This window comes from Georgenia sp. Z1491 (assembly GCF_049856175.1).
Taxonomy (GTDB): Bacteria; Actinomycetota; Actinomycetes; order Actinomycetales; family Actinomycetaceae; genus JB111.
This window is the reverse complement of record NZ_JBNDNA010000006.1, coordinates 1-210194: the sequence shown is the minus strand read 5'-3', so window position 1 is coordinate 210194 and position 210194 is coordinate 1. Positions and strand designations below refer to the sequence as shown.

The window sequence follows — 210194 nt, the reverse complement described above, 5'->3', positions numbered from 1 at the left end:
TCGGGTCTGCTGAGGGTTCGGTTGACTTCCTGACTGCTCTGCGGAGCGGAGAGGATGGTCCTCGTGCCGAAGATCTACTCAGAAGAGCTCAAGGCCAGCGCGTTGGAGCTGCTGGATCAGGGAATGACTCAGAAGCAGGTCTGTCACGACCTCGGGATGTCGAAGTCGGCGCTGCAGGCCTGGGTCAACGAGTCTCGCCTGCGAGAACGCGGCTTCGAGCCAGCTCGCGGGCAGAGCGCCGGGGACGGTGGTGAGCAGACGCGGATGCTGAAACGGATCCGGGAGCTGGAGCAGGAGAACGAGGTCCTGCGCAAGGCGACCGCGTATCTCTCGCGGGCCAATCTCGGTCCTGGGCAGTCGCGCCCAAAATGATCTACCCGCTGGTCCTTGACCTTGCTGCTGCCGGAATCCCGGTCGCGGTGACCTGCCGGGTGCTCGGCTTCTCCAAGCAGGGGTTCTACCAGTGGCGCGCGAACCCTGTCAGTGCTCGGGACGTCGACGAGGCGTATCTGCTCAATGCGGCCTACGACATCCACGCCGACGATCCGGAGTTCGGGCACCGGTTCATCGCCGACGAGCTCCAGGCCGCCGGTCACGTGGTCTCGGAGCGGCGCGTATGGCGGCTGTGCTCCCAGCAGCGGCTCTTCTCTGCCACAGTGCGACGGAAGAAGCGCTACGGCAGGCCCGGCCCGCCGGTATGCGATGACCTGCTCGAGCGGGACTTCACCGCCGAGAGCGTCAATGCGAAGTGGTTGACCGATATCACCGAGCATCGCACCGGTGAGGGCAAGGTCTACCTCTGTGCCGTCAAGGACGCCTGCTCGGGGAGAATCGTCGGCTACGCCCTCGATGCCCGCATGACATCCGACCTGGCCGTAGCAGCCGTACGAGACGCGGTCGCGCGCCGCCAGGGAGCGGCCGCGGTGGCTGGCTGCATCGTCCACAGTGACAGAGGCTCGCAGTTTCGTTCCCGGAAATTTCAGCTCGCTCTCAAGCATCGCGGCCTCATCGGTTCCATGGGCCGGGTCGGGGCTGCCGGGGACAACGCGGCGATGGAAAGCTTCTTCGCCACGCTGCAGAACAACGTGCTCGACCGGAAGCGATGGGCCACCCGCGACGAGCTCCGGCTCGCGATCGTGCACTGGATCGAACGGACCTACCACCGTCGCCGACGGCAACGTCGACTCGGCAAGCTCACTCCGGTTGAATACGAACTCGTCCACCACCAGGCCGTCGCGCTGGCGGCCTAACCCCGAAGTCAACGAAACCTTCAGCAGACCCCTCGACACTGATCCGCCCCGCGGACAGCGCCCCATGCGCCAGGGCCAGATCGTCGCGCAGCGCGCGCGCCTGCCGGGCCTGCCGACCCGCCACCGCCACGCTGGTCCCGGTCCGGTCCCGCAACCAGGTCCGGAACGACCGCTGCCCCTCCAACGCCCACACACCATCGGCCTCGACCTTCGCGGTGGCGGCGGCCCGGAGCGCGGTCAGTCGTCGTTCGGCGGCCTCGATGCTCTCCAACACCTCGATCGCTTCCTGCCCGGACAGGTCCCCCACGCGAGCCTGGCTGAGCTCGTCGAGCTGAGCCACGATCTCCCGCACCCCACCGACCACACCCACCGACGACACAGGCTCACGAACGTGCCCGACGACGCCCCGCTCGACGGCGTCAGCGTGGATGAGCGTGGGCGCCGCGGGCAGGTCGTGCTCCTCCTCGTCGAGGTCTGCCCCGTCCTCGTCGAGGTCTGCCCCGTCGTCGTCACTGTCAGTGACCGCGCAGCCACGGGTCTCGTCGTTGACGTCCTCGACTGCGGCATCGGTACCGGCGACGTCCTCGGCGTCCGCATCGGCATCGTCGGCGTCGGCGCCCGCATCGGCATCGCACCCGACGGCGTCGCTGACCTCCCCGGCCCCGGCGACATCGGAATCAGGGTCGGTCTCAGAGGCGGCGTCGTTCTGGGTTGCCTTCGTGGCGAGCCAGGCCTCGATCTGCGCGGAGAGCAGCTCCTCCAGAGCCGACCACTCCTGGTCCACACTCACGTCCTCAGCCACTGCCCCCGCACCTCCTCGTGCCACTCGAACCGACTACCCCAATTCTACTCGAACACATATTCGAGGACAAGCGAAATGCCCGAATCTGTGGACAACTACGCCACATCCACCACCCACCCTGACCTGGGGAAAAACCGTGCCCACGACAACCACCACCCGCGAGCGGGCCCACGGTGAATGAGTGGCCGGACGTCGGCGAACTCCCGACCGCACGCAAGTCACCGCACGTTGCAGGGTGGGCGCTACGACGACCGCGCAATCGGTGCGCCGACCGGTGTCACCCGCCGAACGGCAGCAGTCGGACCGGTTGCGGCGCGTCCCCGATCAGCGACATCGGGTCGACGTAGTCGTGGCTCCCGTGCCGAGCACCCCAGTGCAGGCAACCGGGTGGCGGGCAGTGGCCGGCCGTAAGGGTGCCGATCGGGTCACCACCTGCGACCGCGTCCCCCGTGGACAGGGAGCTGCTGACGGGCTCATAGGTCGTCCGGATCCCGTCGGCATGATCGATGGAGATCACCGGCCGGTCGGCGACGGAGCCCCTGAATGCGACGATCCCGTCGGCTGCCGCGAGGATGACCGTCCCCGGCCGGACATCCAGGTCCACGCCACGATGTCCGGGGCCGTACGGCGTCGCCGACCCCTCGAAGGGGGCGACCACGCGGACGGGACCACCGGTCGGCCAGTCGTAGTTCACCAATGAGCTCGAGGCCTCGCTGGACGGCGCGCTACCAGCACCGGCACTGCCGACGGCGGCGCCACCACCGAAGGCCCCCGCACTCCCGACGGCACCGGCACGTCCTGGGGCTCCGGTGTCGTCGGAGGCCGCATAGCGCGCGGCGACCTCGAGTGCGAGCGAAGGCCCCAGCGGGAGGGAGCGGCCGGCAGCCGGCCCGACGTCGGGGAAAGGTTCCGTGCCGAGCGTTCCCGACGCCGTGGGCGCGCGTGCCCCGAGCAGGCTCAGGCACAGCGCGAGGGCGAGAACGAGAACGGCGCGACGTGCGTCGTCGCGGCCGGGGCGGGGTGGTCGGTGCGCGGTCATGCCAGAAAGATGAGCACGCGAGGGCCGAGTGCGTCCGCAGCCGTACGACGGGCGGTGGACAGGCCTGCGGCGACAGGGGGTGTGGGTCTGTCGGCGCCCTGCGGAGACTCCCGGGTGAGTCGCACGACGCACCAGGTGGCGAGCGGCGCGGTGCCGCGCTCCGCTACGATGAGTGGGCGACCGGTCTCTGGCCGGTCGACTTCGCGTGCCTGCACACCGTCGCACCAGCCCCCGCCTCGCGCGGACGGCCTCGGTCGACGGGGCGATCGGCAGCGGTCCCGCCTGGCGGGCGCCGACGTCGCGGGCACCAGGGGTCGTGACCACCCGGTCTCGACCGACAACCACGGAGAGGGCCCCGCCGCCGAGCGTCGGGGCCGAACGCGCGCGGGCGATCCCGCGCCGAAAGGAAGAGCCATGGCCGTCGTGTCCATGCGTCAGCTGCTCGAGTCCGGTGTCCACTTCGGTCACCAGACGCGCCGCTGGAACCCCAAGATGAAGCGCTTCATCCTCACGGAGCGCAACGGCATCTACATCATCGACCTTCAGCAGTCGCTCGCCGAGATCGACCGGACCTACGAGTTCGTCAAGGAGACCGTCTCGCACGGCGGGACCATCCTGTTCATCGGCACCAAGAAGCAGGCGCAGCAGGCGATCGAGGAGCAGGCCCGCCGCGTGGGCATGCCCTTCGTCAACCACCGCTGGCTCGGCGGCATGCTGACCAACTTCTCCACGGTGCACCAGCGCCTGCAGCGGCTCAAGGAGCTCGAGCAGCTCGACTTCGACGATGTGGCGGGTTCCCACCACACGAAGAAGGAGCTGCTCATGATGCGCCGCGAGAAGGACAAGCTCGAGCGCACCCTCGGCGGTATCCGCGACATGGGCAAGATCCCGTCGGCGGTGTGGATCGTCGACACCAAGAAGGAGCACCTCGCGGTCTCCGAGGCGCGCAAGCTCAACATCCCGGTCGTCGCGATCCTCGACACCAACTGCGACCCGGACGAGGTCGACTACCGCATCCCGGGCAACGACGACGCGATCCGTTCCGTCGCGCTGCTCACCCGCGTGATCGCGGACGCTGCGGCCGACGGCCTCGTCGTTCGTCACGGTGGCGCCAAGGGTGCCGAGGCCGACGGCGCGGAGCCGCTCGCCGAGTGGGAGCGCGAGCTCCTCGCCGCTCACGAGTCCGACGCCGCAGCTCCGGCCACGGCGGCCCCCGCCACCGAGGCGCCGGCCACCGCGGCCCCCGCCACCGAGGCGCCGGCGGCCGACGCCACCGCCGCCCAGGCCCCGACCGCGGCCGTCGCCACCGACGCGCCCGCCACCCCGGCGGCGCCGGTCGAGCAGGGCTCGGCACCGACCGAGGCCGTAGCCACCGAGGAGCCGACCGCCCAGCCGGCCCCGGCCGAGGCCGCAGCCCCGGCCGAGGAGGTCGCGCCCGCCGCCGGTGCGGCGCCGACCCCCGGGGCGACGGGAGCCACCGAGGAGCCCGCCTCCGAGGGCTCCACCGACACCACCGCCAACTGACGTCCACCTGCACAGAGAGGAACCCATGGCCAACTACACCGCGGCCGACATCAAGGCCCTGCGCGAGTCGACGGGCGCCGGCATGCTCGACGTCAAGAACGCTCTCGTCGAGGCGGACGGTGACAAGGAGAAGGCCACCGAGATCATCCGCGTCAAGGGGCTGAAGGGCATCGCCAAGCGCGAGAGCCGTGCGGCCTCCGACGGGCTCGTCGCCATCGACGTCAGCGCCGGCGGCGCGGGCGAGATCGGCACGATGGTCGAGGTCAACTGCGAGACGGACTTCGTGTCGAAGAACGAGAAGTTCGTCGCGCTGGCGGACGCCGTGCTCGCCGCCGCGGTGGCCTCCGGCGCCACGGACGTCGAGACGCTGCTGGCCGCCCCCTCGGGCGACGGCACCGTCAAGGACGCCGTGGAGAACCTCGCCGCCACCATCGGCGAGAAGATCGAGGTCCGCCGGGTCGAGCGGCTGGAGGGCGCCAAGGTCGCGTCCTACCTGCACCGCACGGCCAAGGACCTCCCGCCGCAGGTCGGCGTCATGGTCGCCACGGACGCCGCGGGCGCCGAGGCCGCGCACGACGTCGCCCTGCACGTCGCCGCATACTCGCCGACCTACCTCAGCCGCGAGGACGTCCCCGCCGAGACCGTCGAGAACGAGCGACGCCTCGCGGAGGAGACCTCCCGCGCCGAGGGCAAGCCGGAGCAGGCTCTGCCGAAGATCGTCGAGGGCCGGATGAACGGCTTCTACAAGGAGAACGTGCTGCTGGACCAGGCGTTCGCCAAGGACCCGAAGCAGACGGTCGCCCAGGTCGTCGGCGCCTCGGGCGGCACGGTGACGGGCTACGCCCGCTTCCGCGTCGGAGCCTGACCAGGTGTGAGAGGTGGCCCCGGACCGCATGGTCCGGGGCCACCCGCCTATCCGAGCCCCGTCCACCGACCCGCGCGTACGAAGGAGCCCAGCCACGATGACCGTGACCCCCGACCCCCACGCGAGCCCCGTACCGCCTGCCGGCGGACCCGGCGGTGAGCCGCGGCCGCGGCGCGTGATGCTCAAGCTGTCCGGCGAGGTCTTCGGCGGCGGGGAGGTCGGGCTCGACCCCGACGTCGTGCTGCGCGTGGCCCGCGAGATCGCCGACGCCCACCGCCGCGGCGTCGAGATCGCCATCGTCGTCGGCGGCGGCAACTTCTTCCGCGGCGCCGAGCTGAGCGCCCGCGGGCTCGACCGCTCGCGCGCCGACTACATGGGCATGCTCGGCACCGTGATGAACGCCCTCGCGCTCCAGGACTTCCTCGAGCAGTCGGGGGTGCGCACCCGCGTCCAGACCGCCATCACGATGGGGCAGGTCGCGGAGCCCTACATCCCGCTCCGCGCGATCCGGCACATGGAGAAGGGCCGCGTCGTCGTGTTCGGCGCGGGTGCCGGCATGCCCTACTTCTCGACGGACACCGTCACCGCGCAGCGCGCCCTGGAGACGCACTGCGACGAGGTGCTCGTCGGCAAGAACGGTGTCGACGGCGTCTACACGGCCGACCCGCGCACGGACCCCGGCGCCGTCAGGCTCGACCACCTCACCTACGCCGACGCGCTCGCGCGCGGCCTCAAGGTCGTCGACGCGGCGGCGTTCGCCCTGTGCATGGACAACGGGCTGGCCATGCGCGTGTTCGGCATGACCGAGGCCGGTAACGTCACCCGCGCCCTGCTGGGTGAGAAGATCGGCACGCTGGTGACCGCCGGCGAGACAAGCAAGGAGTGACCACGTGATCGACGAGACCCTGCTCGAGGCCGAGGACAAGATGGACAAGGCCGTCGAGGTGGCCCGCGACCGGATGGGCAACATCCGCACCGGCCGCGCGAACGCCGCGATGTTCAACGCGATCCTCGTGGACTACTACGGCGCCCCGACGCCGCTGCAGCAGCTCGCGTCGCTGCAGATCCCCGAGGCGCGCACCGTCCTCATCTCCCCGTACGACCGCGGCGCCTCCGCGGCGATCGACAAGGCGCTGCGGGCCTCCGACCTCGGCGTCAACCCGACCGACGACGGCAACGTGCTGCGCGTCCTTCTGCCGTCGCTGACCGAGGACCGCCGTCGCGACTACGTCCGGCTCGCCCGCAACGAGGCCGAGGACGCCCGCATCTCGGTGCGCGCCGTCCGCCGCAAGGCCAAGGAGGAGCTCGACCGCCTCGTCAAGGACGGCGAGGTCGGCGAGGACGAGGGCGTACGCGCCGAGAAGGAGCTCGACGCCCTGACGAAGCGCCACGTCGAGACGATCGACCAGATCGTCGAGGCCAAGGAGAAGGACCTCCTCGAGGTCTGACTGCGAGGGTCTCACCAGCATGGACGTTCCGACGACGGCGCCGCCGCCCGCCGCCGGGCCGCCGGTCAAGCCCGGGCCGCGGGCCGGGCGCGAGCTCAGCCGGGCCATCCCCGTCGGCGTCGGGCTCATCCTCCTGCTCGTCGCCTCCCTCGCGTTCCGCCCCGAGCCGTTCGTCGCGCTCGTCGCGGTCGTCGGCGTCCTGGGCACGTTCGAGCTGACCGAGGCCGCGGCGCAGCGGCACATCGACATCGCGCGGGGCCCGGTCTCGGTCGGCGGTGCCGCCATGGTGGTCGCCACCTGGTTCGCGGGGGAGGAGGGGCTCCTGGCGGCGTACGCCGGCTCGGTGGCCCTCGTCGTCACCGTCGCCGTCCTCGCGCGCCGCGGCACCAACGGTGTCCGGGACGCCGCGGCCGACGTCTTCGTCCTCACCTACGTCCCGTTCCTCGTCTCGTTCGCGGTGCTGCTCGTGCGCATGGAGGACGGCGTCCTGCTCGTGCTCACCGTCGCGCTGCTGGCCGCCGCGAACGACACCGGCGGGTACATCGCGGGAATCCTGTTCGGCAGGCACCCGGTGGCGCCCACCATCTCGCCCAAGAAGTCGTGGGAGGGGGTCGCCGGGTCCGTCGTCGCCTGCGTCCTCATGTCCTACCTACTCGTCTCCGTGGTCCTCGGCCACCCCGTGTGGCTCGCCGTCGGGCTGGGGCTCGTGGCGGTGGGTACCGCCACGACCGGGGACCTCGCCGAGTCCCTGCTCAAGCGCGACCTCGGGGTCAAGGACATGTCGAACCTGCTGCCCGGTCACGGCGGGCTCCTCGACCGCATCGACTCGATCATCGTCACGCTCCCGCTCGTCTACCTCACACTCGGCCCGCTCGCCCGGGCCGCGGGCTGACCCGCGCGGTCGTGGGTGAGACACTGAGCGCGCCATGACGACCGAGAACCCGCCCAGCACCCCCGCCGACGTCGGGGCGGACGCACCCGCGCGCACGGCCGTGGCTGCGCCCGCGAAGCCCGAGCGCGCCGCCGGCGCCGGCGACGGCGCTCGCACCCGCGCCGCGAACGCCGCCGGCGTCGACCCCCGCCCCGCCGACCGCGCTCGCACCGGTACCCGCACCGCCGACCGCGCCCGCACCGCTTCAGCAACCGACTCCGGCCGCCAGGTCCGCCCCGCCCTCGAGGGCGCCGCCCCCGGCGAGCGGCTCCAGCTCACCTTCACCGCGAAGCGTCGCGGCAAGCCGCCCCGGCACCTGGCGGACCTCGCCGTCGACGAGCGTGCCGGCGTCGCCAAGGAGCTCGGCCTGCCGGCCTTCCGCGCCGACCAGCTCTCCCGGCACTACTTCACGCACCTGACGAACGACCCGGCGCGCATGACCGACCTGCCGGCCGCCGCCCGCGACCAGCTCGCCGGCACCCTGCTCCCGCCCCTGGTCACCCGCGTCCGGGACCTCGAGGCCGACGGCGGCGCCACGGTGAAGTCCGTGTGGCGCCTGTTCGACGGCGCGATCGTGGAGTCCGTGCTCATGCGCTACACGTCGCGCTCCACGCTGTGCGTGTCCTCGCAGGCGGGCTGCGGCATGGCCTGCCCCTTCTGCGCGACCGGCCAGCAGGGCCTGACCCGCAACCTCTCGACGGCGGAGATCGTCGAGCAGGTGCGCCTCGCCGCCGCGGCCTGCCGCGACGGTGAGCTCGCGGGCGGGCCCACCCGCCTGAGCAACGTCGTCTTCATGGGCATGGGCGAGCCGATGGCCAACTACAAGGCCGTCATCGGCGCCGTGCGCCGCATGGTCGACCCCGCGCCCGCGGGCCTGGGCATGTCCGCCCGCAACATCACCGTCTCCACCGTCGGCCTCGTGCCCGCGATCGACAAGCTCGCCGCCACCGGCATCCCCGTCACGCTCGCGGTCTCCCTGCACGCCCCCGACGACGAGCTCCGCGACGAGCTCATCCCGATCAACTCGCGGTGGAAGGTCGGTGAGCTCCTCGACGCCGCCCGCCGCTACTTCGAGGCCACCGGCCGCCGGGTCTCGATCGAGTACGCCCTCATCAAGGACATGAACGACCACGCCTGGCGCGGCCGCCTCCTGGCCGAGGAGCTGAACAGGCGCGGCAAGGGCTGGGTGCACGTCAACCCGATCCCGCTCAACCCCACGCCGGGCTCGATCTGGACGGCCTCCGAGCGGGACGTCGAGGCCGCCTTCGTCGCCGAGCTGCGGGACGCCGGCATCCCGACCACCGTGCGAGACACGCGCGGGTCCGACATCGACGGCGCCTGCGGCCAGCTCGCGGCCGAGGTCATCGATCAGCCCACGAAGGGACAGGACGCATGAGGGGTTTCGCACGGGTCTCGCGCCGGGAGGACGGCTACGACCCCGAGCAGGTCGACGACTTCTTCACCCGTGCCCGGGACGTCGACGGCGGTATCGACGAGACCGCCGTCCGGCAGGCCGCGTTCGACCTCGTGCCCGCCGGGTACGACCCCGAGCAGGTCGACCTCGCGCTCGACCGGCTCGAGGAGAGCCACACGCGTCGCCGCCGGCAGCAGACCGTCGCCGAGGGGGGCGACGAGAGCTGGCGCAACCACCTCGACGGCCTCACCGAGTCGCTGCTCCCGCGCCTGGGCCGCCCCGAGCGGGAGCGGTTCGTGCGTGCCCGGACCACCGGCTACGCCGCCCCCGCCGTCGACGCGTTCCTCGGCCGGGTCGAGGACTACCTCGAGACGGGCGAGGGGTTGCGGGCCGAGGACGTGCGCTCCGTGACGTTCCCGCCCGCGCAGGGGAAGAAGGCCTACGACGAGGCCGTCGTCGACGTCTATCTCGACCGCGTGGTCGAGGTCGTCCTCGCGCGCGCATGACCACCGAGGTCGTCCTCCTCGGCTCCACCGGTTCGATCGGCACGCAGGCGCTCGACGTCCTTCGCCGCGCCGACGCCGACGAGCCGGGCCGGTTCGTCGTCCGCGCGCTGGCCGCGTCCGGGTCGCGGCCCGAGCTTCTCGCCGAGCAGGTCGCCGCGCACCGGCCGGACGTCGTCGGCGTCGCGGACGACTCCGCCCTGCCCGCCGTCCGCGAGGCGCTCACCCGCGCGCTCGGCCCGGGTGCCGCGCTGCCCGAGATCCTCGCCGGCCCCGACGCCGCCACGCAGATGGCGGGCATGCTCGACGCCGACGACCGCACGCTCGGCGACAGCACGTTCGGCGACAGCAGGTCGCCGGAGGCCGGCGGGCCGGACGCGCGCTGGAAGCCGCCGTCCGCCGTCGTGCTCAACGGGATCACCGGATCGGTCGGCCTGCGCCCCACCCTGGCCGCGCTCGCCTCGGGCGCCACCCTCGCGCTCGCCAACAAGGAGTCCCTCGTCGCCGGCGGTGCGCTCGTCGCCGACGCGCTCACGCGGCCCGGCCAGATCATCCCCGTCGACTCCGAGCACTCGGCGATGGCCCAGGCGCTCGGGGGAGTGCGGCACGAGAAGGGGCTCACCTCGCCCGTGGTCACCGGCGTCAGCGACGTGCGTCGGCTGATCCTCACCGCGTCGGGCGGCCCGTTCCGCGGCCGCACGCGCGACCAGCTCGCCGACGTCACTGTCGACCAGGCGCTCGCGCACCCCACCTGGGCGATGGGCCCGGTCGTCACCATCAACTCCTCCACGCTGATGAACAAGGCTCTCGAGCTCGTCGAGGCCTCGCTCCTGTTCGACGTCGAGCCCGGGGACATCACCGTCGTCGTCCACCCGCAGTCGATCGTCCACTCGATGATCGAGACGGTCGACGGCTCCACGCTGGCCCAGGCCTCGCCGCCGGACATGCGCCTGCCGATCGCGCTCGGCCTGTCCTGGCCCCGCCGCCTGCCCGGGGTGGCGACCCCGTGCGCGTGGGACGCCGCGACCTCCTGGACGTTCGAGCCGCTCGACGACGCCACGTTCTCCGCGGTCTCGCTCGTCCGCTCGGCCCTGACCGCGTCGGCCACCCACCCCGCGGTCGTCAACGCTGCCAACGAGGAGGCCGTGGCCGGCTTCATCGCCGGCCGGCTGCCCTACCTGGGGATCCTCGACGTCGTCGAGCGCGTCCTCGCCGAGCACGACGGCGCGCAGCGCCCGAGCCTCGACGACGTCGAGGCCGCCGAGGCCTGGGCCCGCACCCGTGCCCGCGAGCTCGCCGGCGCCGCGTGAGCTTCCTCCTCGGGGTCCTCGTCCTCGCGGTCGGTCTCGTCGTCTCGATCGGCCTGCACGAGCTCGGCCACCTCGTCCCCGCCAAGCGGTTCGGCGTCCTCGTCCCGCGCTACTTCGTCGGCTTCGGGCCCACCCTGTGGTCGACGCGCCGCGGCGAGACCGAGTACGGGCTCAAGGCGATCCCGCTCGGCGGGTTCGTCACGCTCGCCGGCATGTTCGCACCCGCCCGCCCCGGCCGGCGCACCCACCGCGCGGACGGCCGGCCGACGCTGCCGCAGGAGGCGCGCGAGATCTCCGCGGAGGAGGTGCCGCCCGGTCAGGAGCACCGCGCGTTCCACCGCCTGCCGGTGGGCAAGAAGATCGTCGTCATGATGGGCGGCCCGCTCGTCAACCTCGTGCTGTCCGTGGTCCTGCTGGCGATCGTCGTGTGCGGGATCGGCATCTCCTCGCCCACGACTACTCTGGACTCGGTTCAGGAGTGCGTCGCCGCGGCGCCGGCCGGCACCGACGGGGACGGCACGGACGAGAGCCCGACGGCGCAGCCCACGCCCGGCGCCCCCGACTGCCTGCCCGGACCGGGCGCGGACGCGGGCCTGCTGCCCGGCGACGAGATCGTCTCCTGGGGCGGCACCGAGGTCGAGGAGTGGGCGGACGTCCAGGAGACCATCGCGGCCGGCGGGACGGGTGCGACCGACGTCGTCGTGCGCCGGGGAGGCGAGGAGGTCACGCTGAGCGTGGCCCCCGAGGTCGTCCAGCGGCCGGCCGAGGGCGGCGGGACGCAGGCGATGCCCTACGTCGGCATCGGGCCCGCGTTCGCGCAGGAGCGGCTCTCGCCGACCGAGGTGCCCGGCATCGCGTGGGAGCAGCTCTCCGGCACGGCCGAGATCATCGCCCGGCTGCCCGTCGCGCTGGTGGACATCGGCCGGGCCACGCTCGGCCTCCAGGAGCGCGACCCCGGCGTCGTCGGGCTCGTGGGCGTGGGCCGGTTCGCCGGCGAGATCGCCTCCGTCGAGGCACCCGAGTACACGGGCGTCCAGCGCTTCGCCGACCTGCTCTCCCTGCTCGGCGCCCTCAACATGACGCTCTTCGTGTTCAACCTCGTCCCGCTGCTGCCGCTGGACGGCGGGCACGTGGCCGGCGCCCTGTGGGAGGGGCTCAGGCGCGCGGTCGCACGGCTGCGCGGCCGGCCGGACCCCGGCCCGGCGGACACGGCCAGGCTGCTTCCGCTGACGTACGTCGTCGTCGCGTTCATGATCGTGATGACCGTGCTGCTCATCGTCGCGGACATCGTCGTACCGGTGTCGCTGATCGGTTGACGCTCGCCCGCAGGGCCGGGCCGCGGTGTACGTGGCGCGCGTCGCCCCGCCCGCGTGGCTCCGGTCTCGCCCCTGGGCCGAGGCTGGACCGCGGTGCGATACTGGGGTCGTGAGCGTCCCCATCGATCTCGGCATCCCCACCGTCAAGCAGCCGCCGCCCGTGCTGGCGCCGCGGCGCAAGACCCGCCGCATCATGGTGGGCGACGTCCCCGTCGGCGACGGCGCGCCGGTCTCGGTCCAGTCCATGACGACGACGAAGACCCACGACATCGGCGCCACCCTCCAGCAGATCGCGGAGCTCGTGGCCACCGGCTGCGACATCGTCCGTGTCGCCTGCCCCACGGACAAGGACGCCGAGGCGCTGAAGGTCATCGCCGCGAAGTCGACGATCCCCGTCATCGCGGACATCCACTTCCAGCCGAAGTACGTCTACGCCGCGATCGAGGCCGGCTGCGGCGCCGTGCGCGTCAACCCGGGCAACATCCGCAAGTTCGACGACCAGGTCAAGGAGATCGCCCAGGCGGCGAAGGACCACGGCACGTCGATCCGGATCGGCGTCAACGCCGGCTCGCTGGACCCGCGCCTGCTGAAGAAGTACGGCTCCGCGACCCCGGAGGCCCTCGTCGAGTCGGCCGTCTGGGAGGCGTCGCTGTTCGAGGAGCACGACTTCCACGACTTCAAGATCTCGGTCAAGCACAACGACCCGGTCGTCATGGTGCGCGCGTACGAGCTGCTGGCCGAGGCGGGCGACTGGCCGCTGCACCTCGGCGTGACCGAGGCGGGCCCGGCGTTCCAGGGCACGATCAAGTCCTCCGTCGCGTTCGGCTCCCTGCTGTCGAAGGGCATCGGCGACACGATCCGGGTCTCGCTGTCCGCCCCGCCGGTCGAGGAGATCAAGGTCGGCAACCAGATCCTGGAGTCTCTCAACCTGCGACCGCGGACGCTGGAGATCGTCTCGTGCCCCTCGTGCGGGCGCGCGCAGGTCGACGTCTACACGCTCGCCGAGGAGGTCACCGAGGGCCTGAAGGACCTCACCGTGCCGCTGCGGGTGGCCGTCATGGGGTGCGTCGTCAACGGTCCGGGCGAGGCCCGCGAGGCCGACCTCGGGGTCGCCTCCGGCAACGGCAAGGGGCAGATCTTCGTCAAGGGCGAGGTCATCCGGACCGTGCCCGAGGAGCAGATCGTCGAGACGCTCATCGCGGAGGCGAACCGCATCGCGTCCGAGCAGGGGCTCGAGGACGTGGCCGGTGCGGCACCGGCCGTCACCGTCCACTGAGCCCTCATGCGGCTGTTCCGGGCGTCCGCGCGACGTGACGTGGCCGCCCCGGTGGCCGTGCTCGGGCACGAACGCACCGCCGAGGCCCTCGCGCTGTGCGCGCAGCACCCGCTGACCTCCACGCTCGCGGCCGTCCAGATCGCCGGCTCACGGTTCGACACGACGACGCCCGGCTCCCGCATGCTCGGCATCGACGCGCCCGGCGGGCGGGACGTCGACGTCCCGGGGATCGATCGTCCGGACCTCGAGGGCGCCGGCGCCGGTGCAGGAGCCGGTGCAGGAGCCCGCGCGCCCGGCGCGAACGGCGCGAACGGCGCGAACGGCACCGGAGCCGACGCTCCCGGTACGAACGGCCTCGGCAGGCTGCGCGCGCTGACGTGGGTCGGCGCCAACATCGTGCCCGTCGCGACGACCCCCGAGCAGCGGCCCGCCATCGCCGACGCCATCGCCGACCACGGCCGCGCGTCGAGCTCCGTCCTCGGCGACGCCGAGCAGGTGCTCTCGATGTGGGACTCGCTCGGCCGGCGCTGGGGCCGGGCGCGCGAGGTGCGGGCCAACCAGCCGCTGCTGGTGCTGGACGCGCCCTCGGCGATCGAGCCGGACCCGCTCGTGCGCCGCGGCGCTGTCGGCGAGGCGTCGATCGTCGCCCCGGCGTCGGTGGCGATGTTCATCGAGGAGGTCGGGTACGACCCGACCCGGTACGGCAACGGTTACGTGCGGCGCGTGCGCTCCCTGCTCTCGCTGGGCCGCACGTGGATCCGGACGGAGCCGGACCCGGCGACCGGTGCCGAGCGCGTCGTGTTCAAGGCCGACGTCGGGGCGCTCGCCCTGGGGGTCGCCCAGATCCAGGGCGTGTGGGTCGCGCCCGACCGCCGCGGGCAGGGCCTCGGCGTGCGCGGGATGGCGACCGTCGTGCGGGACGTGCTCGCCGACGTCGCCCCGACGGTCTCCTTGTACGTCAACGACTACAACGCGGCCGGGCTGGCCACCTATCAGCGCCTCGGCATGCGTCAGGAGGGCACCTACGCCACGGTCGTCCTGTGACGGATGCGCGGACCTCTGCCCGCCCAGGCCGGCGAGTGAGCGGACTTCTGCCCGCCCGGTGAGCGCGGCCCTGCGCGTCAGGCGAGCCGGCGACGGATCCCGTAGAGCGCGCCGCCGGCCAGCAGAAGGACGGCCGCGACGCCGACGAGGTCGCCCGTCGTCGCCCCAGTGTCGGCGAGTCCGCCGCGAGGGCCGCCCGCTCCGCCGCGGGAACCCGCCGAGCCCCGGCGATCCTCGTCGTACCCGGATCCGTCGCCGTACCCGGCTCCGCCACCGGGTGCGTCGCCGGATCCGCCACCGGTGCCGGAGGTCGGCGCGGCGGTCGGACTCTCGGACGGCCCGGCGGTGGGAGTCTCGGTCGGCTCCTCGGAGGGCCCGGACGTCGGCGTCTCGGTCGGCTCGTCGGTGGGCTCCGGCGTCGGCTCCTCGGTCGGCTCGGGCTCCGGGGCCGCCTCGACCGTCACCGTGCGCTCGACGCTCGAGCTGTTCCCGGACCGGTCGGTCGCCGTGTACGTGAGGGTGTAGTCGCCCGGCGTGGTCGTGTCGATGACCCCTTCGACCTCCGGCACGATCGCGTCCGTGTCGCAGTTGTCGGTCACCTGGACGCCGGTCAGCGCGTCCCACGGGTCGCCCGCGGTCACCGTCAGCGCGGGCGCGCTGATCGCCGGCGCGGTCTCGTCGCCGCTGAGCTCGACCTCGTCCACCACGCTGTTGTCCGCGTAGGCCTCGCCCGTCGTCACGTTCGTCGAGGTCGCCGCGCGGTGCGTGGTCACCGTGATCGAGCACTCGTCGATGCTGAGGTGGCTGTAGTTGGCGACGTTCTCCTGGTTCTCGACCTCGCCCCACTCGGCCGGCTCGGGCAGCTCGTCGTTGCGGCCGTAGAACTTCGAGCCCGACGCCGTCGTACCGGTGATGTAGAGGACGTCGCCCTCGCCGGGGGCGAGGAAGTCGGGCCCGGCCTGGGGGTCGGCGTCCGGCCCGCCGACCGCCACGCCCGCGTGCATCAGCGGGGTGCGCGTGTAGTAGTGGTCGTGCCCGGACAGCACGAGGTCGACGCCGAGCTCGGTCATCCCGCGGGACAGCGCGGTGCGGCGCCCCTCGATGATGCCGAGGTCCTCGGCGTCGATGTCCGTGGCGTGCGTGGCGACGGAGTAGATCGAGTGGTGGAACGTGACGACCACCCACTGCGACGGGTTCTGCTCGATCGCGGCCCGCGCGTAGTCGATGAGCGACCCGTGGAGGAGGTTGTTGCTGTTGAGGTGGATGAACAGCGTCCCGTTGTACGTGTAGTGGTAGTTGAAGTCCCCTCGTCCACCGCCGTGGGGCAGGTTGAAGTGGTTGCCGTAGGTGAGGAAGTGGGCCACGTCGTGGTTGCCCAGCGTCGTGGCCAGCGGGTACTGCGTGAGCTGGACGGGCTCGTGGAAGGCGTCGTACTCGTCGTCGTCGGCGATGATGCGGTCGACCTGGTCGCCGCCGGAGACCAGGAGCTCGGCGCCCGGGTAGGTCGCCCACGCCTGGTCGAGGGTGTCGATCCACTGCAGGCGCTCGGCCTCGAGGTCGGTGGTACCGATCTGGGGGTCGGCGACGTACACGAGGTCCACGGCGTCCCCGGACGCGGGCCCGGTGGTGAACGTGTAGATCTCGGACCAGCCGTCCTCGGTGCCGACCTGATAGGTGTAGCCGGTCGAGGGGGCGAGGTTGTCGACGGTGGCGTGGTGGTAGGTGTAGCCGGGCTTGTTGACCGCGAGGCCACCCTCGGACTGCTCGATCGTGCGTGCGCTCGCGGGGAAGTCGTTCCCGTTCATGTCGGACGTGGGCGCGATGACGATCGACTCGGGGGCGAGCGAGAGGCCGCGCGAGTGCCACGAGAAGTTGCGCTGCGTCTCGTTCTCGCCCACGAGCATCGTCACGTTCTCGACGGCGTCCGGCGTCGGCTCGGCGCCCGAGGCCGCGAGAGCCGGGCCGAGGGCGAGGACGGCGAGCAGGCCGGTGGCCAGGGCGGTACGGGGGAGGCGGCGCGTGCGCATGGGTGTCCTGTTCGAGAGGGGGTCGACCGGTGCACCGTGCCAGGGGAGGGGCAACGGCCGGCGACGCTCGGGTGGCCGGTGCGTGAACTCGCGACGCTCACACCCGTACCGCTCACACCCGTACCGCTGACACCCGTACCGCTCACACCCGTACTGCTCATGCCCGCGCCTGGATCACCATGTTGATCATCGAGTCCGCCACGTGCCGGACGTCGGAGAATCCGGCCTCGTCGAGCACCCCGCGGACCCTGGCCGAGCCGGCCTGACCACCGAGCGCCGTACCCACCGGCTGGCTCAGCGAGCTCGGTGTGCAGAGGAAGGTCGACGCCGCGTAGCCGAACGCCGCGACCGGGTTCCCGGCAAGGTTCGTTGGCAGGTCGTCGGCGGCCCTGGGTTCGATGAGCACGAGCGAGCCACCGGGTACGAGCGCGTGCCTCGCGTACGCGGCCGCCCCGACCGGGTCCCCGAGGTCGTGGAAGGCGTCGAAGAAGGTGACGAGGTCGTAGCCGTCCTGCGGGTAGCCCTGGCAGTCGTGCACCTCGAAGCGCACCCGGTCGGCGACCCCCGCCTCCTCGGCCCGCCGGCGCGCGACCTCGATCGAGGCCGGGTGGGTGTCGTACCCGACGAACTCGGAGCGGGGGAACGCCTGCGCCAGCAGGACGACGGGCACGCCGCGTCCCGTGCCGACGTCGGCCACCCGCGCTCCTGCGTCGAGGGCCTCGGTGACGCCGTCGAGCGCCGGCACCCACCGCGTGAGGAGCTCCGCCCGGTAGGCGGCGCCGAAGCTGCGTTCGGCCCCCTCAAAGGTCGGCGCGGAGTGCTCGCCCCATCCGATGCCCGCACCGGTGCGGAAGGCGTCGACGAGCAGGTCGATGTCCCGGAACAGGCCTTCGGTCTGCACGCACATGCCGGTCATCGCCGCCGGCGAGTCGTCGTCGGCGAGCACCGCCGCCGAGGCGGGCGGCAGCGTGAACGTGCCGTCGGTCGCGTCGTGGACGACGAGGCCGGCGGCGGCCTGCTGGGCCAACCACTCGCGCACGTACCGCTCGGACGTGCCGGTGGCGTCGGCCAGCTGCTGCGGGGTGACGGCGCCGCCCCCGGCGAGTGCGCCGTACAGTCCCAACCGGTCGCCGACGACGATCATCGCCGACGTCGCGGCACCGATCGCGAGACCTGCCACGTGCTGGACGACGGCGCCCACGTCCTGCTGCTCGATCTGTGTTGTAGTCATCATGCTCACTCCTTCGTGATCGTGCCCCTGTCGGGGTAGGTCGATGCTGGGCCGACCCCCTGTCGCGTCCCTGTCGCCCCGCTGTCACCGCCGCGTCGTTGCGGTGCCGCGCCGCCAGGCGGGACAATCCGACGGTGGCACCGACGCCGCTCGACCTCGGGGTCCTGGGCGCGCTGGAGGTCCGGCGCACCGGGGAGGTGCTCGACCTGCCCGGGGCCCGACGACGGGCGGCGCTCGCAGTGCTCGCCGTGCACGCGCCGCACCCCGTCAGCGCCGACGCCGTGGCTGCCGCGGTCTGGGGCGACCGGGTGCCCGGCGGCTCGCACGGTGCCCTGCACACCGTGCTCTCGCGTCTGCGCGGCGTGCTCGGGGAGCGGGCGGTCGAGCGTGGCCCGGCCGGCTACGCGCTCGCCGTCGGGCCCGACGCCCTCGACGCCGACCGGTTCACCGCGATGTGCGCGCGGGCGGAGAGCAGCGCACCGGCGCTCGCCGTGCCGATCCTCGACGAGGCGCTCGGGCTGTGGCGCGGGCCGGCCTACGTCGAGTTCGCCGACCGCGACTTCGCGCGCGCCGAGGCCGCGCGGCTGGACGAGCTGCGCCTGGCCGCACGCGAGGACCGCGCCCGGGCAGCGCTGGCGCTCGGAGACGTGGAGGACGCGATCACCGTGCTCGAGCCGCTGGTGGCGGAGCACCCGCTGCGCGAGCAGGCGCGAGCCTGCCTCATGACGGCGCTGTACCGGGCGGGGCGCCAGAGCGAGGCGCTCGACCGGTTCACCGAGCTGCGGGAGATCCTCCGCGAGGATCTCGGGCTCGATCCGTCGCCGGCACTCGCGGAGCTCCACCGGCGCATCCTCGGGCACCGCGTGCCCACCGGTGCGCCTCTCCCGGCGCCCGCGTCGGCCCCCGCGCCCATGCCCGTCTCCGCCCCCGCGCCGGCGCCCTCGCCTGTGCCCGCCCCCGTGCCCATGCCCGTCCCCGCCTCCGCGCCGGCGCCCTCGCCGTCGTCGAGGTCGGACGGGCGCGGTTCCCCGGAGCCCTCGTTCATCGGCAGGGAGGACGAGTCCGCGCTCCTGCTGCACATGGTCCTCTCGCACCGCCTGGTGACCGTCACCGGGCCCGGAGGGGTGGGGAAGACGCGCCTGATCGGCGAGGCGCTCGCGGCGATCCGTGCCCGGACGGGAGGTCCGAGCGTGGTCGCCGGGATCGAGGAGGTCCCGAGGGGCGGGGTGGTCGCCCGTCTCACCGCGACGCTCGGACTCGGGCCCGGACCGGAACCACCCCTGGTGGCCGTCGTGGAACACCTGGCCCGCTCCGCCGTGGTGCTCGTGCTCGACGGCTGCGAGCACGTGCTGGGCGAGATCCGGGAGCTGGTGGCCGCCGTCCTGCGGTCCTGCCCGCACGTGCACCTTGTGGTCACGAGCAGGAGCCGGCTGGGTCTGGTCGAGGAGTACGTACTGCCGCTCGACCCTCTGACGTGCCCCGCGGACGACGGTGCGTCCCTGCCGCCCGATCCGACCACCGCCGCCGAACGGCTGCTCCTGGACCGGCTACGACGGTTGCGGCCCGGGTTCGCGCCCGGGGCCGAGCAGCGGGCTCCGTTGGCCGAGCTCTGTCGTCGGCTCGACGGGCTGCCGCTGGCGCTCGAGATGGCGGCGCCCCAGGTCGCGACGCTCGGGCTGACCACCGTGCTGGAGCGGATCGGGTCGGCGCGGATCGGGTCGGCGCTCGATGCGTCGCCGCTCGACGCGTCGGCTCCGTCGGTACCCGGTGACTCGGTGTCGGGGGAGCTCGGAGTGAGCGCGTCGTTGCGCCAGGTCGTCGGACGCTCGCTCGACCTCGTGCCGGCCGAGGACCGCCGGCTCCTCCTTCGGCTCACGGTCTTCGCACGCGAGTTCGACCTGGCGGCGGCCGAGAGCCTCGGTGCCGTCGGTGCGGACCGTGACGGCTCCGCCGGCACCGAGGACACGGTGGCGGGACTCGCGCGCCTGGTCGAGGCGTCGCTCGTCGTCGCCGTGCACGGGGCGACCACCCGGTACCGGCTGCTGGAGGTCGTCCGTGCCGCGGTGCTGTCGCGCGCAGCGGTCGCGCAGCGGGACGACGCCGCCCGCGCCCATGCCGAGTGGGCCGCCTCGAGCGCCGAGACGTGTGCCAGGCGCTCGGTCGGCCCACGGTGCGCCGAGGCATACGCGCGTCTCGGAGAGCTCCGTGTCGACCTCACCGACGCCCTTCGCTGGTCGCTCGGGAACCGACGTCCCGACGTCGCCGCACGGATCGTCGGCTCGCTCGGCCTGTGCTCCCACTGGTTCCCGGGGCGCGAGCTCCAGGCGCTCGCCGAGCGGCTGACCGACACCGACACCTCCACGACCGACGCCCCCACGACCGACGCCCCCACGACCGACAGCCGTCCGGCCCCGGACCCGGCCCCGGCCCCGGGGCCACCGCCGGCACAGTCGTCGTTGCTGCTCGGCGCCGTGGCCTTCGCCGCCGTCGAGCGGGGCGACACCGTCGCGGCGGAGGAGCTCGGTGGACGCGCGCTACGGGTCGCCGGCACCCGTGAGGACCGGTACCTCGCCCTCCTGTGCCTCGCGCTCGCCGCGCTCTACAGCGGTCGACGGCACCGCGCGCGCGAGAGGTTCGAGCAGATGCTCGACGTCGACGGCCTGCCGGACGCCTATCTCGCCGACGCGCACACCTCGCTCGCACTGATCGCCGTCACCCTCGACGACCGTCCCGGCGCGGAACGTCACGCGTCGGCGGCGCGTGCGGCCGGTGAGCGCAGCGGCGCCCGGGCGCACCACGCCTTCGCCCTCTACGGCGCCGGAGAGGTGCTCCTGCTGACCAGGCCGCATGCGGCGCCCGACGTCCTGCGCGAGGCCGTGGCCCGTGCGGACGAGTCGCAGGCCGACCATGTGAGCACGGTGGCGCGCATCGCCCTGCTGTCCGCCCTCGTGCGTCGGTCGAACCCGTCCGGCACGAGCACCGACGGCACCGGTGAGTCGGCGGCGCGGCTCGCCCTCGACCTGCTGGACCCGTTGCGCCGAGGGACCTGCTGGCCGTACCTGTGGACGTGCCTGCGGGTCGTCGCCGAGCTGCTGGTGCTCACGGAGCACCCCGAGGACGCCGAGCTCGTGCTGGCGGCGGCGGACGTCCACCCGAGCGCGCCCCCGCCGGCTGGTCGCGACGTCGGGCGGTACCGGAGGTTGCGGGAGCGGATCACGCGCACGATCGGGCCGGTCGCGGTGCAACGGATCGACGCGCTGGCCGAGCTCCTGCCGCGCAGCGAGGTCGCCGAGCGCGCGCACGATCAGGTGCGTGCTCTCACCGAGGAACGACCCGGTGGCCGGGCGGTCGGGAGAGCTCTGGGGTGGGCCGACGGGAGTGCCCGCCCCGAGTGACCGATTGCGTGCAGCAATCGGTCATGCCACGCTCGTACCGCTTGCTTTCCACGATCGGTAAGGAGTGGGAGATGTTCGACAGCGTCCACGCCACGATGACCGTGACCGATCTCGACCGTGCGGAGCGGTGGTACGAGACGCTGTTCGAGCGCGGGCCCGACACGCGACCGATGGCGGGGCTCGTCGAGTGGCGCGTCGGGGAGGCGGACGGCGTGCAGGTGTTCGCCGACCCCACGAGGGCCGGCCGGTCGGGCTGCGTGCTCGGCGAGACCGACCTCGATGGCGCCGCAGCGCGTCTCCGGCAGGCAGGGGTCGCGCACGACGGCGTCGCGCCGGGCGGGGGCAGGCGGATCCTCGTCCTCTCCGACCCCGACGGCAACCAGCTCGTGCTGATCGGGGACTGACGTCCGTGGCGCCGCGCCCACGCACCCGCGCGTGTGCCCGTGCCTGTGGACGCGCGCCCGTGGACCTGCGCCGTGGTCCCGTTCCCTCGGAACCGGGCTCCGCGGCCCTCAGCCGCCGGCGATCGTGCGGAGGATCTGCTCCGCCTCGGCCACGATCCGCGGCACGAGGTCGCCGCACGTCGGCACGTCGTGGATGAGGCCCATCGACTGCCCCACGGTCCACACGCCGGCCTCGGTGTCCCCGGTGTCGAGGACGACCCGTCCCCGGCTGCCGGCCACGAGGTGGGCGACGTCGTCGAACGATCCGCCCCCGGCCAGCACCTCGGCCGCCTCACGGGCCACGGAGTTGTCCGCGATCCGCGTGGTGTTGCGCAGCTCGCGCAGGGCGAGGCGGGTGCCGGTCTCCGTCCCGTCGACGATGGCCTGCTTGATGCGCGCGTGCACCCGCGACTCCGCCGTCGCGACGAAGCGGGTGCCCATCGACACGCCGGCCGCCCCGAGGGCGCGGGCCGCCGCGAGCCCGCGACCGTCGGCGATCCCGCCGCACGCGATGACGGGCACGTCGAGCGCGGCGACGGCGGCGGGCACGAGCACGAGGCCGCCGACGTCGTCCTCGCCCGGGTGGCCGGCACACTCGAAGCCGTCGATCGTGATCACGTCGGCGCCGAACCGCTGCGCCGAGCGGGCGTGCCGCACGGAGGTGCACTTGTGGATGAGGGTGACGCCCGCCTCCTTCAGCGCGGCCGCCGCCTCGCCCGGGTTGGCCCCCGCGGTCTCGACGATGCGCACGCCCGACTCGATGATGGCGCGCACGTACTCGGCGTACGGCGGGGGAGTCATCGCCGGCAGGAACGTGAGGTTGACGCCGAACGGCTTGTCGGTGAGCTCGCGCGTGCGGGCGATCTCGGCGCGCAGGTCGTCCGGCGTCTGCTGGGTCAGCGCCCCGAGGATACCGAGCCCGCCGGCGTTCGAGACGGCGGCGGTGAGCTCCGCGACGGAGACCCACTGCATGCCGCCCTGGACGACCGGGTGCTCGATGCCGAGGAGGTCGGTGATCGCTGTGCGCATGGGGGACATCGTGCCCGACCCGCACCGCATAACCTGTCCCCATGCTCTCCACGATGTCCTCCCTCTTCCTGCGCACGCTGCGCGAGGACCCCGCCGACGCCGAGATCGCGTCCCACCGGCTGCTCGTCCGCGCCGGCTACATCCGCCGCGCCGCCCCGGGCATCTACACGTGGCTGCCGGTCGGGCTGCGCGTGCTGGCCAAGGTCGAGCGTGTCGTGCGCGAGGAGATGCTGGCGATCGGCGCCCAGGAGGTGCACTTCCCGGCGCTGCTGCCCAAGGAGCCCTACGAGGCGAGCGGCCGCTGGGCCGAGTACGGGGACAACCTCTTCCGCCTCAAGGACCGCCGGGAGAACGACTACCTGCTCGCGCCCACGCACGAGGAGATGTTCACGCTCCTGGTCAAGGACCTCGTGAGCTCCTACAAGGACCTGCCGCTGCAGCTGTTCCAGGTGCAGACGAAGTACCGCGACGAGGCCCGCCCGCGCGCCGGCATCGTCCGCGGCCGCGAGTTCGTCATGAAGGACGCCTACTCCTTCGACATCGACGACGACGCGCAGGTCGCCAGCTACGACCTCTACCGCGCGGCCTACCTGCGGATCTTCGCCCGGCTCGGCCTCGACGTCGTCGTGGTCGCGGCGGACGCGGGCGCCATGGGCGGCTCGCGCTCGGAGGAGTTCCTCCACCCGACGCCGGTCGGCGAGGACACGTTCGTCCGCTCGCCGGGCGGCTATGCGGCCAACGTCGAGGCCGTGACGACGCCGGTCCCCGAGCTGCCGCAGCACGTCGAGGAGCCGCCGGCGCCGGTCACGGTCGACACCCCGGGCGCGGACACGATCGAGACGCTCGTCGTGGCTCTCGACGCCGAGGCGCCCCGCCCGGAGGGGCGCGGCTGGGCGGCGTCGGACACCCTGAAGAATCTCGTGCTCGCGCTCGTGCACCCGGACGGGGAGCGGGAGATCGTCGTCGTCGGACTGCCCGGGGACCGGGCCATGGACCTGGCGCGGGCCGAGGTGGCGTTCGCGCCCGCCGAGGTCGAGACGGCGACCGAGGCCGACCTCGAGGCGCACCCCGAGCTCGTGCGCGGGTACATCGGCCCGCGCTCCGAGCACGCCCGCGGTGACGAGAAGGCCGTGCGCTACCTGCTCGACCCGCGCGTCGTCGACGGCAGCGTGTGGGCGACGGGCGCGGACGTCGACGGGCGGCACGTCGTCGGCCTCGTCGCGGGCCGCGACTTCGTCTCCGACGGCACCGTCGAGATCGCCGAGGTGCGCGCCGGCGACCCGGCACCGGACGGCTCCGGTCCGCTCGAGCTGGCCCGCGGCATGGAGATGGGGCACATCTTCGCGCTCGGCCGGAAGTACGCCGACGCGCTCGGGCTCACCGTCCTCGACCAGAACGGCAAGGCCGTGACGCCGACGATGGGCAGCTACGGCATCGGCGTCACGCGCGCGCTGGCCGCGATCGCCGAGTCGACGAGCGACGAGAAGGGCCTGGCCTGGCCGGTCCACGTCGCGCCGTTCCACGTGCACGTGCTCGCCACGGGCAAGGGGGCGGAGATCTTCGAGATGGCCGCGGATCTCGCCGTCCGGCTCGATGCGGCCGGCGCAGAGGTGCTCTACGACGACCGGCCCAAGGTCTCGGCCGGCGTGAAGTTCGCCGACGCCGAGCTCATCGGCGTGCCGTACTCGCTCGTGGTCGGCCGGGGTCTGGCCGACGGGGTGGTCGAGGTGCGGGACCGGACCACCGACGAGCGCGTCGAGCTGGCACCGGACGCCGCGGTCGACGAGCTGCTCGCCCGGCTGCGGGCGGCGGGGGTCGTGCCGGCCTGAGCCTCACACCTCACGACGAGCGGCCCGCGACCGACTCGTGACGAGTGAGGGGATTCTTCGTCTCGACGCCGCGACGAAGAATCCCCTCACTCGTGCGGAAAGAGTCCCGTCATTCGTCGATCAGGACGTGGCGGACTCGCTCGCCGACTCAGCGCCGGCCGAGCCCGGCAGGCCGGGCAGCGGGCCGGGGTCGACGCCGGCCGCCCGCAGGCGCAGCGCGGCGTCGGCGGCGGCGTCGACGAGGGCCCCGCGCTGCTCGCCCGGGGCCGTGCCGGCGAGGAAGACCCACTGGTCGAGCAGGTCCTGCTCGCTGACGGTGCGGAAGGCGTCCGCGTCGCCGTCGGGCCACGGGTAGGCGGGCTCGCGGGTGTCCGGCGCGCCGGCCTCGAGCGCGGTGTCGACGAGGACCTGGAGCTGGTCGGCCCGCTCGCCCGCGGAGTCGGCCATGCCGCGTGCCGCGAGGGTCTCCTCGAGGTAGCGGGCCTGGTCGAGGACGAGCACGGTCGGGCCGTCCGCGACGGTGGCCACCACCTCGGGCGTCATCGGCGTCACCTCGACGGGCGTGCCGCCCTCGGCGTGCGGCTCGAGCTCGAGCGCCATGAGGAGCCGGCCGGCGGCGATGCTCGCGAGCACGGCCGCGAGGTCGCGCTCCGCGGCCGGGACGTCGGCCAGGACCGTGGCCGTGGAGTCGGCGGACGCGCTCAGCAGGCCGCGCAGCTCGGTGACGTCGGTGACCACCGGCGTGTCCGGCAGCGGCGCGTTGGTCTGCCCCTCGGGCGCGCCGCCCGGCCAGGCGACCCACACGCCACCGAGCGCCTCGGTCTGGGCGTCGAGGTCCTCCGCGACGGCCTCGACCGCCTCGGCGACGGCCGGGTCGGTCGCCGGGTCGTCCGCGAGCGTGCGGGCGGCGTCCGCGAGTCCGGCGGACTCCACCGCCGCGTCCTGGCGCCACTGCTGGGCCACCGTCGCGGCGGGCGGGGGGTCGGCGTCGGAGTCGATCCGCACGGCGCAGCCGGCCAGCGCGAGCACCGCGACCCCGAGCGTGGCGAGGAGGCGCGTGGGGCGGGAGCGTCGGGCGCGGGCGGTCGGGGGGCTCATCACGTCAGATCATGGCAGGTGCCCGGCCGGCGCGTGGCAGGGGCGCGGCGCGTGCGTGGCAGGTGCGTGGCGTGGGCGGCCGGCCGGATGGCAGGTGCGTCCCGGGCGCGACCGCTGCCCGGACCACCGTGCCCGCGATGTAGGCTCGGTCATCGCCCCGGGGAGCCAACCGGGAAGACCCGGGGAGGCAACCGGGCCGACGAGGAGGAGCGCGCGTGACCACCCCATCGAGCACACCGTCCGACCGGGTCCGCGCGGCGGTCACCGATCCCGTGACGCAGGCCGGGCTCGTCGTGGAGGACGTCGAGGTCGCCGGCAGCGGGACCCGGAAGGTCGTCCGCCTGACCGTCGACCTGCCGGACGGACCCGGGGGAGTCACCTCGGACCAGATCGGCGACGTGTCCCGCGCGGTCTCCACCGCACTGGACGAGCACGACGCCGTCGACGGCACCTACACCCTCGAGGTCTCCACGCCCGGGACGGACCGTCCGCTCACGGAGCCGCGGCACTTCCGCCGCGCCGTCGGGCGACTCCTGGACCTGACGACCGCGGACGGGCGGCGCACCTGCCGGCTGGCCGGTGTCGAGGACGACCGGCTGCAGCTCACCGACGACCAGGGGTCCCGCGAGGTCCCGATCGCCGACGTCACGCGCGCCCGCGTCGAGGTCGAGCTCACCCGTCCCTGACGCGGACCACGCCCACCAAGGAGAAGACATGGACATCGACATGCAGGCCCTGCGCATGGTCGAGGCCGACCGGGGCATCCCGCTCGACACCCTCGTCTCGGCGATCGAGGACGCCCTCCTCGGTGCGTACGAGCGCACGCCGGGGGCCGTGTCGCCGGCCAGGGTCGAGCTCGACCGGCGCTCGGGGACCGTGACCGTGCTGGCCACGGAGACCGACGAGGACGGCACGGTGCTCGGCGAGTTCGACGACACGCCGTCGGGCTTCGGCCGGATCGCCACGGCCACCGCGCGCTCCGTCATCGTGCAGCGGCTGCGCGACGCCGAGGACGACCAGGTGATGGGCTCCTACCGGGACAAGGCGGGCGGCCTGCTCTCGGGCATCGTCCAGCAGGGTCGGGACCCCCGGAAGGTCCTCGTGCAGCTGCCGGACATGGTCGAGGCCGAGCTCCCGCAGCACGAGCAGGTGCCCACCGAGTCCTACCGGCACAACGACCGGCTCCGCGCCTACGTCATCGACGTCTCGCGCGGCGCGCGCGGCCCGCAGATCACGCTCTCGCGCACGCACCCCGAGCTCGTGCGCCAGCTCTTCGCCCTCGAGGTGCCCGAGGTGGCGGACGGCTCGGTCGTCATCGAGGCGATCGCCCGCGAGGCCGGGCACCGCACGAAGCTCGCGGTGCGCTCGACCGTGCCGGGACTCGGCGCGAAGGGGGCCTGCATCGGCCCGATGGGGGCGCGGGTGCGTGCGGTGATGAGCGAGCTCCACGGCGAGAAGATCGACATCGTCGACTACTCCGAGGACCCGGCCACGTTCGTCGGGTACGCGCTGTCCCCGGCCAAGGTCTCCAGCGTGACCGTGGTCGACGCGGAGGCCCGGGCGGCCCGCGTCGTCGTGCCCGACTACCAGCTCTCGCTCGCCATCGGCAAGGAGGGGCAGAACGCCCGCCTGGCGGCGCGGCTCACCGGCTGGCGCATCGACATCCGGTCCGACGCCGCGCCGGCCGAGCCGACGACGTCCGAGGGCGAGCCGGGCGCGACGGACCCGGCCGCCTCCGCGAGCGCCCCGTCCGCATCGACGACGACGAACCCCGACCCGACGACGAACCCCGCGCAGGCCGACGCGGCCGGGACGAACCCCGCCCAGGCCGACGCGCCGACGTCGCCGGTGCCCGCCGAGCCGGCAGGTCCGGATGCGCCCGGCGACCAGCGGGCCGGGTGAGGGGCGCCACGGGTATCCCCTCGGCGGTCAGCGGCGGAACGGGTACGATGGTCGACGGCGTCGGCACCTCAGCCCCCGACGGGGCGAGGCCGAACGGCCCGATGCGTACCTGCATCGGCTGCCGGGCCGTCGCCGGCCGGTCGCACCTCGTGCGGATCGTGCTCGTCCCACCAGCACGCGCTGTGGTGGACGAGACGGCGTCCGCACCCGGCAGGGGGGCGTGGCTCCATCCGGAGCGCGCCTGCCTGGATCAGGCGGTACGGCGTCGAGCGTTCGGACGTGCCCTGCGTGCTGCGGGGCCGGTGGACACCGACGGCGTGACGCACTGGTTCGCGTCCGCGACGATCGACGACAGACCGTCGTCGAGGTCAGATCGAGATGAAAGCGGGTTGGAAGCCGATGGGCACCCGATGAGTACCCAGCGATGAGCTGCCAGCAATAACCACGGTCCGCCCTGTCTTGGGACGGTCCGAGACAGGAGAGATGTGGCCAAGGTCCGCGTTCACGAGCTCGCGAAGGAGCTCGGCGTCGACAGCAAGACGGTCATGGCGACGCTGCGAGAGCAGGGAGAGTTCGTCAAGTCCGCCTCCTCCACGGTGGAGGCCCCGGTGATCAGGCGTCTGAAGGAGCACTTCGACGCCAACCCGCCGGCCCCGAAGAAGAAGCCGGCGTCCGCCAAGGCGCCCGCCGGCGGCAAGGCGCCGGCACGATCGGGTGGTTCGACGCCCAGCACCACACCCACGCCCGGGCCCAAGCCCGGCGCGTCCCCCACACCGACGCCGACGCCCGAAGCCCCGGCGTCGTCCGAGGCACCCGCCGCGGAGGCGAAGCCCGCCGCCGAGGCGACCCCGGCCGCACCCGCAGCCGCCCAGGCGCCGACACCCGAGGCGCCGACCCCGGCGGCGACGGCACCGTCGGACCAGGCCCCGGCCCGGTCCGACGACGCCCCGGCGGCCGCCCAGGCGACGCCGGCCACCGCTGCGCCGACCCCGGGCCCCGCCACGCCCACGCCGGCGACCCCGAGGAGCGCTGCCCCGACCCCGAGGAGCGCCGCGCCCACGCCGGCGAGCGCTCGACCCGGTCAGGGCGCGCGTCCGGGCGGCCGCGACGCCGGCCGATCCGGCGGCCGGGACGCGAGCCCGCGCCCGGGTAACAACCCGTTCGCGTCGTCGCAGGGCATGCCCCGCGGCGGCTCGTCCGGCTCCGGCGGCCCGCGCCCCGGTGCGCCGCGTCCGGGCAACAACCCGTTCGCGTCGTCGCAGGGCATGCCCCGTCCGGGCGGCTCCGGCGGTCCTCGCCCGGGTGCGACGCCCGGCCCGCGGCCCGGCGGCGGTCCGCGCCCGAACCCGAACATGATGCCCGGGCAGTCGGCCGTGGGCCGGCCGGGCACCAACCAGCGCCCCGGTGGTCGCGGTCGTCCCGGCGGCGGTGGTCGTCCGGGCGGCGGCCCGGGTGGCGGTGGTCCCGGCGGCGGTGCGTTCCGCGGCCGTGGCGGTCGCGGTGCGACGCAGGGTGCGTTCGGTCGCTCCGGCGGCCGTCCCGTGCGCGGACGGAAGTCGAAGCGCGCGAAGCGTCAGGAGTTCGAGCAGCAGAGTGCGCCCTCGCCGGGTGGCGTCCAGGTCCCGCGCGGTGACGGCACCACCGTCATCCGTATCCGGGCCGGTGCCTCGCTGTCGGACTTCGCCGACCGCATCGACGTCAACCCCGCCTCGCTCGTCACCGTCCTGTTCCACCTGGGCGAGATGGCCACGGCGACGCAGTCGCTCGACGAGGACACGTTCAAGGTCCTGGGCGACGAGCTCGGGTACGTCATCGAGATCGTGTCCCCCGAGGAGGAGGACCGCGAGCTGCTCGAGCAGTTCGACATCGACCTCGATGCCGAGCTCGAGGCGGAGACCGAGGAGGAGCTCGCGCCCCGTCCGCCGGTCGTCACCGTCATGGGCCACGTCGACCACGGAAAGACCAAGACGCTGGACGCGATCCGGTCGACGGACGTCGTCGCCGGGGAGCACGGTGGTATCACCCAGCACATCGGCGCCTACCAGGTGTCGGTGCCGCACGAGGGTGTGGACCGCGCGCTGACGTTCATCGACACCCCCGGTCACGAGGCCTTCACGGCCATGCGTGCCCGTGGTGCCGAGGTCACGGACATCGCGATCCTCGTGGTGGCCGCGGACGACGGCGTCATGCCGCAGACGATCGAGGCGCTCAACCACGCCCAGGCGGCGAACGTCCCGATCGTCGTCGCGGTCAACAAGGTCGACGTCGACGGCGCGAACCCCGACAAGATCCGCCAGCAGCTCACCGAGTACAACCTGGTGGCCGAGGAGTACGGCGGCGAGACCATGTTCGTCGACGTCTCGGCGAAGAACCGCACCGGCATCGACGAGCTTCTCGAGGCGGTCCTGCTCACCGCGGACGCCGCGCTCGAGCTCACGGCGAACCCGGACAAGGACGCGCGCGGTGTGGCCATCGAGGCCAACCTCGACAAGGGGCGCGGCTCGGTCGCGACCGTGCTGGTCCAGTCGGGCACGCTGAAGGTCGGCGACTCGATCGTCGCGGGCACGGCCCACGGCCGCGTCCGGGCGATGCAGGACGAGCACGGCGAGAACATCAAGGAGGCGGGGCCCTCGCGTCCGGTCCAGGTCCTCGGCCTGGCCTCCGTGCCGCGCGCCGGCGACACGTTCCTCGTCGCGCCCGACGACCGCACCGCCCGGCAGATCGCCGACAAGCGGGAGGCCGCCGAGCGTGCCGCGACACTGGCGAAGCGCCGCAAGCGCGTCTCGCTGGAGGACTTCACCAAGGCGCTCGAGGAGGGGAAGGTCGACCACCTCAACCTCATCCTCAAGGGCGACGTGTCCGGTGCCGTCGAGGCGCTGGAGGACTCGCTGCTCAAGATCGACGTCGGAGACGAGGTCGCGCTGCGCATCATCCACCGCGGCGTCGGTGCGATCACGCAGAACGACGTCAACCTGGCGACCGTCGACAACGCGGTCATCGTCGGCTTCAACGTGCGTCCCGCCGAGCGGGTCACGGAGCTGGCCGACCGCGAGGGCGTCGAGATGAAGTTCTACTCGGTCATCTACGACGCGATCGAGGACGTGGAGAACGCGCTCAAGGGCATGCTCAAGCCCGAGTACGAGGAGGTGGAGCTCGGTACCGCCGAGATCCGCCAGGTCTTCCGCTCGTCGAAGTTCGGCAACATCGCCGGTTCGATCGTCCGGTCGGGACTCATCCGGCGCAACGCCTCCGCGCGGCTCGTCCGCGACGGGGTCGTGGTGGCGGGCGACCTCAAGATCGACTCGCTGCGCCGGGAGAAGGACGACGTCACCGAGGTCCGCGAGGGCTTCGAGTGCGGTATCAACCTCGGCTACCGCGACATCGCGGAGGGCGACGTGATCGAGACGTTTGAGATGCGGGAGAAGCCCCGCGCCTGATCGAGCCACCCGCGGGGTGCGGTCCACCGACCATGTCGGCGGGCCGCACCCCGCGGCGGCTCACGGCTCGCCGGGGGACTACGGCTCAGCACCGGACTCCGGCTCGCCCACCCGTCCCACCGCTGCGTAGGCTCCGATCGCACCGCAGCACCATCCACCCGTGGAGGTCCCCATGGCCGACTCCGGCCGCGCGCGCCGGCTCGCCGAGCGCATCCAGCAGATCGTCGCCCGCATGCTCGACACGCGGATCAAGGACCCGCGCCTCGGGTTCGTCACGGTCACCGACGTCCGGGTGACGGGCGACCTCCAGCACGCCACCGTCTTCTACACGGTCTACGGCTCCGACGAGGACCGGGCGGGGACCGCCGCCGCGCTGAGGTCGGCGACGGGCATCCTCCGCTCCGAGGTCGGCAAGCAGACGGGCGTGCGGCTCACGCCGACGCTGGAGTTCGTCCTCGACGCCCTGCCGAGCACCGCCCAGGACCTGGCCGACCGCCTCGCCGAGGCCAGGCTGCGCGACGAGCAGATCGCCGCGGCCGCCGCGGGAGCCACCTACGCCGGCGACGCCGACCCGTACAAGGCGCCCCGCGAGGTTCTCGACGGCGAGACCGACGCCGTACCCGACGACGAAGAGCCCCGCGACGTGGACGCCGACGCTCCGACGGCTGCCGGCGACGACGACCTGGAGGTCGTCGGGGAGATCGACGGCGACGAGGACCTCTACCGTGCGCCGGACACCGGTGACGCGGCGACGGATCCGTTCGACGCGGCCGCCGAGGCCGACGACGCGCCCCGCGACGCATCCGGCCGCGCGTGAGGATCCCGCGCGGCCGTGCCCCGGCCGCGGACGGCGTGCTGCTCGTCGACAAGCCGCAGGGACTGACGAGCCACGACGTCGTCGCGCGGGTGCGACGCATGGCCGCGACCCGCAAGGTCGGGCATGCCGGCACGCTGGACCCGATGGCGACCGGGCTGCTCGTCCTCGGCGTCGGGCGCGCGACCCGCCTGCTCACCTACGTGGTCGGCGCGGACAAGACCTACGTGGCGACGGTCCGGCTCGGCGTCGCGACGACCACCGACGACGCCGAGGGGCAGGCCGCCGACGCTCCCGGGGCGAGCTTCGACGTCGTACAGGAACGTCTGACCGAGGCGCTCGGTCGGCTGACCGGGGTGATCTCCCAGGTCCCGTCCGCGGTCTCTGCCATCAAGGTCGACGGGAAGCGGGCCTACGCCCGCGTGCGGGACGGCGAGGAGGTCGAGCTCGCCGCGCGCGAGGTGACCGTCCACGAGCTCGACGTCGTGGGCGAGCCGCGCGCCGCCGTCGTGCCGCCCGGGGAACCGGGGGAGGGGACGTCGGTGGTCGACGTCGACGTGCGCGTCCGCTGCTCGTCCGGCACGTACGTGCGGGCGATCGCGCGGGACCTCGGTGCCGAGCTCGGCACGGGCGGGCACCTCACCGCACTGCGGCGCACGGCGGTGGGTCCGTTCGACGTCGACGAGGGCGCGACCCTTCAGGCGATGGCGGACGCGATCGCCGAGGAGATCGAGGAGGCGCCGGGTGAGGAGTCGGGCGACGGTGCGGGCGACGGCGCAGGTGACCGGTCCGGGCCCGGGGAGCGGCTCGCGGCGCGACCGACGCCGGAGGAGCCCGGTGCAGGTGTGCTCACGACGCTGCCGGCCGGCACGCTCGCGCGCCGCCTCTTCCGCGTGCGCGAGCTCACCGAGGCCGAGACGACCGCCGTGCGCTACGGGCAGCGCATCGGACCGAGCGGCGGCAAGACCGACGATTCGGCCGAGTCGGCGGTCGCATCGACGGGAGGCGTCGCCACGGACGCCGACGCGGAGGCGCCGGGCGCATCCGTCGTCGCGGCCTTCGCCCCGGCCGGCCACCTCGTGGCACTTCTGGCCGACGAGCGAGGCAGGGCGCGGCCGGTCCTCGTGCTCGACCCGGCCTGATCCGACGAGGACTGGCGAACCGATCGATTGACGATCGATAGGTTGACGCCTACGCTGCAGGTATCGGTAGTCGATAGGTTGTCGTGGGCTCGGGGGTGCGGTGATGGGCGCCGGGATCGTGGGCGGACTGAAGGCGGTACTGGTCGTAGTCGGACTTGGAAGCGTCGCTGCGCAGGTCTGGATCCTGCCGGCCATGGCAACCGAGTTCGTCCGTCTGGCCCCGGACGTCGCCTTCCTGCGCGTCCCGATGCTCGTCGTGTGGATCGCGGTGGTCGCCTGCGTGCAGGTGGCGCTCGTGGCCGTCTGGCGGCTGCTCGACCTCGTCCGGTCGGACGAGATCTTCGCGGGCTCGGCCTCTCGCTGGGTCGACGCCGTCATCGGGTCCGTCGTGACGGCCACCGTCCTTGTCACCGGGGTCTTCGTCTACCTGACCGTCGTCCTCGGTCAGGGCAGCCCTGCGATCGCCCTGGCGCTGCTGTGTCTCGTCGTTCTCGGCGTCGGAGTGGCGCTGCTGATCGTCGTCATGCGCGCTCTGCTGCGTCGGGCGACGGCGCTCGAGTCGGATCTTGCGACCGTGATCTGACGTCTGTCCGCGCCGGGAGCCGCGAGTCGGTGGTGGTCGACCTTCGGCACCACGACTGCCCGTCGTGCCTCGATGGCATGCCTCTGCACGACGTCGTTCGGTGCCACGACGTTTCCACATGTCCGCCCAGGTCATGGCCGTCCACAGGTGCGTCCGGTGGGCCTGTCGATGTCAGTGGTCCCTCGTAGCCTGGGTGCAGATCGAACGTCGTTCGGTCGCTGCACCGGCCCGCCGCACGAGGCGCGGGACGGCCTGAGGACCTCGGGGGAGGTGTCGACGATGACGCTGAACGATCTGGGCACGCACGGGGCCGGTCACCCCGCCGCTGGCGGAGAGTCGGTGCCGGACGTCCCGCCTCGCGGCGGGGAGGACCATCGAGCGTCCTCCCGTGAACTTGATGAGCTGCTGGCCGCGCCGGTCCCGGAGAGCCCCGAGGCCCTGGTGGCCGGATCGGACGAGGCGAACGAGTCGGACATGGGCCCGGGCCAGAGCGCCGATGCCCCGACTGGCCGCACAGATGTATCGGGCCTGCCGGACCTGCCTGACGTCCCAGACCTGTCCGACCTGCCCGACCTGCCGGACCTGCCGGACCTGCTCTCTGCGCTCGTGCGGCCCTCGTTCGCGACCGAGCGCGAGGCGGTGGACCACATTCAGCTCCTCGAGCAGGTCAAGGCGGCGAGCGCGGCCGGGCAGGCTCTCGCGGCGGCGGAGCTCGCCCGGGTGCGCGGGGAGGCGGAGGTGAAGCGTGGCGTCCCGTTCGAGGAGCGGGGCAAGGGGCTGGCCGCCGAGGTGGCCCTCGCCCGCAGGGAGACGGTGGGCCGCGGATCACGCCACCTCGGACTTGCGCAGGCTCTCGTCCACGAGCTGCCGTGCACGCTCGCGCTCATGAGCCAGGGGCTCGTCTCCGAGTGGCGCGCGACCATCCTCGCCCGTGAGACGGCCGGCCTGTCCGTCGAGGACCGGCGACGTGTCGACGCGGCGCTGGCGGACGACCTGCCGACCTGGGGCGACAAGCAGGTGCAGAACCACGCCCGCAAGAAGGCGCACGAGCTGGACGACCAGGCCGCGCAGCTCCGGCACCGACGGGAGCGGAACAGCCGCCGCGTGAGCGTGCGGCCGGCCGACGGCTCGATGGCCTACCTCACCGCGTACCTGCCGATGATCGAGGCCGTCCGGGTCCACGCCTCGCTGCACACCCAGGCGGCCACGATCGTCAACGCCGGCGGGGCGGAGGAGCGGAGCGCTGCGCAGGTGGCGGCGGACCTTCTCGTCGAGCACGTCACGGGCGCCTCCGCGAGCGAGCCGCGGGACGTCGACCTCACGATCGTCATGACCGATCGGACGCTCGCAGGTGGGGACGAGCCCGCGTGGCTGCCCGGCCAGGGGCCGCTGTCCGCGCAGGTCGCCCGGGACGAGGTCCGCGAGTCCGCCAGGGTCTGGTTCCGACGTCTCTGGACCGACCCGGCCACCGGTGGTGTGGTGAGCATGGAGTCGCAGCGACGCACGTTCGGCGGCCAGCTCCGCCGGCTCGTCCTCATGCGCGACGACGGGTGCACCGAGCCCTACTGCGACGCACCGGCCGAGCACGTCGACCACGCGGTGCCCCACGCCGAGGGTGGAGCCACGAGCTTCCGCAACGGTTCCGGGCTGTGCGCGGCGCACAACTACGCGAAGCAGAATCCCGGCTGGCGGCACCGGCTCCGCGCCGACGGGGACCGGCTCGACGTCTGGACCCCCACCGGCCACCGGTACAGCGTGCCGAGATCGCCGTTCCCCTATCGGATCCGACCGATGCCACCGTCGATGACCAAGGAGCAGCACGAACAGCTGGGGGAACGCGTCGCGGCGCGGGTCCGACGACTCGGCGAGCCGCCGCCGGGTGGGGACGAGCCCGCCCCCGAGCCATAGGCAGGGCGCGCTGCTGACCGTGAAGCACCAGGCAGCATGCGCCGCCTCCCGTCCACCGATCAGGGGGGCCCGTGCGTCCCCGTGGTGCGAGCCGCCGCGACCCGCTCAGCCCCGATCTGGTCGAGGATCGCCGCGAGCCCCGGCATCGATCGGCCCGGGCCGACCGCCAGGTATCCGGGCCGGTGGATCTCCGGGGCGTCGGCGTCGCCGTCGAGCTCGAGATGATCGACGACGCCGCCCGCCGCCCGCACGAGGTGAGCGCCCGCGGACACGTCCCACGGGGTCGTCCGCAGGCCGAAGGTCGCGTCCAGGCGTCCCGCGGCGACGAGCGCGAGTTCGGCGGCCCCCGCGCCGAGCGACCGCAGCGCCGTCACCGTGGTGAGCAGCTGGGCGTGGTGCGCGGCCGTCGCCGGGTGCGCCAGGTCGCTCACCCCCGGATACCCCGACGACACGACGCACTCGATGTCCGACCTCTCGACCGGCCCGGGCGCGCGCTCGGGTCGCGACGTCGTCGGGCTCCCGTCGAGCGGATGAGCCTGGACGTGGCAGTCCTCGTCGCTGGCGAAGACCTCGAGCCCGAGCTCGGGGATCCGCACCACGGCGGCGACCGTCTCGTCCCCCACCTGCGCCGCGATCGACGTGCAGTAGACCGGGACGCCCGCCGCGAAGTTCGACGTGCCGTCGATCGGGTCGACGACGAACGTCACCACGCCCGGCGGCGTCGGGTACCGGGGCGGGACCGGACCGCCCCCGACGACGTCGAGACCTCCCTCCTCGCCGAGGATCCGCGCGTCGGGCACATGCCGGCGCAGCACCTCGATCGCGATCTCCTCGCTGCGGCGGTCGTGGACGGTGACGATGTCGTGCGCGTCGCGCTTGAGCTCGCGCTCCGCCGCCGCGCCCGAGACCCCGAGGAGGTAGTCGCAGATCTGTGCCGCCGCGTCGCGCACGGCGTCGAGCAGCTCGGCCGGGGTAGGGACCGCGTGCCACGACGCCGGGTCGACGGTGCCCATGCCCGCCCCCGTCCCCGGCCCGCTCACAGCTCGCTCGACTCGCCGGGACCCAGGTCCACGTACTCCAGGTCCGGCAGGTCGGTGAGCTGCCGGACGTGCGCCCCGTACAGCCCGCGCCCCGCGTCGCTGAGCAGCGCGTCGTGGATCGGCACCACCGCCCGCGGCCGGATGCGCCCGACGAACTCGACACCGTCCCGGGACGCCGCCCACGGCGCGGACAGCGGGTGCGCGAGGACGTCCACCGCGCCCGGCTCCGCATCGAGCGCGTCTCCGGGATGGAAGAGCGTGGGCTCGCCGTCGGCGGACATGACGAGCCCCGCGTTCGGCACCCGCTCCACCGAGTCGAAGGCGTGGGCGTGCAGCTCGCCCACCACGCGCACCCGCAGGTCACCGATCGCCAGCTCGCCACCCGGCTCGAGCGGGCTCGCGGCGCTCAGACCGGTCCGCCGCAACGCCTCGGTGGACGCCGGGTCCGCGTGCAGGACCGCGCGCGGATTGGCGGCGAGCAGGGCGGGGACGCGATCGACGTCGAGGTGGTCGCGGTGGACGTGGGTGACCAGCACGGCATCGAGGTCCGTGACGTCGTCGAAGGCGGGGGACAGGGTGCCGGGATCGACGAGCACCCGGCGTCCCGCGGACTCGACGAGCAGACAGGCGTGGCCGAGATGGGTGACGCGCATGTGTCCACGCTATCGGCGCGCGCCACCGGGCGCGCCTGGCGCGGTCGGACGACACGGCCGAACGAGCCGAGCCGGCCCTCCCAGGTAACGCCCAGACAACTCCCCACCGGTGGCCAGCGAACGTCCAGGAACTCGGCAGACCGCCGCGAGCGTGCTCCCAGCGTGGTCCTGGAACGTGTGCCTCACACCGGGGCCGACCGCGGTCCCCGCCTCGAGAAGGAGATCGACCATGGCCACCGGCGCTCCCGAACCCATCCCCACGCCCGACGGGCCCGCCTACGAGGGCAGGCTCCTCGTCCGCCCCGACGACGAGGTCGTCGACCAGGGGGTGGGCTTCGACGTCGGCACCCTGCTCAGCCGCCGGCACGTCCTCACGCTGGTGGGCGCCGGAGCGGGTGCCACGCTCCTTGCGGCGTGCTCACCGTCCGGCTCGTCGACGTCGGGCACGGGCGAGACCGGCTCGGCCGGCGCGGCGGGAAGCGCGACCGACGGCGCGAGCTCCACGGGCACGACGACCGGCCTGCCGTCCGCCGAGATCCCCGACGAGACCGCCGGCCCGTACCCGGGCGACGGCTCCAACGGCCCCGACGTCCTCGAGGAGGCCGGCATCGTCCGCTCGGACATCCGCTCCAACATCGGCGAGACCGACCCGGTCGACGGCGTCCCGCTCGCCTTCACCATCCGCGTCACCGACATGGTGAACGACGACGTGCCCTTCGAGGGCGCCGCCGTCTACGCCTGGCACTGCAACGGCCTCGGCGAGTACTCGATGTACTCCTCCGGCGTCGAGGACGACACCTGGCTGCGCGGCGTCCAGGTCGCGAACGCCGACGGCGAGGTCACCTTCACGTCGATCGTCCCCGGCTGCTACGCCGGGCGCTGGCCGCACATCCACTTCGAGGTCTACCCCGACGTCGACTCGATCACCGACGCGGCCCACGCGATCGCCACCTCGCAGATCGCCGTCCCCGAGGCGATCCTCGGCGACATCTACGCCCTCGACGCCTACGCGGGCTCGGCGCAGAACCTCGCGGGGATCACCCTCGCGACCGACGGCATCTTCGGGGACGACGCCGAGGAGCTGCAGATGCCCACGATCTCCGGGGACCTCGAGACCGGCTACATCGCCGCCCTCGTCGCGCGGGTGGACACCACGACGGAGCCGACCGGCGGCGGCGAGGGCGGTCCCGGCGGAGACATGCCCGACGGCGGGACCATGCCCGACGGCGCGACCATGCCCGACGGGACGGGCGACGGCGGGCCTGGCGGTACTCCTCCAGGCGGTACGCCGGGTGAACCACCGGCCGGTGAGGCGTCGACCGACCGGTCCTGACGCGTCCTCGTCGCTGCACGCGCCTGTCCGACCAGCCCCGTCCCCCCGGTCCGACACGTTCCGGCTCGACCGGTCCGACGAGCCCCGCCCCCACCGGTCCGACGCGTTCCGGCCCGACCTCACCGCCCCACCGACCCGACCACGTGAAAGCGAGACCCCGACATGCTCCGCAACCTCACGGGCTGGCACGCCCTCATCATCCTCGCCACGATCCTCCTGCTCTTCGGCGCCTCGAAGCTGCCGGCGCTCGCCCGTAGCGTCGGCCAGTCCGTGCGCATCCTCAAGAAGGAGGTGGGGAACGAGGAGACGTCCGGCGACGGGGCAGCCGATGGCGCCGTCCAGCCGTGAGCGCCGTCGACGCGGCGACGAACGGTCGGATGCCGCTCGCGGGCCACGCGCGCGAGGCACGTGCCCGGATGTTCCGCTCGGTGGCGGCCCTCACGGTCGGCACGAGCGCCGGTTTCCTCCTCGCCGACCCGGTCCTCGACCTCGTGCGGGCCCCGCTCGTCGAGCTCACCGAGACCCGCGTGACCGCGCTCAACTACTCCAGCCTGACCGGGGCGTTCGACCTCAAGGTCCGGCTCGCGATCGTCGTCGGTCTCGTGCTCTCCGCGCCGGTCTGGATCTTCGAGACGCTCGCCTTCCTTCTGCCCGGCCTCACGCGGCGAGAGCGCAGGTACGTCCTCGCCTCGCTCGGCGCCGCCCTTCCGCTGTTCCTCGCGGGGTGCGCCGGCGGCCTGCTGCTGTTCCCCCACATGGTGCAGGTGCTCGTCGAGCTCTCGTCGACCGAGGACCTCACGCTGCTGGACGCCTCGGGCTACGTGAGCTTCGTGCTCAAGGTGGTGCTCACGACCGGGGTCGCGTTCACCGTGCCGGTGGGCGTCGTCGTGCTCAACCTCCTCGGCATCCTGCCCGCGCGGCTCCTCGCGCGCACGTGGCGGCTGCTCGTGGTCGTCATCGTCGTGTTCAGCGCCCTCGTCACGCCGGCCGCCGACCTGTTGTCGATGGCCCTGGTCGCCGTCCCCATGGCCGCCCTGTTCGGGGCCGCCTACCTCGTCGCCCTCCTCCACGACCGGCACGTCGCCAGGCAGGCGCTCGCCACGGACCGGCAGCGGTCCACGATCACCGGAGGTGACGCATGACCGGCGGCCTCAGCCTCGAGAAGCTCGTCGTGGTGCTCGTCGTCGCGAGCCTGGTCATCGGCCCGTCACGGCTCCCCGGCTACGCGGCCAGGCTCGGCGAGGTCGTGCGCGGCCTGCGCGACGCCGTCGAGGCCACGCGCACCCGGACAGAGAACGAGCTCGGCGTCCCGCTCAGCGTCGACGAGTGGCGCGACGCCGTGCGGCGCTACGACCCCCGACGGGTCGTGCGCGAGGCGCTCGCGGAGGAGCCGGTCGGGGGCGTCGGGACCGAAGAGGTCGACGGACGGGCCGGCACGGCAGGCACCGGCGTGCCGGTCGACCCGGCAGGCACCGACGCGCCGGTCGACCCGGCAGGCGCCGGCGTGCCGGTCGAGGCGGCCGACCTCTTGGAGGTCGCCGAGTCCTCCGAGCCCGCACACCGGGACGCCCCCTCCGAGCCCGCCTGGCGCTGGCAGGTCGCGGGCGGCAGCTCGGGTCATCCACGCCGCGTCCGCGTGCCGGTCGCGGCGTCGGCGGACAGCCCTCCGGCCGACGCCTCTTCGGCCGTTGCCCCTCCGGGCGATGCCTCTTCGGCCGTTGCCCGTCGGCCCGATGCGTCTCCGGCCGGCGGCGACACCACGGCCGAGCCCTCGCCGCCTCCCGACCGAGAGGTCCGCGCTGCACCCGAACTACAGTGACCCTGCGGCGCGACGCGTCGTCCCCGGCGACGGGGCGCGCACACGAAGGGCGAACGGTGCAGGTCTGGCACGACTCCGAGGAGATCCCCCGCGACCTCGGCCCGATCGTCCTCACGGTCGGCGTCTTCGACGGCGTCCACCGCGGCCACCGTGCCCTGCTGGCGGCGACCGTCGAGGAGGCCGCGAAGCGTTCCCTCCCGGCCGTCGCGCTGACCTTCGACCCGCACCCGGCCCAGGTGCACCGACCCGAGGACGATCTCGTCCTCGTCGCCAACGCCGCCGACCGCATCGAGCGGCTCTCCGCCCTCGGCCTCGACGGGGTCCTCGTGCAGCACTACGACCTGGAGTTCGCGTCCGCGACCCCGGAGGAGTTCGTCTCGGACTACCTGCGGCGCGACCTGGAGGTCGCCTGCCTCGTGGTGGGGGAGGACGTCCGCTTCGGCCGCGACAACGCCGGCGACGCCGACGTCCTGCACGACCTGTGCGACCGCCTGGGCATCGAGCTCGTCCTCGTCGCCGAGGTCGCCTGCGACCTCACGGGCCGACGGTGGTCGTCCACGTGGATCCGGCAGTCCCTGGCCGCCGGCGACGTCCACCAGGCCGCCCGCATCCTCGGGAGGCCGCACCGGCTGCGCGGCGTCGTCGTGCGCGGGTTCCGCCGCGGCCGCGCGCTCGGGTACCCGACCGCCAACCTCGCCCCCGACGACCTCGGCGTGGTCCCCGCCGACGGCGTCTACGCCGGCTGGCTGCTGCCGGGACCGTTCGACACACCGGGTGCCGCGGACACCGGCGCCACCCGGCTGCCGGCCGCGATCTCCGTCGGTACCAACCCCACGTTCCAGGGCACCGAGCGCACCGTCGAGGCCCACGTGCTCGGTCGCACCGACCTCGACCTGTACGACGAGGAGGTCGTCGTCGAGTTCGTCGCGCACCTGCGACCCATGGTCACGTTCGACGGCATGGAACCCCTCATGGCGCAGATGCGGGCCGACGTCGAGGACGCGGCCGGCATCCTCGGTGTCCCGGTCCCGCCCGAGCTCGCGCCCGACGCCGTCACGGCCACCTGAGGGACGCGGCCCGTCGGCCGCCTCAGGCCACCGCGCGGGCCGGCTCGACCAGGCGGCCGTCGGCGATGTGCACGGTGGCGTCGACGCTGCCGAGCGTGGACTCGTCGTGGCTCACCAGCAGGGTGGCGGCGCCGGTGGTCCGGGTCAGCTCCGTGAGGAGGTCGACGATCTGCGTGCCCCGCTCGTGGTCGAGCGCCGAGGTCGGCTCGTCGACGAGCAGCACCGCCGGGTCGCCGACGAGCGCCCGCGCGATGTTCACCCGCTGACGCTGTCCGCCCGAGAGCTGGTGCGGCCTGCGGCCCAGCTCCCGCTCCAGGCCGACGCGCGCGAGCATCTCGGCCGCACGCTCCCTCGCGTCGGGCAGCGACCCACCCAGCATGTGCGCGGTCACCACGAGCTGCTCGTGCGCGGTCAGGCTCGGCAGCAGCTTCGGCTGCTGGAAGACGATGCCGATGCTTCTGCGGCGCAGCTCGGCGCGCTCGGGCTCGCCGAGCGTCGCGCCGGCGCCCGTCACCACGGCCGGACCCACCTGTACGAGCCCGGAGTCGGGGAGCGTGAGCGTGGCGGCGATCGCCAGCAGGCTCGACTTCCCCGACCCGGACGGCCCCAGCAGCGCCGTCGTCGTCCCCGGCGCGACGACCAGCGAGACGTCGTCGACGGCGGTGAGCCGGCCGTCGCCGTCGGGGTAGGAGAGCGTGACGTGGTCGAGGAGAAGTCCGGTGGTGGTCATGGCGTGCACCTTTCGGTCGCGGGCGTATCGGCGAGGGGGCCGGTGTGGTCCGGGCGGCGGGTCAGGACGCGTTGAGCGCCGCGTGCGGGTCGACGGCCGCGATGCGGCGCAGCGACAGCCCGGCGCCGAGCAGGCCGAGGACCACCAGGATGAGGACGGGCACCACGGTCGTCGTCCACCCCAGGGCCACCGGCATGACGTCGGAGATGGCCCACGCGGTGAGCGTCGCGAGCCCGGAGCCGAGCACGGTCCCGGCGAGCAGGAGCACGGCGGCCTGGCCGAGCGCGTCGCGCAGGAGGTAGCCGGTCGACGCGCCGAGGGCCTTGAGCACGGCGACGTCGTCGGAGCGGCTGATCGTCCAGACGGTGAAGAACGAGCCCACCACGAGCGCCGAGATCGCGTACAGGAAGCCCTGCATGAGCATCAGCGAGCCGTTTTCCGAGGCGTAGGAGCCGATCGCCTGCAGCGAGTCGCCGCGGGAGACGGTGGTGGTCCCCAGCTCGGCGTCGATACCGGCGAGGTCGGCGCCGGACGCGGTCTCCAGGGCGACGACGGTGGCCACGAGGTCCCCGCCGCCCGCGCCTGCGCCGCCCGTCGACGCCGGGGAGCCGACCGCCTGCCAGTCGGCCAGCGTCGTCCACACCACGGGCGTGTGGGAGAAGCTGGCGGCGGTGTCCGCGACGCCCGCGACGTCGAGGTCCTGACCGGCGACGGCCAGCGTGTCACCCGCCCCGGCGTCCAGCTCCTCGGCGGCACCGGGGGAGAGCCAGACCGACCCGTCCGCGAGGTCGACGCCGTCCGGCACGGCGAACGAGCCCGGCTCGGCGCCCAGGACGGTGACGCTCGCGGTGCTGCCGTCGACCGACGACCGCGTCGTGGCGACTCCGAGCGGCGCCGTCTGCGCCACGCCGTCGGCCTCGGCGAGGGTCTCCCACTGCGCGGCGTCGACCTGGGAGGACGTGAAGCTCGGCTCCTCCTCGGAGCCGAACGCCAGGTGGTCGGCGGGCAGGTCCGCGATCGCCGACGTCGACTCGCGGGCGAGCCCCGACGTCAGCGCCGACAGGAACGTGACGAGGAAGGTGATGAGGACGACGACGCCCGTCATGAGGGCGAAGCGGCCGGAGGCGAAGCGCAGGTCGCGCCAGGCGACGAACATGGTGGAAGCTCCTCGGGTCGGACGAGGCTCCAGGCTCGCGCCGCAGCGCTGCGCACACATCGGCCGGAGGGGACGGGTGTCGGCGCCGCGAGGTGCAGGCCTCGCTCAACCTTTTGGCCGATCCGTCCCGGCGGCCGCGTCCGTACTGTGGTGCGGTGACCCTCCTGCCCGCAGCGCCGCCTGCCGCGCCGCCCGGCCGACGTGCCGCCCGCGCCATGCAGCTCGGGCTCGACGCCCTCGCCCTGGTGCTGGCCGCGCTCGTCGTGTGGCGCGGCGAGCAGGCCGCCCCCTACGGCCTGGCCTTCGGCGTCGTGCACGTGGTCGGACGGCTCGCGCTCGGTCCGGTCGTGCACGAGCGGGCCGGCGCCCGACCGGTGCGTCCGCGCGCCGCCGTCGCCTGGGTCGCCGTCCTCACCGGCCTCGCCCTCACCGCCGGGTTCGCGGGCACCGAAGGGATCTGGCTCGCCTTCCCCGTCTTCCTGCTCCAGCTGCACGTCCTGCCCACTCTCGCCGGGGTCGTCGCGGTCGCGGTCACCACGGCCGTCACGGTGGTGGCCGGCGCCGGCCGCGACGGTCTGGGCGTCGGGGCGGTGCTCGGCCCGGTGCTCGGCGCCGCGGTGTGCGTCGGCGTCGTCCTCGGCGTGCGCACCGTCCTCGCCGAGGCCGACCAGCGCCGAGAGCTCCTCGAGGACCTCGTCGCCGCCCGGCAGGTCCTGGCCGAGCGGGAGCGCGCCTCCGTCGTCGCCGCCGAGCGGCAGCGCCTGGCCCGCGAGATCCACGACAGCCTCGCCCAGGGCCTGGCCTCCGTCGAGCTCGTCCTGCGCGCCGCCGACGGCGCGCTCGCCGCAGGGGAGACCGCGAAGGCGCGGGACCTGGTCGACACCGCGCGCACGGCCGCGCGGGACAACCTCGCCGAGGCCCGAGCCTTCGTCCGCGACCTGCCCTCGCCTCTGGTCGGCACGGGCCTGCACGACGCCGTCGCCCGGCTCGCCGAGCAGACCACCCGTGCCGGCGGCGTCCGGGTCGACGTCACGGTCACCGGCGACGAGCGGGCCCTGCCCGGCGCCGTCGAGCAGGCCCTGTGGCGGGTGGCGCAGCAGGCGCTCGCGAACGCCGTCGAGCACGCCGGCGCCTCCTCGGCCCACGTCACGCTCAGCTACCTCGGCGAGGCCGTCGCGCTCGACGTCGTCGACGACGGCACCGGGTTCGACCCGGCACGAGTGCGTGGTGGGGTGCGCGACGGTCTGCGCGACGGTCGGCACGGTGGAGCGCTCGGGGAGGCCACGTCGGACGTGGACCCCGAAGCCGACCCCGACCCCGCCGCAGTCCCCGACGCCGGACCCGCCGCCGCTCCGCGCGGCCGGGGGACCGGGCTCGACGGCATGCACGAGCGGCTGCGCGCCGTCGGCGGGACGTTGACGGTCGAGTCGGCCCCGTCGTCCGGCACGGCCGTGGGCGCGGTGGTGCCGCTGTGAACGCGGCGACCCTGCGCGTCGTCCTCGTCGACGACCACCCCGTGGTGCGCGCCGGCCTGCGCGCGGTGCTCGACGCCGAGCCGGACCTCGACGTCGTCGCCGACGTCGGCGACGGCGAGGCCCTGCTCGCGCTGCTCGCGACGGGGGAGCACGTCGACGTCGTCCTCATGGATCTCCAGCTCGGCGCGGGGCGGCCCGACGGCGCCGCGGTCACGCGCCGGGTCCACGAGTCGGGCGGCCCACCCGTGCTCGTGGTCACCACCTACGACACGGAGTCGGACATCCTCGCCGCGCTCGACGCCGGCGCCCTCGGCTACCTCCTCAAGGACGCCCCCACCGAGGAGCTCGTGGCCGGCGTGCGCGCCGCCGCCCAGGGCCGCACGGTCCTGGACCCTTCGGTGCAGTCCCGGCTCGTCGGGCGCATGCGCTCGCCCGGCACGGCGCTCACGCCCCGCGAGCTCGAGGTGCTCGACCGGCTCGCCCGCGGCGAGTCCAACGACCAGATCGCCGGCGCCCTGTTCCTGTCCCGCGCCACGGTCAAGTCCCACCTCGCGCACGTCTACGACAAGCTCGGGGTCGACAGCCGGACCGCCGCCGTCGCCCGAGCCCGGGAGCGCGGGCTGCTGCGCGGGTGACGGCGCGCGGCGGTGTGCGGCGTCACGCCCTGCGACCCGGCTCCGGCGCCCCGCCTTGGTAGGCTGGTCGTTGCCGTCAAGCCGGCCACGGACGCGTCATGCCCGGGAGAACATGCCCCGGAGCTCCGTGCAACGAACCGAACTGGAGACACATGGCCCTCTCGAAGGACGTCAAGCAGCAGATCATCGCCGAGTACGCGACCCATGAGGGCGACACCGGTTCCCCCGAGGTCCAGGTCGCGATGCTCTCGCGCCGGATCAAGGACCTCACCGAGCACTTCAAGGGCCACAAGCACGACCACCACTCGCGTCGTGGGCTCATGCTCCTCATCGGCCAGCGCAAGCGACTGCTCGCGTACCTCGCCGCCGAGGACATCGAGCGGTACCGCTCCCTCATCGCACGTCTCGGCCTGCGCCGCTGACGTCATCGGCCCCGGACCCGTCAGGGGTCCGGGGCCGCTCTGCGACGCACGGCGTCGACACAGAGCGCGACACAACTGAATCCACCGCAGCACACCGCCGCACCAGGCCGTTCGTCCGGTCCTCGGTAGTGGCCTCCGGAAGCGCGAGATGCAGCGTCCGTGGGCCTCGATCGATGACCGTCGGGGGCGGGCGCGGCACGACCGACAAGGAGGCCCTCATGGAGGGACCCGAGATCACCGCGGCCGAGGCCGTCATCGACAACGGCCGCTTCGGCACCCGTACCGTCCGCTTCGAGACCGGACGCCTGGCCCGCCAGGCCGCCGGCTCCGCCGTCGCCTACCTCGACGAGGAGACGATGGTGCTGTCCGCCACGACGGCCGGCAAGCACCCCAAGGACCACTTCGACTTCTTCCCGCTCACCGTCGACATCGAGGAGCGCCAGTACGCCGCCGGCAAGATCCCCGGCGCGTTCTTCCGCCGCGAGGGGCGCCCCTCGACCGACGCGATCCTCGCCTGCCGCCTCATCGACCGGCCGCTGCGCCCCTCGTTCGTCAAGGGCCTGCGCAACGAGATCCAGGTCGTCGGCACCATCTTCTCCGTCCACCCGGACGACGCCTACGACGTCGTGGCCATGAACGCCGCGTCGATGTCCACCCAGATCGCGGGCCTGCCCTTCTCGGGTCCGATCGGCTCGGTGCGCGTCGCCCTCGTCGAGGACCAGTGGGTCGCGTTCCCGCGCTACTCGGAGCTCGAGCGCTCCGTCTTCTCGATGGTGGTCGCCGGCCGCCGGGTCGAGACCAAGGGCGGCGCCGACATCGCCGTCATGATGGTCGAGGCCGAGGCCTCCGACAACGTCTTCGAGCTCATCGCCGCGGGCGCCACCAAGCCGACCGAGGAGGTCGTCTCCCAGGGCCTGGAGGCCGCGAAGACCTTCATCGGCGCCCTGTGCGACGCCCAGTCCGAGCTCGCGGCCACGACCGCGAAGCCGACCGGCGACTTCCCGCTGTTCCCGGACTACGCCGACGACGCGCTCACCGCCGTCGAGGGCCACGTCCTCGCCGACGTCCAGCAGGCCATCACGATCCCCGGCAAGCAGGACCGCGAGACGCGCCAGGACGAGATCAAGACCGCGATGCTCGAGGCGCTCGGCGAGCAGTTCGAGGGCCGCGAGAAGGAGCTCTCCGCCGCGTACCGCACCGTGACGAAGGAGGTCGTGCGCAAGCGCGTCCTCACCGAGGGCATCCGCATGGACGGCCGCGGGCTCAAGGACATCCGCACGATCTCGGCCGAGGTCGAGGTCCTGCCGCGCGTCCACGGCTCGGCGCTGTTCGAGCGTGGCGAGACCCAGATCCTCGGGGTCACCACGCTCAACATGCTGAAGATGGAGCAGCAGATCGACTCGCTGTCGCCCGTCACCAAGAAGCGCTACATGCACCACTACAACTTCCCGCCCTACTCCACGGGCGAGACGGGGCGCGTCGGCTCGCCGAAGCGCCGCGAGATCGGCCACGGGGCGCTCGCCGAGCGTGCGCTCGTGCCGGTCCTGCCGAGCCGCACCGAGTTCCCCTACGCGATCCGTCAGGTCTCCGAGGCGCTCGGCTCCAACGGCTCGACGTCGATGGGCTCCGTCTGCGCGTCGACCCTCGCGATGCTCAACGCGGGCGTGCCGCTGCGCGCCCCCGTGGCCGGCATCGCCATGGGCCTGATGTCCGACGAGGTCGACGGCGAGACCCGCTACGCGGCGCTCACCGACATCCTCGGCGCCGAGGACGCGCAGGGCGACATGGACTTCAAGGTCGCCGGCACGCGCGAGATCGTCACCGCCATCCAGCTCGACACCAAGCTCGACGGCCTCCCGGCCTCCGTGCTCACCGGTGCGCTGACCCAGGCCCGCGACGCCCGGCTGTTCATTCTCGACGTGATGAACGAGGCGATCGACGCCCCCGACGAGATGGCCCCGACGGCGCCGCGCATCATCACCGTCCAGGTCCCGGTCGACAAGATCGGCGAGGTCATCGGCCCCAAGGGCAAGATGATCAACCAGATCCAGGAGGACACCGGCGCGGACATCTCGATCGAGGACGACGGCACCGTGTTCATCGGTGCGGTCGACGGCCCGTCCGCCGAGGCGGCGCGCCAGGCCATCAACTCGATCGCCAACCCGCAGATGCCGGAGGTCGGCGAGCGGTTCGTCGGCACGGTCGTCAAGACCACGTCGTTCGGCGCGTTCGTCTCGCTCACGCCGGGCAAGGACGGCCTGCTGCACATCTCGCAGGTCAAGCGTCTCGTCGGCGGCCGCCGGATCGACTCCGTCGAGGAGGTCCTCCAGGTGGGCGCCAAGGTGCAGGTCGAGCTCGCCGAGATCGACCCGCGCGGCAAGCTCTCGCTGCACGCCGTGGTCGAGGGCGACGAGTCCGGCCCGGCCGCCGGCGCCGAGGGCTCCACGCCCGAGGCCGACGCCGACGCCGACGAGAAGCCGGCCCGCCGGGAGCGTGCGCCGCGCGAGCGTCGCCCGCGCACGCGGACCCGCAGCTCGGCCGCCGACTCCGACGAGTGAGCGGGATTCTGTCTCACGAGTGAGCGGGATTCTGCTTCGCGAGTGAGCGGGATTCTGCCTGGCGAGTGAGCGCGGTTCTGCTTCACGAGTGAGCGCGTCGGCCACCGGCACCGCGTGACACGACCACCGACGGGGGTCGGGCCCCTCAGGGCCCGGCCCCCGTCGTCGTGCGTGGACCGGGCGGGAGGGCCCGGCTCCGTCGACGGGGGACCGGGCGCCGGCGCCGCGGCCTACGATTGATCGATGCCCCACGACCCCCGCATCACCACCGACGGCACGCCCGGCGCCCGCCCCGACCACCGCTCGTCCGGCCCCGCGCCCACGACCGACCGCGGATCCGGCGTCGACGGCGGACGCGACGGCGGGACCCGGCCGCTCGTCGTCGCCCCGGCCGGCTCACCGGGCACCGAACTGAGCTGGGAGGCCGGCGGCACGCTCGCCCGGCGCTCCGTCCTGCCCGGCGGCGTGCGCGTCCTCACCGAGCAGGTCCCCGGCCAGCGCTCGGTGGCGCTCGGTGCGTGGATCGCCGTCGGGGCGAGGGACGAGACCGGCGGGCACCTCGGCTCCACGCACGTGCTGGAGCACCTGCTGTTCAAGGGGACCGCGCGGCGCAGCGCGCTGGACATCGCCGAGGCGTTCGACGCCGTCGGCGGGGAGTCCAACGCGGCGACCGGCCAGGAGTCCACCTGCTACCACGCGCGCGTCCTCGACGACGACGCACCCCTCGCGCTCGACGTCATCACCGACATGATCACCTCGGCCACGCTCGACGCCGACGAGCTCGAGAACGAGCGCGGCGTCATCCTCGACGAGCTCGCGGCCGCCGAGGACGACGCGCAGGACGTCGCCCACGAGCGGTTCGCCACCGCGGTCCTCGGCGGGCACCCGCTGGGCCGCCCCGTCGGCGGCACACCGGAGTCGGTGCGAGCGCTGCCCCGGGACGTCGTCGCCGAGCACTACCGCTCCTACTACCGCAGCGACGAGCTCGTGCTCACGGCCGCCGGGTCGCTCGACCACGACGAGCTGTGCGAGCGGCTCACCGAGCTGCTCGGGCGTGGCGGCTGGGAGCTCGACGCGTCGGCCGCGCCCGCGCCGCGACGCAGCGCGCACGACCCGACGCGCGGCCGGCCCGTGACGTCCGATGCCGGGTCGGAACGGGCCGGGTCGGAGCCGACCGGGCAGCCGCGTGCCGTCACGGTCGTGCGAGCCACCGAGCAGGCGCACGTCGTCATCGGTGCACCCGCCCTGCGCGCGGGCGACCCGCGCCGGTGGGCCCTGGCGCTCGCGACGACGATCCTCGGCGGCGGCATGAGCTCGCGCCTGTTCCAGGAGGTGCGCGAGCGCCGCGGCCTGGCCTACAGCACGTACGCGTGGTCGACCTCGTACGCCGAGGCCGGCTACGCGGGCCTGTACGCGGGCTGCGCGCCCGACGCCGTCCCCGAGGTGGCCAGGCTGCTGGCCGGGACGCTCGCCGACCTCGCGGGTGACGGCCCCGCCGAGGCCGAGCTCGCGCGTGCCAAGGGCCAGCTGCGCGGAGGGATCGTGCTCGGGCTCGAGGACAGCGGGGCGCGCATGTCCCGCCTGGGCAACGCCGAGATCGTGCGCGGCGAACTCACCTCCATCGACGCGACCATCGAGCTCATCGACGCCGTGACCGCGAGGGACGTGGCGGACATGGCCGCCTTCATCGCCGCCGGCGACCGTGCGGCCACGGTCGTGGGACCGGTCGCCCCCGATGCCGCGGACGGGCTCCTCGGCTAGCGCCCCGGCGCCGGCCCCGGCCAGACCTCACGCCCGCGCTCGCTCCACCGGCCCACCCTCGTCCAGATCGTGGGACGTTCCGGAGCAGCCGGGCGGGGTCCCGCCCGGCCTCGCGATCGTGGTGGTCATCCAGGCCGACCGGCCCGGGAGAGATGCTTCGAGGAGACAGCATGACCACGACGATCGACGCCCAGGCCCCCACGATCCCCACGATCCCCGCGAGCCACGAGTCCGTGCCCGCGGCCCGCGGCATCTGGCGCGGCAACGTGCACACCGACCTCACGTCGCGGCACTTCGAGTACGCCACGGGCGAGCCCGAGGCGATCGGTGGCACGGACCTCGCGCCGTCGCCGATGGACCTGTTCGTCGGCGGCACGGCCGGCTGCCTCGCCGTCGTCGTCGAGGTCGTGGCCGGCGAGTTGGGGATCGCCTTCGAGTCCCTCGAGATCGACGTCGACGGTCACCTCGGCACCCGCGGGTTCCTCGGCACCGCCGACGTGCCCCCGAACATCCAGGTTCTCGACGTCACCGTGCGGCTCACGACCTCCGCGACCGAGGCACAGGTCGAGGAGCTCAAGGACGCCTCGAGCCGGCGCTGCCCGGCGCTCGGGCTCTTCCGCGCCGCGAACCTCACGATCAACGAGGACTGGTTCGTCACCGCGGCATGAGCAACCTGCCCTCGATGACCGCGCGACTCGTATCGTGGCGCGCATGAGTGAATCGATCCGGGTGGCGGTCGTCGGGGCGGCGGGCCGCATGGGACAGCAGGTGGTCGGCGCCGTGCGCGCCGCGGAGGACCTCGAGCTCGTGGCCGAGCTGGACGCCGGCGACGACGTCGCGGCCGGCGTGCGCGAGGCGGGCGCCTCGGTCGCCGTGGAGTTCGCCGTGCCGAGCGCGAGCCGGGACAACGTCCGGGCGATCCTCGACGCAGGAGCGAGCGCCGTCGTCGGGACCACCGGGTGGACCGACGAGGCGTTGGCCGAGCTCGAGACCTACGTGAGCGAGGTCAACGAGCGGCGTGCGGACGCGGGGGAGGAGCCGCTGGGCGTCCTCGTCGCCCCGAACTTCGCACTGTCCGCCGTGCTGGCGATGTCCTTCGCCCGGCAGGCCGCTGCGTACTTCGAGTCCGTCGAGGTCGTCGAGCTGCACCACCCCGACAAGGTCGACGCGCCGTCGGGGACGGCACTGAGCACCGCGCGCGGGATCGCGGCGGCGCGCAGGGAGGCGGGGCTCGCGGACTCCCCGGATGCCACCGAGACCGACCCCGACGGGGCGCGCGGCGCGAACGTCGACGGCGTGCACGTGCACGCCGTGCGGCTGCGGGGCCTCATCGCGCACGAGGAGGTCCTCCTGGGGAACCCCGGTGAGCAGCTGACGATCCGTACCGACTCGTTCGACCGGGCGAGCTTCATGCCCGGCGTGCTGCTGGCCGCGCGGCAGATCGGCGGCCGGCCGGGGCTGACCCGGGGGCTGGACGCGCTGCTCGACGTGTGAGCGGGTGGCGCGCCGGGTGCGCGGCCCACGACCGCTGCTGACTCAGCTGCCGAGGGTCGCCCACCACTCGTCCTGGACCGCCTCGGCGGAACCGACCGGGATCTCCCTGCGACGGCCCGTCGGCGCGAAGCCCGCGGCGTCGAGGAACCGCTGCCGAGGATCGTCGCCGCGCACCACCCAGATCGACAACGCGGTCGCGCCCGAGTCCCGCGCGAGGTCCGCGCACGCCGCCAGGAGCCTGGACCCGTGCCCCACCCGCTCGGCGCCTGGGCTGATCTCCAGGGCGAGGATCTCGAGCAGGGTCCCGCGCCGCGCCGCCAGAAGTGCCTCGGACGGCGCCTCGTCGGCCTGTGTCGCCTGTGCCGCCTGCGCCGCGTCTCCCGCCTGCGCAGCGTCGCCAGCCTGCGCCGCCTGCTCGGCCTCGTCCTGCGTCGCCGGGGCGGCCGGGGCGATCGCCGCCAGCCCGACGACGTCCTTGCCATCGAGAGCCGTGAGCACGTGGTGACCGCGCTCGGTCACGGCGGCGGCGTTCGCCCAGGCCAGTGCCAGGTCGCCGGGGTCGATGACGGACAGCGCCTCGTCGTCGGCCGCGATCCCGGCCCCCGCCGCCAGGGCCGCCCGCATGGTGGTGGTGTGGATGGCGCCGAGGTCGTCGGCGTCGGCGGGGATCGTCGGCCGTACCGACACGTCGGGCCCGCCGCGGGAGGTCGTCGGCAGCCCCTCGGGCGTGCGGCCCGCCGCGAGGGAGGACAGGACGTCGTCGTGGTGGTCGCTCACCGAACCACCCTATGAGGTCACGCGTCACCCCTCCTGCGCCGGCACGGCCGTGGCAGGTCCGGGCATCCGCCAGGCGACCAGCGCGCCGACCAGGAGGCCGAGCCCGGCCAGCGCTGTGGCGACCACGAACGGGTCGCCGCCGTGCAGCGCGGGCGCGAATCCGATGCCCACGAAGACCGCCACGCCGGCGGAGCCGCCGAGCTGGTCGGCCGCACGCTGCACTCCAGAGGCTGTCCCTGCGTCGTCGTCGGTCACGCCGCTGACCGCGACGTACTGCAGGCCCACGAGGCCGAGGCCCATGCCCGCGGCGATCGGCAGCATCGCCAGGACCGTCGGCGCCGCACCGGCATCAACCGCCGCCACCGTGGCGATCACGACCATCGCGGCCGCGGTCAGGCCGAGGCCGGCCAGCACGCAGGCGCGCGCTCCCCACCTGCCCAGCAGCCGGGGCACGAGCGTGGCGAAGACGATGAGCGCGACCGCCAGCGGGAGCATCGTCAGGCCGGCGCCCAGGGGCCCGATGCCGAGTCGGTCCTGCAGATAGAACGTGAACAGCAGGAACGAGGTCGACAACGCACCGCTGAGCAGCATCGTGGTCAGGTTCGCTGCCACACGGCCGCGGTGGGCGAAGAACGACAGCGGCAGCAGAGGGTCGGGCGAACGCATCTCGACCCGCACGAACGCGAGACCGGCCAGCACCGCCCCGACCAGGGCTGCCGGAGCGACCCACGCGGGTGCACCGGGCTCGCCCGCCTCGATCACCCCCAGGGTGAACAGCAAGGGGCCGGCGGTCAGGAGCACGGCCCCGGGGACGTCCATCGACCCGGCGCCGCGGGACACGGGACGGTCGCGCTCGACCAGGCCGAGCGCGGCCACCAGCACCACGAGGATGAAGGGCACCGAGACGAGGAAGACCCACCGCCAGCCCAGCTGGGCGGTGATGATCCCGGACAGGACGAGGCCGAGCACGAGGCCGCAGCTGGCGACGGCTGCCCACACGCTCAGCGCACGCGACCTGCGCGGCCCCTCGGGGAACATCAGCACGATGGTGGCCATCGCCGCCGGAAGGGCGATCGCCTCGCCGGCGCCCTGGAGCAGGCGCGCGCCGACCAGCCACCCGAAGGACGGGGCCAGCCCCGCCAGCAGCGAGGCGGCACCGAAGAGGGTCGTGCCCGCCAGCAGCGTGCGGCGTCGGCCCAGCAGGTCGCCGAGCCGGCCACCCAGCATCAGCAGGCCGCCGCCGGTGACCGTGTATCCGACCACGACCCAGGTCAGGGCACGAGCGTCGACACCGAACTCGTCGCCGATCGACGGCAGTGCGATGTTGACCACGGTCACGTCGACCGCGATGAAGAACTGCAGCATCGACATCGCGCACAGGACGAGCCAGGCGCGTGCCGGGGACGGGCCGTGCCCGCGTGAAGGTGGAAGTGGTGACGTCACCAGGTACTCCGTTGCTCAGGGGGTGCGAGCAGCACGAAGGTGCCGCTCCGGTCTGATCACGAAGCGGCTGGACGTCTCGAGGTAAGGAGGTGGGACGTCCCGCCGCTAGCGGGACGTCCTGGTCACAGCGGCGCAGGAGGCCGCGGAAGCTGCTGTCACGTCGGCCAAGTTATCAGCACGAACGTGCCGGCGCGGCTGCCGGACGGTGGTCGCCGGTGAGATCGGGCCCCGGCGCTCAGCCCGGCGCTCCCGCCGTCCGGGTACCGCCGCGGGTACCGTTCCAGCATGACGATGCCCTACCACCCCTCGCGCAGCTTCGGCTCGGTGTCCGTCGCCATGGCGACCCCGTTCACGCCCGACGGCGAGCTCGACGTCGACGCGGCCGTCTCGCTCGCGGTCGCCCTCGTCGAGGACGGGTGCGACGCCCTCGTGCTCAACGGCACCACGGGCGAGTCGCCCACGACGCACCAGCCCGAGAAGGACGCGCTCGTCCGGGCGGTCACGGAGGCCGTCGGGGACAGGGTGATGATCATCGGCGGCGCCGGCTCGAACGACACCGCGCACGCGGTACGCATCGCCGAGGGCGCCGCGCGCTCCGGCGCCAAGGGCCTGCTCGTCGTCGCGCCGTACTACAACCGCCCCTCGCAGGAGGGCGTCTACCAGCACATCGTGGCCGTGACCGAGGCGACCGACCTGCCGGTGATGGTCTACGACATCCCCGGCCGCACCGGCGTGCGCCTCGAGCCGGAGACCCTCGACCGGCTCGCCGCGCACGAGCAGATCCTCGCGGTGAAGGACGCCACCGGCGACGTGCCGGCCGGCTTCGAGACGATGTCCCGCACCGGGCTGGAGTACTACTCCGGCGACGACGCGCTCAACTTCGCGTGGCTCGCCCACGGGGCGTCCGGGGTCGTCTCCGTGGTCGGCCACGTGGCCGCCGCGAAGTACGTCGAGATGGTCCGCGAGGTCGACGCCGGCGACCTGCCGGGCGCGCGCGCCGTCGCCCACCGGGTCAAGCCGCTCGTCGCGGCGATCATGGGCACCGGCCAGGGCGCCGTCATGTCGAAGCACGCCAGCCACCTGCGGGGGCGCATCCCGCACCCCACCGTGCGCCTCCCGCTCGTCGGCGCGACCGAGGCGGAGGTCGCCGAGCTGCGCGCCACCCTCGAGGCGGAGGGGTACCTCCCGGCCTGAGCTGCCGGCGTACCGAGCAGACGCGCCGCGCAGACGCACCGAGCAGACGCACCGCTGGACGGGCACCGTCCGTGCCCGGGCCGGGGTCGCCGCGCAGGTCAGTGCTTGATCGTGTATCCGGCGTCGACGGGCAGCGTGACTCCGGTGACGTACCGCCCGGTAGTGCCCCCCACGACGGCGAGGCCCCCAGGCCGTTCGGCGTGCGGTGCGCGCGGCGCTCACAGCGGGTCGGTGAGGTACCTCTGGAACGTGGGCGCGAGCCACCGGACGACGTCGTCGTGGCTCGCCGAGGCGAGGGGCTCCACGCGTGCCACCAGACGCACCATCGCGAGCCCGATCACCTGGGTGGCGACGAGGGTCGCGCGGAGCCGGGCCTCGTCGGCGGGCACGCCGAGCCGCTGGATCATCGGGACGACCTGGCCGGACATCACCTCGACGAGCCGGTCGCGCGCCGGCTCGTGCTCGACCGCGGTGCGCAGGAGGACGAGGAGGACGTCGTCCTGCTCCCAGCGCCGAAGCACGTGGCGGGCGATGAGCTCGCCGATCTCATCGGGCGTCGTGGGGGCGTCGCCGGTGAGGTCGATGCCGAGCTCGACGTCGACGGTGGCGGCGAACAGGTCCGCCTTCGACCCGAACGAGCGGATGACGACCGCGGGATCGACGCCGGCCCGGGCGGCGATCGCCCGGACCGTCGCCCGGTCGTAGCCCTGCTCGGCGAAGAGCTCCCGGGCGGCGGCGCGGATCGTCGTGCGGTTCTCCTGCGCGGTGCGGCGGGCCATCGTCCCACTGTAGATCAACGAGCGTTGACCTGCGTGGCGGCGAGGCGTACCGTCACGTCAACAAGCGTTGATCATTGGAGGTGCGCGATGACGAGGACGGGGCGTGGGGCGGCCAGGTCGGGGCGCGGAGCGGCGCGCGGGACGGGACCCGGGCAGGGCAGGTCGGGGCGTCGGACGGCCAGGTCGGGCCGTGGCGGGAACGGGGACGGGAGGCCGGGCCCGGGCGACGTCGTCGTCGAGGCCGAGGGCCTGTCGGTCGTCCGGGGCGGCAAGGAGGTCCTGCGCGGTGTCGACCTCGAGCTGCGCGCGGGGGAGATCCTCGGGCTCCTGGGCCCGTCCGGCGGCGGGAAGACGACGCTCATGCGCGCCGTCGTCGGGGTCCAGCGGCGCGTGACCGGACGCCTCGACGTGCTCGGCCGCCCCGCCGGGGGCGCCGACCTGAGGGGGCGGATCGGCTACGTCACCCAGGCCCCGGCCGTCTACGACGACATCACGGCGGCCGAGAACCTCGCCTTCTTCGCGGCCGTCCTCGGCGCCGGGCGCGACGACGTCGACCGGGCGCTCGCGGCCGTCGGCCTCACCGGGGCCGCCGACCAGGTGGTCGGCTCGATGTCCGGCGGTCAGCGCGGCCGCGTCTCGCTGGCCACCGCCCTACTGTCCCGGCCGCCGGTCCTCGTCCTCGACGAGCCGACGGTCGGCCTGGACCCGGTGCTGCGCCGCTCGCTGTGGGAGACGTTCCGCGAGCTCGCCGCGGGCGGCGCCGGCCTGCTCGTCTCGAGCCACGTGATGGACGAGGCCGAGCGGTGCGACCGCATCGCTCTCGTGCGCGACGGCGTGCTCCTGGCCACCGGTACCCCGGCCGGGCTCAGGGAGCGCACCGGCACGGCCACCGTCGAGGACGCGTTCCTCGCGCTCGTCGAGGAGGCGGCGGCGTGACCCCCGGGACCACGATCGCCGTCTCGCGCCGCGTGCTCACCCAGCTGCGTCGCGACCCGCGGACGGTGGCGCTCATGCTGCTCGTGCCGTGCCTGCTCCTGGCCCTGCTGCGGTGGGTGTTCGGGGAGGCCGGAGACGGTGCCACGTTCCAGCGCCTGGGCCCGAGCCTCATCGCGATCATGCCGTTCATCGTCATGTTCGTCGTCACCTCGGTGACGATGCTCCGCGAGCGGACCGCCGGCACCCTCGAGCGGCTCCTCGCCATGCCGACCGGCCGGGGAGACATCCTGGTGGGCTACGCACTCGCGTTCCTCGCCGTCTGCGTGGTCCAGGCGGGGCTCGTCATCGCGCTCGCCGTCGGCCTGCTCGGCCTGGAGGTGAGCGGACCGCTGTGGGCGCTCGTCGCCGTCGCCCTGACCGACGCCTTCCTCGGCACCGCGCTCGGCCTCGCCGTCTCCGCGTTCGCCCGGACCGAGTTCCAGGCCGTCCAGTTCATGCCGGCCCTCATCCTCCCGCAGCTGCTCCTGTGCGGACTGTTCGTGCCGCGCGAGGCGATGCCGCGCGCGGCGGAGATCCTCTCCGACCTGCTGCCGATGTCCTACGCCGTCGACGCGATGACGGGCGTGCAGGCGGGCACGGGCGGGGCCGTGGCCGACGGCACGTGGGCCGATCTCGGCGTCGTCGCCGCCCTCGCCGTGGTGGTCCTCATGCTCGGCACCCTCACGCTGCGCAGGCGAACCGACTGACGGCGTGCGCGGGTAGTGGGAGGATGAGCCGGTGAGCAATCCCCATCCTGAGCTGACCCGTCCGCCCGCCCTCGCGAAGGGCGCCATGCGCATCGTGCCCCTCGGAGGGCTCGGCGAGGTCGGCCGCAACATGACGGTCTTCGAGTACGACGGCAAGCTCCTTATCGTCGACTGCGGGGTGCTCTTCCCCGAGGAGCACCAGCCCGGCGTCGACGTCATCCTCCCGGACTTCAGCTACATCGAGGACCGGATCGACGACGTCGTCGCCGTGGTCCTCACGCACGGCCACGAGGACCACATCGGTGCCGTGCCCTATCTCCTGCGCCTCCGGGGCGACATCCCGCTGCTCGGTTCGCGGCTCACCCTCGCGTTCATCGAGGCCAAGCTGCGCGAGCACCGGCTGACCCCCCAGCTCCAGGTCGTCGCCGAGGACGAGCGGGTGACGAAGGGCCCGTTCGACCTCGAGTTCGTCGCAGTCAACCACTCCATCCCGGACGCGCTCGCAGTGATGATCCGCACCGGCGCGGGCTCCGTCCTGCACACGGGCGACTTCAAGATGGACCAGCTGCCGCTGGACGGGCGCATCACCGACCTGCGTGCCTTCGCGCGTCTGGGCGAGGAGGGCGTGGACCTGTTCATGACCGACTCGACGAACGCCGAGGTGCCGGGCTTCACCGCACCCGAGCGGGACATCGGTTCGGTCCTCGACCAGGTGTTCGGCCAGGCCGAGGGGCAGATCGTCGTCGCCTCCTTCGCCAGCCACGTCCACCGCGTCCAGCAGGTCCTCGACGCCGCCGCACTGCACGGCCGCAGGGTCGCGCTCGTCGGACGGTCGATGATCCGCAACATGGGCATCGCCGCCGACCTCGGCTACCTCACGGTCCCGCCCGGCGTCCTCATCGACCAGAAGAACATCGACTCGATCCCGGCCCAGGACCGGGTCCTCATGGCCACCGGCTCCCAGGGCGAGCCGATGGCCGCCCTGTCGAGGATCGCCAACCGCAACCACAAGGTCGACGTCGGACCGGGCGACACGGTGATCTTCGCGTCCTCTCTCATCCCGGGCAACGAGAACTCGGTGTTCCGGGTGATCAACGGCCTCATGCGCCTCGGCGCGAAGGTCGTCCACCAGTCCAACGCCAAGGTCCACGTCTCCGGGCACGCCTCGGCCGGCGAGCTCCTGTACTGCTACAACATCGTGCAGCCGAAGAACGTCATGCCCGTGCACGGCGAGATCCGTCACCTCGTGGCCAACGGGGCGCTCGCCGTCCGCACCGGTCTGCCCGCCGAGCGGGTCGTGCTCGCCGAGGACGGCGTCGTCGTCGACCTCGCCGGCGGACGCGCGAAGATCGCCGGACAGGTTGAGTGCGGATACGTCTACGTCGACGGCAGCTCGGTCGGCGAGGTGACGGAGACCGAGCTCAAGGACCGGCGGATCCTCGGCGAGGAGGGCTTCATCTCGATCTTCGCCGTGGTCGACCGGCAGCACGGCACGGTCGTGGTCGGCCCGCACATCGAGGCCCGCGGCATGGCGGAGGCGCCCGCCGTCTTCGACGGCATCCTGCCCGACGTCACGGCCGCCCTGGAGGAGGTCGCCGCGCGCGGCAACGCCGACACGCACCAGATGCAGCAGGCGATGCGGCGCGTGGTGGGCCGGTGGGTCTCTCGGCGCCTGCGGCGCTCGCCGATGATCATGCCGACCGTCGTCGAGGTCTGACGGCTCGGGTCCGAGGTCTGACCTAGGCCGGGTCGCAGGCGGCGGCGATCCGCACGACGATCTCGGTGAGGATCGCCTCCGTGGTCGCGAGGGAGACCCGGACGTGCCCGGCGCCCGCGCCGCCGAACGCCGGGCCGTCCGCGGCGAGCACCCCGTGCCGGCGCAGCACCTGACCGGGGGTGTCGCCCAGGCCGTACTCACGCAGGTCGAGCCAGCCGAGGTAGGTCGCCTCCGCGGGGGAGACGCGTGCCTTCGGCAGGAGCTCGGACGCGAGCCGGACGAGCAGGTCGTGACGGCGGTCCATCTCCTTCACGAATCCGGCGAGCCACTCCTCCCCGTGGTCGTAGGCGGCCGTCACCGCGACGACCCCGGGGGTGGAGACCTCCTTGGCGAGGTGCGCCGCGTGCGTGTCCCACTCCCGTGCGGCCTCGGGGGTCGACGCGACGAGCTGGGCGCAGCGCAGACCGGGCAGGTTGAAGGACTTCGACGCCGAGGTCGCAGTCACAGAGTGCGCCGCCGCAGTGTCGCCGATGCTCGCGTAGGGCACGTGGACGTGGCCCGGGCGGACGATCGAGGCGTGGATCTCGTCTGCGAAGACGGTGGCGCCGCACCGGTCGACGACCTCGGCGATCGCCTCGAGCTCGGCGCGCGTGTGCACGCGGCCCGTCGGGTTCTGCGGGTTGCACAGGATGAAGAGGTCGCCGGGGCGCAGGGCCTCGGCGAGCGCGTCGAGGTCGTAGGAGTACGCGTCGCCCTCGCGGGCGAGGGGGACCTGGACGAGCTCGGTGCCCCACCGCGGCGGCACACCGAAGAAGCTCGGGTAGGCCGGCGTCGGCAGCACGATGCGTGCGCCGACCGGCAGGCGCCTGACCAGCTGGTGCATCGCGGAGAGCACGTCGGGCAGGAGGCGCACCCGGTCCGGGTCGACCTCGACCCCGTGCTGGCGGGTGAGGAAGCCGGCGCTCGCCTCGGTGCAGGCCCGCGTGAGCGCCGGTGAGATGTAGCCGAACAGCTGCTTGTCCACGGCATCGTGCAACGCCTCGAGCACGACGGGCGCGGTGCCGAGGTCGGACTCGGCGATGAACGTGCCGTAGAGGTCGGCGTCGGCGGGCCACGCGATACGGCCGCCGATCGCGCGCAGCGCCGCGACCTCCTCAGCGTGGGTCGTGACGCCGGCGGTGCCCGCGGCGTCCGTCGTCCCGGTCATCGGTGGTCCACCTGGCATGCGATCACGTGTGCTCCCTGTCGTGCGTCGAGGTCAGTGCGAGTCGTCCGAGCGCGCGCTCGAACCTGGCCTCATTGTCCTCCTCGCTGCCGGTGAGCACGTGGTCGATCTCCAGCAGGACCAGTCCGTGGACGAGGGCGAGCACGGTGGCGGCGTGCTCGTGGAGCTCCTCGGGGGACGTGTCCGGGGACAGGAGGCGTTCGACGGCGAGCATGATCTGGTGGGGGCCGTGCTCCCCGGTGAGCCGGGTCTGGCCGTGCCGCTCGGCGAGCACGCCGAAGGCCCGGTACACGTTCGGCATCTCCCGGGCGGCCCGGCGGTAGGCGTGGCACAGCGAGACGAAGTCCTCGAGCGGGTCCTCGTGCACCCGGCGGCGCGCGATGAGCGCCCGGAAGTCCTTCAGGCCCCGCCCGGTCACCTCGGCGACGAGCCGGTCGCGCGACCCGAACAGCGCGTAGACGCCGGCGGTGGTGGTCCCCGCCTCGGCGGCGACCGCGCGGATCGAGACGGAGTTCTCGCCGCCCGCAGCCAGCGCGCGTCCTGCGGCCCGGAGGAGGTCGGCGCGCAGGTCGTCGTCGTAGGGGCGCGGACGGGACATGCCAGCAGAATATGGCGTCATCGCCCGGCCCGTGCGTGCTCGGGTGGGGTAGTGCACCCCACGCCGGGCGTCGTGAGCCCACCGACGGCGACGTGCCGTGCACGCGATCCGGGTCGAGATCTCGGGCCCCGCGCCGTGCGGCGGCTATCGTGGCCCCGATGGCTACCCGTGCGTCTTCCCCCTCACGGCCGGCCCCGGCGGCACGCGGTGCGTCCTCCTCGCCGGCGCGTCCCACGCGCCCGCGCGGCGGCGGATCCGGCGGCAAGGGCACGGCAGGTCCGTCGCGCAGCGGCGGGACCGACCGACGATCGACCGGCAAGGAGGGCGGCTCAGTGCGACGCACCGGACCGGGCGACGGCTCGTCCGGCCCGAAGAGGCCCAGGTCCGGGATCCCCTCGGGCTTCCGCAACGACGCCATCGCGCTCGGCCTGCTCGCGCTCGCGATCGTCGTCGCCCTGCGCGAGTGGTTCGGCCTCTCGGGCCTCGCGGGCGTGCTCATCCACCACGCCGTCGCGGGCCTGGTCGGCGTGCTCGGCCTGCTCGTCCCCGTCGTCCTCGTCGTGCTCGCGGTCCAGCTGTGGCGCGAGGACCCCGAGGACCCCGACGACGACCTGCGCCCGCACGTCGTGATCGGCGTCGCGATCCTCGGCCTCGCCGTGGCCGCCGTCATCCACATCTTCGCCGGCTCGCCGTCCCCGATGGACTCGTTCACCGGCGTCGAGGACGCGGGCGGCCTGGTCGGCTGGGTGCTCGGCACGCCGCTCAACGCCCTGCTCTCGCCCTGGGGGGCCGTCCCGGTCCTCGTCCTGTTCGGCCTGTTCGGCGCCCTCGTGCTCACGGGCACGCCGATCCGTGCGCTGCCGGAGCGGACCCGCCGGGCCGCGGCCTGGATCTCCGGCCACGCCCCCGCCGGCCGCCACGGCGAGGACGACGCCGACGACCCCGCCGACGACGACGCGCCCCGGCGCGGACGACACCGCGGCGGACGCGGCCGCGACGGCGAGCGCACCGAGATGCTCGACCGGTACGCCGGCGACGAGGCGTTTGACCAGGCCGCCGAGGTCGGGCCCGGCCCCGCGCTCGAGGACGGGACGTCCGACGACGGCGCGCCCCGGCGCGCGAACGCCCGCCGCGTGCGCAGGCCCGGTCCGCACGACGTGGCCGTGTCCGCCACCGGGCCCTCCGGCTCCGCCGACCCCGCGGCAGGCTCCGACGCCGTGCTCACCGCCGCGGGCCTGGCGGCGGGCGGCGCCGCGGGCGGCGGTGGCGGCTCCTCCGCGGCGGAGCAGGGGGTGGGCCCCGAGGCTCCGCCGACCCGCACCCTCCCGGCGGCCGGCGAGCAGCTCACCCTGCCCGACGGCGACTACGATCTCCCGGCCGAGGCGCTCCTCGAGCAGGGTCCGCCCCACAAGGTGCGCTCCGCCGCGAACGACCGCGTCGTCGACTCGCTCACCCAGGTGCTCGAGGAGTTCGGCGTCGACGCCTCCGTCACCGGCTTCTCGAGGGGCCCGACGGTCACCCGGTACGAGCTCGAGCTCGGCCCAGGCGTCAAGGTCGAGCGCATCACCGCGCTGTCGCGCAACATCGCCTACGCCGTGGCCAGCGCCGACGTGCGCATCCTCTCGCCGATCCCCGGCAAGTCCGCGATCGGCGTCGAGATCCCCAACACCGACCGCGAGTCCGTCGCCCTCGGCGACGTCCTGCGCTCGGCCGTCGCGCGGGCGTCCGACCACCCGCTCGTCGTGGGTGTCGGCAAGGACGTCGAGGGCGGCTACGTCGTCGCGAACCTGTCGAAGATGCCGCACATGCTCGTGGCCGGCGCCACCGGCTCCGGAAAGTCGAGCTTCATCAACTCGATGATCACCTCGGTGATGATGCGGGCGACCCCCGAGCAGGTACGCATGGTCCTCGTCGACCCCAAGCGGGTCGAGCTCACCATCTACGAAGGCATCCCGCACCTGGTCACGCCGATCATCACCAACCCGAAGAAGGCCGCCGAGGCCCTGGAGTGGGTCGTGCGCGAGATGGACATGCGCTACGACGACCTGTCCACCTACGGCTACAAGCACATCGACGACTTCAACGTCGCGGTCCGCGCCGGGAAGGTCACGCCGCCCCCCGGGAGCGAGCGCGTCCTCGCGCCGTACCCGTACCTGCTGGTCGTCGTCGACGAGCTCGCCGACCTCATGATGGTGGCCCCGCGCGACGTCGAGGCCTCGATCCAGCGCATCACGCAGCTCGCCCGCGCCGCCGGCATCCACCTCGTGCTCGCCACGCAGCGGCCGAGCGTCGACGTCGTCACCGGCCTCATCAAGGCCAACGTCCCGAGCCGGCTCGCCTTCGCCACGTCCTCGCTCGCCGACTCCCGCGTGGTCCTCGACCAGCCGGGCGCCGAGAAGCTCATCGGGCAGGGCGACGCGCTGTTCCTCCCGATGGGGGCGAGCAAGACGATGCGCGTGCAGGGCGCCTGGGTCGGCGAGAGCGAGATCCACGGCGTCGTCGAGCACGTGAAGAGCCAGGCCGACCCCGTGTTCCGCGAGGACGTCACCGCGCCGGCCGGGGCCAAGAAGCAGGTCGACGAGGACATCGGCGACGACCTCGACGTGCTGCTCCAGGCCGCCGAGCTCGTCGTCACCAGCCAGTTCGGCTCGACCTCGATGCTCCAGCGCAAGCTGCGCGTCGGCTTCGCCAAGGCCGGCCGCCTCATGGACCTGCTCGAGTCGCGCGAGATCGTCGGCCCCTCGGAGGGCTCGAAGGCCCGCGACGTGCTCGTCCAGCCCGACGACCTGCCCGGCACCCTGGCGATGCTCCGCGGGGAGGACGCGCCGCAGCCCGCCGCCGACGGCGGGGGGCAGGCCGGGTACGCAGCGGCGCCGGCCGCCCCGGCCGGGTCCGCGGACGTCCCGTTCGACGCGGCCGCCGCGTCGGGGGAGGGGCAGACCGAGGTCGTGGCGCCGCCGCAGTGGGACGACGACGGGTACGACGGCTACGACGAGGGGTCCGGCGAGGACGCCTGGGAGCTCACCGACCGCCGCTGACACCGGCGGGGGTCAGGACTCCCGGTCGACGGCGGCGAGCCGCACGTCGCGCAGCTCGCCGCCGTCCACGACGGCCGTCATCAGCGTGCACTCCGGCTGCCGGCGGCGGTCGGTCGGCGAGCCGGGGTTGAGCAGGCGGATGCCGCCCGGCGTCACGCTGTCCCACGGGATGTGGCTGTGGCCGAACACCAGCACGTCCGGCGGACCGTCCGCGAACGTCGCGTCGATGCGCCGCTCACGCCCCTGTGCCGCGCCGGTCTCGTGGATCACGGCGAGCCGCACGCCCTCGATGTCGGCCCGCGCCACCTCGGGCAGGCGGGCGCGCAGGTCCGCGCCGTCGTTGTTGCCGTGCACGCCGACGAGCCGGGCCGACCGGTCCTGCAGCGCGTCGAGGGTGGCGGTGTCGACCCAGTCGCCCGCGTGGACCACGACGTCGGCCCCGTCGACGGCGCGCCAGACGTCGCCGGGGATGCGGCGCGACCGCGCGGGCACGTGTGTGTCGGAGATGAGCAGCAGACGGATCGCCATACGGACATGGTGCCGGGCCGCCACGAGCGATGCGGACACTCACTGGTCCGCGCAGCCCGGCACGGGCGGGGTCGCGGACGACCACCGTGGCGCAGCATCCGCGCACGTCGTTAATCGCGTGCCACCGGGTGTCGCCGGGTGGATGCTTGCCCCGTGCCGGCACGACGTGCCCGTCGACCCGCGAAGGACAGACAGGGCCGACTACCTCTTCGCCACCTGGGACGGTGGCGGCAACCAGGTGCCCGCGACCGCGATCGCGCACGAGCTGCGCGCCCGTGGCCATCGGGTACGGTTCCTCGGCCTGGCCACCCAGGCCGACGCCTTCCACGCGAAGGACCTGGAGTTCTCGCCCTACCCGACGGCGGGTGGGTTCACCGTGGGCGCGTCCCCGGCGGCCCTGCTGCGGCTCATCGCGAACCGGGCGATGGGGCGCGACGTGGTGGCCGACCTGAGGAGCCGGCCTGCCGACGTCGTCGTGGTCGACGCCGTGCTCTTCGGCGTGATGGACGAGCTGCGCAGGGCGGGGCGGGGGTACGCCGTGCTCGGCCACACGTTCGACGGCTTCCTGCGCAGATCTCTGCGCACGGGTGGGCCCCTGCTGCGGCTGCAGGGCCTGCGGCCGCTGGACCTCCTCGACTCGTCGCTGACGACCATGGTCGCCTCGGTCCCCGAGCTCGACGCCGGGCACGGCGACGTCGTGCACATCGGCCCTGTGGTGCGGGGCGAGCCCGCACGACCGCCGGAGCCGCTCGTCCTGGTCAGCCTCAGCACGTTCGGCTTCCGCGGCCTGGTGCCGACGTGGCAGCGGGTGCTCGACGCCGTCGACGGCCTGGACGTCCGGGTCGTGGCCACCACCGGACCGGCACTCGACCCCTCGGCGCTGCGCGTGCCCGGCAACGTCGAGGTGCACCGCTGGTTGCCGCACGCCGACATCCTGCCGCGGGCCTCGGTCGTCATCGGTCACGGCGGCCACGGGACGACCATGGCCGCGCTCGCCCACGGCGTGCCGCTGCTGGTCCTCCCGCTCGACCCGATGTCGGACCAGCCCGTCGTCGGCCACGCGATCGCGCGCGCCGGTGTAGGCGCGACGCTTCCCCGGACGACGTCTCCGGAGGACATCCGGGCCGCCGTGTCGCGGCTGCTCGCAGCCGGACCGCACCGCGCGGCTGCCGCCGACCTGGGGGAGCGGGTGCGACGACTGGACGGTCGGACCGGCGGGGCGGACCTGCTGGAGTCGATCGCCGGCCGGCCTCCGGTGGCCGGAGCCGCCCGCTCACGGGCCGGGCGCCCACGGGGCGGGCGCGACCTGCCGAGGGTGACCGCCGCCGTCGGGGTCGACCAGGTGCCGACCTCCACGATGTCCCGCACCGGCATCGACGCCCCCGACTACGCGGACGAGTTCACCCTCGACATGCCGGGCGCGGACACCGCGACGGCCGAGACCTGGGCGCGGGCGATGCTCGGCGACGTCCCGAGCCTCGCGGAGCGGTTCATCTTCCAGGTCCTCCTGCGCCTCCGGCTGGCCCGGACCGCCACCGACGAGACCGTCGCCGGGTTCGCGATCGCCGAGCGGACGGGCGAGCGCGTCCTGCTCGAGGCCGACTCGCCGCTCCTGCGCTGCCGTCTCCTGGTCCAGGTCCGCGAGCACAGCGTCAGCCTCACCACCGTCATGGGCTACCACCGGCGCCGGGGCCGGATCACGTGGACTCTGGTCTCCGCCGTCCACCGGCGTCTGGGCCCCGGACTCCTGCGCGAGGCGGCGGCGAAGGTCGGGCTCCCGGCACCGAAGGGCTGACCAGGAGGATCCGTCACCTCCGCGAACGTCTCTCCCTAGCTGCGGGGCTCGACCCGCGGCGGTTCCCCGGTGGGCTCCAGCGGCGTGTCGAACGAGGGCGGGTCATCACCCATGACCGAGTCGAGCCACGAGCTGTACGACTCGATCTGGGCGGGGTCCCACGCGGTGGTCGACGGGTCCGCCAGCGCCTCGTGCAGCGGCACGAGCCCGTAGTCCCCGTAGGAGTCCATCACGGTGCCCATCCACTCCACCGAGTCCACGCGGGCCGGGCCGTCGGCGGGCACCGTGATCGTCGCCTGCGTCATGAGCCCGACGGCGGTCTCCATGATCGTCGAGCTGCCCGGCTGCTGGCTGGCCAGGGAGTTGCCCATCGACCATACCACCCACATGCCCTGGCCGTCGACGCCACCCTCGAGCTGCTCGATCGGCTGCGGCGTGTGCGGGTGCGAGCCGAGCACCAGGTCGATCTCGCCGGAGTCCGCGAGGAGCTGCGCGGCGTCCTGCTGGTAGGCATTGGGCTCGAACGTGTACTCGTCGCCCCAGTGCATCGAGGCGACGACGACGTCGGCGCCCGCCTCGCGCGCGGCCACAGCCTGGTCCACGAGCGGCTCGTCGTCGATCATGTCGACCAGGTGCGGCTCGGCGACGGGTATGCCGTTCGTCGAGTACGTCGCCGCGACGTGGGCGACCGTGATGTCGCGTCCGCCCCGCTCGAGGACGTACATCTGCGGGACCGCCTGCTCCTCGGGCGTTCGGGCCGTGCCCGCATAGCCCAGGCCGGCCTCCTCCATCACCTCGATGGTGCGGATGACGCCTTCGGTCTGCTGGTCCACGGAGTGGTTGGTCGCCGTCGAGCACCCGTCGTAGCCGGCCTCGGCGAGCAGCGGGACGATGTCCGGCGGTGCCGCGAAGACGGGGTACCCCACCGGCTCCGCGCCCTCCTGCGTGATCGGGACCTCGAGGTTGCACAGCGCGAGGTCGGCGCCGGCGATGTAGGGGGCGACCGGCTCGATCATCGGCCAGTAGTCGTAGGAACCGTCCGGCTGGACGGCCTCGGCGTTCATCAGCGGGTAGGTGATGACGTCGCCGGCCGCGGCGAGGGTGAACGTGACGTCGTCGCCGGCCGCGGCGTCGTCGGAGGGGGTCTCCGCGCCATCCGAGCCGGACTCGCCACCGGCGTCCTCGCCGTCCCCGGCAGGGGCCCCGGGCGCGTCGTCGCCGGTGCCGGGTTCCTCGGGCTCGGAGCCGGACGCGAGGCGCATCGCGAGGACGAGAAGCCCCACGGCGAGCGCGACGACGAGCACGACGACGATCAGCAGCTCGGTGGTCCGCGACAGACGTGGCATGACCGAAGGGTGCCACGCCGAGCCGCCCGGGCGTGGGAGTCGGTCCGCGTGGTCCTACCCTTGGCGCATGACGTCGTCCGTCCCCGGTGCCGCGCAGGCGCCCCTGTGGAACATCGCGAACATCCTCACGATGCTCCGGATCGTGCTCGTGCCGGTGTTCGTCGTGCTCTTCCTGCTGGACGGCGACGCCATGCGGTGGGCCGCCGCCGCGGTGTTCGTCGTCGCCGCGATCACGGACAAGCTCGACGGTTACCTCGCGCGGTCCCGCAACCTCGTCACCGACTTCGGGAAGCTCGCCGACCCGATCGCCGACAAGACGCTCGTCGGGGCGGCGCTCGTTCTCCTGTCCTGGGCGGGCGAGCTGCCGTGGGTCATCACGATCGTCATCCTCGTGCGTGAGCTCGCGGTCACCGTGCTGCGGGACGTCATGCGGCGCCGCGAGGTCGTGATGCCGGCCTCGCAGGGCGGCAAGCTGAAGACCGTCCTCCAGCTCGTCTTCATCTCGGTGATGCTCGTGCCGTGGGCGACGTTCCTGTCGGAGCGGGTCTCCGACGTGCTCCTCTGGATCGCCCTGGTGATCGCGTGGGCAGCCATGACTGTCGCGCTCCTGTCGGGCATCCAGTACTTCGTGGCCGCCGCTCGGGCGATCCGCGAGGCGCGCGGCTCCGGGGCGGGCCCGGGCACGAGCGAGGTGGGACCGGGTGCGACCGGGGCAGGACCGGGTGCGACCGGCGCGTGACCCGCTGGCGCCGATCGTCACGGCCCTCGCGCGTGCCGGGCTCTCGCTGGCGGTCGCCGAGTCGCTGACCGCCGGGGCGCTCGCCGCCAGGCTCGCGGCCGTCCCGGGCGTCTCGGCGGTCCTCCGCGGCGGCGTGGTCGCCTATGCGAGCGACGTCAAGACCTCCGTCCTCGACGTCGACGCCGGTCTCCTCGACCACGGCGGACCGGTCCAGGCCGAGGTCGCGGTGCAGATGGCACGCGGCGCGGGTCTGCTCCTCGGGGCGGACGTGGCGCTCGCGACGACGGGCGTGGCCGGCCCCGGACCCGCCGACGGCCACGCGGCCGGCACCTTCCACGTCGCGTGCGCGCGGCCGGGCGGCGTGCGGACGCGGACGTGGCTGGCGGCGGGGACCCGGGCCGTGGTGCGGGAGGCGGCGGTCGGCGCGGCACTCGGGCTGCTGGTCGACGTCGTCGGGGACGTCGGTGCCGACCACTCGACCGGAGCAGCCGGGTAGACGGTGGACCCGGGCCGGGCCGGGACGTGCCGGTCCCGCGGCAGGACGAGCCCGGCCCCGACCACGGGAACAAGATAGGCGACGACCGTGTTGTGCCCGGTGATGATGCCCTCGACGAACCTCACCCGACCAGTCGGTCGTCCCGACCGGCACGATGTCACACGCCCCGGATCCCCTGCGCACGCCCGGGCCAGGTACCGTATCTCCATGCCCGCGGCCCCGACGGCCGACGAGCCCGAGCCCGACGAGAGGGGGACCCCCGTGCTGCTGCGCAACGTGATCGGCGACGTGCTCCGCGAGGTCCGTCAGCGCCAGGGCCGCACCCTGCGCGAGGTGTCCTCGGACGCGAAGGTCTCGCTCGGCTACCTCTCCGAGGTGGAGCGCGGCCAGAAGGAGGCCTCCTCCGAGCTGCTCGCCTCGATCTCCGAGGCACTGAACACCCCGCTGAGCCACCTCATGCGCGTGGTCTCCGGCCGGCTCGCGGCCCACGAGCCCGTGCGCGTGCCGGACACTGTGCCGGACGAGTTCCTCGACGAGCTGGCGCCCGCCGCGCCGTGAGTCGCTGAGCCGGACTCCCTGGGCCGCAGAGCCGAGGGGAGGCGCCCCGGCTCCACACGTACGACGCCGATGCCCCCGCCCGACCGGGCGGGGGCATCGGCGTGTCTGGAGGGCGTACCGGGGGACGTCCCGCGGTCGCGCCCGCCCCTCGCGACGGTGGGTGGAGGCCTCCGGGTCCGCGCACCGCTCACGACGGCGGGTGGAGGCCTCCGGGGCCCCGCACCCAGCCGGCCGCGACCAGCGCGCGCTCGGCCGGACCGGCCCCGTGCGTCCCGGCGGGCGGCGCGCCGTCGACCTGCCGGAGCGTGGCACGGGGCAGCCGACCGTCGCGCGCCTGGGCCGCGAGCGCCGTCGCCGCGGCCGGGAGTGCACCCGGATCAGTCGTGAGCGTGAGGAGCGACCGACCGCCGCGCTCGACGAACAGCGCCGGCACGGCGTCGACGAGCACGACGAACGCCCCCGGGCGCCGGGAGGGACGCAGCCCCTCGGTGGTCGGCCACGGCAGCGCGGCGCCGTACGGGTTCGCCGGGTCGGAGGCGGCGAGGACGTGAAGGACGGGCGCGTCGGTCGTGGCGCCCGGTCCCGACCCGTCCCGGCCCACCTCGCGGAGCGTGGCGAGCATCGCCTCGAGCGCGAACTGGGCGCCGCCGAGCCCGTCGACCACGTACCCGCGCCGCACCTGCCCGGCGTCCTCGAGCCGTCGCAGCACCTCGTAGGTGGCCGAGAACCCTCCCGGCAGCTCATCGACCCCCGACGAGTCGCGCGTGAGCACGCCGTGCGTCTCCACCAGCTGCGCCACCCGCGCGGCGAGGGCGACCGTCGGGTCCGGCTCGACGACCGAGCGGCGCACGAGCGACCACCTGCCGGCGAGGTCGCTCGGAGCGGCGGCGAGCGTGGAGCGTGGCCGGACGGCGGCGGTCGCGCGTCGCCGGAGCCCCCCGCGCATCGGCCGCGGCGGACGGGACGCGGTCCGGGCGCGGAGGGGCCCGCCCACCTGGGCGGCCCGGCTCCGGACGGCGGCGAACGTGTCCGACGTGACGATCCCCGAGGTCGCGAGCCACCACAGCGCCTCGCCGACCACGGCGGCGTCCGGCGGAGGGGCGTCCGGCGGAGCGGTCTCCGGAGCGACGGCGCCGGGAGGAGCGGTGCCCGCAGACGTGTCCGGGGGGACGATCTCCCGCGCGGGCTCGCCGAGGTCCCAGGGGTCGCCGGCGTCCGGCGCCGCCACCGCCGCGACCAGGTCGGACAGCGTGCGGGAGCCGCCGTCGGACAGCGCCCGCACCACCGACCGCAGCAGCCGCTCCGTCGGGAGGTGCTGACCGGGGCCCGGCTCGCCGGTCGGCGCCGACCAGGAGTCGCCGGCCGGTGCGAGGTCCGCGACGGCGTCGGCGGGCAGCAGCACCACCTGGTCCGGCGTCGCGGGGTGCGTGTGGGGCCCCCGGGCGACCCAGACGACCTCCCCGCCCGCGACCAGCTCGTCGAGCGTGCCGGGCCGATAGCCCGGCACGCGGCGGGGCAGCACGTGCGTCTCGAGCCCGACGAGCGGGAGCGGCCGGCCCGCGAGCCGGTCGATCGTGTCCAGGAGCGCGGCCTCGACCTCGGCACCGTTCGCGTCCCGTGGATTCGGCCCGGCACCCTCCGCCGCCACCCCGTGCCAGCGCAGCGTCGCGCGGGCGAGCACCGTCGGGTCGACGGCGTCGACCTCGCCGCGCAGCAGAGCCAGCGAGCGGCGCCTGATCCGCCGAAGCACGTCGGCGTCGACGAGCTCGAGCATCTCCGCGTGCCCGGTCACGCGACCGGTGACGAGCACCTCCTCGGCCACGAGCCGGTCCAGCGGCGCCCGCAGCGTCCCGACCGGCAGCCCGTACCGGGCCGCGACGTCGGCGGGGGTGAACGGACCGTGCGTGCGGGCGTAGCGGCGCAGCAGGTCGCCGAGCGGGTCCGCTACGTCGGCGAGGAGCTCGTCCGGGACGCCGTCGGGCAGGTCGACGCCCAGTGCGCCGCGCATGCGGCCCGCGTCCTCGGCCACCACCAGGTGCGGCTCGCCGCCGACCGCCACCTCGAGCACGCGCTCGGCCCCCACGAGCGCCTCCGCGACCGCCTCGACGTCGGCGGGCTCCTCGAGCCTCTCCGCCAGCTCGCTGCGCGGCAGCGGGCCCAGGCGGCGGACCAGGTCGACCGCCCCCTCGGCGTCGCGGGCCCGGGCCGCCTCCGTCAGCAGGCCGACCTCCGCGGCGACCTCCGCGACGGCGCGGGGGTCGAGGACGTCGACGAGATCTGCGGTGTCGCCCCCGAGGAGCTCGGCGAGCAGCGAGGTGTCGAGCGCGAGGGCCGCCGCGCGGCGCTCCCCGGGCGGCACGTCCTCGCCGTAGAGGAACCGCGCCGTGTAGCCCATGAGCAGCGAGCGCGCCCAGGGCGACGGGCGCGGGGTCGTCACCTCGACGACCCGCACGCGGCGCGCGGCGATCGCGGCCATGAGCTCGGTCAGCGCGGGGACGTCGTAGTCGTCCTGGAGCGCCTCGCGCACCGCCTCGAGCGTCATGGGGAACTCGGGGTACCGCGACGCGACCGTGAACAGGGCCGCGGCCCGGTGCCGCTGCTGCCACAGGGGCTGCCGCCTGCCCGGGAAACGGCGGGGCAGCAGGAGCGCGCGGGACGCCGCCTCGCGGAAGCGGGCGGCGAGCAGCGGCGAACCGGTGAGTGCGTCGACGACCCGGGACCGGACGTCGCCGGGATCCACGAGGAGGTCGCCCGGTCCGAGCTCCTCGGTAGCGCCGGGCGGGAGCCGCAGCACGATGCCGTCGTCGGCCGCCTGCGCCTGGGCGTCCGCACCCGTGCGCTCGCGGAGCGCGGCGGCGATCAGCAGCGCCCACGGCGCGTTGACCCGGCGGCCGGCGAGGCAGTGGACGACGATCCGCCAGTCGCCGAGCTCGTCGCGGAAGCGCTCGACGACGATCGTCTCGTCGTCGGGCACGGCGCTGGTGGCCTCGCGCTGGTCGGCGATCCAGGCGCCGATGCCGGCCGCCGTCTCCGGTGCCAGGGTGAGGCCCTCGGCGTCGGCGGTGCTCGTCGCCGGCCCCGGCCGGTCGGCGCCGGACGTGCCCGCGTTCCCCGTCCCGTCGGCCGGTGCCGGCCACTCGCGCACTGTCCTGCCGATCTCGGCACCGAACGTGGCGGGGCGGCCGAGGGTGTCGCCGAGCCAGAACGGCAGGCGGCCCGGCCGGCCCGGGGCGGGGGTGACGAGGACGCGGTCGGCGGTGATCGTCTCGATCCGCCAGGTGGAGTTGCCCAGGGTGAACGTGTCCCCGACCCGGGACTCGAAGACCATCTCCTCGTCGAGCTCGCCGACCCGCCGCGCGCCGGTCCCCTCGCCGCCCGAGAGGTAGACGCCGAACAGGCCGCGGTCGGGGATCGTGCCGCCGGAGGTGACGGCGAGCCGGGCCGCCCCGGGCCGCGCGCGCAGGAGGCCGGCCGCGCGGTCGTGCACGAGCCGGGGTCGCAGCTCCGCGAACTCCTCGGCCGGGTAGCGCCCCGACAGCATGTCGACCACTGCGTCGAAGGTGGCCTCGCCGAGGTCGGCGTAGCTGGCCGCCCGACGTACCCGCGTCAGCGCCTCGGCGGGGGAGAGGTCCTCGACGGCGACCATCGCCAGGAGCTGCTGGGCGAGGACGTCGAGCGGTGTGCGCGGGAGGGACGTCTGCTCCACCTCGCCCGCGAGCGCGCTGCGCGCCGCGACGAGGGTCGGCAGCAGCTCCGCGCGGTGGACCGGCAGGAGCACGCCGCGGGAGGTGCCGCCGACCTGGTGTCCCGCGCGGCCGACCCGCTGGACGGTGGACGCCACCGTCGGTGGGGCGCCGATCTGCACGACGAGGTCGACCTCGCCCATGTCGATGCCGAGCTCGAGGGTCGAGGTGGCGACGACGCACCTCAGCTCCCCGGACTTGAGGGCCTCCTCGGCGATCCGGCGCTCGGACGGACTCATCGACCCGTGGTGGGCGCGGGCCAGGACCGGCGTCAGGCCCAGCGAGGTGCCGGACTGGCCGGGCACCGTCGCGGGCCACACCTCGCCCTCGCCCTCGACGCCCGCACCGCCCCGTCGGCGGTCGTGCTCCTCGTTGACCTGCGCCGCCAGCCGCTCGGCGAGCCGCCTGGAGCCGACGAACACGATGGTCGATCGGTGCGACTCGACGAGGTCGACGACGCGCGCCGCCACGTGCGGCCAGATCGACGGCGGCTCGGGGCGACGCCCGGGACCTGCGGCGTCGTCGGGTGCCGCGGTGTCGTCGGGTGCCGCGGCATCCTCGGGCGCCGTGGCGTCCGGGGCGCTCCCGGGCGGCGGTCCCGGCGCCGCGAGGTCGGGCACCGGGAGCTGCACGTCGAGCTCGAGCCGCCGCGGCGAGGGCGGGGCCACCACGCGGACCGGCCGTCCGCCGTCGTCGAGGGAGCGCTCGCCCGCCAGCGCGCGGGCCACCTCCTCGGCGGGGCGCACCGTGGCCGAGAGGCCGACGCGCTGGACCGGGACCGGCGTGAGCGCGTCGAGCCGCTCGAGGCTGAGGAACAGGTGCGCGCCGCGCTTGGTGCCCGCGATCGCGTGGACCTCGTCGACGACGACGGTCCGCACGTGCGTGAGCGCCTCTCGCGCCGCCGAGGTGAGCATGAGGAACAGCGACTCGGGCGTGGTGATGAGGATGTCCGGCGGGCGCGTGACGAGGCGACGGCGCTCGGCCGGCGGGGTGTCCCCGGTGCGCACGCCCACGCGCAGGTCGGGCAGCTCGGCGCCGGTGCGGGCGGCCTCCGCGCGGATGCCGGCCAGCGGCCGGGAGAGGTTCCGCTCGACGTCGAACGCCAGCGCCTTGAGCGGGGAGACGTAGAGGATGCGGGTGCGCTGCGCCGTGTCCGGGACCGGCTCGGCGAGCATCTCGTCGATCGCCCACAGGAACGCCGCCAGGGTCTTGCCCGACCCGGTGGGCGCGACCACCAGCGCGTGCTCGCCGGAGGCGATCGCGTCCCACGCGCCCGACTGCGCGGGGGTCGGGGCCGCGAAGGCGCGCTCGAACCACGCGGTGGTCGCCGGTCCGAACGTCACCGGGACATCGTGGCAGGCAGGTCCGACGACGAGGTGCCGGGGCGCCGCTGCCGGGGCGCCGCTGCCGGGGCGACGCCGGAGCCGGGGCCGCTCCCGGGTCCGCGGTCGGCCCTTCGTCGTGCGGGCCGGCCCCGCGTGCGTCGTCGGTCTCACCGGCGCGTCCGCCGCTGCCGGGCCGGGGCCGCGGTGACACCCTGGTGCGGTGAAACGATCCGAGTTCGCGGCCGTCGCGCGCGAGGTCCTGGGGGAGGCGACGGCGTCGTCCTACCTCGCGGACCTCACGCTGGCCGGCGTCGGCTACCGGACGGCCGAGGAGGCCCTCGAGCAGGGTTACCGGCCGCGGGACGTGTGGGACGCGGTCGTCGACGAGCTCGGCCTGGACGCCTCGACGCGCTGGCACCACCGCCGCGAGCTCGACGAGTAGCCGCTCGCAGACCCGTGGCGACGCGCACGGCGTGTCGGAGGCGCTCGAACATCTGTTCGTCGTAGTGTGCTCCACAGGTGACGACGACTCCCGCTCGTCCACAGGCCAGTGGTGGGCGGGAACGGATGTCGGTGGTCGGACATAGCGTCATCCCAGGCAGCGGCCCGGAGAGGGACCCGCCCTGACAAGGCCAGCCCGTGACCGTCCAGACGGGGCGCCCAGCGTCCCCCAGCCAAGAGGTGAGAGTTCATGCCCGCTCCCGCAGCAGACCGCAGCAAGGCACTCGAGGCCGCGCTCAGCCAGATCGACCGCCAGTTCGGCAAGGGGTCCGTCATGCGCCTCGGCGACGAGACGCGACCCAAGGTCCAGACCATCCCCACCGGCTCCGTCGCGCTGGACGTCGCGCTCGGCATCGGCGGCCTCCCGCGCGGCCGGATCGTCGAGGTCTACGGCCCGGAGTCCTCGGGCAAGACGACCGTCGCCCTGCACGCCGTGGCCAACGCCCAGCGCGCCGGCGGCATCGCGGGGTTCATCGACGCGGAGCACGCGCTCGACCCCGAGTACGCGAAGAAGCTCGGCGTCGACACCGACGCCCTGCTCGTGTCGCAGCCGGACACCGGTGAGCAGGCGCTCGAGATCACCGACATGCTCATCCGCTCCGGCGCGCTCGACATCGTCGTGGTGGACTCGGTCGCCGCGCTCGTGCCCAAGGCCGAGATCGAGGGCGAGATGGGCGACAGCCACGTCGGCCTGCAGGCCCGCCTCATGTCGCAGGCGCTGCGCAAGATCACCGGTGCGCTGTCCGCGTCGGGCACCACGGCGATCTTCATCAACCAGCTCCGCGAGAAGATCGGCGTGTTCTTCGGCTCGCCCGAGACCACCACGGGCGGCAAGGCGCTGAAGTTCTACTCCTCGGTGCGGCTCGACGTCCGCCGGATCGAGACCCTCAAGGACGGCACCGATGCGGTCGGCAACCGGACCCGGGTCAAGGTCGTCAAGAACAAGATGGCGCCGCCGTTCAAGCAGGCCGAGTTCGACATCCTCTACGGCCAGGGCATCTCCCGCGAGGGCGGGCTCATCGACCTCGGCGTGGAGCAGGGAATCGTGCGCAAGTCCGGCTCCTGGTTCACCTACGAGGGCGACCAGCTGGGCCAGGGCAAGGAGAACTCCCGGCAGTTCCTCAAGGACAACCCGGAGCTCGCCGAGGAGATCGAGAAGAAGATCCTCGTCAAGCTCGGCATCGGCGAGGCGGCGCCGGAGCCCGAGGTCGCCGAGCCGATCGGGACCGACGAGCCGATGGCACCAGTCAAGGCCCCCGCCGCTCGGAAGGGTGCGGCCGCCGACCGGGCCGAGGTCCCGGTCTCGTTCTGAGCCGGGGACGACGGTCCGTGAGCCGTTCGCGGCGCGACCCGGCCCCCGAGCCGCACGGTTCGGGGGCCGGGTCGTCGGCGGCTGAGCCGGTCGGCGCCGGGGCGTCGGCGGCCGAGCCGTCCGCGGAGGACCCGCTCGAGGCCGCGCGGGCCATCGCGCTGCGATCACTGGCCGGGGCGCCGCGCACGCGGGCGCAGCTCGCCGAGAAGCTCGCGGCCAAGGGCGTCGAGGTCGGCGTCGCCGAGACACTCCTCGACCGACTCTGCGCCGTCGGGCTCGTCGATGACGCCGACCTGGCCGACCGCCTCGTGCGCACGCGTCACTCCGAGCGTCACCAGGGACGCCGGGCGATCGCCGCCGAGCTGCGCCGCAAGGGCATCGACGAGTCCGTGGCCGCTCGTGCCCTGGACCAGCTGGACGAGGAGGACGAGGTGGCCGCCGCCACCGCCGTCGCCCGGGCCCGCCTGCGCGCCACCCGCGGCCTGGCCGCCGAGGTTCGCCACCGCCGCACGATCGCCGCGCTCGGACGCAAGGGCTTCTCCGGCGACGTCGCGCGACGCGCCATGCGCAGCGCGCTCGCGGAGGAGGATCCTGCCCAGGACGACCTCGGCGAGGACGACCTCGGCGAGGACGACCTCGGCGGGCCGGACGGGGACGTCGAGGTCCACTGACAGAGATGTCGATCCTCTCCGACGGGCGGTGCGCGGCGGCGAAATTGTCCCGCCGGGGTCCGATTGGGTACGGTCTGGCGCCGACGGCCTCCGTCCCCTGCCCGCACCCCCAGCGAAAGGCCCCCATGCGCGGCCGCGCCCGCCTGCTCCCGACGACGACGGGCGCCGTGGTCCTCGCCATGGCCCTCTCCGCCTGCGGGGGAGGGGACGACGATCCGACCGGTGCTGCACCACCGCCGCCGGCACCCCCGGCGGCACCCGAGGGGCGGTCGGAGCCTGCCTCCGAGCGCGACGCCGCGACGACCACCGCGCCCGGCCCGGGCGACAGCGATGCCGGCGCGACCGCCCGGATGCCGTCGGGTGTGACCGCGGTGCTCGTGCAGACGCCCGACCTCGGCCTCACCGGGATCGAGTAGGACGCGGGCACCGTCGTCACCGCGTTCGACCAGGAGGTCTCCGTGCCGCGGACCGCGACGGTCGACACCCTTCCGGTGGACGTCGCCGAGGAGGTGCTCGCCGAGAACCCCGGCAGCGAGACGGAGCTCGGCGACGTCGACGAGGTCCTGGCCGCCGACGGCGAGACCTTCGCCGTCGCGGTCGTCCGCGTCGACGACCCGCGCTGGGAACCGGTCGACGACGAGCTCGAGTCGTACGAGGTCACGGAGAACGTCGTCCGGGTCGAGGGGAGCGAGGTCGACCTCGACCTCGAGCTCACGCCCGGGGACCAGATCACCCTCGTGGCGTCGGTGCCTGTGGGCGCGGCGCCCGAGGACGTCGTGCTCGAGAGTCTCGCCGACGGCGTGCGCCAGGAGCTCAGCTTGATCGACGGGACGCGGACCGCGTCCGTCGTCGAGGACATCTACGCGCGGCCGACCGAGGTGGAGGTCGGCGACGGTGCCTCCTGGAGCCACGACTACGACACCCGGTACGGCGCGATGACCCAGACGGGCCAGCTGACGGGCGGCGTGCTCACCCCGTTCGTCCCCGAGGTCGGCTGGGCGAACCCGGGCCACGTCTACCTCGGCGTCGACGTGACGACCCAGGAGCCCCCCTCCCCGCACTACGACGAGTCGACGATCCGACTCCGGCTCGCGGATGGCTCGACGGTCGAGCCCGAGACGAACACCGGCGGATCCGACGGCCCGTTCACGCGGCGGGTCTGGTTCCAGCTCCCGGTCGACGCGACGGAGGCCGTCGTCGAGGTCAGCATCGTCATCGGGCTCGGCGGCGACATGTACGACGTCGCCGTCTCCGAGGTCCCGCTGACGCTGGCGGGCTCGGTGGCGGGCGAGGAAGAGTCGGGCGGCGGGTCCGCGAGCTAGTCGGCGTCGATCGTCAGCGCCGGTTCGTGCCGTTTGGCCTGCGCGACGGTGCGCGGGTCGAGGAACGTCGCCAGCCGGCCGGTGACGGCCGTCAGGGCGTCTGTCGCGGCCGGTCGGGGATGTCCGGGTTCGGCTCGAGGGTCACGCGTGCGACGGCGGCCTCGACGGCGGCATCCGGCTGACCCGGGGGTGCACCTCGGCCGGAGGTGAGGGAACCCACCCGGCGGGCCGCCAGCTCGGCGATCTTCGTGAGGATGAAGTTGATGATGATGAACAGCACCGCCGCCACGAACAGGGACTGGAGGATCGGGAACGGGCTGCCCGAGCCGAGCAGCCGGGAGTTCCGCAGCAGCTCGCTGTAGGTGATGATCGAGCCGAGCGCCGAGTCCTTGAGGATGACGACGAACTGGCTCACGAGCGCCGGGAGCATGGCGATGAGGGCCTGCGGCAGCTCGATGTGCTGGATCGACTTGCGCCGGGTCATCCCGATGGCCAGGCCGGCCTCGCGCTGGCCGCGGGGCAGACCGTGGACGCCCGAGCGGACGAGCTCGGCGATCACGGCCCCGTTGTAGAGGGTCAGCGCCGCGACGACCGCGACGAGCGGGGCCATCGACGGTGAGACCCAGCCGGTGGAGCCGAGGAGGAACCAGCCGGCGACCATCATGATGAGCACCGGCACGGCGCGGAAGAACTCGACGACCACACCGCAGAACCAGCGCAGGACGGGGTTGGACGCGAGACGGCCGACGCCGAAGAGCGTGCCGAAGATCATCGCCAGCACGACGGAGTAGGCGGCCGCGACCAGGGTGTTCTGCAGGCCCGGGAGGAAGTAGTACTGCCAGGAGCGGGCCTCGACCATCGGGGCCCACAGCTCGGCGCGGAACTGGTCGTTCTCGTACATCGTCCACAGTGCCCAGGCGCCGATGCCGAGCACGACGAGGGTGCCGATGACGTTGCCGACGAGGATGATCCGCCGGCCGCGCGGGCCCGGGGCGTCGAAGAGGACCTGGTGCGAGCTCATCGGGCGACCGCCAGACGCTGGGAGAGGTACGTGGTGAGCAGGCCGATCGGGATGACGATGACGACGAAGCCGATCGCGACCGTGAAGAAGATCGCCAGCACGTAGTTGGCCTGGTTCTCGATCATGGCCCGCATGAGCTGGGAGACCTCGGACACCGACGCCGCCGCGGCGACCGTCGTGTTCTTGATGAGGGCGATGAGCGTGTTGCCGAGCGGCGCGATCGCACCCCGGAACGCCTGCGGGAGGATGACCAGGCGGGCCGCCGGGAGGAACGACAGGCCGATCGCGCGGGCGGCCTCGGCCTGCCCCACCGGCACCGTGTTGACCCCCGAGCGCAACGCCTCGCAGACGAACGACGCGTGGTAGACGCCGAGCGCGACGACGGCCAGCCAGAAGAAGTTGACCTCGAAGGTCCGGGAGAACTCCAGGCCGAGCACCGGCCACAGCACGAGCGCGGCGAAGACGATGATGATCGTCAGCGGTGTGTTGCGGACGAGCGTGACGTAGAGGGACCCGGCCCACCGCATCGTGGGGACGGGTGAGATCCGCATGAGCACGAGGATCACGCCGATGAGCAGGGCGATGAGCGCCGAGAAGAAGGCCAGCCGGAGGTTGACGAGGTACGCGTCGAGCAGGTCGTAGCTCGAGAGGATCTCGAGGTAGTCGCCCACCGGTCACCGCCTTTCGGTCGTGGGGAAGGGGGAGCGGGTGGGGGCGCCGGGGGCGCCCCCACCCGTCGTTCGTGCCGGGAGACCGGCTCAGCTGCAGGAGTCCAGCTCCGGGGGGTTGAGCGACTCGTCCGGCGTGAAGCCGGTGCCCTCCGTGTTGGCGGTGACGGCCTCCTCCCAGGCGCCGTCGTCGATCATCGCCTGGATCGCCTCGTTGATCTGCTCGCACGTCTCGGTGTCCCCGTCCGGGATGCCGACGCCGTAGCGCTCCTCGGAGAAGGGGCTCCCGGCCACGGCGAGCGCGCCGCTGCCCTCGTCGGCGGCGAGGCCGGCGAGGATGATGTCGTCCGTGGTCACCGCGTCGACCTGACCGCCGATGAGGTACTGGATGCACTCGGAGTAGCCCGGCTGCTCGATGAGCTGGACGCCCTCCGAGTACTCGTCCTGCACGCGCTGGGCCGAGGTCGAGCCGGAGACCGAGCAGAGGTTGAGTCCGTCGAGGGACTCCGGGCCGGTGATCGTCCCCTCGTCGTCGGAGCGGATGAGGAGGTCCTGCCCGGCCACGAAGTACGGGCCGGCGAAGTCCACGACCTCGTCGCGCTCGTCGGTGATCGAGTAGGTCGCGAAGATCATGTCGACCTGACCGTTCTGCAGCATGGTCTCCCGGTTGGCCGAGATCGCCTCGACGAAGGTGATCTGGTCCGGCGAGTACCCCATGTGCTCGGCCACGTAGTGCGCGACGTCGACGTCGAACCCGGTGAACTCGCTGCCGTCCTGGTACCCGAGGCCGGGCTGGTCGAACTTGATGCCGATGGTCAGGCCCTCGCCGTCGGCGGCTCCGGCACCACCGTCCGTCGAGGTCTCGCCGCCGCCGTCCTCGCCGGTGTCTCCACCGGTGTCGTCGCCGGTGTCGGCGCCGTTGTCGCCGCCTGCGTCGCCGCCCTCGTCGGGGGCGTCGGAGGTGCAGGCTGCCAGGAACGTCCCGGCCGCCAGCAGCGCTGCCGCGGTCGCGTATCTGGTGCGTCGCATGGGATCTCCAGGTGTCTCGAGCGTCCGGCCGGCCGGGCGGCCGGCCGGTGGGGTGGTCGGTGGGGTGGTCGGTGGGTGAGAACTCGGTGGGTGACTAGTCGGTGATGAGCTTGGAGAGGAAGTCCTTCGCCCGGTCCGAGCGCGGGTTGGAGAAGAACTCGGTGGGCGTGGCCTCCTCCACGATGAGACCGTCGTCCATGAAGACGACCCGGTCCGCGGCCTTCCGGGCGAAGCCCATCTCGTGGGTGACGACGATCATCGTCATGCCGGACCTGGCGAGCCCGGTCATGACGTCGAGGACCTCGTTGATCATCTCGGGGTCGAGGGCGGACGTCGGCTCGTCGAAGAGCATGACCTTGGGGTCCATCGCGAGTGCCCGCGCGATGGCCACCCGCTGCTGCTGCCCGCCCGAGAGCTGGGCTGGTCGCTTGTGGGCCTGGTTGGCCACGCCCACGCGCTCGAGGAGCTCCATCGCCCGTTTCTTCGCGTCCGCGGTGCGGATCCCCTTGACCTTGGTCGGCCCGAGCGTGACGTTGTCGAGGATCGACCGGTGGGCGAAGAGGTTGAACGACTGGAACACCATGCCCACCTCGGCGCGGTGCTTCGCGAGCGCCTTGCCCTCCTCCGGCAGCTCGTTGCCGTCGACGAGGATGCGGCCGGAGTTGATCGGCTCGAGCCGGTTGATCGTCCGGCACAGCGTGGACTTGCCGGACCCCGACGGGCCGATGACGACGACCACCTCGCCGCGTGCCACCTCAAGATTGATGTCCTTGAGCACGTGCAGGTCGCCGAAGTACTTGTCGACGCCCCGCATGGACACGAGCGGGACGTCGGACTCCGGGACCGCGTCGGCGCGGTCCCGGTGTGTGGTCTCGGTCATGCGGTGCACCATACGGCCACGGGTGGGTCCGACATGTGACACGAAGGTCACGAGACTGCAACGATGCAGGTGGAGCGTGGTCGCGTGGTCGCGTGGTCGCGGCACGGTGCAGCCGTCGAGAGGTACTCCACGGCCGCTCAGCGGGCGGAGTGCGGTCGCCGGGCCGGGCTCGGTCACCGGCCGGAGCCCGGGGCCTGTGCGGTCAGTCGGCGAACGCCTTGGCGAGGGTGATCATGCGCTCGCGGAAGTCGTCCGACGCCGGGGCGTGCCGCGCGGCCTCGAGCGCGTTGAGCACGAGCCGGACATGGGTCCACGCCCGCACCCGGTCGGGGTCGAGGCCCGCCGCGTCGGCGACGACGTCGGCGCGCAGCCGGACGTGGGTGCGCGGCGACCAGGCGCGCGCCGTCTCCTCGGCACGGTTCCACACGATCGGGGCGACGCCGAACGCCGGCTCGGCGGCGACCGGCTTGGGGTCGATGGCGAGCCAGGCGCCGCGGGCGGCGTCGAGCGGGGCGAGCACGTTCGCGTCGTGCAGGTCCTCGTGGACCATGCGGGGCTCGGGAGCGTCGGCGAGCAGGTCGTCCAGCTCGGCGCGCGCCTGCACCGCGAGCCGGTGGGGGACGAGCGCGGAACCGGCGAGAAGCGTCTCGCGCCAGCGGTCGGCGCGGGCGGCGACCGTGGCCAGCCGGGGGTGTGCGGGCCGGTCCAGGGCGCGCAGCAGCCGGCCGACGACCTCGCAGGCGTCGAGCACCGGCTCGGCCGTGAGCGGCCGGCGGTCGTCGAGCCGTTCGAGGAGCAGGACCTGGGCGGAGGGGTCCGCCGCGAGGAGCCGGACGGCGGCCTGACCGCCCCAGAGCCGGAGCGCGAGGTGCTCGTGCCGGGCCTCCTCGTGCGGCCAGGTCACCTTGAGGACGGCCCTGCCCGACGGCGCCACGACGGGCACCACCAGCGCGTTCTCACCGTGCATCGCGGGGCCGTCCGCGGTGAGGCCCCACCGCGCGCCCGCCCCGGCCACCAGGCGGGGCAGGCCGGCGAGCCACCGGTCGCCGTGGACGCCGTCCGTGCCGAGCGCAGGGTCGGGGGCCCGGCCGGTGACGGTCGCCGTCAGTCCGGGCGGGATGTCGACCACATCGGCACGCTACCCGCGCCGCCCCGGCCCGGCCCGTCGCCGGCGCTCCTAGGATGAACGGGATGAGCACCACCGTCCCGGCCCCGGAGCGCACCTACCACGTGCGCACGCTCGGCTGCCAGATGAACGTCCACGACTCCGAGCGGCTGTCCGGGCTCCTCGACGACGCCGGCTACCGCCCGGTGCTCAGCGTGCCCGAGGCCGCCGCCCGCGCGACCCGTGCGGGTGACGAGGGGGCCGACGTCGTCGTGCTCAACACGTGCTCGGTGCGCGAGAACGCGGCGAACAAGCTCTTCGGCAACCTCGGGCAGCTCGCCGAGGTCAAGCGGACCCGGCCCGGCATGCAGATCGCGGTGGGCGGGTGCCTCGCCCAGCAGATGCGCGAGGAGATCGTCGAGAGGGCCCCGTGGGTCGACGTCGTCCTCGGCACCCACAACCTCGACGTGCTCCCCGCCCTCCTCGAGCGGGCCGCCCACAACGACCGTGCCGCCGTCGAGATCGAGGAGTCCCTCAAGGTCTTCCCCTCCACGTTGCCGACGCGCCGGGAGTCCGCGTACGCCGCCTGGGTGTCGATCTCGGTCGGGTGCAACAACACGTGCACGTTCTGCATCGTGCCCTCGCTGCGCGGCAAGGAGCGCGACCGGCGGCCGGGCGAGATCCTCGCCGAGGTCGAGGCGGTCGTCGCGAGCGGGGCGATCGAGGTCACGCTGCTCGGCCAGAACGTCAACTCCTACGGGGTCTCCTTCGGGGAGCGCGGCGCGTTCGCCGACCTCCTGCGGGCCACCGGGGCGGTCGAGGGGCTCGAGCGGGTGCGGTTCACCTCACCCCACCCGGCCGCGTTCACGGACGACGTCATCGACGCGATGGCGAGCACCCCGGCGGTCATGCCCTCGCTGCACATGCCGCTGCAGTCGGGCTCCGACGCCGTCCTGCGTCGCATGCGCCGCTCCTACCGGTCGGCGAAGTTCCTCGGCATCCTCGACCGCGTGCGTGCAGCGATGCCGGACGCCGCCATCACCACCGACCTCATCGTCGGGTTCCCGGGCGAGACGGAGGAGGACTTCGCCGCCACGCTCGAGGTCGTCGAGGCCTCCCGGTTCTCCTCGGCGTTCACCTTCCAGTACTCGCGCCGCCCGGGCACCCCGGCGGCGGACTACCCCGACCAGGTGCCCGCCGAGGTCGTCACCGAGCGCTACCAGCGCCTCACCGACCTGCAGCGCCGGATCTCGACCGAGCTGGGCCAGGAGCAGGAAGGACGCACCGTCGAGGTCCTCGTCGCCGAGGGCGAGGGCGCCAAGGACGCCGCGACCGGACGCGTCACCGGTCGGGCGGCCGACAACCGTCTCGTCCACGTGGCCCTGCCGGACAACCTCGCCGAGGTCGACCGGCCGCGGCCCGGGGACATGGTCACCGCGAGAGTCACCCACGGCGCGCCCCACCACCTCGTGGCGGACTCGGCGCTGACGGGCGGCACGTTCGCCGTGCGCCGCACGCGGGCCGGGGACGCGTGGGAGGCGCGCGAGAGCGGCGGGCACGATCACGGCGGCGCGACCGCGCTCGGCCAGCCGGTGTCCCTCGGCATGCCGACCCTCAGGCGGGCCTGAGCATGGGCGGGGCCACGACCGACGAGGGGAGCACGGCCCGACCGTCCCGCGACGGGTCGGCGGGGGTCCCCACGGACGGCGGCGCGGAGACGTCCGCCGACCGCCCGGTCGCCGAGGGGTTCGTCGTCGCCGTCGTCGGGCCGACCGCGACCGGCAAGTCCGAGCTCGCCCTCGACCTCGCGGAGCAGTTCGCCGCCGAGCTCGCGCTCGGCGCCCCCGAGCTCTACGAGATCGTCTCCGCCGACGCCGCCCAGCTCTACCGCGGCATGGACATCGGTACCGCGAAGCTGCCCGCCGATCAGCGACGCGGGCTCGTGCACCACCAGATCGACGTGCTCTCACCGTCGGACGTCGCCTCCGTCGCCGCCTACCAGCGCGCCGCGCGGGCCGACATGGACGCGATCATCGCCCGTGGCCGTCGGCCCGTCGTCGTGGGTGGGTCCGGCCTGTACCTGCGGGCGCTGCTCGACGACGTCGAGCTGCCCCCCACCGACCCCGACGTCCGTACCGCGATCGAGGAACGGGCCGAGCGGATCGGCGCGGCCGCCCTGTTCGCCGAGCTCGCCGAGGCCGACCCCGACGCCGCCGCGGACATGGATCCGGCGAACGTGCGCCGCACCGTGCGCGCGCTGGAGGTCATCGAGCTCACCGGGGAGCCGTTCTCCGCCCGCTCCCGCCCCCCGCGCTACCTCCGGCCGACCGTCCAGGTGGCGATCGACGTCCCCCGTGAGCAGCTCGATGCCCGCATCGAGACGCGCGCGAACGCCATGGTCGCGGGCGGGCTCGTCGAGGAGACCCGGGCCCTCGACGCGGCCGGCCTGGGCCGGACCGCCGCGCGCGCCGTCGGCTACGTCGAGGCGCTCGCCCACCTGAGGGGCGAGCTCCCGCTCGCCGACCTGCCGGCCGCGATCGCCCGCTCCACCCGTCGGCTCGCGCGCCGGCAGGAGACCTGGTTCCGCCGCGACACCCGCATCACCTGGGTGCCCGCCGACCCCGAACTGGTCGTGGCCGCCGCCACCGTGGTGGGTCAGGCCTGGCGGGCGCTCGGGCAGCCCTGACGGGCGCCGTCCTCGTGCCGGTCACGGGTCGACCTACGCTGGGGACATGACTCCCGACGACCGCCGCACCGCCCTGAACCGGCTCCGCGGGACCACGGTCACGCTCGGCCACGGGACTGAGAACGACTTCGTGCTGCTCGACGACCCGGATGCGGCCACGGACCTCACGCCCGAGCAGGTCCGCGCGCTCGCCGACCGGCGCGGCGGGATCGGCGGCGACGGCGTCATCCGGGTCGTCCGCACCGAGGCGCTCGCAGCGAGCGACCCGGCCGCCGCACGCATCGCCGCCGAGGAGCCGGGCGTGACCTGGTTCATGGACTATCGCAACGCCGACGGCTCGGTCGCCGAGATGTGCGGCAACGGCGTGCGCGTGTTCGTCGCCCACCTGCGCGACCGCGGCCACGTCCGGCTCGAGCACGGTCAGACCGTCCGGGTCGGGACCCGCGGCGGTGTGCGGGAGGTCCGGCTCGTCGGCGAGGAGTACGCCGTCGCGATGGGGCGCTTCGGGTTGCCCGGCGGCGACCGGGCGCTCGCCGAGGGGACCGACGTCGCCGTCGTCGTGCCCGGCCTGCCCGGGACCCGCGGCGGGCTGCGGGTGACGATGCCCAACCCCCACACCGTGGTCGCGCTGCCGAGCACCGAGGACCTCGCCGGAGCCCGGCTCGCGCTCGGCGAGGTCGAGTACGCGCCCGAGCCACCCGAGGGAACGAACCTCGAGCTCGTCGTGCCCGGTGTGGAGGAGGTCGGCGCGCACGGCCGGGTCGGCACCCTGACCATGCGGGTGCTCGAACGCGGGGTGGGGGAGACCCGCTCCTGCGGGACCGGCTGCTGCGCGGCGGCGGTCGCCGTTCGCGCGTGGGCGGGTGCCGGCGCCCCCGACCGGTGGCGCGTGTCCGTGCCGGGCGGCACCGTGCACGTCGACATCGCGCCCGACGGCGAGGTCACGCTGACCGGACCGGCGGTCCTGCTCGGCGATCTCACGCTGCGCTGAGACGGGGCGGCCCGCGCGCCGCCCGCCGGACCGGCGCCGACCGGTGGCCGGATCGGCGGCGGGATCAGGAGACGCCGGCGGCCGCCCGGCCGGCGACGACGAGGATCCGGAAGCCCTTCGAGCTGCCGAGGCGCTCCACCGCCCAGCCGCGTTCGTCGGCGAGCCACCGGTGCAGCGAGTCCGCACCGAGGTTCTTGCCCACCACGAGGTGCGCGAGGGCGCCGGGGGCGAGGCGGGGCAGCCACAGGTCGAGCAGGTCGTGCAGAGCCTGCTTGCCGACCCGCACGGGCGGGTTGGACCAGATCGCGTCGACCCGCCCGTCCGGCCCCAGCCGGTCCAGCGCGTCGTCCGGGGACAGCGCGAGGGTCCGCCCGTGTCCGGCGGAGCCCGCGTTGCGGGCGGTGAGGTCGAGCGCGCGTCGGTTGACGTCGACGGCGAGGACGTCCGCGCCCGGCGAGGCGTCGGCCAGGGCGAGCGCGATCGGCCCCCAGCCGCAGCCCAGGTCGAGCAGCGTGCCGGCGGGCGGCGGGTCCGGGACCTCCTCGAGGAGGACGGCCGTGGCCTTGTCCAGGCCGCCGGCGGAGAAGACCGAGCCGCCCGTCGTCACGGTGTGCGGCCGGCCGCGCAGGGTGACGTCACGGCTGCGCAGGTCGGCGGGCGCCGTGTCGTCGGGGGAGAAGTAGTGCGCGGCGTCCACAGGCGCCACCGTACCCAGGCCGTCCACAGCCCACGGCGAAACTCCTTGGGGGCGGCGCCGGACCGTGGGACCATGGACGTCCCCGAGACGAAGGACCACATGACCCACCCGAGCACCCCCGGCGCGCCGCAGGAGAACCAGGCCGAGGACGTCGTCGCGCGCATCCTCGCCCGCTCCGGCACCGCGCTGCAGACCGTCGCGGACGAGGGGACCAGCCACGACGGCGACCAGCTCGACCGCACCGAGCGTCAGGCGCTCTCCCGCGTCGCCGGGCTGTCCACCGAGCTCGAGGACGTCACCGAGGTCGAGTACCGGCAGCTGCGGCTCGAGCGGGTCGTGCTCGTCGGACTCGCCACGTCGGGAACCATGGCCGAGGCCGAGGTCTCCCTGCGCGAGCTCGCGGCGCTCGCCGAGACGGCCGGCTCGGTCGTCCTCGACGGGCTGCTCCAGCGTCGCCCGCACCCGGACCCGGCCACCTTCCTCGGCTCGGGCAAGGCCGCCGAGCTGCGCGACGTCGTCGCCTCGGTCGGTGCGGACACGGTCGTCGTCGACTCCGAGCTCGCCCCCTCCCAGCGGCGCGCGCTCGAGGACGTCGTCAAGGTCAAGGTCGTCGACCGGACCGCGCTCATCCTCGACATCTTCGCCCAGCACGCGAAGTCCCGGGAGGGCAAGGCGCAGGTCGAGCTCGCCCAGCTCGAGTACCTGCTGCCGCGCCTGCGCGGCTGGGGCGAGTCGATGTCCCGGCAGGCCGGTGGACGCGTCGCCGGCGGTGAGGGCATCGGCTCGCGCGGACCCGGCGAGACCCAGATCGAGCTCGACCGGCGTCGCATCCGCACCCGCATGGCGCGCCTGCGCCGACAGCTGCGGGACATGGCGCCGGCGCGCAGCACGCGGCGCTCGAGCCGACGGCGCAACCACACGCCCGCCGTCGCGATCGCGGGGTACACCAACGCCGGCAAGTCCTCGCTGCTCAACCGGATCGCCGGCGCCGGGGCGCTGGTCCAGAACCAGCTCTTCGCCACGCTCGACACGACCGTTCGGCGCGCGAGCACCCCCGAGGGGCGCGAGTACACGCTCACCGACACGGTCGGGTTCGTCCGGCGGCTGCCGACCCAGCTCGTCGAGGCGTTCCGCTCCACGCTCGAGGAGATCGCCGAGGCCGACCTGCTCCTGCACGTGGTCGACGCCGCGCACCCGGACCCCGTCGGTCAGGTCGAGGCCGTCCACGCGGTGCTCGCCGAGATCGAGGGCGCCTCCGACGTCCGCGAGATCATCGTCCTCAACAAGTCCGACCTCGCGGGCGAGGCCGAGCTCATGGCCCTGCACACGCGGTTCCCCGGTGCGCACGCCGTCTCCGCCTACACCGGCCAGGGCATCGAGGAGCTGGCGCACGCGATCGGGCGGGAGCTCGCCGAGGTCGCCCCGATCGGCGAGACGATCGAGCTCACCGTGCCGTTCGCCCGCGGGGACCTCGTCGCCCGCGCCCACTCCGACGGCGAGGTGCTCGACGAGCGGTGGACCGCCGAGGGCACCGAGCTGCGCGCGCTGGTCGACCCGGCGCTCGCCGCCGACCTCCGCGCGGCCACCGGGGCGTGAGCGCGCAGGAGGCGACCGATGGCGCCGACGCGCACGGACCCGCCGAGGGCGCCGAGGACGAGGCGCGCGCGCTCGACGTGCTCGACGCCGTCGTCACCGGCTCCGGCGGCAGCCGGCGCCACGGTCAGCGCGAGATGACCCGGCGCGTGGCCCGGGCCGTCGCGGGCGGCGAGCGGCTGCTCGTCCAGGCCGGGACCGGGACGGGCAAGTCGTTCGGGTACCTCGCGCCCGTGATGACCCACGCCGTCGCCGCCGGCGAGCGCGCCGTCGTCTCGACCGCGACGCTCGCGCTCCAGCGCCAGGTGCTCACCAAGGACGCCCCCGCCGTGGCCGACGCCGTCAAGGAGCGCACGGGCACCCGCCCCGAGATCGCCCTGCTCAAGGGCTGGCACAACTACGTGTGCCGGCACAAGGTCGACGGCGGCTACCCCGAGGAGGAGGAGCCGACCCTGCTCGCCGCGCCCGCGACGACCGCACCCGCCGGGCAGGGTGCGCGCGGCCCGCTCGGTGAGCAGGTCGTGCGCGCCCGGGAGTTCGCGGCGAGCAGCGAGAGCGGGGACCGCGACGAGCTCCTGCCGGGCGTCTCCGACCGCGCGTGGCGGCATGTCTCGGTCACCCGGCTCGAGTGCCTCGGCCGGTCGTGCCCGCAGTGGAACGAGTGCTTCGCCGTCCTCGCCCGCGAGAAGGCGGCCGCCGCCGACGTGGTCGTCACCAACCACGCCATGCTCGGCATCGCCGCCACAGGCTCGCCGGGCGTGCTGCCCGAGCACGACGTCCTCGTCGTGGACGAGGCGCACGAGCTCGCCGGCCGTCTGCGCAGCCAGGGCACCGTCGAGCTGAGCGTCGGCGTCGTCGAGCGCGTGGCGCGGGTCGTGCGCGCCGAGAACGGCGCCGCCGAGGACCTCACGCGGGCCGCCGGCGACCTGCGCGGCGCCCTCGAGGTCCTGCCCGCCGGCCGCATGCCCGACGGCCCGGGCGAGCTGCTCGGCGGCGTCGTGGCCCTCGTCGGGTCCGCCGCCACCGAGGCCGCCCGGTCGCTGGCCGGGGAGGCGGGCTCGCCCGACGGGGCCGGCGGGCGCGTGGCGGCGCGGTCGGCCGCCGTCGTCCTCGCCGAGGTGTGCGAGCGGTTCGTCTCGGGCGGCGTCGCCGCGCGCGCCGACGTCATGTGGTGCGACCGGGGCCGCGACGAGCTCGACCCGCCGCGCCTCCAGCTCGCCCCGGTCGAGGTCGCGGAGCGCGCGGCCACGCACCTGTGGGACGACCGGGGCGTCGTCGCGACGTCGGCGACGCTCACGCTCGGCGGCGAGCTCGCCCCGATCGCGACCCAGCTCGGCCTCTCGCGCGGCGCGCAGTGGGACGGCGTCGACGTCGGCTCACCGTTCGACTACGGCCGGCAGGCCATCCTCTACACGCCGACGCACCTGCCGCCCCCCGGCCGGGACGGGACCGCCGAGGCGACCCGCGCCGAGCTCGTCGACCTCGTCACGGCCTCCGGCGGGGGTGCGCTCGGCCTGTTCTCCTCGAGGCGGGGGGCCGAGGAGGCCGCCGAGGTCGTCCGCGACCGCACGGACCTGCGCGTGCTCTGCCAGGGCGAGGACTCCCTGCCCGCCCTCGTCGAGGCCTTCGCCGCCGACGACGACGCCTGCCTGTTCGGCACCCTGTCGCTCTGGCAGGGCGTGGACGTGCCGGGCCGGGCCAACCGCCTCGTCGTCATCGACCGGATCCCCTTCCCGCGGCCCGACGACCCGATCGCGCAGGCGCGCAGCGAGGTCGCCCAGGCTCGTGGTACGAGCGGGTTCATGGCGGTCTCCGCCACCCATGCCGCGCTGCTGCTGGCCCAGGGTGTCGGCCGGCTCGTCCGCGCCACCTCCGACCGTGGTGTCGTCGCCGTCCTCGACCCGCGGCTCGTCACCGCCAGGTACGGCGGCTACCTGCGGGCCTCGCTGCCACCGATGTGGCCGACGAGGGACGGCGAGGTCGTGCGCGCGGCCCTTCGCCGGCTCGCCACGACGACGTAGCCTGGCGCTGCACCCGCTGACGCTTCCCAGGAGGACCAGTGACCGAGCCGCAGCGCGACCAGCCCGAGACCGTCCGGACCGGCGGAGCGCCCGCAGGTCGCGATCCGCAGGAGCGGGAGGGACAGGTGCCCCCGGGCGACGCGCACGCCGCCGATCCCCGCGTCACGGCGCCGCCGCCCCGGACCTCCGCCGACCTGCCGAGACGGGCCAGCCGCGTGGCCGTCGTCGGCGCCGGCGCCGTCGGCTCCGCGATCGCCTACGCGATGCTCCTGCGGGGCTCCGCCCGGGAGGTCGTGCTCTACGACATCAACGCCGACAAGGTCAACGCCGAGGTGCTCGACCTCGCGCACGGCATCTCCTTCACGCCGATGAACAGCGTGGGCGGCGGGGACGACATCTCCGTGTGCGCGGACGCCGACGTCGTCGTCATCACCGCGGGGGCGAAGCAGAAGCCCGGTCAGTCGCGGCTCGACCTCGCCGGCGCGACGATCGACATCATGCGCACGCTCGTCCCGCAGCTCGTCGAGGTCGCCCCGCACGCTGTCCACCTCATGGTCGCCAACCCCGTCGACGTCGTCACGCAGGCCGGGCTCGCCATCTCCGGTCTCGGCCCGAACCAGTTCTTCGGCTCGGGCACCGTGCTCGACACCTCCCGCCTGCGCTACCTCGTGGCCCGGCGGGCGGGCGTGGCCGTGCAGTCCGTGCACGGCTACATCGCCGGCGAGCACGGCGACTCCGAGGTGCCCATGTGGAGCTCCGCCACGATCGGGGGCATCCCGGTCGAGGACTGGCCGGCGGCCACCGGCACCGACGTGCTCGACCAGGCCGACCGCGACCAGATCCGGCACGAGGTCGTCCACGCCGCGGACACCATCATCCGCGGCAAGGGGGCGACGAACTACGCCATCGGGCTGTCGACGGCCCGGATCATCGAGGCGGTCCTGCGCGACGAGCACCGCGTCCTGTCGGTCTCCAGCCGCCTGCCCGACGTCTACGGCAGCGGTCCGGTGTGCATGTCGATGCCGACGATCATCGGACGCGACGGGGCCGGGCGGACGCTCACGCTGCCCGCCTCTCCGGCCGAGCAGGCGTCGCTGCTCGCCTCGGCCGAGTCGATCCGCGCCGTCGCGGCGCGCTTCGGCTTCTAGGGTGTCCTTCACTGGCTCGGGGAGGTCGTTGAAGGGCCCGATGCGTGCCTCGAACCGGGTAGTTGACCGTTGCGCACCGGGAGCGGATCGATCCGCTGATGCTGCTGGTGCCCGGCCAGGGCGGCGGTTCCCCGGTTCTCGGCCCGTGCGGCAGCAGGCTCAGGACTCCGCACTATCGGCGGCCACGAGAGCGAGGTCATCGGGATCCGGGGCGAAGATGTCCTCGATGGGCACCCCGAGGACGGCCGAGAGCCGCATCGCGATCTTCAGCGTCGGCTCGTACCGCCCGTTCTCCAACGAGACGATGGTCTGCCGGGACACGCTGATGCGGCCCGCGAGCGCAGCCTGGCTCCAGCGGCGTTCTGCGCGGAGCACGGGGAGGCGGTTGGTGATCATGCATCGCCCTGCGGGCGATCCCAGACGAACGCGACCATCCACACCAGTGCGGCCGTGACGGCCGGGACTGCGGCGGTCAGCCTCGGCAGGCCGGCGAACGCTTCGAGCAGGGCATAGCCCAAGCCGGCCACGACGACGAAGAGCACGGCGACCAGGGCTGCACGTGCCGCGTCCTGCCGCTCAACTCCTTCGGTGTCGGTGCGCAGGAGCGCGCGTACCGTCGTCGCGGTCAGGACCAGCAGTCCGAGGATCGCGGCGGCCGCCAGCGACCATCCCACCCATGGTTCCAGCGAGCCGAGCGTCGGTAACGCGACCGCTGTGATCACGCTGGCGAAGAGCAGAGCGGTGCCTGCGGTGACCGCGACCCATTCAGAGGGACTCAGCTTCTCCTTCTTCATGCCGTCGAAAGTACAGCGACCTTTGCTAAATGACAAGTGCACTTGTCATTTAGCGAAGGTCGCTTGTCTGTGCGGATCTGGGGATGTGGAGCGTGCAGGGATGGCGGTGAGGTCGTCGGCGGTGGCTGCGGTGACGCCGTCCTCGATCTCGCGCGGGCCGTCGACCTCGAGAGCACGGCCGCTGTGCCGCAGCGGGCGGGCCGGTTCGTCCCGCCTCGGCTCCCGCAGCCTACGGACGTGGGCCACGTCGGCGGAGGCGGTGCGTCTCGGCCCTTGGTGGCCGGTGTGGAAGCGGCACTGCAGGTTCAGCGCCCATGGCGCCCCGGGCGTGATCCACGCGGTGGTGCCGGCCGAGGCGGACGCGGCCGACGACATCGACCGGCCGGTCCAGCGTGGAGTCCGCGGTCACTGGTGCCCATCAGCGCGCCACGAACCTTCCGAGGCGCACAGGGTGCGCTGTCGTCCTGGTCGGACCTGCTGATCGATCCCGACGACGATGCGATCGGACGCTCTCGCGGCGGGCTGGGGGTGAAGATCCGCCAGCTCTGTACTCCTCGCGCGATCCGCTCCTGTCTGCGCGAGCATGGGATCGGCGCCGTCGTCCCACGCGCCGTCGCTCTGTGGCTCGAACGGTGACGAGGCACGCCGTGGGGCGGGGTCCCGCCGAGCGCCGGCCGCGACGTGACCGGGCCGGCGGACGGTCCGCTCAGAGTGAGCGCAGGACCGCGACGACCTTCCCCAGGATCATCGCCTCGTCGCCGGGGATCGGCGCATAGCTCTCGTTGCGCGGGAGCAGCCACACGTGCCCGTCGGTGCGGGACAGCGCCTTGACGGTGGCGTCGCCGTCGATCATCGCGGCGACGATCTCGCCGTTCTCCGCCACGTTCTGGCGGCGCACGACCACGCGGTCGCCGTCGCAGATCGCCGCCTCGATCATCGAGTCGCCCACGACGTCGAGCATGAACAGGTCGCCCGACCCGACGAGCTCGCGGGGCAGGGGCAGGGACGCGGTGATCTCCTGCTCGGCGAGGATCGGTCCGCCGGCGGCGATGCGTCCGACGAGCGGGACGTAGGTCGGCGCCGACCCGCCGAGCCCCTCGCCGTCGTGCAGCGTGAGGACGACGTGGTCCTCGTCGTCCTGGCTCGGAGGTGCGTCGGGGGCCGGGGGCCCGGTGGGGTCCGGCGCCGGCTCGAGCTCGACGATCTCGATCGCCCGGGGGCGGTTCGGGTCGCGCCGGATGTAGCCCTTGCGCTGGAGTGAGTCGAGCTGGTGCTTGACCGACGACGGCGAGCCGAGACCCACCGCGTCACCGATCTCCCGGATCGACGGCGGATACCCGCGCTTGGCGAGGGTCTCCCGCAGGCACGCGAGGACCTCCCGCTGGCGCACGGTCAGCGCGGGTGGTTCGGGAGCGGTTCTCTCGCCCATGACGGGCCTCCAGGTCCTCGGCCGGCCGCGGCCGGATCGTCGATGTCAGTGGTCTGCGATGGAGTGCGGACGAGTCCAGGGTAGGCCGGTGCGGGGCGCATCTCAAACATGTGTTCGACCGGAGTGTCGACTTTCGTCGGCCGGTGCACTACCGTGGCGAACAGAGGTTCGACGAACGCACGTTCGAGGAGAGTAGAGATGAGCGCACTTCCCCTGGAGACGGGCCCCGTCCTCCCGCGCCGCACCCGCCCGCGGCTCCAGCTCGTCGGCCCGGGATTCGTACCGCAGCCCCCGTTGCGCGACGAGGCGCCCGACCGCGCCGCCACCGCCGTGCTCGTCCCGGGTCCGGCGGCTGCGCCGAGCGCGCGCCCCGCGGCGCTTCCCGTCGCCCCCAGCCGTCCCCTCGCACGTCCGTCGGTCGCCGCCCCGGCCGTGCGAGGGGACTCCCCGGCGGCGCGCCCGGCGCCGCTGCGCCTGACCGCCCGCGGCGTCATGGCGCTGCGGGCCCTCGTGCTCGGCGCCGCCCTGCTCGTCGTCGTCGGCCTGGGCGCCGGCGTCGGAGCCCTCGCCTCCCCGGGTGTCGAGGCCTCGGACGCCACGGTCGTCGTCGCGCCGGGTGAGTCGCTCTGGTCGGTCGCGTCCGGCGTTGCCGGTCCCGGCGAGGACGTCCGGGACGTCGTCGCGCAGATCGCCGAGCTCAACGGGCTGAGCGGTCAGTCCGTGTCCGTGGGCGAGGTCCTGCGCCTCCCGCGCTGACTGCCGTGGGAGCCTGCGCCCTGACGGCCGTGGGGCCCCACGCCGGCGGCCGCGCGGCCCCCGCGCCGGGCGGCGGGGTCGGGGCTGGAATGATGGCCCGATGCACTGTCCCTTCTGCCGCTTCCCGGACTCCCGCGTGATCGACTCGCGCACAGCCGACGACGGCACGTCGATCCGTCGCCGCCGGCTGTGCCCGGAGTGCAACCGCCGGTTCAGCACGCTGGAGACCTCGTCGCTGCAGGTGGTCAAGCGCTCCGGCGTCGTCCAGCCGTTCAGCCGGGACAAGGTGGTCGGCGGGTTGCGGAAGGCGAGCCAGGGGCGCCCGGTCTCCGACGACGACCTCGCGCGGCTCGCCCAGCAGGTCGAGGAGACCGTCCGTGCCTCCGGGTCGTCGCAGGTCGATGCGCACGACGTTGGCACCGCGATCCTCGAGCCCCTGCGCGCCCTCGACGAGGTCGCCTATCTGCGGTTCGCCTCCGTGTACTCCGCCTACGACTCCCTCGAGGACTTCGAGACCGCGATCGCGGCCCTGCGCGCGGACCGCGCCACCAGGGCCGGCGACGTCGAGGGCGCCGCGGGCGTCGAGGGGGCCGACGGCACGGGAGGCGAGGTCGGGGAGCCCGACGGCATCGGCGCACGGGCCGGCGAACCGGCCGCGGACGACGCGGGACCGGAGCGCGCGGGGCCGGAGCGCGCGGGGCCGGACGGCGCTGGGTCGGACGGAACGGAATCCGACGGCGAAGTGCCGGACGGCGCGGTGGACGCGTCCTCGGGCGGCACCCGGTAGCCCGTGCGGAGCTCCCGGTGCGGTGTCGCAGCCTCGGTGGAGGAGTGCTCCGGAGGTTCGGGGTGGCGTGCGCACCGACCGGATGGGGTCCCTCCACAACGGCGTTCCACGCACCCCGCGGACCCGCTAGGCTCTGACTCACCGGCGATCCGCCGGGCCCGCGACCCGGCCGTCCTCCCGGTGGTCGCGCGAGGTCCGCAGGCGCCGGCACCGACCGCCGTCGGTGACGCCGGAGGGGAAGCCGACGTCACCGACGGCCTGTGCGTGCGGGGCGCCGGTCCTCCCGCTGTTGCGCAGGACTCCCCGCAGCCACGACGGCCCTGCGCGAGGTGTGCGGGCCGTCGGGTGGCCGCGCAGCCGACGCGCCGACCAGTCGTGGCCGGGCCAGCGCCGCGCCGACCAGTCGTGGCCGGGCCAGCGCCGCGCCGACCAGTCGTGGCCGGGCCGGCGGCCCGCCGGTCAGGCGTCCGGGCGGGAGAGGACGCGGAGCCTGATCGTGTCCTCCATCGACTGCATCGCGGACAGGGCCGTGACCGGGATCTCCGAGGAGATGTCGGTGATGACGTAGCCCGTCTCGCCCGACGTCCCGAGGATCTGGCCCTCGATGTTCGCCCCCGCCTCGGCGAATGTCTGGTTGACGAGCGCCAGGACGCCGGGCGTGTTGCGGTGGACGTAGGCGAGGCGGTGCCGGGTCGCAGAGGTCGTCCCCAGCGTGAGGCGCGGGAGGTTGACGGACAGGTCCGTGATCCCGAGCCGGTAGTAGGAGCCGAGCTTGCTCGACACGAAGTGGCCGATGTTCTCCTGGGCCTCCTCGGTCGATCCGCCGACGTGCGGGGTGAGGATGACGTTGGGCAGCCCGCGCAGCTCGGAGTCGAACCTCTCGCCGTTGCTCCGCGGCTCGTCGGGGAACACGTCCACGGCCGCGCCGGTGATGGACCCGTCGAGGACGCGGTCGCGCAGGGCCGCGTAGTCCACGAGGAACCCGCGCGAGAGGTTGAGGAAGACCGCACCGGGCTTCATGGCTGAGAACTGCTTCGCGCCGAACATGCCCGCGTTGCCCTCGCGGCCGTCCACGTGCAGCGTGACGACGTCGGCCTCGCCGAGGAGCTCCTCGAGGCTCGCCGTCCCGCGCGCGTTGCCCAGCGCCAGCTTCTCGGAGGTGTCGAAGAAGATCACCCGCATGCCGAGCGCCTCGGCGATGACGGAGAGCTGGGAGCCGATGTTCCCGTAACCCACGATCCCGAGCGTGCGGCCGCGCACCTCGTGGGAGCCGGCGGCGGACTTCGCCCACACGCCGTCGTGCAGCGACTTGTCCCGCTCGGTCAGTCGACGGGTGAGCGCGATGATCTCGGCCACCGCCAGCTCGACGACCGAGCGCGTGTTGGAGAAGGGCGCGTTGAACACGGCGACGCCGTGCCGCGTGGCCGCGCGCAGGTCGATCTGGTTGGTGCCGATGCTGAAGGCGCCGATCGCGAGCAGCTGAGGGTGGTTGGCGATCACCCGCTCGGTGACCGTGGTCGTCGACCGGATCCCGAGGACCTCGACGCCGTCGAGCGCCTCGTCCAGCTCGTCCTCCGACATGGCGTGCGGGTGGCGCACGACGTCGAGGCCGGCGCCGCTGAGGACGGCGTCGGCGTTGGAGTGGGGGCTTTCCAGCAGGAGGGCTCGAGTCACCGGCACATCGTCGCCCCGGCGCGGGGGAGTGGCAAACGCGTTCCACCGCTCGGTCGCGGCCCGCCGCGACCGTGAGCCGCGACGCGGCGGCTCAGTCGGCGGGCAGGACGCCCGCGGGGAGCTCGCGGTGGTGGACGACGACGAGCCGGCGGGTCGGGCGGGTCATCGCCACGTAGAGGTCACCGGTCCCGTCCTCGGTCATGGCGGCCGGCTCGAGGAGCACGACGACGTCGAACTCCAGGCCCTTGGCGCCCGCCGGGTCGGTGATCACCAGGCGTGCGCCGAGCAGGTCCGGGCCGCGCAGCGCCTCGGCCGTGCCCGCCCGGTCCGGTGCGGCGGCGCGGACGTCGTCGACCACGGAAGGCGGAGCGACGATCGCCACGCGACCGGCGTCGTCGTCCGTGCCGGCTAGAGCGGTGAGCGCGCGGGCGGCCTCGTCCAGCACGCCGGCGACGAGCCCGTCCGCGTCCACCCTGCGCGTGACCAGAGCGCCGGGCAGGTCGCGCGCCGCGGTGACCGGATGGGCGGGCGGCGTACCCGCGCGGGCGAGCATCCGCGTGGCCGCGTCCAGGACGGTGGCGGGCGTGCGGTAGGAGACGGTGAGGACGGACTCGCGCAGGGACGGCCCGGCGGCCTCGCCGAGGAGGCTCGCCCAGCTCGCCGGGCGCTCGGTGCCTCGGCGCTGGTCGAGGTCCCCGACCACGGTCATCGACCGCACCGGGACCCGGCGGGCGAGCATCCGCCAGGCCATCGGGCTCAGCTCCTGCGCCTCGTCGACGACGACGTGCCCGTACGTCCACGAGCGGTCGGCCACCGCCCGCTCGGCGGTCGTCAGCGACGGGCCGCCGGCGGCGAACCGGTCCGCCAGCATCTCGGCGCTGACGATGCCGTCGCCCAGGTCCTGGGACTCGATCGCCTCGCGCGCCAGCTCGACGGCCTGCGCCCGCTCGGCCGTGGCCCGGGCACGTGCCGCCCGGTCCTCGGCCTCCTCGTGGGGGCCGAGGAGCTCTGCGAGCTCGTCGAGGAGGGGGACGTCGGCCTCCGTGGGCGCCGATCCGCGCGGGCGCAGCAGCGCGCGCCGCTCGGCCTCGTCCAGCTCGGGCGCGCACGCCGCGAGCAGCTCGGGCCCGGACAGGAGGCGGTCCAGCAGCTCGGCGGCGGTGCGCGGCATCCAGCACAGGTTGAGCGCGACCCGCACGTCGCGCGACGAGCGCACGTCCTCCATGAGCGCGGCGCGCTCCTCGGGGTCGTCGATGCCGCGCACCGCCGCGTACCGGTCGGTGAGGACCGGCAGCAGCGACCGGACGAACGTCTCGCGCCCGGCGTTGTGCGTGCGGTGGGCGCGGCGGGCGCGCCCGATCGCGGCCCGGACGTCGGCAGGCTCCAGGCGGATCGTCGAGCCCTCGACGTCGAGGAGCCGGGCCTCGGGCGGCACGCGCTGGAACTGCCGCACCAGACGGCCCACGACGTCGACCATCATGGTCCTGCCCTTGATCCGCGCGGCGCGGGGCGTCTCGGTGCCCCGGGCCCGCACGCCCGGGAGGAGATCGGCGATCGTCGTGGCGACGACGTCGGTCTCGCCGAGCGAGGGCAGCACGCGCTCGACGTACGTGAGGAACACGTCGGAGGGACCGACGAGCAGCACGCCGGAACGGGCGAGCCGTTCCCGGTGGGCGTAGAGCAGGTAGGCGATGCGGTGCAGCGCGACCGCGGTCTTGCCGGTGCCCGGGCCGCCCTGGACCACGAGCACCCCGTCGAGCGGGGAACGGACGACCTCGTCCTGCTCGGCCTGGATGGTCGCCACGATGTCGCTCATCCGCCCGGTGCGGGCGGCGTTCATCGCGGCGAACAGGGCGCCCTCGCCGCGCAGCTCGAGCCGCAGGTCCTCGGGCAGGTGCTCGGCGTCGAGCAGCTCGTCCTCGACGCCGACCACCCGGCGCCGGCGCGTGAGCAGGTGCCGGCGGCGTACGGCGCCCTCGGGGTGCACGGCGGTGGCCTGGTAGAAGGGCCGGGCCGACGGTGCGCGCCAGTCGAGCAGCAGCTGGCTGCGGGTGCTGTCCTGGATGCCGATCCGCCCGACGTACCGGGGCGGCCCCTCGCGCAGGTCGAGCCGACCGAAGACGAGGCGCTCCTCGACCTGGTCCAGGCGGGCGACGGCCTGCGAGTAGTGGGCGGCGAACGCGTCCCGCTCGGAGCGCATCTGGTGCGTCCCGACCGACCCGCCCCGCCGGACGTCCGCGAGGCGCTCACGGTACTGGGCGCGCAGCTCGTCCAGGCGGGCGTAGACGGTGTCCACGCGAGCCTGCTCGCGCGGCAGCTCGTCGCTCGACGCCGCCTCGTGGGCCGGCCCGTCCGCCTCGACGTCGGCACGCGGCTCGTCCAGCGCCATCGGACCTCCTCCAGAGCGCGGCCCCGGGGTCGGCACGCGCGACCGTCCATTGTGGTGCACGCGCGCGGGTCGCCGCACCCCCGTCCGCCCCGGACGCGGTGTGGCACGTCCCGCTCCCGGTCGGGGAATGACGCAGGATGGACCGGCGTTGACGCCGGCAGAGACGATCGACAGGAAGGTGGCGCGATGAGCGACGAGACCCTCTACACCAGCGGGCCCGCGGCCGATCATGTCGGCGAGGTCCCGGTGCTCGTGCACGCCCTCCAGGGCGGCATGGACGCCGGCAGCGCCGGGGAGCTCGCCGTGCGGCAGCTCCTGTCCAGCATGCCGGTCGAGCGCGTGGCGACCTTCGACACCGAGCAGCTGCTCGACCTGCGCTCGCGCCGCCCGGCGATGACCTTCGCCGACGGACGCTGGGTGGACTACGACGAGCCCGTGCTCGCCGTCGACGCCGTGCGGGACCACGAGGGCCGGGCGTTGCTCGTGCTGCACGGCCACGAGCCGGACCACGCGTGGGAGAGCTTCGCGCGCGCCGTCGCCGGCATCGTCCGTGAGCACGGCGTCGAGCTCGTCGTCGGGCTGCAGGGCGTGCCCGCCGGCGTCCCGCACACCAGGCCCGCCGCGATCACGACGCACGGCACCGACCGCGACGCCGGCGGCCGGCTCGAGCCCGGCCCCAACCTGTTCGTCGGGGAGTTCCAGGCTCCCGGCTCCGCCGAGGCCCTCCTCGACCTGCGCCTGTCCCAGCAGGGCATGAACGTCCTGGGCCTGGCCGTGCACGTGCCGCACTACCTGTCCGGCTCGGAGTACCCCGTGGCCTCGGCCAGCCTGCTGCGCACGCTGTCGACAGCCAGCGGCATGTCCCTCCCGGTCGGCGACCTGGAGTCCCTCACCGCCCAGGTGCTCGCCCAGATCGACTCCCAGGTCGAGGCCAACCCCGAGATCGCGCAGGTCGTGCGGGCCCTGGAGGAGCGCTACGACCGCAGCCCCGTCGCGCGCACGACGACCGAGGAGCCCGCCGCCGAGCTGCCCACGGCCGACGAGATCGGCGCCGAGCTCGAGGCCTTCCTCGCCAGCGGCCCCCCGCTCGAGGGCTGGCGCGACCAGGGCGTCCCCGAGATCGGCAGCGGCGAGGCCCGGGCGACCGGGCGGGCCGACGACGGCGCGGGCGACGGGCCGGCGGGCGAGGACCCGGCGGCCGGCGACCCGGCGTCCGACGGCCGTGTCTCCGACGGTCCGGCGGGCGACGAGCCTTCGGACGACGACCCCGCCGAGGAGGCGTGACCCGGACCGTACCGGGAGCCGCAGAGCAGCGGGGACGGGGCCGATGATGGCCCGGCTGACCCCTCCCGCGTCGCCCCGCACCGCACTGACGGTGTGGGGCGTCGCCGTGCTGTGCTACATCCTCGCCATCGCGGGCCGCAGCTCGTTCGGGGTCGCCTCCCTGGCCGCGCTCGAGCGGTTCGACGTCGGCCCCGCGATCCTGTCGACGTTCGTCGTCCTCCAGGTCGGCACCTACGCCGCCGCGCAGATCCCCGTGGGCCTGGCCATCGACCGGTGGGGCCCGCGCCGCGTCCTCGTCGCGGGCGCCCTGCTGCTCGCGGCGGCGCAGACGGTCATGGCCCTGTCCACGGTGCTGCCGCTCACGCTCGCGGCGCGCGTCGCCGTCGGGCTGGGCGACGCCACGGCCTTCATCTCCGTCCTGCGGCTCGTGCCGGAGTGGTTCGCGATGCGCCACGTGCCGCTCGTCAACCAGGCGACCGGGGCGCTCGGGCAGCTCGGCCAGGTCGTCTCCGCCGTGCCGTTCTACGCGGTGCTGCGCGTGAGCGGCTGGAGCGTGGCCCACCTCTCGCTAGCCGCGACCGGGGTGCTCGTCGCGATCGCCGTGCTCGTGGTCGTCCGCGACCGGCCCGCCGCGGATCCCGGGTCGCCCGGCCGGGCCCGGACGGCCCCCGCGGCGCCGCCCGCCGGACGCACGGGCGTGCGGCACGCCCTGCGCGAGGTCGCCCGCGAACCCGGCGTGTGGGCGGGCCTGTTCGCGCACTGGTCGACGATGTTCTTCGTCTCCACGTTCGCGCTCATGTGGGGCGTGCCGTACATGCGCGCCGGCAACGGGCACAGCGCGGCGACGGCGTCGACCGTGCTCGTCCTCGGGGTGGTGGCCATGGCGCTGTCGGCGCTCCTCGTCGGCACGCTGTCCGCCCGCTTCCCCCGCCTCCGCCTGCGCCTCGTCGTCACGGGGTCGATGCTCGCCGTGACGACCTGGACGGTGGTCCTCCTCGTGCCGCCGCCCGTCCCGGCGTGGCTGCTCGCCGTGCTCATGATGATCCTCAGCCTCGGCGGAGCGGCGAGCAACGTGTCGTTCGACGTCGTGCGCGCGCACGTGCCCCGCTCCCGGCTCGGCACGGCCACGGGCCTGGCGAACAGCGGCGGCTTCGTCGCGACCCTGCTCGCGGTGCTGCTCGTCGGCGTGGTGCTCGACGTCGTCGGGGGTTCCTCGCCGGGGCCGGAGGCGTTCCGCGTGGCGATGGCCTCCCAGGCCGCGGTCGTCCTCGTCGGCCTCACCGGCCTGCTGCTCGCGACCCGGCGGCTGGGACCCGGTTCCGAGTCCGCACCGCGCCGCGGCTGACCGCCGCGCCGCCCGGCAGGGGCCTCGTGCGGATCTCTCCACCAGAATCGCGCACGAACGGCTCCGGCGTGGCATGCTAGGCCTGTTGCATCTGCGTTTCCCTGTTGTGACCGTCGTCGGTAGGACCGTCGGGGGGCACGGCTCCGGCAAGGACGTGGGACGAATTCAGTGCGGCAAGTGGGGACCGGCACAGGGTCGGGCCCCGACGTCCCGGAAGGACAACAGTTACATGGCACAGGGAACCGTCAAGTGGTTCAACTCCGAGAAGGGCTACGGCTTCATCGAGCAGGACGGTGGCAACGCGCCTGACGTCTTCGTTCACTTCTCGGCCATCCAGGCCGACGGCTACAAGTCGCTCGAGGACGCCCAGCGCGTCGAGTTCGAGATCACCCAGGGCCCGAAGGGCCCGCAGGCGGAGAACGTCGTCCCGCTCTGACCCGAGCGCTCGACCCATACTCTTCGCGGGGCCCGCACCTTCTGGGTGCGGGCCCCGTCGCCGTGCCCGGCCCGGGTGCGCGCCGGACGCACCGGCGGGCGTGGTCGGGGCCGGACGTGCCGGGCGTCGCCGTGCCGGCTCAGGCGATGGCGGGCGGGTCGTAGGGGGGCGGCGTCGTCGCTCGCATCCGGGCGAGCTCGCCGCCCGTGACGACGCCCGCAGGGAACGGCAGCCGGCGCAGGCCCCGGTCGATCGCGGCCGCGTCCAGCCGGTGGTGGGAGGCGACGAGGACGACGTTGCCGTAGCGGCGGCCTTTCCACACCGCGGGGTCCGCGACGGCCAGGGCCTCGGGGAACACCTGGCCCAGCGCCGCGAGCTCCTCGCGGACCCGGCGCAGCCCGGGGGAGTCGGTGAGGTTGAGGACGTACACGCCGTCCGGCGCGAGCGCGGTGTCCGCGGCCCGGACGAACTCCACGGTCCGCACGTGCTCGGGCACCTCGGCGTCGACGAAGACGTCGCGGACGAGCACGTCCGCGGAACCCGGGTGCAGGTGCTCGACCGACGCGCGCGCCTCCGCGTTGCGGATGCGGAGCATGGGGGAGCGGGGCAGGTCGAACCACGCCCGGACGAGCCGGGCGAGCTCGGTGTCCAGCTCGACGGCGAGGTGCCGCGAGCGCGGCCGGTCCGCGAGCAGGGCGCGCGGCAGCGCGCAGGCCGCCCCGCCGAGGTGGACGAAGCGACCCGGCCGGTCGGCCCGGTCGCGGGGCAGCGCGACGTCGACGACGGCGCGCACGTGCTGCATGTACTCGAACTCCAGGTACGCCGGGTCCTCGAGGTCGAGGAACGAGGACTCCGACCCGCCGAGCAGGAGCATCACCCGGTGCGGAGCGCCCGGCTCGGGTACCACCTCGGCCACCGAGAACGTGGTGGGTACGGGGTGCTCCGGCCAGCGGGCGAGATCGGTCCGGCGTCGCGGTGTCACAGGCTCACGCTAGCGTCGAGGCGTGAGCCGCAAGCCCGTCCGCGCCAGCGGGACGCCCCGGCGCGGACCCACGCCGTTCGGGACCGACGACACCGGGGCCTTCGTCCTGCACGTCGACATGGACGCGTTCTTCGCCGCCGTCGAGGTGCTGGACGACCCCTCCCTGGCCGGTCGTCCCGTCATCGTCGGCGGGCCCGAGCGCGGCGTCGTCTCGGCCGCCACCTACGAGGCCCGCGCCTACGGCGTGCGCTCCGCGATGCCGGTCGCGCAGGCCCGGGCGCTGTGCCCGCAGGCGGTCCTCCTGCCCGGTAGGCACTCCCGGTACCGGGAGATCTCGCGCACCGTCATGGGGGTGCTGGCCACGGTCACCGACCGCGTCGAGCAGCTGAGCGTCGACGAGGCCTTCCTCGACGTCCGCGGGGCCGTCCGCAGGCTCGGCCCGCCCCTGACCATCGGCGCCCACGTGCGGGCCCGGGTGCGCGAGGCGACCGGTCTCGCGGCATCCGTGGGCGTCGCGAGCACCAAGCACGTGGCCAAGATCGCCTCGGGCGCCGCGAAGCCGGACGGGCTGCTGCTCGTCCCCGCCGACGCCACCCTCGAGTTCCTCCACCCGTTACCGGTGGGCGCGCTGTGGGGCGTGGGGGAGAAGTCGGCCGAGGTGCTGAGGCGGCACGGCTGGGACACGGTCGGCGACGTCGCGCGCGCCCGGGTGGTCGACCTCGAGCGGGCGCTGGGCAGGGCCGCGGGGGCGCGGCTGCATGCGCTCGCCATGGGCGCGGACGCGCGGGAGGTCCGCTCCGAACGGGCGGGGGAGAAGTCGATCGGCAGCGAGCACACCTTCTTCGACCCCGTCGGCGACCTGGACGAGCTCGACCGGGTGCTGCTCGAGCAGTCGCACGGCGCCGCGGCACGGCTGCGCGCGGCCGGGCTGCTCGCGCGCACCGTGAGCATCAAGGTGCGATTCACCGACTTCACGACGATCACCCGCTCGAGGAGCCTGCCTGCCGCCACGTCGCTCGCGCGGGACGTCGCCGCCGCGGCGCGGGCCCTGCTGCGGACGGTGGAGGTGCCGCGCGCGGGCCTGCGGCTGCTCGGCGTGCGGCTCGAGACGCTCGAACCCGCAGGTCAGGGCCTCCAGCTCGCGCTCGACGACGATCCGGGCGCGGCCCTCGCAGAGGAGGCGCTCGACGCCGTGCGCGAGCGGTTCGGGCGCTCCGCCCTCGCTCCGGCTGCCCTGCTGAGGCGTCGGGCGGTCGACGGGGGAGATCGGCCCGGTCATGACGGCGTCCCCCCGCGTGACGAGGACACCCGCCAGGACCTATCCTGAGAGCAGTCGCGATCCGTCCGGACGCGAGCCGAGATCCGACCGGTGCCGAGGAAGGGGGCAGGATGCCACTCTCCGACTACGAGCAGCGCATGCTCGCCCAGATGGAAGCCCAGCTGCACGCGGACGACCCGCGTCTGGCGGAGACGCTCGGCGACCCTGCCGGCCCCGACCTGCGCCGGGTCGCGCTCGGCGCGCTCGTCGCCCTGGCGGGTATCGGCGGCCTCGTCGGCGGCGTCGCCACCGGGTGGATCTGGCTCGGCGTCCTCGGCTTCGTCGCCATGGTCGGCGGCGTCCTCCTCGCCATGTCGCCGGCGCGGTCCGGCACGCGCGCCGGCCAGGGATCGCCCGGTGCGGGCCCCGGTGGACGGGGCGGCCGCGGTGGTCGTGGCCCGGGCTCCGGGAACGGCACGGGCCCCAGCGGTGGGCGGACGACCAGCGGCAAGAGCTTCATGGAACGCCAGCAGGAGAAGTGGGAGCAGCGCGGCGAGGGCCGCGGAGTCTGACCCACCCCGGTCCCCGGCACTGACGCGCCGGCGACCGCACGCCTGACCGACGGCCCCCGGCCCGCAGCGATGCGGACCGGGGGCCGTCGTCGTGCATGGCGAGGGCGGCCGGGTCGTCCGAGGGTGCCCGTGCCGCGTCCCCCACGTCGCTCCCCACTTCGCTCCCCACGTCGCTCCCCACTTCGCTCCCCACTTCGCTCCCCGCGCGCAGCCGGTGTCGTCGGCCGGCCGCGCGCCCGTCCGCCAGGAGGCCGGGATCTCACCGATCCGTCCGCGCCCGTGCGGAGCACCACCGGTCGGGCGGGACCACACGAGGAGGCGGTGCCGCGCGGGGCGTCGTCGTCGGGGAACTTTCCCTCCACCGGCCACCACCAGGAATTACCTGGGAAGTCGCGCGACACGCGTCGGATGTCGGCGCAATCTGCTATCGCGGTGGAGTGAAGTGGAGTAACGTGGTGGTCACGGGAGCGGCAGGGCGACGACGAGGGAGGTGCCGCGATGTTCCTCGGCACCTACGAACCGCGTCTGGACGACAAGGGCCGGCTGATACTGCCCGCGAAGTTCCGCACGGACCTCGCCGACGGCCTCGTGCTCACCCGGGGGCAGGACCGCTGCCTCTTCGCGTTCCCCACGGCCGAGTTCGAGTCGATGCACGAGCGGCTCCGGCAGGCGCCGGTCACCTCGAAGCAGGCCCGCGACTACCTGCGCGTGTTCCTCTCGGGCGCCTCGGACGAGGTGCCGGACAAGCAGGGCCGCCTGACGATCCCGGCGAACCTGCGCCGCTACGCGGGGCTCGACCGCGAGCTGGCGGTCATCGGGGCGGGCAGCCGGATCGAGATCTGGGACGCCACCGCATGGGCCGACTACCTCGCCGCCCAGGAGGAGTCGTTCGCCGACACCGCCGAGGAGGTGGTCCCGGGTCTGTTCTGACCCGCCCGACCATCGCCCGCCCGGACCTGCCCGCCCCGACGCCCCACCCCGCTCCACCCCACATCTGCACAGCTGTGACGGCACACCGGAGCTCGCCCCGCGAGGTCTCCCACCGCACCGACGCACTTCCCCGGCGTCGGTGCGCCCGTCCCCGGCGCACTTCCCCGGCGCCGGAGACGGAGGTGGGAGTCCTGGCGGTACGAGCCGGAACGCACCCCGAGCTCGTGCCGCCAGCCCGCCCCGCCGCAGCCGGACCCGCCCGTCCGGCTCCGCCGGCCCGACCGAGGCAGCCCGACCGCCTCAGCACGAGACACCCGAGAGGAGGACCGCATGACCACCACGCCGGAGCCCGCGCCGCGCGCGACCCAGGACCGTCACCTGCCGGTCCTCCTGGAGCGCTGCCTCGACCTGCTCGCCCCGGCACTCGAGGCCCCCGGGGCGGTGCTCGTCGACGCCACTCTCGGTCTCGGCGGGCACGCGGCCGGCGCGCTCGCCCGGTTCCCCGAGCTGCGCGTCATCGGGATCGACCGGGACACCGAGGCCCTCGCGCTGGCTGCCGAGCGTCTCGCCGGGTACCCGGGCCGGTTCACCGGCGTCCATGCCACCTACGACGAGATCGACGAGGTCGTCGCCGAGCACGCCGGCGGCGCGGTCGACGGTGTCCTCATGGACCTCGGCGTCTCCTCACTCCAGCTCGACGAGACCGCGCGGGGCTTCTCCTACTCCCAGGACGCGCCGCTCGACATGCGGATGGACGCGACGACCGGCCCGACCGCCGCCGACCTGCTCGCCACCCTCGACGAGCGGGAGCTGCGGCGCATCCTGCGCCAGTACGGCGAGGAGAGGTTCGCCCCCCGCCTCGCCGCCGAGATCGTCCGGCGCCGGACCACCGACCCGCTGCGGACGACCGCCGATCTCGTCGCCGTCGTCGACGCCGCCATGCCGGCCGCCGGCAGGCGCACCGGCGGCAACCCCGCCAAGCGGACCTTCCAGGCCCTGCGCATCGCCGTCAACGGCGAGCTCGACATCCTCGCCGGTGCGCTGCCGCGGGCCGTCGAGGCGCTCGCCGTCGGCGGCCGGATCGTCGTGGAGTCCTACCAGTCCCTCGAGGACCGCCTCGTCAAGGCGGAGCTCGCCCGCGGCGCCACGACCTCGGCCCCGCCGGACATGCCGGTCGTCCCCGACACCCACCAGCCCTACCTGCGCCTGCTCACCCGCGGCGCGGAGGAGGCGGACACCGGCGAGGTCGCCGCCAACCCCCGGGCCCGCGCCGTCCGACTGAGGGCCGCCGAGCGGCTGCGTCCCACCCCGGCGCACCTGGCCCGCGGCGGGGACCGCCCGGGCCCTCGGCGCCGCACGGCACCCGACGCGGGGCCGAGCACCGCACGCAGCACCGCACGCCGCACCACCGACAGCACCGCCGACCGACCCGCTGAAGCGCGTACCGCGCAGCCGAGGAGCCATCGATGAGCGCACAGCCCCTGCCCGGGCCGTCCCGCACGCCACGGCGTCGGGCGGCCGCGCCGTCGCAGGTGCCCGCCGCACGCCGGTCCACCCGCCTGACCGTCGTCCCCAGCCCGGTGCCGGCACGCTCGCGGGCCCCGTTCGTCGCGGTCCTCGCACTCATCCTGCTCGGTGCGCTCGCCACGGTCCTCGTGCTCAACATCCGCATGGCCGAGGCCGCCTACGCCCTGCACGACCGGCAGATGGACCTCGCCCTCGTCGAGGAGTCCGTCGCCGCGCTCCAGATCGAGCTCGACGCCGCCGGCTCGCCCGCCGCGCTCGACGAGCGGGCCCAGGAGCTCGGCATGACCCGCCCCGGGACCACCTACTTCATCGAGCTCGGCACCGGTGAGATCACCGGCGGGCCCACCGAGGAGGAGAACAGCTGATGGCACGCTCGCCGCTGGTGTCCACCGACCCGCGCGACTGGATGCGCCGCACGCGCCTCCTGCTCGTCGTGCTCCTGGCGATCCTGCTCGTCGTCGCGGGCCGCCTCATCTGGGTCCAGGCCCTCGAGGGCCCCCAGCTCGCGAGCGACGCGCGGGACAACCGCACCCGCACGTACGCGATCCAGGCCCAGCGCGGCGAGATCCTCGACGCGAACGGCGAGGTCCTGGCCACCTCGGTCCAGACGTACAACCTCGGCGTCAACCAGCAGCTCATCACCTCCTACGAGGCACGCGACGAGGACGGGGAGGTCGTCGGCACCGGCATCTCCGCCGCCGCCGAGCGCATCGCCCCGATCCTCGACGTCGACCCCGCCGAGCTCGGCGCGCTCATGGTCGGCGACTCGACCTTCGCCTACATCGCCCGCGACATCAGCCCCGCCCAGTGGCGTCAGATCCGCGAGCTCGGGATCATCGGGATCGAGCCCGAGGCCGCCGTCGACCGCCTGTACCCCAACGGCAACACCGGCGGGAACGTCGTCGGCTTCGTCGGCCGCGACGGGGTCGGGCTCGCCGGCCTCGAGCTGAGCTACGAGGAGGTCCTGTCCGGGACCGACGGCTCGACGACGGTCGAGATCGGCCGCGACGGCCAGGTGATCCCCGGCGCCACCCGCGAGGACGTCCCGGCCGTCCAGGGGCGCGACGTCCAGACCACGATCGACCGCAACCTCCAGTACGAGTGCCAGCGGATCATCGACGAGGCCGTCGAGCGGCACGGCGCCGCCTGGGGCGCCGTCGTCGTCGAGGAGATCGGCACCGGCCGCATCCTCGCGCTGTGCGACAACAACACCGTCGACCCGGGCAACTACCAGGACTCGGCCCCCGAGGACCGCGGCTCGCGCGCCGTCACCACGCCGTACATGCCCGGCTCGACCGGCAAGATCCCGACGTTCGCGATGGCCCTGGACGCCGGCGGGGTCGAGGTCGACGACGAGTGGCTGACCCCGGACCGGATCACGATGCCCAACGGGCAGGAGTTCCGGGACAACGACTCGCACGACCCGGTCACCCTCACCACCGCCGGTGTGCTGGCCCGCTCCTACAACACCGGGCTCGTCCAGATCGGCGACACGGTCCCGATCGACGTCCGGTACGACTACCTCCAGCGGTTCGGCCTCGGCCAGCGGACCGGGATCGAGCTGCCCGGCGAGTCGTCCGGCATCCTCGCCCCCTACGAGAGCTGGGACGAGCGGCAGAACTACACGTCGATGTTCGGCCAGGGCCTGGCGCTCACGCTCCTGCAGTCGACCTCGACGGCGGCGACGATCGGCAACGGCGGGGTCCGGATGGACCCGCACGTCGTCGAGGCCGTGGAGGAGGTCGACGGCACGATGACCCCCACCCCGCTCCTCGACGGCCAGCGGGTCGTCTCCGAGGAGAGCGCGGCGGACACCCTGGCGATGATGGAGGGCGCCGTCTCCGAGGAGGGCACCGCCCAGCTCGCCGCCGTCGAGGGGTACCGCGTGGCCGGCAAGACCGGCACCGCCCAGGTCCCGGACGAGAACGGCCCCCTGTCGGGACGTGTCGGCACGTTCATCGGCGTCATCCCCGCCGACGCACCCGAGGTCGCCATCGGCGTCGTCATGTACAACGCCGACGGCGCGTCGTACGGTTCGCGCGTGGCCGCCCCCGTCTTCTCCGACGTCGCCGAGGTCGCGATGTCCCACCTCGGTGTCCCGCCCTCGACGGAGCCCGCCCCCTACCTGCCGCTCGAGCCCGGGGTGGAGTGGGGGCCCCAGTGACCTTCTCGCTACGGCCGAGCTCCGTGGCGCCCGTCGACCTCGCCGAGCTCACGCGAGCTGCCGAGCAGCACCTCGTCGGGCCGGCGCCCGGCGCCGGCACCCGGGTCGCCGGCGTGGTCGCCGACAACCGGAGGATCATCGGCGGCGAGCTGTTCGTCGCCCGGCCGGGCGCCCGGCACCACGCCGCGCGCTTCGCCCCGGACGCCGTCGCGCGCGGGGCCGCCGCGATCCTCACCGATCCCGAGGGCGCCCGGCTCGCCCGTGCCGGCGGAGACCCGGGCGTCCCGCTCGTCGTCGTCGACGACGTCGCCGCCGTCGTCGGCCCGGTCGCCGCTCTCGCCTGGGGCCGCCCCGCCGAGCGCCTGCGCACGTTCGCCCTGACCGGCACCAACGGCAAGACGACGACCGCGTTCATGGTCGACCACGTGCTCACCGCGCTCGGCCGCACCACCGGGCTCATCGGCACGGTCGAGATCCGGGTCGCCGGCACCTCCGTGCCGGCCGCCCTGACCACCCCGCAGGCCGACGAGCTGCACGCCATGCTCGCCGCCATGGCGGAGGCCGGGGTCACCGACCTCGTCATGGAGGTCTCCTCCCACGCGCTCATGCTCGGCCGGGTCGACGGCGTGACGTTCGACGTCGCCGGGTTCACCCACCTCACCCCGGACCACCTCGACCTGCACCGCACGGTCGAGGAGTACTTCGCCGCCAAGGCCAGGCTGTTCGCCCCGGACCGGTCGCGCACCGGGGTGATCACCGTCGACGACTCCTGGGGCGCCCGCCTCGCCGCCGACGCCGGTCGGGCTCGCCCCGGTCAGGTGTGGACCCTCGGCCGGTCCGCGGACGCCCGGCTGCGGATCGAGGCCGCGCCGCCCGGCACGCTCGTGCTCACCGGACCGGGCGGCGACGTGCGGACGGCCACCGACATGCCCGGCGCGTTCAACGTCGCCAACGCGGCCCTCGCCGTCGGCATGGTCCTGCGCGCCGGCCACGGAACCGAGGAGGTCTCCCGCGCCCTGGCGGACCACGGCGGGGTCAGCCCCGCGGTGCCGGGCCGGATGGAGGTCCTCGCCGAGAGCCCCCGCGTCGTCGTCGACTTCGCCCACAACACCGAGGCGCTGCAGACCGTGCTCGCCGAGCTGCGGCCCACCACGAAGGGCCGCCTGTGGTGCGTGACCGGCTCCGCCGGGGACCGCGACGCCGTCAAGCGCCCCCTCATGGGCGAGGTCAGCGCGCGCCTCGCCGACGAGGTCGTCATCACCGACGACGACCCGCACTCCGAGGACCCCGCCACCATCCGCGCCCAGATCCTCGCCGGTGCCCGGTCGGTGGCCGGGACCTCGGTCGTCGAGATCGGCGACCGCCGGGAGGCCATCGCCCACGCCGTGCTCGCCGCCGCGCCCGAGGACACCGTGCTGCTGGCCGGCCGGGGCCACGAGACGATCCAGGAGGTCGGCGACGTCGCGCACCACCTCGACGACCGCGAGGAGGCGAGGGCGGCGCTCGCCCGGCGCGGGGCGGGCACGGGGGAGGATGGGGCGTGATCACTCTCAGCCTGACCGAGATCGCCCGCGCGACCGGGTCCGCCTCCGCCGTCGACGACGTGGACGTGACCGGCGGCGCCCAGCAGGACTCGCGGGTCGTCGGCCCGGGCGACCTGTTCGTCGCCATCGCCGGCGAGCGCACCGACGGGCACGCGCACGTCGCCGCGGCGCTCGCGGCGGGCGGCGTCGGAGCCCTCGTCACCGACCCGGCGCGGCCCGTCGCGGACGGCGTCGACCCCGCGCGCCTCGTCGTCGTGCCGGACACCGTCGACGCCCTCGGCGATCTCGCCCGACACTCCCTCGCCGCTCTGCGCAGCTCGGGCCGGCCGGGCGTCGTCGCCGTCACCGGCTCGGTCGGCAAGACGACGACGAAGGACCTGCTCGTCGACCTGCTGCAGCCGCGCGGACCGCTCGTGGCGCCCCCGGGCTCGCTGAACAACGAGGTCGGCCTGCCGCTGACCGTCCTGCGCGCCGACGAGGCGACCACCACGCTCGTTCTGGAGATGGGCGCCGACCGGGTCGGCAACCTCACCTACCTCACGTCGGTCGCGCCCCCGGACGTCTCGGTCGTCCTCGCCGTCGGCCGCGCGCACCTCGGCCACTTCGGGGGGATCGACAACGTCGCCCGCACCAAGGCCGAGCTCGTGTCCGGGCTCGCGCCGGGCGGCACCGCCGTGCTCAACGCCGACGACGAGCGGGTCGCCGCGATGGCCCGCCTCGCACCGGGCGAGGTGCTCACGTTCTCCGCCTCGGGCGCCACCGGCGCCGACGTCGTCGCGACCGACGTGCGCAGCGACGACGCCGGGCACGCGGTCTTCACCCTGCGCACGGACCGCGGCAGCGCGGAGGTCGTGCTCGCCCTCGTCGGGCCCCACCACGTGGCCAACGCGCTCGCCGCCACCGCCGCCGGCCTCGCGCTGGGGGAGGACCTGGCCGAGCTGGCCGCGCGGCTGCGCGTCGCCGGCCCGAGGTCCGCGCACCGCACCGCCGTGTCCACGCTCGACGGCGACGTCCTGCTCCTCGACGACTCCTACAACGCCAACCCCGACTCGATGCGCGCCGGCCTGGCCACGCTGAGCGCGATCGCGCCCGGCCGCCGCAGGGTCGCCGTCCTCGGGCACATGCTCGAGCTCGGCGAGGAGTCCGCCGCCGAGCACGCCGGCCTCGCGCCCGAGCTGGCCGCGCACGGGATCGAGGCGGTCGTCGTCGTCGGGGCCGAGGCCGCCCCGCTGGCCGACGCCGCGCGCGACGCAGGAATCCAGGTGGACGACCTGACCGGCGCGTCGCCCGACGCGATCGCGGGGCGCGTGCGGGAGATCACCCGGCCCGGCGACGCCGTCCTGCTCAAGGGCTCGCGCGGCTCGGGCGTGTGGGAGGTCGCGGACCTTCTCACACCCGGCGGCGGCCGGGCCTCGGCGCCGGAGGCGGCCCGGGACGAGAAGATGCGCCCATGACAGCCGTCCTCGTTGGTGCCGGCGTGGCGCTCGTCGTCACGCTCCTCGGCACGCCCGCGTTCATCCGGCTCCTCGTGAGACGCGAGTACGGCCAGTTCATCCGGCAGGACGGGCCGACCAGCCACCAGACCAAGCGCGGCACGCCCACCATGGGCGGCGTCATCATCATCGCGGCCACCGTCATCGGGTACGCCGTCGCGAACATCTCGGCCGGCCGGCTGCCGCACGTCTCCGGACTGCTGCTGCTCTACCTCATGGTCGGCATGGGGATCATCGGCTTCCTCGACGACTACATCAAGATCTCCCGGGCCCGCTCCCTCGGCCTGGACGCGCGCGCCAAGATCGTCGGCCAGGCCTTCATCGGGATCTCGTTCGCGGTGATGGCCCTGCAGTTCCCCTCCGAGAACAACCGGACCCCGGCATCGACGGCGATCTCCTGGGTCCGCGACCTCCCGCTCGACCTGGCCTTCGCGGGCGCCGGCATCGGCCTCGTGCTCTTCATCATCTGGGCGAACTTCCTCATCACGGCCTGGACCAACGCCGTCAACCTCACCGACGGCCTCGACGGGCTGGCCACCGGCGCGTCGGCCATCGTGTTCGCGGCCTACACGGGCATCGCCTTCTGGCAGTCGAACCAGTCCTGCCAGGTGCTCGACGCGCCCGGCGCCGGGTGCTACGAGATCCGCGACCCCCGCGACCTCACGATCATCGCCGCCTGCATCGTCGGGGCCTGCCTGGGCTTCCTGTGGTGGAACACCAACCCCGCGAAGATCTTCATGGGTGACACCGGCTCGCTCGCCCTGGGCGGCGCGCTCGCCGGGATGACGATCCTCACCCGCACCGAGTTCCTCGGGGTCGTCATCGGCGGCCTGTTCGTTGCCGTCGTCATCTCCGACGTCATCCAGATCGGTGTCTACAAGGCCACCGGCAAGCGCGTGTTCAAGATGGCCCCGCTGCACCACCACTTCGAGCTGTCCGGCTGGGGCGAGGTGACGATCGTCGTGCGCTTCTGGCTCATCGCGCTGCTGTGCGCCGCCGCGGGTCTCGCCATCTTCTACGGCGAGTGGGTCGCGGTCTCATGACGCCCGGCGAGGACGCGCAGCCCGGGCACGGCGCCGCCCGCGACGCGGCTCGCGCCCGGTGGGCCGAGCGCGAGGCGCGGGACCTGGCGGGCGCCCGCGTCGCCGTCGTCGGGCTCGGCACGTCCGGCCGCGCCGCCCTGCGCGCGCTCCAGGGCCGCGTCGGCGCGCTGCTGGCCACCGACGGCCGCGACGAGGCGCTCCAGGGCGCATCCGTCGAGGTCCCCGACGCGGTGCTCGCGTCCGGCCCGACGCCGCGCGAGCTCGCCGAGGTCACGCTCGGCCTGGACCCCGACGTCCTCGTCGTCTCGCCCGGGATCCCCGCCACGTCCGACCTGCTCGTGCGTGCGCAGCAGCTCTCGATCCCCGTGTGGAGCGAGATCGAGCTCGCCTGGCGGCTCCAGCGCCCCCGCCCGGGCGGCGGCTACGCGCCGTGGCTCGCCGTCACCGGCACCAACGGCAAGACCACCACCGTCACCATGACGGCCGCGATCCTCGCCGCCGCCGGGCTCGACGCCCCCGCCGTGGGCAACGTCGGCACCCCGCCCGTCCAGATCGTCACCGCCGACGGGCCGGGGCCCGACGTGCTGCCCGCCGAGCTGTCGAGCTTCCAGCTGCACGCCACGCACTCGCTCGCCCCGCTCGCCGCCGTGTGCCTCAACCTCGCGCCCGACCACCTCGACTGGCACGGCTCCTACGCCGCCTACCGGGCGGACAAGGCGCGCGTCTACCGCGGCGTCACCGGCCTGTGCGTGTACTCCGAGGCCGACCCCGACACCCGGGCCATGGTGGAGGAGGCCGACGTGGCCGAGGGCGCCCGCGCCGTCGGCCTCACCCTCGGCCCGCCCGCCGTCTCCCAGGTGGGCGTCGTCGACGGCGTCCTCGCCGAGCGCGTCGGCCCGGGGCGCTGGACGACGGCCACCGAGATCGGCGAGGTCGCCGACCTCGCGCACCTGCTCGGGGACGCCGCCGGCCCGGGCGACGTCCCCGACCACCTCGTCCTCGACGCCCTCGCCGCCGCCACGCTCGCCCGCGCCGCGGGCGTCGAGCCCCACCACGTGCGGGACGGGCTGCGCGCCTACCGCGCCGAGGACCACCGCGCGACCCACGTGGCCACCCTCGGCGGCGTCACCTACGTCGACGACTCCAAGGCCACCAACGCCCACGCCGCCGACGCCGCCCTGTCCGCCCACGCCGAGCGCTCGGTCGTGTGGATCGCCGGCGGGCTGGCCAAGGGCGCCCGGTTCGACGACCTCGTCGCCGCCCACGCCCACCGGCTCGCCCACGTCGTGCTCATCGGCAAGGACCGCGAGCCGATGCTCGACGCCCTGGCGCGACACGCACCCGAGGTCCCGCTCGTCGAGGTCACCCGGGACGACGATGAGGCGGTGATGGAACGCGCCGTCGGGCTCGCCGCCGCCCGCGCCCTGCCCGGGCAGACCGTGCTGCTCGCACCCGCCAGCGCCTCCATGGACCAGTTCCGGTCCTACGACCAGCGCGGGCGCGCGTTCGCCGACGCCGTCCGCGCCCTCGCGACGCAGGAGGAGCGATGACCGCCACCGCCGCGCGCCGGGTCGTCACCCAGGAGCGTGCCCAGCCCCGCCGCGAGGAGAACCCGGCGCTGAGCTTCTACCTCATCGCCGCCTCCTCGGCGCTGCTCGTCGCCTTCGGTGCCGTCATGCGCCTGTCCGCCTCCACAGTCACCGCGATCTCCGACACCGGCTCGCCCTACCAGGAGTGGGTCGGTCAGCTGCTCTTCGTCGTCGTCGGCGTGGTCGGTGCGGTCGTCGCCGCGATCCTGCCGCCGGGGTTCTACCGGCGCGCGGCCTGGGTGCTGCTCGCCGGCGGGCTCGCCCTCCAGAGCCTCATCTTCACCGGTTTCGCGCGCGGCCAGGGCGGCAACCTCAACTGGATCGTCGTGCCCGGCACGGGGCAGGTGATCCAGCCCGCCGAGTTCCTCAAGCTCGCGCTGGCCATCTGGCTCGGGGCCGTCCTCGCGCGCAAGGTGCGGGTGATGGACAACCTCCTGCACGCCGCGATCCCCGGTGTCCTCGGGTCGGTCGCCGCGATCGCCCTCGTCCTCGCGGGGCACGACATGGGCACCGCTGCCATCATGGTCGTCCTCGTCGCCGGCGCCTACTTCGTCGCCGGCCTCAGGCTGCGCTGGTTCGCCGTCGTCGGCGTCGTCGGTGCCGGCCTGGCCGCCTTCCTCATCATGTCCTCGGACTCGCGCCGCCAGCGGGTCGCCCAGTTCTTCGGCCTCACCGAGTCCGACCCGCTCGGCGCCGGGCTCCAGCCCCTGCACGGCCTGTGGGCGCTGGGCTCGGGCGGCATCTCCGGCGTCGGGCTCGGCGCGTCCCGCGAGAAGTGGGAGTACCTGCCCGAGGCGCACAACGACTTCATCTTCGCCATCATCGGCGAGGAGCTCGGCCTCATCGGCACCCTCGTCGTCCTCGCCCTGTTCGCGGTCCTCGCCGCCGGCATCTACCGCGTGGTGCGCCGGCACCACGACCCGTTCGTGCAGATCGCGGCCGCCGGCCTGGGCGCCTGGATCTTTGGGCAGGCGATCGTCAACATGCTCGTCGTCATCGGTCTGCTGCCCGTCCTCGGCGTCCCGCTCCCGCTCGTGTCCGCCGGTGGCTCTGCGCTCATCGCCACCCTGCTCGGCGTCGGCGTGCTGCTCAGCTTCGCGCGCACCGAGCCCGGCGCGCGCGAGGCGCTGCGCGTGCGCTCGCGCAGCGCCCGACGCACGGGCTCGGTGACGGCGCCCCGGCGAAGGAGCGGCCGTGGCTGATCCGCTGCGCGTCCTGCTGGCCGGCGGCGGCACCGCCGGCCACGTCAACCCCATGCTGGCCACGGCGTCGGCGCTCGCGGGCGAGCACGGGGCGACCTGCGCCGCCCTGGGCACGAGCGACGGGCTGGAGTCCCGCCTCGTCCCGGCGAGCGGCCTCGACCTGCACCCGGTCCCGCGCGTCCCGCTGCCCCGGCGGCCCTCGGCGGACCTCCTGCGCCTGCCGACCAACCTGCGGGCCGCCGTCCGCGCCGCGCGCGAGGCCATCGAGGCCACCGGCGCCGACGTCGTCGTCGGGTTCGGCGGCTACGTCGCCACGCCCGCCTACCTCGCCGCGCGCCGCGCCGGCGTCCCGGTCGTCGTCCACGAGCAGAACGCCCGGCCGGGCCTGGCCAACAAGGTCGGCGCGCGCACCGCCGCCGCCGTCGCGCTCACGTTCGCCACGACGCCGCTCGCCGCCCGCCGGGGCCGCACCGAGGTCACCGGGCTGCCCCTGCGCGGCGCCGTCGCCGACCTCGTCGCGCAGCGCACCGGCGACGACCGCGGCGCGGCCGCCCGGGTGGCGGGCGCGCGTGCCCTCGGCCTCGACCCGGACCGGCCGATCCTCCTGGTCACCGGCGGCTCGCTCGGGGCCCAGCGCCTCAACGACACCCTGGCCGCGAGCGCCGGCGACCTCGCCGGCGTCGCCCAGGTCCTCCACCTCACGGGGCGCGACAAGGACGGCCCGGTCCGGGCGCGCGTCGGCGACGCCGCGGACTACCACGTCCTGGACTACCTGCCCGAGATGGAGCACGCGCTCGCCTGCGCGGACCTCGTCGTGTGCCGTTCCGGCGCCGGGACCGTCGCCGAGCTCTCCGCTCTGGGCCTGCCCGCCGTCTACGTCCCGTTGCCGCACGGCAACGGGGAGCAGCGGCTCAACGCCGCGGACGTCGTCGGTGCCGGCGGCGGCGTCCTCGTCGAGGACGCCGCGCTCACGCCCGCCTACGTGCGCGAGCACCTCGTCCCGCTGCTCGGTGACGCCGACCGCCTGCGCGCGATGGGCGAGGCGGCCGTCGCCTCGGGCCCCGGCGACGGCGCCGGTCCGCTCGCCGAGCTCGTCGTGGCGGTGGCTCGTGGCTGAGACCGCCTACCACCTGGTGGGGATCGGCGGCGCCGGCATGTCCGTCGTCGCCCACCTCCTGCTCGCCCGCGGCGCACGCGTGAGCGGGTCCGACGCGAAGGACTCCGCGGTCCTCGCCGCCCTCGCCGACGCGGGGGCACAGGTGAGCGTCGGCCACGCGGCCGAGCACGTGCCGGACGGGGCGACCGTGGTCGTGTCGACGGCCGTGCGCGAGACCAACCCGGAGCTCGCCCACGCGCGCGCCCACGGGCTGCCCGTCCTGCACCGCAGCGAGGCCCTCCAGCTCGTCGCCGAGGACCTCGACCTCGTCGCCGTCGCCGGCGCCCACGGCAAGACCACGACGTCCGCGATGCTGGCCGTCGCCCTGCGCGTCGCCGGCCTGGACCCGTCCTACGCGATCGGGGGGTCCGTCGTCGGGCTCGGCACCGGTGCCCACCTGGGGGCGGGGCGGGCCTTCGTCGCCGAGGCCGACGAGTCCGACGGCTCCTTCCTCAACTACGCCCCGCGCGTCTCGGTCGTGACGAACATCGAGGTCGACCACATCGACCACTGGGGCAGCGCCGAGGCGTTCCACGCCGCCTTCGAGGACTTCGCGGCCCGCCTGCGCCCGGGCGGCCTGCTCGTCGCCTGCGCGGACGACCCCGGGGCCCGGCGCCTCGCCGCGACCGCCGCGGCGAGCGGGACCCGGGTGGCCACGTACGGGACCACCGCAGGCGTCGACGGCGCGGAGCGGCACGTCGCGCTGAACGTCGGCGAGGCGCGGACCACCGGCGCGCTCGGTGAGGTCGAGGTCGACGGCGAGCGAGCCCAGCTCGCGCTCGCCGTCGGCGGGGAGCACAACCTGCGCAACGCGGCCTCGTGCGTCGCGGTCGGACTGGAGCTGGGCGTCGGCCTCGCGGCCCTGGCGGACGGTCTCGGTCGGTTCCGGGGGACGGGCCGACGATTCGAGCCCCGCGGCGAGGCCGGCGGCGTGCGCGTGGTGGACGACTACGCGCACCACCCCACGGAGGTGGCGGCGACCCTGGCCGCCGCGCGGGACGCGGCCGACGGCGGACGGGTCCTCGTCCTCTTCCAGCCCCACCTGTACTCCCGGACCCGGGCGTTCGCCGCACAGTTCGCGGCCGCGCTCGAGGCTGCCGACCGGGCGGTCGTCACCGACGTGTTCGCCTCGCGCGAGGACCCGGAGCCCGGCGTCGACGGCTCGCTCGTCGCCGACCGGGCAGCCGGCGCGCGGTACGTCGCCGACCGTCTCGAGGCCGCCCGCGCCATCGCGGCCGCCGCGCGGCCCGGGGACCTCGTGCTCACGATGGGTGCGGGCGACGTCACCGAGCTCGCGCCCGTCGTCCTCGCGCACCTGGACGAGGGGACGTGAGGGCGCCGCGGCCGCCGCGGCGGGGTGAACCGACTCCGCCCCGGCGCGCAGGGTCGCGCCCGCAGGAGCGCTCGCGGGACCGTGGTACCGACGCGCGGACGTCGGCGGCGGACAAGGGGACGTCGGACGGGCCCGCGAAGGACGGGAAGGCGAAGTCGGTCGAGCCGGCGAAGGCCGGGAAGGCGAAGTCGGTCGAGCCGGCGAAGGACGGGAAGGCGAAGTCGGCCGCGTCGTCGGGCGGTGCGCCGCCCGTGCACGCGCGCGGTGGTCGGCGGGGCCCGGCGCGGCCCACCGCCTCGCTCGCCCAACGTCGCGCGGAGAAGGAGCACGCCGCCCGGCGGCTCACCGTGCGGCGGATCGTCATCGGCGCGGCCGCGCTCGCTCTTCTCCTCGCCGTCGCCTGGGCGGTCCTGCTCTCCCCGCTCACCGCCCTCGAGGACGTGTCGGTGTCGACGACCGAGGACTCGCCCCACGTCGACCTGGCGGAGGTGGCGGCCGTCGCCGACCCACAGGTCGGCACCCCGCTCGCCCGGGTCGACACCGGCGCGGTCGACGAGGCGGTCGGCGAGCTACCAGGCGTCGCGGACGTCGAGGTCGAGCGTGCCTGGCCCACCGGCCTGGAGATCGAGGTGACGCCCCGGGTGCCGGTGGCCCGCACGCAGGTCGACGACGGCTGGGCCCTGCTCGACGCCACGGGCGCCGAGGTGGCGCGGACCGACGAGCCCGACGACGCGCTGCCGCAGGTCGACGTCCCGGACGACCCCGACGAGGGACGCCGGGCCCTGACCGCGTTGCTCTCGGCGCTCGGGGAGATGCCCACCGAGCTGCGCTCCCAGGTCGCGTCCGCGTCGGCGTCGGCCCCCGGCACGATCACCCTCACGCTCGCGGACGAGGCCGAGGTGCTCTGGGGGAGCGCGGAGGACTCGGCGCTGAAGTCCGAGGTGCTGCTCGTCCTGCTCGAGCAGTCGCCGGCGCAGCGCTACGACGTGTCCGTCCCCGCTCGACCGACCACGGGCTGACGCGGGGCGGACCCGGACCCCAGGACCGCCCTCGTCGACCGAACGACACCGGTGTGGTTCTCGTGGCGCGTCGCTCCCCACGAACCGGGTCGTCGCGACTACCTTCCCTGCGCCAGACAAGGACAGAAGTCTCACCTTCAAGTCGAGGTTGAAGGTCGAGCGACGACGAGGGGAACTCACGTGGCAGCACCGCAGAACTACCTGGCGGTCATCAAGGTCGTCGGCATCGGCGGCGGTGGCGTCAACGCCGTCAACCGGATGATCGACTCCGGGCTCAAGGGCGTGGAGTTCATCGCCATCAACACCGACGCGCAGGCCCTGCTCATGTCCGACGCCGACGTCAAGCTCGACGTCGGACGGGACCTCACGCGCGGGCTCGGCGCCGGCGCCGACCCCGAGGTCGGCAAGAAGGCGGCGGAGGACCACGAGGAGGAGATCGAGGAGGTCCTGCGCGGGGCCGACATGGTCTTCGTCACCGCGGGCGAGGGCGGTGGCACGGGCACCGGTGGTGCGCCGGTCGTCGCGCGCATCGCCCGCTCGCTCGGCGCCCTGACCATCGGTGTGGTCACACGTCCCTTCGGCTTCGAGGGGCGCCGCCGCGGCTCACAGGCGGAGTCCGGCATCGACGCGCTGCGCAACGAGGTCGACACCCTCATCGTCATCCCGAACGACCGGCTGCTGTCGATCTCGGACAAGAACGTCTCGATCCTCGACGCCTTCCAGGCCGCCGACGAGGTGCTCCTGTCCGGTGTCCAGGGCATCACCGACCTCATCACGACGCCGGGCCTGATCAACCTCGACTTCGCCGACGTGAAGTCGGTGATGCAGGGCGCAGGCTCCGCGCTCATGGGGATCGGCTCCGCGCGCGGCGACGACCGCGCCGTCGACGCCGCCGAGGGGGCCATCTCCTCGCCGCTGCTCGAGGCGTCCATCGACGGGGCGCACGGCGTGCTGTTCTCGATCCAGGGCGGCTCCGACCTCGGGCTGTTCGAGATCCACGAGGCGGCGCGGCTCGTGCAGGAGGCCGCGCACCCGGAGGCGAACGTCATCTTCGGCACGGTCATCGACGACGCCCTCGGGGACGAGGTGCGCGTCACGGTCATCGCCGCGGGCTTCGACGAGGGCGAGGGCCCCGCGGGGGCACAGTCCACCGTCGGCCGTCGGCCGCTCGCCCCGGTGCGCGCCGCGGCCGAGCCCGCCGACGCCGGTGCGCGCGGCGCGCGGGAGGGTGCCGGCCAGGCCGCCCGCCCGACGTTCGAGCAGACCCCGCGGACGGACCAGCGGCCCGTCCCGGTCGAGGCCCAGGGCCAGGGTGCCGCGCAGCCGCAGCAGGTGCCCGCGCACGCGCAGGGCGGACCGGCCTACGGCGACGAGCGTCCCGTCGACGACCGCTTCCCGGGCGAGCAGCACGCCGAGGGCGCGTACGGTCAGGGCGGCAACGGTCAGGGCGGCCACGGGCAGGACGGCCGGCAGCCCGGTCCGGGTGGGTACGCACCGAACGGGCAGCAGCGTCCGGCGTCCCAGACCGGGCGCGTCCCGCGCGTGTTCCCCGAGAGCGACGGCCGGGACGACGACCTCGACATCCCCGACTTCCTGAAGTAACCGGCGGCGCATGTCTGTCCCTGTCCGCGTCGCCGACCTCGGCCCGGCGGCGCACGGAGTGTTCACCACGGCCCACGGCGGCGTCTCACGCCCGCCGTGGGCCGCGGCCGTCCCTGCGGCGGCGACCTGGTCCGGGTCGGCGACCGGAGGCGCGGCGGACGGTCTCAACCTCGGGCCGCACGTCGGTGACGACCCGAGCCGTGTCCGTACGAACCGCGACCGGGTCGCGAGCCTCGTCGGTGCTCCGGTCGCCTGGATGACCCAGGTGCACGGCACGACCGTCGCGGCCGTGACCGGGCGGCCGGAACCCGTCGAGAGCGTCGGCGAGGCCGACGTGCTGCTCGCGCTGCCGCGTGCGGGGGACGTCGTCGCGGTCGGTGTCATGGTGGCGGACTGCGTGCCCCTTCTGCTCGCCGACGCCGCCGGCCGGGCGGCCGCCGCGGTCCACGTGGGGCGCGCGGGGCTCGTCGCGGACGCGGTCGGGACCGCCGTCCGGGCGCTCGCGCACGCCGGCGTCGACCCGTCGGAGCTCTCCGCGCACCTGGGGCCCTCGATCTGCGGAAGCTGCTACGAGGTTCCCGCCCGCCTCCAGGCAGAGGTCCTCGCCGCGCATCCCGCCGCCGAGGCGATCACGCACGACGGCACGCCCGGCCTCGACGTGGCCGGCGCCGTCGAGGCGGCGCTGCTCGCCTCCGGGGTCGGCCGCGTGTCCCGGGACAGCGCCTGCACCTACGAGGACCGCCGCCTGTACTCCTACCGGCGGGCCACGCACGCCGGCGAGCCGCGTACCGGGCGGTTCGCGGGGATCGTCACGCTCGGCCCGTGACCCGCCCGGCGCGTCGCACCACCGGCGCGGACCTCCACCGGTTAGCGTCAGGTGCGTGGCGGGAGCGACCTTCCCGCCGCCCGTCACGACCGAGGAGCGACCCCCATGCCCGGCACCATGCGCAAGTTCATGGAGTACCTCTCCTTCGCCGAGCCGCAGGACGACCTGTACGAGGGTGAGGGAGGCTACGACGAGCCCGCCGACCGCCGTCGTGACGACCGACGCGTCGCCGAGGACCGGCGGTCGTACGACGACCGGCGCGAGGCGGAGGAGACCCGCGAGCAGCCCGCCGCCCGCGAACGGCACGCCGAGGTCACCCACATCACCCGCCTCGCACCCGCCCGCCAGGAGGCCCCAGTGGACGTCGAGCTCTCCCGCATCGTGACCATGCGTCCCACGAGCTACAACGACGCGCCCGCGGTGGGTGACGCCTACCGCTCCGGCACTCCGGTGATCCTCAACATGGAGGGGATCTCCGAGGCCGACGCGCGTCGCCTCATCGACTTCGCCGCCGGACTCGCCATGGCCCTCGGCGGGGTGCTCGAGAAGGTTTCGCCGGGAGCCTTCATCCTTGCCCCCCGCAGCGTGGCCGTGACGCACGCCGAGGAGGAGTCTCCCCGCTCGGGGTTCGACTTCGCCCGCGCCTGACATCGTGGGGATCGTCCTCAGCGCGCTGAGCCTGATCCTGTGGCTCTACCTCCTCGTCCTGCTCGCCCGCGTCGTCATCGACCTCGTCCAGATCTTCTCCCGCACGTGGCGGCCCACCGGCATCGTCCTCGTCCTCGCGAACGTCGTCTACGGGCTCACCGACCCGCCGCTGCGGTTCATCAGACGGTTCGTGCCGCCCGTGCGCATCGGCCAGATCTCGCTCGACCTGGGCTTCATCATCCTGTTCCTCGGCGTCCAGCTCGTGCGTGGGTTCCTGCTGCCGGTCCTCGCCGCGGCGCTCCTGTGACGCCCACCCGGACGACGGCGCCGCGGGCGGGCCGCGGCGCACCGGCCCGGGTACCGATGCATCCGCGCTCCTCCGAGTAATCTGGGGCGCGGACGCGCGTGGCGTCCAGCCACGACCGACCAAGATCGAGGTGAGACGAGATGGCACTGCTCAGCGCCGACGACGTCCTCAACAAGAAGTTTGAGGCGACCAAGTTCCGCGAGGGATACAACCAGGACGAGGTGGACGACTTCCTCGACGAGGTGGTCGACACGCTCCGGTCCGTCTACGCCGAGAACGAGGAGCTCAAGGCCCGCCTGGAGGCGTCCGAGGCCCGCGTCGCGGAGCTGTCCGGACACTCCGGCGACGCTGCGGCGACCGAGGACGCCCCGGACGCCGAGGCCCAGGTGCCCGCCGCCGACGACACGGCGGAGACCCCCTCCGTCACCTCCGCCCCCAACCGCCGTTCCGTGCACGACGCGGCGCCCGCCACGCCGCAGCCCTACGCAGCCGCCGCCACCGCGGAGCCCCAGTCGCCCGCGGAGACGCAGGTCCCCGCCGCGGAGCCGGTCGAGCAGTCGGCCCCGGCCGCGCCGGCCACGACCCCGGCCGCACCGGCGGCCACCACGGGCGCGTCCGACTCCGCCGCCGGCATGCTCGCCATGGCGCAGCGCGTGCACGACGAGTACGTCGCCGACGGCCAGGCCGAGGCGGCCCGCCTCGTCTCCGAGGCCCAGTCCGAGTCCGAGCGCATCGTGACCGAGGCCGAGGCCCACTCCAACCGCACGCTCTCGCAGCTCGAGCAGGAGCGTTCGCTCCTCGAGCGCAAGATCGACGAGCTGCGCACGTTCGAGCGCGACTACCGCACGCGCCTGAAGAGCTACCTCAACCAGCTCCTCAGCACGGTCGAGGGCGGCACCGGCAACCGCGAGAGCGGAATCTGACCACCCCATGACCTCTGCCGCCCCCGGCGCGTCACGGCGGCTGCCGGCCCTCCTACTCGGGCTGGCGGCCGCCGTCGCCGTCATCGACCAGGTGACCAAGGCGATCGCGCTCGACCAGCTCGCCGACGGTCGCAGGATCGAGCTCCTGGGGGAGTACCTGGGTCTCCGGCTCGTCTTCAACCCCGGAGCGGCCTTCGGCCTCGGCAGCGGCACGACCTGGCTGTTCACGGTCATCATCGCCGTCGTCGTGGTGGTGATCCTCTTCTACGCCCGCAGGCTGCGGTCCGTCCCGTGGGCGGTGGCGCTCGGGCTGCTCCTGGGCGGTGCGGTCGGCAACTTCATCGACCGGATCTTCCGCGACCCCGGCGTGTTCCAGGGCCACGTCATCGACTTCATCGCCTACTACAACTGGTTCGTCGGGAACGTCGCCGACATCGCCATCGTCGTGGCGGCGAGCATGATCTGCGTGCTCGCGCTCCTGGGTCGGGAGATCGACGGCACCCGCCTCGGGGACCGGTCGGCGACCGACGGTTCGGCGGCGGGCGACGGGGCGAGCGACGAGCGGGACGGGGGGAGCGGGACGGTCGGTGCGGGCGAGGCCGACGACGCCGCCCGGACCGATCCCGACTGGCTGGTGGCGGCGAGTACGGGGCCGGGCACCCCGCGCGCCGACGACGAGGACCCCGAGGCCTGGTGGGAGCGCCGCCTCGCGGTCGGCACCGGCGCCGGCGGGACAGCTGGAGCGGCGGGCGAGCCTGCGGGGGCCCCCGAGCAGCACCGGTCGGCGGAGCCGGAGCCCGACGACTCCGTGCTCACGGCGGACGCCACGACCGACAGGGCCGGCGGTGGCGACGCGCCGGATGCGGGCGTCGGGCCCGGCCCGGAGGCTGAGCCGCGAGCGGGGGCCGAGACCGCGACGACCACGGGCAGCGCCACCCCGGGCGACCGACCGATGCCCGCCGAGACGCTGGACGCCGCCCCGGGCGAGCGGATCACGCGGCGTGAGCTGCGCCGTCGTCGGGAGGCGGCCGAGGCTGCCGCGCGGGCGGCCCGGACGGACGAGCCCGGTGCCTGAGGTCAGGTCCCTGCCCGTGCCCGACGGGCTCGCCGGCGAACGCGTCGACATCGCGATCTCCCGCCTGCTCGGTCTGTCCAGGACCCGCGCCGCCGAGCTGGCCGCGAGCGGCGACGTCGTGCTCGACGGAGCGGTGGTCGGCAAGTCCGACCGGCTCGTCGCCGGCGCCTGGCTCGAGGTGACCCTCCCGGAGCCCGAGCGCCCGGCCGGCCCTCCGGAGCCGACCGCCGTCGAGGGCATGCTGATCGCGCTGGAGGACGACGACGTCGTCGTCGTCGACAAGCCCGTCGGCGTCGCCGCGCACCCCTCGCCCGGGTGGGACGGTCCGACCGTCGTCGGCGCGCTCGCCGCCTCCGGTCGCCGCGTCTCCACCTCGGGGGCGCCGGAGAGACAGGGCGTCGTGCACCGCCTCGACGTCGGGACCTCGGGCCTCATGGCCGTCGCCAAGTCCGAGCGGGCCTACACAGCGCTCAAGCGGGCCTTCAAGGAGCGCACGGTCGACAAGACCTACCACGCGCTCGTCCAGGGCCAGATGGACCCGAGCGCGGGCACGATCGACGCACCGGTCGGGCGGGACCCACGGCACAGCTACCGGATGGCGGTCGTCACCGGAGGCAAGGACGCCGTCACCCACTACGAGACGCTCGAGTCGATGCGTGGGGCGTCGTTGCTCCAGGTCCAGCTGGAGACCGGGCGCACCCACCAGATCCGGGTCCACACCTCGGCCGTCGGGCACCCGTGCGTGGGCGACACGACCTACGGGGCGGACCCCACGCTCGCCGCACGGGTCGGGCTGACGCGGCAGTGGTTGCACGCCGTCGGGCTCGGGTTCGCCCACCCCGTGACCGGCGACCGCGTCGAGGTCGCCTCGCCCTATCCGGACGACCTCGACCGGGCGCTCGAGGTCCTGCGCGCCGCCGGCCTGTGACGGGCCCGTCGGCGGACCCGGTGCCCCTACCGATGCCGCGCACGCGGATCGTCACCGGGCGGGACGACCTCGAGGCGTGCTGGCGCATCCGGTGGGAGGTGTTCGTCGAGGAGCAGCACGTCCCCGGCGACGAGGAGATCGACGCGCTCGACACCGACCCCACCACCACGCACGTGCTCGCGACCGTCGACCGGGCCGGCGGCGAGGACCCGGTCGCGACGGCGCGTCTCCTGCCGGCGGGACCCGGGCTCGTACGGATCGGGCGGGTCGCCGTCCTGCGCGGCGCCCGCGGGACGGGGGCCGGACGCGCGGTCATGCAGGCACTGCACGACGTGGCGGTCGGTGAGCACCTGGGCCCGGACGGATCCGTCCGGGTGGACATCGAGGCGCAGGAGCACGCGATCGCGTTCTACGACCGGCTCGGGTACGAGCTGGTCTCGCAGCACCGGTACCTCGACGCCGGGATCTGGCACAAGGACATGGCACTCACGCTGCGGCACTGAGCCCGTCGGGGGTGGTGCGACCGCGACACGCCGGGACACGCCCTGACACGCCGGGGACCTCGCCGGTCGGGCGGATCGGGCCCCGAAGCGTCGGTGGGCGAACCTACGATCGTGGGTATGGCCTCGACCCCCGCGCAGCAGGACTTCGCCCACCTCCACGTCCACACCGACTACTCGATGCTCGACGGGGCGGCGAAGATCGAGGCGCTCGTCGACGAGGTCGAGCGGCAGGGGCAGAAGGCCGTCGCGATCACCGACCACGGATACGTGTTCGGGGCCTTCGAGCTCTACCGGGCCGCCACCGCGAAGGGCATCAAGCCGATCATCGGCGTCGAGGCGTACGTGACGCCCGGGACCTCGCGGTTCGACAAGAAGACGCGCGTGCGCTGGGGCGAGGACTGGCAGAAGGGCGAGGACGTGTCCGCGTCAGGCGCCTACACCCACCTGACCATGCTCGCCCGCACCACCGAGGGCATGCACAACCTCTTCCGGATGGCCTCCCACGCGTCGCTCGACGGGCAGATGGGCAAGTGGCCCCGTATGGACCGGGACCTGTTGCAGCAGTACGCGGCGGGCATGATCGCCTCCACCGGCTGCCCGTCCGGCGAGGTGCAGACGCGGCTCCGGCTCGGCCAGACCGAGGAGGCGGTCCGCGCCGCCGGTGAGCTCCAGGAGATCTTCGGCCGCGAGAACTTCTACGTCGAGATCATGGACCACGGCAACGACTTCGAGAAGAAGACGATGCCGCAGCTCTTCGAGCTCGCGAAGCGGATCGACGCGCCACTGCTCGCCACCAACGACTCGCACTACGTCACCGCCGAGCAGAAGTCCGTGCAGGACGCCATGCTCTGTCTCAACTCCGGCTCCACCCTGGACGACCCGAACCGCTTCAAGTTCGACGGCACGGGCTACCACCTGCGCTCGTCGAAGGACATGTGGAACCTGTTCGCCGACCACCCCGACGCCGTGCGGAACACGCTCCTGGTCGCCGAGCAGTGCGAGGTCACGTTCACGACCGCGGCCGACGGGGCCAACTTCATGCCCCGGTTCGACGTGCCGCCGGGGGAGGACGAGCACTCCTGGTTCGTCAAGGAGGTCGAGCGAGGCCTGCGCTACCGGTACCCGGACGGTATCCCGGCCCATGTCCGCACGCAGGCCGAGTACGAGGTCGGCGTCATCACGCAGATGGGTTTCCCCGGGTACTTCCTCGTGGTCGCCGACTTCATCAACTGGGCCAAGGAGAACGGGATCCGCGTCGGTCCGGGGCGTGGGTCCGGCGCCGGCTCGATGGTCGCGTACGCCATGCGCATCACCGACCTCGACCCGCTCGTCCACGGCCTCATCTTCGAGCGGTTCCTCAACCCGGACCGCGTGTCCATGCCGGACTTCGACGTCGACTTCGACGAGCGCCGGCGCGGTGAGGTCATCGACTACGTGGTGGACAAGTACGGCGACGACCGGGTCGCCCAGGTCGTCACCTACGGCGTCATCAAGTCCAAGCAGGCGCTCAAGGACTCCGCGCGCGTGCTCGGCTACCCGTTCGCGATGGGGGAGAAGCTCACCAAGGCGATGCCTCCCGCGGTCATGGCCAAGGACATCCCGTTGAAGGACATCCAGGACCCGCAGTCCAAGCGGTACGCAGAGGCCGGCGAGTTCCGGGGCGTGCTCAGCGCCGACCCCGAGGCCAACCGGGTCTACCAGATGGCCACCGGGCTGGAGGGAATGACCCGGCAGTGGGGCGTTCACGCCTGCGCCGTCATCATGTCCAGCACGGCGCTCACCGACGTCATCCCCGTCATGCGTCATCCACGCGACGGCTTCATCCTCACGCAGTTCGACTACCCCACGTGCGAGGGGCTCGGTCTGCTGAAGATGGACTTCCTCGGGCTGCGCAACCTCACCGTCCTCGACGACGCGATGACGAACATCGAGCTCAACGGCAAGGAGCAGGTCGACCTCGAGCACCTCGGGCTCGACGATGCCGGGACGTACCAGCTCCTCGCGCGTGGAGACAGCCTGGGAGTGTTCCAGCTCGACGGCGGCGGCATGCGGACGCTGCTGCGCCAGATGAAGCCGGACAACTTCGAGGACATCTCCGCCGTCGGCGCCCTCTACCGGCCCGGCCCGATGGGCGCGAACTCCCACACGAACTACGCGCTGCGCAAGAACGGGCAGCAGGCGATCAAGCCGATCCACCCCGAGCTCGAGGAGCCGCTGTCGGAGATCCTCGGGACCACGTACGGCCTCATCGTCTACCAGGAGCAGGTGATGGCGATCGCGCAGAAGGTCGCCGGGTACACGCTCGGACAGGCCGACCTCCTGCGGCGCGCGATGGGCAAGAAGAAGAAGGCGGAGCTGGACAAGCAGTTCGTCACCTTCGAGGCCGGGATGCTCGAGAGGGGCTACTCCGCGGCTGCGGTCAAGGCGCTGTGGGACGTGCTCCTGCCGTTCTCCGACTACGCGTTCAACAAGGCACACTCCGCCGCGTACGGCCTGGTCTCGTACTGGACCGCGTACCTCAAGGCACACTTCCCGGTCGAGTACATGGCGGCGCTCCTGACGAACTCGCAGGAGAACAAGGACCGGCTCGGGCTCTACCTGTCCGAGTGCCGGCACATGAACATCACGGTGCAGGCACCCGACGTCAACACCTCGGCCGCCGACTTCACGCCGGTCGGCGAGCAGATCAAGGTCGGTCTGGGTGCCATCCGCAACGTCGGGGCGAACGTCGTCAAGGGGATCATCGAGGCTCGTGAGGAGAAGGGCCGGTTCACGAGCTTCCAGGACTTCCTCGACAAGGTCCCCGCGGTGGTGTGCAACAAGCGCACGATCGAGTCGCTGATCAAGGCCGGGGCATTCGACACGCTCGGCAGCACCCGGCGTGCCCTGGTCGCCCGGCACGAGGAGGCCGTCGACGCGGTGGTGGACGTCAAGCGGAACGAGGCCGTCGGCCAGTTCGACCTGTTCGCCGCGGTGGAGGGTGCCGAGGCGAGCTTCGACATCGAGATCCCGGACCTGCCCGAGTGGGACAAGCGGGAGAAGCTCGCCTTCGAGCGGCACATGCTGGGCATGTACGTCTCCGACCACCCGCTCGCCGGGCTCGAGGGCTCCCTCGGTCAGCACGCGGACGCCGCCGTCTCCGACCTGCTCGCCGCCTCGGAGGACAACCCCGTGGACGGGCGCCGCATCACGCTGGCCGGGCTGGTCACCAGCGTCCAGCGCAAGCTGACCAAGCAGGGCAACCCGTGGGCGATCGCCACCTTGGAGGACCTGTCCGGCGAGATCGACGTGATGTTCTTCCCGCAGTCCTACATCGGGGTCTCGCACGCGCTGGCCGAGGACACGATCGTCTCCATCAAGGGGCGCGCCTCCGTACGCGACGAGCAGGTGCAGGTCGTCGCGGACTCCATGACGATCCCCACCCTGCAGGACGGGACCGGGCCGCTGTCGATCTTCCTGCCGGAGCACCGGATCCACCCGGCGATGGTCGACCGGCTCGGCCGGGTCCTCGGCGAGCACCCCGGATCGACCGAGGTGCGCGTGGTGGTCGAGAACTCCACCGTGCACACCGTCCTCTCGCTGTCGGACCGGTACCGGGTCTCGTCCTCCCCCGCCCTCTACGGCGACCTCAAGGCCCTCCTCGGGCCGGGCTGCCTGGGGACCGTGACGCCCGCATGAACGCGCCCCTGAGCGGCCTCGCGCCCCACGAGATCGGCAGCATCACCCGTGGGGAGGACGGTCGCACGGTGCTCGTGCAGCAGAGGATGTGGGCCGTCGAGCCCGCCACGCTGTGGGCCGCGCTCACCGACCCGCGGTACACGCCTGCGTGGCTCGGCGAGCTCGACGCCCCGCTGAGCGGGGCCGGGACGGTCCGGATCGATCACGGGGGCGGTGCGACGTCGGAGGTCGTCGTCCGGGACGTCGATCCGGGTCGGTCCGTGGACACGTCGTGGCGGACGACGGGCGAGGGGCGGGCCGACGTGCGGATCGAGATCGGCGAGCCGGCCGCGGCGCACTACCCGTCCTCGACCGGCTCGCCCGAGGTCGGGCGGGAGGTGGACGACGCACCCGTGCAGGTCCTGCTCACCCTCACCTACGCCTGCGACGACGAGGAGCAGGTGCGATCGGCCCTCGGCGGGTGGTTCGGCTTCCTCGACGCGCTGGGCGATCTCTTCGAGCAGGTGCCAGAGACCGGGGTCGGGTCCCCGGCGCTACGCGCGATCCAGCGTCTGGCGGCGGCCGTCGAGCTCGGCCGGATGCTGCCGGTCGGGTGAGAGGGACGGCCGGTCAGCCCTCCGAGCGGCCGTCGGCCACGACCCGGACCGACTCGACGCCGCTCGACCGGCGCACCTCGACGATCTCGCCGCCGGTGAGCTGACGGCCGCGCCGCAGCTCGGGCGCGCCGTCGACGAGGACGTCGCCGTCGGCCACGAGGGTGCGGGCGTCCGACCCGGTGTCGGCGATGCCGGACAGCTGCAGCAGCTGACCGAGGCGCACGGGCACGCGGACCGGGATGTCGGCGGGCTGGGCAGGCACGGGCCCATCGTCCCAGACGGATCGGCCCGTCATTCGCCGACGAGGCCGTCGACGGCCTCGCGGAGGAGGTCGGCGTGCCCGTTGTGCCGTGCGTACTCCTCGATCATGTGGACGAGGATCCAGCGCAGGCTGGGGGATCGCCCGTCGGGCCAGGTTCGCGCGGCCGGGTGGTCCAGTCCGCCGTCCCGGTAGGCGTCCTCGGCGGCGGTCCGCGCACGCGCGACGCTGCGGCCCCACAGGTGGCGGAGCACCGCGGGCTCGTCGTCGACGGCGGAGTCCCAGTCCCAGTCCGGGGTCGCCGACCAGTCGATCTCGGACCACGGCTGCCTGCGTGGTTCGTCGCGCAGCCACCGGCAGAACCAGTCGTCCTCGACGTAGGCGAGGTGCTTGAGGAGTCCCGCGAGGGTCATCGTGCTCGGAGGCAGCGTGCGTGCCAGGGCCTCGGCGCCGAGGCCGGAGGTCTTCCAACCGAGGGTCGCGCGCTGGAAGTCGAGGAAGCCGGTGAGGGTCTCCCACTCGTCGCCCTCCAGCGGCGGTTCGTGACGGCCCTGCTCGTCGATGTCGGTGGTCATGGCCCGGAGCGTACCGACGGCGCCGGGTGGCCCCCGCGCGCCGAGGTCGCGACCGATGCCTCGCAGGCGGCGTCCGTACGGCGATGTCCCGCGGCACCGCCGGGGCTCGCGCCCTAGGCTGAACGCATGCTGCGTCGAATCGACCTTCGGGGCCGCGCTCTCACGCGCGCCGCGCTGGCGGACACCCTGCCCCGGGCCGCCCTCGACGTCGAGGCGGCGGCCGCCGCCGTCGCGCCCGTCGTCGACGACGTCCGTGCCCGAGGTGCCGCCGCCGTGCGCGATGCGGCCGAGCGCTTCGACGGGGTCCGCCCCGATCACCTGCGGGTACCGGCCGAGGCGCTCGTCGACGCGCTCGACTCCCTGGACCCGGCGGTCCGCGAGGCCCTGTCCCGCTCGGCGGAGCACCTGCGCGCGGGCCACGCCGCGCAGGTCCCGGCCGACGTCACCACCGAGATCACTCCCGGCGGGCTCGTCCACCAGCGGTGGGTGCCCGTGCGTCGCGTCGGCCTCTACGTGCCCGGCGGCCTCGCGGTCTACCCCTCGAGCGTCGTGATGAACGTCGTCGCCGCCCAGGCCGCCGGCGTCGAGGAGCTCGTCGTCGCGTCCCCGCCGCAGGCGGACCGCGGTGGGCTGCCGCACCCGACGATCCTGGCCGCCTGCGCCCTCCTGGGGGTGACCGAGGTCTACGCCGCGGGCGGCGCCCAGGCGATCGCGCTCCTCGCATACGGCGCGGCGGGGGAGGAGGGCACGTCCGACGGCGAGGCGCTCGCCGAGCCCGTCGACGTCGTCACCGGGCCGGGGAACGTCTACGTCGCCGCCGCGAAGCGCCTCGTCCGCGGTGTCGTCGGTATCGACGCCGAGGCCGGCACCACGGAGATCGCCGTCGTCGCCGACGCGAGCGCGGACCCGCTGCACGTCGCCGCGGACCTGCTCAGCCAGGCCGAGCACGACCCGGCCGCCGCCAGCGTGCTCATCACGGACGACGAGGCGCTCGCCGACGCCGTCGAGCGCCACCTCACCGAGCTCGCGGCCTCGACACGGCACCACGAGCGCGTCGCCACGGCCCTCTCCGGTCCGCAGTCGGCGAGCGTCGTCGTCGACGACCTCGACCGTGCCGTGGCGGTCGCCGATGCGTACGCGGCCGAGCACCTCGAGATCCACACCGCCGACGCGCCGGCGGTCGCGCGCCGGATCCGCAACGCGGGCGCCATCTTCGTCGGCGGGTACTCGCCGGTGCCGCTGGGGGACTACCTCGCGGGCTCGAACCACGTGCTGCCCACGGGCGGGACGGCCCGGTTCACGGCCGGCCTGTCGGTCATGGCCTACCTCCGGCCGGTGCAGCTCGTCGAGTACTCCAAGGACGCGCTCGCGGCCGAGGCCCCCTACCTCAGGGCACTGGCCGAGGCGGAGGACCTCCCGGCACACGCGGACGCCGTCAACGTCCGCCGCTTCTCCGGCCGCTGACGGGGGCGGCCGAGCCCGCCGGTCGAGCCGAGCCCCGCTCACCGAACGGCTCCGCGGTCCGCGTCAGCGCACCCCGAGCACGAGCGGCACGACGGCGTCCGCGCCGGCGCGCCTGAGCATCCGCGCCGCGACCGTCAGCGTCCATCCGGAGTCGGTGGAGTCGTCCACGAGCAGCACGCGGCGACCGGGCAGTCCGGCGAGCGCGGCCTCGGACAGCCCCAGCTCGAGGCGGCGCACCACGGAGGCGAGCCTGCTCGCCGAGTTGACGTCGTGCCGACCCGGCTCGGTCCCCGGGGCGGGTGCCAGTGCGCCGACGACGGGCACCCCGAGCGTCTGCGAGACGTGCACGGCCAGGTCGCGCACGAGCTGCGGCCGCGTCGTGGAGTCCACCGCGACGATCCCGGCGACCGGATCGGTGCCGGCCGCCCATGCGGTGAGGGTCTGACGCAGCGGTCCCACGAGGTCGGCGGGCACCGGCCCGTCGCCCGCCGCCGGCCCGAGGGCGGTGCGCAGCGCGCCTGCGAGCCCGACGCCGTCGAGCCGACCCACGGCGACGCCGGTCTCGGCGCGCTCGCCCTCGGGGATCTTCCCGGACAGCTCGACGCCGAGCCGGGCCATCCCGGACGGCCACTGCCTGCGCGGCTCGATCTCGAGCCCGGGACGGTCCAGCCCGGCCCGCGCCTGCTCCGCCGCCCGCTCGTCGACGCCTGACGCCAGCTCCATGCCGCCGCACAGGTCGCACCGCCCGCACCGCCAGCCCTCGGCCAGGTCGGGGTCGTCGAGGTGGGCGCGCAGCACCGCCATCCGGCACTGCGGCGCCTCCAGACGCGCGTAGGCGAGCATCGCCTCGGCCTCCGTGCGCCGCGACTCCTCGACGCGCTCGTAGCGCTGCGCGTCGTAGGTCCAGGGTTGCCCGGTGCTCTCCCACCCGCCGCGCACCCGCTGCACGGCGCCGTCGACGTCGAGGACCTTGAGCATGGTCTCCAGCCGCGTGCGTCGCAGGTCGACGGCCGTCTCGAGCGCGGGCGTGGACTGCACGCCCTGCTCGGCGAGGACGTCCAGCACGGTGCGCACCGACTCCTCGGGCGGGAACGCGAGGGAGGCGAAGTACTGCCAGATCGCCCGGTCCTCGCGCCCCGGGAGGAGCACGACGTCGGCACGGTCGACGGCGCGGCCCGCACGCCCGACCTGCTGGTAGTAGGCCACCGGCGAGGACGGTGAGCCGAGGTGGACGACGAACGCCAGGTCCGGCTTGTCGAACCCCATCCCGAGCGCGGAGGTGGCGACGAGCGCCTTGACGCGGTTGTCCTTGAGGTCCGCCTCGAGCACCTCGCGCTCCGCCGGCTCCGTGCGTCCCGTGTAGGCGCGCACCTCGTGCCCGGCGCTGCGCAGCTGCTCGGCGACGGTGTGCGCGGCCGAGACGGTGAGCGCATAGATGATCCCCGACCCGTCCCAGGCGGGAAGTGCCCCCGCGAGCCAGGCGATCCGCGCCGCGTCGTCCGGCAGGTCGACGACGCCCAGGTGCAGCGCCGGCCGGTCGAGGCTGCCGCGCAGCACGAGCACGTCGTCCGCGCCGCCGAGCTGCTCCGCGACGTCGCGTGTGACGCGCGAGTTCGCCGTGGCGGTCGTCGCGAGCACGGGGACGCCGCCCGGAAGGTCGGCGAGCAGCGTGCGGATGCGCCGGTAGTCGGGACGGAAGTCGTGTCCCCAGTCGGAGATGCAGTGCGCCTCGTCGACCACGACGAGGCCCGCGTCCGCCGCGAGGCGCGGCAGCACCTGGTCGCGGAACTGCGGGTTGTTGAGCCGCTCCGGGCTCACCAGGAGCACGTCCACGGCGCCGCGGGCGATGTCGGCGTGCACCTCGTCCCAGTCCTGGACGTTGGTGGAGTTGAGGGTGACGGCCGTGATTCCCGCCCGCGAGGCCGCCGCGATCTGGTCGCGCATGAGCGCGAGCAGGGGCGAGACGATGACCGTCGGCCCGGCCCCGGCCAGGCGCCGCAGCGCGGTCGCCACGAAGTACACGGCCGACTTCCCCCAGCCGGTGCGCTGGACGACGAGCACGCGCCTCGACCCACCCACGAGCGCCTCGATCGCCCGCCACTGGTCCTCGCGCAGCGCCACGTCGTCGCGCCCCACGAGCGCGCGGAGCACGCCCTCGGCCCGGTCGCGCAGCTCGGTGAGGGCAGGAGCGGTCACGGCGGGGTCGGTCGAGATCATGCCGTCACGCTACGCACGACGCCGGACATCCGCGCCGCCGGTTCCCTGCCGACTGTGGACGCAGCGTCGGCCGCGGCACGTGTGGACCCCGCGGGCTTGCGCGCAGGTCCGACGCCCGTCAGGCGGGAGCGCCCACCACGAGCTCGCCGGCGGCCAGGGCGGCGGGCCGCACCGCCACGACGGCGTCCATCGGGATGGGGCCGTAGATGTGCGGGTACGCGGGCCCGGTGGGGTCGGCGGGGTCCGGTTCCTCGCGGATCTCGAGGCCGCACGAGCGCAGCACGTGCGCGTCGAGCACGAGGACCACCAGCGGCTCGGGGTCGTCCGCGTACAGCGCCGCGGCGACGCCGGCGAGCTGGTCGGGGTAGGAGCCGTGGATGAACCCGACGGACTCCAGCGTCGCGCCGCGGGTCGATACCCGGTACATCCCCGTCTCGCGCGCGTCAGCGAGGTCCGCCGCGTACGCCAGGTGCCAGATGTGCTCCACAGCAGCCAGGCTAGCCGCGCCGTCCGCGCCTGCTCAGGGGGCGAGGCGCACCTGATTCGTGAGACCGGACACCGCTAGCGGGCAAAGGTTGTGCCACGTCTCGATCCGAGCGTGGTCGGCGCCACCCCATGTGCTCCGGCCCACGTCCACGCCCGACCTCGAACCCCACGCCCGACGTCGAACCCCACGCCCGGTCCCCGCGGCTGAGACCGCGTGCCACGCGGGGGCGGGAGTTCCTACGATCGGGTGGTGAGCACGAGCCCGAGCACGAACCCCGGACCACCCCGGCTGCCGCTGCGCCCCGACCTGGCGGGCCTGAGCCCCTACGGTGCGCCGCGCATCGACGTACCGGTGATCCTCAACGTCAACGAGAACCCGTTCTCGCCGGCCCCCGAGGTGGCCCAGGACATCGCGCGCGCCGTCGGTGCGGCGGCGACGGGCCTCAACCGGTACCCGGACCGGGACTTCCCCGAGCTGCGCGAGCAGCTGGCCGCCTACCTCGCGGTCGAGTCCGGGGTCGAGCTGGACCCGGACCAGGTGTGGGCGGGCAACGGGTCGAACGAGGTCCTCCTCCACGTCCTCCAAGCCTTCGGCGGGACGGGCCGGACGTTGCTCACGGCCACGCCGAGCTACTCGATGTACCCGGAGTACGCGCGCGACACCCAGACGTCCTTCGTCACCGTCGATCGCGCCGCGGACTTCACCGTCGACCTCGGGGCCACCAGCGCCGCCCTGGCGGAGCACCGTCCGGCGGTGCTCGTCCTCGCCAGCCCGAACAACCCCACGGGCACGGCGCTGGGCGCCCGGGACCTCGCCGCGCTGCTCGACCACGCGCGGACCACCGGACCGGACGTCGGCGCCCCCACCAGCGGCGACGGCAGCACCACCGCGACCGTCGTGGTGATCGACGAGGCCTACGGCGAGTTCCGTCGCGAGGGCACCCCTTCGGCGCTCGAGCTCCTCGCCGACCACCCGCACCTCGCGGTCGCGCGCACCATGTCGAAGGCCTTCGGGATGGCGGGCCTGCGATTGGGCTACCTCGCCGCGGCCCGCGAGCTGATCGACCACCTGCGCGTCGTGCGGCTGCCCTACCACCTGTCCGCGCTCACCCAGGCGGCGGCGCTCGCCGCCCTCGCGCACCGGGACTCGCTGATGGGTCAGGTCAAGCTGCTGCGCGACGAGCGCGACGCCCTCGTCGACCACCTGCGGGGCCGCGGGCTCGAGGTCGTCGAGTCTGACGCGAACTTTGTCATGTTCGGCCGCTTCGAGGACCGCCATGCGGTGTGGGACGCTCTGGTGGCCAGGGGCGTCCTCATCCGCGAGGTCGGCCCGCAGGGGATGCTGCGCGTGTCGGTCGGCACGCCCGAGGAGAACGACCGCTTCCGGGCGGCGTTGGAAGAGGTGCTGTCATGAGCAGGACGGGACGCGTCGAGCGCACGACGTCCGAGTCACAGGTTCTCGTCGAGCTCGACCTCGACGGCGAGGGGCGGACCGAGATCTCCACGTCGGTGCCGTTCTACGACCACATGCTCACCGCCCTGGGGAAGCACTCGGGGATGGACCTCACGGTGCGCGCCACCGGGGACATCGAGATCGACGTGCACCACACGGTGGAGGACGTCGCGATCAGTCTCGGCCAGGCGCTGCGTCAGGCGCTCGGCGACAAGGTCGGCCTCACGCGGTTCGCGGACGCGACCGTGCCGCTCGACGAGGCGCTCGCCCACGTCGTCGTCGACGTCTCCGGACGGCCGTACTGCGTCCACACGGGCGAGTCCGAGGCTCAGGCGATGCACCTGATCGGCGGTCACTTCACAGGCTCGCTCACGCGGCACGTCTTCGAGTCGGTCGCGCACCACGCGGCGATCTGCCTGCACGTGCGCGTGCTCGCCGGCCGCGACCCGCACCACGTCGTCGAGGCGCAGTTCAAGGCCTTCGCCCGGGCACTGCGCGAGGCGGTGGCGATCGACCCCCGCGTGACGGGCGTGCCCTCGACGAAGGGCGCGCTGTGAGCGTGCCCGGCGCTCCGGAGCGGCTCGCGATCGTGCTCACGCCGTTCGCCCGGCCCGACGTCGTCGCGGCCGCGTGCCGCCAGCTCGGCATGACGGACGCCGTGGCGGTGCCGTCGCGCTCCGGCGTCGTCGTGACCCGGCCGCTGCCGGCGAGGGTGGAGCACACCGACTGGGACATCTCCGAGCTGCTGGGCGACGCCAGCGCGTCCGGCGCGACCGCGTCCGACCCGACGATCCCGGACAGCCCGGAAGCCTTGGACGCTCCGGGCGTTCCGGCCGGCGCAGGTACACCGGAGGCCGGCGGGACCATGGGGACCAGCGAGACCGCCGGCACCCCTGGGGCCACTGGCTCCAACGCGACCAGCCCTGACGCCCCCGCTGCCGACGAGATCACCGCCGACGAGATCACCGCGGACGACGCGGTGACCGCCGCCCACCGGCCCGAGCCGAGCGAGAACGCGGGCGAGGAGCTCGCGACGGCGATGTCGACGATCACGCGCCGCGGCGTCGTGCTCGTCCAGGCCGATCTCGGGGTCGACTCGGGCCTCGAGTCCGGTCTTGCCGGGCACCTGGTCGCCCGCGAGTGGACGGCCGGCGAGCCCGGCAATGACGTCGCGCCGGGCCTGCTGCTGGCGAACGCCGACGACGTCGTCGAGGACATCGTCCTCGGCCGTCGTGCGCCCGACGAGATCCCGGGCGCCGTGCGCGCGATCGACGTCACGGGGCGCGGCCCGAAGCGCCGCCTGTTCGGCCGGGGAGGCTGAGTGGGCACCGACCGGCCCGGCGTCGTCGTCCTCGACTACGGCTCCGGCAACGTGCGCTCCGCCGTGCGCGCCCTCGAGCGCGCGGGCGCCGACGTCGCGCTCACGGCCGACCCGGCCCACGTCGAGGCGGCCGACGGCGTCGTCGTCCCCGGTGTCGGCGCGTTCGCCGCCGTCATGGACCAGCTCCGCGCGGTCGACGCGCCGCGCCTGCTCGACCGGCGTCTCGCCGGCGGGCGCCCGGTGCTCGGCATCTGCGTCGGTCTGCAGGTGCTGTTCGAGGCGGGCACCGAGCACGGTGTCCGGGCCGACGGGCTGGCCCAATGGCCCGGCGAGGTCACGCGCCTGCCCGCGGAGGTCGTCCCGCACATGGGCTGGGCGACGGTGACGCCGCCCGCCGGCAGCCGCCTGTTCGCCGGCGTCGAGCACGAGCGGTTCTACTTCGTGCACTCCTACGGGGTGCTCACCGACCCGGCCGCGCCGTTCGCCGACGGCCGCACCACCCCGCCACAGGTCACCTGGTCCGAGCACGGCGCGCCCTTCGTGGCCGCCGTCGAGAACGGCCCGCTGACCGCGACCCAGTTCCACCCCGAGAAGTCCGGCGACGCCGGCGCGCACCTCCTGCGCACCTGGGTGGACCAGCTCGGAGGATCCCGATGACCACGCCCGACCCGGCGACTCCCGCTCCCGCCCCCGCGGCGCCCACCGCCTCAGCTCCCGGCGACCGGGCCACCTCGTCCACCGGCCAGGCGCCACCGCTCGTCCTGCTGCCCGCGGTCGACGTGGTCGACGGCCGCGCGGTCCGGCTCGTCCAGGGCGAGGCCGGCTCGGAGACGGAGTACGGCGAGCCCGCCGCCGTCGCTGCCCGCTTCGTCGCCGACGGCGCGACCTGGATCCACCTGGTCGACCTCGACGCCGCGTTCGGGCGCGGCTCGAACCACGAGCTGCTCGGCCGGATCGTCGGCGAGCTCGGCGTCTCGGTCGAGCTCTCCGGCGGGATCCGCGACGACGCGTCGCTCGCCCGTGCCCTCGACGCCGGTGCCACGCGCGTCAACCTCGGCACCGCCGCGCTCGAGAACCCGACGTGGACGAGCCGCGTCATCGCCGAGCACGGCGAGAAGGTCGCGGTGGGACTCGACGTCCGCGGGACCACGCTCGCGGCCCGGGGCTGGACCGAGGACGGCGGCGACCTGTGGGACGTGCTCGACCGCCTGGAGGCCGACGGCTGCTCCCGCTACGTCCTCACCGACGTGACGAAGGACGGGACCCTGCAGGGACCGAACCTCGATCTCCTCGCCCGGGTGGCCGCGCGCACCGACGCCCCGGTCGTGGCGTCCGGCGGCATCTCGAGCCTGTCGGACCTCGCGGCCCTGCGCGAGCTCGTGCCGGTCGGCGTCGAGGGTGCGATCGTCGGCAAGGCGCTGTACGCCGGCGCGTTCACGCTCCCCGAGGCGCTCGAGGTGGCGGGTCGGGCATGAGCGAGATCGTCCCCGGGTCCGGCCGGCGCCCGACGGAGCTCTCGGACTCCGCGGGACAGGCGTGGGCGGGCCGCATGCTCAGGGCGAACCCGTTCGCCGGCGACGACGGCTCCGTCACCGAGTCCATGGCGGCTGCCCTGGCACAGACCGACCCGGCACGGCGCATCGTCGACGTCGTGGCCGAGCTGCGCACCGGGCGCGTGCTCGTGCCCGTGGTCGCCCACGACCACCCGGGCCGGGAGGCCGGCGAGGTCGCGCGGCACGAGAAGCAGATCTCCGGCGACGCCCAGGCCGACGCCGTGGCGTCGGCCGCGTCCGTCACCGTGGCGACCCCGGACGGACGGGCCGCGCTCCCGGCCTTCTCGAGCTACGACGCCATGCGGGCGTGGGACCCGGCGGCGCGGCCGGTCCCGGTCGAGGGGACCCGGGCCGCGGCCTCGGCCACGCAGACCCCGGACCAGATCCTCGTGCTCGACCCGGCCTCGGACCGCCCGGTGCTCGTCGGCCGGCCGGCCGTCGGGGCCGTCGCGGCCGGCGAGGACTGGGTGCCGCCCTGGGAGGACGAGGAGCTGCCGACGGCGATCACGTCCGCCCTGCGCGGCTCGTCCGACATCCTCGGCGTCCGGCTCGAGGCGGGCGTGCGGGCCGAGCTGCGGGTGGTGCTCGCGGTACGGCCCGGGTTCGACCGCGTCGGCCTCGAGGCCGAGCTCGCGCGCGTGTCCACCCGGCTGGGCGAGCTCGAGGAGCTGCGCCACCGGGTCGACTCCCTCGAGCTGTACCCGGCGCTCGTCGCCGAGTAGCGCTGCGGCCCGAGCAGCGATCGTCACCGGGCAGCGCTCCGCCCGAGACGCACGGCACGTGCCCCACCACTGGGGCGCGGCGCCGGCTCCTGCTAGAGTGGGTGGCTGACCGGCCGGTACCGTCCGCGGCACCGGCGAGCAAGCGGAGAGATCCCACCTTGGCACCCCTGGGGTACCGGGTATCTGGTCGGGCGGGGCATGGTGTCTCGTCCACGTGCGTAGCTGCGCACACCCAGGCCTCCGCGCTCTTGCGTCGGAGGCCTTTCTCGTGGCTCCTGACGGTCGGTCTCGGCCCATCCACGATCAAGGAGCTCAGCATCAGCGAGACCCGTATCAACGACCGTATCCGCGTCCCCGAGGTCCGACTCGTGGGTCCTGGCGGAGAGCAGGTCGGCGTCGTCCGCGTGGAGGACGCCCTTCGGCTTGCCCAGGAGGCGGACCTCGACCTCGTCGAGGTGGCCCCCGACGCGCGACCGCCGGTCGCGAAGCTCATGGACTACGGCAAGTTCAAGTACGAGTCGGACGTGAAGGCGCGTGACGCCCGCCGCAAGCAGGCGAACACGATGCTCAAGGAGATCCGCTTCCGCCTGAAGATCGACGCCCACGACTACGAGACCAAGAAGGGTCACGTCGTGCGCTTCCTCGAGGGCGGCGACAAGGTCAAGGTCATGATCATGTTCCGCGGCCGCGAGCAGTCGCGCCCGGAGATGGGGATCCGGCTGCTCCAGCGGCTCGCGGAGGACGTCGAGGACCTCGGTTCCGTCGAGTCCGCCCCGCGCCAGGACGGCCGCAACATGACGATGGTCATCGGTCCGCACCGGAAGAAGTCCGAGGCGCACACCGAGCAGCTGAAGAAGCGTGCGGCCGAGAAGGAGGCCCGGAAGGCGTCCTCCGAGGAGCACAAGGGCGAGAAGAAGCAGGCCGAGGCCGCGAGGCCGGCCGCCCAGGCGCCGGCCGCCGCGCCCGACGCCCCGGTCATCGAGGCTCCGGTCTTCGCCAAGGCCCCGCCGTCGGAGCGGACCTCGGCCCCGGCGCGCCCCGCGTCGACGGGTGCCCCGCGCTCGTCGGGCCCGTCGCGCTCGTCGTCGGGCACGCGCCCCGCGAGCTCCGGTCGCCCGTCGTCCGGCTCCTCGCGCCCGTCGTCGGGCACGTCCCGTCCGGCCTCGTCCGCGAGCGGCTCGGCCCGTCCGGCGTCGGGCTCGCCCCGCCCGGCCTCGAGCTCGAGCGGGTCCGCCCGCCCGGCCTCGTCCACGAGCGGGTCCGCCCGCCCGGCGTCGTCGGGCTCGTCGACGACGCCCGCCCCGTCGACCGGCACCACGCCGGCCTCGACGCCCACGCCCGCAGCATCGCCGGCCACCACCGCCAGGCCGGCCGCTGCACCCAAGCCGGGAGCGCCGAAGCCGTCGGCGACGCCCCGGCCGGCCGCGCCGAGGCCGAGCGCCCCCAAGGCGTCGGCCTAGCGTCCAGCAAGGAACGTCCGACGGCCGTCAGGTCCCGGAAGCACAGTTACGTCGCGCGAGGGCGCGACCGAGAGGGAAGCATGCCGAAGAACAAGACGCACTCCGGTGCGAAGAAGCGGTTCCGGGTCACCGGTTCCGGCAAGATCATGCACGAGCGCACGCGCAAGGTGCACAAGTTCGCCGAGCGGTCGCGCCGCCAGGTCCGTCGCCTGTCCAACGACGGCGAGATCACCGGCGGCGACGCCAAGAACGTCAAGAAGATGCTCGGCCTGTAAGGCCTGAGCAGAGGTTGAGGAGCACCTGACATGGCACGTGTGAAGCGGGCGGTCAACGCCCACAAGAAGCGCCGCTCGACCCTCGAGAAGGCATCGGGATACCGCGGACAGCGCTCGCGGCTCTACCGCAAGGCGAAGGAGCAGGTCCTCCACTCGGAGACCTACGCCTTCCGCGACCGCAAGGCGCGCAAGGGTGACTTCCGTCGTCTGTGGATCCAGCGGATCAACGCCGCGGTACGCGCCGACGGCCTGACGTACAACCGGTTCATCCAGGGCCTCAAGGCCGCAGGCGTCGAGGTCGACCGCCGCATGCTCGCCGAGCTCGCGGTCTCCGACCCGGCCGCGTTCTCCGCCCTCGTCGAGGTGGCCAAGAAGGCTCTGCCGGCCGACGTCAACGCGCCGGCGGCCTGACCTGACGCCGAACGGCACCGGTCGCTCCGAGCGCCCGGACACGCTGCTGACCAACCCCCGCTCCGAGCGGGTGCGGAGGGTCGCGGCGCTGTCCGGGCGCTCGTCGCGTTCCCGGTACCGCCAGTTCCTCGTCGAGGGTCCGCAGGCCGTGCGGGAGCTCGTGCGTTTCGCCCCCGGCCGGGTCCGGGACGTCTACGTGGCCCAGGACGCCGCGCTCACGCACCACGACGTCGTCGAGGCGGCGATCGGCGCGGGCCTCCACCTGCACGAGGCGACCGCCGAGGTCGTCCGCGCGATGAGCGCCGACGCGCAGGGCGTGCTCGCGGTCGCCGACGTCGTGGGCACCGAGCCCGCCACGACGCCGGACCTCACCTCCGTTGTCGCGTCCGGTCCGTCCCTGGTCGCTGTGCTGGTCGCGGCCGGTGACCCCGGCAACGCCGGGACCGTCATCCGTTCCGCGGACGCCGCCGGCGCCGACGCCGTGCTCCTGGGTGCGGGCAGCGTCGAGGTGACGAACCCCAAGGTGGTGCGGGCGACCGCGGGGTCACTCTTCCACCTTCCCGTGGTGGGTGGTCTCGAGATCGATGAGGCTGTTGCCGAGCTGCGCGCGGCCGGACTGCAGGTCCTCGCTGCCGACGGCGCGGGGGAGTGGGATCTCGACGAGCTGGCGGACCGTGCCCTGGCGCGGGCGCACGGGCTGCAGCTGTCCGTCGAGGGCGAGCTCGCCGCGACCGACCTGCTGGCGCCCGACCTCGCGGTGCCCACGGTCTGGCTGCTCGGCAACGAGGCGCACGGTCTGACCCGCGCCCAGCGCGAGCTCGCCGACGCCGTCGTCCGCGTCCCCGTCCACGGCCGGGCCGAGTCCCTCAACCTCGCCACCGCCGCCGCGCTGTGCCTCTACGCCAGCGCCCGGGCCCAGCGCCGCGAGGTCTGAGGGCCTCCTCGCGTCCGGCGCCCTACACGAGCGGCGGCGTAGCCCCGACGTCGTAGACGAGCCGGGCGCCTTCGCCCTCGACCCGGACACCCTCGGTCGGCCGGTGCTCGGCGTTCCGTCCGCCCGGCATGAGGTGCGTGACCGCCACGCCGCGCACGAGCACGAGGTGGTCGGCGAGCAGCCGGCGATGGCACCGCCACCACACAGACTCGCTGCACATCACCGCGGTCGTCGCCTCGTTCGCGAGGCCGAGCAGTGTCTCCACGCCGCCGAGGAACTCCGGGGTCTCCATGTGGTCCGCGTAGGCGCGGAACGACTCGTGCCGGAGTGCCACGTGCCGGGTGTCCGGCACCGGTCGACGCCGACCGCCGAGCGCCTTGGCCCAGCGGTACTCGATGCCGCCGTCGGGCACCCACGCCGCCATCTCGGTCCGGCCGAACTGCGGGTTCCTCCGGCTGCCGGGGAACGAGCGGATGTCGACGAGCCGCGTGACGCCCGCTCCGGTCAGCAGCCCGAGCAGCTCCTCAGCACTCTGCCGCCCGTGCCCGACGGTCAGCACACTGGTCATCCGTCCAGGGTAAGCACGGTGGGTGATGGTCTGCCGTGTGATGCCGTGAACCGGAGCGCCTTCACTGGTCGCCGCCGGGAGGGGCGCCCACGCTGGTGGCCGTCAGGAGCGACGTTCCCACTCGATCGTGTGGCGGAAGCCGAGCCGACGCCGCATGCGTGCGCCAGGCAGCACCCGACCGACGACGGCGCGCAGCTCGTCGTAGGGCATCGTCGGCTCGGCGGTCGGGACGTCGTCGTCCAGGTGGTGCAGGACCGCAATCGTGGTGACGACGTCGTACGGCCCGTCCAGCGCGCCGAGCCGCGAGTCGACGATCTGGACGTTCGTCAGCCGTGCACAGCGTTCGGTCGCCTGCCGTCGCATCTCGGCGTCGACGTCGGTCCCCGTGACGTCCCCGACGCGGGCGGCGAGTGTCCGGAGGAGCCGACCCTGTCCGCAGCCCACGTCCAGTGCGCGTGATCTGTTGCGTGGAAGGCGGCGCACGATCCAGGGGTGGAAGTGGTCGTTGTGGCTCCACGGATGTCGGGCGTTGACCGCTGCGAGTGCGCGCGAGACCCGCCGGACGAGGGGATTCGCGGATGCTCGCACGTCGAACCGACGCGATGCCGCGGCGTCACCCCGGGCCGCGTCGTCGTCGCTCATCGCTGGCGAGCGACCCGTCCCTCGTCCCACACGGGCTCCGTGGTCTCGCGCACGGTGCCGTCGGCCCCGAGCACGAGGAACCGGTCGAAGCTCCGGGCGAACCACCGGTCGTGCGTCACCGCCACCACGGTGCCCTCGAACGAGGCCAGAGCCTCCTGCAGGGCCTCGGCCGAGTGGAGGTCGAGGTTGTCGGTCGGCTCGTCGAGCAGCAGCAGGGTCGCGCCGGACAGCTCGAGCAGGAGGATCTGGAAGCGTGCCTGCTGGCCGCCGGAGAGTGAGTCGAAGGTCTGCTCGGCGGACCGCGCGAGCCCGTAGCGGTCGAGCGCCCGCGCCGCGAGATCGCGGGGTCGCCCGGCGCGGTGCTGGTCCCCGCGGTGGAGGATCTCCACCAGCGTCCGGCCGTGCAGCGCCGGCTGGTCGTGGGTCTGGGCGAACCAGCCCGGCCGCACGCGTGATCCGAGGCGCGCCGTACCGGTGTGCGCGACGGGTGGTACGACCGTGTCGCCCACCGGGAGGTGCTCCTTCTCCGGCGTCGTGCCGCCCCCGGCGAGGAGGCGCAGGAGGTGAAACTTGCCCGACCCGTTCGAACCGAGGACGGCCACGCGCTCGCCGAACCAGATCTCGGCGTCGAAGGCGTCCATGAGCGGTCGCGTGCCCGAGGCGTCCCCGGGGTCGAGCAGCGCCAGGGACTCGGTGACGATCGCCCGCTTGGCGGTGCGCCCGCCGACGAGCCGCATCCGTACGTCCTGCTCGATCGACACCCTCTCCGGCGGACCCGCGACCTCGAACCGTTCGAGGCGCGTGACGGCGGCGGAGTACCGGGAGGACATGTCCGAGTTGTATGCGGCCTTCTGCTTGTACATCTGCATGAGGCGGCGGAGCTTCGTGCGCTCCTCCTCCCAGCGCTTGAGCTGCTCGGCAAGGTCGGCGTTGCGGGCCTCGCGGGCCTCGTGCCAGGTCGCGAACGAGGCCGGGTGCGTCCAGGCGAGCGCGCCGGCGGCGCCGGGCTCGAGCGTGACGACGGCGGTCGTCGTGGCCGCGAGGAGCTCGCGGTCGTGGCTGACGAGGAGGACGGACTTCGACGAGGTGCGCAGCCGGTCCTCGAGCCACATCTTGGCGGGTACGTCGAGGAAGTTGTCCGGCTCGTCGAGGACGAGGATGTCGGCGGGGCCGGAGAGCATCGCCTCGAGGACGAGGCGCTTCTGCTCGCCGCCGGACAGCGAGGCGGCGTCGCGCCAGCGCGCCCGCTCGTAGGGGAGGCCGAGCGCCTGTGTGCAGACGGTGTCCCACACGGTCGTCTCGAACTCGTACCCGCCGGCGTCCCCCCAGTCGGACAGGGCCTGGGCGTAGGCCATCTGGGCGGGCTCGTCGTCGATCTCCATGACGGCGAGCTCGGCGTCGTCGAGCGCCTGGGCGGTCGCCCGGATCCGTTCGGGCGCGACGCCGAGGAGCAGGTCCCGCACGGTGGACCCGTCGCCGGCGCGGCCGACGAGCTGGCTCATGTGCGAGATGGCGCCCTGGCGGGTGATCGCGCCGTCCTGCATGTCGAGGTCGCCCGTGACGAGGCGGACGAGCGTGGTCTTCCCGGTCCCGTTCGGCCCGACGAGCGCCACTCGCGCACCGTCCCCGACGGCGAAGCTCACCTCGTTGAGCAGGGGACGCCCGTCGGGCAGGGCGTAGGTGATGCCGGCGACGTCGAGATGGGCCATGCTCAGATCATCAAGCAGGCGGTTCGGTCGGCGCGACTGCTTTGCTGCTCGTGCGGGGTCGGTCTTATGTGATCCGGGTGCTGGTGGCGTCGATGCCCGTGCCCGTGCCCGTGTCCGTGCCCGCCCCCGCCCGCGTTCCTGTCGTGTCGTTCTTGGTCGGGCCGGGATCGGTGACGAGTGCCATGGGTGTGGTGGGTTCGATGGGGTGGCCATTGCGGGCGTGGAAGTGCCAGTGGCCGGTGCGGCGGGTGATGGTGATGTTGCGGGCGTGGACGAGGTCGTGGTGGTGCCAGCACAGCAGGATGCCGTGTTCGACGCTGGTGGGGCCGTTGTCCCGGTACCACTGCAGGGAGTGGTGGATCTCGCCGAAGCCTGGTGGTTCGCTGCAGTCGGGGTACTGACAGTGGCCGTCGCGGGCGATGATCGCCTTGGTCATGTTGGCGGGGAAGATGCGTTTTTCTCTCCCGACGTCCAGGACGGTGGACTCGGGGCCGAAGATCACGCGGGACAGGGCGCTGTCGCAGGCCAGGCGGGCCAGCAGCGTGGGCGGGACGGGGGTGCCGTCGGCCAGGGTGGCGGGCTCGAGCCCGGTCATGGCCTGGTGGTCGATGGCGGTGGAGATGACGTGGTCCTCGCCCGGGGTCCAGGCTGCCAGCCACTGACGGGCTTCGTCGGACAGGTCGAAGATGGTGAGGTCGGTGCCGGGGTCGCGGGGCCCGCCCGGCGCGGACAGTGTGGCGTCGGCCGTGACCGGCCATGAGGCGTCGCCCGCGCCCGTGCCGGTGGTGGTGAGTCCGAAGCTCGCCCCCGGCGGGTAGCCCGCGCCGGTGTTGCCGTCGGTTGCGGTGGCTGCGGGCGTGACGTCAACGGCGTGTCTCGCACGCTCGCTGCTCTCAGCCGGGGTGCTGGGTGGGATGACGGATCCGGTGGCTGCGGCGAGGCCGCGGAGGGTGTTGATGTCGACGGTGACGGTGACGTGTGGTCGGACGCGGGCGTGCGCGCTTTGGAGTCCGGTGTCCAGGGACTGGTGGGCGAGGGAGACCAGGGCGGCGGCGCGGCGTTGGGCGGGGGTGCGGGTGTCGTTGGCGTTCTTGGTGCCCATGTGGGCGGTCAGGGCGGTGTGAATGACCTGTCCGGAGAGCTCGTCGAGCCAGCCGTTGACGTGGTAGCCGCCCAGCGTGGGGGAGATGCTGAGCTCTTCCTTGGAGTCGGCCTCGCGCCAGGCGCGGTCCGCGGCCTCGGGGTCGGCCATGGTGGCCCATTTCTTGACCACGCGGGCGAAGTCGTTGGCGTGCATGATCTCTGCCTGCGCGACGAGGAACGCCTCGCCGAGGCCGTCGTCGTCGAGCCTGGCCCGCAGCTCGGTGGTGGTGACGGCCTCGCGGACCAGGACGTTGACGTGCTCGACGCCGATCCGCGCCTCGGCCAGGGCTGTGGCGGTGCGGGGGAGGTGGTCGCGCAGGGTGCGGGCCTGGGCGATCTGGCGGCCCGCGGCCGCATTGCTCGTGCCTGCGTGGTGTCGGACGTAGGCCTTGAAGGTCCGCCACCCCTCCAACGCCCACAGCCCGTTGCCCTCGGCGGCCGTGAGCACGCCGGCGCGGGCAGCGCTGAGCTTGCGCTCGACCTGTTCGAGGAGCTGGTGGGCCTGGTGGACCCGCTCCCCGGGGAAGGAGTGCCAGTCCGTCGCGGTGACCGCGTCACACGCCGCGGCGACCTGCGTCAGGAGCTCGACCGGATCGCAGGCGGCAGCCCCCGGGCGGTCGAACGACAACGCATCGGTAGCAGGGCCGGCATCGAGGGTCGCTACGGCGGTGCTGTGCGTGCCGGCGTCCTCGCCATGGTCCTGCACCTCGCCGCTGCGGTGGACAGGGTCGGTGGCCGTGGACCCGGACATGTACGGCTCGACGTCCGCGTCGACACCGGTGGTGCCGATCAGCTCGTGCTCGGCGTCGGGGCCGAGGAAGTCGGCCATCCAGCTCTGCAGGTCGGCCTCACGAAGAGGGAGCGCTGCCAGGTCCTGGTCGGCCAGCGGGTCCTCGGCCGCCCAGTCTCGCAGGGCCTGTTCGTCCCACCAGTCCTCGAGCTCGGACGAGAGCCTGTGGACGTCGATCTCCCCGATGTCAGTGGTCGTCGGCATCATTGCTCTCACCCCCTCGAAGCTCTGTACACCCCACCCTAGTCGAACTGGTGTTCGAATGCAAGCCCTGTGGGGACTCAGTTTCGGAGGCGGAGGGAGGGAGATCAGCCCCAGCAGGGCGGAGGGCCTGCGGATACTCCGGGTGGTCTCCGGGTGGCCCGCTGGCCGGCGTCGCAGCGGGGCGGTCGATGCGGGGATCGTCACGGGCGCTGCACCCCGCGGCCGATGTTCCTGTCAGCCCGTGGGCGTGGCGCAGAGCGCCGCACGCGTCCGTCAGCGCAGCACGCGCACGTCAGCCGTGGACGTACCCCTCGAGGTGGTCACGCTCGGCCTGCAGCTCGTCGAGCCGATTCTTCACGACGTCGCCGATCGACACGATCGCGACCATCCGCTCCTCGTCGACGACGGGCAGGTGCCGCACCCGCTGCTCGGTCATGGTGCGGGCGAGGGTCTCGAGCTCGTCCTTGGGCGCGCAGGTGACGACGTCGTGGACCATGACGTCCCGGACGTGCCGGCTCGTCGCGCCGTTCTCGCGCAGGAGCGGCAGAAGGTCGCGCTCGGCGACGATCCCGTCGACCCGACCGTCGGAGTCCGAGACGACGACGGCGCCGATCCGGTGCTGCTCGAGCAGGTCGAGGAGCTCCCCGATGGTGGCGTCGGAACGGATGGTGACGACCTCGTGCCCCTTGCGGCGGACCACCTCGTCGATGCGCATGGAGCGATGCTAGTCGCTCCTATGGCGTGGGTCACGCGCCGCGGGGTTCCGAGGTGTCCGGGGTTGAGGGGATCGGACCCTCGCCTGCGGGCCGTACCGCCGTGCTGAGAGCGGCGACGGCGCCGAGCGCGAGACCCACCTTCGTGTGCGGGGACGAGACTCCCCGTCGCCCGAGGCGCTCGCCGAGTCGGTGCAGCAGGCGCTCCTGCATCACCGTGGCGACCGTCGTCAGGGCGAGGACGCCGCCGACGACGCCCACGACGGCGGCTGGGGACAGGCGACCGAGCGCGCCTGCGAGGCCGCTCGTCGGGGCGTCGTCCGCCGCTGGGCCGGACGTCGCAGTGTCCTCGCGCGTATCCGGGACGGTCGTCCCGTTGCCGACCGCGAATGTGACGGCAGCCGCACCCTCGCGCACGCCACCGGCGTCTTCATCGCGCTCGGTCACGTCCTCGTGGCGCCCTGAACCGCGCTCGGCCACCTCGTCGTGCACCTCCGGTCCGTCGCTCGAACGGTTGAGAACGGCGGACAGGGCGAGGCCGCCGAGCAGCAGACCGATCTTGGCGGGGACGCGTTCCCCCCTTCGGGGCAGGTGATCGGGCAAGGCATACCAGGCGCACACGATCACACCGGTGACGGCGGCGTTCGCCACGTTCCTGAGTCGATCCGCGCTGAACATCCATCCAGGTTACGGGCCCGGCCCCGGCCGCGGGCGGTGGCCCTCGGCGACCGACCGAGCCGGCGGGCGCCGTAGGCTCGGGCCATGAACGAGAAGAGCGAGACGTCGGTGTCGACCCCGGCGACCGAGGCGGTCCGTGCGTCCGGCATCGAGCACGAGATCACGAGCCACGGCCGCGTCTCGTCCCTCGAGGAGGCGGCAGCCGCGCGCGGCGTCGAGCCCCGCGACCTCGTGAAGTCGATGGTCGTGCGCATCGACGACGAGCACTACGTTATCGCCCTGGTCCCCGGCGACCGCCAGATCTCTTGGCCCAAGCTCCGGGCGCTCCTCGGTGTCTCACGGTTGTCGATGCCCGACGCCGCGCGCGCGCTCGAGGTCACCGGATACGAGCGCGGCACGATCACGCCCTTCGGGTCGACCACCGCGTGGCCGGTGATCGCGGACGAGGCCGTCTCCGGCAGACGGATCTCGATCGGCGGGGGAGCGCACGGTATCGGCATCACCGCGCAGGCCGACGACGTCGTCGCGGCCCTGAGGGCACGCCTCGCCGACATCTCGGAGTAGCAGGAGCGAGCTCGCACGCCGTTCCTCGTCGGCCGTTCGTCGTCTCCCGCCGGACGCGCGACCGGAGCAGCGAGACGCCGGCCCACCCCGCGGACGGGGGCGGGCCGGCGCGCTCACACCTGTGGCGGCTACGTCCCCGCGGGGGCCTTGATCTCGGGCTTGCCACCGGACACGTGCGTGCGCGGGAACCGGGCCTCGGGCGGGGCGTCGCCGACGATGATGTTGTGTCCGCCGCGCCACGTGAGGTAGCGCGAGCCGAGGTTGACCATGGTCGCGACGCGGTTGCGCTGGCCGAGCAGCGAGATGAGGTGCACGCCGGTCCAGATCGTCCACGCCGGGAACCCGGTGAGGTTCGGCAGCCCGCGGACCTCGGCGACCGCCGAGCTGCGGCCGATCGTGGCGAGGATGCCCTGGTCGTCGTACGTGAAGGGTCGCGCCCGGCGCGCGGGCCGGTGGTCGCGGGCCGCGCCGGTCTCCTCGGCGATGACGGCGCCGACGTACTCGCCGCCCTGGATGGCCGGCTGCGCGAGCTGGGGCAGACCGGCCGGGCTGATCGCGGCGTCGCCCACGGCGTAGACGTCGTCGACGCCGACCACCCTGAGGTACTCGTCGGTCTCGAACCGGCCGCCCTTGCCCTGCGGCAGGCCCCACTCGCCCACCTGCTGGTAGGCGGTGACGCCACCGGCCCAGATGACCACCATCGCCGGCAGGAACGTGCCGTCGGCGAGCTCGACGCCGTCGGAGCGCACCTCCTTCACACCGTTGCCGAGCCGCAGGTCCACGCCGCGCTCGCGCAGGGCGTTGGCGGTGTAGCGCTGGCTGTGCTCGGAGAAGGGCAAGAGCAGGTTCGGCGCCATGTCGACGAGCGTGACGTGCATCCGCGCCTTGTCGATGTCCGGGTAGGCGATGGGGAAGTCCTTGTTGCGCAGCTCGGCCAGTGCCCCGGCCGTCTCGACTCCCGTCGCGCCGCCTCCGACGACGACGACGCGCACGTCACCCGGGTCGGGGTGCTGGGCGGCCGCCTCGAGCCGGGCGAACAGGGTGTCGCGCAGGCGGATGGCCTGGCTGCGCGTGTAGAGCGGGTAGGCGAGCTCGTCGGCGCCGGGCGTGCCGAAGAAGTTCGCGGTCACCCCGACGGCGAGGACCAGGCGGTCGTAGCGCATCCGCCGGCCGTCGGCGAGCTGGACGCGGTGCGCCTCGGCGTCGACGCCGGTGATCTCCCCGCGCACCACGCGCAGGTTCTTCTGCTTGCCGCGGGCCGAGCGCAGGAAGTAGGAGATGTCGCCGGGGTTCAGCGTGGCGGTGGCCACCTGGTAGAGCAGCGGCTGGAACGTGTTGTAGAGGTTCTTGTCGACGAGCGTGACGTCGACCTCGGCGTTCTTCAGGGCGCGCGCGGCGGCCAGTCCGCCGAATCCTCCGCCCACGATGACGATGTGCTCGCGCACGCCGCGACGGTTCGGGCTGGGCTCGAGCCGCTTGAGGCCGGGGACGTCTGATTCGGTCGGTACGGTCATGCCACAACCGTAGAACCGGTTCCGCCCCAGGGGCGAGTGGCGATGGCCACCCCGACGACGTCGTCGGGCGCGCGGCCCGGTCGGACCGCTACGCGTCGCCCTGGAAGACGTGCTCCTCGACCCACGAGCGTAAGACCGTGGTCTTCGCGTCGACGACGAGCGGGCGCGAGCGGTCGCCGTCGAGCCACGCCCGGACCTGCTCGACGTCTCCCACCTCGCGCACGGTGACGCCCTCGCAACCGAAGCCGCGGGCGATCGCAGCCACGTCGGTCTCGGGGAACGTCACGGTCGTCATGTCGTCGCCGGCGTCGAAGTGGTGGATCTCGGCGCCGTAGGCGCTGTCGTTGTAGACGACCACCATCAGCGGGAGCCGCTCGCGCACCGCGGTGTCCAGCTCGACGAGGCTCATCATGAAGCCGCCGTCGCCCACCGCGACGACCACCTGGCGGTCCGGCCGCGTCACGGCGGCCCCGACCCCGATGCCGAGCGAGAGCCCGATCGACTGGAAGGCGAGCGGCAGGATCATGCCGCGGGCGTCGGGCACCGACAGGAAGTTCGCGGGATACCCGGTGAAGTTGCCGGCGTCCGTGACGACGACGCGCTCGGCCGGGATCACGCGCTCGAGCGCGAGCGTGAGCGTGCGTGGGTCGATGCGGCCGTCCCCGGAGGTGTCCTCGTAGGGGACGTCGGGCCAGAGCACGCCGGAGTCGAGCAGCGCGCGCACCCGTGCGCTGCGGTACCCCTCGCGCGGAGCGGCACCGCCGGGGGCGGAGCCGGCTGCGAAGCCGTTCGAGGTGCCGGCCGGCGAGGCGGGCGCGGAGCCGGCCTCCGGACCGCGCGCGGAGGATCCTCGCGCCCACGTCGAGAGGCGGTCCGTCACCGCGGTCGCGGTGAGCGCGGCGTCCCCGACGACGCCGAGGTGGACGCTGCGGTGCTTCCCGATCGCGGCGGCGTCGCGGTCGACGTGCACGAGCCGTGCGTTCGCCACGAGGTCGCCGTTGCGGCACGTCCACCTGTTGAGGGCGACGCCGAGCCCGACGATGAGGTCCGCCCCCGCGATGAGGTCGGCGACGCCCGGTGAGGAGAACCCGCCCATGACGTCGAGCGCCCAGGGGTTCCCCGCGAACAGGCCCCGCGCGACGGCGGAGGTCGCGAGCAGTGCGCCGCTCGCCTCGGCGAGGCGCTCCAGCTCGGCGCGCGCGTGGCGGGCCCCGCGCCCGGCGACGATGACGGGCCGGTCGGCGCTCGCCAGCAGTCGCGCGATCTCGTCGGCACCGGCCGGGTCCGGTGCCGGGACGTGGACGGGCACGGCCGCCGGGACGCTCGCCGGGGACCACTCGACGTCCTCCTCCTGGACGTCGAGCGGCATGTTGAGCACGACCGTCCGGCCGTGCTCGAGCGCGAGGCGGTGGGCGGCGGCGGTGTCGGCGACGGCGGTCCGCGCGCTGTGCACCCGCGCGACCTCGATCCCGAGCGCGCGCAGGGCGCCCGCCTGGTCGATCCAGAAGTTCGACGTGTGACGCGCCGTCGGCGGGGTGTCCCCGACGATGACGACGACGGGACTGCCGCTCTTGGCGGACTCGGTCAGGGCCGTCATCGCGTTCGTCAGGCCGCAGCCCTGGTGGAGGCTGACGACGGCGACCCGGCCCGTGAGGCGCGCGTAGGCGTCGGCCATGAGCGCCGCGCCGGCCTCGTGCCGGGAGGCGACGAACCTTCCGCCGTGGTCGGTCAGGGCGTTGGTGGCGTGGAAGTTCCCGCTCCCGACGACGCCGAACGCCTGCTCCACGCCGAGCTCGACGAGAGTCCGGCCAACTGCTTCTGCGACGCGCATGGTGCTGCTCCTGATCTGCCGGGTCCGGCGCTCTGGTGGGCCGGTACGCCCGGTGGGTCTGCTGGTCTGGTACGACTGTCCGGGCACGCCCCGGCGACGCGGCCGCGGGCGGTGCGGCCACGTCGCCGGTGGTGCGTGCTCGGGCTCCGGCCTACTCCTCGAGCGGGAGGACGAGCTCGAGGTCGGGCTCGGCGGCGAGGATCCCGAACCGGGTGGCGGCCTCGCCGAGCTCGGTCATCGCCTCGACGTTGAACTCCGTGCGGAACGTGGGCAGCGCGATCTCCGCCAGCACGTCCTCGGGGATCTCGGTGTAGGTGCCGATGATGTCGCGCACGGCGTCGGGGTTCTCCGCGGCGTACTCGAGCGAGCGGTTCATCGCAGACCGGAACGAGGCGACGAGCTCCGGGTCGTTCTCGATCGTGTCGCCGGACGCGAAGTAGCCGGCGATGTCGAGGTCGGGGATCTCCTGGAACGGCCAGGCGATCACCCGGTTGCCGCTCTCGACCGCCGCGGTGATGAACGGCTCGACGATCATCGCCGCGTCGACGTTGCCGGCCTCCACGGCGGCCTGCGCGTCCGGGAAGGCGATCTCCACCCACTCGACCGTGTCCGGGTCGCCGCCCGCGGCCTCGATCGAGTAGCTGGCCGTCGCGCCGGTGATGTTGGAGAAGTTGTTCACCGAGACGGTGAGGCCCTCGAGCTCGTCCGCACTCTGGATCTCGGAGTCCTCGGAGACGACGAGCGCGCCGAAGCCGCCCTCGGAGCCCTCGGCGGAGGTCCCGTTGGTCACGAACCGGACGTCCAGGCCCTGCTCGACGGCGAGCATGATCGAGATGACGTTGCTGAAGGCGAACTCGTTCTCCCCGGACACGACGCCGGCCATGGCCTCCGCGCCGCCGCCCGTCGTCGTGATCGTGACGTCGAGCCCCTCCTCCTCGAAGAAGCCCTCGTCGACGCCGAGCCACACGGCCGCGGTGTCCGCGATGGGGATGGCGGCCACCGTGACGGGCGTGAGCTCACCGCCTCCGGCGTCCCCGCCGCCGTCGGAACCGTTCTCGTCGGCCGCCGTGTCCTCGCCGCCGCCGTCGTCGTCCTCGGTGGAGTCGTCGCCGCCCCCGCAGGCGGCCAGGGTCAGCATGGCGACGGCGAGCGTCGGCAGTGCTCTCGAGGTTCTCATCTGCACTCCTTCGTGCGGCTGGCCCGGTCGGCGGTGACCGGCACGCGGCCCCGCACGTCGGGAGGCCGCCACCCGTGATGCTAGCGGCGCTCCGTATGCACGACCAATGACATTGCTTCTCCATCGACATGCACCACATCTATGATCGGCGGGTGGCCGACGTCGACCTGGATCTCCTCGCGACGTTCGTCCGCGTCTACGAGGCGGGCAACGTCACGCGGGCGGCGGCGGACCTCGGCCTGTCCCAGCCGACGGTGAGTCACGCGCTCGGCCGGCTGCGACGGCGCCTCGACGACGAGCTCTTCGTGCGCGCTCCTGGCGGGGTGCGGCCGACCGAGCTCGCCGACGCTCTCTACCGCGACTCGGCCGGCGCGATCGGTGCGCTGCGGGTCGCCGTCGAGCGGGCGCGCGGGTTCGACCCCACGACGTCGCAGCGCCGGTTCCGGCTCGCGCTCACGGACCTCGGGGAGACCGCGATCCTGCCCGGCGTCGTCGAGCGGCTCGTCGACGAGGCGCCGCGCGTCGACCTCGAGGTGGTGGCGATGGACGTCGACCAGGCGCGCACGTGGCTGCTCACCGGCGAGGTCGACCTCGCGGTCGCCACCACGACGCTGGGCGGGGGACTGGCCGACGACCTGCTGTTCGACGAGTGGTACGTGCTCGCGATGCGCCGCGGGCACCCGCTCGCGCACGTGCGCCTCACGCCGGAGCACGTGGCCGCCGCCTCCCACGTGGTCGTGCCGGTCGCCGTCGGGCACCGGATCCCCGAGCAGGTGATGGACCGGCTGCACATCGACCACCGGGTCGCGCTGAGCACGCGCACGTTCGCGGCTGTCCCCGCGATCCTCGAGCGCACCGACCTCGTGGCCGTCCTCCCGTGGGGCGCCTACCGGTCCTACCCGGGGCGTGCGGGCCTGGTGACGCGCAGCCTGCCGTTCGACGTCCCCGAGGTCTCGGTCCGGCTCTACCACCGCCGCGAGGGGCTCTCGCCCGCGGTCGAGTGGCTGCGCCGCACGGTCGTGGCCGCGTCCGTCCGGCCCGACGACTGGGCCGACCCCGAGGCGTAGCCGCGCTCCGCCACCCCGCGCTCCGCCACCCCGGGCGCCGCAATCCCGCGGTCAGGCCCGGCCCGCTGCGTCGGTAGGATCGGGAACCGTGCCCATCGACGACCCGCAGCCCCTGAGCCCGCTCGACGAGGCCGGCATCGATGCCGCCGTCACCGCCGCGACCGACGCGTTCGCCGCGTCGGCCACGCTCGAGGAGCTCAAGGCCGCGCGCCTCGCCCACGTCGGCGACTCCTCGCCGATCTCGGGCGCCAACCAGCAGATCCGGCATCTCGACAAGGCCGACAAGCCCGCCGCCGGCAAGATCCTCGGCCAGGCCAAGGGCCGCGTCCAGCGGGCGCTCGCCGCCCGGCAGGCCGAGCTCGAGGCGGAGGAGGCCGAGCGGGTCCTGCGCGAGGAGACGGTCGACGTCACCGTGCGCCGACCGCGCCCCGCCGGCGCCCGCCACCCGCTGACCGGGCTCATCGACGAGGTCTCCGACCACTTCAGCTCGCTCGGCTGGCGGATCGCCGAGGGCCCCGAGCTCGAGCACGAGTGGTTCAACTTCGACGCCCTCAACTTCGGCGTGGACCACCCGGCGCGGCAGATGCAGGACACGTTCTACGTCGGCGAGGTCACCGATCCGTCCGGGACGGCGATCGACGGCGCCGCGGACGGCCTCGTCCTTCGCACCCACACCTCACCCGTCCAGGCGCGCGAGCTGCTCGACCGTGAGCCGCCCGTCTACATCGCCTGCCCGGGCAAGGTGTTCCGCACCGACGCCCTGGACGCCACGCACACCCCGGTGTTCCACCAGGTGGAGGGCCTCGCCGTCGACGAAGGTCTGACGATGGCCCACCTCAAGGGCACGCTCGACCACTTCGCCCGCGCGATGTTCGGCCCCGAGGCGCGCACGCGCCTGCGCCCGAGCTTCTTCCCGTTCACCGAGCCGAGCGCCGAGATGGACCTGTGGTTCCCCCAGAAGAAGGGCGGCGCCGGCTGGATCGAGTGGGGCGGCTGCGGGATGGTCAACCCGGCCGTGCTGCGCGCCGTCGGCATCGACCCGAAGCGCTACACGGGCTTCGCGTTCGGCGTGGGCGTCGAGCGCGCGCTCATGCTGCGTCACGGCATCGCCGACATGCACGACATCGTCGAGGGCGACGTCCGCTTCACCCAGCAGTTCGGCACCACCGGAAGGGGCAACTGAGATGCCGTACGTCCCGATCTCCTGGCTCGCCGAGCACGCGGCCGTCCCCGCCGGCACCTCCGCCGAGCAGCTCGCCGAGGACCTCGTCCGCGTCGGGCTCGAGGAGGAGGGCGTCGTCCCGCCCGCCGTCACGGGGCCCCTCGTCGTCGGCCGCGTGCTGTCCCGGGTCGAGGAGACCCACGCCAACGGCAAGACGGTCGGCTACTGCCGGGTCGACGTCGGTCAGCTCAACGACGCCCCGGGTACCGGCAAGGAGCCCGCCGACGTCGCCTCCCGCGGCATCGTCTGCGGGGCGCCCAACGTGTACGCCGGCCAGCTCGTCGTCGTCGCCCTGCCCGGCGCCGTCCTGCCCGGCGACTTCCGGATCTCGCCCCGGAAGACGTACGGGCACGTCTCCGACGGCATGATCTGCTCCGCCGCCGAGCTCGGCCTGTCCGAGGACCACGACGGGATCATCGACCTCGGTGACCTCCTCGGCGCCGAGGCGGCCGACGACCTGCCGCTCGGCTCGGACCTCACCGGCGTCCTCGGCCTGGGCGAGGAGGTCCTCGAGATCAACGTGACCCCCGACCGCGGCTACTGCTTCGCCATGCGCGGCGTCGCGCGGGAGTACCACCACTCCACCGGTGCGGCCTTCACCGACCCGGGCCTGCCCGAGAACCTGCCCGGCGGCGCGGTACCCGCGCCGACGGCCGGTGCCTTCGGCGTCGAGCTCGCCGACGAGGCCCCGATCGACGGCGTCGCCGGCGCGGACCGGTTCGTCACCCGCGTCGTGCGGGGCATCGACCCCGCCCGCCCGACGCCGACGTGGCTGTCCGCCCGCCTCCGCGCGAGCGGCATGCGCCCGATCTCGCTGGCCGTCGACGTGACGAACTACGTCATGCTCGACCTCGGCCAGCCGATCCACGCCTACGACCTGGGCGCGCTGGCGGCCCCGATCGTCGTGCGCCGCGCGGCGGCGGGGGAGCGGCTGACCACCCTCGACGACGTCGAGCGCACGCTGCACCCCGAGGACCTGCTCATCACGGACTCCCCGGCGGGCCACGGTTCCCGGGTGCTCGGCCTGGCCGGCGTCATGGGCGGCGCCTCGACGGAGGTGTCCGCCTCGACGACCGACGTGCTCGTCGAGGCCGCCCACTTCGACCAGGTCAGCGTCGCCCGCACCGCGCGCCGACACCGGCTGCCGTCGGAGGCCGCGAAGCGGTTCGAGCGCGGCGTCGACCCGCTGCTCGCGCCCGTGGCCGCGCAGCGCGTCGTCGACCTGCTCGTCGAGCTCGGCGGAGGGACCGCGGACGAGGCGATGGTCGGCGACGTCGGCGAGCCCGCCCTGCCTCAGGCCATCGTGTTCGACCCGGCCGAGGCGCGCCGGCTCGTCGGCGTCGACTACTCCCGCGAGCGCGTGGTCGAGCTGCTCACGCAGATCGGCTGCACGGTCGGCTTCGGGACGCTCGGGTCCGAGACCGACGCGGGCATCGAGCCCTCCGGGCCGCTGGCGGTGACCCCGCCGTCGTGGCGCCCCGACCTCGTCGGCCCCGCGCACCTCGTGGAGGAGATCGCCCGCCTCGACGGCTACGACGAGATCCCCTCGATCCTCCCGTCGGCCCCGCAGGGCGGCGGCCTCACGCGGGCGCAGGTCCGGCGTCGGGACGTGTCCCGGACGCTGGCCGAGGCCGGCCTCACCGAGGTGCTCACCTACCCGTTCATCGGTGACGTCCACGATCTTCTCGGCTACGCCCCCGACGACGAACGGCGCGCCGTCGTGCGCCTGTCCAACCCGCTGGCGGAGGACGCCGGCGCGCTCCGGACGTCGATCCTCGACACGCTGCTCGAGGCGGCGCGCCGGAACGTCGCGCGCAGCTCCGGGCCGCTCGCGCTGCTGGAGACCGGGCTCGTCACCCGCCCGTCGGGGACGGTCGCGACGAGCACGCCGAGCGCAGCCGAACGGCCGTCGGACGACGAGCTGGCCGCCCTCGACGCCGCCGTCCCGGACCAGCCTCGGCACGTCGCGGGCGTGCTCGGGGGCGTCCAGGTCCCCGCCGGCCCGCTCGCTCCCGGGCGCGCCGCCGACTGGGCCGACGCCATCGAGCTCGCCCGCACCGCCGCCGCGGTGGTGGGGGTCGAGGTCCGGGTCGAGGCCGACGCGATCGCGCCGTTCCACCCGGGCCGCAGCGCGCGGATCGTCGGCGTGGGCGTGGCCGACGGCGAGGACGCGGTGCTCGGGCACGCCGGCGAGCTGCACCCGGACGTGGTCAAGGGGCTCGGCCTGCCGGCCCGCACGGCCGCGTTCGAGCTCGACCTCGACGTGCTGACCTCCGCCCCGACCGAGCCCGTGCAGGTGCGTGCCGTGTCGACGTATCCGTCCGCGAAGGAGGACTTCGCGTTCGTCGTCGCGGCCGTGATACCGGCGGCGGACGTCGTGGGCTCGGTGGCCGAGGCGGCCGGCGAGCTCGCCGAGGAGGTCCGCCTGTTCGACGTCTACTCCGGCGACCAGGTGGGCGAGGGCCGCGTGAGCTACGCCGTGGCCGTGCGCCTCCGGGCACCCGACCGCACGCTCACGGCCGAGGACATCGCCGAGGTGCGCGAGCGGATCGTCACCGAGGTGGGCACGCGGCACGGGGCGACGCTCCGCGGCTGAGCCTGACCGGTTCGGGGCGCAGCCCTTCGTCGAGAGTGCGGTACGCGCCCGTCGAGCACGGTCCGCGCAGATCGAGCATGCGGACCGGCCGATCATCCGGACTAGCCGAAGGGCCAGACCTTCTGGGCCTTGTCGAAGATGTCGTCGGTGACGTCGTCGATGAGGTCGTCGGCGCGGGTGCGGATGTGCTCGGGTACATGCTTCTCGTAGAAGGGGCCCGCGGCCCACCCGATGAACGGGATGGACTCGACCATGACGGTCGAGTCGTCGTCACGGGTATAGAGGTCGTACCCGGTCAGGCCCCAGCCCACGAACGGCACCGACTTTCCGATCCTCTTGGTCCACTTCGCCGCCCCGGCGTTGTCGTTGCCGTACTGCCAGGTTCGGCTGCGCGGCCGGCGGTTGCCCTTGGCGGGCATCTCGTCGGACCGCTGATACCAGTCCTCGGCCCGCCGGTCCCACCGCTCGGCCGCCTCGCGCAGCCCGGCCTCACCGATCTCCATCCCGGCCGTCATCGTGACACCGGTGAGCAGGTCCAGGCCCGCCTGGGCCTGCACCGCCTCGAGTGCCGGCCCCAGGTCGGAGTCGATCCAGTCCAGAAGCTCCTCCTTCTCGCGCGTGACCTTCGTCAAGGCATCGTCGTAGGCATCGACCTTCTCCTGCTGGAGGCGGTGGTCCTCCATCTCTCGCAGGTAGTCGCCGAACGTGCGGTTCCGGTTGAACGGGTTCCAGGCGGCGACACCCGGCGCCGGGTCCGGCTCGAGGATGAGGAACCCGCTGACCTCGAGGCCGTCGTCGACCGCCCCTGTGCGGATGGTCGTCATCTCGGACTGGAGCAGCCGAAGCTTCGTGTTGTACGTGCGGACCTTGCCCTCGGCGTCGTCCGTCCGATGGTTCGCCTCCGAGAGCGCGTCGCTCAGGTCCGAGCCCCACGCGTTGTAGGCATCTCCGGCGTCGCCGAAGAATCCCTGGCTCCCCTGCTGGACGGCGAGCGCGGCGCCGTTCGAGGCGGCCACCAGTGCCTCGTGCGCCTTCTTCAACCAGTCGGCGACCTCGAGCACGACGTCCGGGTCACCGGGCACCTCGGTATCGATCGGCATCGCGTCACACCGTCCCGAAGAGTGCTGCAGCGTCGTCGTCGTCCTCCTGGAAGTTGTCCCAGGTGTACTGGAGCACGGCGGCCACCTCGGCGTTGTGGGTGATCGAGCTCCCGATCCACTCCGCGATGCGTGCCACGATGCCCGCGACCTCGACGTCGCCCCAGCCGAAGTCGCCGTCGGCCGGTTCGGCGAGCTGGGCGCCGGCGTCCGCGGCCTCGAGGTGATACCGCTTCATGGCATCGAAAGTCATCTCGTCGAGCTGAAGAACGTCACTCATCGGCTGGTGCTCCATCCGGGCATGGCCCTCAGAGTGGTGGGTGGTGTCGCGCGCGTCAGCGGCCTGTCGGAAGCGGATCTCGTGTCCGCCTGGCCGGTGGTCCCCAGCTGGGCAGTGGCGGCCAGTTCTTCGGCGCTGGGCGCCGGGTGGCTGGCGTCGTGGTCGATCACGACGACGTGCGCGAGGCCCTCGCTGATCGCGGTCTCGAGGCCGGCGAGGCTCATGAGAGCCCAGCCGTGCTCGACGCCCCGTGCGGACTGGAGCCGGTCGAGCGCGGTGTAGACGGGAAGACCCGTGCGCCCGTCCTCCTGCTCGAGCAGGTCGTGGTGCGGAGACCCGCTGTGGGCGCCGGGGCTGACCGGCACGTAGACGATCGGAGGGAGGACGATCGAGCTCGTCACGGGGATCTTCATGCGGCGCCTTACGGGGTACGAGAGTGCTGGGGACGAGGACTTACGTTATTTCGGTCGGCGGGGTCACGTCAGCGTGGAGGTGGGGGAGTTCGGTCCTGCGGGGGTGGAGGTCGTCCGGCCGCACGGCCCGGCCAGAGCCGTGACCGCATGCGGACGCCTCCACCGCGCCGGGAGCGGTCCTGCTCGCCCAGCGGACCGTCCGTCCCCGGGGACGATGGTCCCTGGTGGGCGAGCTGCGTCGTCGGTCATCGTGAGGTCATGAAGATCCTCGTCGTCACCAGCTCCCGGCACGGCGCCACCGACGAGGTGGGCGACCGCATCGTCGACGTGCTGCGCTCCGCCGGCCACCTCTCGCGTCGCGTCGCGCCGTCGTCCACGGTCTCGCTCGACGGCGTGGACGCCGTCGTCGTCGGCTCGGCCGTCTACATGACGCAGTGGATGGAGTCGATGCGCGCCTTCGTCACCGGCCGCGCGGACGTCTTGAGGGCGCTCCCGGTGTGGGTGTTCTCGGTGGGGCTCGCGGGCGTACCCCACGGCGAGGTGCAGGACCCGATGCGGGCCGCGCGCTTCATCTCCGCCCTGGACCCGATCGACTACCGCACGTTCCGCGGCCGCCTGGACCCGAGCCTGCTCGGCCTGCGGGAGCGCAGCGTGATCCGCATGGCCGGCGGCATGGAGGGGGACTACCGGGAGTGGGACAAGATCGAGGCCTTCGCGGGTGAGATCGCCGCACAGCTCACCGAGCACGCCGGCGCCTGAGCGCGCTCACAGCTCGGCGGCGGCCTGTCCCGGGTCGGTCTCGGCGAGCAGGCGGGTCGCGGCGTCGGGGGAGTCCGCGAGCGAGCGGAGGATCGAGAGCAGGACGGCGGGGTCGCCCGGGTAGGAGGCCAGCGAGAACGTCTCGGTGAGCTGCGGGTCCTCGACGACCGTCGTCGCCCGCCCGCGGCCCGTGCTGCCGCGGCGCTCGCGGCCGATGGGCGCCGAGCTCGACACCTTCACGCGTGCCCCGGCCCCGGGGACCGGCTCGATCGAGCGGACCCGCGACCACATCACCGTGCGCGTGGTCATCACGGCGTCGACGACGAACGTCTCGGGCGTGATCGTCGTCCGCGCGGTGCGCAGGCGGCCCCGGCCGATCTCCCACGCCATGGGCAGGCCCGCGAGCGTGGCGACGAACATCGGGAGCGTGAGCCACGGCGGTGGCAGCACCGCGCTCGAGCCCTGCAGAAGAACGTCGACGGCGAAGAACGGGCCCGTCAGACCCGCCGCGAGGAAGGCCGAGAACGCGAGGCGGGCGACCGACGGATCGGCCTCGAGGCGGAGGTATCCCTCCGGCGAGCGGGCCGCGACGAGGGTCCCCGGCCGGCGCCGCGAGCGCGGCCCGAGGAGGGCCGCCAGACCGAGGAGTGCAGCGAGCGGCAGCAGAAAGACCCCGACGGTGCCCAGCAACGTTCCGCTGGTCGGCATCGTCACGGCGGCGTACGCGAGCCCGACGGCGAGGACGCCGAGCAGCGCCTCCGGCCAGAAGCGCGTGACCGGCCGGTCCCACTCGGGGGGACGGGGAGCGGTCTCGGAGGTGCGCCGGTACGTCCGCTGCTCGTCCACGGACTCAGGGTAGTTGGCGCGGGTGCGGTGACCGACACCCGCCGGGCAACCTGAGGCCGCGGTCCCAGCACAGCGCATCCGTGCCCGTATCCGCACCGCGGATCGAACTGATCCGAGAAGTGATGTTCCTCCTGCGACGGCCCTCGCCTAGCGTCGAGGCACAGGTTGAACCGAGCCGGCGGGGCCGCCTCCCGGCGGACGGGGACCCGGCACGGTGCCTGGCTCACAACGATGTGAAAGGTGATGCACCATGACCCGAACCATGCGCCGCGGACCACTGGGCGCGTCCCTCCTCGTAGCCGGCGGACTCGTTCTGGCGGCCTGCGGAGGCTCGCCGTCGCCCGCCGACTCGGACGGTGACGGCGACGAGAGTGACACCGGGGACGGAGCCGGGACCGCCGCGGAGGTGGCGGCGGGCTGGGTGAGTGCGATCGACCAGGTCGGGCTGCCCGCGGCACTCGACCAGGGCTTCTTCGAGGACGCCGGCCTCGACGTCACGGTGGCCGATCCCTTCGCGAGCGGCGTCGACATGCTCAACGCGCTCGAGACGGACCAGATCCAGTTCGCCCAGGTCGGCGCCCCGTTCATCGGCGCCCACCTGTCCGGCGCCGACTACGTCATCGTCGGCAACTACACCGGTAGCGCTTCGACCACCGGGATCGACGAGACGATGGCCGTCGTCGCCCGTGACGGATCGGGCATCACCGAGGACGTGACGAGCTACCAGGACAAGCGGATCGGCGTCACGGTCGGTTCGATCAACCACCTCTACCTCCTGGCAGCTCTCGAGGATGCCGGCATGACGGCCGACGACATCGAGATCGTCAACACGGCGGCGCCCGACATGGCCGTCGCGCTGCAGACCGAGGGCGTCGACGCCGTCGTCATCTGGGACCCCTGGCCCTTCGTCATCGAGGGCCAGGTCGAGGGCGCCACCGTCGTGCAGCGCGGAGGCGGGCACATCGCATTCATCGGCTACATCGTGGCGAAGCGAGACTTCGTCGAGGAGAACCCTGAGCTGGTCGAGGAGTTCCTCACGGCGCGCGCGGAGTCCGACCAATGGATGCGGGAGAACCCTGCCGACGCCGCCGAGCTGTCGTCGCGCTGGCTGTCCTCGCTCGACCCCGAGGTGGCGGAGCAGGCGATGGAGTTCAACATCCGTCAGCTCGATCCGCGCCTGTCGGCGTGCAACTACGCCGCCCTCGACACCGCGCAGGCCACGCTGGCCGGGCTCGAGGCGACGGAAGACACGTTCGACGTCAACGACGTGTTCGTCCCCGAGCACATGCTCGCGGTGGCCGAGGCCCACCCGGACCTGTTCGAGGACCTGGACGACATCCCCGAGTCCGCCGTCATCGGCGACGGCTTCACGTACGACCCGGACGGGGACCAGTGCGTGTGAGCGCGGCGGAGCACGACGCGGAGCGGCCGACCACGGCCGGGCCCTCCGCGCGCCCGGCCCGGCTCGCACAGCTTCGGCCGCCGGGTAGGAGCACCTCGCGCACCCGGGACCTCGCGTGGTTCGTCAGCCCCTTCCTGCTGCTGCTGCTCGTGTGGATCGTCGTCGTCCCGGCGGCCGACGTGTCCCCGCGCGTCTTCCCGTCGGCGCCCGCGGTGTGGGCCGCCCTGACCTCCATGATCGCCGACGGCACCCTGTGGAACCACCTCGGGTCCAGCCTGTTCCGCGTGTTCGCCGGGGCCGGTGCGGCCATCGCCGTCGGAGTTCCGTTCGGCATCCTCATGGGAACCTCGAAGGCTGTGTCCGGGTTCTTCACGCCGCTGCTGCGCTTCTCGGTGGCGCTCGCGGGCATCGCGTGGATCCCGCTGGCGACCCTCTGGTTCGGGTACGGCAACAACGCCGTGATCTTCGTGGTGTTCAACGCGGTCCTCTTCGGCGTCGTCTATAACGCCATGCTGGGTACCCGACAGATCAGCACGAACCTGCTGCGGGCGGGGCGCAGCCTGGGGGCGGGCCGGTGGCAGATGTTCTGGCAGGTCCATCTCCCCGGCGCGGCGCCGAGCATCGCCACCGGTGTCCGGGTCGGCATGGGCTTCGCCTGGCGCGGACTGATCGCCGCCGAGATGATCGCCACCAGTGCCGGACTCGGGTACAGCCTGTTCCTGGCCCGGCAGTACTACCACACGGACGTCATCATCCTCATGATGATCATCATCGGGGTGCTCTGGCTCTTGATGGACCGACTGCTCCTGGCCCCGGTCGAGCGACGCACGGTCGAGCGCTGGGGCGCGACGCGGGCGGTGGGCGTATGACCACCAGCACCGTCGACGCGCCGGCCGGCAGCACCGGGCGGCCCGGACGCTCGGGCCGCCCCAGCCGCTGGGCGTACGTCCTCAGGGTCCCCGGGATACGGGTGTGGGGGCCGTTCGCAGTCGTCGTCGCGGGGTGGGAGCTCCTCGCGCGTCTGGAGGTCTTTCCGACCGCCTTCTTCGTCGGTCCTGGCGTCGTCCTCGAGAGGTCGGTCGTCTCGATCCAGCGCGGCATCCTGCCGTCCTACATCGGTGACTCGCTCGAACGCCTGGCGATCGGCGCCCTGTGGGGCCTCGTCATCGGGATCCTGCTCGGCTTCCTCATCGGTCTCAACCGCATCGTGCGCCGCTTCACCTGGCCGCTCCTGCTGTTCTTCCAGGCGATCGGTGACATCGCATGGCTGCCGATCCTCATCATCTGGTTCGGTTTCTCGTTGACGTCGGTGACCATCGTCATCGTCTACACGGTGGTGTTCCCTCTCATCATCTCGATCGTCGCCGCCATCGATCGCGTGCCCGTCAACCTTCTCCGTGCCGGTGGCAGCCTCGGTGCGAGCCGCTGGCAACGCATCGTGCACGTCGTCCTGCCCGCAGCTCTTCCCGGCGTCTCGTCGGGGGTCCGAACAGGGCTCGGCTACGGATGGCGCGCCCTCATCGCCGCCGAGATCATCATCGGCACCTCCGGCGTGGGATTCATGATGTTCGACGGTCGCCGCGGTGGCGACGTCACTCTCGTGTTCGTCGGGATGATCGTTCTCGGCGTCCTCTGGTACATGACCGATGCCCTGCTGCTCGCGCCCTTCGAGAGGGCGACCGTCGAGCGCTGGGGCCTGGTGGAAGGGATCGGCCGATGAGCCTCCTGTCCGTGTCCCATCTTGCGCAGTCCTACGTGGACCCGTACTCCGGCGACGTCACGCAGGCGATCGGGGACGTGAGCCTGGAGATCGCCGAGGGCGAGTTCGTCGCGCTGCTCGGTCCCAGCGGCTGCGGCAAGACGACGGTGCTCAACATCGTGGCCGGCTTCATCGAGCCCACCTCCGGCGACGTCCTCGTCTCCGGGTCGACGGTGGCCGGCCCGGGACCCGATCGTGGCGTGGTGTTCCAGGACTTCGCTCTGTTCCCGTGGCTCACCGTGGAGGCCAACATCGCCTTCGGCCTCAAGATGCAGGGAGTCGGCAAGGCCGAACGTCGCCGACGGGCCGTCGAGATGCTCGACCTCGTCGGGCTGGGCGGCTTCGGCGCGAAGTACCCGCACGAGCTCTCCGGCGGCATGCGCCAGCGAGCCGGCGTCGCGCGCGTGCTGGTGACCGACCCGACCATGATGCTGATGGACGAGCCGTTCGCGAGCATCGACGCCCAGACACGGCGGGTCCTCCAGCAGGAGGTCTTGCGGATCTGGTCGAGCGAGAAGCCCACCGTCCTCTTCGTCACCCACGACGTCGAGGAGGCGATCTTCATGTCCGACCGGGTGATCGTGCTCTCGGGCAGGCCGTCCACGGTGGCGGCCGACATCACGGTGCCGCTCGAGCGGCCGCGGTCCTGGCGGGACGTGCAGGCCGACCCTCGATTCCTCGAGCTGCGCGACGAGCTGCTGGGGATGTTGGGGGTGGAGGCGGCATGACGCTGACGTGCCGGCTCCTGCGCACCCGGCCGGTACGCACGATCCTCGTCGTCCTCGCGCTCGTCCTCGCCTGGCAGCTGTACCTCGCGATCGCGGCTCCCGGGAAGATCGATGACGAGCTGGCCGCGCAGGTCGACGAGGGCGAGCCCGTCAGGGTCGGTGTCGTCCTCGACTTCCCGCCGGAGCGCTTTCACACGCTGTACCTGCAGGACTACGGCCGCATCCTCAGGGTCGAGGGCAACGAGATCCAGCTGCGCAGCGTCCGTCCGGAGAGCGTGGCCATGCTCGCCCGGGTCTACTGGGTCGAGAGCCTCGTCCCGCTCGAGGAGTCGTCATGAGTCCGATGCCCACCCGAGGTACCGAGGACGTGCTCGCGCAGATCGAGTCCCACCGGATGGTCATGGTGGTGCGCGGAGAGAGCGTCGACGGCGCCCGCTCCGCCATCGAGGCCGCGGTCGACGGGGGTGTCCGCGTCGTCGAGGTGACGTACACGGTGCCCGGTGCCGGCGCGCTCATCGCGGAGCTCGTGGGAGACGGCGGGGATCTCGTCGTCGGTGCGGGCACCGTCCGGACGCTCGAGCAGGCGCGCGAGGCCATCGACGCCGGCGCGCGGTTCCTCGTCAGCCCGGGCCTCGACCTGGCGGTCCTGAGCCACGCCGTCGCCCGGGACGTCCTGATGATCCCGGGGATCCTCAGCGCGACCGAGGCGCTCACCGCGATCGACCACGGAGCGGCCGCGGTCAAGCTCTTCCCCGCATCGGTCATGGGACCCGCGTACCTGCGGGCGCTGCGCGGACCGGTGCCAGGACTGAAGGTCATGCCCAGCGGCGGCATCGACTCCACCAACGCCGGCGAGTGGCTGCGGGCAGGGGCCACGGCGGTCGGAGTCGGCGGCGCGCTCAGCCCCGGAGGACCCATCGACGCACGTATCGCACAGAGCATCACCGACGAGGCGCGACGGACGCTCCTCGCACTGAGTTCACCAGGAGAAGGAAGTTCACGATGACCAGCACCTACAGCCCCCAGACCATCGAGGCGTTCCGGGCCATCACCACGGCGTCCGTCTCCGACGCGCTGCAGGGTCTCGGCGTGCACGGCCACGTCTCGAGCGAGATTCGCCTGCAGGTGGGGGACAAGCTCGTCGGCCCCGCCTCGACGGTCAAGGAGGGCCCCACCGACGAGGCGGTGCCGCCTCAGCACGCCCTGGACGCCCTCGATGTCGCCGAGGCGGGGTCGGTGATGGTCATCGATCTCGGCGGCGAGCTGGATGTGGCCGCGTGGGGCGGACTGATGACTGCGGGTGCGGTGGCCCGCGACGTCGGGGGCGTCGTCCTCGACACCTGCGTGCGCGACCTGACCGAGATCGAGCGGGACTTTCCTGGCTTCACGGTGTTCGCCCGGGGAACCTCTCCGGCGACGACGGTCGGGAGGTTCCGCACACTCTCCGCCGGTGAACCGGTCGAGATCGCAGGCGTCACGGTCCGGCAGGGCGACCTGATCGTCGCCGACCGGGACGGCGTGGTAGTGGTCCCGGCCGAGCTCGTCGACGATACGCTCGCCGCCGCCCAGGAGATCGAGGAGCGCGAGAAGGAGCAGACAAAGCTCATCCTGGAGTCCGGCTCGCTGCTCACCGGCCTCGCGAAGTACCAGCGGATCTGACGATGTCCGACACCGTCTCCTTCGGCGAGCCGATGGTGGAGTTCAACTCCGAGTCCGTCGGCGGTCCGCGCTCCGGAAGCCTGTTCAGCACCGGCTACGGCGGGGACAGCTCCAACTTCGCCGTCGCCGCCAGCCGGCTCGGCGCCCGGTCGAGCTACCTGACCAAGGTCGGCTCGGACGTCTTCGGCGCACTCCTGCAGCAGATGTGGCACGAGGAGGGCGTCGACGCCTCGAACGTCATCGTCGACGACGAACGACCTACCGGCCTGTACTTCATCATGCGCTACGGGGCGACGAGCGAGTTCGTCTACCGACGTGCCGGTTCCGCAGCCTCGGCCCTGACCCCGTCGGACATCCCTGACGGCTGGATCGAGCAGGCGAAGGTCCTGCATGTCACCGGCATCACCCAGGCGATCAGCGGGTCGGCATCCGACACGGTGTTCGCGGCGATCGACCGGGCGCGTGCGGCGAAGGTGCAGATCGCCTACGACCCGAACATCCGTCCGACGCTCTGGCCCCTGCACACGGCGCGCGCCGTGGCGAGGTACACGGTCGGCATGGTCGACGTCGTGCTGCCCAACCTCGAGGAGGGTCGGCTGCTCACGGGGTACGAGGACCCGAGGGCGATCACCCAGGAGCTGCTCGAGCTCGGCGTGCCCATGGTGGTCCTGAAGATGGGCGGCTCCGGTGCGATCGTCGCGTCACCCGACGAGTACGTCGCCGTCCCTTCGCTTCCGGTACGTGCCGTGGATGCAACCGGCGCGGGTGACACGTTCGATGCCGCGTTCGCCGTGTCGATGGTCGAGGGACGGCCGGCCACGGAGGGTGCGCACTTCGCCGCGGCCGCGGCCTCCGAGGTCGTCCAGCGCCTCGGGGCCGTCACGCCGATCCCGACTCGGCGTCGGGCGGACGAGCTGTACGAGAGCCTCGTCGCCTCGGCGTGATCTCGTGGAGCGGGTGCCCGGTCGTCCACGGACGACCGGGCACCTGCGTGGTCAGGCGCGACGTTGGTAGAGCTGGACCACATCAGGCACAGGGAACTGGGCGATGAGATCGACGAGCGCCCTGGTCGCCGGCTGCTGCGGGTGCGCAGAGTCCCAGAAGACACACACCTGCCGTCGGGTAGCGGCGTCCCTCAGAGGCACGACGGTGACACCCTGCGGCCGGCCGAGCGAGGCGGCGAGCAGGTTGGTCAGGCCGACGCCGAGCCCCGCAGCCGCGAGACCGACGAGGGTGAGCGGGTCGTTGGTGCGCTGCACGATGCGCGGACTGAGTGCAGCGGCGAGAAGGGCGCGGTCGACCTCGTTGTTCCCGATCGCGTCCGTGTCGCTGCCGTAGGTGACGATGGGGTGCTCTGCGAGCTCGGACAGGGGGATGTAGTCGCGGTCGGCGAGACTGTGCCCGTCAGGCACGATCGCGACCAGGGGCTCCTCCCACAGGACATGGTGCTGCAGAGTCGGTTCGGTGGTCGCCGGCAGGAGCGGGCGGATCGCGATGTCGGCCTCGCCCTCCCGCAGCGCGGTGGTGAGCTGCGAGGTGGGCGTCTCGACGAGCTCGACGGAGATCCCCGGGTACAGCTCGGTGAACGTGCTGAGCAGCGCCGGTCCGAACGCTGCGCTCACGCTGGGGTACCAGCCGAGACGCACGCGGCCCTTGAGTACGCCGATGACCGCCTGCACGCTCGACGTGCCGGCCTCGAGGTCCCGGACCACGCGCCGTGCGTGCTCGAGGAAGGCCATTCCCGCCTCGGTGAGCCGCACAGGGCGGGCCTTGCGGTCGAAGAGCTGGGCGCCGAGGTGCTTCTCGAGCTCACCGACATGCGTGCTGATGCGCGGCTGGCTTCGGTAGGTGTGCTCGGCGGCCACGGCAAACCCGCCGAAGTCGACCACCGCAAGAAAGCTGGACAGCCACTCCAGGCGATAGTTGTCGATCGATCCGGTGTCCATGTCCCACCTCGGAGTAGGAGCTGCATTCCCGCCGTCGGGTGACGCAGAGGTAGGGACCGAGTCTAGGTGAGCGGGCGAACGGGCAGGTCAGTGTCCCTACGACGGCGGGTCAGGCGACGTCGAGCAGGATCTTCCCCGTCGTCGTGCCGGACTCGATCGCACGGTGGGCGTCGGCAGCCTGGGCGAGCGGGAACCGGTGGCCGATACGAACGTCGAGGTCACCGCGAGAGGCGGGCTCGGCCACGCTCTGCCAGCGCCACCGGCGCTCCTCGCGGTCCGAGGTGTAGTGACCGATGCTCGGCCTCGTGACGAACACCGATCCCGCGGAGTTGAGCCGCTGCAGATCGAACGGGGGGACCGGCCCCGACGCTGCCCCGAACAGCACGAGCGTGCCGCGCGTGCGCAGCGACGCCAGCGAGGCGTCGAAGGTGTCCTTACCGACGCCGTCGAGCGAGATGTCCACGCCGCGCCCGTCGGTCAGCTCCCGCACGAGGGCCGGCAGCTCGGCGCTGAGGTCGTCGAGCTCGCGGTACCGGATCGCCTCGGCGGCGCCGGCGGCTCGCGCGAGCTCCTCCTTCTCCGGAGCACCGACGAGCGCGAGGACGCGTGCACCGCGGGCGCTCGCGAGCTGGGTGACGAGCAGGCCCACGCCGCCCGCGGCCGCCGTCAGCAGGACGGTCGAGCCGTCGGTGACGTGGGAGGCGCCGTCGACCAGGTAGTGCGCGGTCATGCCCTGGAGGGGGAGCGCGGCGGCGACGTCGAGGGAGAGCCCGTCGGGGACCGGGAGCGCCACCGCGGCCGGAACGATCGCCTTCTCCGCGTAGGCGCCCGGGCCCGCGGCGTAGGCCACCGGGTCTCCCGCTGACCAGCCGGTGACGTTCGCGCCCACCGCCGCCACGGTGCCGGCGCCCTCGGTCCCCGGCGTGTGCGGGAGGTCGATCGGGTACTGCCCGCTGCGCCGGTAGGTGTCGATGAAGTTGACGCCCGCGTGCGCGACGTCGACGAGCAGGTCGTCCGGACCGGGGACCGGGTCGGGGACCTCGGTCAGCTGGAGCACGTCGGGGGAGCCGGTGTCGGTCTGGACGATGGCGCGCATGTGGCCATGGTGCCTCACGGTGCGACGTGGGCGGTGCTGCCGAGGGGGCCGAGGCGTTGCCGACGGCGCGGCGGGCGCCGCTGGTGCTGGTGCCCGTGCCGGTGCCCGGACCAGAGCTGGTGCAGGTGCCGGTGCAGGTCCAGGTGCCGGTGCCCGGGCAGGAGCCGGTGCCGGTGTCCCTCCATCAGACCACCAGTTCGCGCACCGGACGTCGTGCGTGCAGCGGCGACCTCAGGAGGTGCAGCTCGAGAGCCCGGACGACGTGGAGCTCGCTGCTCGCCTCCCGCGCGGTGAACCGCACGACGACGTCGCCCGTCGCCTCGATCGCTCGCTCACGTTCCCGCTCCTCGACGATCGTCTGCGCATTCGCCTCGGGGTCACCGGCGCCGTACTTGATGAGCCCGTCGAACTCGATGTGCAGCCACCGGATGCGGCCGCCGGGGGGGACCTCGAGGGGGATCGACAGGTCCGTGCGGTACGTGCCGCGCCGAGTTGGCACCACCTGCTGCACGACGACGTCCCGCCGCCCCCAGCACAGCACCACCCAGCGCAGGTGGCTCTCCCACGCCGACTCCGACCACGGCGTGGACCAGGCGATGACGGCACGTGCGCGCGCCCGCCCTCGACTCCTGCCCGGCAGTCGCTCGATCCGCCCCGTGAGCTCATGGCGCACGGTCGCGGCCGAACGCTCGGTCCGCACCCGCTCCTTGAACGTGGCCCTCGACAGCACGGCCACCACGTGATCGACGACGACGAGCGCGTCCCGCGGGTGCAGGAACCGCGCGCAGTCGACCGCGACCCGCTCGAGCCGTACCACCCGCACCCCCGCGGCGACCACGACGTCCTCCTCCGGCAGGTCGAGGAGGTGGCGGTGGTGATCGGTGGCGCTCCGTGAGCTCGTCCTGGTCCCGATGATGAGGTGCGGCTTCTCGACGACCGTCCATGTGCGCAGCCCGTGCACGCGTGCCGCCGACGTCAGACCCAGCGCGTGCTCCGCCGACACGTCACGACTGATCGCCGCGCACAGTGCGAGGTGCAGGCTGATCTCTCGCTGCCACCGATCAAGACCCGGCGGCACGACGGCGAAGCTCCCGCGCCTCAGCCTGACGATCTCGTCCCCGTCGCGGAGCGAGGCGCGGACGGCCTCCAGCATGCTCGACGGCGCGACCGTGAGCCTGATGGGCTTCTTGACCGACGACGGCTCCATGCCGCGACGGTGCCGCAACGGCGGGGCACGGCGCCGCCGGGCTGCGGCCGGCTGTGGACGGCAGCGTCCGGCGGCCGGTGTGGGGATCCCGCGGTGCAGCCGATCCGCTGATCGCGGGTGCGGGCTGTTCTGCTGTCGCCCTGATCGACGAGATCAGAGGAAAGGTCGCGAGTGCACGGGTTGTATCCCCTGATCTCGAGCACTTCCTCTGATCTCGTCGAGTGAGGCGGGGTAAGGCCGGGCGCACGGAGGCCCGGGAAGCTGTGGGGGCCATGGCGCGCGGACGCCCGGGGGCGCAGAGGCCCGACGCACCGGCCAGCCCACCCCCGCGCATGGATATACAGCCGCATGTATGATGATGCGGTGTCCTTCTCCATCGCCGTCGCCGGTGCCTCCGGGTACGCCGGTGGCGAGGTCCTCCGCCTCGCCCTCGCGCACCCCGACCTGACCATCGGCGCCCTCACCGCCAACAGCTCCGCGGGCGACCAGCTGTACCGCCACCAGCCGCACCTCCTCCCGCTCGCGGACCGCATCCTCGAGCCCACGGACCCCGAGCGGCTGGCGGAGCACGACGTCGTCGTCCTCGCCCTCCCGCACGGCGCCTCCGGCGAGGTCACCGCCGCGCTGGAGGATCTCGGCTACGACGGCGTGGTGCTCGACGCCGGCGCCGACCACCGCCTCACCGACCCCACCGCGTGGGACGACTTCTACGGCACGCCGCACGCGGGCGCCTGGCCCTACGGGCTGCCCGAGCTCCTCCACGCCGACGAGACCGCGCCCGCGATCCAGCGCACCGCGCTCACCACCTCGCGCCGCATCGCGGTCCCGGGCTGCAACGTCACGGCCGTCACGCTCGCGCTCCAGCCCGGCGTCGCGGCCGACGTCGTCGACTCCTCCGACGTCGTCGCGGTGCTCGCCGTCGGCTACTCCGGGGCCGGCAGGTCGCTCAAGCCGCACCTCACGGCCGCCGAGGCCGCCGGCAACCTCCAGCCCTACGGCATGGCTGGCACGCACCGCCACGTGCCGGAGATCGAGCAGAACCTCGCCGTCGCCGGGGCGGCCACGCCGAAGGTCTCCTTCACGCCGGTCCTCGCCCCGCTCTCGCGCGGCATCCTCGCCACCGTCACCGCGCCGCTCGCGGAGGGCGCCACGGCCGGGGACGTCGCCGCCGCCTGGCACGCCGCCTACGACGACGAGCCGTTCGTCCGCCTCCTGCCCGAGGGCACGTGGCCCACCGCGAACCAGGTCGCGGGCTCCAACCTCGCGACCGTGCAGGTCGCGGTCGACCACCGCGCCGGCCGCATCGTGGCGCTGTGCGCGATCGACAACCTCGTCAAGGGCACCGCCGGCGGCGCCCTGCAGTCCCTCAACCTCGCCCTCGGCCTGCCGGAGACCGCGGGCCTGCCGACGACGGGAGTCGCCCCGTGAGCAGCACCGGCATGACCGCCCCCGGCGGTTCCTCCGCCCCCGACGGCGCACCCGCCGGCATCACCGCCCCCGCCGGGTTCCGGGCCGCCGGCGTCACCGCGGGGCTCAAGGCGTCCGGCACCCCCGACGTCGCGCTCGTCGTCAACGACGGTCCCGAGCGCGTCGCCGCCGCCGTCTTCACGACGAACCGCATCGAGGCCGCCCCCGTCACCTGGTCGCGCCAGGTGGCGAGCGACGGCCGGGCCGACGCCGTCGTGCTCAACTCCGGGGGCGCCAACGCGTGCACCGGTCGGGAGGGCTTCGCCGACACCCACCGCACGGCCGAGCACGTGGCGGCCACGCTGAACGTCTCCGCCGGCGACGTCCTCGTCTGCTCCACCGGGCTCATCGGTGAGCGGCTCGACATGCCCGCCCTGCTCGGCGGCATCGACACCGCCGCCGAGACGCTCGCGACCACCGGCGGCGACGACGCGGCGCACGCGATCATGACCACCGACACCGTGGCCAAGCAGGTGCACGTCGAGGCCGCCGGCTGGTCGGTCGGGGGCATGGCCAAGGGCGCCGGCATGCTCGCGCCGGGCCTGGCCACGATGCTCGTCGTCCTCACCACGGACGCCGCGGTCGACTCCGCCACCGCCGACCGCGCCCTGCGCGCCGCCACGCGGACCACGTTCGACCGGGTCGACTCCGACGGGTGCATGTCGACCAACGACACCGTCGTCCTGCTCGCGTCCGGCGCCTCCGGCGTCACCCCGGGGGAGGACGAGCTGACCGAGGCCCTCACCGCGGCGAGCGCGGATCTCGCGCGCAAGCTGATCGCGGACGCCGAGGGCGCGGCCCACGACATCGCCGTCACCGTCACCGGCGCGACCGACGAGGACGCGGCACTCGCCGTCGCCCGCGCGATCACCCGCTCCAACCTGTTCAAGGCCGCGGTGTTCGGCAACGACCCCAACTGGGGTCGCATCCTCGCGGCGGCCGGCACCGTTCCCGCCGACGTCGCCCCGTTCGACCCCACCACGATCGACGTCTCGGTCAACGGGGTCATGGTCTGCCGCGACGCCGGCGTCGGCGAGCCGCGCGAGCTGGTCGACCTCGCCGCCGACCGGGAGGTCGCGGTCCTCGTCGACCTCAAGGCCGGCGACGCCGCCGTGACGGTGTGGACCAACGACCTCACGCACGACTACGTCCACGAGAACAGCGCGTACTCGACATGAGCGACCCGACGACGACGAACCCCGCGACGACGAACCCCGCGGCGACCGCCACCGCTCCTGCCGCCGCGGCCGGCGTGGACCCCGACTTCCACTTCGACACCGAGCGCGACCTCTTCCCGCACCAGAAGGCGGAGGTCCTCGTCCAGGCGTTGCCGTGGCTGCAGCGCTTCGCCGGCGCCACCGTGGTCGTCAAGTACGGCGGCAACGCCATGGTCGACGAGGAGCTCAAGCGCGCATTCGCCTCCGACATCCTCTTCCTCCACCAGGTGGGCCTGCGGCCGGTGGTCGTGCACGGCGGAGGCCCGCAGATCTCGTCGATGCTGGGCCGCCTCGGCATCGACTCGGAGTTCCGCGGCGGGCTGCGCTACACCTCCGGCGAGGCGATGGACGTCGTGCGCATGGTGCTCACCGGACAGGTCCAGCGCGAGCTCGTCACGCTGCTCAACCACGACGTCGCGCACGCCGTCGGCCTGTCGGGGGAGGACGGGAGGCTGCTGCTGGCGCGCCGCCGCCGGGCCGTGGTCGACGGCGAGAGCGTCGACGTCGGGCACGTGGGTGACGTCGTCACCGTCAACCCCGACGCGATCACCGACCTCCTCGACGCCGGACGCATCCCCGTGGTCTCCACGATCGCCGTCGACGTCGAGGACGCCGGTCAGGTCCTCAACGTCAACGCCGACACCGCCGCGGCCGCCGTGGCCTCGGCCGTGGGTGCCCGCAAGCTCGTGGTGCTCACCGACGTCGAGGGGCTGTTCGCCGACTGGCCGGACCGCTCCTCCCTCCTGTCGCAGGTCACCGCCAGCCGGCTCGCCGCGCTCCTGCCGAGCCTGCAGGCCGGGATGGTGCCGAAGATGGAGGCCTGCCTGCGGGCGGTCCGCGCGGGCGTGCCCCAGGCGCACGTCATCGACGGCCGCAAGCCGCACTCGATGCTGCTCGAGATCTTCACCGACCAGGGCGTGGGGACCCTCGTCCTGCCCGACGACGCCCCCACCGCCGACGCCGCGACCGAGACCAGGGGAGAGCCCGCATGACGACGACGCCGCACCCCGGTGATCACCCCCGCCCCACGAGTGAGGGGACTTTTATCCCCGCTGACTCGTCCGATCCGACGAGTGAGCGGACTTCCGCCTCTGCCGACTCCCCCGACTCGACGAGTGAGGGGACTTTCGCCTCGGCCGGGTCGCCCGGCGCCGCCACCGACGCCCCCGCCGCGTCGGCCGAGCCGCGCACCTGGCAGGACCGCTACACGGGCGCCGTGATGAACACGTTCGGCGTCCCGCGCCTGGAGCTGGTCTCCGGGTCGGGCACGCACGTCACCGACTCCGAGGGGCGCACCTACCTCGACCTGCTCGGCGGCATCGCCGTGCTCTCGCTCGGTCACGGCCACCCGGCCCTCGTCGGCGCGGTCGCCGACCAGGTCGCCCGTCTCGGGCACGTCTCGAACTTCTTCACCACCGAGCCGCAGGTGCGCCTCGCCGAGCGGCTCCTGGGGATCGCGGTGCCCGGCGGCGCCCCCGAGGGCTCGCGCGTGTTCCTATCCAACTCGGGGACCGAGGCCAACGAGGCAGCCGTGAAGATCGTCCGCCGCCACGGGTCGGCGCGCTTCGGCCCCGGCCGCCCGGGCCGGATCCTCGCCCTGGAGCATGCCTTCCACGGCCGCACCCTCGGCGCGCTGGCGCTCACCCACAAGGCCGCCTACCGCGAGCCGTTCGCTCCGCTCGGCCCCGACGTCACCTTCGTCGCCCCCGGGGACATCGACGCGGTGCGCCGCGAGCTCGCCGTCGGCGACGTCGCCGGGCTGTTCCTCGAGCCCGTCCAGGGCGAGGCCGGCGTCACGCCGCTGCCCGACGGGTTCCTCGCGGCGGCCGGACAGGCCGCCCGGGAGGCGAGAGCGCTCGTCGTGATCGACGAGATCCAGACCGGCATCGGCCGGACCGGCACCTGGCTCGGCCACCACCGGCCCGAGCTCGGCGGCGGGTTCGTGCCCGACGTCGTCACCCTCGCCAAGGGCCTGGGCGGCGGCATGCCGATCGGCGCCACGATCGCGCTCGGCGAGCACGCCGCCGCGCAGCTCGGTCCCGGCGCCCACGGCACGACGTTCGGCGGGAACCCCGTGGCGGCCGCGGCGGCGCTCGCGGTCCTCGACGTCGTCGGGGCGCCCGGCTTCCTTCAGAGCGTGGACCGGACCGGTTCCGCGCTGCGCGCCGCCGTGGAGGCCGTCGGGTCCCCGCTCGTGACCGGGACCCGCGGCGCGGGCCTGCACATCGGCGTCCAGCTGAGCGGCGAGCACTCGGCCGCGATCAGCTCCGCCGCCCAGGACGCGGGCCTCATCGTCAACCCCGTCACCCCGGACGCGATCCGGCTCGCTCCGGCGCTCGTCCTGTCCGACGACGACGTGGCCGAGGCCGCCGAGAAGCTCGCCCTGGCTCTCGGCCGCGTCGAGCGCGCCCTCGCCACGAGTGAGCGCGGTTCTGCCCCGCCGCCCGTGACGAGTGAGCGCGATTCTGCCCCCGGCGGCAACGACGCCGACGCCGACACCGACACGACCGGCGTCGAGGAGATCCCGCGATGAGCGCCCCGACCACCAGGGCCGCGCGGCACTCGCTCGTCGAGGAGCTGATCTCCACGGCCGAGATCCACTCGCAGTCCGAGCTCCAGGGCCTCCTCGCGGAGCGGGGCGTGACCGTTACACAGACCACGGTGTCCCGGGATCTCGACGAGCTGCGCGCCGTCAAGGTCCGCGGCTCCGACGGCTCGCAGGTCTACGCGCTGCCCGCCCTCGTGGCGCCCGCGCCGATCACCGACGCCGCCCAGGTTCACGCGCGCCTCGAACGGTGGTGCGTCGAGGTCCTCGTCAGCGCCGACCACGCACAGAACCTCGCCGTCCTGCGCACCCCGCCGGGCGCCGCCCAGCTGCTGGCCTCCGCCGTCGACCAGTCCCGGTTCCCGGGTGTGCTCGGCTGCGTGGCCGGCGACGACACGGTCCTCGTCATCACGCGCGACGACCCCACCGCCGCCGGGCTCGTCGCCCGGCTCCTCGAGCTGGCCCGCCGCGGCGGGCCCCGTTCCACCTCCCACGCGGAGTCGACCAGGCCCGATGAGGCCGAAAGGAAGGACGCATGACCACCGAGACCTCCCCGACCACCCCCGCTCCCTCGGGCGGGGCCGGCACCGGCACCACCGGCGGGGCCAAGGATCGCGTCGTCCTCGCCTACTCCGGCGGGCTCGACACCTCCGTCGCCATCGGCTGGATCGGCGAGCAGACGGGCGCGGAAGTCATCGCGGTCGCCGTCGACGTCGGGCAGGGCGGTGAGGACCTCGAGGTCATCCGCCAGCGCGCGCTCGACTGCGGCGCCGTCGACGCCTACGTGGCCGACGCCAAGGACGAGTTCGCCGCCGAGTACTGCATGCCGGCGCTCCAGGCCCAGGGCCTCTACCAGGACGCCTACCCGCTCGTGTCCGCGATCTCGCGCCCGGTCATCGTCAAGCACCTCGTGCGCGCGGCGAAGCGGTTCGGCGCCACGACCGTCGCCCACGGCTGCACCGGCAAGGGCAACGACCAGGTCCGCTTCGAGGTGGGCATCACCTCGCTCGCGCCGGAGCTCAAGTGCATCGCGCCGGTCCGTGACCTCGCGCTGACCCGCGACGTCGCCATCGAGTACGCCGAGAAGCACGACCTGCCCATCGAGACGACGAAGAACAACCCGTTCTCCATCGACCAGAACGTGTGGGGTCGCGCCATCGAGACCGGCTTCCTCGAGGACATCTGGAACGCCCCGACGAAGGACATCTTCAGCTACACCGACGACCCCACCTACCCGCCGCTGCCGGACGAGGTCATCATCCGGTTCGAGCAGGGGATCCCGGTCGAGATCGACGGCGTGGCCGTCACCCCGCTGCAGGCCATCCAGGAGATGAACCGCCGGGCGGGCGCGCAGGGGATCGGTCGGATCGACGTCGTCGAGGACCGGCTCGTGGGCATCAAGTCGCGCGAGGTGTACGAGGCGCCCGGCGCCATGGCGCTGCTCGCCGCGCACAAGGAGCTCGAGAACGTGACCGTCGAGCGGGAGCTCGCGCGCTACAAGCGGCGGGTCTCGGAGCGCTGGGCCGAGCTCGTGTACGACGGCCAGTGGTTCTCGCCGCTGAAGAAGGCCCTCGACGTGTTCGTGGCGGAGACGCAGCGCTACGTCTCCGGCGAGATCCGCATGACGATGCACGGCGGCCGCGCGACGGTCACCGGGCGCCGCTCGGACTCCTCGCTGTACGACTTCAACCTGGCGACCTACGACGCCGGGGACACGTTCGACCAGTCGAGCTCGGTCGGCTTCATCGACATCTACGGCCTCACCTCGAAGCTGTCGGCGGCGCGCGACGAGAAGTTCGGCAATGGGGTGGACTTCTTCACCGACTGATGCGGGGCGGAGGGGGACTCTGCAGCTCCTCACTCCGCCTCAACTCACGTCACCTCGACGAGAGCGGGGGCCGTGCTCGAGATCGCGGGTGATATCCAGCGATCTCGCGCACGACCCCCGCTCTCGTGAACCTGTGCGCTGTTCAGGCGTCGCGCCACATCGGTTGCAGGGTGGGGCCGCCGTCCGGGAGCCGGATGGATGCGCCGAGGGACACGAACCCGTGGCGTGCGTAGAGGCGGAGGCTGCCCGGCGTCGATGCCTCCAGGTAGACCGGCAGCCCCAGCTCGGCCGCGTGCTTCAGACCGGCGGCGACCATGGCGGACCCGGACCCGCGACCGCGCTGGTCAGGCAGCGCCGCCATGGCGGAGAGGTGCAGGTGGGCGACGTCCGGTTGCCGGGTGCCGGTCGCCTCGAGGAGCGCGGCCAGGCGCGCGCCTGTCGGTCCGTCGTCGTCGCTCGTCTCCGTGTTCGGACCTGCCTGCTCGTCCCTCGCCGACGGCGGATCCGCGTCGTCGTACTGGTGGCGGGGCTGCCAGAACGACGCGGCCGTCAGCCTGCCGCCCGGTGCCTGCGCGACGACGACCAGGCGTGCCCGGACCGCGTCCGCCACGGAGGCGCTGAACGTCTGCTCCAGATAGGCCCGGCGGGCGGTGGGCTCGGGGATGAGCCAGGTGATGACGGCCTCGTCGGCGAATGCGTCCAGGGCCAGGTCGACGGTGCGGTCGAGGTCCGCGGCCGTGGCGCGACGGGCGGTGGGACGGCGGGCGATGGCGGGCATGGGGCGGCTCCCGGGTCGGCGTCTGGGACGATCACCGTCCCTCGACGTCGGCAGGTCCTCCAGTAGTTTCGTCACACTGAATCTGTGACGAAAGGGTGGCGCGGCGTGCGGTGCGCGGAGTGCGGGGAGCAGATCGACGAGGCCGCGCGCACGGGGCGGCCGCGGCGCTACTGCTCACGTTCCTGCCAGGCGCGCGCGTACCGGCGCCGTCGTGATCGCGGACGCCTCGACGCAGCCGCCGGGGGTTCGACCGCCGGTGGCGCGCCCGTCGGGGGTGCGCCGAGCAGTTCCGGATCCGCCGACGGTCCTGCTTCCAGGGACGAGTGGGTGACGATGCTCGACACCGCGGTCGCCATCGCCGACTCCGACGGTACCGAGGGGGTGACCCTGCGTGCCGTGGCGGCGCGTGCCCGGGTGCCGCTTCTCCGCGTGCAGCGCGAGGTCGGCAGTCGCGACCGGCTCGTGGCGGCCATGGTGCAGCGCGTGCTCGCCGCCCGGACGATGGGCGAGGCGCAGGATCCGGTGCCTGGATCGGTCCTGCGACGCCTGGGCCTGGACGAGTGGACGGCGTACCGCCGCCACCCCTGGCTGGTCCCGGTGCTCGCGAGCACGCGTCCGCCGCTCGTGCCTGCCGTCCTGGCGGCCGCGCGCTCGGCGGTCGAGGCCTTCCGGTCGCTCGGCCTCGGTGCCGAGGTGTCGCGGGACCGGTACGTCTCGTTCAGCGCCTATATCCAGGGCATGGGCCTGCTGCTCGTCGCGGAGCAGCAGGAGACGCGGCGGTCGTTCGCGAGCCTCGAGGGCTGGTGGGACGGTGAGGTCCGGCGCCTGGACCGCACCGGAGTCGCGCGTCGTCATCCATGGCTCACGGAGCTCAGCGACGCACCGGCCAGAGCGCTGGACCTGGACGCCGCGTTCCGGGACGGTCTCGACCGCGTGGTTCGAGGCCTGACGGCGCTCGACTGAGTGTGCGGTCCATGCAGGCGCCCGACGGTCGCCGGACCCGTGACCTGCCGGCCGATCCGCCGGACCGGGATCCGTCAGCCGACCGAGCCGCCGCCGAGGCCGCTGAACTCCCCGCAGATCTCGCGGATCGCGGCCTCGTTCTCCGCGTTGTTCGCGATGACGTCCGCGTCCGGCTGGTCGCCGCCGCTCACGCTCTCGCCGAACTCGGCCTCCTGCTCGAACAGGGGACGCAGGTTGTCCGGCGACTGCTCGGAGAGCTCGCGGGTCCGCTCGCCGTACTCGGCAAAGATGTCCGACACGGCGTCCATGTCCGTGAAGTCGGTGAGCTCGATCGTCTGGTTCTCCATGTCCTGGTAGATGGTGGAGAACTCGTCGCAGGCCTCGGACTCGGACAGCTCCTCGCCCCCTCCGCCGCACGCGGCAAGGGTCGTGGCCAGGGTGCCGGCAGCGAGGAGGGCGGCGGCGGAACGGCGGCTGATCATCGGTGCTCTCCGTGACTGTCGTCGGTATCGGTCGGAAGCGGCACGAGCGTCTCGTGGGTACGGGGCCACGACAACACGCGCGAGTCGTCGGTGCGGGACGCGCGACCCGTTGGCGATCATAGGGCGGACGGCCGCACGGCTCCCGCTCCGCAGCCTGTACCGGACTCCGGGATCAGCCGCAGATGTCGGCGATCGCCTGGCTGTTCTGCTGGGAGGCCTCGAGGTCGGTGATCTCGGCGGTGCCGTCGGCGATGGAGGCCATGAGCTCGGCCTCGGACTCGAACAGCGTGGCGAGGTTGTCCGGGGACTGCTCGGCGAGCGAGGTCAGCTCACCTTCGTACTCCTCGAACATCGACATGTCGTCGGAGGCGTTGTCCTGCTCGGCGGCGCGCGCCTCGAACTCGCTGTACGTGGTCTCGTACTGCTCGCACGCGTCGGCCTCGGAGAGCTCGTCGCCACCGCCGCAGGCGGCCAGGCCGGTGGCGAGCAGACCGGCGGCGAGCACGCCGGTGAGGGTGCGGGTGAGGCGTCCAGGCATGGCGCCACGGTAGCCGGAGGGCACCGCCGCCGGCCGCGACGTTCCAGGGCGGATCCTGACGCCGCACGCCCGCACCCTCGGCCCCGGCCGGGGTCCTGGTCCCTGGTCCCTGCGCGATCCGCGACGTCGCGCCCCGCCGCCCGTGTAGCAGGCTGGCACCATGCCCACCTCCGCCCGGTTCGCGCTCCTCGGCCGGGTCGTGACGCCGGACGAGGTGCTCGAGCACGCCGCGGTTGTCGTCGAGGCGGGCCGCATCGTCGACGTCGCGCCCGTGAGCGACCTCGACCTCACGGGCGTCGACCGTCATGAGACCGACGGCTACGTACTCCCGGGACTCGTCGACCTGCACAATCACGGCGGTGCCGGCGTGGGCTTCCCCGACCCCGTCGACGCCGCCACCACACTGCGCGCCGTCCGCGAACACCGCTCCCACGGCACGACGACGATGCTCGCCTCCCTCGTCACCGCGCCTCCCGAGGCGCTCACGTCCCGCATCCGCCTGCTCGCCGACCTGTGCGAGGCCGGGGAGCTCGCCGGCATCCATCTCGAGGGACCGTTCCTCTCCGCCGCCCGCGCGGGCGCGCAGGATGTCGACGCGATCCGCCCGCCGGACGCGGCGCTCACCGCCGAGCTGATCGACCTCGCCCGAGGGCACCTCGCGACGATGACGCTCGCGCCCGAGCTCCCCGGGGCCGACGACGTCGTCGCGGCCCTCGCGCGCGGCGGCGCGCTCCCGTCGTTCGGCCACACCGACGCCGACGCCGCCACCACCCGCGCCGCGATCGCCCACGCCGCCCGGCTCCTCGTAGACGCGAGTGTGGAAGCGGCCGGACCCGCGCCCCGCTCGCACAGGCCCACCGTCACGCACTTGTTCAACGGCATGCGTCCGTTCAGCCACCGCGACCCGGGTCCGATCCCCGCGATCCTCTCCGCAGCCGCGAGGGGGTTCGTCGTCGTCGAGCTCATCGGTGACGGCGTGCACCTCGACCCGTCGCTCGTGCGCGACGTCGTCGAGATCGTCGGACGCGACGCGGCGGTCCTCGTCACCGACTCGACCGCCGCGACCGGCATGCCCGACGGCGCGCACCACCTCGCCGACCTGCGCGTCACAGTGACCGACGGCGTCGCTCGCCTCGCCGACGGCGGGGCGCTCGCCGGCAGCACGAGCCACCTGATCGACGTCGTGCGCACCGTTCACGGGGCCGGCGTGCCGCTCGTCGACGCGGTGTTCATGGCCTCCGCCGGGCCGGCGCGGGTGCTGGGTCGGACCGACGTCGGTCGCCTCGCTCCTGGCACCCGCACCGACGTGGTCCTCACCGATCACGACCTGCGCCCGACATCCGTCTACCGGGACGGGGATCTCGTGCGCTGACGCGCGGCCCGGCCGGCGTTCCGGCGAGTTCCGCATGGCGTTTCAGCGAGTGTGTGCCGGCGTTCCGGCGAGTTCCGTCCTGCCATTCCGCGAGCTGCCTCAGACCCCCGCGAGCGTCGCGACGAGCACGGCCTTGATCGTGTGCATCCGGTTGCCGGCCTGGTCGAACACCTTCGAGGCGGGGGACCGGAAGACCTCGTCGGTGACCTCGAGCGCGTCCATGCCGGTGGCGTCGTAGACCTCGCGCCCGACGGCGGTGCCCAGGTCGTGGAACGCCGGCAGGCAGTGGAGGAAGATCGCGGAGTCGTTGCCGGTGGCGGCCATGACGTCGCCGGTCACCTGGTAGCCCCGCAGCGCGGCGACGCGCTCGTCCCACACCGACCTCTTCTCGCCCATGGACACCCACACGTCGGTGGAGACGGCGTCGGCCCCGCGCACCCCCTGAGCCACGTCCGAGGTCAGCGTGATGCGGGCGCCGGTGGTCTCGGCGATGGCGCGGGCGGCCTCGACCACGTCCGGCGGCGGCTGGTAGGCCTCGGGCGCGACGATCCGCACGTCCATGCCGAGCAGCGCGGACGAGACGAGCAGGGAGCGGCCGGTGTTGAACCGGGCGTCACCCAGGTAGGCGTGCACGACGTCGGAGAAGGGCTTGGCCACCTGCTCCTTGATGGTCAGGGCGTCGGCGAGCATCTGGGTGGGGTGCCAGTCGTCGGTGAGGCCGTTGTAGACGGGGACGCCGGCGTGCTCGGCCAGCGTCTCCACGGTGGCCTGGTGGTCGCCCCGGTACTCGATGGCGTCGTACATCTGACCGAGCACGGCGGCGGTGTCCGGGATCGACTCCTTGTGCCCGATCTGCGAGCCCGACGGGTCGAGGTACGTCGTCGCGGCCCCCTGGTGGGCGGCGGCGACCTCGAAGGCGGCGCGCGTGCGGGTGGAGGTCTTCTCGAAGATGAGCGCGACCGCCTTACCCGTGAGCCGGCGCTCCTCGCGGCCCTCGAGGCGCTCGGCCTTGAGGCGGGCGGCGAGGTCGACGAGGTGCAGCCACTCGGCGGGGGAGAAGTCGAGCTCCTTGAGCAGGTGGCGGCCGGTGAGGGAGTGGGCGGTGGTCATGCCACAAGCGTACGTAGGTCGCGGGACGTGCCCGACGGCGAACGGCTCGCTCCCGGCCCGCCTCGTGGTCCGTTCCGACTTCGGGCCGACCGGGTGTGGCCACGGGCGCGGACCCTTATTACAGTGGTGAGCGGAAGGGGTGCTGCGCTCGACGACGAGCTTCGCCCGCAGGCCGGGGGAACAGGATGGTCACCGATGACCAGGACAGAGGCAGGACGCCGCAGGGCGTGGTTCGACTCCGCCGCGCTGACGCGAGACATCCGCGGAGCGGCGCTGGACGCGAGCGTGGCGCTCGTGGCCACGCTGGCGATCGTCGCGCTGCTCTGGTGGCGGATCGAGCAGGGCACGTCGGACACGATCGAGGTGATGCCGGACCTCGCCGCCGGCGAGTACTGGATGTACTGGGTGAGTCAGGCGTTCGGCTGGACGGCCATGCTGTGGGTCTGGATCACGGTGATGCTCGGGCTCATGCGCTCGAGCCGGCACCCGAGCTGGATGCCGATGTCCGTCGGGACGCTCGAGCGGTGGCACCGCCAGACGAGCCTGACCACCATCGCGCTGATGTTCGCCCACGTCGTGTGGTTCTTCGCCGAGATGGTGCGGCAGAACACCGCGGAGTCGGGCTGGGCCGCCGGCGTGTGGGAGGCGTTCGTCCAGTCGTGGGTGCCCGGCGGGTACAGCAGCGGCACCGGCGTGATCGCCATCCTCATCGGGCTGCTCGCGCTCTACCTGGCGATCCCGCTGGGACTCGCGTTCTACGCGCGCCGCGCGATGGGGCCGCGCACGTGGCGCGCGCTGCACGCGTCGGTCATCGTCGTCTACGTCCTCAGCGCCTGGCACACCCTGCTGTACGGCACGAGCGTGTGGTTCGACGGTCCGTTCCGGACCACGGTCTGGCTGCTGCAGCTGCCGGTCGCGGGGCTGCTCCTCGTGCGGCTGCTGCGGCCCGCCTACCGGCCCGGGGCGACGACGGTCGCCCGCGTCGGCCGGCTCGTCGCGCGCGTCGCCGCCACCGCGACGATCCTCGTGCTCCTGCTGGTCGCCGCCACCGGCCGCGACGGCGGACGCACGCCCGGGGTCGACGGCGCACCGCTCAACACCAGCCAGTGGATGATCTGGGTCGGGTTCGCGGTGTTCGTCGTGGTGGCGGCCGCCGTGGTCCGGGCACACCTCATGGGCCGGGTGAGGGTGGCCGATCGTGCGCTCGACCGCACGGGCGCTCGAGCCGAGTAGTTCTGGGACCTCGTCACGATCCGATACCGGCGACGTTTCGGTGAGATGTACGTCTCAGTTCACTTGAGTCACACGGGTTCACTCTGGTTACCTCTAGTCTCACGAGTAACACGGCACGTCGTGCCGTCGACAGCCACCGCGAATCGCTTGCAGCGAGGCAGGTGGGACGGGGCTGGGGGGCCTGAGTGCGAACGAGGAGAGAACCTGTGCGTCTGAAGAGATGGCTGCCCGCTGGTGCGGGGGTGGGCCTGGCGATCGCGTGCGTGGCCAGCTCGGCCGCCTACGGGACCAACGGCGACGTCGGAGCGACACCCCCGGCCGACCAGGTCACACGGATCGCGCTGCACGGACTGACCGCGTCGTCGTCCACGTTCACGTTCGGGTCGGTGACGTCGAGCGCCTTCACCTTCGGGCCGGCCGCGACGAGCCCGCTCGGTGCGGCCCCCACGCTGGCCTCCTGGCCGTCCAACGAGCCCGCGGCGCCGCTGTCCGGGGACGACGCGAGCACGACGGCGGTGAGCCTGGGTGCCGAGGGCGACGCGCTGTTCGTCGGCGACTGGGACGGCGACGGTGCCACGTCGGTGACCGTCCGCCGCGGCAACGCCATGTACGTGCGCAACGCCCGCGACCACGGCGCCGCCGACCACGTCTTCCACTACGGGCAGGCCGGCGACACGATCGTCGTCTCGAGCCTCGCCGACGGTCGCAGCACCTTCGCGATCGACCGTGGGCAGCTGGTGGAGCCGGAGCCGGAGCCGGCGCCCGAGCCGGAGATCGAGCCCGTTCCTGAGCCTGAGCCCGCTCCCGAGCCGGAGCCGGAGCCTGAGACGGAGCCGGAGCCTGAGACGGAGCCGACCCCTGAGCCGGAGCCGACCCCTGAGCCGGAGCCCGCCCCAGAGCCCGAGCCGGAGCCCGCCCCAGAGCCCGAGCCGGAGCCGGAGCCCGAGCCGGAGCCCGAGCCGGAGCCGGAGCCGGAGCCGACCCCGGAGCCCGAGCCCACGCCGGCTCCCGTGCCGGCCTCCGAGCCGGAGCCGGAGCCGACGCCCGAACCTGAGCCCGCCCCGTCGCCGGAGCCTGCACCGGCTCCCGAGCCTGAGCCGGCGCCCGAGCCCGCTCCCGAGCCCGCTCCCGAGCCGGAGCCTGAGCCGGCTCCTGCACCCGCACCGGCACCGGCCCCCGCGCCTGCTCCTGCACCGGCCCCCGCGCCTGCTCCTGCACCGGCGCCAGCTCCTGCGCCGGCCCCCGCGCCGGCTCCCGCACCCGCGTGGCGCGGCGACGCCGTCGTCTCGGTGGCGCACCAGTACCTCGGCTCGCCGTACGTCTGGGGCGGGACCACGCCGTCGGGCTGGGACTGCATCGGCTTCGCGGGGTACGTGTACGCCCAGTTCGGCGTCACCCTGCCGCGGACCACCGCGTGGGGCGCGTTCGCGCACTACCAGCAGGTGCCGGCGAGTCAGGCGCGTCCGGGCGACCTCATCTGGTGGCCGGGCCACGTGGCCATCTACACGGGCAACGGCCAGAACATCGGCGCCTGGAACCCGGGCATGGGTACCCGCGTGGGACCCAACTCCTGGGTCGCGGGGAACCCGGTCTACCTGAGGGTCCTGTAGTCCTCACCAGCTGACGGGGCGAGGGCCGCGAGCCGGCCCTCCGCCACCACCGACCACGTGCGGCCCGACGCGATCATGCGTCGGGCCGCACGTGCGTCCAGCCGGGGGGTCGTCCGCGCGCCGCCCTGCTGCGCATGCAGGCGTCGTTCCGGAGTCACGCCGCTTGACCACGCTCGACCGCGGATCTACCGTTGACTGCAAACGCTTGCAATCCTCTGGAAGGCATCTCGCAATGACGCAGATCGTCGTCGGCATCGACACCCCCACCGGCGTGCTCATCAACGGCGAGGTCCGCGCCGCGAGCGACGGTGGCACCTTCGAGGTCACGGACCCCGCGACCGCGCAAGTGCTCGCAACCGTCGCCAACGGCACGCTCGACGACGCCGCCGCATGCGTCGACTCCGCCGAAGCAGCCGCGGACGGCTGGGCCGCCACGAGCCCGCGGGAACGCTCGGGCATTCTCATGAAGGCGTTCGACCTCATGATCGAGCGTGAGCAGCAGATCGCCGAGCTCATCGTCCGAGAGAACGGCAAGGCGCTGTCCGACGCGCTGGGTGAGGTGCGGTACGCCGCCGAGTTCTTCCGCTGGTACGCGGAGGAGGCGGTCAGGGTCAGGGGAGAGATCCAGACGGCGCCCTCGGGGGCCAACCGGATCATGGTGATCCATCAACCGATCGGCATCTCGCTGCTCATCACGCCGTGGAACTTCCCCGCCGCGATGGCCACCCGCAAGATCGGTCCTGCCCTCGCCGCCGGCTGCACCGTGATACTCAAGCCAGCGTCCGAGACGCCGCTGACCGCTCTCGCGGTCGGCGCGATCCTGGCGGAGGCCGGCGTGCCCGACGGCGTCGTCAACGTCCTGCCCTCGCGTCGTTCCGGCGCGGTGGCGGATCAGATCCTGCACGACCCCCGCGTACGCAAGCTGTCCTTCACCGGTTCGACCGAGGTGGGGCGCAGACTCCTCAGGACGGCGGCGGACCGCGTGATCTCCTGCTCGATGGAGCTCGGTGGCAACGCACCGTTCGTCGTGCTCGACGACGCCGACCTCGACAAGGCCGTCGCCGGGGCGATGCTGGCGAAGATGCGCAACGGGGGAGAGGCGTGCACGGCGGCCAACCGGATCTACGTGCAGCGGCCGATCGCGGAGGAGTTCGCGGCGCGCCTGGCGCGGGCGATGGAGGCGTTGACGGTCGGGCCGGGTCTCGACGTCGGCACCGAGGTGGGGCCGCTCATCAACGACGACGCGATCACCAAGATCGAGGAGCTCGTCGCTGACGCGACGGCTCGTGGTGCCCGCATCCTTACCGGCGGCGAGAAGGCTCAGGGGTCCGGATACTTCTACCCTCCGACCGTGCTCGCCGACGTCGACGGCGACTCCCAGATCCTCGGCGAGGAGATCTTCGGTCCCGTCGCCCCCGTCGTCGTGTTCGACACCGACGAGGAGGCCATCGAGCGGGCCAACGCCACCGAGTACGGGCTCGTCTCCTACGTGTTCACCACCGACCTCTCGCGCGGGCTGCGCGTGAGCGAGGCGCTGGACTCGGGGATGGTCGGCCTCAACCGGGGGGTCGTCTCGGACGCCGCCGCACCGTTCGGCGGCACCAAGCAGTCGGGCCTCGGTCGTGAGGGCGGGCACGAGGGTCTCCTGGAGTACGCGGAGTCGAAGTACGTCGCCGTAGACTGGTGACAACAACGTTTGCATCGGCACTCTGACGGTCGGGACCGGTAGACCTCGGGGAGGTCGGGATCGTTCCTGACCACGACGTCGCCGTGTGCTGCCGGAAGGGGGTGGGAGTCGATGAGCGCGTCGGCGGAGGGCCGGTCGTCGGTCACGCTCCAGGAGGTGGCGCGCCGCGCCGGCGTCCATGCGGGCACGGCCTCGCGTGCGCTCAACCCGGCCACCCAGGGCCTGGTCAGCGAGGCGACGCTTCGCAAGGTGCAGCAGGCGGCCAAGGCGCTGAACTACCGGCCGAACCCGATGGCGCAGGGGCTCAAGACCAATCGGTCGATGATGGTCGGCATCGTCATCCCCGACCTCACGAACCCGCTCTTCCCGCCGATCGTGCGCGGCGCTGACTTCGAGCTCGCCCGCGCCGGCTACACGACCCTGATCGCCGACACGGACAACGACCCCGCTCGCGAGCGCGACTCCTTCGAGGCGCTCCAGACACGCCAGGTCGACGGCCTGATCGTCGCGTCCGCCCGCCGGGACGACGACACGGTCCAGGCGACCCATCGGGCCGGCATCCCGCTCGTGCTCATCAATCGGCGCGACGAGCACACCCAGCTGCCCGTCGTGCTCGGCGACGACGGGCACGGTGTCGAGCAGGCGATGCGGCACCTCTTCGGCCTCGGCCATCGCAGGATCGGGCACATCGCGGGCCCCAGCAGCATCTCGACCGGCGCCCTCCGTGCGCGTGCGTTCCGCCAGTGGATGTTCGAGCTGGGTGGTGAGCTCGACGACACGTTCAGCGGCGAGGTGAGCACGTACTCCATCGAGGAGGGCGCCCGCGTCGCGCACGAGATCCTGGGGCGCGCGCGCCCGACGGCCATCCTCGCCGGCAACGACCAGATCGCCGTGGGCGTGCTCGACGCGCTGCGGGAGCGGGGACTCCGCTGCCCCGAGGACGTCAGTGTCGTCGGCTACAACGACATGCCGCTCATGGACAAGCTCTCCCCGGCGGTGACGACGGTCCGCGTGCCGCACGCAGAGATCGGTGCGGAGGCGGCGCGTCTGCTGATCCGCCGGCTCGAGACCAAGGCGGACGATGCGCGCACCGTCTCGCTGCCGGTTCAGCTGGTCGTCCGGGACTCCACCGGTCCCGTCCCCGTCTCCTGATCCGGGGCACGCTTCGTTCCGGTCTGGCAGGTTGACCTCACCACCTGACCTGGCGCCGGGATCCGTTCATTCGCCTCGGTGGGGCGGCCCGACTTTCCAGCAATCGTTCGCACCATGCATCGCGGTGTCCTGTGGATCTCCTTCCCGAGAATGTTCATCAAGTCCGTGCGGTGCTTGACAGAACACGCCGAACGGAGGAGGCTGCCACGTAGCGCAATCGTTTGTATTCCTCGCGACAATCGTGTCGTCCGACCTCGTCGACGAGGGGCAGGAACGGCGCGTGACGCAGGAGGTCACGTGAGCGCCTGAGGTGTTGTCAGTGTCGACCGACCTTGGTTCGCCGATCTTCCGGCGGGAAATGGTGAAGAAGATGGCTCAGTCAAAGAGAACTGCCCGTGCAGCCACGGGTGCCGCCGCGACGGCCGCGCTCGTGGTGCTCGCCGCCTGCGGCGGCGGGGACTCCGCGGAGGGCGGCGGAGGGGACGGCGAGGAGGGCGGCGCGCTGGTCATCGCCGGGCCCGAGCCGCTGGACAACTGGGACCCGCTCCAGCAGGCCAACCCGGCATACATGTCCATGGTCTTCGACACGCTCATCGCCTGGAACGCCGACGGCAGCGGCTTCGAGCCGATGCTCGCCACGGAGTGGGAGCAGACGCCGGAGCACATCGAGTTCGTGCTGCGGGACGACGCGGTCTTCCACGACGGCACGCCGATCGACGCCGATGCGGTCGTGCAGAACATCGAGCGCATCCGGGACACGCCGCACAACTCCCAGGCCGTGTTCGCCAACGTCACCGAGATCGTCGCGGTCGACGAGACGACCGTCCGCCTCGAGCTGTCCGAGCCGACCGGAGGCATCCTCGAGACACTTGCCGACTGGCCCGGCTCGATCGTCGCCCCGGCGACGATCGAGGAGGGCAGCTTCCGCGAGCCCATCGGCTCCGCCGCGTTCCAGTACAACGCCGACGAGTCCCGGATCGGCTCCGAGATCGTCGTCGATGCGTTCCCCGACTACTACAACGCCGACGAGGTCGGCCCCAGCAGCGTCACCTACCTGGAGATGACGGAGCCCGAGCAGCGCTTCAACGCACTGCAGACCGGCCGGGCCAACGTCATCTACGGCGAGGGTGGCCAGATCGACCAGGCCGAGGCCGAGGGCATGGACGTCGTCGTCTACCCCAAGGTCCAGTGGGCGGCGATGCTGTCCGACGTCGAGGGCGTGTTCAGCGACGTCAACGTCCGGCAGGCCGTCTGCCACGGCATCAACTCGCAGCAGTTCCTCGACGCGCACTACTCCGGGCACGGCGAGACCGCGAGCCAGATCTTCCGGGAGGGCACCTCGGGGTTCAACCCCGATGTGGACAACCTCTACCCCTACGACGTCGACGCCGCGATCGCACTCCTCGAGGAGGCGGGAAACCCGGACGTCGAGTTCACGCTCCCGACCCCGGACGAGTACCAGCCGATCTATCAGGTGTTCGCCTCCCAGATGGAGGAGATCGGCATCACGGTCAACCTCGACGTCATGCCGTTCGGTGAGTTCATCTCGACGTACAACAACGGCGAGGCGCCCATGATCCTCTTCAGCAACCTGGCCGCCCACGGTCCCTACGCCTACTACCTCACGCGCTACGCGCCGGAGTCGGGCCGCAACGCCCACGGCGTGGAGTACCCGGAGCTGCTCGCCGCGGTCCAGGAGGGCGCGGCCGCCGAGGACGAGGAGAGCGCCGAGGAGTCCTACCAGGAGTTCTCGCGGATCGCGCTCGAGGAAGCTTACGACTGCGGCCAGTTCTACCTCACGGGCATCTGGATCTCCGACCCCGAGGCTGTCTCGGGTCTCGAGGCCATCCCCGGTCGGATCGACACCTTCAACTACATGGACGTCGAGATCAGCGGCTGACCCATGCCCTCGACGATCGACCATCCTGCCGTGCCGGCCGTCCCGCCGTCCTCGTCGCGCCTCCGGGTCGCGGGGACGGGCGGGGCGGTCCGCACGGCCTGTCGGACGGGTGACCACGCATGCTGAAGATGATCCTCAACCGGCTCGCGCTGATGATCCCGGTGCTGATCGCCGCCTCGATCTTCGTCTTCGTCCTCGCCAAGCTCATGCCGGTCGACCCGGCGCGCGTGCTGCTGGGCGACGGCGCGACCGACGCGCAGGTCGCCGAGGTCCGCGCCGAGCTCGGGCTCGACCGCTCCTGGCCGGTCCAGTACGGGAGCTGGCTGTGGAATGCCGTCCAGGGCGACTTCGGAGACTCGGTGTACGCCAACTGGCCGGTCGCCGAGCTCATCGGTGACAGCGTCGGCGTCACCATCTCCCTGTCGATCGCCGGCATCGCCTGCGCCGTCGTCCTCGGCCTGGGGCTGGGCACGATCGCCGGGCTGCGGGCCGGGTCGTGGGCGGACCGCGTCATCTCGGTGATCAACGCCCTGTGGATCGCCGTCCCGAACTTCTGGGTCGGCCTGCTGCTGGCCATCCTCCTCGGCGTCCAGCTGGGATGGCTGCCGGTCTCCGGGTACACCGAGATCACCGAGGACCCGGTGGAGTGGGCGCGCTCGTTGATCCTGCCCGGCATCGCGCTCGGCCTCAATCCCGCAGCGGTCATCGCGCGTCAGACTCGCGGCGCGGTGCGCGACATGTCGAACAGCCAGTTCGTCACCGCACTGCGCTCGCGAGGGATCAGCGAGAACCGGATCGTCAACCGCTACATCTTCAAGAACTCGATGGTCCCCGTCGTCGCCACCATCGGGATCCAGGTGCCGATCATCGTCGGCGGCACCCTCGTCGTCGAGAGCGTGTTCTCGCAGCCGGGCCTGGGCACCGAGCTCACCCGGGCGGTCCAGCGCTCCGACCCGTTCCTGCTGCAGGCAGGAGTCCTGATCATCGTCGTCTTCGTCCTGCTCCTGAACCTGGTGGTGGACATCGTCTACCGCGGGATCGACCCCAGGATCCGGGCGAGCTGAGCGTGAGGTGCGTCACTCGTGAAAAGCCGTAGCTCCGTCCTCCTGTGGGCCTGCCTCGTCGGCCTCGGGCTGATCACCGTCGTGGCGGTGACGGCCCAGTGGTTGGCGCCGTACGATCCGTCCCGGCTCAACGTGGGGCCCGGCCTCGCCCCGCCCAGCGCGGATCACCTGCTCGGCACCGACCAGCTGGGGCGTGACGTCTTCTCCCGGCTGCTGGGCGGTGCACAGACCGCGATGCTCGCCTCCGTCCAGGCCGTCGCCATCGCGATGAGCGTCGGCGTCAGCCTCGGCATCGCGTTCACCTACTGGGGCGGGTGGTGGGACCGCATCGGCACCCGCGTCGCCGACGTCATGCAGTCCGTGCCGGCACTGCTCTTCGCGCTGGCCTTCATCGCCGTGTTCGGCGCCGGACTGACCAACGCGATGACCGCCGTGGGCATCGTCTTCATCGACAGCTGCTACCGGGTGACCCGGGCGATGGTCCTCTCGCAGAAGGAGATGCTCTACATGGACGCGGCGCGGGTCACGGGACTCCCGTGGTACGTCGTCGTACGGAACCTCCTGCCCAACATCGCCGGCCCGCTCATCGTGCAGGGGTCCGTGCTGCTCGGCGTCGCGCTGCTCATCGAGTCGATGCTCAGCTTCATCGGCGTCGGGGCGAGCCCGGACCAGGTCAGCTGGGGTCTCATGCTTGACGAGGCCCGCGGCGAGCTCTACAACCACCCGCTCCTCGCGATCGTCCCGGGCATCGCGATCACCGTGGTGATCCTGCTGTTCAACCTCACCGGCGACGCGCTGGGCGACCGGCTGTCCGTGCGCAGGGTGCGAGGCGGCATCGACGTCGTGCCCGCCCCGGCGGGGGCCCCGGACCCGCTGGAGGACGCCTACGACGACGAGGACGACGAGACGGCCTCCGTCGGTGCGGAACGGACCGAGTTCATCCCGCTCGCGGACTCGGAGAAGGGTGACCTGCTCACCCTCGAGGGGCTGACCGTGCGGGCCCCGCGCGGGTCGGAGGGTATCGAGCTCGTCTCCTCGATCGGGCTGGGGATCAACCGTGGCGAGATCTACGGCCTCGTCGGTGAGTCGGGCTCGGGCAAGTCGGTCACCGGTAAGGCGATCGCCGGCCTCCTGCCGCCGGAGCTCAAGGTGACGGCGGGCTCGATCATGCTCGAGGAGGAGGAGCTCGTCGGTCTGCCGGCACAGCGCATGCGGGCGATCCGCGGTGCGCGCATCGCGATGGTGTTCCAGAACCCCATCTCCAGCCTGTCACCGACCCACACCGTGGGCGCCCAGCTCGTCGACGCGGTGCGGGCGCACCAGAAGGTCTCGGCCCGGGCCGCCGAGGCCCGGGCGCGCGAGCTGCTCTCCCTCGTCGGCGTCCCCAACGCGACGGGGCGGCTCAAGGCCTACCCGCACCAGTTCTCCGGAGGCATGGCCCAGCGCGTCGGCATCGCCGCGGCGCTGGCGAGCGATCCCGAGCTGCTCATCGCGGACGAGCCCACGACGGCGCTCGACGTCACCCTGCAGGCCCAGGTGCTCGACCTCCTGGTGGACCTGCGCGACCGGCTGGACATGTCGGTCCTGCTCATCACGCACGACATGGGTGTCGTGGCCAGCACGTGCGACCGCGTCGCGGTCATGTACGCCGGCCAGATCGTCGAACGGCGCACCACCGCCGAGCTCTTCAGCCGGCCGCGTCACCCGTACACCGAGGCCCTGCTCAACGCCCTGCCCGCCGAGGGCACCGAGACCCAGGACCGGCTCCCCACGATCCCCGGAACCGTCCCGCCCGCGTGGGACTGGCCCACCGGCTGCCGCTTCCACCCCCGGTGCGAGTTCGCGACGCCGGACTGCGCGGTGGGCCGGATACCGATGACCGACAATGCCCGATGCATCCGCGTCGACGAGCTCGTCCTGGAGGGACCTGCCCATGAGCGCTGACCAGCTGCTCGAGGTCGAGGACCTCAGCATCACCTTCCGGCTCCCGGGGGAAGGGATCGGCCGACGCCGCACCCTGCACGCCGTGCGCGACGTCAGCTTCACCATCGGGGCCGGCGAGATCTTCGGCCTCGTGGGGGAGTCCGGCTCGGGCAAGTCGACCACCGGGCGGGCCGTCCTTCGGCTCGTCGACCGGGCGTCCGGTGCCATCCGCTTCGACGGCACCGACATCTCGAGCTTCGGGCGCCGCACGCCGCTGAAGTACCGCAGCGACGTCCAGGTGATCTTCCAGGACCCGACCTCCTCGCTCAATCCCCGCCAGACGGTCCGCGAGAGCCTGAGCCAGGTCGCCCGACGGCACGTGAGCACCGATGCCCAGGCGGTCGAGGCAGCGGTGGTCGAGGCGCTGGAGCACGTCGGGCTGTCCGAGCACCACCTCGACCGCGTGCCGAACGAGCTCTCCGGCGGGCAGTGCCAGCGGGTCGCGATCGCGCGCGCCCTCATCATCCAGCCGCGGCTCGTCATCTGCGACGAGGCGGTCAGCGCTCTCGACGTCAGCACCCAGAGCCAGGTCATCAACCTGCTCATGGACCTGCAGCGGGAGACCGACGTCGCGATGCTCTTCATCGCTCACGACCTCACGGTCGTCAAGCACGTCTCGACCTCTGTCGGCGTCATGTACCTCGGCCGCCTCGTCGAGGTCGGTGAGACCGACGAGGTCTACGCCCGCGCGGCGCACCCGTACACCCGGCTGCTGCTCGACTCGACACTGACCGCGAACCCGAAGGCCAACGCCGCCAAGGGCGGTTGGCGGCCGAGCGCCGGCACCGCGCGCGAGCCGTCCGACGCCCTGCACACCCCGGCCGGATGCCCGTTCAACCCGCGGTGCCCGCTCGCCGTGGACCGGTGCCGCGAAGAGCGGCCCGAGCCGCGGCCCGTGCCCGGGACCAGCCAGATCTCGGCGTGCCACTTCGCCGAGGAGGTCGCCCGCGCGCGCGACCTCGACGAGGCCGTGGCGATGCGGGACGCCGCCATCGTCGCATCCGCTCCGTCCAGCTGAGTCCGTGCCAGACGCCGGGCGCAGTATCGGAGCCCGACACCCACCGCCTGTCCACCAACGACGTATCCGCGCACCGCACAAGGAGATCGACAGATGTCACGCACAGTTGCCGACCTGGTCCTCACGGGTGGGCTCGTCACGACGATGGCTGAGGACGGCACCGGCGTCCCGGCCGAGGCCGAGGCGCTCGCGATCGTCGGTGACCGCATCGCCGCCGTCGGGACCGCGGACGAGATCGACGGATGGACCGGCCCGGACACCCGGATCGTCGACCTGGCCGGCCGCCGGGTCGTGCCGGGCCTCATCGACACCCACGTGCACTTCGCCCGCGCCGGCTTCACCTGGAACGACGAGGTGCGCTGGGGCACGGTGACCAGCCTCGCCGAGGGGCTTGCGCTCATCGCCGAGCGGGCTCGCAGCACCCCGGCGGGCACCTGGATCATGGTCATCGGCGGCTGGGACCCCGCGCAGTTCAGCGAACGGCGCCACCCCACCCGTGACGAGCTCGACGAGGCCGCGCCCGAGCACCCGGTGATGATCCAGCACCTCTACTCGTACGGGATGCTCAACAGCGCGGCCCTGGCCCGCGTCCCCCTGGCCCGTGCGATCGACGAGGGCATCGACCCCGCCACCGTGGAGACCGACGACGCCGGGACCCCGACGGGTCTCGTCCGCACCATGACCGCGCTCAGGTGGCTCTACGCCCAGCTCCCCGTGCCGAGCCTCGAGGAGCAGGTGGCCTCGACCGCCGCGGCCGGCCGCGAGCTCGCCACGTTCGGGGTGGTCGGCCTCATCGACGGCGGCGGCGCCAACACGGGCCCCGACGTCTACCGGCCCCTGTTCGAGACCTGGCGCCGCGGCGAGCTCGTGCCGCGCGTGCGCCTGACCGTGCACTCCAGCGGGCCGGGTCGGGAGGAGGAGGACCTCGACGGCATCACCCGGTTCGTGCACCCCCGGCAGGGCGATGAGCGGCTCTCGGTGCTCGGCGTCGGCGAGATCATGATGTGGCCGATGCACGACGGCGTCGACCGCCTCCCGGACCTCGCGCAGGAGCACCGCGACCGCATCGAGGCGATCCTGCGGTCGTGCGCCGAGCGCGGCTGGACCGTGCAGATGCACCTCTTCCGGCCCGAGACCACCGACGTCGTCGTCGACATGTGGCGCCGCATCCACGCGGACATCCCGCTGAGCGACCTGCGCTGGACGATCGTGCACGGCGAGTCGGTCACGGCCGAGCACGCCGAGGTCCTTGCCTCGATGAGTGCCGGTGTCATCTGCGAGGCCATCCTGCGCATGGAGGGGGAGCACATCGCCGAGCTGTGGGGCGCGGACGCCGTCCGGGCCGCCCCGGACGTCCGCGCGCTCCAGGCCGCGGGCGTCCGCATCGCTGCGGGCTCGGACGGCATGCGCGTCGCGACCTACAACCCGTTCGCCACGCTGCAGTGGCTCACGACCGGTCGCTCGCTGTCCGGCACCCAGATCTGGGACGAGTCCGTGGTGCTCGACCGCCACGAGGCGCTCGCCCTGCTCACCACCCAGTCGGCCTGGTTCTCCTTCGAGGAGGGGAGCAGAGGACGGCTGCAGCCGGGATTCCTGGCGGACGTCGCGGTCCTGGATCAGGACTACCTGGAGGTCGACGCGAGCGAGCTCCCGGCCATCCGAGCGGACCTCACGGTGATCGGCGGGCAGGTCGTTCACGACGCTTCGGCGCAGGCGCGATGAGTGTGTGCCGCGCCGGCTCCGGCTCCCCGGTCTCAGTCGGCGTCGAACAGCTCGGGATGCTCCGCCAGCGCCAGTCGGGTGCGGCGGACGTGCATCCGCTGCACCGCCTGCGCGTCGGTGACGCTTCGGCGTCGGGCGGCGTCGACGAGCAGCCGGTGCTCCGCCGTGGTGGTCCGGTCGCGTGAGTCACCCACGAGCAGGGCGTAGGCGCGCCGGTAGTGCTGGGTCGTGTTCCACAGCCGGTGGACGAGGTCGATGACCATGCCCGGGCGCGCCGCGCTGAAGCTGAGCAGGTGGAACTCCCGGTCGAGCTTCAGGAACGTCTGCAGGTCGGCGCCCTCCATCTCGTCGGCCAGCTCGTCGAGCCGGTCGATCGCCTCTGCGTCCAGGTGGGGGAGCGACTGCTCGATGAGCAGCGGCTCCACCTGCTCGCGGATGAGGTACGCGTCCGTGCACTCCTGCAGGCTCAGGCTCGCGACCCAGGCGCCCGAGCTCGCGACCAGCCGGACCAGTCCCTCCGCCTCGAGGTGGCGCAGGGCGTCCCGCACCGGCAGCCGGCTCGCGCCGAAGTCCTCCGCCACCTCCTCCTGCCGGACGCGGTCCCCGGGCCTCAGCTCGCCGGCGAGGATGCGCTCGCGCAGACCGGCGACGATGCGGGCGGAGGCGGTCCTGTCCCTGACGGTCATCCCGGGCCTACGCGGTCGGGTCGGCCGGGTGCCACAGCTTCGTGGGCGCCGTCTTCTCGTAGGCCTTCCCGTTCGGGAAGCTGACGAGCTCGAGCTGCATGCCCCACGGGCTGAGGAAGTAGACCCATCGCTGGCCCGTGCTGTGGCTGGTGCTCGCGGTGGGCTCGCCGAGCACGCGGATGCCATGGGCGCGCAGGTGCTCGACCCCGGCGTCGAGGTCCTCGACGTAGAACGCCAGGTGGTGCCCGCCGATGTCGCTGTTGCGGGGCTGGGGCGCCTGCGCGCCCGGCGTCTCGTACTGGAAGATCTCGAAGTTGGGGCCGGTCCGGCACCGGTAGAAGCGCAGCTCGCGCATCACTGCGCGCGCGTCGACGCCCAGGTGCTCGGTCATCCAGTCGTCGTCGTGCTGGTACGGACCGAGCGAGTAGATCCGCTCGCAGCCGATGACGTCCACGAAGAACCGCTCGGCCTCCTCGAGGTCGGGGACCGTGAAGCCGATGTGCTCGGTACCGACGAGTCCGGGAAGTCCTGCCATGACCGACTCCTTCGTAATGTATACATTGGCGCTCGATCACCGTGGTCATTCACGGTGATTACGCGGCCTTGGTCTTGTCATCGTATCCAATGCTCACGTAATCTGGTCAAGGTCTAGAGCACGTCGTCTTGCCTGACCGCCGTTCGAGGGAGAACGCTCCGATGCCCCGACTTGTCCCGCTCGAGCCCGAGGTCTCCTGGGTCGAGCTGTCCACCACCGAAGAGGACTGGCGCGCCGCCGACCCCGGCCTGCTGGCCACGATGCTCGGCCAGATGCACCTCATCCGGGCGTTCGAGGAGACCGTCCTCGAGCTCGCCGGCGAGGGGCTCGTCCACGGCCCCGCACACTCGAGCATCGGCCAGGAGGGGGGCGCCGTCGGGTCCGTGGTCGGGCTGCGATCCTCCGACGGCGTCAACGGCTCCCACCGCGGCCACCACCAGTTCCTGGCCAAGGCCATCGGCCACGTGGCGCCGGACGGACTCAACCTGGAGAGTCTCGTCGACGACGAGATCCGGACCGTCCTGCGCCGCACGCTCGCCGAGATCCTCGGGCTCGCCCAGGGGTTCTGCCGCGGCCGGGGCGGGTCGATGCACCTGCAGTGGCACGAGGCCGGCGCACTGGGCACCAACGCGATCGTCGGCGGCGGCGTCCCGCTCGCCGCCGGCAACGCATGGGCCCAGCGCCACGCCGGAACCGACGACGTGACGATCTCCTACTTCGGGGACGGCGCCGTGAACATCGGCTCGGTGCTCGAGTCGATGAACCTCACGGGCGCCTGGGACGTCCCGCTGTGCTTCTTCGTGGAGAACAACCTCTACGCCGTCTCCACGACCGTGGCCGAGGCGACCGCCGAGCCGCGGCTCTCGGGCCGCGGCCCGGGCTTCGGCATCCCCTCGTGGCGGGTCGACGGGATGGACCCGCTCGCCGTCCACCTCGCGACGCAGGCCGCGCTCGAGCACATGCGCGCCGGCAACGGGCCCACGGTCGTCGAGGCCGAGGTCTACAGGTTCTTCCACCAGAACGGCCCGTACCCGGGCAGCGCGTTCGGGTACCGCACCAAGAAGGAGGAGGCCGGCTGGCGTGCCCGCGACCCCCTGGAGCGCGTGGCCACCGAGATGCGGACGCTCGATCTCGTCGACGACGAGGCGGTCCAGGCGGTGCGGCGTCAGGCGACCGAGGCGATGACCGACGTCGTCGCCGAGCTCCTCGAGGCCGACCCCGACGGAAAGCCGGGCACCCGCCGCATCCGACCCGACCTGTGGCCGAGCACCGACTTCGTCGACGTCGGTGTGCGCGGCGACCTCAGCGAGGTCGAGGGCGCGCGGACCGAGGAGCAGGAGACCTTCGGCGGGGACCTGAGCCGGGGAAAGTTCATCGAGGCGGTCGCCCGCGTGATGGACCGGAGGATGGGAACCGACGAGCGCATCGTCATCCTCGGCGAGGACGTCCACAACCTCGGCGGCGGCACCAACGGTGCGACGAAGGGACTCGCCGCCGCCTACCCCGGGCGCGTCCTCGGGACGCCGATCAGCGAGAACGCCTTTGCCGGCCTCGGCGGCGGGATCGCGCTCGACGGGCGCTTCGTCCCCGTCGTCGAGTTCATGTACCCCGACTTCCTCTGGGTGGCCGCCGACCAGGTCTTCAACCAGATCGCCAAGGCCCGGCACATGTTCGGCGGCGACAACCCGGTCCCGCTCGTGCTGCGCACGAAGGCTGCCGCCGGGACCGGCTACGGGTCCCAGCACTCGATGGACCCCGCCGGCATCTTCGCGACCAGTCCGGGCTGGCGCATCGTGGCGCCCTCGACCCCGTTCGACTACGTGGGTCTGATGAACACCGCGCTCGCGCTCGACGACCCGGTCCTCGTCCTCGAGCACGTCGACCTCTACGGCACCCAGGGAGAGATCCCGGTGAGCGACCTCGACTACCAGATCCCCGTGGGCAGCGCGGCCGTCCGCCGCGAGGGCGACGACGTGACGGTGATCAGCTACCTCAGCATGGTCGCGAAGGCGCTGGAGGCGGTCGACGAGGTCGGTGTCGACGCCGAGGTCATCGACCTGCGCTGGCTGGACCGGGCGAGCATCGACTGGGAGACGATCGGGCGGTCGATCAGGAAGACCAACGCCGTCCTCGTCGTCGAGCAGGGAGCGGTCGGGACGTCCTACGGCGGCTGGCTCGCGGACGAGATCCAGCGGCGCTACTTCGACCACCTCGACCAGCCCGTGGCGCGCGTGACCGGCGCCGAGGCGTCGCCGTCGATCTCGAAGGTCCTCGAGCGAGCGGCGATCGCAGGCACGGAAGAGGTCGTCGCGGGTCTCAGGCGCGTCGTCGACGGATTCGGTGGTTGAGATGGCGACCGTCATCAGGATGCCGGGAGTTCTCGCCAGCATGACCGAGGGCATCGTGGCCGGCTGGCAGGTCGCCGAGGGCGACGAGGTCGTCCAGGGAACCGTTCTCGCCGAGATCGAGACCGAGAAGGCCCTCGTCGACTTCGAGTCCGAGGACGCGGGCGTCATCGGCAGGCTTCTCGCCGCCGAGGGGGACACGGTCCAGGTCGGCGAGCCGATCGCGATCCTGCTCGCCGAGGCCGGTGAGGCCTACGAGCTCTCCGAGCTCGTCGACGTGCCGCCGGGCGACGGCGAGGCGCAGGGTGGTGATCGTGCGCGTGGCGACGGCGAACAGCCCGACGGCGAGCGGCTCGACGACGAGACGCCGACACCCGCGCGCCGGGCGAGCGGCGCCGACGGTGCCGATGCCGCGCGCGACCTGCGGGAGGCACCTGCGGGCGCGCCCCCCGAGCCATCCGCCCCGCTCGCCGAGAGGGATGCCCGTCCCGGCGGGCGGATCTTCATCAGCCCGATCGCCCGCAAGATGGCGCGGGAGCGTGGTATCGACCCTGCTCGGCTGACCGGGTCGGGACCTGGCGGGCGGATCACGCGGCGGGACGTCGAGGCGCAGGCCGCACAGCTCGCCGCCGCGTCGCCGGCGCCCCGTGAGGAAACGACCCCGGCCGCTGCCGGAGCGGGTGCCGGGGCGGCTGTCGCCGGGGTGACCTCCGACGCCGTCGAGGACGTCCCGGTGAGCGGCATGCGCCGCGCCATCGCCCGGCGCCTGACCGAGTCCAAGTCCACGGTGCCGCACTTCTACGTCACCGAGGAGTGCCGGGTCGACGCCCTGCTCGCCCTGCGCCGCCAGGTCAACGAGTCGCAGGGCGTCAAGGTCTCGGTCAACGACTTCGTGCTCAAGGCGGTCGCCGCGGCGATGGCGGCCGTGCCGGACGTCAACGTGACCTGGGGCGGGGACGTCATCCACCGGTACCGGGGCGTCGACGTCGCGGTCGCCGTCGCCACCGACGGCGGGCTGGTCACGCCGGTCGTGCGCGGGGTCGAGCAGATGCCGATCAGCGCACTCGCCACCTCGGTGTCCGAGCTCGCCGGGCGAGCCCGGGCCGGACGCCTCAAGCAGGACGAGATCGAGGGCGGCAGCTTCACGGTGTCGAACCTCGGGATGTTCGGCACGCGAGAGTTCAGCGCCATCCTCAACCCGCCGCACGCCGGGATCCTCGCCGTCGGTGCGGCGCTGGAGCAGCCCGTGGTCGAGGACGGTCAGGTCGTCGTCGGTACGGTCATGCGCTGCACGCTCTCGGCCGACCACCGGGCCGTGGACGGCGCGCTCGGGGCGCGGTGGATGCAGGAGTTCCGCAGGGCGATCGAGAGCCCGCTGGCGCTGCTCGTGTGAGCCGTGTGGGGGCGCCGGCCCGCTGCAGGCGCCCCCACGAGCACGGCGAGCTGCGTCCGTTGACACGTCATGACACCGCTCGTAGGCTGATATCGCAAACGTTTGCGAACCGCCTAGCACAGTTCGCACCCCGCCGGAGAGCATCGCCGCTCGCGCGGACCTGCGTGCCTCGAGCATCACCCGAGACCGAGCACCCACCACCGCCGCGGCGGCCCCACCAGGAGGTAGAGCAGCATGACCGAGGTACCCGCCCCCCGTCGCACCGGCAATGCCGAGGTGATCCACCACGAGGGCTACGACGAGACGATCGTCAGCCCGTTCGTCCCGGCGATCCGCGCCGTCGACGGCGCACGCCTCGTCTTCATCAGCGGGGTCACCGGAGCTCCCGTCTACCACGACCATCCGCACGTCGCCGAGGTGTTCGACAGCATGCCGATGGATGCGAAGGGGCAGGTGACCAACGCGTTCGACCACCTGGACCTCGCCCTGAGAGCAGCCGGGTGCGGCCGGCACGACGTCGTCAACATCATGCGCTTCTTCACCGACGTGGACGCGGACCAGGACGTGGTGAACAAGCACCAGGGAGAGTGGTTCGGCGGGCACGTCCCGACCAGCACCACCGTCGAGGTGACCCGGTTGGCCACCGACCCCCGCCTGCGCTTCGAGTTCCACGTGGTCGCCGCGGCGCCCGCCGGCGTGTAGAGAGACACGGCCAGAGAGACTCGCCCACCACTTGACTTTGCCCTGTGACCCAACGAGAATTGCAATCGATTGCTGAAGGGGCAACGACGCCCTCAGCCAGGTCTACGAAGGAGAACCACCGTGAGTGACTCGAAGCCCACCGTCGGCTGGATCGGCGCCGGACGCATGGGGTTCCAGCTTGTCAAGCGACTCCTGGCGGCCGGGTACGACGTCGCCGTCTACAACCGCACCCGCTCCAAGGCCGAGCCGCTGACCGAGTTCGGGGCGACCGTCGTCGACCGACCGGTCGACCTCGCCGGGCGTGACGTCGTCTTCAGCATGGTGGCCGCGGACAAGGACCTCGGCCAGGTCATGCAGGGTGAGGACGGCCTGCTCACCGACCCGGAGCGCGCGCCCCGGCTGGTCTGCGACTCGTCGACGGTGTCCGTCGAGGCCAGCGCGCCGGTCCGCGCGGCGGTGGAGGAGCGTGGCGGCCAGTTCCTCGCGACTCCTGTCTCCGGCAACCCGGCGGTCATCGCCTCCGGCAAGCTCAGCGTGGCCGCCTCCGGCTCGCGTGCCGCGTTCGACGAGGTCGAGCCGCTGCTGGCCTCGTGGGGCCGTTCCGTCACCTATGTCGGCGAGGGTGATGCGGCGCGCATCGTCAAGATCGCCCACAACGTCTTCCTCGGCGTCGTCATCCAGTCGATGGCCGAGATCACCGTGCTCGCGGAGAAGTCGGGAGTCAGCCGGGCGGACTTCCTGTCCTTCCTCAACGACTCGGTGATGGGCTCGGTGTTCTCCCGCTACAAGACGCCGGCGCTGGTCAACCTGGATTTCACGCCCACCTTCACGAACGTGCTGCTCCAGAAGGACTTCGACCTGGGCCTGGCCGCGGGCCGGGAGCTCGGGGTGGTGATGCCGGTCGCCGGCCTGACCCGCGACCTCGTGGCGCAGGAGGTGGGCAACGGGAACGTCGAGCAGGACTTCGCCTCGCTCGTCCTCACCGTGGCCGGTGGCTCGGGGCTGGACATCCAGTCCGAGGAGGCCGACGTCAGCGACGGCCTCGAGGCCGAGTGATGAGCGGGGTGCACAGCCACCCGCCCGCACGAGGAAAGCTGTTCGCACGTCCGTCCGCCCGGCCCCACGGCGCCCGCGACCTGCCCGCTCCCGGCCAGATGGCGGTGGACTACGAGCATCGGGTCGACATGGACCGGTTGCGGAAGTACCGGCTCGGGCGTGCCAAGGCGGCTCTGGAGGCGAGCGAGTGCGGCGCGTTCCTGCTCTTCGACTTCTACAACATCCGGTACACGACCCAGACGTGGATCGGCGGGGCGCTCGGGGACAAGATGATCAGGTACGCGCTGATCCTGCGGGATCGCGAACCGATTCTCTGGGACTTCGGCTCGGCCGTGCGGCATCACAAGCTGTACAGCGACTGGATGCCGGACGAGCATCACCGGCCCGGGTTCCTCGGCTTCCGCGGTGCGGTCGACCCCGAGGGCGGCGGCCTCATGCGGGACGCGGTCTCCGAGATCAGGTCGATCCTCACGGAGGCGGGTGTCGCCGACGCCCCGCTCGGGCTGGACATCGTCGAGCCGCCGTTCCTGTTCGAGCTCGAGCGGCAGGGCATCCGTGTGGCCGACGCCCAGCAGTCGATGCTCGATGCGCGCGTGATCAAGAACCAGGACGAGATCATGCTGCTCAATCAGGCCGCGGCGATGGTCGACGGCGTCTACCAGGACATCGTGGACGCGCTGCGGCCCGGCGTCCGGGAGAACGAGATCGTGGCGCTGGCCAACGCCCGGCTCTACGAGTACGGCAGCGACCAGGTCGAGGCCGTCAACGCGATCTCGGGGGAGCGGTGCAACCCGCACCCGCACAACTTCACCGACCGCATCATCCGGCCGGGCGACCAGGCGTTCTTCGACATCATCCACTCCTACAACGGCTACCGGACCTGCTACTACCGCACCTTCGGCGTGGGTTGGGCGACCGAGAGCCAGAAGGACGCGTACAAGAAGGCCCGCGAATGGATGGACACGGCGCTCGACTCGATCCGGCCCGGGGTCGGGAGCGACGAGGTGGCGGCGGTCCTGCCCAAGGCGGAGGACTTCGGGTTCGAGAACGAGCTCGCGGCGTTCGGTCTGCAGTTCGCGCACGGCCTGGGCCTCGGTCTGCACGAGCGCCCGATCATCTCCAGGCTCAACTCGATGAAGGACCCGGTGGAGATCCGACCTGGCATGGTGTTCGCCATGGAGACCTACTGCCCGGCCTCGGACGGCACGTCGGCCGCTCGCATCGAGGAGGAGGTGGTGGTGACGGACTACGGGATCGAGGTCCTCACCAAGTTTCCCGCCCAGGACCTTTTCGTCGCCAACCCGTACTAGTGGCGCGGAGTCGTCGAGCCGGCGGACCGAGCTCACCATGAGCAAGGCTCCGTCGCTGGGTCTCCTGCACCTGGCGGTCTTCTGCAGCTCGTTCGACCGCCTCGTCATCGCGCCGTTGCTGCTGGCGATCGCGGACGATCTCGGGATCTCGCTGGCGGATGCCGGCATCATCGCGTCGGTCTATCTCGTGGGCTACGGGGTCATGCAGATCGTGTGGGGCATGGTCTCGGATCGGCTCGGGCGCGTGCGCACCATGCGTCTCGCGCTGCTCCTCGCGGCGGTCGCGGGCATCGCCACCGCGGCTGCGCCGGACGTGGCGACGCTGCTGCTGGCCAGGTTCGTCGCCGGTGGGGCCTTCGCGGCGATCGTCCCCGGCGCGCTCATCTACGTCGGCGACACGGTGCCTGTCGCCCAGCGTCACGGCCCGTTGACGGACGTCATGATGATGACGGCGACCGGTATGGCAGCCGCCACGCTCGTCGGTGCTCTCCTGGCCGATCTCGCGAGCTGGCGGCTGGCCTTCGGGGTCCCCGCCGCTGTCGTGCTGCTGGTGGTCGTGCTGATGTCCCGTCTGCCGGAGGTCGCGGCGCAGGGCGAGCGGCTCTCGGTACGGGCGGCGCTCACGCGCGTCCTCGGTAACCGATGGGCGCTCGTCGTGTTCGCGCTGGCGTTCGTCGAGGGTGTGGTGCTGCTCAGCGTGCTCAACTTCCTGCCGACGGTCCTGCAGAACCAGGGGATGAGCACCACGTTTTCCGGGGCCGTCACCGCGGCCTACGGCGTGGCCGTCATCCTGGCCACCCGCGTCGTCAAGGCCGTCGCGGACCGCATGACGCAGGCGCAGCTCGTCGCTGTCGGGGGCGCTTCTGGTGCCGGCGCCTTCGTGGGGCTCGTCATCGACCCCGGCACCGCCGGCGTGCTCATCGCGTGTGTCCTCCTGGCCGGAGCGTGGGCGTTCATGCACTCCACGCTGCAGAAGTGGGCCACCGAGGTCGCGCCCGACGCCCGTGCGACGAGCGTCAGCCTCTTCGCCTCGTCGCTGTTCATCGGCAGCGCGGCCGGAACGGCGCTCGGAGCGGTCTTCGCGGACCGGGGAGACTTCGTGACGTTGTTCGCGATCGGGCTCGGGATCGCCGCCGTGCTGGGAGTCGCGGCGACGGTGCTGCGGGCCCGGAGTGAGTAGGGCGGCGGCTGGTGTTTCACGTCTCGTCGTCGTACAGCTGGGATGCCACGCTCCCGAATGCGGCTTGCTCTGCTGGGCGGCCAGCGTGCTGCAGCGCGCACGCGAGACGAGCGTGATCGACGTTTTCATCCAGAGCGACACGACCTCGGCCAGGAGTGCCCGCCGGGAGGCTGAGCCATGCTCGCGTGGGTCGAAGCTGACCACTAGTCGAGTCTCCGGCCCCGCGCTGTGCATCACGGCGATGTGCGCACTGGCCGCCCGATCGCGAACGATCACGGTCATATCAACCGAGTACCGACCGTAAAAAGTGCGTCGATCAAGCGTCGCGCGAGAACACAGAAATGCCCATGGAGCAGTCCCGTCGTCGCGGTGATTTCAAAGCCGTCATTGTACCCGGACGGGTACTTACTGGTCGTGACCAGAGTCCCTAATGTCGGGTCTCACGCCGTAAAGCG

The 210194-nt window shown here is 73.4% G+C and carries 186 protein-coding genes and 1 pseudogene; 131 read left to right on the top strand and 56 right to left on the bottom strand.

The genetic code is table 11. From position 1 onward, the window contains the following. Positions 1–63: 63 nt before the first annotated feature. A protein-coding gene (locus ACPYO4_RS08520) for an IS3 family transposase (protein ID WP_425708379.1) occupies positions 64–1250 on the top strand; the annotation gives its coding sequence in 2 pieces (ribosomal slippage) (positions 64–343 and positions 343–1250; 1188 coding nt in all). Here ACPYO4_RS08520 and ACPYO4_RS08515 read toward each other — a convergent pair. Both ACPYO4_RS08515 and ACPYO4_RS08510 read right to left on the bottom strand, forming a co-directional pair. Further along, positions 1195–2052 carry a DUF222 domain-containing protein gene (locus tag ACPYO4_RS08515; RefSeq protein ID WP_425708792.1) on the bottom strand — a complete coding sequence of 286 codons (858 nt, stop codon included), beginning with the start codon at positions 2050–2052 and terminating at the stop codon, positions 1195–1197. The genes ACPYO4_RS08520 and ACPYO4_RS08515 overlap by 56 nt on opposite strands. A gap of 277 nt (positions 2053–2329) precedes the next feature. Further along, entirely contained in the window at positions 2330–3091 is a 762-nt protein-coding gene (locus tag ACPYO4_RS08510) for a murein hydrolase activator EnvC family protein (protein ID WP_425708791.1), read from the bottom strand. Between the two features lie 414 nt (positions 3092–3505). On the opposite strand from ACPYO4_RS08510, the gene rpsB reads away from it, so the two are divergent. The 11 genes from rpsB (at position 3506) to ACPYO4_RS08455 (ending at position 14722) form a co-directional block, all read left to right on the top strand. Beyond that, positions 3506–4615 carry a 30S ribosomal protein S2 gene (gene rpsB, locus ACPYO4_RS08505; protein ID WP_425708790.1) on the top strand — a complete coding sequence of 370 codons (1110 nt, stop codon included), beginning with the start codon at positions 3506–3508 and terminating at the stop codon, positions 4613–4615. Between the two features lie 25 nt (positions 4616–4640). Next, on the top strand, positions 4641–5480 hold the full coding sequence (gene tsf, locus ACPYO4_RS08500; protein WP_425708789.1) for a translation elongation factor Ts: 840 nt from the start codon (positions 4641–4643) through the stop codon (positions 5478–5480). A gap of 178 nt (positions 5481–5658) precedes the next feature. After that, the gene (gene pyrH, locus ACPYO4_RS08495; protein ID WP_425708797.1) at positions 5659–6366 is read left to right on the top strand and encodes a UMP kinase; all 708 of its coding nucleotides are present in this window, start codon (positions 5659–5661) and stop codon (positions 6364–6366) included. Between the two features lie 4 nt (positions 6367–6370). Beyond that, positions 6371–6928 carry a ribosome recycling factor gene (gene frr / locus ACPYO4_RS08490; RefSeq protein ID WP_425708788.1) on the top strand — a complete coding sequence of 186 codons (558 nt, stop codon included), beginning with the start codon at positions 6371–6373 and terminating at the stop codon, positions 6926–6928. Between the two features lie 19 nt (positions 6929–6947). Beyond that, entirely contained in the window at positions 6948–7820 is an 873-nt protein-coding gene (locus tag ACPYO4_RS08485; RefSeq protein ID WP_425708787.1) for a phosphatidate cytidylyltransferase, read from the top strand. A gap of 34 nt (positions 7821–7854) precedes the next feature. Then, complete coding sequence (gene rlmN, locus ACPYO4_RS08480) at positions 7855–9255, top strand: 23S rRNA (adenine(2503)-C(2))-methyltransferase RlmN (RefSeq protein ID WP_425708786.1); 1401 nt, start codon at positions 7855–7857, stop codon at positions 9253–9255. Continuing rightward, positions 9252–9779 carry a DivIVA domain-containing protein gene (locus ACPYO4_RS08475; protein ID WP_425708785.1) on the top strand — a complete coding sequence of 176 codons (528 nt, stop codon included), beginning with the start codon at positions 9252–9254 and terminating at the stop codon, positions 9777–9779. Before rlmN ends, ACPYO4_RS08475 begins: the two co-directional genes overlap by 4 nt. Beyond that, positions 9776–11086 (top strand): 1-deoxy-D-xylulose-5-phosphate reductoisomerase, encoded by a 1311-nt coding sequence (locus ACPYO4_RS08470; RefSeq protein ID WP_425708784.1) that lies wholly within the window; start codon positions 9776–9778, stop codon positions 11084–11086. The genes ACPYO4_RS08475 and ACPYO4_RS08470 overlap by 4 nt, the downstream gene beginning before the upstream one ends. Continuing rightward, positions 11083–12402 (top strand): M50 family metallopeptidase, encoded by a 1320-nt coding sequence (locus ACPYO4_RS08465; RefSeq protein WP_425708783.1) that lies wholly within the window; start codon positions 11083–11085, stop codon positions 12400–12402. Before ACPYO4_RS08470 ends, ACPYO4_RS08465 begins: the two co-directional genes overlap by 4 nt. Positions 12403–12511: 109 nt before the next feature. Continuing rightward, positions 12512–13678: a flavodoxin-dependent (E)-4-hydroxy-3-methylbut-2-enyl-diphosphate synthase gene (ispG, locus tag ACPYO4_RS08460; protein WP_425708782.1), complete on the top strand. Its 1167-nt coding sequence runs from the start codon at positions 12512–12514 to the stop codon at positions 13676–13678. Positions 13679–13684: 6 nt separating this feature from the next. Continuing rightward, positions 13685–14722 (top strand): GNAT family N-acetyltransferase, encoded by a 1038-nt coding sequence (locus tag ACPYO4_RS08455; protein ID WP_425708781.1) that lies wholly within the window; start codon positions 13685–13687, stop codon positions 14720–14722. A gap of 77 nt (positions 14723–14799) precedes the next feature. Here the strand turns inward: ACPYO4_RS08455 and ACPYO4_RS08450 are convergent, their stop codons facing one another. Further along, on the bottom strand, positions 14800–16749 hold the full coding sequence (locus ACPYO4_RS08450; RefSeq protein WP_425708780.1) for a fibronectin type III domain-containing protein: 1950 nt from the start codon (positions 16747–16749) through the stop codon (positions 14800–14802). Between the two features lie 157 nt (positions 16750–16906). Further along, positions 16907–17983 (bottom strand): class I SAM-dependent methyltransferase, encoded by a 1077-nt coding sequence (locus ACPYO4_RS08445; protein WP_425708779.1) that lies wholly within the window; start codon positions 17981–17983, stop codon positions 16907–16909. Between the two features lie 131 nt (positions 17984–18114). On the opposite strand from ACPYO4_RS08445, the gene ACPYO4_RS08440 reads away from it, so the two are divergent. Both ACPYO4_RS08440 and ACPYO4_RS08435 read left to right on the top strand, forming a co-directional pair. After that, positions 18115–21375: an AfsR/SARP family transcriptional regulator gene (locus tag ACPYO4_RS08440; RefSeq protein WP_425708778.1), complete on the top strand. Its 3261-nt coding sequence runs from the start codon at positions 18115–18117 to the stop codon at positions 21373–21375. 71 nt (positions 21376–21446) lie between these two features. Further along, positions 21447–21779, top strand: a complete 333-nt coding sequence (locus tag ACPYO4_RS08435; RefSeq protein WP_425708777.1) for a VOC family protein — start codon at positions 21447–21449, stop codon at positions 21777–21779. Between the two features lie 108 nt (positions 21780–21887). Here the strand turns inward: ACPYO4_RS08435 and ACPYO4_RS08430 are convergent, their stop codons facing one another. After that, a complete protein-coding gene (locus ACPYO4_RS08430; RefSeq protein ID WP_425708776.1) occupies positions 21888–22847 on the bottom strand; it encodes an NAD(P)H-dependent flavin oxidoreductase in 960 nt (319 codons plus the stop codon). Between the two features lie 41 nt (positions 22848–22888). Here ACPYO4_RS08430 and ACPYO4_RS08425 point away from each other — a divergent pair, with 41 nt between their 5' ends. Next, positions 22889–24676: a proline--tRNA ligase gene (locus ACPYO4_RS08425; RefSeq protein ID WP_425708775.1), complete on the top strand. Its 1788-nt coding sequence runs from the start codon at positions 22889–22891 to the stop codon at positions 24674–24676. 120 nt (positions 24677–24796) lie between these two features. Here the strand turns inward: ACPYO4_RS08425 and ACPYO4_RS08420 are convergent, their stop codons facing one another. Then, positions 24797–25774, bottom strand: a complete 978-nt coding sequence (locus tag ACPYO4_RS08420; RefSeq protein ID WP_425708774.1) for a hypothetical protein — start codon at positions 25772–25774, stop codon at positions 24797–24799. Positions 25775–25989: 215 nt separating this feature from the next. Here ACPYO4_RS08420 and rimP point away from each other — a divergent pair, with 215 nt between their 5' ends. The 8 genes from rimP to ACPYO4_RS08380 all read left to right on the top strand — a co-directional run bounded on the left by rimP (position 25990) and on the right by ACPYO4_RS08380 (position 35560). Continuing rightward, complete coding sequence (gene rimP / locus ACPYO4_RS08415) at positions 25990–26460, top strand: ribosome maturation factor RimP (protein ID WP_425708773.1); 471 nt, start codon at positions 25990–25992, stop codon at positions 26458–26460. 28 nt (positions 26461–26488) lie between these two features. After that, positions 26489–27676 (top strand): transcription termination factor NusA, encoded by a 1188-nt coding sequence (gene nusA, locus ACPYO4_RS08410; RefSeq protein WP_425708772.1) that lies wholly within the window; start codon positions 26489–26491, stop codon positions 27674–27676. Between the two features lie 47 nt (positions 27677–27723). Further along, entirely contained in the window at positions 27724–28104 is a 381-nt protein-coding gene (locus ACPYO4_RS08405) for a YlxR family protein (RefSeq protein ID WP_425708771.1), read from the top strand. Positions 28105–28161: 57 nt separating this feature from the next. After that, positions 28162–31113, top strand: coding sequence for a translation initiation factor IF-2 (gene infB / locus ACPYO4_RS08400; RefSeq protein ID WP_425708770.1), 2952 nt, complete (start codon positions 28162–28164; stop codon positions 31111–31113). A gap of 160 nt (positions 31114–31273) precedes the next feature. After that, entirely contained in the window at positions 31274–31930 is a 657-nt protein-coding gene (gene rbfA / locus ACPYO4_RS08395) for a 30S ribosome-binding factor RbfA (RefSeq protein WP_425708769.1), read from the top strand. Further along, positions 31927–33069, top strand: a complete 1143-nt coding sequence (gene truB, locus ACPYO4_RS08390; protein WP_425708768.1) for a tRNA pseudouridine(55) synthase TruB — start codon at positions 31927–31929, stop codon at positions 33067–33069. Before rbfA ends, truB begins: the two co-directional genes overlap by 4 nt. 193 nt (positions 33070–33262) lie before the next feature. Beyond that, the gene (locus tag ACPYO4_RS08385; protein WP_425708767.1) at positions 33263–33652 is read left to right on the top strand and encodes a DUF2975 domain-containing protein; all 390 of its coding nucleotides are present in this window, start codon (positions 33263–33265) and stop codon (positions 33650–33652) included. A 279-nt stretch (positions 33653–33931) separates the two neighbouring features. Next, complete coding sequence (locus ACPYO4_RS08380; RefSeq protein WP_425708766.1) at positions 33932–35560, top strand: HNH endonuclease; 1629 nt, start codon at positions 33932–33934, stop codon at positions 35558–35560. 59 nt (positions 35561–35619) lie between these two features. Here the strand turns inward: ACPYO4_RS08380 and ACPYO4_RS08375 are convergent, their stop codons facing one another. Together ACPYO4_RS08375 and ACPYO4_RS08370 are read right to left on the bottom strand one after the other, a co-directional pair. Further along, the gene (locus ACPYO4_RS08375; protein WP_425708765.1) at positions 35620–36573 is read right to left on the bottom strand and encodes an inositol monophosphatase family protein; all 954 of its coding nucleotides are present in this window, start codon (positions 36571–36573) and stop codon (positions 35620–35622) included. Between the two features lie 23 nt (positions 36574–36596). Beyond that, on the bottom strand, positions 36597–37253 hold the full coding sequence (locus ACPYO4_RS08370) for an MBL fold metallo-hydrolase (RefSeq protein ID WP_425708764.1): 657 nt from the start codon (positions 37251–37253) through the stop codon (positions 36597–36599). A 229-nt stretch (positions 37254–37482) separates the two neighbouring features. Between ACPYO4_RS08370 and ACPYO4_RS08365 the strand changes: the two genes are divergently transcribed. The 5 genes from ACPYO4_RS08365 to ACPYO4_RS08345 all read left to right on the top strand — a co-directional run bounded on the left by ACPYO4_RS08365 (position 37483) and on the right by ACPYO4_RS08345 (position 41472). After that, complete coding sequence (locus ACPYO4_RS08365) at positions 37483–38586, top strand: 3,4-dioxygenase subunit beta (protein WP_425708763.1); 1104 nt, start codon at positions 37483–37485, stop codon at positions 38584–38586. Positions 38587–38748: 162 nt separating this feature from the next. Then, the gene (tatA, locus tag ACPYO4_RS08360; RefSeq protein WP_425708762.1) at positions 38749–38934 is read left to right on the top strand and encodes a twin-arginine translocase TatA/TatE family subunit; all 186 of its coding nucleotides are present in this window, start codon (positions 38749–38751) and stop codon (positions 38932–38934) included. Beyond that, positions 38931–39728 carry a twin-arginine translocase subunit TatC gene (gene tatC, locus ACPYO4_RS08355; protein ID WP_425708761.1) on the top strand — a complete coding sequence of 266 codons (798 nt, stop codon included), beginning with the start codon at positions 38931–38933 and terminating at the stop codon, positions 39726–39728. Before tatA ends, tatC begins: the two co-directional genes overlap by 4 nt. Further along, positions 39725–40405, top strand: a complete 681-nt coding sequence (locus ACPYO4_RS08350) for a twin-arginine translocase TatA/TatE family subunit (protein WP_425708760.1) — start codon at positions 39725–39727, stop codon at positions 40403–40405. Before tatC ends, ACPYO4_RS08350 begins: the two co-directional genes overlap by 4 nt. Before the next feature lie 56 nt (positions 40406–40461). Next, entirely contained in the window at positions 40462–41472 is a 1011-nt protein-coding gene (locus ACPYO4_RS08345) for a bifunctional riboflavin kinase/FAD synthetase (RefSeq protein ID WP_425708759.1), read from the top strand. Positions 41473–41494: 22 nt separating this feature from the next. Here ACPYO4_RS08345 and ACPYO4_RS08340 read toward each other — a convergent pair whose 3' ends face one another. Together ACPYO4_RS08340 and ACPYO4_RS08335 are read right to left on the bottom strand one after the other, a co-directional pair. Continuing rightward, a complete protein-coding gene (locus ACPYO4_RS08340; protein WP_425708758.1) occupies positions 41495–42202 on the bottom strand; it encodes an ABC transporter ATP-binding protein in 708 nt (235 codons plus the stop codon). A 61-nt stretch (positions 42203–42263) separates the two neighbouring features. Next, on the bottom strand, positions 42264–43358 hold the full coding sequence (locus tag ACPYO4_RS08335; protein WP_425708757.1) for an ABC transporter permease: 1095 nt from the start codon (positions 43356–43358) through the stop codon (positions 42264–42266). Positions 43359–43513: 155 nt separating this feature from the next. Between ACPYO4_RS08335 and ACPYO4_RS08330 the strand changes: the two genes are divergently transcribed. From ACPYO4_RS08330 to dapB, 7 genes are all read left to right on the top strand, one after another. Beyond that, entirely contained in the window at positions 43514–44833 is a 1320-nt protein-coding gene (locus ACPYO4_RS08330) for a sensor histidine kinase (RefSeq protein WP_425708756.1), read from the top strand. After that, positions 44830–45468 carry a response regulator gene (locus ACPYO4_RS08325; RefSeq protein ID WP_425708755.1) on the top strand — a complete coding sequence of 213 codons (639 nt, stop codon included), beginning with the start codon at positions 44830–44832 and terminating at the stop codon, positions 45466–45468. Before ACPYO4_RS08330 ends, ACPYO4_RS08325 begins: the two co-directional genes overlap by 4 nt. Positions 45469–45620: 152 nt before the next feature. Further along, positions 45621–45890: a 30S ribosomal protein S15 gene (gene rpsO / locus ACPYO4_RS08320; RefSeq protein ID WP_425708754.1), complete on the top strand. Its 270-nt coding sequence runs from the start codon at positions 45621–45623 to the stop codon at positions 45888–45890. Positions 45891–46108: 218 nt separating this feature from the next. Then, complete coding sequence (locus tag ACPYO4_RS08315) at positions 46109–48448, top strand: polyribonucleotide nucleotidyltransferase (RefSeq protein WP_425708753.1); 2340 nt, start codon at positions 46109–46111, stop codon at positions 48446–48448. A 243-nt stretch (positions 48449–48691) separates the two neighbouring features. Beyond that, positions 48692–50209: a M16 family metallopeptidase gene (locus ACPYO4_RS08310; protein ID WP_425708752.1), complete on the top strand. Its 1518-nt coding sequence runs from the start codon at positions 48692–48694 to the stop codon at positions 50207–50209. A gap of 170 nt (positions 50210–50379) precedes the next feature. After that, complete coding sequence (locus tag ACPYO4_RS08305; protein ID WP_425708751.1) at positions 50380–50877, top strand: OsmC family protein; 498 nt, start codon at positions 50380–50382, stop codon at positions 50875–50877. A gap of 43 nt (positions 50878–50920) precedes the next feature. Further along, positions 50921–51703, top strand: a complete 783-nt coding sequence (gene dapB, locus ACPYO4_RS08300; protein ID WP_425708750.1) for a 4-hydroxy-tetrahydrodipicolinate reductase — start codon at positions 50921–50923, stop codon at positions 51701–51703. Between the two features lie 42 nt (positions 51704–51745). Here the strand turns inward: dapB and ACPYO4_RS08295 are convergent, their stop codons facing one another. Next, positions 51746–52480, bottom strand: a complete 735-nt coding sequence (locus ACPYO4_RS08295; protein WP_425708749.1) for a GNAT family N-acetyltransferase — start codon at positions 52478–52480, stop codon at positions 51746–51748. A 24-nt stretch (positions 52481–52504) separates the two neighbouring features. Beyond that, positions 52505–53851 (bottom strand): MFS transporter, encoded by a 1347-nt coding sequence (locus ACPYO4_RS08290; protein WP_425708748.1) that lies wholly within the window; start codon positions 53849–53851, stop codon positions 52505–52507. Positions 53852–54208: 357 nt separating this feature from the next. Here ACPYO4_RS08290 and dapA point away from each other — a divergent pair, with 357 nt between their 5' ends. After that, positions 54209–55117: a 4-hydroxy-tetrahydrodipicolinate synthase gene (gene dapA, locus ACPYO4_RS08285; RefSeq protein ID WP_425708747.1), complete on the top strand. Its 909-nt coding sequence runs from the start codon at positions 54209–54211 to the stop codon at positions 55115–55117. A gap of 218 nt (positions 55118–55335) precedes the next feature. Here dapA and ACPYO4_RS08280 read toward each other — a convergent pair whose 3' ends face one another. Further along, a complete protein-coding gene (locus ACPYO4_RS08280) occupies positions 55336–55896 on the bottom strand; it encodes a TetR family transcriptional regulator (RefSeq protein WP_425708746.1) in 561 nt (186 codons plus the stop codon). Between the two features lie 87 nt (positions 55897–55983). Here ACPYO4_RS08280 and ccmA point away from each other — a divergent pair, with 87 nt between their 5' ends. Genes ccmA through ACPYO4_RS08265 form a run of 3 tightly spaced genes read left to right on the top strand, consistent with a single transcriptional unit; the run spans position 55984 to position 59295 of the window. Beyond that, positions 55984–56832: a heme ABC exporter ATP-binding protein CcmA gene (ccmA, locus tag ACPYO4_RS08275; RefSeq protein WP_425708745.1), complete on the top strand. Its 849-nt coding sequence runs from the start codon at positions 55984–55986 to the stop codon at positions 56830–56832. After that, complete coding sequence (locus tag ACPYO4_RS08270) at positions 56829–57578, top strand: ABC transporter permease (RefSeq protein ID WP_425708744.1); 750 nt, start codon at positions 56829–56831, stop codon at positions 57576–57578. Before ccmA ends, ACPYO4_RS08270 begins: the two co-directional genes overlap by 4 nt. A 31-nt stretch (positions 57579–57609) precedes the next feature. After that, positions 57610–59295 (top strand): ribonuclease J, encoded by a 1686-nt coding sequence (locus ACPYO4_RS08265; protein WP_425708743.1) that lies wholly within the window; start codon positions 57610–57612, stop codon positions 59293–59295. 22 nt (positions 59296–59317) lie between these two features. Here the strand turns inward: ACPYO4_RS08265 and ACPYO4_RS08260 are convergent, their stop codons facing one another. Both ACPYO4_RS08260 and ACPYO4_RS08255 read right to left on the bottom strand, forming a co-directional pair. Then, positions 59318–60502, bottom strand: coding sequence for a MalY/PatB family protein (locus ACPYO4_RS08260; protein WP_425708742.1), 1185 nt, complete (start codon positions 60500–60502; stop codon positions 59318–59320). Between the two features lie 22 nt (positions 60503–60524). Further along, positions 60525–61118, bottom strand: a complete 594-nt coding sequence (locus tag ACPYO4_RS08255) for a TetR/AcrR family transcriptional regulator (protein ID WP_425708741.1) — start codon at positions 61116–61118, stop codon at positions 60525–60527. A gap of 332 nt (positions 61119–61450) precedes the next feature. Here ACPYO4_RS08255 and ACPYO4_RS08250 point away from each other — a divergent pair, with 332 nt between their 5' ends. After that, positions 61451–64156, top strand: a complete 2706-nt coding sequence (locus tag ACPYO4_RS08250; protein ID WP_425708740.1) for a DNA translocase FtsK — start codon at positions 61451–61453, stop codon at positions 64154–64156. A 12-nt stretch (positions 64157–64168) separates the two neighbouring features. On the opposite strand, the gene ACPYO4_RS08245 is transcribed toward ACPYO4_RS08250, so the two are convergent. Beyond that, complete coding sequence (locus tag ACPYO4_RS08245; protein WP_425708739.1) at positions 64169–64684, bottom strand: metallophosphoesterase family protein; 516 nt, start codon at positions 64682–64684, stop codon at positions 64169–64171. A gap of 166 nt (positions 64685–64850) precedes the next feature. Here ACPYO4_RS08245 and ACPYO4_RS08240 point away from each other — a divergent pair, with 166 nt between their 5' ends. After that, a complete protein-coding gene (locus tag ACPYO4_RS08240) occupies positions 64851–66479 on the top strand; it encodes a nucleotide disphospho-sugar-binding domain-containing protein (RefSeq protein WP_425708738.1) in 1629 nt (542 codons plus the stop codon). 35 nt (positions 66480–66514) lie between these two features. On the opposite strand, the gene ACPYO4_RS08235 is transcribed toward ACPYO4_RS08240, so the two are convergent. Beyond that, positions 66515–67825, bottom strand: coding sequence for a CapA family protein (locus ACPYO4_RS08235; RefSeq protein ID WP_425708737.1), 1311 nt, complete (start codon positions 67823–67825; stop codon positions 66515–66517). A 67-nt stretch (positions 67826–67892) separates the two neighbouring features. Between ACPYO4_RS08235 and pgsA the strand changes: the two genes are divergently transcribed. From pgsA to ACPYO4_RS08220, 3 genes are all read left to right on the top strand, one after another. Then, positions 67893–68564 carry a CDP-diacylglycerol--glycerol-3-phosphate 3-phosphatidyltransferase gene (gene pgsA, locus ACPYO4_RS08230; RefSeq protein ID WP_425708736.1) on the top strand — a complete coding sequence of 224 codons (672 nt, stop codon included), beginning with the start codon at positions 67893–67895 and terminating at the stop codon, positions 68562–68564. Beyond that, positions 68548–69060, top strand: a complete 513-nt coding sequence (locus tag ACPYO4_RS08225; protein WP_425708735.1) for a CinA family protein — start codon at positions 68548–68550, stop codon at positions 69058–69060. The genes pgsA and ACPYO4_RS08225 overlap by 17 nt, the downstream gene beginning before the upstream one ends. Positions 69061–69267: 207 nt before the next feature. Further along, on the top strand, positions 69268–69618 hold the full coding sequence (locus ACPYO4_RS08220; protein ID WP_425708734.1) for a helix-turn-helix domain-containing protein: 351 nt from the start codon (positions 69268–69270) through the stop codon (positions 69616–69618). A gap of 187 nt (positions 69619–69805) precedes the next feature. Here ACPYO4_RS08220 and ACPYO4_RS08215 read toward each other — a convergent pair whose 3' ends face one another. After that, entirely contained in the window at positions 69806–74704 is a 4899-nt protein-coding gene (locus ACPYO4_RS08215) for a DEAD/DEAH box helicase (protein ID WP_425708733.1), read from the bottom strand. Positions 74705–74906: 202 nt separating this feature from the next. Between ACPYO4_RS08215 and ACPYO4_RS08210 the strand changes: the two genes are divergently transcribed. The 5 genes from ACPYO4_RS08210 to ACPYO4_RS08190 all read left to right on the top strand — a co-directional run bounded on the left by ACPYO4_RS08210 (position 74907) and on the right by ACPYO4_RS08190 (position 78492). Further along, positions 74907–75128, top strand: coding sequence for a DUF3046 domain-containing protein (locus ACPYO4_RS08210; RefSeq protein WP_425708732.1), 222 nt, complete (start codon positions 74907–74909; stop codon positions 75126–75128). A gap of 249 nt (positions 75129–75377) precedes the next feature. Next, positions 75378–76499: a recombinase RecA gene (gene recA, locus ACPYO4_RS08205; RefSeq protein WP_425708731.1), complete on the top strand. Its 1122-nt coding sequence runs from the start codon at positions 75378–75380 to the stop codon at positions 76497–76499. Positions 76500–76516: 17 nt separating this feature from the next. Further along, positions 76517–77170 (top strand): regulatory protein RecX, encoded by a 654-nt coding sequence (locus ACPYO4_RS08200; protein WP_425708730.1) that lies wholly within the window; start codon positions 76517–76519, stop codon positions 77168–77170. Between the two features lie 125 nt (positions 77171–77295). Continuing rightward, entirely contained in the window at positions 77296–77586 is a 291-nt protein-coding gene (locus ACPYO4_RS08195) for a hypothetical protein (RefSeq protein WP_425708729.1), read from the top strand. Between the two features lie 42 nt (positions 77587–77628). Then, positions 77629–78492, top strand: a complete 864-nt coding sequence (locus tag ACPYO4_RS08190; RefSeq protein WP_425708728.1) for a hypothetical protein — start codon at positions 77629–77631, stop codon at positions 78490–78492. Between the two features lie 91 nt (positions 78493–78583). Here ACPYO4_RS08190 and ACPYO4_RS08185 read toward each other — a convergent pair whose 3' ends face one another. The 5 genes from ACPYO4_RS08185 to ACPYO4_RS08165 form a co-directional block, all read right to left on the bottom strand. Further along, a complete protein-coding gene (locus ACPYO4_RS08185; RefSeq protein ID WP_425708727.1) occupies positions 78584–79513 on the bottom strand; it encodes an amino acid ABC transporter permease in 930 nt (309 codons plus the stop codon). Further along, positions 79510–80184, bottom strand: coding sequence for an amino acid ABC transporter permease (locus tag ACPYO4_RS08180; protein WP_425708726.1), 675 nt, complete (start codon positions 80182–80184; stop codon positions 79510–79512). Before ACPYO4_RS08180 ends, ACPYO4_RS08185 begins: the two co-directional genes overlap by 4 nt. An 87-nt stretch (positions 80185–80271) precedes the next feature. Continuing rightward, positions 80272–81210, bottom strand: coding sequence for a glutamate ABC transporter substrate-binding protein (locus tag ACPYO4_RS08175; RefSeq protein WP_425708725.1), 939 nt, complete (start codon positions 81208–81210; stop codon positions 80272–80274). Between the two features lie 94 nt (positions 81211–81304). Beyond that, the gene (locus ACPYO4_RS08170; RefSeq protein ID WP_425708724.1) at positions 81305–82090 is read right to left on the bottom strand and encodes an amino acid ABC transporter ATP-binding protein; all 786 of its coding nucleotides are present in this window, start codon (positions 82088–82090) and stop codon (positions 81305–81307) included. A gap of 202 nt (positions 82091–82292) precedes the next feature. Continuing rightward, positions 82293–83219 (bottom strand): aminoglycoside phosphotransferase family protein, encoded by a 927-nt coding sequence (locus ACPYO4_RS08165; protein WP_425708723.1) that lies wholly within the window; start codon positions 83217–83219, stop codon positions 82293–82295. A gap of 62 nt (positions 83220–83281) precedes the next feature. Here ACPYO4_RS08165 and miaB point away from each other — a divergent pair, with 62 nt between their 5' ends. From miaB to dapF, 3 genes are read left to right on the top strand one after another with little or no spacing between them, the layout of a single operon-like run. Continuing rightward, the gene (gene miaB / locus ACPYO4_RS08160) at positions 83282–84823 is read left to right on the top strand and encodes a tRNA (N6-isopentenyl adenosine(37)-C2)-methylthiotransferase MiaB (protein WP_425708722.1); all 1542 of its coding nucleotides are present in this window, start codon (positions 83282–83284) and stop codon (positions 84821–84823) included. Between the two features lie 2 nt (positions 84824–84825). Continuing rightward, positions 84826–85881, top strand: a complete 1056-nt coding sequence (gene miaA / locus ACPYO4_RS08155) for a tRNA (adenosine(37)-N6)-dimethylallyltransferase MiaA (RefSeq protein WP_425708721.1) — start codon at positions 84826–84828, stop codon at positions 85879–85881. A gap of 46 nt (positions 85882–85927) precedes the next feature. Continuing rightward, on the top strand, positions 85928–86872 hold the full coding sequence (gene dapF / locus ACPYO4_RS08150) for a diaminopimelate epimerase (protein ID WP_425708720.1): 945 nt from the start codon (positions 85928–85930) through the stop codon (positions 86870–86872). Between the two features lie 64 nt (positions 86873–86936). Here dapF and ACPYO4_RS08145 read toward each other — a convergent pair whose 3' ends face one another. Further along, positions 86937–87569 (bottom strand): class I SAM-dependent methyltransferase, encoded by a 633-nt coding sequence (locus ACPYO4_RS08145; RefSeq protein WP_425708719.1) that lies wholly within the window; start codon positions 87567–87569, stop codon positions 86937–86939. Between the two features lie 72 nt (positions 87570–87641). On the opposite strand from ACPYO4_RS08145, the gene hflX reads away from it, so the two are divergent. The 3 genes from hflX (at position 87642) to ACPYO4_RS08130 (ending at position 92331) form a co-directional block, all read left to right on the top strand. Then, on the top strand, positions 87642–89165 hold the full coding sequence (gene hflX / locus ACPYO4_RS08140; RefSeq protein ID WP_425708718.1) for a GTPase HflX: 1524 nt from the start codon (positions 87642–87644) through the stop codon (positions 89163–89165). Beyond that, the gene (locus tag ACPYO4_RS08135; protein WP_425708717.1) at positions 89162–91183 is read left to right on the top strand and encodes an ATP-dependent DNA helicase; all 2022 of its coding nucleotides are present in this window, start codon (positions 89162–89164) and stop codon (positions 91181–91183) included. Before hflX ends, ACPYO4_RS08135 begins: the two co-directional genes overlap by 4 nt. Positions 91184–91377: 194 nt before the next feature. Continuing rightward, complete coding sequence (locus tag ACPYO4_RS08130) at positions 91378–92331, top strand: L-lactate dehydrogenase (protein WP_425708796.1); 954 nt, start codon at positions 91378–91380, stop codon at positions 92329–92331. Positions 92332–92490: 159 nt separating this feature from the next. On the opposite strand, the gene ACPYO4_RS08125 is transcribed toward ACPYO4_RS08130, so the two are convergent. The 3 genes from ACPYO4_RS08125 to lexA all read right to left on the bottom strand — a co-directional run bounded on the left by ACPYO4_RS08125 (position 92491) and on the right by lexA (position 94554). After that, entirely contained in the window at positions 92491–92727 is a 237-nt protein-coding gene (locus ACPYO4_RS08125; RefSeq protein ID WP_425708716.1) for a helix-turn-helix transcriptional regulator, read from the bottom strand. Then, the gene (locus ACPYO4_RS08120) at positions 92724–93125 is read right to left on the bottom strand and encodes a hypothetical protein (RefSeq protein WP_425708715.1); all 402 of its coding nucleotides are present in this window, start codon (positions 93123–93125) and stop codon (positions 92724–92726) included. The genes ACPYO4_RS08125 and ACPYO4_RS08120 overlap by 4 nt, the downstream gene beginning before the upstream one ends. A 706-nt stretch (positions 93126–93831) precedes the next feature. Then, on the bottom strand, positions 93832–94554 hold the full coding sequence (gene lexA, locus ACPYO4_RS08115; RefSeq protein ID WP_425708714.1) for a transcriptional repressor LexA: 723 nt from the start codon (positions 94552–94554) through the stop codon (positions 93832–93834). A 198-nt stretch (positions 94555–94752) separates the two neighbouring features. Here lexA and ACPYO4_RS08110 point away from each other — a divergent pair, with 198 nt between their 5' ends. Next, positions 94753–95310: a LysM peptidoglycan-binding domain-containing protein gene (locus tag ACPYO4_RS08110; RefSeq protein WP_425708713.1), complete on the top strand. Its 558-nt coding sequence runs from the start codon at positions 94753–94755 to the stop codon at positions 95308–95310. A gap of 100 nt (positions 95311–95410) precedes the next feature. Further along, positions 95411–95884, top strand: a pseudogene (gene nrdR / locus ACPYO4_RS08105) (transcriptional regulator NrdR); the annotation flags it as partial. Positions 95885–96556: 672 nt separating this feature from the next. Here the strand turns inward: nrdR and serA are convergent. Together serA and ACPYO4_RS08095 are read right to left on the bottom strand one after the other, a co-directional pair. Continuing rightward, positions 96557–97771 (bottom strand): phosphoglycerate dehydrogenase, encoded by a 1215-nt coding sequence (serA, locus tag ACPYO4_RS08100; protein ID WP_425708712.1) that lies wholly within the window; start codon positions 97769–97771, stop codon positions 96557–96559. Positions 97772–97862: 91 nt separating this feature from the next. Further along, positions 97863–100160 (bottom strand): HelD family protein, encoded by a 2298-nt coding sequence (locus ACPYO4_RS08095; RefSeq protein ID WP_425708711.1) that lies wholly within the window; start codon positions 100158–100160, stop codon positions 97863–97865. A 186-nt stretch (positions 100161–100346) separates the two neighbouring features. On the opposite strand from ACPYO4_RS08095, the gene ACPYO4_RS08090 reads away from it, so the two are divergent. The 3 genes from ACPYO4_RS08090 to ACPYO4_RS08080 all read left to right on the top strand — a co-directional run bounded on the left by ACPYO4_RS08090 (position 100347) and on the right by ACPYO4_RS08080 (position 103225). Next, a complete protein-coding gene (locus ACPYO4_RS08090; RefSeq protein ID WP_425708710.1) occupies positions 100347–101444 on the top strand; it encodes a proteasome assembly chaperone family protein in 1098 nt (365 codons plus the stop codon). Positions 101445–101487: 43 nt separating this feature from the next. Then, the gene (locus tag ACPYO4_RS08085; RefSeq protein WP_425708709.1) at positions 101488–102789 is read left to right on the top strand and encodes an MFS transporter; all 1302 of its coding nucleotides are present in this window, start codon (positions 101488–101490) and stop codon (positions 102787–102789) included. Positions 102790–103018: 229 nt separating this feature from the next. Beyond that, positions 103019–103225, top strand: a complete 207-nt coding sequence (locus ACPYO4_RS08080) for a cold-shock protein (protein ID WP_425708708.1) — start codon at positions 103019–103021, stop codon at positions 103223–103225. Between the two features lie 139 nt (positions 103226–103364). Here the strand turns inward: ACPYO4_RS08080 and ACPYO4_RS08075 are convergent, their stop codons facing one another. Next, positions 103365–104207: a spermidine synthase gene (locus tag ACPYO4_RS08075; RefSeq protein WP_425708707.1), complete on the bottom strand. Its 843-nt coding sequence runs from the start codon at positions 104205–104207 to the stop codon at positions 103365–103367. Between the two features lie 22 nt (positions 104208–104229). On the opposite strand from ACPYO4_RS08075, the gene dinB reads away from it, so the two are divergent. The 24 genes from dinB (at position 104230) to ACPYO4_RS07955 (ending at position 132123) form a co-directional block, all read left to right on the top strand. Next, positions 104230–105534: a DNA polymerase IV gene (gene dinB / locus ACPYO4_RS08070; RefSeq protein ID WP_425708706.1), complete on the top strand. Its 1305-nt coding sequence runs from the start codon at positions 104230–104232 to the stop codon at positions 105532–105534. 62 nt (positions 105535–105596) lie between these two features. After that, a complete protein-coding gene (locus ACPYO4_RS08065; protein WP_425708705.1) occupies positions 105597–106037 on the top strand; it encodes a DUF3040 domain-containing protein in 441 nt (146 codons plus the stop codon). Positions 106038–106535: 498 nt separating this feature from the next. Then, positions 106536–106967 carry a division/cell wall cluster transcriptional repressor MraZ gene (gene mraZ, locus ACPYO4_RS08060; RefSeq protein WP_425708704.1) on the top strand — a complete coding sequence of 144 codons (432 nt, stop codon included), beginning with the start codon at positions 106536–106538 and terminating at the stop codon, positions 106965–106967. A gap of 330 nt (positions 106968–107297) precedes the next feature. Further along, on the top strand, positions 107298–108437 hold the full coding sequence (gene rsmH / locus ACPYO4_RS08055; RefSeq protein WP_425708703.1) for a 16S rRNA (cytosine(1402)-N(4))-methyltransferase RsmH: 1140 nt from the start codon (positions 107298–107300) through the stop codon (positions 108435–108437). Further along, entirely contained in the window at positions 108434–108859 is a 426-nt protein-coding gene (locus ACPYO4_RS08050) for a hypothetical protein (protein ID WP_425708702.1), read from the top strand. Before rsmH ends, ACPYO4_RS08050 begins: the two co-directional genes overlap by 4 nt. Next, positions 108859–110658, top strand: a complete 1800-nt coding sequence (locus ACPYO4_RS08045; RefSeq protein ID WP_425708701.1) for a peptidoglycan D,D-transpeptidase FtsI family protein — start codon at positions 108859–108861, stop codon at positions 110656–110658. Before ACPYO4_RS08050 ends, ACPYO4_RS08045 begins: the two co-directional genes overlap by 1 nt. A 23-nt stretch (positions 110659–110681) precedes the next feature. Next, on the top strand, positions 110682–112202 hold the full coding sequence (locus tag ACPYO4_RS08040) for a UDP-N-acetylmuramoyl-L-alanyl-D-glutamate--2,6-diaminopimelate ligase (protein ID WP_425708700.1): 1521 nt from the start codon (positions 110682–110684) through the stop codon (positions 112200–112202). Continuing rightward, positions 112199–113656, top strand: coding sequence for a UDP-N-acetylmuramoyl-tripeptide--D-alanyl-D-alanine ligase (locus tag ACPYO4_RS08035; protein ID WP_425708699.1), 1458 nt, complete (start codon positions 112199–112201; stop codon positions 113654–113656). The genes ACPYO4_RS08040 and ACPYO4_RS08035 overlap by 4 nt, the downstream gene beginning before the upstream one ends. Further along, positions 113653–114738 carry a phospho-N-acetylmuramoyl-pentapeptide-transferase gene (gene mraY, locus ACPYO4_RS08030; protein WP_425708698.1) on the top strand — a complete coding sequence of 362 codons (1086 nt, stop codon included), beginning with the start codon at positions 113653–113655 and terminating at the stop codon, positions 114736–114738. The genes ACPYO4_RS08035 and mraY overlap by 4 nt, the downstream gene beginning before the upstream one ends. After that, positions 114735–116288 carry a UDP-N-acetylmuramoyl-L-alanine--D-glutamate ligase gene (gene murD, locus ACPYO4_RS08025; protein ID WP_425708697.1) on the top strand — a complete coding sequence of 518 codons (1554 nt, stop codon included), beginning with the start codon at positions 114735–114737 and terminating at the stop codon, positions 116286–116288. The genes mraY and murD overlap by 4 nt, the downstream gene beginning before the upstream one ends. Next, positions 116285–117529, top strand: a complete 1245-nt coding sequence (locus ACPYO4_RS08020) for a peptidoglycan glycosyltransferase FtsW (protein WP_425708696.1) — start codon at positions 116285–116287, stop codon at positions 117527–117529. The genes murD and ACPYO4_RS08020 overlap by 4 nt, the downstream gene beginning before the upstream one ends. Beyond that, the gene (locus ACPYO4_RS08015; RefSeq protein ID WP_425708695.1) at positions 117522–118646 is read left to right on the top strand and encodes a UDP-N-acetylglucosamine--N-acetylmuramyl-(pentapeptide) pyrophosphoryl-undecaprenol N-acetylglucosamine transferase; all 1125 of its coding nucleotides are present in this window, start codon (positions 117522–117524) and stop codon (positions 118644–118646) included. Before ACPYO4_RS08020 ends, ACPYO4_RS08015 begins: the two co-directional genes overlap by 8 nt. Beyond that, a complete protein-coding gene (gene murC / locus ACPYO4_RS08010) occupies positions 118639–120018 on the top strand; it encodes a UDP-N-acetylmuramate--L-alanine ligase (protein WP_425708694.1) in 1380 nt (459 codons plus the stop codon). Before ACPYO4_RS08015 ends, murC begins: the two co-directional genes overlap by 8 nt. After that, the gene (locus ACPYO4_RS08005; protein WP_425708693.1) at positions 120015–121037 is read left to right on the top strand and encodes a cell division protein FtsQ/DivIB; all 1023 of its coding nucleotides are present in this window, start codon (positions 120015–120017) and stop codon (positions 121035–121037) included. Before murC ends, ACPYO4_RS08005 begins: the two co-directional genes overlap by 4 nt. Before the next feature lie 180 nt (positions 121038–121217). Further along, entirely contained in the window at positions 121218–122639 is a 1422-nt protein-coding gene (ftsZ, locus tag ACPYO4_RS08000; protein ID WP_425708692.1) for a cell division protein FtsZ, read from the top strand. 10 nt (positions 122640–122649) lie between these two features. After that, positions 122650–123465: a polyphenol oxidase family protein gene (locus ACPYO4_RS07995; protein ID WP_425708691.1), complete on the top strand. Its 816-nt coding sequence runs from the start codon at positions 122650–122652 to the stop codon at positions 123463–123465. A 105-nt stretch (positions 123466–123570) separates the two neighbouring features. Next, positions 123571–124113, top strand: a complete 543-nt coding sequence (locus ACPYO4_RS07990) for a cell division protein SepF (protein ID WP_425708690.1) — start codon at positions 123571–123573, stop codon at positions 124111–124113. Positions 124114–124117: 4 nt separating this feature from the next. Beyond that, the gene (locus tag ACPYO4_RS07985) at positions 124118–124420 is read left to right on the top strand and encodes a YggT family protein (RefSeq protein ID WP_425708689.1); all 303 of its coding nucleotides are present in this window, start codon (positions 124118–124120) and stop codon (positions 124418–124420) included. Between the two features lie 140 nt (positions 124421–124560). Further along, positions 124561–125343 carry a DivIVA domain-containing protein gene (locus ACPYO4_RS07980; RefSeq protein WP_425708688.1) on the top strand — a complete coding sequence of 261 codons (783 nt, stop codon included), beginning with the start codon at positions 124561–124563 and terminating at the stop codon, positions 125341–125343. Between the two features lie 7 nt (positions 125344–125350). After that, positions 125351–126418, top strand: a complete 1068-nt coding sequence (gene lspA, locus ACPYO4_RS07975; RefSeq protein WP_425708687.1) for a signal peptidase II — start codon at positions 125351–125353, stop codon at positions 126416–126418. Continuing rightward, a complete protein-coding gene (locus ACPYO4_RS07970) occupies positions 126411–127346 on the top strand; it encodes an RluA family pseudouridine synthase (protein WP_425708686.1) in 936 nt (311 codons plus the stop codon). The genes lspA and ACPYO4_RS07970 overlap by 8 nt, the downstream gene beginning before the upstream one ends. Before the next feature lie 32 nt (positions 127347–127378). Further along, positions 127379–127849, top strand: a complete 471-nt coding sequence (locus tag ACPYO4_RS07965; protein ID WP_425708685.1) for a GNAT family N-acetyltransferase — start codon at positions 127379–127381, stop codon at positions 127847–127849. A 117-nt stretch (positions 127850–127966) separates the two neighbouring features. Continuing rightward, positions 127967–131527 carry a DNA polymerase III subunit alpha gene (dnaE, locus tag ACPYO4_RS07960; RefSeq protein WP_425708684.1) on the top strand — a complete coding sequence of 1187 codons (3561 nt, stop codon included), beginning with the start codon at positions 127967–127969 and terminating at the stop codon, positions 131525–131527. Next, entirely contained in the window at positions 131524–132123 is a 600-nt protein-coding gene (locus tag ACPYO4_RS07955; protein WP_425708683.1) for an SRPBCC domain-containing protein, read from the top strand. The genes dnaE and ACPYO4_RS07955 overlap by 4 nt, the downstream gene beginning before the upstream one ends. A 13-nt stretch (positions 132124–132136) precedes the next feature. On the opposite strand, the gene ACPYO4_RS07950 is transcribed toward ACPYO4_RS07955, so the two are convergent. Both ACPYO4_RS07950 and ACPYO4_RS07945 read right to left on the bottom strand, forming a co-directional pair. Next, complete coding sequence (locus tag ACPYO4_RS07950) at positions 132137–132385, bottom strand: RNA-binding S4 domain-containing protein (protein WP_425708682.1); 249 nt, start codon at positions 132383–132385, stop codon at positions 132137–132139. A 29-nt stretch (positions 132386–132414) separates the two neighbouring features. Next, a complete protein-coding gene (locus ACPYO4_RS07945; RefSeq protein WP_425708681.1) occupies positions 132415–132957 on the bottom strand; it encodes a DinB family protein in 543 nt (180 codons plus the stop codon). A 126-nt stretch (positions 132958–133083) separates the two neighbouring features. Between ACPYO4_RS07945 and hisD the strand changes: the two genes are divergently transcribed. Further along, positions 133084–134421 carry a histidinol dehydrogenase gene (hisD, locus tag ACPYO4_RS07940; RefSeq protein ID WP_425708680.1) on the top strand — a complete coding sequence of 446 codons (1338 nt, stop codon included), beginning with the start codon at positions 133084–133086 and terminating at the stop codon, positions 134419–134421. A gap of 63 nt (positions 134422–134484) precedes the next feature. Here hisD and ACPYO4_RS07935 read toward each other — a convergent pair whose 3' ends face one another. After that, positions 134485–136638, bottom strand: a complete 2154-nt coding sequence (locus ACPYO4_RS07935; RefSeq protein ID WP_425708679.1) for a RecQ family ATP-dependent DNA helicase — start codon at positions 136636–136638, stop codon at positions 134485–134487. 118 nt (positions 136639–136756) lie between these two features. Next, entirely contained in the window at positions 136757–137125 is a 369-nt protein-coding gene (locus ACPYO4_RS07930; RefSeq protein ID WP_425708678.1) for a DUF952 domain-containing protein, read from the bottom strand. 249 nt (positions 137126–137374) lie between these two features. On the opposite strand from ACPYO4_RS07930, the gene ACPYO4_RS07925 reads away from it, so the two are divergent. From ACPYO4_RS07925 to ACPYO4_RS07880, 10 genes are all read left to right on the top strand, one after another. Further along, on the top strand, positions 137375–138538 hold the full coding sequence (locus ACPYO4_RS07925; RefSeq protein ID WP_425708677.1) for a histidinol-phosphate transaminase: 1164 nt from the start codon (positions 137375–137377) through the stop codon (positions 138536–138538). Further along, entirely contained in the window at positions 138535–139134 is a 600-nt protein-coding gene (gene hisB / locus ACPYO4_RS07920) for an imidazoleglycerol-phosphate dehydratase HisB (protein WP_425708676.1), read from the top strand. The genes ACPYO4_RS07925 and hisB overlap by 4 nt, the downstream gene beginning before the upstream one ends. Next, positions 139131–139898: a hypothetical protein gene (locus tag ACPYO4_RS07915; protein WP_425708675.1), complete on the top strand. Its 768-nt coding sequence runs from the start codon at positions 139131–139133 to the stop codon at positions 139896–139898. The genes hisB and ACPYO4_RS07915 overlap by 4 nt, the downstream gene beginning before the upstream one ends. Next, the gene (gene hisH / locus ACPYO4_RS07910; protein ID WP_425708674.1) at positions 139899–140555 is read left to right on the top strand and encodes an imidazole glycerol phosphate synthase subunit HisH; all 657 of its coding nucleotides are present in this window, start codon (positions 139899–139901) and stop codon (positions 140553–140555) included. It abuts the gene before it with no gap. Then, positions 140552–141373 carry a bifunctional 1-(5-phosphoribosyl)-5-((5-phosphoribosylamino)methylideneamino)imidazole-4-carboxamide isomerase/phosphoribosylanthranilate isomerase PriA gene (priA, locus tag ACPYO4_RS07905; protein WP_425708673.1) on the top strand — a complete coding sequence of 274 codons (822 nt, stop codon included), beginning with the start codon at positions 140552–140554 and terminating at the stop codon, positions 141371–141373. Before hisH ends, priA begins: the two co-directional genes overlap by 4 nt. Further along, positions 141370–142173, top strand: coding sequence for an SseB family protein (locus tag ACPYO4_RS07900; protein WP_425708672.1), 804 nt, complete (start codon positions 141370–141372; stop codon positions 142171–142173). The genes priA and ACPYO4_RS07900 overlap by 4 nt, the downstream gene beginning before the upstream one ends. A 368-nt stretch (positions 142174–142541) precedes the next feature. Beyond that, on the top strand, positions 142542–143633 hold the full coding sequence (infC, locus tag ACPYO4_RS07895) for a translation initiation factor IF-3 (RefSeq protein ID WP_425708671.1): 1092 nt from the start codon (positions 142542–142544) through the stop codon (positions 143631–143633). Between the two features lie 80 nt (positions 143634–143713). Then, the gene (gene rpmI, locus ACPYO4_RS07890; protein WP_425708670.1) at positions 143714–143908 is read left to right on the top strand and encodes a 50S ribosomal protein L35; all 195 of its coding nucleotides are present in this window, start codon (positions 143714–143716) and stop codon (positions 143906–143908) included. A 30-nt stretch (positions 143909–143938) separates the two neighbouring features. Next, positions 143939–144319 carry a 50S ribosomal protein L20 gene (gene rplT, locus ACPYO4_RS07885; protein WP_425708669.1) on the top strand — a complete coding sequence of 127 codons (381 nt, stop codon included), beginning with the start codon at positions 143939–143941 and terminating at the stop codon, positions 144317–144319. 70 nt (positions 144320–144389) lie between these two features. Next, entirely contained in the window at positions 144390–145253 is an 864-nt protein-coding gene (locus ACPYO4_RS07880; RefSeq protein ID WP_425708668.1) for a TrmH family RNA methyltransferase, read from the top strand. A 22-nt stretch (positions 145254–145275) separates the two neighbouring features. Here the strand turns inward: ACPYO4_RS07880 and ACPYO4_RS07875 are convergent, their stop codons facing one another. The 6 genes from ACPYO4_RS07875 to ACPYO4_RS07850 form a co-directional block, all read right to left on the bottom strand. Further along, on the bottom strand, positions 145276–145821 hold the full coding sequence (locus tag ACPYO4_RS07875) for a DUF488 family protein (protein ID WP_425708667.1): 546 nt from the start codon (positions 145819–145821) through the stop codon (positions 145276–145278). A gap of 102 nt (positions 145822–145923) precedes the next feature. After that, positions 145924–146304 carry a class I SAM-dependent methyltransferase gene (locus ACPYO4_RS07870; RefSeq protein WP_425708666.1) on the bottom strand — a complete coding sequence of 127 codons (381 nt, stop codon included), beginning with the start codon at positions 146302–146304 and terminating at the stop codon, positions 145924–145926. A 155-nt stretch (positions 146305–146459) separates the two neighbouring features. Next, on the bottom strand, positions 146460–148172 hold the full coding sequence (locus ACPYO4_RS07865) for an ABC-F family ATP-binding cassette domain-containing protein (RefSeq protein ID WP_425708665.1): 1713 nt from the start codon (positions 148170–148172) through the stop codon (positions 146460–146462). A gap of 64 nt (positions 148173–148236) precedes the next feature. Continuing rightward, entirely contained in the window at positions 148237–150309 is a 2073-nt protein-coding gene (locus tag ACPYO4_RS07860; protein WP_425708664.1) for a DUF222 domain-containing protein, read from the bottom strand. Positions 150310–150601: 292 nt separating this feature from the next. Further along, positions 150602–151024 (bottom strand): CBS domain-containing protein, encoded by a 423-nt coding sequence (locus ACPYO4_RS07855; RefSeq protein WP_425708663.1) that lies wholly within the window; start codon positions 151022–151024, stop codon positions 150602–150604. 31 nt (positions 151025–151055) lie between these two features. Beyond that, positions 151056–151700, bottom strand: a complete 645-nt coding sequence (locus tag ACPYO4_RS07850) for a hypothetical protein (RefSeq protein ID WP_425708662.1) — start codon at positions 151698–151700, stop codon at positions 151056–151058. Between the two features lie 84 nt (positions 151701–151784). Between ACPYO4_RS07850 and ACPYO4_RS07845 the strand changes: the two genes are divergently transcribed. After that, a complete protein-coding gene (locus tag ACPYO4_RS07845) occupies positions 151785–152264 on the top strand; it encodes an aminoacyl-tRNA deacylase (protein ID WP_425708661.1) in 480 nt (159 codons plus the stop codon). A 128-nt stretch (positions 152265–152392) separates the two neighbouring features. On the opposite strand, the gene ACPYO4_RS07840 is transcribed toward ACPYO4_RS07845, so the two are convergent. From ACPYO4_RS07840 to ACPYO4_RS07830, 3 genes are all read right to left on the bottom strand, one after another. Continuing rightward, positions 152393–153778 carry an NAD(P)/FAD-dependent oxidoreductase gene (locus tag ACPYO4_RS07840; protein ID WP_425708660.1) on the bottom strand — a complete coding sequence of 462 codons (1386 nt, stop codon included), beginning with the start codon at positions 153776–153778 and terminating at the stop codon, positions 152393–152395. 88 nt (positions 153779–153866) lie between these two features. Continuing rightward, positions 153867–155609, bottom strand: coding sequence for a thiamine pyrophosphate-binding protein (locus ACPYO4_RS07835; protein WP_425708659.1), 1743 nt, complete (start codon positions 155607–155609; stop codon positions 153867–153869). A 151-nt stretch (positions 155610–155760) separates the two neighbouring features. After that, complete coding sequence (locus ACPYO4_RS07830; RefSeq protein ID WP_425708658.1) at positions 155761–156786, bottom strand: ABC transporter substrate-binding protein; 1026 nt, start codon at positions 156784–156786, stop codon at positions 155761–155763. 152 nt (positions 156787–156938) lie between these two features. On the opposite strand from ACPYO4_RS07830, the gene ACPYO4_RS07825 reads away from it, so the two are divergent. The 3 genes from ACPYO4_RS07825 to pheT all read left to right on the top strand — a co-directional run bounded on the left by ACPYO4_RS07825 (position 156939) and on the right by pheT (position 161671). Next, complete coding sequence (locus tag ACPYO4_RS07825) at positions 156939–157853, top strand: LysR family transcriptional regulator (protein WP_425708657.1); 915 nt, start codon at positions 156939–156941, stop codon at positions 157851–157853. Between the two features lie 88 nt (positions 157854–157941). Then, the gene (gene pheS, locus ACPYO4_RS07820) at positions 157942–159036 is read left to right on the top strand and encodes a phenylalanine--tRNA ligase subunit alpha (protein ID WP_425708656.1); all 1095 of its coding nucleotides are present in this window, start codon (positions 157942–157944) and stop codon (positions 159034–159036) included. 1 nt (position 159037) lies between these two features. Continuing rightward, positions 159038–161671, top strand: coding sequence for a phenylalanine--tRNA ligase subunit beta (gene pheT / locus ACPYO4_RS07815; protein ID WP_425708655.1), 2634 nt, complete (start codon positions 159038–159040; stop codon positions 161669–161671). 101 nt (positions 161672–161772) lie between these two features. Here the strand turns inward: pheT and ACPYO4_RS07810 are convergent, their stop codons facing one another. From ACPYO4_RS07810 to ACPYO4_RS07800, 3 genes are read right to left on the bottom strand one after another with little or no spacing between them, the layout of a single operon-like run. Then, complete coding sequence (locus ACPYO4_RS07810; protein ID WP_425708654.1) at positions 161773–162771, bottom strand: hypothetical protein; 999 nt, start codon at positions 162769–162771, stop codon at positions 161773–161775. 4 nt (positions 162772–162775) lie between these two features. Then, positions 162776–163048 (bottom strand): hypothetical protein, encoded by a 273-nt coding sequence (locus ACPYO4_RS07805; protein ID WP_425708653.1) that lies wholly within the window; start codon positions 163046–163048, stop codon positions 162776–162778. Beyond that, a complete protein-coding gene (locus ACPYO4_RS07800) occupies positions 163045–163461 on the bottom strand; it encodes an SseB family protein (protein WP_425708652.1) in 417 nt (138 codons plus the stop codon). The genes ACPYO4_RS07805 and ACPYO4_RS07800 overlap by 4 nt, the downstream gene beginning before the upstream one ends. A gap of 258 nt (positions 163462–163719) precedes the next feature. On the opposite strand from ACPYO4_RS07800, the gene ACPYO4_RS07795 reads away from it, so the two are divergent. Continuing rightward, positions 163720–164220, top strand: coding sequence for a flavodoxin domain-containing protein (locus tag ACPYO4_RS07795; RefSeq protein WP_425708651.1), 501 nt, complete (start codon positions 163720–163722; stop codon positions 164218–164220). Between the two features lie 6 nt (positions 164221–164226). On the opposite strand, the gene ACPYO4_RS07790 is transcribed toward ACPYO4_RS07795, so the two are convergent. Further along, a complete protein-coding gene (locus ACPYO4_RS07790; protein ID WP_425708650.1) occupies positions 164227–165066 on the bottom strand; it encodes a hypothetical protein in 840 nt (279 codons plus the stop codon). 250 nt (positions 165067–165316) lie between these two features. Between ACPYO4_RS07790 and ACPYO4_RS07785 the strand changes: the two genes are divergently transcribed. The 8 genes from ACPYO4_RS07785 to ACPYO4_RS07750 are packed head-to-tail and all read left to right on the top strand — an operon-like array spanning position 165317 to position 171558. Beyond that, positions 165317–166468, top strand: coding sequence for an ABC transporter substrate-binding protein (locus ACPYO4_RS07785; protein ID WP_425708649.1), 1152 nt, complete (start codon positions 165317–165319; stop codon positions 166466–166468). Continuing rightward, the gene (locus ACPYO4_RS07780) at positions 166465–167337 is read left to right on the top strand and encodes an ABC transporter permease (RefSeq protein ID WP_425708648.1); all 873 of its coding nucleotides are present in this window, start codon (positions 166465–166467) and stop codon (positions 167335–167337) included. Before ACPYO4_RS07785 ends, ACPYO4_RS07780 begins: the two co-directional genes overlap by 4 nt. Continuing rightward, positions 167334–168188 carry an ABC transporter permease gene (locus ACPYO4_RS07775; RefSeq protein ID WP_425708647.1) on the top strand — a complete coding sequence of 285 codons (855 nt, stop codon included), beginning with the start codon at positions 167334–167336 and terminating at the stop codon, positions 168186–168188. Before ACPYO4_RS07780 ends, ACPYO4_RS07775 begins: the two co-directional genes overlap by 4 nt. Beyond that, the gene (locus ACPYO4_RS07770) at positions 168185–168955 is read left to right on the top strand and encodes an ABC transporter ATP-binding protein (protein WP_425708646.1); all 771 of its coding nucleotides are present in this window, start codon (positions 168185–168187) and stop codon (positions 168953–168955) included. Before ACPYO4_RS07775 ends, ACPYO4_RS07770 begins: the two co-directional genes overlap by 4 nt. Continuing rightward, complete coding sequence (locus ACPYO4_RS07765) at positions 168952–169293, top strand: hypothetical protein (RefSeq protein WP_425708645.1); 342 nt, start codon at positions 168952–168954, stop codon at positions 169291–169293. Before ACPYO4_RS07770 ends, ACPYO4_RS07765 begins: the two co-directional genes overlap by 4 nt. Further along, entirely contained in the window at positions 169290–169961 is a 672-nt protein-coding gene (locus ACPYO4_RS07760; RefSeq protein ID WP_425708644.1) for a bifunctional 4-hydroxy-2-oxoglutarate aldolase/2-dehydro-3-deoxy-phosphogluconate aldolase, read from the top strand. Before ACPYO4_RS07765 ends, ACPYO4_RS07760 begins: the two co-directional genes overlap by 4 nt. Further along, the gene (locus tag ACPYO4_RS07755; protein WP_425708643.1) at positions 169958–170614 is read left to right on the top strand and encodes an RraA family protein; all 657 of its coding nucleotides are present in this window, start codon (positions 169958–169960) and stop codon (positions 170612–170614) included. Before ACPYO4_RS07760 ends, ACPYO4_RS07755 begins: the two co-directional genes overlap by 4 nt. 2 nt (positions 170615–170616) lie before the next feature. Further along, positions 170617–171558: a sugar kinase gene (locus tag ACPYO4_RS07750; protein ID WP_425708642.1), complete on the top strand. Its 942-nt coding sequence runs from the start codon at positions 170617–170619 to the stop codon at positions 171556–171558. 51 nt (positions 171559–171609) lie between these two features. Here the strand turns inward: ACPYO4_RS07750 and ACPYO4_RS07745 are convergent, their stop codons facing one another. The 3 genes from ACPYO4_RS07745 to ACPYO4_RS07735 all read right to left on the bottom strand — a co-directional run bounded on the left by ACPYO4_RS07745 (position 171610) and on the right by ACPYO4_RS07735 (position 174863). Further along, positions 171610–172560 (bottom strand): LysR family transcriptional regulator, encoded by a 951-nt coding sequence (locus tag ACPYO4_RS07745; RefSeq protein WP_425708641.1) that lies wholly within the window; start codon positions 172558–172560, stop codon positions 171610–171612. Positions 172561–172669: 109 nt separating this feature from the next. Beyond that, a complete protein-coding gene (locus ACPYO4_RS07740; RefSeq protein WP_425708640.1) occupies positions 172670–173656 on the bottom strand; it encodes a quinone oxidoreductase family protein in 987 nt (328 codons plus the stop codon). A gap of 184 nt (positions 173657–173840) precedes the next feature. Further along, a complete protein-coding gene (locus ACPYO4_RS07735; RefSeq protein WP_425708639.1) occupies positions 173841–174863 on the bottom strand; it encodes a hypothetical protein in 1023 nt (340 codons plus the stop codon). 363 nt (positions 174864–175226) lie between these two features. Here ACPYO4_RS07735 and argC point away from each other — a divergent pair, with 363 nt between their 5' ends. From argC to ACPYO4_RS07705, 6 genes are read left to right on the top strand one after another with little or no spacing between them, the layout of a single operon-like run. After that, complete coding sequence (argC, locus tag ACPYO4_RS07730) at positions 175227–176291, top strand: N-acetyl-gamma-glutamyl-phosphate reductase (RefSeq protein ID WP_425708638.1); 1065 nt, start codon at positions 175227–175229, stop codon at positions 176289–176291. An 11-nt stretch (positions 176292–176302) separates the two neighbouring features. After that, positions 176303–177508 carry a bifunctional glutamate N-acetyltransferase/amino-acid acetyltransferase ArgJ gene (gene argJ / locus ACPYO4_RS07725; protein ID WP_425708795.1) on the top strand — a complete coding sequence of 402 codons (1206 nt, stop codon included), beginning with the start codon at positions 176303–176305 and terminating at the stop codon, positions 177506–177508. Further along, positions 177505–178539, top strand: coding sequence for an acetylglutamate kinase (gene argB / locus ACPYO4_RS07720; RefSeq protein ID WP_425708637.1), 1035 nt, complete (start codon positions 177505–177507; stop codon positions 178537–178539). The genes argJ and argB overlap by 4 nt, the downstream gene beginning before the upstream one ends. A 53-nt stretch (positions 178540–178592) precedes the next feature. After that, a complete protein-coding gene (locus ACPYO4_RS07715; protein ID WP_425708794.1) occupies positions 178593–180080 on the top strand; it encodes an acetylornithine transaminase in 1488 nt (495 codons plus the stop codon). Beyond that, positions 180077–180631, top strand: coding sequence for an arginine repressor (argR, locus tag ACPYO4_RS07710; protein WP_425708636.1), 555 nt, complete (start codon positions 180077–180079; stop codon positions 180629–180631). Before ACPYO4_RS07715 ends, argR begins: the two co-directional genes overlap by 4 nt. Then, a complete protein-coding gene (locus tag ACPYO4_RS07705; protein ID WP_425708635.1) occupies positions 180628–181920 on the top strand; it encodes an argininosuccinate synthase in 1293 nt (430 codons plus the stop codon). The genes argR and ACPYO4_RS07705 overlap by 4 nt, the downstream gene beginning before the upstream one ends. Positions 181921–182062: 142 nt before the next feature. On the opposite strand, the gene ACPYO4_RS07700 is transcribed toward ACPYO4_RS07705, so the two are convergent. Next, on the bottom strand, positions 182063–182698 hold the full coding sequence (locus tag ACPYO4_RS07700) for a GNAT family N-acetyltransferase (RefSeq protein WP_425708634.1): 636 nt from the start codon (positions 182696–182698) through the stop codon (positions 182063–182065). A gap of 333 nt (positions 182699–183031) precedes the next feature. Here ACPYO4_RS07700 and ACPYO4_RS07695 point away from each other — a divergent pair, with 333 nt between their 5' ends. After that, a complete protein-coding gene (locus ACPYO4_RS07695) occupies positions 183032–183661 on the top strand; it encodes a TetR/AcrR family transcriptional regulator C-terminal domain-containing protein (protein WP_425708793.1) in 630 nt (209 codons plus the stop codon). A 74-nt stretch (positions 183662–183735) separates the two neighbouring features. Here the strand turns inward: ACPYO4_RS07695 and ACPYO4_RS07690 are convergent, their stop codons facing one another. Together ACPYO4_RS07690 and ACPYO4_RS07685 are read right to left on the bottom strand one after the other, a co-directional pair. Then, positions 183736–184143, bottom strand: a complete 408-nt coding sequence (locus tag ACPYO4_RS07690) for a hypothetical protein (RefSeq protein WP_425708633.1) — start codon at positions 184141–184143, stop codon at positions 183736–183738. Between the two features lie 172 nt (positions 184144–184315). Next, the gene (locus ACPYO4_RS07685; RefSeq protein WP_425708632.1) at positions 184316–184681 is read right to left on the bottom strand and encodes a hypothetical protein; all 366 of its coding nucleotides are present in this window, start codon (positions 184679–184681) and stop codon (positions 184316–184318) included. 160 nt (positions 184682–184841) lie between these two features. Here ACPYO4_RS07685 and ACPYO4_RS07680 point away from each other — a divergent pair, with 160 nt between their 5' ends. Then, a complete protein-coding gene (locus ACPYO4_RS07680; protein WP_425708631.1) occupies positions 184842–186053 on the top strand; it encodes an N-acetylglucosamine-6-phosphate deacetylase in 1212 nt (403 codons plus the stop codon). A 99-nt stretch (positions 186054–186152) separates the two neighbouring features. On the opposite strand, the gene argF is transcribed toward ACPYO4_RS07680, so the two are convergent. Next, the gene (gene argF / locus ACPYO4_RS07675; RefSeq protein ID WP_425708630.1) at positions 186153–187163 is read right to left on the bottom strand and encodes an ornithine carbamoyltransferase; all 1011 of its coding nucleotides are present in this window, start codon (positions 187161–187163) and stop codon (positions 186153–186155) included. Between the two features lie 195 nt (positions 187164–187358). Here argF and ACPYO4_RS07670 point away from each other — a divergent pair, with 195 nt between their 5' ends. The 9 genes from ACPYO4_RS07670 to ACPYO4_RS07630 all read left to right on the top strand — a co-directional run bounded on the left by ACPYO4_RS07670 (position 187359) and on the right by ACPYO4_RS07630 (position 200532). Beyond that, on the top strand, positions 187359–188396 hold the full coding sequence (locus tag ACPYO4_RS07670) for a ferric reductase-like transmembrane domain-containing protein (protein ID WP_425708629.1): 1038 nt from the start codon (positions 187359–187361) through the stop codon (positions 188394–188396). 206 nt (positions 188397–188602) lie between these two features. Beyond that, positions 188603–190006 (top strand): C40 family peptidase, encoded by a 1404-nt coding sequence (locus ACPYO4_RS07665; protein WP_425708628.1) that lies wholly within the window; start codon positions 188603–188605, stop codon positions 190004–190006. A gap of 232 nt (positions 190007–190238) precedes the next feature. Beyond that, positions 190239–191693: an NAD-dependent succinate-semialdehyde dehydrogenase gene (locus tag ACPYO4_RS07660; protein ID WP_425708627.1), complete on the top strand. Its 1455-nt coding sequence runs from the start codon at positions 190239–190241 to the stop codon at positions 191691–191693. Between the two features lie 111 nt (positions 191694–191804). Beyond that, complete coding sequence (locus ACPYO4_RS07655; RefSeq protein WP_425708626.1) at positions 191805–192845, top strand: LacI family DNA-binding transcriptional regulator; 1041 nt, start codon at positions 191805–191807, stop codon at positions 192843–192845. A 370-nt stretch (positions 192846–193215) separates the two neighbouring features. Further along, the gene (locus ACPYO4_RS07650; protein ID WP_425708625.1) at positions 193216–194745 is read left to right on the top strand and encodes an ABC transporter substrate-binding protein; all 1530 of its coding nucleotides are present in this window, start codon (positions 193216–193218) and stop codon (positions 194743–194745) included. A 119-nt stretch (positions 194746–194864) separates the two neighbouring features. Next, positions 194865–195809, top strand: a complete 945-nt coding sequence (locus ACPYO4_RS07645; protein WP_425708624.1) for an ABC transporter permease — start codon at positions 194865–194867, stop codon at positions 195807–195809. Positions 195810–195827: 18 nt separating this feature from the next. Continuing rightward, entirely contained in the window at positions 195828–197753 is a 1926-nt protein-coding gene (locus tag ACPYO4_RS07640) for a dipeptide/oligopeptide/nickel ABC transporter permease/ATP-binding protein (RefSeq protein ID WP_425708623.1), read from the top strand. After that, a complete protein-coding gene (locus ACPYO4_RS07635; protein ID WP_425708622.1) occupies positions 197743–198810 on the top strand; it encodes an ABC transporter ATP-binding protein in 1068 nt (355 codons plus the stop codon). The genes ACPYO4_RS07640 and ACPYO4_RS07635 overlap by 11 nt, the downstream gene beginning before the upstream one ends. A 93-nt stretch (positions 198811–198903) precedes the next feature. Further along, entirely contained in the window at positions 198904–200532 is a 1629-nt protein-coding gene (locus tag ACPYO4_RS07630; protein ID WP_425708621.1) for an amidohydrolase, read from the top strand. A 32-nt stretch (positions 200533–200564) separates the two neighbouring features. On the opposite strand, the gene ACPYO4_RS07625 is transcribed toward ACPYO4_RS07630, so the two are convergent. Both ACPYO4_RS07625 and ACPYO4_RS07620 read right to left on the bottom strand, forming a co-directional pair. Further along, positions 200565–201218: a GntR family transcriptional regulator gene (locus tag ACPYO4_RS07625; protein ID WP_425708620.1), complete on the bottom strand. Its 654-nt coding sequence runs from the start codon at positions 201216–201218 to the stop codon at positions 200565–200567. A 7-nt stretch (positions 201219–201225) separates the two neighbouring features. Next, positions 201226–201753, bottom strand: coding sequence for a VOC family protein (locus ACPYO4_RS07620; RefSeq protein ID WP_425708619.1), 528 nt, complete (start codon positions 201751–201753; stop codon positions 201226–201228). Between the two features lie 161 nt (positions 201754–201914). On the opposite strand from ACPYO4_RS07620, the gene ACPYO4_RS07615 reads away from it, so the two are divergent. From ACPYO4_RS07615 to ACPYO4_RS07590, 6 genes are all read left to right on the top strand, one after another. Further along, a complete protein-coding gene (locus ACPYO4_RS07615; protein WP_425708618.1) occupies positions 201915–204101 on the top strand; it encodes an alpha-ketoacid dehydrogenase subunit alpha/beta in 2187 nt (728 codons plus the stop codon). Position 204102: 1 nt separating this feature from the next. After that, complete coding sequence (locus tag ACPYO4_RS07610; protein ID WP_425708617.1) at positions 204103–205491, top strand: dihydrolipoamide acetyltransferase family protein; 1389 nt, start codon at positions 204103–204105, stop codon at positions 205489–205491. 234 nt (positions 205492–205725) lie between these two features. Next, the gene (locus tag ACPYO4_RS07605; protein WP_425708616.1) at positions 205726–206193 is read left to right on the top strand and encodes a RidA family protein; all 468 of its coding nucleotides are present in this window, start codon (positions 205726–205728) and stop codon (positions 206191–206193) included. A gap of 120 nt (positions 206194–206313) precedes the next feature. Next, positions 206314–207249: an NAD(P)-dependent oxidoreductase gene (locus ACPYO4_RS07600; RefSeq protein ID WP_425708615.1), complete on the top strand. Its 936-nt coding sequence runs from the start codon at positions 206314–206316 to the stop codon at positions 207247–207249. Further along, positions 207249–208559: a M24 family metallopeptidase gene (locus tag ACPYO4_RS07595; RefSeq protein WP_425708614.1), complete on the top strand. Its 1311-nt coding sequence runs from the start codon at positions 207249–207251 to the stop codon at positions 208557–208559. The genes ACPYO4_RS07600 and ACPYO4_RS07595 overlap by 1 nt, the downstream gene beginning before the upstream one ends. Positions 208560–208596: 37 nt before the next feature. Further along, the gene (locus tag ACPYO4_RS07590) at positions 208597–209739 is read left to right on the top strand and encodes an MFS transporter (protein ID WP_425708613.1); all 1143 of its coding nucleotides are present in this window, start codon (positions 208597–208599) and stop codon (positions 209737–209739) included. The last annotated feature ends 455 nt before the right edge of the window (positions 209740–210194 follow it).

Excerpts from the sequence above, each read along its gene's own strand:
- ACPYO4_RS08510 (WP_425708791.1), bottom strand. The coding sequence starts at position 3,091 with ATGACCGCGCACCGACCACCCCGCCCCGGCCGCGACGACGCACGTCGC.
- rpsB (WP_425708790.1), top strand. The coding sequence starts at position 3,506 with ATGGCCGTCGTGTCCATGCGTCAGCTGCTCGAGTCCGGTGTCCACTTC.
- tsf (WP_425708789.1), top strand. The coding sequence starts at position 4,641 with ATGGCCAACTACACCGCGGCCGACATCAAGGCCCTGCGCGAGTCGACG.
- pyrH (WP_425708797.1), top strand. The coding sequence starts at position 5,659 with ATGCTCAAGCTGTCCGGCGAGGTCTTCGGCGGCGGGGAGGTCGGGCTC.
- ACPYO4_RS08485 (WP_425708787.1), top strand. The coding sequence starts at position 6,948 with ATGGACGTTCCGACGACGGCGCCGCCGCCCGCCGCCGGGCCGCCGGTC.
- rlmN (WP_425708786.1), top strand. The coding sequence starts at position 7,855 with ATGACGACCGAGAACCCGCCCAGCACCCCCGCCGACGTCGGGGCGGAC.
- ACPYO4_RS08475 (WP_425708785.1), top strand. The coding sequence starts at position 9,252 with ATGAGGGGTTTCGCACGGGTCTCGCGCCGGGAGGACGGCTACGACCCC.
- ACPYO4_RS08470 (WP_425708784.1), top strand. The coding sequence starts at position 9,776 with ATGACCACCGAGGTCGTCCTCCTCGGCTCCACCGGTTCGATCGGCACG.
- ACPYO4_RS08455 (WP_425708781.1), top strand. The coding sequence starts at position 13,685 with ATGCGGCTGTTCCGGGCGTCCGCGCGACGTGACGTGGCCGCCCCGGTG.
- ACPYO4_RS08450 (WP_425708780.1), bottom strand. The coding sequence starts at position 16,749 with ATGCGCACGCGCCGCCTCCCCCGTACCGCCCTGGCCACCGGCCTGCTC.
- ACPYO4_RS08445 (WP_425708779.1), bottom strand. The coding sequence starts at position 17,983 with ATGATGACTACAACACAGATCGAGCAGCAGGACGTGGGCGCCGTCGTC.
- ACPYO4_RS08435 (WP_425708777.1), top strand. The coding sequence starts at position 21,447 with ATGTTCGACAGCGTCCACGCCACGATGACCGTGACCGATCTCGACCGT.
- ACPYO4_RS08430 (WP_425708776.1), bottom strand. The coding sequence starts at position 22,847 with ATGCGCACAGCGATCACCGACCTCCTCGGCATCGAGCACCCGGTCGTC.
- ACPYO4_RS08425 (WP_425708775.1), top strand. The coding sequence starts at position 22,889 with ATGCTCTCCACGATGTCCTCCCTCTTCCTGCGCACGCTGCGCGAGGAC.
- ACPYO4_RS08420 (WP_425708774.1), bottom strand. The coding sequence starts at position 25,774 with ATGAGCCCCCCGACCGCCCGCGCCCGACGCTCCCGCCCCACGCGCCTC.
- nusA (WP_425708772.1), top strand. The coding sequence starts at position 26,489 with ATGGACATCGACATGCAGGCCCTGCGCATGGTCGAGGCCGACCGGGGC.
- ACPYO4_RS08405 (WP_425708771.1), top strand. The coding sequence starts at position 27,724 with ATGGTCGACGGCGTCGGCACCTCAGCCCCCGACGGGGCGAGGCCGAAC.
- ACPYO4_RS08385 (WP_425708767.1), top strand. The coding sequence starts at position 33,263 with ATGGCAACCGAGTTCGTCCGTCTGGCCCCGGACGTCGCCTTCCTGCGC.
- ACPYO4_RS08380 (WP_425708766.1), top strand. The coding sequence starts at position 33,932 with ATGACGCTGAACGATCTGGGCACGCACGGGGCCGGTCACCCCGCCGCT.
- ACPYO4_RS08375 (WP_425708765.1), bottom strand. The coding sequence starts at position 36,573 with ATGGGCACCGTCGACCCGGCGTCGTGGCACGCGGTCCCTACCCCGGCC.
- ACPYO4_RS08370 (WP_425708764.1), bottom strand. The coding sequence starts at position 37,253 with ATGCGCGTCACCCATCTCGGCCACGCCTGTCTGCTCGTCGAGTCCGCG.
- ACPYO4_RS08365 (WP_425708763.1), top strand. The coding sequence starts at position 37,483 with ATGGCCACCGGCGCTCCCGAACCCATCCCCACGCCCGACGGGCCCGCC.
- tatA (WP_425708762.1), top strand. The coding sequence starts at position 38,749 with ATGCTCCGCAACCTCACGGGCTGGCACGCCCTCATCATCCTCGCCACG.
- ACPYO4_RS08350 (WP_425708760.1), top strand. The coding sequence starts at position 39,725 with ATGACCGGCGGCCTCAGCCTCGAGAAGCTCGTCGTGGTGCTCGTCGTC.
- ACPYO4_RS08340 (WP_425708758.1), bottom strand. The coding sequence starts at position 42,202 with ATGACCACCACCGGACTTCTCCTCGACCACGTCACGCTCTCCTACCCC.
- ACPYO4_RS08335 (WP_425708757.1), bottom strand. The coding sequence starts at position 43,358 with ATGTTCGTCGCCTGGCGCGACCTGCGCTTCGCCTCCGGCCGCTTCGCC.
- rpsO (WP_425708754.1), top strand. The coding sequence starts at position 45,621 with ATGGCCCTCTCGAAGGACGTCAAGCAGCAGATCATCGCCGAGTACGCG.
- ACPYO4_RS08315 (WP_425708753.1), top strand. The coding sequence starts at position 46,109 with ATGGAGGGACCCGAGATCACCGCGGCCGAGGCCGTCATCGACAACGGC.
- ACPYO4_RS08310 (WP_425708752.1), top strand. The coding sequence starts at position 48,692 with ATGCCCCACGACCCCCGCATCACCACCGACGGCACGCCCGGCGCCCGC.
- ACPYO4_RS08305 (WP_425708751.1), top strand. The coding sequence starts at position 50,380 with ATGACCACGACGATCGACGCCCAGGCCCCCACGATCCCCACGATCCCC.
- dapB (WP_425708750.1), top strand. The coding sequence starts at position 50,921 with ATGAGTGAATCGATCCGGGTGGCGGTCGTCGGGGCGGCGGGCCGCATG.
- ACPYO4_RS08290 (WP_425708748.1), bottom strand. The coding sequence starts at position 53,851 with ATGTCGATGCTGCAGTTCTTCATCGCGGTCGACGTGACCGTGGTCAAC.
- dapA (WP_425708747.1), top strand. The coding sequence starts at position 54,209 with ATGACGATGCCCTACCACCCCTCGCGCAGCTTCGGCTCGGTGTCCGTC.
- ACPYO4_RS08280 (WP_425708746.1), bottom strand. The coding sequence starts at position 55,896 with ATGGCCCGCCGCACCGCGCAGGAGAACCGCACGACGATCCGCGCCGCC.
- ccmA (WP_425708745.1), top strand. The coding sequence starts at position 55,984 with ATGACGAGGACGGGGCGTGGGGCGGCCAGGTCGGGGCGCGGAGCGGCG.
- ACPYO4_RS08260 (WP_425708742.1), bottom strand. The coding sequence starts at position 60,502 with ATGACCGGGACGACGGACGCCGCGGGCACCGCCGGCGTCACGACCCAC.
- ACPYO4_RS08255 (WP_425708741.1), bottom strand. The coding sequence starts at position 61,118 with ATGTCCCGTCCGCGCCCCTACGACGACGACCTGCGCGCCGACCTCCTC.
- ACPYO4_RS08245 (WP_425708739.1), bottom strand. The coding sequence starts at position 64,684 with ATGGCGATCCGTCTGCTGCTCATCTCCGACACACACGTGCCCGCGCGG.
- ACPYO4_RS08235 (WP_425708737.1), bottom strand. The coding sequence starts at position 67,825 with ATGCCACGTCTGTCGCGGACCACCGAGCTGCTGATCGTCGTCGTGCTC.
- pgsA (WP_425708736.1), top strand. The coding sequence starts at position 67,893 with ATGACGTCGTCCGTCCCCGGTGCCGCGCAGGCGCCCCTGTGGAACATC.
- ACPYO4_RS08220 (WP_425708734.1), top strand. The coding sequence starts at position 69,268 with ATGCCCGCGGCCCCGACGGCCGACGAGCCCGAGCCCGACGAGAGGGGG.
- recA (WP_425708731.1), top strand. The coding sequence starts at position 75,378 with ATGCCCGCTCCCGCAGCAGACCGCAGCAAGGCACTCGAGGCCGCGCTC.
- ACPYO4_RS08195 (WP_425708729.1), top strand. The coding sequence starts at position 77,296 with ATGCGCGGCCGCGCCCGCCTGCTCCCGACGACGACGGGCGCCGTGGTC.
- ACPYO4_RS08185 (WP_425708727.1), bottom strand. The coding sequence starts at position 79,513 with ATGAGCTCGCACCAGGTCCTCTTCGACGCCCCGGGCCCGCGCGGCCGG.
- ACPYO4_RS08175 (WP_425708725.1), bottom strand. The coding sequence starts at position 81,210 with ATGCGACGCACCAGATACGCGACCGCGGCAGCGCTGCTGGCGGCCGGG.
- ACPYO4_RS08170 (WP_425708724.1), bottom strand. The coding sequence starts at position 82,090 with ATGACCGAGACCACACACCGGGACCGCGCCGACGCGGTCCCGGAGTCC.
- miaB (WP_425708722.1), top strand. The coding sequence starts at position 83,282 with ATGAGCACCACCGTCCCGGCCCCGGAGCGCACCTACCACGTGCGCACG.
- miaA (WP_425708721.1), top strand. The coding sequence starts at position 84,826 with ATGGGCGGGGCCACGACCGACGAGGGGAGCACGGCCCGACCGTCCCGC.
- dapF (WP_425708720.1), top strand. The coding sequence starts at position 85,928 with ATGACTCCCGACGACCGCCGCACCGCCCTGAACCGGCTCCGCGGGACC.
- hflX (WP_425708718.1), top strand. The coding sequence starts at position 87,642 with ATGGACGTCCCCGAGACGAAGGACCACATGACCCACCCGAGCACCCCC.
- ACPYO4_RS08125 (WP_425708716.1), bottom strand. The coding sequence starts at position 92,727 with ATGATCACCAACCGCCTCCCCGTGCTCCGCGCAGAACGCCGCTGGAGC.
- ACPYO4_RS08120 (WP_425708715.1), bottom strand. The coding sequence starts at position 93,125 with ATGAAGAAGGAGAAGCTGAGTCCCTCTGAATGGGTCGCGGTCACCGCA.
- lexA (WP_425708714.1), bottom strand. The coding sequence starts at position 94,554 with ATGGGCGAGAGAACCGCTCCCGAACCACCCGCGCTGACCGTGCGCCAG.
- ACPYO4_RS08110 (WP_425708713.1), top strand. The coding sequence starts at position 94,753 with ATGAGCGCACTTCCCCTGGAGACGGGCCCCGTCCTCCCGCGCCGCACC.
- ACPYO4_RS08095 (WP_425708711.1), bottom strand. The coding sequence starts at position 100,160 with ATGGCGCTGGACGAGCCGCGTGCCGACGTCGAGGCGGACGGGCCGGCC.
- ACPYO4_RS08090 (WP_425708710.1), top strand. The coding sequence starts at position 100,347 with ATGAGCGACGAGACCCTCTACACCAGCGGGCCCGCGGCCGATCATGTC.
- ACPYO4_RS08085 (WP_425708709.1), top strand. The coding sequence starts at position 101,488 with ATGATGGCCCGGCTGACCCCTCCCGCGTCGCCCCGCACCGCACTGACG.
- ACPYO4_RS08080 (WP_425708708.1), top strand. The coding sequence starts at position 103,019 with ATGGCACAGGGAACCGTCAAGTGGTTCAACTCCGAGAAGGGCTACGGC.
- ACPYO4_RS08065 (WP_425708705.1), top strand. The coding sequence starts at position 105,597 with ATGCCACTCTCCGACTACGAGCAGCGCATGCTCGCCCAGATGGAAGCC.
- mraZ (WP_425708704.1), top strand. The coding sequence starts at position 106,536 with ATGTTCCTCGGCACCTACGAACCGCGTCTGGACGACAAGGGCCGGCTG.
- rsmH (WP_425708703.1), top strand. The coding sequence starts at position 107,298 with ATGACCACCACGCCGGAGCCCGCGCCGCGCGCGACCCAGGACCGTCAC.
- ACPYO4_RS08050 (WP_425708702.1), top strand. The coding sequence starts at position 108,434 with ATGAGCGCACAGCCCCTGCCCGGGCCGTCCCGCACGCCACGGCGTCGG.
- ACPYO4_RS08045 (WP_425708701.1), top strand. The coding sequence starts at position 108,859 with ATGGCACGCTCGCCGCTGGTGTCCACCGACCCGCGCGACTGGATGCGC.
- mraY (WP_425708698.1), top strand. The coding sequence starts at position 113,653 with ATGACAGCCGTCCTCGTTGGTGCCGGCGTGGCGCTCGTCGTCACGCTC.
- murD (WP_425708697.1), top strand. The coding sequence starts at position 114,735 with ATGACGCCCGGCGAGGACGCGCAGCCCGGGCACGGCGCCGCCCGCGAC.
- ACPYO4_RS08020 (WP_425708696.1), top strand. The coding sequence starts at position 116,285 with ATGACCGCCACCGCCGCGCGCCGGGTCGTCACCCAGGAGCGTGCCCAG.
- ACPYO4_RS07995 (WP_425708691.1), top strand. The coding sequence starts at position 122,650 with ATGTCTGTCCCTGTCCGCGTCGCCGACCTCGGCCCGGCGGCGCACGGA.
- ACPYO4_RS07990 (WP_425708690.1), top strand. The coding sequence starts at position 123,571 with ATGCCCGGCACCATGCGCAAGTTCATGGAGTACCTCTCCTTCGCCGAG.
- ACPYO4_RS07980 (WP_425708688.1), top strand. The coding sequence starts at position 124,561 with ATGGCACTGCTCAGCGCCGACGACGTCCTCAACAAGAAGTTTGAGGCG.
- lspA (WP_425708687.1), top strand. The coding sequence starts at position 125,351 with ATGACCTCTGCCGCCCCCGGCGCGTCACGGCGGCTGCCGGCCCTCCTA.
- ACPYO4_RS07965 (WP_425708685.1), top strand. The coding sequence starts at position 127,379 with ATGCCGCGCACGCGGATCGTCACCGGGCGGGACGACCTCGAGGCGTGC.
- dnaE (WP_425708684.1), top strand. The coding sequence starts at position 127,967 with ATGGCCTCGACCCCCGCGCAGCAGGACTTCGCCCACCTCCACGTCCAC.
- ACPYO4_RS07955 (WP_425708683.1), top strand. The coding sequence starts at position 131,524 with ATGAACGCGCCCCTGAGCGGCCTCGCGCCCCACGAGATCGGCAGCATC.
- ACPYO4_RS07945 (WP_425708681.1), bottom strand. The coding sequence starts at position 132,957 with ATGACCACCGACATCGACGAGCAGGGCCGTCACGAACCGCCGCTGGAG.
- hisD (WP_425708680.1), top strand. The coding sequence starts at position 133,084 with ATGCTGCGTCGAATCGACCTTCGGGGCCGCGCTCTCACGCGCGCCGCG.
- ACPYO4_RS07935 (WP_425708679.1), bottom strand. The coding sequence starts at position 136,638 with ATGATCTCGACCGACCCCGCCGTGACCGCTCCTGCCCTCACCGAGCTG.
- hisB (WP_425708676.1), top strand. The coding sequence starts at position 138,535 with ATGAGCAGGACGGGACGCGTCGAGCGCACGACGTCCGAGTCACAGGTT.
- priA (WP_425708673.1), top strand. The coding sequence starts at position 140,552 with ATGACCACGCCCGACCCGGCGACTCCCGCTCCCGCCCCCGCGGCGCCC.
- ACPYO4_RS07900 (WP_425708672.1), top strand. The coding sequence starts at position 141,370 with ATGAGCGAGATCGTCCCCGGGTCCGGCCGGCGCCCGACGGAGCTCTCG.
- rpmI (WP_425708670.1), top strand. The coding sequence starts at position 143,714 with ATGCCGAAGAACAAGACGCACTCCGGTGCGAAGAAGCGGTTCCGGGTC.
- rplT (WP_425708669.1), top strand. The coding sequence starts at position 143,939 with ATGGCACGTGTGAAGCGGGCGGTCAACGCCCACAAGAAGCGCCGCTCG.
- ACPYO4_RS07875 (WP_425708667.1), bottom strand. The coding sequence starts at position 145,821 with ATGACCAGTGTGCTGACCGTCGGGCACGGGCGGCAGAGTGCTGAGGAG.
- ACPYO4_RS07865 (WP_425708665.1), bottom strand. The coding sequence starts at position 148,172 with ATGGCCCATCTCGACGTCGCCGGCATCACCTACGCCCTGCCCGACGGG.
- ACPYO4_RS07860 (WP_425708664.1), bottom strand. The coding sequence starts at position 150,309 with ATGCCGACGACCACTGACATCGGGGAGATCGACGTCCACAGGCTCTCG.
- ACPYO4_RS07855 (WP_425708663.1), bottom strand. The coding sequence starts at position 151,024 with ATGCGCATCGACGAGGTGGTCCGCCGCAAGGGGCACGAGGTCGTCACC.
- ACPYO4_RS07850 (WP_425708662.1), bottom strand. The coding sequence starts at position 151,700 with ATGTTCAGCGCGGATCGACTCAGGAACGTGGCGAACGCCGCCGTCACC.
- ACPYO4_RS07845 (WP_425708661.1), top strand. The coding sequence starts at position 151,785 with ATGAACGAGAAGAGCGAGACGTCGGTGTCGACCCCGGCGACCGAGGCG.
- ACPYO4_RS07840 (WP_425708660.1), bottom strand. The coding sequence starts at position 153,778 with ATGACCGTACCGACCGAATCAGACGTCCCCGGCCTCAAGCGGCTCGAG.
- ACPYO4_RS07835 (WP_425708659.1), bottom strand. The coding sequence starts at position 155,609 with ATGCGCGTCGCAGAAGCAGTTGGCCGGACTCTCGTCGAGCTCGGCGTG.
- ACPYO4_RS07830 (WP_425708658.1), bottom strand. The coding sequence starts at position 156,786 with ATGAGAACCTCGAGAGCACTGCCGACGCTCGCCGTCGCCATGCTGACC.
- pheT (WP_425708655.1), top strand. The coding sequence starts at position 159,038 with ATGCCGTACGTCCCGATCTCCTGGCTCGCCGAGCACGCGGCCGTCCCC.
- ACPYO4_RS07810 (WP_425708654.1), bottom strand. The coding sequence starts at position 162,771 with ATGCCGATCGATACCGAGGTGCCCGGTGACCCGGACGTCGTGCTCGAG.
- ACPYO4_RS07805 (WP_425708653.1), bottom strand. The coding sequence starts at position 163,048 with ATGAGTGACGTTCTTCAGCTCGACGAGATGACTTTCGATGCCATGAAG.
- ACPYO4_RS07800 (WP_425708652.1), bottom strand. The coding sequence starts at position 163,461 with ATGAAGATCCCCGTGACGAGCTCGATCGTCCTCCCTCCGATCGTCTAC.
- ACPYO4_RS07795 (WP_425708651.1), top strand. The coding sequence starts at position 163,720 with ATGAAGATCCTCGTCGTCACCAGCTCCCGGCACGGCGCCACCGACGAG.
- ACPYO4_RS07785 (WP_425708649.1), top strand. The coding sequence starts at position 165,317 with ATGACCCGAACCATGCGCCGCGGACCACTGGGCGCGTCCCTCCTCGTA.
- ACPYO4_RS07775 (WP_425708647.1), top strand. The coding sequence starts at position 167,334 with ATGACCACCAGCACCGTCGACGCGCCGGCCGGCAGCACCGGGCGGCCC.
- ACPYO4_RS07770 (WP_425708646.1), top strand. The coding sequence starts at position 168,185 with ATGAGCCTCCTGTCCGTGTCCCATCTTGCGCAGTCCTACGTGGACCCG.
- ACPYO4_RS07765 (WP_425708645.1), top strand. The coding sequence starts at position 168,952 with ATGACGCTGACGTGCCGGCTCCTGCGCACCCGGCCGGTACGCACGATC.
- ACPYO4_RS07760 (WP_425708644.1), top strand. The coding sequence starts at position 169,290 with ATGAGTCCGATGCCCACCCGAGGTACCGAGGACGTGCTCGCGCAGATC.
- ACPYO4_RS07755 (WP_425708643.1), top strand. The coding sequence starts at position 169,958 with ATGACCAGCACCTACAGCCCCCAGACCATCGAGGCGTTCCGGGCCATC.
- ACPYO4_RS07750 (WP_425708642.1), top strand. The coding sequence starts at position 170,617 with ATGTCCGACACCGTCTCCTTCGGCGAGCCGATGGTGGAGTTCAACTCC.
- ACPYO4_RS07745 (WP_425708641.1), bottom strand. The coding sequence starts at position 172,560 with ATGGACACCGGATCGATCGACAACTATCGCCTGGAGTGGCTGTCCAGC.
- ACPYO4_RS07740 (WP_425708640.1), bottom strand. The coding sequence starts at position 173,656 with ATGCGCGCCATCGTCCAGACCGACACCGGCTCCCCCGACGTGCTCCAG.
- ACPYO4_RS07735 (WP_425708639.1), bottom strand. The coding sequence starts at position 174,863 with ATGGAGCCGTCGTCGGTCAAGAAGCCCATCAGGCTCACGGTCGCGCCG.
- argJ (WP_425708795.1), top strand. The coding sequence starts at position 176,303 with ATGACCGCCCCCGGCGGTTCCTCCGCCCCCGACGGCGCACCCGCCGGC.
- argB (WP_425708637.1), top strand. The coding sequence starts at position 177,505 with ATGAGCGACCCGACGACGACGAACCCCGCGACGACGAACCCCGCGGCG.
- argR (WP_425708636.1), top strand. The coding sequence starts at position 180,077 with ATGAGCGCCCCGACCACCAGGGCCGCGCGGCACTCGCTCGTCGAGGAG.
- ACPYO4_RS07705 (WP_425708635.1), top strand. The coding sequence starts at position 180,628 with ATGACCACCGAGACCTCCCCGACCACCCCCGCTCCCTCGGGCGGGGCC.
- ACPYO4_RS07700 (WP_425708634.1), bottom strand. The coding sequence starts at position 182,698 with ATGCCCGCCATCGCCCGCCGTCCCACCGCCCGTCGCGCCACGGCCGCG.
- ACPYO4_RS07695 (WP_425708793.1), top strand. The coding sequence starts at position 183,032 with ATGCTCGACACCGCGGTCGCCATCGCCGACTCCGACGGTACCGAGGGG.
- ACPYO4_RS07690 (WP_425708633.1), bottom strand. The coding sequence starts at position 184,143 with ATGATCAGCCGCCGTTCCGCCGCCGCCCTCCTCGCTGCCGGCACCCTG.
- ACPYO4_RS07685 (WP_425708632.1), bottom strand. The coding sequence starts at position 184,681 with ATGCCTGGACGCCTCACCCGCACCCTCACCGGCGTGCTCGCCGCCGGT.
- ACPYO4_RS07680 (WP_425708631.1), top strand. The coding sequence starts at position 184,842 with ATGCCCACCTCCGCCCGGTTCGCGCTCCTCGGCCGGGTCGTGACGCCG.
- argF (WP_425708630.1), bottom strand. The coding sequence starts at position 187,163 with ATGACCACCGCCCACTCCCTCACCGGCCGCCACCTGCTCAAGGAGCTC.
- ACPYO4_RS07670 (WP_425708629.1), top strand. The coding sequence starts at position 187,359 with ATGACCAGGACAGAGGCAGGACGCCGCAGGGCGTGGTTCGACTCCGCC.
- ACPYO4_RS07660 (WP_425708627.1), top strand. The coding sequence starts at position 190,239 with ATGACGCAGATCGTCGTCGGCATCGACACCCCCACCGGCGTGCTCATC.
- ACPYO4_RS07655 (WP_425708626.1), top strand. The coding sequence starts at position 191,805 with ATGAGCGCGTCGGCGGAGGGCCGGTCGTCGGTCACGCTCCAGGAGGTG.
- ACPYO4_RS07650 (WP_425708625.1), top strand. The coding sequence starts at position 193,216 with ATGGCTCAGTCAAAGAGAACTGCCCGTGCAGCCACGGGTGCCGCCGCG.
- ACPYO4_RS07645 (WP_425708624.1), top strand. The coding sequence starts at position 194,865 with ATGCTGAAGATGATCCTCAACCGGCTCGCGCTGATGATCCCGGTGCTG.
- ACPYO4_RS07635 (WP_425708622.1), top strand. The coding sequence starts at position 197,743 with ATGAGCGCTGACCAGCTGCTCGAGGTCGAGGACCTCAGCATCACCTTC.
- ACPYO4_RS07630 (WP_425708621.1), top strand. The coding sequence starts at position 198,904 with ATGTCACGCACAGTTGCCGACCTGGTCCTCACGGGTGGGCTCGTCACG.
- ACPYO4_RS07625 (WP_425708620.1), bottom strand. The coding sequence starts at position 201,218 with ATGACCGTCAGGGACAGGACCGCCTCCGCCCGCATCGTCGCCGGTCTG.
- ACPYO4_RS07620 (WP_425708619.1), bottom strand. The coding sequence starts at position 201,753 with ATGGCAGGACTTCCCGGACTCGTCGGTACCGAGCACATCGGCTTCACG.
- ACPYO4_RS07615 (WP_425708618.1), top strand. The coding sequence starts at position 201,915 with ATGCCCCGACTTGTCCCGCTCGAGCCCGAGGTCTCCTGGGTCGAGCTG.
- ACPYO4_RS07610 (WP_425708617.1), top strand. The coding sequence starts at position 204,103 with ATGGCGACCGTCATCAGGATGCCGGGAGTTCTCGCCAGCATGACCGAG.
- ACPYO4_RS07605 (WP_425708616.1), top strand. The coding sequence starts at position 205,726 with ATGACCGAGGTACCCGCCCCCCGTCGCACCGGCAATGCCGAGGTGATC.
- ACPYO4_RS07595 (WP_425708614.1), top strand. The coding sequence starts at position 207,249 with ATGAGCGGGGTGCACAGCCACCCGCCCGCACGAGGAAAGCTGTTCGCA.
- ACPYO4_RS07590 (WP_425708613.1), top strand. The coding sequence starts at position 208,597 with ATGAGCAAGGCTCCGTCGCTGGGTCTCCTGCACCTGGCGGTCTTCTGC.